The following is a 230686-nucleotide window of genomic DNA, read 5'->3' as shown; positions in this document are numbered from 1 at the left end:
TGTCTTTGTATAAAGAGGTAACAGATTTAGAGAAAGGACTTTCTAATAAAGTGAATAGAGAAAGTAATTTTAAAGAATTTCAGGAACCAATCAAAGAAGAATCAGTATTAAATAAGGATAAAAATATGGAAGAAGCTAAAAGTAGTGAAGGAAATTCTATTAAGAATACAGAGAAAAGTGGTGTTTCCAAGAATAATACCTATATTCAAAAAGCTTATGATATAAATAATTCTAAAGAGGTAGATGGAAAAGAAATTTTAAAACAGCTACTAGGTATAGATTCTTCTGAAGAGGAAAATACAAAGTTAAATACTGAAAAGTTAAATGGTGATAAATTAGATGTTGAGAAGTCGGCAGATACTAATAGCACTAAAGAAGAAGTCGCAATAGGTAAAGAAAGTAATAAAGATATAGATAATAATTTACAAAAGAGTAGTAATATAAAAAAAGAAGTTGAAACGCTTAAATTGCAGAATGAAGATATAGATACTTCTAAAAAAGTTAAAGAACAAATAAGTGATAAAACTAATGAAATGAAGAATTTAATAAGACAAGCTGCGGAAGAAAATAGTAGTTTAAAGAATGATTCGTTTAGTAAGATAGTGCAAACTCTGCAAAATAAGATGAATGATTTTAAAGTATTTAATTCTATATCTAATCAGTATTATTATTTGGATGTTCCAATTAATGTTAGTGAAAAGGAATATCCTTGCAAGTTAATTGTTAAGGATGAGAGAAAGAAAGGAAAAAAAATCGATTCAAGTAATGTAAAATTTGTAGCTTCAGTTAAAACTATAAATATGGGAATTGTAGATGCTTATATTAAAGTACTTAATAGGAACATAAGTATCGATATTAAATGTGAAAAAAGTTGGATTAAGGTATTAGATTTAGGAAAAGAACGAATAATAAAAAAGTTAAATGATATGGGATATATGACCAATGTAGATGTTAAGGAAAAAATTATAGAAGCTAATATAGTTGAATGTAGAGAGTTTTTTGAGGATAATGATTTTACAAGTATAAATATGAAGGTTTAAAAGTAGGATAGGAGGGGGAGCATGAGTAACAATGAGCGCAAAAAAGCTGCTGCACTAAAGTATGAGATGAACTATGAAGCCCCTATGGTTACAGCAGCTGGAATGGGAGTTATAGCAGATAAGATTATTGAAGAGGCTGAAAAAAATGAGGTTCCTATAGTTTATAATAAAGAGTTAGCAGATTTATTAACAAATGTAGAGGTAGGAAGCAATATACCTACAGAATTATATGAAGCGGTTGCTGAAATAATAGCATATGTAATGGATACTGACAAATTAGCAGACGGAAGGTGATATAAAATGGGACTTTTTGCAATATCGGATTTACATCTGGCCTTTACCTGCGATAAACCAATGGATATATTTGGAGATAAATGGTATAAACATGATGAAAAGATTAAGGAGAATTGGAGTAATAAAATTGGAGAAGAAGATACTGTTTTAATTGCTGGAGATATATCATGGTCAATGAAGATGGAAGATGGTATGAAAGATCTTGAATGGATTCATAATCTTCCAGGTAGAAAAATTATATCTAAAGGTAATCATGATTATTGGTGGCAAAGTATTAATAAGCTTAATAGACTTTATGAGGATATAAACTTTATTCAAAATAACTTCTTTACGTATGAAGAATATGCTATTTGTGGTACTAGAGGGTGGAACCCACCTGTACCAGAAAAATATTCAGAGCATGACGAAAAAATATATAGTAGAGAAAAAATACGGTTGAAGCTTTCTTTAGATAGTGCTGTAAAAGCAGGGTATAAAAAGATAATAGTTATGATTCATTTTCCACCAGTTAATGATAAATTTGAAGAATCTGATTTTACAAAAATATTCAAGGAATATAATGTAGAAAAGGTTATGTATGGGCACTTACATGGTCCTTCTTTAAAAAGAGTTTATGAGGGGGAACATGATGGGATTGAGTATATGGTTACTTCTTGTGATTATATAAATTTTGATCCAATAAGAATAATATAAAATGAGTTAGAAATAGTTATCTAACTCATTTTTTTATTCTTATTTATTAAATAATGATGAAAAGAATCCTTTTTTTTGTTTAGATGAAGAATTGTCAATAGGTTTTTCTTCAGTTTTATGACCAGATTTAGCTTCTTTTATTAAATCTTTTTGATCACGAGCAAGCTCTTTAAGTCGTTGGTTGATACCAGGTGTAGTTATAACCTTACTAAACCATACCATTGCTTCGTCTATATTATCAGTACGTCTACTTAATTCACCTATTAGATACATAACGGTAAATTTATTCATGCCATATATAGGAAAGTCTTCGTTGAAATAAGCATCGTTAAAACCTTTGAGAGCTTGTTTAAGAAAATCTTTCTCAGCGTCTAAATCTTCTGTTAATCTATACATCCAAGCTAATTTTAAGCAGTTAAAAGCTTTTCTACTAGCTTTTGAATCTGTATAGTAGTAATTAAGTAAAGATAATTTATAGCGTTCTATAGCTATATTAACGTCATAAGGAGAGGTATATTCTCTCCCTTTCCACTTTGGTGCAATTTTTTGTTTTACTAAATCTATCTGAAAATTTCTAATTTTTTCAAAATCAGCTTTCATAGCAGCATATCCGCAAGTATTACAAAGCCAGACATCATAGAAATAAGGATTTATTATTTCATATCTAATAAACAAATCGCTATCCTTTTTTTTCATTTTATATGATGAAGTTTTAACAGCTTTAACTGTAAATTTGCTACCACATACTGGACAGGTTACCTTTTTATCATATAAATAATTTTTCAATTTTTCCTGTTCAGTTTGCTCTTTTTTAAAAGAGGGATTGTTATCTTGTTCTTCGTCTTTGCTATAAAGATCTATACTGTTTATGTTGTCAAATCCTAGTTGGTCTAACCCAGAAAAAATATCTTTGCTCACGTAATCACCTCAAAATATAGTAAGTTGTATATAAATAATTATAACAAAGAAATTAATAAAAAACATTTATTTTAGAAAAATAATCATTTATATATAGTATAATTATATATTATAATAGTATGTTGTAATACATATAAAAATTTAAAAAAGAGGTGAATTATATGGCTGTTAGAGAATGGAAAAAATTTCTTATACCATATGAACAAGCTGTAGAAGAATTGAAGGTAAAATTTAAAAGTATAAGACGTGAATATAGAAGAAAAAATGAAAATTCACCTATTGAGTTTGTAACAGGTAGAGTAAAAGAGTTAACAAGTATACTGGAAAAAGCTAATAAATTTAACATACCTATAGAGAGAATAGAATATGAATTAGAAGATATAGCAGGTATAAGAGTAATGTGTCAATTTGTAGATGATATATATAGAGTAGTGAATTTAATAAGACAAAGAAAAGATATGCAGATAATGTATGAAAAAGATTATATTACCGATGTAAAAGCAAGTGGATATAGAAGTTATCATATAATAATAAAATATCCAGTAAATATGGCTGACGGAGTTAAGGAAATATTGGCTGAATTTCAAATAAGAACTTTAGCTATGAATTTTTGGGCAACAGTTGAACATTCTTTAAACTACAAATATAAGCATCAAATACCTGACGACATAAAAAATAAATTAAAAGGAGCGGCAGATGCAGCTTTTAATTTAGACCAAGAAATGCTTGAGATTAAAGATGAAATTATGGATGCACAAAAATTATTTGAAGTAAAATCTAGTTTAGTATCTGATATAATGAACAATATATTTACATTACTTTCAGCTGGAAGAAGTACAGAAGCGGCTAATTATAGAAATCAATTAAATAAGCTTATTTCTGAAGGAGAAACTTATGAACTTAATAAGCTTTTAGAAGATACAGAAAAAAGTGTTAGAATGTATAAATAATTATAGCTTGCAATGAATGATATTTGAAAGATAATATATTTGATAAAAAATCCTCTCTTATTTACAGATAAGAGAGGATTTTTGTAATTATATTTATTTTACTATTTAGCTACTATATTAACAAGTCTCCCTTTAACAACTATTACTTTAATTATATTTTTACCTTCTAGAGCTGCTTTAATATTTTCTTGATTAATAGCAAATTCTTTTATTTCATCATCTGAAAGGTTAGTAGGTATATTTATTCTTGCTTTGATTTTTCCACAAATCTGAATAGCTATTTCAACTTCATCCTTAATTAATGCTTTAGGATCAAATTTTGGCCAAGATTCATTAAATACTGAGAAATCTTTTCCAAGTAATTCCCATTGTTCTTCTGTAAAGTGAGGAGCAAAAGGAGCTAAAAGTTTAATATAATCAACTAATGCTTCTTTCAAGAAAGATACATTTTTATTCTTTTCATCATTCAAGTATTTTGATAATGAATTTGTAAATTCCATCATTCTTGCAATAGAAGTATTGAATTGGAATTTTTCAGTATCTGCTGAAACATGTTGTATAGCATAGTGTCTAGCATAGTTTAATTCTTTTTCAGATTTTTCCATTGTAGTTTTAGTATTTTCTTTATTAACTATCTCATTTCTACATTCTTCTAAAAGTCTTTCAATTCTATCTATAAATCTACCCATAGATTTTATTCCATCGTCACTCCAAGCTCCCCCTTCAGAGTATGCAAATCCAAACATTAGATACATTCTAAATACGTCTGCACCGTATTCTTTTATATAGTCATCTGGAGCTATTGTGTTTCCTTTTGACTTACTCATCTTTAGACCGTCTGGTCCAAGTATTAAACCTTGGTGAGTAAGAGAAGTAAATGGTTCATCAAAGTTTAAGTATCCCATATCACGAAGTGCTTTTGTGATAAATCTGGCATAAAGTAAGTGCATGCAAGCATGTTCAGGTCCACCTACATATTTATCTACAGGTAATATAGTATTTACCTTATCTACATCAAAAGCTTTTTCTTCATTTTTGCTATCAACATATCTTAGGTAGTACCATGAAGAACAAACAAAAGTATCTAAAGTATCTGATTCTCTTGTTGCATGACCACCACATTTTGGACATGTTGTATTTAAAAAGGATTCACTTTTTGAAAGTGGAGATTTACCATCTGGAGTAAATTCAATATCATAAGGAAGTTCTACTGGAAGCTGTTCTTCAGGTACTGCAACTGTTCCACATTTTTCACAATAAACTACTGGAATAGGTGCACCCCAATATCTTTGTCTTGAAACAAGCCAGTCTCTTAGTCTGAAGTTTACTTTCCATCTTCCAAGTTCTGTTTCTTCTAACTTCTTAACTATAGCTTCTTTAGCTTCTTCTGTAGTAAGACCGTCAAATTCTCCACTGTTTACTAGTTTACCATATTCAGTAAATGGAAGAGTGTCATCGCTGCCATCTTTACTTTCAATAACTCTTTGAATTGGTAAGTTGAATTTTTTGGCAAATTCAAAGTCACGTTCATCATGAGCAGGAACTGCCATTACGCATCCAGTACCATATGTTGCAAGTACATAGTCACCAACCCAGATAGGAACTCTTTTACCGTTTATAGGATTTAGTGCATATGAACCTGTAAACACACCTGTTTTTTCTCTAGAAATTGATTGTCTTTCAATATCTGATTGTTTTGAAGCTTGAAGCTTATAATTTTCTACTATTGATTTGTTCTCTTCTGTTGTTAATTCATCAACAAAAGGACTTTCAGGTGCTAAAACTACATAAGTAACACCATTTAAAGTATCTACTCTTGTTGTAAATACATCAAAGCTTATATCAGAGTTTTCAACTTTAAATGTAACCTCTGCCCCTTTAGATCTACCGATCCAGTGTTTTTGCATTGATTTAGTTTTTTCAGGCCAATCTAATTCATCTATTTTTTCTAATAATTCTTCTGCATAATCAGTTATTTTTAGGAACCATTGAGTTAATTGTTTTTTCTCAACTTCTGAATCACATCTTTCACATTGTCCTTCTATAACTTGTTCGTTAGCAAGAACTGTATTACAGCTAGGGCACCAGTTTACAGGAGCATTTTTTCTGTAAGCAAGTCCTTTTTCATACAATTTTAAGAATAACCATTGAGTCCATTTATAATAATCAGGAAGACAAGTAATAACCTCATGATCCCAATTAAACATCGCACCCATAGCTTTTAATTGTTCTTCCATATTTTCTATGTTTTGCATTGTAGAATCATGTGGATGAATTCCTGTTTTTATTGCATAGTTTTCAGCAGGAAGTCCAAAAGCATCAAATCCCATTGGTTGGAATACATTATACCCTTGCATTTTCTTGAATCTAGCCCATGAATCAGTAGGACCATAGTTGAACCAATGTCCTGCATGAAGTTTCGCACCTGATGGATATGAGAACATTTCAAGTACATATAATTTTTCACCTTTAGCATTTTCATCAAAGTTGTGAAGACCAGATTCTTCCCATTTGTTTTGCCACTTTTTATCTATTGACGTTCCGTAGTTTGCCATTTAAAGTTAACCTCCCTCTTCAGTACATAGCTGAATATAAATATTTAAATTGTGAAAAATAAAAAAACTTTCATCTCTAAAATAAGAGACGAAAGTTGGAATTCCGCGGTACCACTCTAATTAGGCATAAAGCCTCACTTAAAAATATAACGGTTTAACCGTATCTGCTTTCAACAGATAAACTCAAAGGTAAGTTCATATTTTATCAATACTGCCTTACAGCAACCGACAGCTCTCTTTGATTGAATAAAACATTACTACTCCTTATCAACGCAATATCAAATTTTATTCTTTTGCGTCTAATTATAGAGTAAATAAGAAATGCTGTCAAGGCGTTATTTTACAATCTGATAAGGCCAATTTTTTATTCCACCTAGATTATATACATTAGTGTACCCCAAATCATCTAAAAGCTTTGCGGCTTTAGAAGAACGATTACCGCTTTGACAGTAAACTATAATATTGGTACTCTTAGGAACATTCTTGTTTGCAATTTCAGTTTTAAGCACATCTAGAGGAATATTTACACTAGTAGGAATTCTTCCAGTAGAATGTTCTTGTGGCGTTCTAACATCCACAATAATCATAGGAGTTGAAGCATTAATTAAATCTTTTAAATCTGATGGGGAAATATTTCTATAGGCTTTTGCTGTACCTGAGAGTATAAAACCGATCATTAAAAACAATGATATAACTACAGATAATATTTTTTTAAAAGATAGTCTTTTAGTATACATAATTTCTACCTCCATTTTATTTTTACTAGTAGGTAGTTTGCACTATGAGAAGAAATTTATTCATATATTGACTTGTGTATACTAAAAGTGAATATACTACTTTTCATTATTACATATTTTGTTATACTTATACTAGGAATAATTTTATTGTTTCATAACTTAATAAGTGAGGAGATGTGGTAGATGACAATTGATAAAGTAGAAGAAAAATCAATGAGTGAAATGATGAATGAAATTGAAAAATCTATGCAACCAATTTATAGAGGAGATTTAGTAGAAGGTGAAGTTATTTCAGTAACAGATAGTGAAGTATTAGTTAATATAGGATATATAACTGATGGAATAATAAAAAAAGATGATTTATCAAATGAAGAAGTAAATCTTAAAGAAATTTTAAAAGCTGGAGATAAGATTAAAGTTTATATTGTTAAAGTAAATGATGGAGAGGGAAATGTAGTTTTATCTAAGAAAAAAGCAGATGAGCTTGTAGCTTGGCATGAACTTCAGGATTCATCAAAAAATAACTCTACTTTTGAAGTGAAAATAAGTGAAGTTGTAAAAGGTGGAGTTGTTACATATGTTAAAGGCATAAGGGCATTTATACCTGCATCACATATTTCTATTTCTTTTGTAAAGAACTTAAATGAATTTGTGGGTAAAACTTTATTGGTAAAAGTAATTGAATTAGATAAAGAGAAAAAGAAGGTAGTTTTATCTAGAAAAGAAGTAGAAAAGGCAGAAAGAGAAGTTAAAAAAGAAGAAGTCTGGGCTTCACTTAAGAAAGGTGAAAAAAGAACAGGGACTGTAAGTCGACTTGCTAAGTTTGGAGCTTTTGTTAATTTAGGTGGAGTTGATGGATTAATTCACAATTCCGATTTATCATGGAAAAGAGTTAATCATCCTTCAGAAGTAGTTTCAGAAGGAGATAAAGTAGAAGTTTATGTATTGGATTTTGATAAAGAAAAAGGAAGAATTGCCTTAGGCCTAAAAAATGTAGAAGAAGATCCTTGGAATAATATAAAAGATAAATATAATATTGATAATGTTGTGGAAGGTATAGTTACAAGAATGTTAGACTTTGGAGCTTTTGTACAGCTTGAAGATGGAATAGAAGGATTAGTACATACTACACAAATTACTGATGAAAATATTACAAAGCCTTCACAAGTACTGAATATAGGTGATAAAGTAAGTGTTAAAATATTAGATATAAAAGAAGCAGAACAAAAAATTAGTTTAAGTATTAAAGAAGCTGCCAATAAAACTGGTGGAGATTATTCTGAATTTAACGATAATGATGAAGGAAATTTTGCTTTTGCAGATTTATTAAAGAACTTTAATTTTGATAAATAATTTGATAAATAATTAGATATGTAAATAGTTAATATAGAAAAGCAAGTATAAGTATGATAATTATTTATGCTTGTTTTTTATTTATAGGAATTTTCTTAAAAAATATCATTTGGAATAATATACATAAAGAATATTTTACATAGAGTTAATTTTTTGACATGTGTTATAATATATAATAAAAATTAATATTTAAGATTGTAACTGCTATGGAGGAACAAAGAATGGCTTTTAAAAGTATTAAAAATACAAAAGTTAATCAACAGGTAATTCAGCAAATTAAAGATTCTATATATCAAGGAAAATTAAAAAAAGGAGATAAATTACCTACAGTAAATGAACTACATGAAACTTTAGGGGTTAGTAGAACTTCTATTAGAGAAGCATTTAGTGCTCTTGAGTTAATTGGAGTAATAGAAACTAGAACAGGAGAAGGTACATTTATATCTAATAATGAAGGTTCTATGAAGTTTTTAGAACCATTATCTTTAATTTTAGCATTAGAAGAAGATGTGGTACAAGAATTATTAGAACTTAGGATGGTATTAGAATGTGATTGTATTAGGTTGGCCGTAGATAAGATAACAGATGAAGAGTTAGATGAAATGAAGAGATACATTGAAGTTTTGGAGGAGAGTAAAGGAAATGAAAAAAGTAGTATTGAAGCAGATATGATGTTTCATTATACTATTGCAAAAGCAAGTAGAAATAAAGTTCTTTATCAAGTTTTAACTTCTATTTCTGAGGTTATGAATCTTCATATAAAGAATACACGTACAAGATTAGCGTCTGATTCTGAAACTATGCATAAATTTATAGAACAGCATATAGAAATTTATAATGCTATGAAACAAAGAAATTCAGATAAGGCCATAAAGGCTATAAGAGGACATCTAAATTATTTAGAGGAACTGATTAGCAAAAATTAAAACAATCAATACAAAATATAAAAGAAAATATTAGATTTGTAATGATGAGAACATTCTTCTTTTTAGGAGAGTGTTTTTATTTTATAGGTGTGTTAAAAAATAAACATTTTAAAATGTCTGAATTTTGTTGCAAAACCAATGTAAAAGGTGGTATATTATACGTAATAAGGATTAAATGTTTTTCAGGTGGTCATACCAGCGTAAAATACTAGTGATTATATCAAAGGAGGATTTTTTATGTTAACTTTTAATTTGCCATATGGTAGAGGCGAAAAGAAAATAAGTATTCCGAAGGAAAGAGTAGCAGCAAAATTAGTATCTAAAGCACATGAGTTTAAGCCAGAAGGAACAGAAATTGAAATTGTTAGAGAAGCATTAACAAATCCAATTTCAAGTAAACCTTTAAGTGAATTGGTTAAGGGAAAAGAAAACGTTGTTATTATATCTAGTGATCACACAAGACCTGTTCCAAGTCATGTAACAATGCCAATTTTATTAGACGAAATAAGAAAAGGTAATGCTAATGCTAAAATTTCTATTTTAGTTGCTACAGGAATGCATAGAGCAACTACTAAAGAGGAACTTATAGACAAGTATGGCGAAGAAATTGCAAACAATGAAAATTTCATAATACATGATAGTCAGGACGATTCTCAATTGGTTAAAGTAGGAACACTACCATCTGGTGGAGAACTTATTATTAATAAATATGCAGTTGAAGCTGATTTATTAATTGCAGAAGGATTTATTGAACCTCATTTCTTTGCTGGTTTTTCTGGAGGACGTAAATCAATTTTGCCAGGTATTGCAAGTAAGGCAACTATATTAGCAAATCACTGTTCAGAGTTTGTTGGAAGTAATTATGCAAGAACAGGTAATTTAGAAGGTAATCCTCTTCATAAGGACATGTTATATGCTGCAGAAAAAGCAAATCTAGCCTTTATATTAAATGTTGTTATAGATTCAGATAAAAAAGTTATTGGCGCTTTTGCAGGAAATCGTGAACAAGCACATTATAATGGATGTGAATTTGTGAAGGATTTAGCTGGTGTTAATGCTGTTAAAGCAGATATAGCTATTTCAACAAATGGAGGATATCCATTAGACCAAAATATATATCAATCAGTAAAAGGAATGACAGCTGCAGAAGCTACATTAGGTGAAAAAGGTGTTATAATAATGGTATCTATGTGTAATGATGGTCATGGTGGAGAAGAATTTTATGAAACCTTCAAAAACGCTAATTCAGTAAAAGAAATAATGAATGAAATAGTAGCTAGAGATAGACATGAAACTATATCAGACCAATGGGAATCACAGGTGCTTGCTAGAATATTATTAAAATATGATGTTATTATGGTAACTGGTGCTCCAAGAAAAATGATTGAAGATATGCATATGAAATGGGCACCAAGTGTAGATGTAGCACTAGAAATGGCTGATGAAATATTAGGAACTAAAGATGGTAAAATAACAGTTATACCAGATGGAGTTTCAGTAGTAGTTAAAAAATAAAATACTTAAATAAGAAAAAATCCGATACTCTTAGAGTATCGGATTTTTGGCTGCCCAAGCAGGATTCGAACCTACGGAGTGCCTGAGTCAGAGTCAGGTGCCTTACCGCTTGGCTATTGGGCAATGATATCAGTAATATTATAACATTTTTAGGATAAATGTCAAGCGATTTGCAATTAACTAATAACATATTTGGAAATTTTCAAAAATCTATAGTCCTTTTATATTTCTTTTCCCCCATTCTTCCATTATTTCATAAATAGTCTTAGAAGTGGTGTCATCTAAGGTATATCCCAATAATTCTACGACTTCTTTTAGCTCATCTTCATGAGCTGTTTCAATTTCTATATAAGGGAAAGGACAAAAACTTTTTTCATTTACATCAATTTCTATTAAAGTGTTTTTATATTTATAGCTTTCTCTATATTTTTTTATAGATTGCACAAGTTCAAGACCAAGAGATCTAAAAATATTTTCACCTTCCACATCATCATTAATTTCTATTTCATTTTCTTCCATAACTTTATATTTATCTTGGTTTAAAAGTTTTTTGGTTGTCATGTAAATATGTTTAATGTTTTTCAGCTCATCATCTACTATCCTTATTCTGGCATATCCTTTTGCATTTAAGAGCTTTTTATCTGAGAAATCGTATATGTTATTGATTTGATTTTCTTGTTTTACTTTTTTAGCATTTATACCTAATAATTTTTTACGTATATCTTCAATATTAATATTAATAATCCTAGTTTCTATTTCTTGCATCCGTAATCACTCCTTAATATTCAGATTATAGCATAATTTATGCGAATAAAAAACACTAAGACTTTAAGGTATACATAAAGTTATATAATGGTAAAAATGCAAATCAAATATAGAGTTTTTCATAAAGAAAATATGTTATAATAAAAATATAGTTTAAGTACACATCTAAATTAAATAATTGAGATGTGTTTTTTATTTTTTACAAGAGGTGGTAAGATAATGGAATATATAAATGAAATTACAATTAATGAAGCAATAGTTCATATTTTAGATAATAATTCAGAAGAAGCAATTTTAAATGAATATAGATTAGATTTAAATGAAGAAATATATACATTTTTAAATAAACATATACAAAAATGCTTTAAGGATGAAGAATTAAAATACGCAGTTTTTAACAAGGAGAGAAATATAATTAAAGATATTTCACAGGAATTTTTATATGGTGAAAGCGATTTGCTTGAAGTATCCAAAGAACTTGCAAGTCAGATGTTTTTGCTTATGAGATCTAAAGGAAATATATCTTCTTGCGATTTACTGATAATATCTATATCTACGGAATATGGTCCTTTGCTTGGAATTTTAAAAATGGATTATATAAAGAATTATGTTCATACTGTAGATTTTGTAGATAATAAAATTGGTATAAATATCATACCTCAATATACTGGACTTCCAGCAAGTGGGCAGAGATTACAAAAGTGTGCATTTATAAAGCCTATAAAAGAAGAAAATAATTTTGATCTTATGGTTATAGATAAACAAACTAAAAATAAAAATAGTGAAGAATATGGATCAAATTATTTTATAACCAATTATCTTGGATGTAGTGTAATTGATAATGAAAGAGATATGACAAAAAGTTTTGTGCAGGCAGCAGAGAAATGGACAAGAACTAATCTTAAAGAAAATGCAGAGGCACAAGAGGTAGTTAGAAGTGCAATTAAGAAAAAACTAAGAGAAGAAGAAAAAGTTGATGTAAAAGATGTAGCAGAAGAACTTTTTGAAGGCAAAACTGAAACTAAGCAAAATTTTGTCGAATTTATTAAAGAACAGGGTGGAGTAGAAAATGTTGCTATAGATAAGGAATGGATTGAAAAGAAGTTTAAGAGAATAAGATTGAAAATAGATAAGGATATTGATTTATATATAAACGAAGAAGCTTATGGTGATAATAGTAGATTTGAAATTATTAGAAATGGTGATGGAACTATAAATATGACTATAAAACATGTTTCAAATTATATAGAAAAATAAAATTAAGTATAAATAAAAGGAGTATTGATTTTTCAATACTCCTTTAGTATCTATAAATTTATGTATTATAGAGTGTTTGCAGAACCTAGAACATTGTCTATTTTATCTTCTACTATTCTTTGTATAGTTTCTCTTCCAGCTCCACAGTATTTTCTTGGATCGAATTCAGCTGGTTTTTCACCAAATACTTTTCTTACTCCTGCAGTCATAGCAAGTCTTAAGTCAGTATCCATATTTATTTTACATACAGCCATTGAAGATGCTTTTCTTAACATATCAGCTGGAACACCTTTAGCTTTTGAAGGAATTTGTCCTCCAAATTCATTACAAGTTGCAACTAATTCAGGGTTAACAGCTGAAGCACCGTGAAGAACTATTGGGAATCCAGGTAATTTTCCTTGGATTTCTTCTAAGATATCAAATCTTAATTTAGCTTCTCCTTCGAATTTAAAAGCACCATGGCTTGTTCCGATAGCTATAGCTAATGAATCAACACCAGTTCTGTTAACAAAGTCAACAGCTTGGTCTGGATCAGTGTAAACATGAACATCACTGCTTACTTCATCTTCAACACCAGCAAGTATTCCAAGTTCAGCTTCTACAGTTACTCCGTGAGCGTGAGCGTATTCAACAACTTCTTTAGTTTTAGCTACGTTTTCTTCGTATTCGTAGTGAGAACCATCAAACATAACAGAAGTAAATCCGTTTTCTATACATAATTTAACTGTTTCTAAATCTGGACCGTGGTCTAAGTGTAAAGCAACATCTATTCCAGTATCAGCTATTGCAGCATCAACCATAGCTTTTAAGTATTTAGGACCAGCATAGTTTAAAGCTCCTTTTGAAACTTGAAGAATAACAGGAGATTTTTTTTCTTTAGCTGCGTTTACAACACCTTGTATTATTTCCATGTTGTTGATATTGAAAGCTCCGATAGCATATTTTCCTTCGTAAGCTTTTTTAAACATTTCTTTAGTTGTTATTAATGCCATATAAATTCCACCTTCCAAATGATATATTATAGGGACAATTATTGTCCATATGGGACAAAATTCACCTACCATTATTATAACCCAATATTATTAGATTTACCATAGTACACTACGTTATAATTATAAATAAATTTTTGAAAAAATAAAAGGTAATTTTTCCAAATTATAAAATATTTTGTATAGTTGTTTTTTCAAAGTCAATAATATCATCTATTAAAAATTTTATACTGTGTAGTGAGGCAAGAGAATCACTTTTATTTTTATATTTTACATATTGAGTTAGTTTTAATAGTTCAACATGCATATCATCTATGTACTCATGATCAATAAAAATAGAAATTACTTTAGAGTCTTTTTCCCAATTCTTCAATAATTTAATGGAAATTTCATATGATTCCTCCCAAGAACCATCTTTTATAGTATTTTCTAAAGAAGAAGTTATATTTTTATAATGACTGCACGTTTTTTCAAGATAATTTATTGAAAAAAGGATACATATGATTAAAATTAAAAAAATAATAAAGGAAGCTATTACATTTTTCATTTATTTATACTCCTTATATTTAATATTTTAATCTTTTAATTGAAAAAAGAACTTATTTTGAGAATCTAAAATTGCTATAAAAACTTTATTTGGATTATCAATATTATTAGAAATTAATTGAGAGTTTAACCAATTTATATCTTTATTTATAGTTTTTAAGTTATTGGAGTCTATTTTACCGTCTAAAATTAAAGTTATAGGAAGCTGATCTTGTTTAGAAGCGATGTTTAAATCTTTTTTTGTTACAGAAGTTATGTCAGTTTTGGGGATAATTGATAATTCACCACTTGTCTCAAGAACAGCGAAAGCTATGTCTTGTATATTATAAAAGCCTTTAAGACGTAATTCCTCAACCAAATCATTGTAGGTTAAACGCTGATTACGAAGTTCTTTTATATCTATTTTCCCATGAGCAATAATTACACTAGGTTTACCACTTACCATTTTTCTAAAAAATTGACTTTTTAATTCTAGTATTGTTATCAAAGTTTGAAGAATAAGTAACGTTATTATGGGTATAATTCCATATAAAAGAGGAATTCCTAAGTCTTGCATAGGAAGTGATGCTAAATCTGATATCATAATAGCTATGGCAAGTTCAAAGGGTTCAAGTTCTCCTATTTGACGTTTACCCATCAGACGCATTGTTAATACAACTAATATGTAAAGAATTGCAGTTCTGATCATTACAATAAACATAAAATCACTCCTAGCGTTTAGTAGAGAAAACTATCTTTCAAATACTTATTTTTTTCGAAAATTCTAAAAATATAAGTGGCAATAACACACTTTTCTGTATATATAAAGTATAATGATAATATGACTAAAGTTTTTTCGAAAATCTATAACAGATATAAACTAATTTTATGCAGTAGGAGGAACATTATGGGAAATATTAACTTAAGTTTAAAAAATGGAAAGAAAATTGTAGTAGATAAAGGAACAACTTTACATCAGATAGTAGTAGATAATAACTTGCAAAATGACGTTCCCTGCATACTAGGAAGAGTAAATGGAAGACTACGTGAACTCAATAATACTATAGAAGAAGATGGCTATTTTGAAGGAATAGATATTACAAATAAAATTGCAAGATTAGCATATGTAAGAACCCTTCAATTTGTATTGATAAAAGCTGTTTATGATTTATATCCTAGTGCTACAATAACTATTGAGCATTCTATAAGTAAAGGGATTTTTGGAGAAATACACAAGGAAACTCCTCTTAATAGTAGTGAGATAATAGAAATAAAGAATAAAATGCAAGAAATAATAGATAAAGATATTAAAATTAATAAAATATCTGTTACAAAGGAAAAGGCAGTAAAAATTTTCAAAAAATATGGAATGGAAGATAAAATAAGGTTATTAAAACATGTTAGTTCTAATAATTTAAAACTTTATGAGTTAGATGGAAGATACGACTATTTTTATGGATCAATGGCGTATTCAACAGGAGTTTTAAAGCTTTTTGATTTAATGTATTATGAACCAGGTTTTATTCTTAAAGCTCCTATATCAAATAATCCTAGAGAATTACCCCAATTTATAGATCACAAGAAATTAGCTAAGATATTTTATGAAACAGAACAATGGGGGGAAATTCTTGGGGTTGCAGATGTTGGTTCGTTAAATGATATAGTTATGAGCGGTGAAATAACTACCATGATAAGAATAGCTGAAGCATTACACGAAAAGAAAATAGCATATACAGCAGATATGATTTATAAAAGACCTAACACTAAAATTGTATTAATTGCTGGACCATCTTCTTCAGGTAAAACTACTTTTACTAAAAGACTTGGAATACAGTTAAGAGTAAATGGTTTAGTTCCTATTCTGATTTCACTTGACGACTATTTTGTAGATAGAGAGTATACTCCAAAAGATGAAAACGGAGAGTATAATTTTGAGTCCATTTATGCCTTGGATTTACCTCTTTTTAATAAAAATTTATGTCAGCTTTTAAATGGAGAAGAAGTTATTATTCCACGTTATGACTTTTTAACTGGTACTCGAAAATGGCATGAAAAACCTTTAAAACTTCCACACAATGGAATACTTTTAATAGAAGGAATTCACGGATTAAATGAGATGCTTACAGCTTCTATACCTAGGGAAAACAAATTTAAAATATATATTAGTGCTTTAACCCAATTAAACTTGGACAACCACAATAGAATATCTACAACTGATGTAAGAAGAATAAGAAGAATAGTAAGAGATTATTTATCAAGAGGATACGGAGCAGAAGATACTTTAAAAATGTGGCCATCTATAAAGCGAGGAGAAGAAAATAATATATTTGTCTTTCAAGAGGAAGCAGATGTAATGTTTAACTCTAATTTGGTTTATGAACTTTGTGTATTGAAAAAGTATGCAGAACCTGAACTGAGAAAAATTAAGCAGAATAGTCCTGTTTATTATGAAGCTATGAGATTAAAAAGCTTTTTACATTTCTTTAAAGATGTAGATAAAGAATTGGTTCCAGATAATTCTATATTAAGAGAATTTGTTGGAGGAAGTTTTTTTTATAAATACTAAGTTAGTAAATAAAGTTTACTTGATTAAATATTCAATATAGCTTAGTAGTGACAAAGGAGAATATAAGTTAAAAGATGCTTATACTTAAAAAAGTAAGAGCATCTTTTTTATTTTGTTAATTTATAGGAATAAACAAAGAAAATTGATATCATCACATCTTATATAGTTTTAAATAAAATATAGTGAGGTGTTTTTAAAATTGGGTAACAAATTTTGTGCTATGTAGCAAAGGGGGAAAATTATGAAGAATAATAGTTATACATCTTTAAAAAATTTTAGTAAAAATATTATTTTCAAAGAAATAAACATGAATAATATTTTAGAAATAACTCCAAGAGATATACTTGAATGGCTGTTGTATAATCAAAAGATAATATCTAATGAATCAAATAAATTAAAATCTGAAATTTCACAACTAATAAATGAATTAAATACAACTAATAAAAGTTCTAAAAAGGTTAAGATTAAGAAAGAAATTAAAGAGAGAAAAGAATATATAAATGCAATTAGTAAAAAGTTAGATAAATGGGCAGTGAATAAGTATAAAAATATACAAGATATAGTTAAACAAATATTAAAGCAATCTATACCGGAAGCAAGAGAAGAAGAGATGCAAAATATATTTATTAAATTTGAAAAGATGTTGAAAGATAAAAAATATTCAGCTACTTCATTAAAAAAAATTATAGATATAAACATTAAAGCATATAGAAAACAAATGATTAAACCATACTGTGAAACTAATTTACCTATACTTCCCCAAAATATTGATAATAAAAAAGAAGATGACGAGAAGAACATAGAAGAAACAATAATACCAACAGAAGTATTAATAAATTCACCTAAAAATTCGTCAGAAAATTTAAAAGTTAATATGTTTTATGCTTCAATAGTTGGACGAGATAGAGGTAATAATTTAAGTAACGAATCCTTTGAACTTATGTTATTAAAATCTTTAGATTATATATCAAAATTTTTATATGGGACTTTACAAAGTCAAATTACAGAATTATATAAAGAAATTGAAAATAGTAACAACTTTCATTACAAAAACATAAGATGACAGAGAGACTATAACTATAAATTACGGATAGGTGTTTTTATGAAAAAAATTTATATTTTTGTAATGATGTCTGTGGTGTTTATGTTTATAAATACTTCTTCTAGTTTAGTTAATACAATAATATATTCTATAGCTGTAGTTCCTATAGCTGTTTTACTTGGAGAACTTACTTCAAAAATTTCTGAATTTATAGGCGAAAAAAGAGGGGGACTTTTAGCTGCAACAGTAGGAAATTTTCCAGAACTTATGATGGGAGTTTGGTCTATAAGCTTTGGGATGATACCAATGGTTAAATCAGCATTAATAGGATCAATAGTAAGTAATATGCTTTTAGTACTTGGAATATCTATTTTTATAGGAGGAATAAAATTTAAAGAACAGATATTTAACAAGATAATAGCACGAACCAATTTTAATATGCTTCTTTTAGCTATGTCTGCTATGGTAGTAATGGCTTCTTTAAATGGATACAGTAATATTAAAATTAATACTATGACTTCAATAAGCATAAAGGTTTCAGTGGTACTTATTACTGTGTATATATTAGGGCTTATATTTTCTTTATATACTCACAGAAATCTTTTTGTTATAAGTGAAAAAAAAGATGACAATATACAGAAAAATGATAAGTTGTATAAGTATATTTTAATAATTGAAATAATAATAAATTCAGTTTTACTTTTTGTAATTAGTGAAAAGCTCATCTTTAATATCAGAGAAATGGTGAATTCCTATAATTTACCTCAAGAATTTATAGGCATAATTTTAATACCTATACTTGGTAATATGGGAGAAAATGTTTCTGCAATAATGTGTGCTGCACACAATAGAGTGAATATGAGTTTAGAGATTGCAATAGGGTCAAGTATACAAATAGCACTTTTTGCAACACCTCTTCTTGTAATATTCTCGTATTTTATGGGAGTAGAAATGACCTTTGTTTTTAGTAATTTTCAGATAATAATGAGTGGAATAGCAATAGGGATGTCCTTCTTTGTATTTCAAGATGGAAAAACATATTGGTTAGAGGGTGCAATTTTAATAGCTATATATACAATGGTTACAATGGGATACTATTATTTGGTATGAAAATGATTTGTTTTTAATATATTTATTATGATATCAAGTACTAGGGTGATTAATTGGGTCATAGAAAAGTAATTGAAACTTATTATAATGACATTAATAATCTTGCAGATTTACTTGGAAAACTAGTTAATTCATATAGATTGCTTATTGGCGGTGCAGATGATTTAAATAAAATAGCGCTATCAAGGAAAAGTGAGGTTAAAGATGCATTAAAGAGAGCTGAAAAGCTAGGGGATATTATTGATGATGTAATAGATGCATTAGAAGATGTTAGTCATAATTATGAACAGTATTGTCATCTAAAATCAAAGATTATGAATGAAAAGATAAATACAGATACTATTGCTACAGAAATACATGAGGATTTGATTTTTAAAGAATAAAAAAAGTGTGATAAAATATCACACTTTTTTTATCTTTACTTTACTAATCATAAGATAAGATAATAAAATCATAATTAATCCTGTTCTAACAATATGCAATGTGTTACTAAGAGTTAAAAAAGCATATAATGCCATGAACATTCCTGCAGCAGTAATAGGAATACCCATAAACTCTCCGTCAAAGTTTGTACAATTATATCGAGCGAGTCTATATGCACCGCATAAAGGAAATATTAAAACTAATAAATAACCAGTAAGCCCTAAATCCATAAAATTATATAAATTAAAGATTAAAAGTGCCGGTGCAACTCCAAAAGACACAAGGTCTGCTAATGAATCTAATTCTTTTCCAAGATCGCTGGACACATTTAAATATCTAGCAATACGACCATCATATCTATCCATAATACCTGCTAATAATATAAAAATACAAGCTAATCTGTAATCGCCCTTAAATGTCATTATCAATGAGATTAATCCACATGCAAGATTACCTAAAGTAAAGAGATTTGGCAGTGCATTTTTTGCTATTTTTGCCATTGAAATATCACTCCTAAATATTATTCCATAAAAAAAATACTTATCTACAATATTATATCGTATTTTAAACAAATAATTAAGAGCAAAAATAAAATTTTTAAAAAATTAATAAATATAAAGTATATATTTTGGACAAAATAATTAAGGAGGTGTTTTGTATGAAGATTAAAGATATAATGACTAAAACTGTGGCAAGCATAAATCCTGATGATTCTGTAGAACGTGCGGCTCAACTTATGAAAGAATATGATATAGGTTCTGTACCTGTATGTAATGGAGAAGAAGTTATAGGAATATTAACAGATAGAGATGTTACACTTAGATCCGCAGCAGAAGGACATAATGTAAATACTGAGAAGGTTAGAAGTGTAATGAGTTCAAATCCAGTTTTAGGTACACCAGATATGGATATTCATGATGCTGCAAGAATAATGAGTGAAAGACAAATTAGAAGACTTCCTATAGTAGAAAATAATAAGTTGGTTGGTGTTGTATCTTTAGGAGATTTAGCAGTTGAACCACATCTTTCAAATGAAGCAGAAGGAGCACTAACAGATATTTCAGAACCATGCAGTCCAACTTTATAAAAAGAAGAAAAAATCAGCTATGTAAATATAAAAAAATAAAATAGTTTAATTAAAAAGGGACAGTGATATACTAAATATAATTACTGTCCTTCATTTTAATTTATTATAAATATTTATAAAATACTTATAAATTTTGTTTGCAATAATTAAGTGTATAAAGTTTGTACTATATTAAGTTGTCAATTACATATAGTTGGAGGTATAATAAACTAAATTATGTTAAATTTTAAAAATACGTTTAGCCTAAGCAGGAGGAAAACATGAATAAAGTTAAGTTTATATATAATCCATTTTCGGGAGAAAATACTATATTAGATGATATTGATACAGTAATTAAGATACATCAAAAATATGACTATCTTGTTGTACCTTTTAGAATAAGCAAAGATTATCAACTTAGTGATGCTTTTAGAGATATAGATGAAACTTATAAATATATACTTATAGCTGGAGGAGATGGTACTGCAGATAATGTTGTAAACATAATGAAAGAAATGAATATTGATCTTCCTATTGCAATACTTCCTGTAGGAACAGCAAATGATTTCGCTAAATTTATAGGTATACCTATAAATGTAGAGGAAGCTTGTGAACAAATATTACAAAGTGATGTTGAAAGTTTAGATTTAGGAAAAATTAATGATAAGTATTTCATAAATGTAGCTAGCACAGGACTGTTTACTGATGTATCCCAAAAAACAGATGTAAACCTAAAAAATACTATGGGAAAGCTTGCTTACTATGTTAAAGGAATTGAGCAAATACCTAATTTTAGAAAGCTTAAAATAAAAGTCGATTCTTCAAATATGGTTTTTGATGGTGATATGTATTTAATGTTTATATTTAATGGTCAAACAGCAGGAAATTTTAAATTTGCATATAAAGCTGATGTTGCAGATGGTTTATTAGATGTAATTATAATAAAAGCTGGAATGATAAAGGATATAATAACATTGTTTGTTAAAATGTTAAGAAGTGAGCATTTAGAAGATTTTAAGGGTTTAATTTATTTTAAAACTGATAAACTTGAAATAGAATGCCATGAAAATATTGTTACAGATATTGATGGCGAAAGAGGTCCGGATTTTCCTTTAAAAGTAGAATGTATAAAGGGAGGATTAAAAGTTTTAGGAGTTAAACGCAAAAATTAAAAAGTAAGAATAATTATATATATAATGCAATAATTATAAGTAACAACAATTTAATGGAGAAGATAATTTGAAAGGGTATATTTATTTTTTATTGTTATTATTTATGTTAATTGTAATATATGAGGTTTTTAAGAAAAATAATAAACAGTCACCTACTAAAATAAAAATTCTATGTACCATTCTTTTAATAGGAATGACATTGAGATATTTAGTAATGATTTTAATGTTTTTAGTACAAAATATGAGCTATTTATATTTATTGAAACCACTGTATTTTTTCAATTTTATATGTATACCTATAGCAGCATTCATTACACTTTATATATTAATAAGAAATGATAAAATTAACTTTTCTTATATATTTTTTATTAGTGCTGTATTAGCGGGTATTTATATCTTTTTTATCTATAAATATCCTGTTAGTTTAAAGGTTGATAGATACAATGGATATTTTATGGAAATTATACAAGCATCATATGTATATATAGCTTATATGCTCGTTAATGTGTTTTTAGTAATTTTAGGAGTAAAATTTTATAAAAAAAATATAGATAAGAAAGGGATTATCTTATTTATACTTTCTGCTATTTTTTTAATAATTGAAACCATGTTGTTTTTTATAGGAAAATGGATATTTGTGAATATAGTTATAAGTGATATACTATGGATGTTAACTTTAAATTATGTACTAAGTAAATTAAAAAAAATCAGATAGAAAATTTTCTATCTGATTTTTTTAGTTCTTTTTTTATTTTTAGTATCAGGTTTATTTTTAGTATTAGGTTTATTTTGTGTGTTAAGTTTACTATTTTTATTTTTAGTTTTTTTAGCTTTTCCTTTAGAAGGAAATGATGGAATTAAACAGTTTTTTCCAGAACCAATCAAATCTTCTCTATGAGCTTTTATAAGAGCTTTTTTTACTAAGTTATAGTTTTCAGGTTTATTAAATTGAAGAAGAGCTCTTTGCATTGATTTTTCTTCAAAGGTTTTTGGTACATATACTTTTTCTCCTGTAATAGGATTTATACCTGTATAGTACATTGTTGTTGAAAGACTTCCAGGAGTAGGATAGAAATCTTGAACTTGTTCAGGAATATGTCCCATATTTTTTATATAAAGAGCTAAATCAATTGCAACTTTTAAATCACTTCCTGGATGACTTGACATTAAATAAGGAACTAAAAACTGTTTTTTATCTAGTTTTTTATTTATTTCATAATATTTTTTTTGGAATTTTTCATATACTTCATTTTTAGGTTTTCCCATTTGTCTAAGTACTTTATCGTTTATGTGTTCAGGAGCAACTTTTAATTGACCACTTATATGATGCTCGCATAATTCTCTAAAGAAAGTATCATCCTTATCTTCTATAAGATAGTCAAAACGTATACCAGAACGAATAAAGATTTTTTTAATTTTAGGTAATTTTCTTAGTTTTCTAAGTAAACTTAAATATTCTCTATGGTTTACCTTTAGATTCTTACAAGGTTTAGGGAAAAGACACTGTTTATTTTTACATACTCCTCTTTCTTTTTGACTTTCGCAGGCTCTATGTCTGAAATTTGCAGTAGGACCACCAACATCGTGAATATATCCTTTGAAATCATCTAAGGTTGTTAATAATTTAGCTTCTTCTATTATAGATTCTTGACTTCTGTGCTGAATAGTTCTTCCTTGATGGAAATTAAGAGCACAGAATGAACATCCACCAAAGCATCCTCTTTGGCTTGTTATGGAAAACTTGATTTCCCTAATAGCAGGTATACCGCCTTTTGGTTCATATATAGGATGGTATGTTCTAGTATATGGTAGATTATAAACAATATCCATTTCATCTTCTGACAATGTTTCTTGAGGTTTATTTTGAACTATATATCTATCACCATGTTTTTGAATAATATTGCGTCCATTTATGCTATCTTGTTCAAAGTATTCTAATTTGAAGCTTTCACCATAAGCTTTTTTACTATCAACACACTCTTCAAAAGAAGGAGCTTCTATATAGTTATTTATATTATCTAAATCTTTTGTTGTAAAAACTGTTCCTGTAACATTGGTTATATTTTTTATATCCATACCATATTTTAACAAATTAGCTACTTGAGTAACGGTTTTTTCGCCCATTCCATAAATTAATAAATCAGCTTTAGAGTCTATTAAAATACTTCGTCTAAGTTTATTATCCCAATAATCGTAGTGAACAAAACGTCTAAGACTAGCTTCAATTCCCCCTATTATTAAGGGGACTCCTTTGTAGGCTTCACGGGCTTTGTTGCAGTATACAATAATAGCTCTATCTGGTCTATGGCCTGTTTCACCACCTGGTGAAAACAAATCTGTGCTTCGTTTCTTTTTAGAAGCAGTATAGTGATTTACCATTGAATCCATATTACCAGAGTTTATAAGAAAACCGTATTTAGGTTTTCCTAGAATTCTAAAAGCCTCTACATCATGCCAATTAGGTTGGGAGATTATACCAACTGAAAAGCCTTCATTTTCTAAGGTGCGTCCTATTATTGCAGTACCAAAGGAAGGATGATCAACATATGCGTCACCGGTTATTATAATAAAATCTAATTGTTCTATATTTCTTTCTTTTAAATCTTTCTTACTTGTAGGCAAAAATTTTGTGTTTAATTTCATAAAAAGTATCCCTCCAAATCTAGTAATAATATTAACATAATGAGCTTAAAATATAAACAATAGAATAATGGTGAGAAGCGACATTACTTAGTTAAAAGTTGACAGAGGCCAGGTGATAGTTTAAGTTTAAGTTTTTCTATAAGAAAAACCTCCATCACTGTTAACGTTAATTGTCAACTGAATATTTCTTCGTAATATTCTCATATTATATAGCAAAATCATATAATATAGATATATTTTATTCTAAGTAAATAATTTTAAGTAATTTGCTTAAATACAGTTGCATTTTGAATAAACTGTAATATAATTTATAGTGAAGAGATAAAATTTAGATGGTATTTGTAAAAACTTTATGTAGTTAAAACAGAGTTGATTTTAATATTAAGATGAGCCCCAAAAGGCTTTTTTATTTTGAAAAGAGGTGACAGTTAATGGAAGGTGATCCCCTTAGTAGGAGATCCAATAATATTTTAAAATTGAATAATATATATAGAGAAAGCTATTTTGAGTTAACAGTTGAAAGTTGAGAGTTGATAGTTAGGAATTTAATTAAAAGTATAAATAGCTGTCAATTGTCAACTTTTAATTGTTAACTTGTTTATGGGTTTTCTCTATATATTAAGGGAGGAATATCCATGAAAAAGCTAAATAGTTTCTATTTAAGTGAAGTACTTCATAGAAATGTTTACGATGAATATGACGACTGCATAGGAAAATTAAGTGACATATATGTAACCACTGGTAATGGATATCCTAAAGCCATAGGATACAAGATTAAAAAAGGTAGTGAAGTTAATAACTATGAATTTCGTAATATTAAATTCTATGACGATAATGGTAAGATATATATAAAAGTTAGAATGGTCAAGGATATAATCCCAAGAGCATATTCTTATCTTTTATCTAAGCACTTACTAGACAAACAAATCGTAGACGTTAATGGCAAAAAAGTGGTAAGAGTTAATGATTTAAGAATAGCTGATATTTCTGGAGAAATTAGAGTAATAGCTGTTGAAACAGGATTTTTAGCTTTAAGTAGAAGGTATAATTTAGAGAAATTTATTAAAGTTTTCTTTAAACTATTGAATAAACAACCGCAAGATAAAGTCATAATGTGGGATGATGTTGAGTCTCTAGAAATGGTAGAGGATAGTTTGAAGATTGCGGTACCTTACAGAAAGATATCTGAACTACACCCAGCGGATATTGCTGATATTTTAGAGGAAGTGGATTTAAAATACAGAAATAAGATATTAGAGAGTTTGGATGAACATTTAGCTGCAGATACTTTTGAAGAAATCGACCCAGAAATTCAAGCAGATATACTAGAAACTATGAATCAATCTAAAGTATCAGAGATTTTAAATAATATGTCAAATGATGAAATAGCAGATATTTTAGAAGAACTAGACGAAGAAACTGCTGAAAAGTTTCTTGTAAATTTAGAAACAGAGGATGAAGAAAAAGTTAGAGATCTTATGCAATATGAGGATGAAGCTGTAGGAAGTATAATGAATACGGATTATGTGGCTTTTAATGTAAATATAACAGCAGCAGAGACTTTAGAGCTTTTAAAGGAAATAAAACCTGAAGAAAAGATATCACATTATATCTATATAGTAGATCAACATGAAAAGCTGCAAGGTGTGGTATCCTTCTTTGAACTAGGTTTGGCAGATCCTAATTCAAAGTTAAAAGATATTATGAAACGGGAAATTATAAAATTATTTGATGATGAAAATTTAGAAACTGCTATTACAAAATTTATCAAATATGATCTTATAACAATTCCTGTTATAGATAACGAAGAAAAGTTACAGGGAATAGTTATTATAAATGATATAATAGAAGAGGTTTTTTCGGAGAAATTAAAGAAAAAATTTAAAAAAGCGGTTTAAAAGAGAATTTGAAAGTGGAGAATTAAGAGTTGAGAGTGAAAATATTATTATTTTTCACTATTAATTTTAAATTCTCCACTTAATTTATTGAGTGTATTTTTATAAAAGTTGCACAAAATAAGTATAGCAATATGACTATATTTATTTTGGAGGTGTGACTATAAATGAGGAATAAACTAGGACTTAAAAGAATAAGTGTTCTAGTAATGGCATTATTACTTACATATGGTACTGTAACAGAATGTATTTATCCTTATTTTAATGTTATAGATACTGTAAGCTATAGGTATGGTTCTAAAGGAGAAGTAGTTAAAGAAATTCAGACTAAATTAAAAAGATGGGGATATTATACAAAAGGTATAGATGGTATATATGGGTATCAGACTTATACATCAGTTAAATATTTTCAAAGAAAAAATGGGCTTATCGTTGACGGAATAGTAGGAAATCAAACTTTAGGTGCTTTAGGAATAAATCCTAATAAAATCAATCCAGAGTCAAGACCTTCATCAAGTTCAGCATACAATGATAAAGATGTTAATCTGCTTGCTAGACTTATTAATGGAGAAGCAAGAGGAGAACCTTACGAAGGTCAAGTTGCTGTAGGAGCTGTGATTTTAAATAGAGTTAGAAATCCTAAATTTCCATCGACTATTGCGGGAGTTATATATCAACCAGGAGCTTTTACTGCTATAGTTGATGGGCAGGTACATGCAGAAATGAAGCCGAATTCAATTAAAGCTGCAAGAGATGCTTTAAATGGATGGGATCCATCTGGAGGAGCAATATACTATTTTAATCCGGTAACAGCAACTAGCGCATGGATTTGGTCTAGGCCACTTATCAAAGTTATAGGTAAACATAGGTTTTGCAGGTAGGTAAGTTCCAATAAAGTAAAAAAATACTTTGGATAAAATGGTTGACAATCTTTTCTTAAGTTCATATAATAAAAGTATAATTCATAGTAAAATAGTAAGAAATGCTGAGAAGAAGGAAAGTAGCGTAAATTAGATATTCAGAGAGGAAATCAAAAGCTGTGAGATTTCTATATTGAGTTTATGTGAAGTGCCCTTTGGAGTTTTGCACCGAAATATAATAGTAGGCTGCAGCGGGTTCACCCGTTATAGTGATAGAGCATTCATTCAATTGATACTTAAAGATTGATAGTGGATAGTTAATTGAACAGTGCTTGAAAATAAGTTGGGATATATGTATCCAATTAGAGTGGAACCGCAGAGTATAGCTTTGTCTCTATAAGTATAGAGACAAGGCTTTTTTTATATATAAATTTAAATTAAAGCTTAATTAATTTTATGGAGGGAGAAAAATGCTTAAATTTTTTAAAACACTAAAATACGATATAGACAATATAGTTAAAAATGATCCAGCAGCTAGAAACAGCTTAGAAGTAATAATTTTATATCCTGTAGTACATGTAATAATATTTTATAGAATAGCTCATGTATTATATAATAAAAAATTATTTTTCTTAGCTAGACTAATATCACAATTAGGAAGATTTTTCACAGGAATAGAAATACATCCTGGTGCTAAAATTGGTAAGGGATTTTTCATAGACCATGGGATGGGTGTAGTAATTGGAGAAACAGCAGAGATTGGAGATAATGTTACTCTATATCATGGCGTTACATTAGGGGGAACTGGTAAGGAGACAGGGAAAAGACATCCTACTGTTGGAAACAATGTTATTATTGGTTCTGGAGCCAAAGTTCTTGGGCCTATATTCATAGGAGATAATTCAAAGATAGGAGCAAATTCAGTAGTGCTTAAAGAGGTACCAGAAAATTCAACAGTAGTTGGAATACCAGGTAAAGTAGTAAAGAGAAGTTCCAATATAATAAAAATGGATGAATATGAAAATAAAGAAATAAGTAAATGTATGAATAGTTAGTATAAGAGTAGAAAATATTTATTTATATTGGAATTAATTCCACTTATTGAAAACAATGTGATGATATACTTTTTAAAAGTTTAAACTTATGGTATAGTATACTAAGGAGAACAGTAAGAAAGGTGGAATTAAGTTATGATATCACCAGCTATGACTAAACTTATAGGATATCTTCCAAAGAGCTTGGTTAAGTTTGTAGCTTATAAGTTAATAAATGGGTATGTAGATAAATATGCTAATATAACAGTACAAAATCAAGAAAATTTAAATGATTTAAAAAAACCAGTTATATATGTATGTAATCATCTAAGTAATTCAGATGCATTAATTTTACAACGAGCTATTAAAGATGATGATGTGACCTTTGTTGCTGGTGTTAAGTTAAATAGTAATTCTCTTACTAGTATGGGAGTAAGTATAGTTAAGACAACGCCAATTCATCCCAATTCTGCTGATAAAGAAGGTATAAAAAGAATTATTTCTATTATTAAGAATGGTGGAAGTATGCTTATTTTTCCAGAGGGAACAAGAAGCAGAACTGGTAAATTAATTAAAGCTAAAAGAGGAATAATTTTAATTGCAAGAATGTGTAAAGTACCTATTGTACCTATAGGAATGACTGGAACAGAAAAACTTTTACCTATAAATAAAGAAGGTAAAATGGAAAAAGAAAAGTTCAATTATTCTGATATTAATGTTAAGATAGGTAAACCATTTTATTTACCTAAGAAAGAAAGAGAAGAGGTAAGTAAAGAGTATGATGAAAGAGCTCTTAATTTTTTAATGGGAAAGATAGCAGAACTTTTACCAGTAGAATATAGAGGAGAGTATTTAAAAGAAAAATAAGAAGAAAATATAAATGTGATAATATAAAAAAGTATATACTTTTATCCAAGTATGATAATTGTAAAGTATGATATAAAAAATAGTCTATACCTTAAATCTATAGGAATAGATTATTTTTTTTATTTTATGGTAAAATAAATCTTAGTTAATAAAAATAAATATACTAAATAGTTATTGGATGTAGGTGATAAAGTATGAAAAAAGATAATATAAAAAAAGTACTTGATATATTAAGTAAAACTTATAAAGGTGTTAAATGTGGATTAGAATTTAAATCTCCTTATGAATTATTAGTTTCAACAATATTATCTGCTCAATGTACAGATGAGAGAGTAAATTTGGTTACAAATGAGTTATACAAGGAGTATAATACTCCAGAAAAAATGATAACTTTAAATGAAAGTGAGTTAGGAGAGAAAATAAAAAGCTGTGGATTGTATAGAAATAAAAGCAAGAATATTTTAGCTGCTTCTAATACTATTTTAAATAAGTATAGCGGTAAAATTCCAAGCACAATGGAGGAGTTAATAAATCTTCCTGGAGTTGGAAGAAAAACTGCTAATGTAGTACTTTCTAATGCTTTTGGAGTACCTGCTATTGCAGTAGATACTCATGTGTTTAGGGTATCAAATAGGATAGGACTTGCTAATGGAAAAAATGTTAATGAAGTTGAAAAACAGCTTATGAAGAATATACCAAAAGATATGTGGAGTGATGCACACCATTATATTATATGGCATGGAAGAAAGATATGTAAGGCAAGAAAGCCAGAATGTAAAACTTGTCCTATAGCTCCATATTGTGAGCAACGATTTTAATATTTAAAATGGAATTAGGGTTTGTTTAGCAGCCAGTTTATAGTTTTTATACATAAACTGGCTGCTATTGTTTTTTGTGTAACTTTCAATGTAACATAAGGATTTTGAGAGAATATATTATAATGAGCGATTAATTTAAGAATATTTAAAAAATATTCTTAAATTAGATATTTTTAAAGCCTATCAATACTGAAAAAACTTTAGGAAGTGATTAAATGGCAAGTATAGTAAAAAATTTAGTAGAGTATGATGGAGTAGCTGACTTTATTCCACAATTTACTGAAAAATATGCACCAATTAAAGAGTTTAATGTTCAAGAAACATTGGACATACCTACAGCTAAGCCAGATATAGAACAGATTGTAAAGGTTAAATCAGAATTAGTTATAACAAGTACAAAAGTTATAAAGACTCCTGTTGCAATTTCTTTAGATGAGCAGCGATTAACAGGATGGAAGGTAATTATAGAGGGTGAATTAAAACAAGTGGTACAGTATGTAGCAGACCAAGCTACTCAACCTATCCATGCAGCTCATTTTAATGTGCCTATAAGTGTGTTTATTGTGCTTCCTCCAGATTATGAAGAAGGCACATGCGTAAGTATAGAGGGATATATTGAAGATATTTATGCAGAGAAGATTGGAAAAAGGCAAATATTTAAAAATACAACTATTTTATTAGTTGCACGTGTTCTATAGAAGGGAGGAAAAAGTTTATGGAAGAAAAGAAAGAACCTATAAGCACATTAGGAGTTGCAAGTGAGCTACCAGAAAAGCCTATGTATTTTACTGAAATATCTATCCCAGAAATTATAAAGATACCACCACAAAAACCAGATATAGAACAAGTAATATCTATTATGGTTGAACCAGAAATAGTATCCATGCGTCTTGCAGATACTCCATGTGCAAAATCCTTTGAAGGACAGCTTTTAAGTGGGAAAAAATTAATAATGGAACTTAAGCTTAAGGAAAAAGTGTCATATGTAGCTGATGAAACAACTCAACCTGCCCATGCCGCTCACTATGAAGATGTTATGCAAAGTGTATTTGTTATTGTTCCTAAGTATGTTAACAATATTCCAATTGAGAGGCTTTTGAAGGCTAATAAGATAATAGTTACCCCATATATAGAAGATATATATGCAGAACAAAAAGATAATAGAACTATTTTTAAAAATATAACATTGCTTATAGATGTAACCTTTGCTTGCTAGATATAAAAAAGAAAGGAGAAAAACAAGATGGCTTATCAACCAGTACCAGTAACATTTCCAGTTGGGACTTTAATTGTACCAATGGATGCAACCTATCAAGATAATGGTATGTATAAAGCATATGGCTTAATTTTTAGACTGCTTTATGAAAATATAATAAATACTGATCCTAATTATGAACCTATTTATGTTTATTGGGCTATAGATCCTAATAAAACAGCTTTTACAACTGTTGATTTTACAGCAACCACTAGAGGGTATAATACTGCTGATGGTCCTGCAGCTAGAGCGTATAGTGGAGGACCATTTATTATACAATCAGATGATTTAGCATATGCAAAAACTCTCATAGATGCTTGGATTACTGCTAACACTGATCCTGACCCTGATCCTAAAAAAAATACTGTAGTAACTATTCATGAGCTTGTCAATCAAGCTACAATAAATACAATAGCAAAACTCATAAGACCACCAAGAATTTCTGTTGAAGATAACAATAATGGTATTGTTAGAGATTATTTAGATGCAGCAGGACTTCCTGATTATTATGCTTTATCTGGAACTTATACAACGGTACCTGAGTGGACTAGTAATAATATAAGTATATTAGACGAGGATGAAATTGCTAATGGAGCTTTCTTTGGTAACACATATCAAACAACCTGTCAAAAGTTAGCTTATGATATATTTATATCACCTCATACAAGTGAAGGCGTTTGGATTGATAATCCAAATACTTTACCAAATTTAGATGAATTCATTAGGCTTGGTGGAATTTTACATTCTATGTGTGAATCTATACCATCAATAGAAGATAATGCATTATTTTTAACTACTAGTGGTATTATTGATGAAAACAAAGGTGATGACTTCTTTATAAACACATCAGAAGCTACAAATCCACTTCTTCAAGCTGTGCCAACAGATGACCCTCAAGATTTACCAGGAGGAAGTGTACAGACTTGGGAAAATAGTTTAACAAGCTATAAACCACTTACTGATGTATTGGCATATTTTATAGAAAATAGTATACAATATGATTTAATGGTAGCAGGTCAATATCAAGGAAGTATATTTGACCCAAATGCTAATGGTTCAGGAGCAATAGTATATCAAGGTGGTCATTCATACGAAACTAAGATACCTTATACCGATGATCAAGAAGATATGTATACTAAGTTCGTATTAAATTCAGTATTTTTATCAGTTACAAAACCATTTATAGATTTAACAATAAACCCCAATGCTATAGTAGCTGATGGGAATCCTAAAAACTTAACTTTTACAATTAAAAATATTGGTGGAGCTCAAGCTAAAAATGCAACCATATCAGTTACATTACTTTCAGGAATGACTCCTAGCAATTTTAGTATAGCACCAACTAGTATTATAGGGGATACTTTAACTTGGAGCAATATAACTTTAGATGGAGGAGATACAATAACATTTGATGTTTTAAATTATACTCCAATTAGTCCCGGAGCCTTTGCTATAGATTTTACTGCAACTTACTCAGATGAAATTTTTGCTACTGATCAAAATCCTTATATATTAGATACTTGTACTACACTAGCAGTTTTACCAGCTAATTCCCCATTTTTATTAGTAGAGAAGGAAGTTGATGGTTCTACTCAAACCTTTATAGAACCAGGTGGTACCGTAGTATTCACTTATACTATTACAAATTTTGGAGATCAACCAGCATATGACATAGAACTTGTTGACCCAAATTTGTTTGACTATTTTGATAGTACTAGCTTTATTATTACTACAACACCAATTACAACACCACCATTACCACCACCAACAATCGATACTATCAATAAAAAAATAATATTTCAACCTGGTTTATTAGGTTTATCAATACCTGCAGGACCTCCACCGGTACTAGGAAATCCACTTATAGTTACTGTTAATGCTACGCACAAAGGAAGTATTGTTGTACCTCCTGAAACAATTATAAATGAAGCAACTATTAATTATGTAAATTTATTTGATCCTCAACAACCAGTTTCACTAACATCACCAGAAAGTAATTCAGCTACAACTAAAATTGTATTACCAGATATTTTAGTTGAAAAAAGTGTTGATAAAGCAAATGCAGCAATAGGCGATATATTAAAATATACAATAGATATAACAAACCCAGGAAATACAACAATAACACAAGTAGATATTACTGACTTAATACCAACTGGATCAAGTTATGTACCAGATTCCCTTAATGTAACTACAAATATATCTCCACCGCCTACTATAACAGCAAACTATATAGCTACACCACCAGCAAGAGTAGAAGTTACAGTGATAGGAGAATTAGATCCAATACCACCAGACCCAGATACACCGACAGAGACAATAACCATAGAATTTGAGGTACAAGTAAATTCAATACCACCAAACCCTACTCCAAATCATGCAACAGTTGACTATATTTACAAAATAGGAGAACAAAGTACTGGAACTGAAAGTGAAGATAGTAATACTGTAGAAACTAATATAGCATCGTTACAAGTTGTTAAAACTGCTCCTCCTTTTGTAGAACTAGGTGAAAACTTAACTTATACAATAAGTTTGACTAATAATGGTGAAGTACCATTAACAAATGTACAATTAATAGATACTATACCACCTGGAACAAGTTTTGTAAGTGTAACTGGAGCAACTTTTATAAGTCAAGTAGGCCAAATAATAACGTTACAAGTAGCCTCTATCCCGATAAACTCTACAGTAACTGTTACTATAACTGTTAAAGTGAATACTTTACCACCTGACCCATATGAAATAACAAACTTTATATCTGCAATATTTACAGTTGATGGTGATGAAAAACCACCTGTAATAGACACAGCAACAAGTACTGTTGTAGAAGGTAAGATAGATGTAATTAAGGGAACTGTGGGAAATATATCAAATGCAAAAGTAGGAGATACAGTAACTTATGAAGTAGAGATAACTAATACTGGAAATGTACCTGTAACACTTACTAATCTTAATGATATTATTCAACCACCAGGATATACAAATCCAAATACAACTAATATGCCTTTAAATATAACATTACAGCCACAACAGTCAACAACAATAACTTATGATGTAGATATTACAGCTGTACCTCCAGGATTAAACCCTAAAATAGACAATACAGTTACAATAGATTTTAATTATCAAGTAGGTCAGCAAACAGTAACTGGTCAAGAACAAGATTCGTACACAGTAAATATACAAACACCAGATATTTCAGTTGTAAAAGATGTTGATAAACAAAATGCTGCAGTAGGAGATATATTAACTTATACAGTAGAGATAACAAATACAGGAACAGTAAATATAGATACTGTAACGTTTACTGATTTAATACCAACTGGAACAAGTTATGTAGCAAACTCACTTAATGTAACTACAAATATAATTCCAGCTCCGACTATATCAAAACAATATATAGCTATACCACCAGAAAGAGTAGAAGTTATAGTAAACGGTCAGTTTAAACCATTAAATAAAATAACTATAACATTTAAAGTAAAAGTAGAATCAATAACACAAAATCCTATTACAAATCAAGGTACTGTTGATTTTATTTATAGAGTAGATCCAAATGAACCTCCTAGAACTGAAACAAGAGACAGTAATATTGTAGAAACTAATGTAGCATCTTTAATAATTACTAAGAGTGCACCTCAATTTGTAGAACTAGGAGAAAATTTAATTTACACAATAAGTATAACTAACAATGGGCAAGTAGACCTGACAAATGTACAAATAAATGATACTATACCAAATGAAACAAGCTTTGTAAATGCAACGGTAGTTGGAGCAACTAAAGTATCCCAACAAGTAATTGGAAAAAATGTAACGATAGTGGTAAATCCTGTACCGATAGGCGCAACTGTAGATATTAACATAGAAGTTAGCGTTGATACTCTACCACCTGCGCCATATGAAATAAAAAATAGTGCAACTGCTATTTATACAGTAGATGGTGATCCAAAACCACCTGTTGAAAGTGAAGAAGTAACTACTATAGTTCAAGAAGGTAAGATAGATGTAAATAAGGGAACTATGGGAGATATAACGTACGCAAAAGTAGGAGATACAGTAACGTATGAAGTAGAGATAACTAATACTGGAAATGTACCTGTAACACTTACTAATCTTAATGATACTATACAACCACCTGGATATACAAGTCCAGATATAACTAATATACCTTTAAACACAACATTACAGCCAAATGAATCAATAACAATAACTTATGATGTAGATATTACATCACTACCTCCAGATAAAAAGTTAGACAATACAGTTACAGTAGATTTTAATTATCAAATAGGTCAAGAAACAAAAACAGGTCAAGCTGAGGATACGTTCACATTAAATGTAGAGGAGATAAAAGTTAGTTTAACAAAAGCAGTTAATAAATTATTTGCAGAGCCTGGAGAGGAATTAACATACACATTTACAATAAACAACCAAAGTAGTGTTCCTATAACAAATGTATATTTATATGATCCACTACCTGCAAATACTACCTTTGTTCAAGGTTCATTTTCACTTGATCCTACTCAGAATCCTACTGTATTCCCTGGGGCATTTATAGGAACTATTCCAAGTAATAGCCAGGTTGTAGCTAGTTTTAAGGTAAGGATAGATCCAGATTTGACAAGTGCTGTAAATATACCAAATGAGGGTTCAGTAACTTATAACTTTAAATTAGACCCAAATGAACCAGGACCAGGACAACCAGCAGGGCCAGAGAATAGCAATGTGGTAAATACTCAAGTAGAAATTGCGGAAATAAAATTAACAAAATCAGTATCAGATGAGTTTGCTGAAGTAGGAGATATTATAACTTATACAGTGACTGTAGAAAATACAGGAACAGTAGATGCACATGATGTTGAAGTGATAGATATACTTTCTTCTGATTTGCAGTTTGTACCTGGAACATTAGTAGTTACTCCACAACAGATAGGGGACACTGTAACAGGAACAAACCCAAGTTATGTAAAGATAAGCATTGTAAGGGCAAATCCTAATGTTGTAACAATACAATTTGATGCAGAAGTAATTAGTAGACCTCAATCAGGTAAAATAGATAATATAGCCCATGCAAACTTTAAATATAGTTTAGATCCACAATTGCCACCTACTTTAAGTAAAACAGATATACCAAGTAATGTAGTAACTACAACTGTTCAAGAGATAGAAGTAGAAATTCTTAAAACATCAAATAAAACTTTTGTAGAGGTAGGACAGAATTTAACTTATACAGTTCAAATAACAAATAAATCAACGGTACCGGTTGATATTAAATTTACAGACACATTACCAGCAGTAACGCAGTATGTAACAGGAAGCTTTAATTTAATAAGTGGATCAGCTACAGTAACTAATAACACTGTACCTGATAGTACTTTAATAGATGTAGATATAACAGGAATGTCACCACAATCTTCAGTAATATTTAGCTATAAAGTTAAGATTTTAAGTTTACCACCTTCTCCATCGGAAATAACAAATGCAGCTGTGGCTATACCTTCATATAGTTTATTCCCAGGTGGACCAATCAGAGAAGGAAATCCTGTTACAGACGAAGTGACTACACCTGTAAAATTAATAAAAATAGAGGCAATAAAATCAGTAGAGGAAGCAGTTGCAACTATAGGGGATATACTACACTATACAGTAACAATTATAAATAATGGTAATGTAACAGCTGAAAATGTAGTGTTTAGCGATAATGTTCCTGATGGAACAGAGTTTGTAGAAGGAAGCTTAACAGTAGATGGAGTTCAAGTAGATTCTAGTCCAGAAGAAGGAGTAGATATTGGAAGTATAGTACCTGGTCAAATAGTTACTATTAAATTCAATGTAAAAGTTGTAGCTATACCAGAACCACCTAATGAACCAAAGGCAGAAAATACTGCATTAGTAACTTTTGATGTTGAATTAGATGGTCAGTTGCAACCAAGAGATCCTGTAACCAGTAATCCAGTAGAAACAGAATTAGTAAAAGTTCAATTAGAAGCTATAAAAACAGTAGATAAAGATATGGCTAATGTAGGAGATATTTTAACTTATACTGTAGTTATAAAAAATACTGGAGATATAACTATAGATAATGTTATTTTCAATGATATAATACCAGAGGGAACTGTATTAGTAGGAAGTCAACCAGTACAAAATGTAAATCTTGGAAGTATAGAACCAGGAGAATCTAAAACAATAACTTTCCAGGTAAAAATAGTATCTAAACCATGTCCACCAAAATTAATAAATAAAGCTACTATTAATGGAACTTATATTATTGAAACACAGCGTAAGATAAGTATAGAAAGTAATGAAGTAATAACTTATGTAGATGTTAGAATGTTTAAGCAGTTTAGTGTAGATGAAAATTTAATAATACCAAGTCAAAAGCCAGATATGGAAGAGATATTAGAAGTAATTGTAGATGTTGAAATAACCTATACAAATTTAATAAAAACTTCAATCATAACATCTTATGAAGGACAGACACTAACGGGATGGAAATTGATTGTAGAGGGTAAGTTGAAACAAAAAATTGTTTATATTGCAGATGAACCTACCCAGTCTGTACATGCAGCAGAGTTTGATGTGCCATTTAGTACATTTATTGTATTACCTGCTGATTATAAGAAATGTATACAGCTTAAGGTAGAGGGAATAGTCGAAGATGTGTTTGTTAGGTTAATAGATAAGAGAAGAATATTTAAAAACGTTACGTTAATTGTAGAAGCTAAAAAAGTTTGTTAAAAATATAATGGGTGTCTTTTAAGACACCCATTAATAAATTGTTGATTATTTTATATAAAACTATTTAAACATTGTATATCAAAACTGAGTACTTGAACATACAATATTAGTATAAAGTTTTTTATATATTTTTGTTGAATAATTTATAAACAAAAATGAATTATTCAACAAAAAGTAGTTATTATTAACAACATGTTGCATCAAGGAAAAGAACAACATTTTTGAAAAGAGTTCGTTTATCTATTTGCTGAACATAAATGTCTTCAATGTATGGCACTACATTAATAAGACATCCTTCATTAAAATCTTCTGGAAGTACTATATAGGTACTAAATGGTACTGTAAAGTGAGCAGCATGAACAGATTGAGTAGGTTCATCTGCTACATATTCAATTTTTTGTTTCAATTCGCCTTCAACAATTAGTTTCCATCCTGTCAAAATTTGACCTTCAGATGATATGGATACAGGAGTTTTTATTACTCTTGTATTTGTAATTATAACCTCTGCAATTACTCTTACAATTTGCTCAATATCTGGTTTAACACTAGGTATGATTAAGTTTTCTTGAACTGTTAGTTGTTTGAAACATTTTGGATCTTTAGGAAAAATATCAGCTATACCTGAATAGTCTATTAATCCTTTTACAACACTTCCCATTTTAACCCTCCTTGCATGGAAAATTTTTAAAAAGTAAACAGTTTTTTATTCTATGGAGCTACAACTTCAGTAGATACTGTGTTGCTAGTATCTGTTCTGGTTTCAGTTGAACATACCTTATACTCATAGGTTACATTTGCTGTATTTTCTAATGTTGCTACTTCAGTACCTTGAACATCAAATGTTATTGTAACAGTCTCACAAGGTGGAATATCATCAAGTGGTACTCCGCCAGCAGAGAATGGATCTGCACCTGCTACAACAACACCATTTACTGTGAAATTATTTTGATAAGTGTATGAACCACCTGTAAGAGTATCTTTGAAAATTACATTTCTTGCATTTATTTGTCCTGTATTTTCAATTGTTACTGTATAGGTGTAGGTAGTGCCTGTAGTTACTTCACTTGGACCTGATTTTACTAAAATAAGGTTTGCTTCGCAAGAATTAAAGGTTACATTTATCAGTACAGTAATATTTTTAAATATTGTTCTTTTATCTAGTTGTTCTCCATAAATATCTTCAATATATGGAGTAACTGATAATTTCCCCTGTAATAGTAGAGTTTCAATTGGCACGTCCTTACCTTTTATATTAATAGTTTTAGGAACAACAACCCAAATACTACTAACCTTGTTCTCAAAATGAGCAGCGTGAACAGATTGAGAAGGTTCGTCAGCTATATATTTTACTTTTTGCTTAAGTTCGAGCTCAATGCTTAGTTTTCTACCAGTAAGAGTTTGACCTTCCTGTGATGTACCTTCGGGTGTTTTAATAATTCTAAGAGATACTATTTTGGCATCTACCATTACAGAAAGAAGTTCTTCCATGTCAGGTTTTTGATCAGGAATAATAACAGTTTCAGGTATAGCTACTTCAGTAAAATATGCATCAGCGCAAAGAGTTGGTAAAGAAGGAGATATACCGATTCCTTCTACACCTTGACGTACTACATTACTCATATATGGCACCTCCTTAAATAATAACTAATATATTGCATCAAGAAGTAAAGTTACATTTTTGAAGATATCTCTCTTAGTTACCTGTTTTACATAGATATCTTCAATATATGGAATAATTGTTACAACAGTACCATCTTCAAAATCTTCAGGAAGTACAATAAATGTACTGAAAGGTACTTTGAAATGAGCAGCATGTACTGATTGAGTTGGTTCATCAGCAACATATTCTATTTTTTGATTAAGCATACCTTCAATTATGATTTTTCTACCTGTTAAAATTTGCCCTTCTTTAGATTTTCCTATAGGTGTTTCTATAATTTTTGTACTTGTAATTACAGCTTCTGCCATAACCCTTACAATTTGTTCTATATCAGGTTTTGCAGAAGGGATAGTTAAATTTTCTTGAACAGTTAGCTGTTTAAATGAAGTCATTTGTTCAGGTAGTTGTTCAGGATCAACTATGCCAACGTATTCAATTAAATTTTTTACAATACTTGCCATAAGAACCTCCTTAAAATAGTTATATGGAGATATATGTTATTTAAATATCTCACCATAAATAGATATGATAGATTTAAAAATAAAATAACCTTAAAATGGTAATAGTTGTAAAAAGTACAAGCATTTATTTTATACAAATAAAATAAAGTGTTATTGAATATAGTGTATAGATTGAGAAATGTTTGGAGGAAAGTAATGATATGGAAATTAAATGCGGAACAATAAAAGGAACTTATAATAAATGCTGTCATGAAAAAGAGTTACTTTTTACTCAGTTTAGTTGTGAGGATAAAGTTAAAGTTCCAGATGCAAAACCTGATGTAGAGGAAATTGTTTCTGTTATAGTTGAACCAGAAATTGTTTCATTAAGGGTAATTAATTCACCTAAAGGTACATCCTATGAAGGTCAACATCTATCAGGTAAAAAGCTTTCTATTGAAATAAAATTAAAACAAAAAATAATGTATATTTCAAAATCAGCTGTCCAGTCTGTTCATGTTGTAGAAAATGAATGCTATAAAAGCACATATATAGTTATTCCTTATTTAATATATGGTTCTAAGGTTGAGGATTTAATAAAACTTAAATATCTTGTTCCTAAGATTATTGTAGAGGGGAATTTTGCTGAAAAAATTGATGATAGAACTATATTTAAGAATATAATACTGTTTATTGAATTGAAGTTATATCCTATTTATGTGTTATGTCATTCAGAAGATTATAACTGTAATAAAAGTAAATTATATATAGAATATGATGATGGAACTAAAAAGAAAGAAATAGCAGCTTGTGATAATTGTAAAATATTAAGGCCAAAATGGTCTCCATCGGGACAGAAAATTGGGTATATCTGTTACGATAAATACAGTAGTAGTTTATGCATAACAGGTATTTCAAGTAGAAAGGTAAGAAAAATAACTGATCCATATATATTTAATGCTATAACTAGTTTTTCATGGGGGAATAATGATAATGAAATATTTTTTTCAGCATATTTAGAAGGGAAAAAAGAAATTTTTTATATTGATATTAGTACATGTCAATGGAAACAGTTAACTTACAGTAAAAGGGGATGGAAGAATTTTAATGTTAAAATATCACCCAACGGCAACAAAGTTGGTTATATTAAAACTATGTGTGATGATAGCAATCTTTATATAATGAATACACATGGACTTGACACAAATAAAATAACCTCTTCAGGAAATGTGAAATATTTTGATTGGCAGAATGATAGTACTGCTGTTGCTTATGTTTCTTCAAAAGAGTGCGGCAAAGGAAAACAGGGTAATTTTTGTTTGGGTTCTATGGAGAATGGAGATGAGATTTATATTATAGACATATCAAATTTGAATAAGGAGTCTATTGGGATTTCTGAAGAAAAATTACACATAAAAAATATAAGATTTTCACCAGATAGTAGATATATAGCTTTTATAGGAGTAAGAATGGGAATAGAAAATATATATGCTTATGATTTAGTTAAGAAAATATATATTAAGATTGATAATGAATTTGGTGTGAAAATAGGAGATTTTGCATGGAATAGTGAATCTACACAAATATATTTTTCTTCTAATAAGCTCAATTACTACAACATTTACGTATTTACAATTTGTGATGAAACAATAACACAGATTACTAATACTAGTTCAAATAATATTAAACTTAGTTACAGACCAAGAATAATATAAAAATTTCTTAATAAATCTAATATAGAGATAAAATATATTGGAGGTATTAGGGCATGGGAGTTGTTAGAAACTTTATTGATATATTAGGTATAACTCCAGAAAATGAACTACCAAGAGAAATATTAGGACAAATAATCCGAAATTCTGAAGCAGAAAAAATTCTTGTTGAAGATAATGTAGATATAAAAAATATATATCAAATTGTTATTAAGGTTGATATAAAGTCTAATAGAGTTATAGAGACTCCATTGAACAAATTAGTAGTTATAGATGTACTTAAACAAATAAAGATACTATATTATGATAAGGATGACAGGGTGGGAGTTCTAGAGCTTAAAAGTCCATATAATTTTTTTATAGATATAGAAGATAAAAAAGATGAAATAGAAAGTATAAGGATATACATTGCAGATGCTTATTTTCAACTCATTAGTAAAAAGGAATTGTATAGCAATATTGTATATATTATTGATGTACATTATTATGGTGGTAAAAAAAATACATCCTTAGATTTAAATGGACAAAATTGTGGAAATAATAAGGAAAATTATCAATATAAAGATTATATTACATTAGTAAATAGTAATGAAACAGAGGAGAAATATTTTAATGAACCCGTTAATGAATTAGTAGCATTATCAGATAGTTTATCTACAGTAAATACTAGTTTTGAAGAAAAAGAAACTAAAGAAGAGAGTGAATTAATTGATATTGATTCAGAATATTTATAGAGAGGAGATGATATTATATTATGAAAATTTGTATCGATGGATTAGGTTTAACCCATCTTAAAAAAACGGGTATAGGAGTTTATACCTATGAACTATTAAAGGGCTTATTTAGTATGTATCCTCAACCAAGCTATGAGTTATTGTGGGATAACTCTAAAGAAAAAGTTAAAATAGGAAAAAATATTAGCGTTTCATATGTAGATTTAAAGATAAATAGAAAAGAAAATGATTTACAAAATATTGAAAGTTATATTTTGAGTAATAAAGTTAATATATATCATTCTCCTAATAATGGTTTTAGTATTCCACAAAACAAAGTTTGTAATTATATTACAACAGTACATGATGTATTGCCATTAATAAACAGCAGTTATGTTGATGATAAGTATTTAAAAAAGTTTTATGATGTATTTCCAAATGCTGTGGAGAAATCTGATAAAATTATTGTAGTTTCTGAGTATATAAAGGAGATTATACAAAATAATTTTGATATACCAGAAAAAAGAATAGATGTAATTTATCCAGGTTGTTCAGATATATTCAAGCATAAGAATGAAGAAAGCTGTGAAAATATATTAAAGAGTAAATATAAAATAGAAGGTGATTATATACTTTATGCAGGAAGCATACATATAAGAAAAAATTTAGAGAAATTAATCAAAGTATTTAAAGATATCAATAGATACAGTAATAATAATTTAAAACTTGTATTAGTAGGCAATTGTAATAATAAGAGAAGACAATATTACTTAAAACTTAAAGAATTAGTAGAAACACTTAAATTAGAGGAGTTTGTAATTTTTGTAGGGAGTGTAGAATATGATGACATGCCTTATTTTTATAGTAAAGCTAAATGTGTAGTTAATTTATCAAAGTATGAGGGATTCCCATTATCTACAATAGAGGCTATGGCATGTGAAACACCAGTTGTATGTAATAAGCAAACTCTTTTTAGAAAAGTTCTTGATGAAGCAGGTATTTTAGTAGATGCAAATGATAAAGAAGATATTTTTGAAGGTGTGGTTGAAGTTATATACAATGATAGCTATAGAGAAAAGGTTTTGAGTAAACAAAGAGAACAAGTAAAGAAATATAGATGGGATAAAAACATACTAAAAACTATACAAGCTTATGAAGGATTTTATTAAATTCAATACTATAAGGTAAAATACATTTTAAAAGTAGTTTTCATGTAAAATAATTAATATGCAGACAACTTAATTTTTTTCAGTTATCTGCATATTAAAAAATTAAGATTATTTAGTTTTCTTCATCTTCAAATACGTTTAAATTTGAAACAACGCAATCTTCTTTTGTTTCACAAGGTTCATTTGAATCATTAGCATTAATTACTACTTCTCTACTGCAAACAGGATGAGAGAACCATGCTTTAATTACATAACATTTTTTATGATCCAGTGGACCAAATAAAAATTGACCACATTCGTCAGTAAAAGTATGAGTAATTGGTTTTAAAGCACATCCACAATCTTTTTTTTCTTTTTCAAATAATTTAACTACAGCATCTTTTACTGGCTTGTTTTTCCAATCTACAACTATTCCATGAATCGCAGCTCTGCATTCTTTTTTTATAGTAATGATTGCTTCAATTTCTTCGTTTGGTTTTGGACAAAATTCATATTTTGTTAAACGAGCACCCATAAAAATCCTCCTCTTAATATATATCTGTATATTCTACTAAGGAAGATTTGGATATATTCCATATTATGCATTTAATTATAATTCGAATAAATTATTAATGCAGTTAATAAATTTAATATAGAAACTATTATATTGATTTGTAAGGAGTAAACTTTATTATGGGTATTATAAGAAATCACATTGATATTGTTGGGATAACTCCAGAGGAACAATTGCCCCATAAAATACAAAATAGTCAAGTTGTAGAATATTCAGAAGTAGAAAATATATTTATTCCTAAGCATAATCCAAATATTAAAAATATATATCAGATTGTACTTGATGTAAATTTGATTTCCAAAAGAGAGGTTAATATACCTGTAGGAAGAGTAGTAGTTCTTGATGGAGTAAAGAAAATAAAGATAAATTATGCTGAAAAAGGACATTCACAGAAAGTAAATATAGTAAATTTAGAATTACCCTATAATACATTCGTAGAATTACCAGATAAAAAAGAAATTGGAAATGTAAATGTGCAAATAGTAGATGCATATTTTGAGTTAATAGATAATAGAAAGATATATAGTCATATAGTTTATTTAGTTAATGTACATTACAAGGAAGAAAGTACTTGCAAAGACAAAATTGAAAGTGTAAATAATTACGAAAAAATTCAAGAAAATTTTGAGGAAGAAGTAATTGAGGAGATAGGTATATCCAGAGAAAACGTAGACTACAAAGAAATAAAAGAAAGAAGGTTAGTTGATATTGAAGCAGAGTTTATATGAGGTGATTAAATGAATATATGTGTTGATGGAATAGGATTGAGTATGCTGCAAGGTACAAGTTTATATTCTTATACTTACGAATTTTTAAATAATTTGTTTGCAAGATATCCAGAATTAGAGTGTCAAATAATATGGGATAATCCTATATATAGTTCTCCTTTGGAGAAAATGAACAACCTATCATATTTCAACTTAAATTTAAGTAGACATAAAAATGACTATAGTAAATTAGAACAGCATATAAAAAATGAAAAAGTACAGATATACCATTCTATAAATAATGGTTTTAGTATTCCATTTAATAAAGAATGTAAAAATATTAGTACAGTTTATGATTTATTACCTATTATTAATATGGCATACACAGATAAAAAGTATTATGAAAAATTTATGACTGTATTTCCAAATGCTATAGACAAATCTGATAAGATAATAGCAGTTTCTAATTTCATAAAGAATCAAATAATTGAACAATTTAATGTTAATGAAGATAGGATAGAAGTGATATACCCAGGATGTTCAAATTATTTTCAACATATAGATTATGGACTGTGTAAGAATATATTAAAAGACAATTATAATATTACAGAAGATTTTTTACTTTATGTAGGTAGTATACATCCAAGAAAAAATTTACATACACTGTTCAAAGTTTTTAAGAGATTAAAAGAATATAATTATACAAAGAATATGAAGCTTGTAATAATAGGAAAGTATGATGGGAAAAGAGAAGAGTATTATTCTAAATTAAAAATTTTAGCTGAGTTCTTGAATATTGAGGATTCTATAATTTTTAAAGGAGCTGTTGATTATAAAAATATGCCTTATTTTTATAATGCAGCTCAGTGTTTAATAAATTTATCCGAATATGATGGTTTCTCTTTATCTGTTTTAGAGGCTATGGCTTGCAAAACTCCTGTAATATGTAATAATAATTTATTATTTAGAGAAGTAGTAGGAGATGGTGGAATTTTAGTAGATATTAATGACGAAGTATATATGAAGGATACTATATTAGAGATGTTATTGAATGATAACTATAGAAATAATGTTGCTGAAGCAGGGAAGAGGCAAAGTGAGATATATAAATGGAATACTGCTGTTGAAAAAACAGTTCATCTCTATAAAAAGGTTATAAATTAAAAATATATTTAAAATTGATTATTTATCAACAATAAATAAAAAGCATGTAGTGGTATAATGCATTATGTGCTTTTTTACTTATTGTTACATTTACTGGGAAATCAGGGAATTTTTAATTGGATATTTGTGCTATAATTAATAATTGAAAGTGTAGAAATTTCACATATTAAGTAGTAACAGAAGTAAAAGGAGAGATAAAAGTGCAATATAAAATGATATGTTTAGATATGGATGGCACACTGTTAAATGATGATAAGATAATTAGTGAAAGAAATAAAGAAGCTATAAAGAAGGCTCATGATAAAGGAGTAAAAATAGCTATATCTACTGGAAGATTATTTACTTCAGCAAAATATTATGCTGAAATTTTAGGAGTCGAGGCTCCTATAATAGCATCAAATGGTGCTTATATTAGAGAAAAAGATAAAGACGATGTTATATATGAAGCTTTATTAGGAAAAGAAAATTGCGAAAAAATATGGTCAATTATAGAGAAATATAATTTTTTCAATTGTTTTAATACATATGATACAGTTATTTCTAATAAGCCTTTTCCAAAAGAATATCCTTACTATAAATTAAATGAAGATTTACCAGAAGATAGGAAGATTAATTTAGAGGTTTCTGCTAATTTTCAAGGTGTTTTTGAAAGAGATAAAGATAAAATTGTTAAGGCTATATGTCTTAGTGAAGATTATGATAGAATAAGAAAAGCTAAGGAAGAGATAAAGGCTTTAGGAGAATTTGAAGTGGTTAGTTCAAGCCTGAATAATTTTGAAATAATGAAAAAGGGTTCTTCAAAGGGAAAAGCAGTAGAAGTATTAGCAGGATTTTATGGATTAAGTAGAGAGGAAGTAATCTGTATGGGGGATGGAGAAAATGATTTATCCATGCTGCAATATGTAGGAATGGGAATAGCAATGGGAAATGCAGAATATTATGTGAAAGATAATGCAAAGTATGTTACAGATACAAATAATAATGATGGTGTAGCAAAAGCTATTGAAAAATTTGTTTTATAAGGTTAGACTAGTTGTATAATAGTTAAATAATTTTATTGTTTCAGTGGGAATGTTTTTTACCCACTGAATTTGTTATTTTGTGTACTTTACCTTATATGTCAATTAAGGTAATATATAATGTGTGGTATTTGGATAAGGAGGAAATGAAAAATGAAAATAGATAAACCGAATTTACATATAGTTTTATTTGAACCAGAGATACCTCAAAATACAGGGAATATTGGAAGAACGTGTGTGCTAACTAATTGTAGACTACACTTAATCAAGCCGTTAGGATTTACTTTAGATGATAAAAAGGTAAAAAGAGCAGGACTAGATTACTGGCCATTATTGGATTTAGAAATACATGAATCTTTTGATGATATGTTAGAAAAGTATCCAGATGCTACAATTTACTTATCAACCACAAAAGAAAGTAAGTATCATCATGACGAAGCAAAGTATAAACAAGGAGACTTTATAGTTTTCGGAAGAGAATCTTCGGGACTTCCTGATTATATTAGAGATAGATATGTTGAAAATCGTATTAGAGTTCCAATGGTTAGTACAACAACAAGATCTTTAAATCTTTCAAATACTGTATCAATTGTGGCTTATGAAGCAATTAGACAGTTAGGCTTTCCAGGAATGAAATAAGTAAAAGGGGGGGAAGCAATGGAGAAGATTAAGATTATTACAGATAGTACAGCAGATTTAAATAGAGAAATGGTAGAAAAATATGGTTTGGATGTTATGCCCCTAATAGTTAGTTTTGGAGAAGAAAGCTATTTAGATGGGGTTGATATAGATATCCATGAATTCTTAAGAAGAATAAAAGATAGTGATATTTTGCCAGCTACTGCTCAAATTACCCCGTATAGATTTTATGAATGTTATAAAAAATATATAGATGAGGGCTATAAAATAGTTTCTATACACATTTCTTCTAAAATGAGCGGAACATATAATTCAGCTTGTATTGCAAAAGATATGATAGGTACTGACGATATAGTAGTAATAGATAGTTTGAATGTTACAGCTGGATTAGGATTACTTGCTATGAAGGCTGCAGAATTAAAAGAAAAAGGATACAATATATATGAAATCGAAGAAAAAATAAAGGAAACTATTCCACATGTAAAAAATGCTTATGCCTTTTCAAGTTTAGATAACTTAGTTAAGGGAGGAAGACTTTCCAAAGCTGCTGGAGTTATTGGAAGTTTTCTGGGGATTAAATTAATTTTAGCAGTTGTAGATGGAGAAATGGCAGTTATAGATAAGGTGAGAGGAACAAAGAAAGCAATTAAAACTATTCTAAGAGCATTAGAAACAAGTGGGTTAAATGAAGAAGAAACTAGCATATTACTTCATATAGATAATCAAGACATTCTTCCTGTGCTTAGAGATGAGTTAAATAAGAGAGAATGTAATTATATTGAGTGTGAAGTAGGATGCGTAGTAGGGACACATTCAGGACCAGATGCTTGTGGTATAGCTTATATAGAAAAATGCAATTAATTCCATACTAAAAAAGAATCAAAATTTACAAAAAACACAAATATATACTATGTTTATATTTGTGTTTTCTTTAAATATTTAAAAAGTAGGATTGTAAAAATTAATAAAATGGGGAATGTTGTAAAAAATATATATATTTATATTTTAAATCTATGATATAATATTATTAATGTACTATATGTAAAGTGGTGATAAGAGATGAAGATGGAGTTTAAGTTAAATTTAACCCAAGAACAAAAACTAATAATGACGCAGCAAATGCAATTATCTGTAAAATTACTTCAAATGTCTAATTTTGAAATTCAAACATATATAGAAAAAGAACTTCAAGAAAATCCTGTATTGGATGCGGAATATAAGAAAAATGATAATGATAAGGCACAGGATGAAATCGATTATAAGAAACTTATAAAACATCTTGAATTTGATAATTATGGACACAGTAGTTATCATAGAGATGATGAAGAAGTATCTCCTTTTAATTTTATTAGTGCTAAAAAGTCATTAAAAGAGTTTTTAAAGGAGCAAATTATAGACCTAAATGAAACAGATTATATAAAATCTATGTGTGAGTATATAGTTGAAAATATAAATCAAAGAGGATATTTAGGAACTAGCATAGAAGATATTGCAGAGGAATTGACGATTTCACAAGAATTATCACAGAGGTGCCTAGAAATTGTACAATCTCTTGAACCTACTGGAATAGGAGCTAGAGATATTAAAGAATGTTTAAAAATTCAGTTAATTGAAAAGGATTTGAAAGATGAGAATATTTTCAAAATAGTAGATGAATATCTAGAACTTTTAGCTGAGAATAAATATAATGTTATTGCAAAAAAATTAAAAATAACTGTGCAAAAAGCGCAAGAGTATGGAGATATTATAAAGACTTTAGAACCTAAACCCTCAAGAGGATTTTATACTGGGGAAGAAACAAAATATATAGTTCCAGAGGCGTATATAAAAAAGATAGATGGAGAATACCATATAATAATGAATGATGGTACTATACCAAAACTTAATATAAATGGATTATATAAGAAAATAATAAATAATGAAGATGATAAACAAACTGTAAAGTTTGTTAAAGAGAAATTAAATAGTGCTGTTTTTTTAATTAAGAGTATTAATCAAAGAGAAAACACAATATATAACATATTAGAAAAGATATTAGAAATTCAAAAGGATTATTTTGAGTTTGGTGATGAGTATTTAAAACCTATGACATTAAAAGAAATAGCAGATAATTTAGAAATACATGAATCTACTGTTAGTAGAGCCATAAGAGAGAAATATATTCATACAGATAAAGGAACAATAAAAATAAAAGACTTATTTACAACAGGTATATCAAGAGTTGATAGTATTGAAGATGTATCCACAAAGATAATCAAGAAGGAAATACAAGAAGTTATAAATAATGAGGATAAAAAGAAACCTCTTTCAGATCAAAAGATTTGTCAATTATTAAAGGAAAAAAATATTGATATTTCAAGAAGAACCATAGCCAAATATAGAGAAGAAATGGGAATAAAATCATCAAGTAAAAGAAAAAGATTTTAAAGAATATATAAAAAGAAAAGATTTTACAATCTTTTCTTTTTTATATATTCTTTTAGTAAGTTTTCAAGTTCTTTGGTATATTCTTTATCCATAGGAGGTACGTTGTTAAGTTTATAATTTATGCCTAGCTTTTCATATTTGTTAATACCAAGAGTATGATAAGGAAGCAATTCAATCTTTTCAACATTTTTTATGCCTTTTATTATTTTTCCAAGCTTTAGTATGTGCTCTTTAGAATCTGTAAGTCCAGGAACTACTACATGTCTTATCCACAGTTTAGTGTTAGAGTTGGAAAGAGCTTTTAAAAATTCATCAAGGCCTTTTTTACTTTGACCAGTTAAATTTCTATATCCTGAATCATTTGCGTGCTTTATATCTAATAAAACTAAATCTGCATATTTTAATATTTTATCGAATTTTCCAGGACCAAATCCAGAAGTATCAATGGCTGTGTGTATGCCATTTTCTTTGCATAGTTTTAAAATTTCTATTAGAAAATCTGGCTGAAGAAGTACTTCGCCACCAGAGAAGGTAACGCCTCCACCGGATTTTTCAAAGTAGGGCTTAAATCTTAGAAGTTTCTTTAACAGCTCTTTTGGAGTTATTTCAGTACCTCCTTGTAAATTCCAAGTATCAGGATTGTGACAATAAGCACATCTTAGCGGACAACCTTGGAAAAATACTACTGTTCTTATTCCAGGCCCATCGACAAGCCCCATGCTTTCAATAGAATGAATTCTTCCTTTTATCATAATATCACCTCTATAGTTTTTCGTGGAATGTTCTACTTATTACTTCTTTTTGTTGAGATTTTGATAATCTATTAAAATTAACGGCGTATCCAGAAACTCTTATTGTAAGTGTTGGATATTTTTCAGGATGTTCCATTGCATCCATTAATGTTTCTCTATTTAAAACATTTACGTTTAAGTGATGAGCATTTTGCCCAAAGTATCCATCCATTATGGCTACTAAGTTATTTATTCTTGATTCATCTTCTTTACCTAAAGCATCTGGTATTATGGAAAAGGTATTTGAAACACCATCTTCACAGCTGGAGTATGGAATTTTAGCAACTGAGTTTAGAGAAGCAAGAGCACCTTCAATATCTCTTCCGTGCATTGGGTTTGCCCCTGGTGCAAAAGGTTCTCCTTCTTTTCTTCCATCAGGTGTTGAACCTGTCTTTTTACCATAAACCACATTTGAAGTAATCGTTAATACTGATAGCGTGTGTTCAGCATTTCTATAAGTTGGATGGCTCTTAAGTTCTTTTGAGAAGGTATCTACAATTTCTACAGCGATACTGTCAGCTCTATCATCATCGTTACCGTATTTAGGAAAATCTCCTTCAATTTCAAAATCTACTGTAATACCGTCTTTCCTAATTGGTTTTACTTTAGTAAATTTGATTGCACTTAATGAGTCAGCAGCAACAGATAGTCCAGCAACACCAAATGCCATTAGTCTACCTAATTTTGTATCATGAAGTGCCATTTGAGAAGCTTCATAAGCATATTTATCATGCATAAAGTGAATTATATTCATAGTATTTACATAAAGTTCTCCAATGTATTTTAATACTTTAAAATAATTTTCTTTTACTTTTTCATAATCTAATACATCATCTGTAATAGGTTCAATGTTTGGTATAACCTTTATTCCTTTTTTCTCATCTACGCCACCATTAATTGAAAGTAATAATGCCTTTGCAAGGTTGCATCTTGCTCCAAAGAACTGCATTTGTTTTCCGACCTTCATAGCAGATACACAGCAAGCTATAGCGTAGTCATCACCATAAATAGGTCTCATTATATCATCATTTTCATATTGTATTGAGTCAGTTAAGATAGACATTTCAGCACAGAATTTTTTAAAGTTTTCTGGAAGATCTTGAGACCATAATACTGTCATATTTGGTTCAGGAGCTGATCCTAAATTTATTAATGTGTGAAGATATCTAAATGAAGTTTTTGTAACTAGTGGTATTCCATTTAAACCTACGCCACCTATAGCTTCAGTAACCCAATTTGGATCTCCAGCGAATAAATCGTTATATTCAGGTGTTCTTAAATGTCTTGCCATTCTTAATTTGATGATAAATTGATCAATTATTTCTTGAGCTTCTGCTTCAGTAATTAATCCATTCTCCAAATCCCTTTCAATATATATATCAAGGAAGGTACTTGTCCTTCCAAGAGACATTGCAGCACCATTATTTTCTTTTATACTGGCTAGATATCCAAAGTATAAGAACTGAGCAGCTTCTCTAGCATCTCCTGCCGGTTTGGATATATCAACTCCATAAGACAGAGCCATTTCTCTAATTTCATGAAGAGCTTTAATTTGTTCACTAACTTCTTCTCTTAATCTTATTAATTCATCCAGCATAGTGCCTTTTAGATTTTTTAGATCTTTTTTCTTTTCTTCAATCAAGAAGTCTATACCATAAAGAGCAATTCTTCTATAGTCTCCTATGATTCTTCCTCTACCATATGCATCTGGAAGACCAGTTATAACTCCTACTCTTCTAGCTAATCTCATTTCTTCTGTATAAGCATCAAAAACACCTTGGTTGTGAGTTTTTCTATATTTTGTGAAAATCTCATCCATTTCGTTATTTATTTTATAGTCGTAAGCTTCTAAAGCTTGCTTAGCCATTCTGATACCACCAAAAGGATTTGTAATTCTCTTTAATGGAGCATCAGTTTGAAAACCTACGATAACTTCATTTTCTTTATCTAAATATCCAGGTTTGAAGTTATTTATTCCAGAAACAGTTTCAGTATCTATATCAAGAATACCTTTTTTAACTTCTTCTAAAATAAGTTTACTAGCCTTATCCCAAACTACTTTTGTTTTATCTGTAGGTGGTGCTAAAAACTCTTTATCACCAGTGTAAACTTTATAGTTATTTTGAATAAAATCTCTTACATCAATAGTTTGTGTCCAATTACATTCTTTGAAGTTTTTCCATTGTTTTAACATATTTATACACTCCTTTAAATTATATTTGTGTGCTACAATAGTTTCGAATTGTGCTATATCAGTAAAGTATCTTTACCTGTATTGGGTAAATTATAACTATTAAACTAATGTTTAAATTCTGTATCAGTGTGTTATTTAGAACTGTTATATTCTATGGTTAAATTATATTACTTAACAATTATTATTTCTGTGATTGAAATCACATTTTAAAATTATTTTCATAAAAGATATAATTAAAAAAGAAGTTTAGCAAAATAATATGCTAAACTTCTTTTGATATATTAAGAATAAATAATGTATAGACTATTTAAGATATTTTTCTCGTATTTTTTCTAAATTAACAGTTTTTAAATCATCTGTCACTTCAATAACACCTAAAACAGTATTTTGATAGATAACAGCATATCCACCGCTCTTTTCAAAAATAGTTTCTATTTCAATGATATCCTTTTTTCCATAGAAAGTAGTTAAGGTATCTCCTGAATTAATAGAGATTATTTTATATTTAGCCTCAGGGTTATCAAAATCTTTCAAATCCAAAGTTAATTTTGTTGGTGTATTTTTATTTAATACCATTATTAATGGAGAAAATTCATAGCCTATTCCTTTTATAGTTAAAGATTGAGTACCATTTTCAATATCAGCTTTATTAATTAGCTTGTTAGTAGGTACTTTATTCAAATCATCCCCATATATACTAGGGTTAGATGGTGTAGTGTCCTCAATAGGAGAACTGCAGCAACTTCCGTCAGTAGATGCAGGAGGTAGAGAGGCATCAGATTTTGATACATCAACAGAATCAATATTATCTACTACTTTTATAACCCCTCTAATCATGCCCATCCAGCAGCTGAAATTAATGTCTCCGCTTTGTTCAGGAGTAAATTCAATTATATTTTTACCAGATTCCAATCTTTTCTCAATATTTAATGAGGGTACTACAATTTCATTGTTACAGGAAGTTAGCTGTTTGCCATCGATTATCCATTTAACAGGTATATTGCTCTGAATATAAAAAGCATTTGGTGTGTAACCTTTATAATCAGCATTCATATTTATAACTTGAACTCCATTTTCAATAACAGCTTTAGAAACATTAGCTTGTGATGAATTAGAATTTTCAGTTAAAACTCTATTATTTAGTGAAGGCAATCTAATTCCAGCTAAGGCAAGCCCCCTATTTCCCATTATTAATCCTAGAACTACCACAAGAATTCCACTGAATTTAAGCATTTTTTTGGTATATCCTTTACTTAATAGACCAGAAATTGCTCCAAAGGCTAACATAAGTGGTACAGTTCCAAGGGAGAATAAAAACATTGATACAGCTCCTTTGAATGCACTGCCTGCCCCAAGGGCATATAGTTGCATAGTTTGAAGTGGACCGCAGGGCATAAAGCCATTTAAAATACCTACTATAAATGGAGAACTTGGCTTTTTCTTAATAGAGCAAAAAGACCAAGGAAGTTTGATATTAAATCTTCTAAACAAACTAAAACCTGTTATATTAAGTCCCATAATAACCATAAAGAGTCCTGCTAAGATTTGAATACCAGCTTTAAAATTTAAAGATAGAGAAATTACAGAACCTAATGCTCCAACTATTCCACCAAGAATAGTATAAGAAAGTACTCTTCCTGCATTATATAAAATAGATGGTTTTATTGTACTTAGTTTGTTACCACTTTCTTTTGACATACTTTGAGAAAGCATTATACCTCCACACATACCTACGCAGTGTAGGGAGGTAAGTATACCTACTATAAAAATGACAAAATAAGTAGCATTACTTAGTTTTTCATTCATGTCAAATCCTTGAGTGGAATTACCTAGAAGGATAATAGCAATTGCTAGGATAAATATTCCTATTAGTTTATGGGTATTGGAGTCTTTAGTACTATAGCCAGTATTTTTTATAGAATCTTCAATTAGTTTTCTATTGCAAAGTTTAGTATCGTATTCAACAATTACATATTGTTCACTGTAGCTTACCAAAGTATTTGAAACTCCATTTAGCTTTTTTATAGTTTTTTCAACTGTTTTTTCGCAAGAGGTACAGGTCATGTTGTATACTTTAATTTTTTCTTTTTTTGTATTCATATTTTTATATTCACCTCAAAGATGTTTATTTAAATTCTTAGGTAATTATAATTAAAAAATGTGTAGATTTTATGTAATAAAATAGATTAATTATAATTTTAGATTCCAACATTAATAATTTTGAAAATAGTGTAATTAAAGTTTAAGAAAAAAGTATTTTTAGATGGCACATGATATATGGAAATATGATATATAACCTAAAAGTTGCGTTAACGATTACAATAATTTATTATTATAATAAAAAGAAGTAGAATTTATTGTGATTATATATAAATTTGGAGTGATAAATAATGAAAATAAAAAAATTTAACCAATTAAACATAAGTAAACAGCTAATATTTTCTTATATTGGGATAACAATCATTCCAATAGTTTTTCTTAGTGCAATAATATATAATTATTCAAAAAAATCTTTGGAATCAAAAGTTACTAATTCTTTTCAGATAGTAAACTCTCAGATAACTATAAATTTAGATAACTTTTTTAAGAATATAGCTAAGCTTTCTGAGACAACCTTTTATGATGAAAATATTCAAGGAATTTTATCACGAGATTACTCAAAGTTGGAGCACGGAGAATTTCAAAGAATACAAGATAATTTTAAGATAACAGATTATTACTTTAGAAATTATTTTTTAATAAATGATTATATTTATTCTTTAGATTTATATCCTACCAAAAAGGAGTTTATTTATAGTAAAGGCTATAATCAATCAATTAATTATGAGTACTCACCTAAAAATGAGGAGTGGTTTAAAAATATAATTAAGGCAGATGGAAAAGAAGTAATACTGGGAATACATCAAAATTTACAGGTTAATCCTCATGAACACTATGTGGTAAGTGTAGGAAGGTGTATAAAAAATCCTTTTAAAAATGATTTGTTAGGAGTATTTTTAATAAATATAAAAGTAGATGAATTAAAAGGATTATATGAGCAAGTCAATTTAACTCCTAACAGCCAGCAGCTAATTGTAGATGAACACAATAATATTGTTTATAGCAGTAAGAATGAAGAAATTGGACAACACATAAGTAAGGAGCTAGAGCAATATATTATGTGTGGGAGCATTATTACAGAAGGAATGCTGGGAAAAGAAAAAGCTTATATAGTAACCAACACGTCTAAATATACTGATTGGAAAGTAGTAAGTATTATTTCAACTAAAGAGCTGTTTAGTGATATTACTGCTATGAAGGATATGGTTATTTTATTTGGAATAATTTTAACAATCTTAGTAACAGTAATTTCTTTATTCATTTCAAGAGATATCTCAAAACCTATAAAGCAGTTGAGTAGTACGATGAAAAAATTTGAATATGGAAGCTTAGATGAAACTGTGGATGTATATGGAAATGAGGAAATCGTTTATCTTAGCAAAACCTATAACAAGATGTTGGGGAAAATAAAAGAATTAATAGGACAGATAAGAATTGAAGAGGAAGAAAAAAGAATTGTAGAGTTGAATGCGCTTCAGTCTAAAATAAATCCTCACTTTATGTATAACACCTTGAATGTAGTAAAGCTTATGGCTGAAATGCAGGGGGCAGATAATATAACTAAGGCACTTAATTCTTTTATTGCATTGTTAACTTTTTCAGCTAATACAGATGAAACTTTCATTTCCATAGAAGAGGAATTTGAATTTTTAGAGAAATATATAGACCTTTTAAAATTGAGGTATTACAACAGATTTTATGTTGAATATGATATAGATGAAAAAGTGTACAAGTATAAAACTATAAAGTTTTTAATACAGCCTTTTGTTGAAAATGCGGTGTTTCATGGGTTTAATAGCAAGGGAAAGACTCATTTTGTTAGAGTAGAGGCAAAATTAGAGGGAAATACAGTGATTTTTAATATAATTGACAATGGATCAGGTATGAGTGAAGAAATTATAAATAAAGCTATGACTTCAAAAATTCAAAAGAAAAAAGGGTTTAATTCTATAGGTATAAACAATATAGTTAATAGAATAAGACTGCATTTTGGAAGTGAAGATGGAGTGAAAATAGAAAGTGTTATAGGAGAAGGTACTAGAGTCAGAATTAAAATTCCAGCAATTATTGAGGAAAGGAGAAAACTATAAAATGAGAGTTTTGATTGTAGATGATGAAGCTTTTTTCAGAGTTAGTTTTAAGTCTTTAATTCATTGGAATGAATATGGTATTGAAATTGTTGGCGAAGCAGAAGATGGACAAGAAGCTCGGCAGATGATAGAGGATTTGAAGCCTGATATTGTATTTTTAGATATAACTATGCCAAATCTTAATGGAATTGAAGTTTTAAAGATATTAGAAGGTAAAGATGAGATTTCAAAAGTTATAGTATTAAGCAGTTATAATGATTTTGAGTATGTAAGAGAAGCTATGAAGTTAGGTGCTTTAGATTATATTCACAAACCAAGTATTTCACAGGATTCTGTTATAACTGCTCTTATGAATGCTAAGAAAAAATTAGAAGATGAGAAGAAAAAAAGAAAAGAATATAACAATTTAAGAACTGAAGTGGAAAAAAATAAATCTAATTTAAAGGAGCTATTTTTAAAGGAATTAACATATGGTAGCTATAAAAAAAAGGAGGAAATTGGAGAGAAAATATCAGAATTAGATGTTAAGATAAAAGATATAAATATGAATTTTTTTGTTGTAACTATAGATAGGTATAAAGAAGTAAAAGCAAGATATAAAAATAATAATACTCACATATTAAGTTTAGCTTTTAAAAATATTATGAAAGAAGTATTTAGAGATGAAGAAGAAATTGAGTTTTTAGTATATATTGAGAATTTATATGTGATTATGAAGTCCTACTCTAAGATTAGAAGTAGGCATGATATTAATAGATATAACAATTTGGTGTCTAATAATATAAAGGATGCTCTAAAACAATTTCTTAATATTGAAGCAACTATAGGGATAAGTAATCTGCATAATAATTTTATGGAGGTGCAAGAGTGTTTTAGTGAGTCATTAGAGGCAAATAAGCTTAAATTCTTTTTAGGGCATGGAAATATTATATATTTTAATGATTTAAATTTAAAAACTGTTAAAGATGAACCTAATTTTTTAAATGTTTTAGGTAAGATAAGACAACTAATTAATGAGGAAAAGTTAGAGGAGATTAAAAATCACTTAACTGAGTTTTTAAAGGAACTTAAAGATAGGAAGTTTTATGAAGAAAATAAAACAAGAGATTTATTTAAAAATATATATTATTTATTGAGAGCAAAATTTAATCAACTGCAGTATGAAAATCCTTGCATAGAAGGTAATTTTATTTCTATAGAAGAGATACTTGAAGGAGAAAATATAATAGACATAAACAAAATTTTCTTTGAAGTCATTGATAAGTTAAAGGAATATACAAATATAAAAAATAATTTTAATATAAAAAATAATAAAATCAAAAAGGCAGTAGAGTATATAAATTCAAATTATGATAAAGATTTATCTTTGACTAATATTGCAGAGGAGATTGGACTAAATAAAAGTTATCTAAGTAGAAGATTTAAGGAAGAAGTTGGAATGCCATTAATGCAGTATATTAATAAGTGCAGAATTAAAAAGGCAATTAAATACCTTAATAATACTGAACTAAAAAATTATGAAATTGCAGAACTTGTTGGATATCAAAGTGTTGAATATTTTAATACAACTTTCAAGAAAATTACAGGTAAATCACCTAGTGAAGTTAAAGATAATTTATAACGAAAAGTCCTTATAGGGCTTTTTTATTATGCATGTAAAAATATTTTAAGAGAATGTAAAAATAATTAATTTAATGTTAATTTTCTAAACATTATAATAATCTTAGAAGTTGAAAAAAACTAGTATGAATAGGGGGAAAAAGTATGAAAAAATCACTTAAGCTTTTAACAGCTTTAGTAATGTCTACTATGATGGTTGGCAGCTTAGTTGGCTGTGGAGCTAAAAATAATGCCAAATCAGAGGCAAAGAAAAAAACTAATGAACCTGTAGAAATTAAAGTTGCTTATTGGGCAAACTCTGCTGAACAAAAACATTATGAGTTTACAGCAAAAGGTATAGAAAAAGAGTATCCAAACATAAAAGTTAAATTGCAGCAATATCCAACTAGTGAAGAATTCTTAACAGCAATTCCAACAGCTATAGCAGCTCATAATGCGCCAGATGTAATCATTTTCAGCGATGAAGGCAATCTTGAATATATCGCCAATGGTACACTTGCACCACTTGATGACCTTATAGGAAAAGTTGGATTTGACAAAAATATAGTAAGTCCATCTCTATACAAAGGTTGGACATATGAAGAAAAGCTTTACGGTATACCAGGAAGAGCGGGTACATCAATGTTATCTGTAAATAAGAAAATGTTTGAAAATGCAGGAATAAAAGAATATCCAAAAACAATGGATGAATTTTTACAAGATGCAAAGAAACTTACTAAAGATGGAGTTTATGGTGTTTGCGCAAATATTCATGAGTTCCACATAACACAATATGTACATGCTTTTGGTGGAGATTGGAATTTTGGTAAAACTATTAACTCACCTGAAAACGTTAAAGGTGTTCAATTCTTTGTTGATCTATTTACAAAACATAAAGTAGCTGTTACTCCTAAACAATTAGGTGCGTCTTGGGACGGAGAAGTTTTTGCTAAAGAAAAAGCAGCAATGTCTACAGGTGGTCCTTGGTATATGGGATACTGCAAGGAAACAAATCCTAACTTAGAATTTATGCCACTACCAATTCCTAAGGGAACAGTAGATTCACAAACTGCATATTCAGGTGGATTTGCAATACTAGAACAAAGTGAACACAAAGAAGAAGCAATGAAATTTATAAAATATGCTTTAAGAGACGAATCTTCTGTAGATCTTTATAAAACTGTAGGAGATGCTCCATCAGCAGCTAAGATTTTACCAAAATATTTAGATGATAATCCACAATTAAAACCTGTATTTGAGCATATGGAAAAAGTAGGTATGCCATTTGCTTATCCAGAGGATACAAAGAACTTCAATGCAGAACTTGTAAAAGGTGTTGAAGAAATAATCTATAAGCCAGGCAGCAAGACAGTAAAACAATTACTTGATGAGTTACAAGAAAAATTTGGAACAAAATAGTTGATGAAGTTGGGGGATAATTATATTATCTCCCAATTAATTAGGGAGGGAAAATAATTTGAAAGATAAAAATAAGAGGAAATTTTGGACTTATAAGCGTTCAGAGTCTCTTGCAGGATATTTATTTGTTATACCCATATTATTATTGATGGCTGTATGGTTTTATTACCCAGTAGTTCGCTCATTTATATATAGTTTACATGATATCAATTTCTTAAATCCAGATAGAGCTAAATTTGTAGGATTTGATAATTATGTAAAACTTCTTCATAATAAGGATTTCTTAAATTCTCTTAAAGTATCATTTTTACTTACCTTTATCGCAGTACCAGTGCAGACTATATTGGCACTTGTAATTGCTACATTATTAAACAGTATTAAAAAGTTTAGAGGAGTTTATAGAACACTGTACTATTTACCTTATATAACTTCTACAATAGCAGTTACTACAGTATTTATGTATTTGTTTGTTGAAAAGAAAGGTATTGCAACACGTATAATGACATTCTTTGGAATGAAGGATGTATCTTGGTATGCAGATGTAAATTTGGCATTACCATTTTTAATAATTTTATGTGTATGGACTTATGTAGGGTTTTATGTGGTAGTTTATCTATCAGGACTTCAGAGTATACCTAATGAGATTTATGAAGCAGCAAGAGTTGATGGAGCAAATGTGTTTCAAAGATTTTGGTATGTTACAGTGCCTATGCTTAAACCTACTACTTTCTTAGTAGTAACTTCTGGAATCATATATACAATGCAAATTTTTGATCAGCCTTATGCGATAGCTAGAGGAAGTAATCCAGGAGGGCCTGCTGGAGCTACAACTGGCATGATAATATATTTCTATCAACAAGCCTTTATATACAATAAAGCAGGATATGGTAGTGCAGCAGCCTTTATTATATTCTTAATTATAATAACATTTACAATTATTCAAAAGTTAGTATTTGAAAAGAAAGAGGAGGTATAAGGTATGAATGAAAATAAGAGAAACAAAGTATTAACTTACTCAATCCTTTTATTTATTTCACTATTTTTTATCGTACCTTTTGGATATGCTTTGTATACATCACTGCTTACAAAGTCAGATATAGATAAAATAGTTCCTTTGAGTAGGTTAACACTAGAAAACTACAAAGATATTTTCTTAAACTCAGATGTGCTTTTATGGTATAAAAACTCAATTATTATGACATTGGGTATCTTAGCTGGTAACTTAGTATTCAATACTTTAGCAGGATATGCACTTGCAAAGTTAAAGTTCAAAGGTAAAAATATTATATTCTTTATAATAATTGGAACAATGATGGTTCCATATCAATTATGTCTAATTCCTATATATGGTATGATTGTTAAACTTGGTTGGCTAAATTCCTTCAACGGTTTGATCATTCCATTCTTATTCCAAGGATTTTTAGTATTTTTAATGCGTCAGTTCTTTTTAACTATTCCAGATGAACTTATTGAAGCAGCCAAAATAGATGGATTAGGACCTTTTGGAACTTTCTTTAAAATTATACTTCCAATGGCAAAGACAGCTATGGCAACACAAGTAATATTCAGCTTTACAGGAACATGGAACTCATTTATGTGGCCAGTTATTTTAACGAATGATAAGTCTAAGTTTGTACTTACTGTAGGATTAAATACATTGAAGAATAAGTATTTTGAATGGCCTAACGTTACTATGACAGGTATAGTTTTAATGACAATTCCAATAGTAATAGTATTTATTGTATTCCAAAAATATTTTGTTGAAGGAATTGCTTCAAGTGGGGTAAAAGGATAGGAGTAATATAAAGAAGGGAGATTAATAAGAATGAGACAAAATGATATGAATTCACTATGGTGTTTAATTGAGGATAATTATAATGTAAGAAATAATAGAAAATATGAAGGAATGTTTGCTCAAGGAAATGGCTATGTTTCTACTAGAGGGGTTTTTGAAGAAGGAGCAAGTGATAATAGTAAAGATGAAGAATACATGAATAAGGCTGGATTTGTAACAGTTCAAGGAGCTAAAGAAACAAAATTTAAGTGTGGAACTTATGTTCCTGGAATTACAGGAAATCATCCTCATTTAAATGAAGAGATAATTAATCTTCCATGGTTTTTGGAATTTAAGGTTTGGTTTGATAATGAATGCCTGGATATGGAAAAGTGTAGTATAGATGACTATAAAAGATGGTTAGATTTTAGAGATGGAACATTAAATAGAGAATTCACTTGGAATACTCTAAGCGGTGCACAAGTAAAAATGGAGTACAGAAGATTTTTAGATAGAAATATCAAAAATTTATCTTCTCAAGAAATCAATATTAAAATAGTAAAAGGCTCAGGAGAAGTATATATTGAGGCAGGAATCGATGGAAATGTTAAAACAAATGGTTACAATCATTTTCGTGACTTAAAATGTTTAAATATTGAAAATAGATATATTGGATTAGAAGTTGTTACAGATAATCAAAACAAGATTTGTGAAGCATCTTATATAAAATGTGATAAGGGTTTTGAATGGAATATCGAAAAAAGAGAGAATCATATACTGTATACTTCAAGAAAAGCTGTTGAAGAAGGTAACAAATTTGTAATAAGAAAATATACAGCGATTACTACTGATAGAGATTTAGAGGTAGGCAATGTAAGTCCGTTAGATAGAGCACTAAATGTAATTTATAAAGTAGAAAAAGAAAGTGCTGAAAATATTTATGAAAGACATGCTAAAATATGGGAAGAAAGATGGGAGGATAGTGATATCCTTATAGAAGGAGACGACAAATCACAGCTTGCTGTAAGATTTTCTATATATCATCTTATAAGAAGTTGTATAGAAGATGATCCAAGAGTAGCAATTTGTGCTAAAGGATATGCTGGAGAAGGATATTATGGACGATATTTCTGGGATACTGAAATTTATATGCTTCCATTTTATATATATACAAACCCAAAAGCTGCTAGAAACTTAATTAAGTTTAGATATAATACTTTAGAAGGAGCAAAAGAAAATGCTAAGAGATATGGATATAAGGGAGCACGATACCCTTGGGAGTCATCTATTAAAGGAGATGAGGAATGTCCATTATGGCAATTTGCAGACAATGAAGTTCATATAACAGCAGATATAATATTTGCTCTATGGCACTATTATTCAGCAACAAATGATTATGAATTTATGGTTAATTATGGAGTTGAAATGATGGTAGAGTCAAGCCGCTATTGGGTAACAAGAGTAGATAAAAATAAGAATGGTGGATATGACTTATTAGGTGTTATGGGACCAGATGAATATACACCGTTCACAAAGAACAGTGCATATACAAATAGAATGGTAAAGTTTAATTTGAATAAAACAGTAGAATTTATTAATGTTCTGAGTGCGATGGATAGAAAAAACTTTAATAAAATTAGAAATAAGCTAAATTTAATAGATGAAGAATTAGAGTTATTCAGAGAAATCAGCAGTAAATTAACAATTCCATATAATAAGGAAAGAAAGCTAGTACTTCAATCAGAGGATTTTGAAAGCTTTGCAGATATAGACCTTGATGAAATATGGACAGACCGAAATAGATATTTTGTACAGTTTATATCTCAAGATAAGATGTACCGCTCTAAATGTATAAAACAAGCTGATGTATTAGCTTTAATGATGTTATTCCCACAAGAATTCACTAATGAAGAAATAAAGAATGCATATGAGTATTATGAACCTATAACTACACATGATTCTTCTCTATCACCAGCTACTCATGCAACTATAGCTGCTTGGCTTGGTAAGGAAGATGAGGCTGTAAGATTCTTTAATAAAGCTGCTAATGTAGATCTTTCTTTAGAGACAGATGGAGCTGCAGAAGGAATACACATAGCTAACTCAGGTGGATTATGGCAGTTAATCGTTCATGGTTTTGCAGGAGTTAAGAGTTCGGTATTAGAAGATACTTTAAAAGTACAACCAAAGCTTCCAAAACATTGGGACAAGCTTCAATTCTCTATTACTTGGAAAAGCAAAAGATATAAGATTACAATAAATAAAGATAGAAGTTATTCTATTGAAGAAAAATTAAATTAGTTCATTTAATCCCCCTTAATATAAAAAAAGTGCTTTACTTACATTACAGTAAGTAGAGCGCTTTTTAGCTTATTCGCTAATTTTTAAAAATGAAAATTTTCCTAAAATATAAAATAATAAAAGACAGTGAAAAAAAATGTCCAAACACCATGATATTATAAATATGTAATCAAGATTAAGTAAAAAAATAAATTAATAATTTAAATTTTTAGAGTATAAATGGAGGAATAAATATGGAAATTATTGTTTTAATCTTTATGTGTTATTGTGTATATAAATTTATATCAACACCTATAATTGGAATCTTAAATTTAAAAACAAGATTTAATTCAACAAGTAACTTTAAGCAGTACTATAATAGTTTATCAAATAATGATCAGATGCAGTTTATGAATAGTTTAAATAATAATCAAAGAATGCAATTTCACCAAGCTATGCAGCACAATGATGAGTACCTTCAGCAAGACATGATTCAACAATTCAATGAATGGGCTATGCAGGAGAGTATAAAAAGTGTAACTCCTTTTGATATGGGAGGATATGTACAAGGGCCAGGGTTTAATCCTTCAGATACAATGGCTCATGAGCATCAAATGATGAATGATATGAACAATTTTAATGATATGAATAATTTTGGTGGATTTTAGGTAAGAGATTAAATAAAACATATATAACTGAGAGGAGATTAAGTAATGAATAGAAAATTAATAATAAAAATAGTTGCAGCAGCATTAATTGCAAGTTCTTTAATGGGGTGTTCAAAAAATAAAACATCTTTAGATACATCTAAGAATCAAAAAGTAGAGCAAAGTACCAAAACACTTGATATCGAATCAGCTAAAAAGTTAGCCATTGAACAAGTGAAATATTATATGAATCAAGATTTTGAAAAAGCTTTTAAGTATTTTGATGAAACTTCTTTAAAAATGGCAGAGGTTACATTAGATAATTACTCAAATGCAGCTAAAGAATTTTTCTACAAAGAAAATGTTAAATTTAAAGATGCTGTAATTTCTAATGCAGTAATATTAAAGAATGGAATAGCAGAAGTTAAGATATTAATTAAGTATGATTCAAATGGGCAAGAAAAAACAGCAGATGATTATTTATTCTATAAAAATGTATATGGTGAATGGAAAGCTCTATATGATGGAATTGTAGATAGTTATATTTTTGATGATCCAGAAACTAATAAAAATATTTTTTATATGTATCCGCAAAAATGTGTGAAAACTGCTAAAGGATTAAATATTTTAATGAAAGCTAAAAATAATTCTAACATTGAAGTTGGACTAGGTTGGGCTGGTCAAGAAAGTGAATTCGTATTAAAAACAGATAAGGGAATATACAAAGCACCTAACAATGGAAAGGTAAAAGCAAAATCAGAAGAAACTAAATGGGTTGTTTTTGAAAATGCAGAAGGAGAAATTGAAGAGATAACATTAACTAATTTGTTAGTGCTTAAAAATGGATTACCTGTTTCAGCTAAACAACAAGGTAAGAGTATGGTTGTATATGAGAAACATTCAAAAGAGGGAAAAAGTGATAAAGAAAAAAATAATAGTAAGTCTAAAAATTCTTCAGTAGTTTTATCACAGGATTTTAGAAACTACTTTAATAAATTGTCAAATGAAGTTCAAGTACAATTTATGAATAGTTTAAATAATAATCAAAAATCAGATTTCCAAAACTTTATACAAAACAATAATCAACAAATCCAGCACGAAATGGTTGAGCAGTTTAATAGATGGGCAACGGAGGAAGCTATAAAAAGTGTAACACCTTTTGATATGGGAGGATATGTACAAGGGTCAGGGTTTAATCCTTCAGATACTATGCAGCAAGAGGCTATAGATCAAATGAATCAGATGCAGCAGCAAATGCAGACAGAGCAAATGAATCAGCAGCAACAAATGCAGATGCAGCAAGATCAAATGAATCAAATGCAAATGATGAATCAAATGAATGGATTTTAAAGAGTATATGAAAAGAGCAGACTATAATAATAGTTATGCTCTTTTTTATTTTAAAATTCATATATATTATATTTTATCTAAAGATACGACAAATTATTTATGCATAAAGGATAAAGATGATATAATTAAAAAGATATCATTTATTTTAAGTGAGGTAGATATGAGTAAGGTAGAATATAGATTAGAGCAAATTGCTAAGCGTTTTAAAGATGGAAAAAAGGTGAGTATAAATGATTTAACAGAAGCTTTTAATGTTACTAGTAGAACTGTAAAAAGTGATATAGCTAAACTGAGAAAAAGAGGAATGGACATAGAATTTAAGGACGGAGGATATATTTATAAAAATGATAAACAATTCAACAGCATTAAAAAGATAACCAAGAAGGATATAAGGAATGGAGCTATTTTACAGGTTATTGGTGGATATGTTGGAATGTTAGAAAGACGACAGATTGTTGAAAAAGTACTTCAAAGTATGTCAGATGAAGATAAAGTATCCTATAAAACTATAGAAAGAGCTATAAAAGAATTAGAGAATAATGGAATTGTGTATGTAGATAAAAATAAGAAATACAATATTGCTGTTGATACTGAGATAATATATGAAATTTCTAAGAAAGAAGCACATAAATTTTTTCACTATCAAAGAGTTTATGGAAAAGATTTTCCTTTTAATAAATCATTAGAATCTATATCATCAAAAATAAAGTATTATGTTTATAATTCAAGGGAAGAGAAGAAAAACTTATTAGAAAATAAATTGATAAATATAGGAAGAAATTTCCACAGAGAAGATAAATATATGAAAGTATTTAGTAAAATTGAAAAATTTAATTATAGCAAAAATAGATTAAAAATAGAGTTTGAAACAAATAAATGTGTAAAAAAAATTACAGAAGTTGATGTAGTAACTTTTTTATATGTATGGGATAAGGACAAGTTTTATGTAGTTGGAAAAAGTGGAGAATATATAATTCTTATAAATGTTGAGAAGGTTTTAGCTGTTGAATCTCTAGATATAGAAAATATTTTCTTTATGAATAAAAATATTTTAAAAAAAGTAGATAGTATGGTTTCAGCTGCTTTAGATGGACCATATAAAGTAAAAGTGAGGTTCCAAAACATTTATAATATAAAGGATAAGCTTAATCGTTTACAGAAAAATAGGAAAAACTCTGTTATTACAGATTGTGGTGACTTTATAATATATGAAGATGAAATTTATGGATTATATGATTTTGCTAACTATTTAAGAAGATTTGGAAAAAGTGCAGAAGTAATAGAGCCTGTGGAATTAAGAAATCTTATGAAAGAAACTTATGAAAAAATAATACAAGCTTATGAGGAGTAAGTAATTTATGGATATTGAAATTATTAAACGTCTAAATAATATTATAAATCTGATAAAGAATAATGATGAAGGATGCAGTATAAAGGAGATTAGTGAGAAACTGAATATTCCTATAAATATAGTAAAAAAAGATATGGAAATTCTCGTATATAACTATGAATTTGATATGCAGCTATATTCAAATATAGATGATTTAGATTATGAAAAGGATGAGTTTGATGAAGATGTTAAGTGGTTTATTTCTAAAATAGATGAAGATAAAATAACATTAGCGTTAACTCCACTAGAAATGATGAGTTTTCAGCTTTTTGCAGAGAGTATGAAGGAACCTATAAAAAAAATAAATAATAAAGCTGTTAATATATTAGTAAAGAATAAGTCTAATGTTTTAAATAATGATCAAAAACAACTGCTTATGAAATTGGAAAAGTCTATGGAAAAAAATAATATTATAAATATAACTTATAAAAATAAGCAGGGAGAATTTAATAACTTCAAGGTATGTCCTCTTGGTATAGTGTATTATGAATTTGAGTCCTTATGGTATGTTATAGGAACTTGGGAAGAAGAGAGTTATTATTATAGATTGGATAGAGTAAAAAGTGTAGCTATATTAAGAGAAACTTTTGAGTATCCAAAAGATTTTAATATTAAAGATAGAATGTGCAATATATGGGGAATGGAATTTGGAAAAGAATATAAAGTAAAAGTTAAATTTAAAAATCACGGTCATGTTTTTGAAAAAGTAAAAAGAGATTTATATAACAGAAAAAATGGACAACTTTATGAAAAAGATGGAGAACTTTTTTATGAAGATACAGTGATAGGAATAAATAGTTTTAAAATGTGGATAAGAAGCTTTGGAAGTTCAGCAGTGGTTATAGAACCTGTAGAAGTGAGACAGCAAATTATTGAAGCTGTAAAAGAAGCTTATAAATTATATAGGGATGAAAATGAAATAGAAGTTAAGAGTTAAAGTAATAGCGGGGAAAAAATTTGTCCAGGAAGGTTGTTATCATATAGGTACAGTAAAGAGAGGAAAACCTCTCATAAAAGTTTCATATATACAAATACCTTCTTAAAATAATAGAAACCAAAATATGTTGTAAATAAGCTCCTATGTTTTAAACATGGGAGCTTATTTACATACTAAATATTAAACTAAAATAATATTTTTACATCCATTTTCTTTAGCTATATTTTTAAGAGCTTCCATCATTTCATCTGAAGGAGTATAGCTATCTATCATGTCAGTACGAACTCCAATAGGTCTGTATTTTATAATTTTGTATCTTATATTAGGATTTAACGAGGCTATAAGTTTACTTGTCATATCTACAGTATAATGGTTGTTTAAAACCTTAGGGACAATAACTGTTCTTACTTCATACAGCTTATTTATACCTGCAAGGTATTTTATGTTTTCTAGTACAACCTTATTGTCCATACCTGTTAGTATTTTGTGCTCTTTAGGGTTATAAGATTTCAAATCTACCATAGCCATATCCATTACTTCTATTAATTCCTTTTGATTATATAAAGGAGTAGAACCATTTGTATCAACAAAACAGGTTAATCCCATTTTTTTTACTTCTTTAAATAAGGAAGTGAGAAAGTCACACTGAAGAGTACATTCTCCTCCTGAAACAGTTATTCCAGATATAAAGACTTTTGTTTTATTTATTTCTTTTAAAACCTCATCTATATTCATGGAAATAGCCTTTGGCGAACTGTTATTAGGACATACCTCTAAGCATTTATCACATTTTTTACAAAGAGTTTTGTTCCAAATTACTTTATTATTTTCTAAAGTAAGAGCACCATAGGGACATTCTTCTATACATTTTCCACAGTGAAGGCAGTCACTAATAGTTTCGGGATTATGGCAATATAGACAGTTAAAGTTACATCCCTGAAGGAATATTGCTGTTCTATTGCCAGGTCCATCAACTGAGCTAAAAGGAAGAATTCTATTAACTATTCCTCTAGTCATTTTTTCTTATCTTTCTTTCTAAGACTCTTTGATTTTTAACTGCTCCAAGACCTAAGACGACTGTATCACGAAGAACTTGCTCACCTTTATCTAATTTTTCTATCTCAGATTTCTTAACAAGGTATCCTGTAATTCTAATTACATCACTGTCGGAGCAGTATAGTGATAAATATCTCATATCTTGACTAAAAGCACCTTTAATTACATCTAAAATGAATTCAGGATTTTTCTTAGTAGTTTCATCAAAAGCGAAAATATCACCTATACCTGATGGGAAGAATTTATGAAATTTAGCTGATTGAATTAGGTGCTCGTGAAGTTCAGGTTCTTCTCCAATAGGTATTCTGCAGCCAGGAGTTATACCTTCATCACTGTCAATTCCTACTTGAGCATGTAATAAGAAATTTTCATTTGTTATTTTACAGTAAGGATTTTTATGATTTTTAACTTCTTCATCTAGTTTTTCAATAATTTTATATCCAAGATTATTAGCTTTTTCACTGTGACCGTATCTATCATGTTGTTTTTTAGCACTTAATAAGTGGTTAACACAATCAGCAAGTCCAAACATACCAAACATAGCTGTGAAGTTATCTCTAGAAATTAAGCCTTCTCTAACTAAAAAGCTGCTTTCAAAGAAGTTACTTTCTTCAACTAGGAATTTGATTCTTTCGTCCATGTATCCAGCCATTCGTTTTACTGCATCAGGAAGAATGCTATTTAAAAAGTCTTCTATATTTTTAGATTTTTTAGCAAGTCCATCTAAATTTAATCTTACTAGAGTATAACTTCCTCCACCTATAGGAAGTCCATTGTAGCAGCTGGCAATACAGTAGTTTCCATTAAATTCTTTTGAAAACATCTCATCATTTGCAAAGCTTGGTTTAGCTGTAGTTAAAGCTGTTTTTATTGCATCAACAGCAAAATTATCTGGAGTTTCATTATTATATTTCATACTGATATTTGGTATAGAAGTTTGTAGCTCTCTTTGAACTTTTAAAATTATTCTTCCTGCCTTTGTATCCTTTGGACCAATATTAGTATGACAGAAAGAATCCGTTATAGTTCTGTCTATATGAGTTAAGAATAATTTAATTGCTTTATAAGCATCTTCTTCATCTATTACAAATGGATCAAGTAAAGTATCTATATTTCCTATATATACAGGGAAAGAGGTTATAGAAGGTATATGTTTATAAAGAATTAATAGGTTATTTACTGCTTCCCAAATATTTTTAGGAGGTTCCAATCCTAAGAAACCGCTTCCATGTTTCATGAATTTTTCATAATCTGGTGCTACATACCTTGGTCTATATGGGGCGTGTCCTTCATTAAGGTCGCAAATTATTCCTGCATCTCTATATTCTTGAGCTTCCTTACTTATATTAAGTACATTTAAGCTATCCTCTGCTGCTCTTGCAAGGCTTAATACTTTTTGTTCATAAGTTAAGGTTTGGTTTTTAATAATGTTTAAAATATTGTTCATACAATTCACTCCACTTAAATTATTTTAACCACAATTTTAAATGGTTGTTTAACATGTAAAGCGTTTACATGCTGTTAATTATATTTTACACGCAATACCGAATCTTATCAATGTAATTTATTAGGTAATAATCAATATATACGTTTTACAAGTTAAAGGAACCATATTAAAAAAAGATTAATAATTTGATATTGTGTTGAATATTTTTAATGATGAGGTGAAAATGGATGAAAAGTATAAAAAGCAAATTAATATTTTGGTTTTCACTAACCATCAGCTTAATTTTAGTCTTAACATGTTTTTTTAATTATGATGAAGCTAAGAAAAAAATAGTTCATGAATTTGAGCAAAAGGAGTTTATGAATACCCAGAAAATAGCTAATGATATTGGTAAAACTATAAAAGGAGTTGAAGCGCAAGGAAATACAGTTGCCTCTATGAGCAAAAGCTTAGAATATAAAAAAGAAAATTACAATACTGTAAAAATGTATTTAAAAGAATCTTTATCATATGTTTTAAAACAAGATAAGAATTTAGAAACTGTATACACATTTTTTAAACCTAGTATGCAGATAGAGAAGGAACTTCCATATGTATGCATTCTTAGAGATGAAGATAAGAATCCAGCATCTTTTCAAACTGATAGTATAGATGATTTTAAATATTGGGAACAAGATTGGTATAAGATAGGAATTAAATCAAAAGACTTTATTTGGACAGAACCATACTTGGAAGATGCTACTGGTAGAAAGCTTATTTCAGGAGTAAAAATGCTGGAGAATAACAATAATCAGATTATAGGGGTTTCGGGTATAGATGTTAATTTAAATAGAATTCAAAGGATAATGGAAAATATAGATTTAAAAAATAATGGATTTCCATTATTAATTTCTAAAAAAGGCACATATATATATCATCCTAACTCAGAGTATATTTTGAAAAAAAGTATTAGTAATGAACAGGATGAAATTAATATATTATATGATAAGTTAAACAATAAGGAATCAGGAGTTGAAATTACAGACTATAATAAGGAAAAGTATTATGCATTTTGGCAGAATATTGAGTCTACGGATTGGCAGTTGGTAATTCTATATAAAAAAGCAGCTATAATTGGCAAATTAAATAGTATTTTGTTTGCAGATATTCTAATATTATTTATTGGAATAGCTTTTACAGTTATAATTTCAGCGTTTTTGAGCAAAAGATTTTTAAGAGATATTGATATAGGAATTGAGTGTTCAAAAGCATTAGAAAATGGAGACTTAACCCAAAATATAGATGTTCAAGAGGAAAATGAAATGGGCATATTAATAAGAGCTATAAATCAATCCTCAAAGTCTATAAGAACTATTATATATTCTGTAAAGAATGATATAAGTGGATTAAAACAGATTTCTAATGATTTACAAACTAGTAATGATGAAATAGTTTCAACAGCAGGGGATATAGATAATCAAGTTAAAAAAGTAAAGGCAGATATAACAAAACAAAATGACAATATAAATAATATTTATGAAAGTTTTGACGATGTAGATAGTTCCATGGATAAAATTTATACTGCATCAAAGGAAAATGTTGAAAAAACTAGTGACAGTGTAAAGGTAGTGCGAGAGACTAAAGCTTTAATGAAAACTTCAGTAGAGGAATTAGATAAAATTATAAGTTTAGTTAATTTTGCAGCACATTCCATTAATAATTTAGAAGCTAGAACAAAACAAATAGAGGGAACACTTGATATGATTAAGAATATTTCAAAACAAACTAATCTTTTATCATTAAACGCAAGTATAGAGGCAGCAAGAGCCGGAGAAGCTGGTAAAGGTTTTTCAGTAGTTGCTGAAGAGGTTAGAAAATTAGCTACAGAAACTAATAACACTCTTATTAAAATAGAAAATTTAGTAAATGAGATAAGGAAAGAATCCAAGGAAACTGTAAAAGCTATGAATGTAGATGTAGAAAATACAGTAATGAAATTGACTTCAATAAAAGATACTCAATCTAATTTAAATAGCATTATTGGTAATTTAGATAATTTTGAGGAATATTCTGAAGAATTAAGTCATATGATACAAGACCAAAAGAATTTTAATGAATCTGTAAGGAATCTTCTTGAGACAATAATACAATCTTCGGAAGAGATAAAAAGTTCTATTGATAGTATACTTCAAGCTTCTATTAAACAAGAGAGCACTGTTGACAGTTTAACTAAAGGTTCTAATACCTTAAATTCTATTTCAAAATCACTAGAAAACTTAATATCTAAATTCAAAATATAAATAAAGTCAGCTATTAAGTTAGCTGGCTTTTTATGTCATTTTGTTGAAGTAATTAATATACTGTTATGGAGAGTAGAAAAGGGGGAGGGTATATGTTAAGGAAATTAAAAAAAATGAAGGTAACAACTGCTATGTATTTAATGCTTATAATATCATTTGCTTTCATTTCTATAGTAGGGTTAAAAAGTTATGTAAATATGAAAAAAATGAATACTATTATGTGTAGTATGTATCATGATGTAGTCAAATCTATTGAATATTCAAGTTTATTGAGAGATGAATTTTTAAATATTAGGATATTTGTTAATAAAGCAAATGCCAATTACAATAGTGAATATGATACAAAAATTAAGGAGTTAGATAAAAAAATACAGGAGAATATAAAAGAATATACAGCTATTAAAACGGAAAATGAAAATAAAAAGAAACTAAATGACTTTAAAGAAAGTTATTTAGAGTATATAAAACTGTGGAGCAAAAACAATAATTCACTAAAAAAGGGACAAAAATTCTCATATGAAGATTATAAAAATATGGAAAAATTAGGAACTGAAATAGAAAACAATATTGCGGAAATAAGAGATTACGATTTTAAATATGCAGAAATATATAATTCTAGAAGTGAGAAAATTTATCATGAAACTTTAATTGAATTTGCTTTAATATATGGATTTCTCATAGTAATAATGATTGTGATTTCATATTTTACAGTTAAGCTAATTAAAAATGGTTCTAGAGATATGATTGAAAAATTAAATATAATGGCAGAGGGAGATTTTACTTTTAAAATAGATTCAGAAGGTAAAAATGAATTTGCAGTAATGAAGAAGCAACTTGATGTTAGTATAAAAAAAATTTCAAATATGATGAGAACTATAAAAGAAAAAATTCAAAATGTTAATGGTGAATCAGAAAATTTAGCTTCAGCAGCAGAGCAAATGGCAACTTCATCAGAAAATGTTTCAATCGCTATACAAGATACAGCAAAGGGAACAGCTTCACAAGCAGAAGATTTGGTTACTATTACTAATATATTAAATAAATTTGGAGAAGAATTAGAAAATATAGTTGGAGATATAGAAGAGGTTGATTCAAATTCAAGAGAAATGGGTTTAAAAGTTAGTGAAAGTAATAATGATATGAAAAATTTAATTGAATCATTAAATGAAATAATAAATTCTTTTAATGAATTTATTATTAAAATCTCTGGTCTTGGTGACAATATAAATCAGATAACTGAAATAACAAAACTTATAAATAGCATTGCAGAACAAACAAACTTATTGGCATTAAATGCAGCTATAGAAGCGGCAAGAGCAGGAGAATCGGGAAAAGGTTTTGCTGTTGTTGCTGATGAAATTAGAAAGCTTGCAGAGGAAACAAAAATTTCATCTCATAATATAAATTCATTAATCGATAATATATCAAATGATACTAATACAATGCTAAAAACTACTGAACTATTAAATAGTCAATTAAATAATCAAACAGAAATTTTAAAGGTTTCAATGGATTCTTTTAATAAAATAATTAAAGGAATAGAAGAAATAAGTCCTAAAATTGATAGAGTTAGTGTTTCTGCATTAAGTATAAATAAAGAAAAAAATGCTATTTTAGAAAGAATAGAAAATTCCTCAGCTATTGCAGAACAGGTTTCAGCATCTGCACAACAGATCGCTGCCTCTTCGGAAGAAATGAGTGCTTCTTCTCAAGAAGTGGCTTCTATAGCACAAACGTTGAGCAGTGAGGCACAGGAGATGTTAGAAGAAGTAAATCAATTTAAATTATAACTGATAATAGATTAGGTGCAAGGGTCCAGTTACCAGGTTTTAGGAATGGAGGTCGAAATTTTTATCTTACTGGTTAGCTGCCTCCCTGACTACCTATAATTTAATTTTAAAATATAATTTTATAATGAAGTTTATGTATAAAGGTATATGTAATATGAAAATCCTATTAAAGGAAGGGGGCATATTTATGGATATACCTAAAGAACTCATAGAAGAAATAAAAGAAGAGAGGGTTATTTTGTTTGTAGGTGCTGGTATATCAGAAAATTTAGGCCTTGCACCTTGGGAAACGCTTATTGATGAGATGGCTAGAGAACTTAGTTACAATAAAGATGTTTTTAAATCTATGGGAAATTTTTTAGAACTAGCTGAATTCTACAAGCTTAGAAAGAAATCAATAGGACCCCTTAGAAGCTGGATGGATATAAATTGGCATAATTCAAATATAAAAATTGAACAGTCTAAAATACATAAGCTTATTATAGATTTGAATTTTCCAATAATATATACAACTAATTATGATAGGTGGATTGAAAATGCCTTTGATTATTATAATAAAAAATATGTGAAGATCGTTAGAATAGATGATTTGGTAAATATAAAAAATGGAGTTACACAGATAATAAAATTTCATGGTGATTTGCAGGATGAACCTTCTATTGTATTAACAGAATCAAGTTATTTTGAAAGATTAAGTTTTGAAACTCCTTTGGATATAAAACTTAGAGGAGATATATTGGGAAAGTCAATATTATTTATTGGTTACAGCTTAAGTGATATAAATATAAGATACTTATTATTTAAATTAAATAAGCTTTGGGCACAATCAAAAGTTGAAAAATGCAGACCAAAGTCATATATTTTTTTATTAAATAAAAATTTGATTCAGCAAGAAATATTAGAAAGTAGGGGGATAAAAACTATAATTGCTGATTCGAAGGATAAGGGAAATGGAGTTGAAGAATTTTTAAGAATATTATCAGAAAAAATTATTACTGGAAATATATAATTATTAAAAAATATATAGCACAGTAACAGTTTAGTGTGTTAAAATAATAAAGTGAATTTAGCAAAAGATAAAGGGGGACATAAATGATATTTTTAAATCCAGTTATTATATCAGTTTTAGTAATGATAGTTTTAAGTCTTTTAAATTTAAATGTAATTTTAGCAATACTAATTGCAGCAATAACAGCCGGATTATCAGCAGGAATGCCTGTTCAAGATACTATGGCAGTTCTAATAAAAGGAATGGGTGGTAATTCAGAAACAGCTTTAAGTTATATTCTGTTAGGTGCTTTAGCGGTTGCTGTTAGTAAAACAGGACTTGCAGAAATTCTGTCTAGGAAAATAGCTAAATTTGTTAAACATAGAAAGATAGTGTTTATTTTACTAATAGCCTTTATAAGCTGCTTTTCTCAAAATCTTATTCCAGTACATATAGCATTTATACCGATTATTATTCCACCTCTACTAGAGTTAATGAATAAATTAAAAATAGATAGAAGAGCAGTGGCTTGTGCATTAACTTTTGGATTGGAATTACCTTATATAGCGCTTCCAGTAGGATTTGGACTGATTTTCCATAACATTATAAGAGATCAAATGATTGCTAATGGAATTAAAGTAACAACAGATATGGTTTGGAAATCTTTATGGCTGCCAGGCGTAGGTATGGTGGTTGGACTTTTGATTGCAGTATTTTTTACATATAGAAATCCAAGAGAATATAAAGAGGTTAAAATAGATGATTATTCACAAAAAGATAATGAAGAATTAAGTATGAATAGGATACATTGCTTTGCTTTAATTGGTTCTATATTAGCTTTTGTTATTCAGCTAATTACAGGTTCACTACCTTTAGGAGCATTAGGCGGTATTATTTTTATGTTAGTTACAGGAGCAATAAAATGGAGAGAAATAGATAATCTAATGAATGATGGTATTGTAATGATGGGATTTATTGCTTTTGTTATGCTGGTTGCAGCAGGCTATGGAAGTGTATTAAGAGAAACTGGAGCTATTGAAATATTAGTTAGTACAGTTGCTTCAACTATTGGAGGAAGTAAAATACTTGGAGCAGTATTAATGTTAATTGTAGGACTTTTTGTAACTATAGGTATAGGAACATCCTTCGGAACTGTGCCTATTTTAGCAGCAATATACTGTCCACTAGCACAAAGTTTAGGTTTTAGTGTTATGGGTATTATTGCACTTATAGGAACAGCAGGTGCATTAGGTGATGCAGGTTCTCCTGCCTCTGACAGTACATTAGGGCCAACCTCTGGCCTAAATGCAGATCACCAGCATAATCATATATGGGATACTTGTGTACCTACATTTGTTCACTATAATATTCCTTTAATTATTTTTGGAGTTATTGCAGCGTTAGTTTTTTAAGAATATAAAAAAGACCAGAATTTTCTGGTCTTTATTTTTCTTTTCTCATGAAGAAACTAAATTTATCTTTTTTAGGTGTTGAAGCATCTATATTTCTCTTATGAAGTGTATCTTTATATTCTGATATTTGACTGTCACATATGTTAGCATAATCTGTTTTGCCTTCTTCTATCCATCCCATAAAAATATATGTATGCGTTGGAGCATTGGTTTTAGATGATACAGTTGTAAAGCAAACATCTCCTTTTTCTAACTTATTATAGTCAGAAACTTTTTTCCAACCTGCCTTTTCTAATTCACTAACAAACCTTTTAGTATTGATAGTTGACTTTGGTATATCGAATCCATTATCTCTTAATATTTCGGCTATAAAAGTTGTAGAAATTCCTTTATCACTTCCGTTATTTAAAGCTTTTGCTTTATTTAGGGAATCAGTTCTATTAGATTTCTCTTTTAGGTAGTTATATATTTTACTATTTAAAGCTCCGACTTTAGCAGATTCTTTCTTTGTTTCCTCTTTTGATGTATCTGTATTTGCAGCTGTACTTTTATTCTCATTTGATTCAGCATTAGCTAAATTTTTACTTTGCTCTATTTGGGTATTACTTTTAGCCAAACTAATTGAAAATGAAAATATTTGTTTAACTGTAAAGGCACATACAAGTACTATAGGTACAGCTATTGAAGCAAAAATTAAATTACTTCTTTTTTCATTTTTATCTTCCATTTCATGCATTTCTTTTATGTATTTTTTAGTTTCTTCGTTAGTTTCTAAGTTACTTAAATAATTATTAAAATTTTTCTTTTTACTCATTAGTTAATCTACTCCCATATCTAATGTTATTATATTTATTTTTACCCAAAGTTTTACTCAAAGTCTCTTGAATTGTCTATTAATGTAGTAATTACAACTTTAATTTTATCAGATAACCTGTACTAAGTAAACAATCATATTTTAACAAAGTGAAAACTAATTATTAACAAATGTATTATTTTTGCAATGTTTTAATTTATTCCACATTTGTATAGTATAAATTGAAATCAAAATAACACATGTAATCATTAGTATAAGAACATAGATGGAGTGATTAAAGCTATTTCCAATAAAACTATATAGTAAAATTAAAGGCGTATTTGAAATAATTACAACTAAAATATATTTAAAGTAATTTAATTTTAAAGAGGCAGATAGAAAACATACTACATCTGTTGGAGAGATAGGACAGATAATACCTATACTTAAAAACTTATATCCATATTGTTTTAATAAGGGTACAATATATGGATATTTATTTGTAAACTTTGATTGTAATTTTGAATTTGAAAATATATTAGCTAGTAAATATATTATAGTTTGATCTATGATCATAGCTGTCATAGATAATAAAAATGCAGTAATAGGATTGAAAAGTATTCCACTTAAAATCATAAAAACTGTTCCAGGGATAAATACACAAATTCGTAAAACTGATAAGATTATAAAAAATAAAATTGCATGTTTTTTATGCAAATTAATAAAGGTCAAAAGTTTATTGTAATCAGAAGTAATTAAGCCTTTACTAAATAAAATATAAGCCAATATAGTCCATATGATTAGGATAAGAAGGTTTTTAAAAATATTATTCTTCATAGATACATATTCTCCTATAATTAGTGTGATTTATAATTGTATTGTAATATAAAGAGTTTAAAAAAAAGTATTGAAATTTCTTAAATGTTTCTTAAGATTTAATTATATATGAGTGGTTAAAAACAAAAAGTAAAACAGCAGGTATACTTACTGTTTTACTTTTTAAAGAATTTATTGGATTTTTTAATTAGAAAAAGAGGGACAGTTAATTATTGTAAATTGTTAATAAGATTATTAAGTGTATTAACATTATTTCTATCTTCATTTAAAATATTGTTTATAAGTGTCATGCTTTCAGTGTCAAGATTACTTTTTACTATTTCAGCAGCAGAGTTCACACCTATATTTTCTCCGTCATATGCCTTGTTTAGATAGTGTAGTGTATCTTGATTACCCATATCTCTGATGTTCGATACAGCTTCTGTTATCATACCTTGTATGCCTACGTTATTTGCGGGGTTGCCACCAAGTTGTTGAATTCTTTCAGCAATTTGAGTAGTATGTTGTCTATGATTTTGCTGTATTTTTTGTAATTCAGATTTGATATTTGGTTCATTTACATTTTTAATAAACTTATCAAAGCTGTCAACTGCCATATGTTCACCTTTTAAAATTTTATTTAATTCGTTAATATTTGTTTTATTATTCATAAATTTCAACTCCTTTATATTATTAGGTATGCCCATTTATAGAATGATTTATAAAAAAATTAGGTAATGAATTTTAGATAAATTTTTAAAGCATATTTTAAGAAAAGGAGCACATATAATGAAAAGAGAATTAATGAAGAAGGATATGATAAGTTTTGAGTAAAAAGCAGGAAATATTAGAATTACACAATCAAGGAAAGTCAATTGAGGAGATAGTGCAAAGTGGTTATCAAAAGAAATATATTCAAAAAGTAATAAGAGAGAACAAAGCAAAAATTGTTGAGAAAGAAGAGTGTAATAAAAACAGTAAAAATATTAAAAAAGAAAAAAATCATTGTGAGTGCAGTAAAGAATATAAAATACTAAAGGAAGAAATTCAATTGTTAAAGAGCAAATTAGAAAAAAAGGTTTATGAGGAAAAAATAAATATAAGTAAAGAGTTAGGAGATATAAAATCTTTTGTTAATAATCTTCAAGAATGTAAAGAGCATATAAAGGATATACACGTTGAATTTAAAATTACATGGAACAAAGCTAATACGGAAAAGAAAAAGTGAAGGTGTATTTTGTAAATAAAACAATAAGTATTGCTAAAAGAGAGGAGGTCTTTAAATCAGATTACTATACTTAGAAACTTGACCTAGTTTAAGTATTAAAGTAAAATTTTGTGTGATGCAGAAATAAAAACACAGTTTCGGTTGGTAGTCCGAACGCACATATATGTGTCAGTAACCTGCCCCTTCGGGTTGTCCGTTTTCTGTTTAAAACAATGAAAGAAGGGGAAGAAAAATGAGTATCAAACTTATAATTTATTTTGAAGATCCATTTTGGGTTGGTATTTTTGAGAAAACTATTGATAAGGAATATGAAATTTGCAAAGTAACTTTTGGACCAGAACCAAAAGATTACGAGGTATATGAATTTATACTGAAAAATTTTCATAAGCTTAAATTTAGCAGACCCAAAAAGGTTGAAAACATTAAAACTAAGAAAATAAACCCTAAAAGGCTTCAAAAGAAAATTAAGAAAGAAACTCAAAACAAAGGAATTTCAACTAAAGCACAAGAGGCTATGAAGTTGGAGTTTGAAGCAAGAAAAAAAGAAAAAAAAGTTTTATCAAAAGAAAGAAAAGAAGAAATTAAACGTGAAAAATTTTTAAAGAAACAGCAAAAGAAAAAGCAGAAGAAAAAAGGAAGATAATAAGTAAGGGACTGTATATAGGTTTATCTAGATACAGTCCCTTATTTATTTCTTTAAATTTTTAGTTTTTATTATATTTTTTTCAATGTACATTTTTTCATCTGCTTCACGTATCAATTCATCTAAAGTTACATCTGCATCAGGGATATATTGGGCCAAGCCGTGACTGACACTAACTAAATAATTCCTTGATTCATTAGCATTTATTTCAGAAATATTTTGTAGAATTTTTATCCATATTTCTTCTGTCTCATTATAGGTGGTTTTTGGAAATGCTATTAAAAATTCATCGCCGCCTAATCTTATAATAAAGTCTGATTCTCTAATATTTTCTTTTATAGAATTAACTACTGTTTTGATAAGTTCGTCGCCTTTTTCATGTCCTAAGGTATCGTTAACAATTTTTAAATCATTAATATCAGTAAAGCAAATAGTTAAATATTCACTTTCTTTTTTTCCTGCTTCAAATTTTTTTTCTAATAATTCTATTCCTGCTCTTCGGTTAAAAGTTTGTGTCATCATATCATAGGTTGCATAAACAGTAATTTCTTCGCTTGATATTTTATTAGCTATAATTAAATAAGAAATAATAAGAGCAAGGGTTCCAGTAATAATAAATATATAGTAGTTTTTGAAAAATTCTTTAAATAGTATTTCCCATATATTTATACTGCTGAAATAAGAAATTTCTTTATTAAAAGGAGTATAGGATACTATTTTCCAATAATCCTTGTGCAATGTAGCAAGGGCAGCATCTAATGTGCAGTTATTACAGTTAAAGTTAATTTTTAAAGGATAGATTGTAGAAAAAGTAAATAAACCTTTTGGTGTATAGAATTGTCCAGTACTATATTTATTAATTCTGTCCCAAGCATTTGGAAATTCATTTTTAAAACTTATTTCTTTTTTTTCGTTAAACATGAATCCCCATTCTTTATTAATATCATTACTATTGAAAAGCCAATAACTATCTGGATTTAAAAGGAAGGTTTGTCCATCAGTATTTTCAGAAATATAATTAAATTGGTTAATAATATATTTTCCTAAATAGTTAATTATAATAATTCCTTTTCTTTCTCCATTATTATTGAAAATAGGGGTTGCAAATCTTATCATTGGTTTAAGAGGTTTTTCTATTACGCTGTGTTCAATATTTAAATCAAATTTAGATATAAACATTTGTCCTTTCCCAAGTTTAATAGTTTCTTTAAAATAATATCTGTGTTGTTTATTTTGAAGTTCAGATTTAGGAATAATTTGAGGATTACCATTATCATAATTTATTCTTATTTTTTCATTACCATTCTCATCAATAAGTCTAATTTGATCGTATATTTTTTGATTTTTGGCAAAATTAAGCCATTCATTAGCTAAAATATTTAATTCATTAGGGTTTAATAAATTATTATGAATATAATATTGAGAAGTTAAGTATTTTAAATCAGATGTAATGCTATAAAAGCTAGTACCAATAATATTGTTTTGCAAGGAAACTAAATTTTTTTGAGCTTTTTCAAGTATAATTCTTTCACTTTTTATGTGATTATATTTAAATATACTAAATATTATAAATCCTAAAAGTGATAAAAGTAAAAAAATTATTGTGAAATTTTGAATTATGTCTTTTTTGCGAGATTTAAGTGCAGTTGAAAGGTTTCTTTTGTACATAATCATCAACCCTTACTTTGGTTTATATAATTATTTTATCAAATTATAGAAGTTAGGAGAAGAAAAAGAAAAGAAAGAAAAAAGGTAATTAACAGAATAGAGTGTATTATATGGAATTAGCCCATATTTTTATATGGGCTTTTTATAAATTATTTAGTTGAATTAGATAATGTAACTACCATATTTACCTCTCCACCACTATTTTCAGCTTCAGTGAACATCTTATTTAAACTATCAAATATTTGCTCTTTTGTTCCTGTTATTTTAGTATTCATTGAGTCTACAGTATAATTAACATTAGTGTTCTGTAAGGTATTGATAGAATTATTAATTACGTTTGTAGCATCGGAAGTTTTTAGTGGATATACAGCAACTTCTGCAGTAATCATTTTAAAATCACCTCTCAATCTTTTTTATAGTCATTAGTAGTATGGCGATAAAGAAGATAATAATACTTTGGTTGATAATTTTTTAAGAGAGATATAAACAATGAAAATATTTTTAAAAAGAAACATGTTATTGCTATATTCATATTATAATCTGTAAGTGTTTTTGGGAATTTTGATATTTAAGCGTAAAGTATTTTTAGAGAGGAGATTAATATGAGAGATGAGTACCTTACTACCAATCAAGGAGAACCAGTTACTGATGATCAGAACTCACTAACCGTAGGACAAAGAGGACCAACTTTACTTCAGGATATTGTTCTTTTGGAAAAACTTGCACATTTTGATAGAGAACGAATTCCAGAAAGAGTAGTTCATGCTAAGGGTGCAGGAGCACATGGATATTTTAAAGTTTATAAATCCATGGGTTCATATACAAAAGCTAAGTTTTTACAAGACCCATCCAAAGAAACCCCTGTGTTTGTAAGGTTTTCTGTAGTTATCGGTTCAAGAGGTGTTGCAGATACTGTAAGAGATGTAAGAGGTTTTGCGGTAAAATTTTATACTGAAGATGGAAATTATGATTTGGTGGGAAATAATCTTCCAGTATTTTTTATAAGAGATGCTATAAAATTTCCAGATTTAATTCATGCTTTAAAGCCAGATCCCGTTTCTAACATACCTGTTGATTCTGCTGCAAATAGCAGGTTTTGGGATTATATGTCTTTAATACCTGAAGCAACTCACATGCTTACCTGGGTATTTTCAGATTTGGGTACAATTAAAAGCTACAGATTCATGGAAGGGTTTGGGGTTAACACATATAAGTGGATTAATGCAAAGGGAAAAGCTATGCTTATAAAATATCATTGGAAGCCCCTTGGAGGAGTTCAGTATATAGACAGCAAGGAAGCAAAACGTCTTGCAGGAATTGACCCTGATATAGCCAGCAGAGACTTATTTAACACCTTAGCCAGTGGAAAAACTGTGGAATATGAGCTACTTATTCAAATGATGAATTTAAAGGATCAAGATAAGCAGGATTTTGACCCATTGGATGCAACAAAAATTTGGCCAGAGGATAAATTCCCATTAATGCCTGTAGGTAAAATGGTCTTAAATAGAAATCCTCAAAATTTCTTTGCAGAGGTTGAACAGTCTGCCTTTTGCCCAGCTGCAATTGTACCAGGCATTGATTTTTCAAATGACAAGTTGCTTCAGGGAAGGATATTCTCCTATGGTGATACTCAAAGATATCGTTTAGGTGCAAATTATCTGGAGCTTCCAATTAACCGTCCAAAGGTACCTGTTAATAATAATCAACAGGACGGCTTTATGCAGATAATGCCTAACATGGGTAGTGCAAATTATTATCCAAACACAATTGGAGGCGGGCTTCCAAAGCATGCACCTGAGACAGGAATTCCAGAAAATCCTTATGTTGAGGGTAAAGTAGTAAGAGAGAAAATAAGTAAAACTGATGACTATACTCAAGCAGGTGATAGATACCGTTCCATGAATAAGACAGAGCAGGATCATTTGGTTTCAAATATTGTTGAAAATCTAAGTTGTGCAGATAAAGCAATTCAGGACAGAATGCTTGTGCACTTCAAGAAAGCTGATAAGGAATTTGGTAATAGGATTGCCAAGGGATTGAAGGGTTAATAATAATGAAATTAAAAGAGGACTCTCTATTATTTTGAAAGAAATATATGAAGGATCATTATGGGGATTATAAGCAATAACATATAAAAACTCCGTATCTTTATTTGATATAAAGATACGGAGTTTTTATGTTATGCTGCATGTGCACTATTTTTATTTGCAATTGCTTTCAAGTTTTTAATAGGAAGTAAACCTATAATAAGAAGACAAATTCCACCTTCTATTGCAATAAATAAACCATTTACCATAAGTGAGTACATAACTGGTGACATTCCTTCAGGTGCATAACTTCCGAAGAATACTACTCCTGAAATGAAATGACATATAAATCTTCCGAAAATCGCTACAAAAGCACCAAGAATCTTTTTATCTGAAAAATATCCAGCTAGTCCTAAAGCCATGAATGGTAATGGAAAATCAAATAGAACTTGTACAGGATGAAGTATATAAGGGCCAAGAATAAGAGTGATTAATCCATATAAGAATCCAGTTAAAAATCCTACTTCAGGACCGTAAAAAAATGCAACTAATATTATAGGAATCATACTTCCAACGGTAATACTTCCACCTTGTGGCAAATGATATATTCTAAAAATCTTAAGTACAGAAGCTAATGCCAAAGATACACCAATAAGTGCTACAGTTTTTGAGTCCAATTTAACTTTTTTAGCTTTCATTAATGCAACTATTATAAGTAATAAGCCTACAAGTGCAATAATTGAAGTTGGATTTTTGATAATTTCGAGCATATTTTTTTGAAATTCCATTAAAAAACCTCCTGTGATTTGTGCTAAGAAAGTTCCGTTGAATCTAGGAAAACAAAAAAGCCGTAATACAGGATTACGGCTAATAAACAATAATTGTCTTATAACTGCTTTCCTACGCTGGTGTTAACCAGATCAGGTTAAGAGGGTTAATGAATCAAATTCATTTCTCAGCCTAGCGGCACCCCTAGCACGTATTAAATTTCCTGCTATATAATAACATAAACAATATATTATTACAATAGTTACATAATGATTATGATAAACAAGAGAATGTAAAATACAAGCAGTAGATTATTAGATACTACTGCTTTTTACTGTATAATTTATATTTATTTAATTTTTTTCTTCCTTTTTATTTTTATATTCCTGAAATTATCTAAAGGTTTTTTTATATTTGAAGTATTTTTTATATGTTTTGTTACCATATAACATATTGAATAGAAAATTAGTAGAACTATTCCAGCCACAAGACCAGAGCCTTGACCTGGAATTAAAGGCATGGTTGCTATGGTAATTATTAAAGCCGCAATAATTATCCAAGAAGTATAAGGATATCCAGGAAATTGACAATGACCTTTTGGTGGACAGCCATGCTTTTTTCTGAACTTATAATGTGTAGCCATGATTATTAAATAAGTAAATAATAGAGAAAATCCACCGGAACTAACTAAAAATATATAAATTCTTAGAGGAAGTAATAATCCTAAACTAAGTGCTAAAAGCATTGATATCCCAGAAAAAATAATTCCTCTGTATGGTATATCGCCTCTGTCTCTTAACCATGATGGGGCATAGCCTTCTTCTGCTAAGGAACGAATCATTCGCCCTAAACCAAAAGTTGCGGCTAACATAGTAGATAAAATAGCTGTAACAAGTACAAGGTTAATTGCATTAACAGCCCAATCTATACCATATAATTCAAGAGCAGATACAAAGGGGCTTACTTCTTCAATTACAGCAGATGTGGGAATTAAGGGTAGGAGTAAAGTAATAGCTACTGTATATAATCCTACTAAGCCTATAACCGTATAAGTAATAGCTTTAGGAACAGTACCGTGTGGATTTTTAGTTTCAGATGCAGCCAATCCTATAATTTCAAAGCCTGCATAGGTAAACATTACAATTAACATACTTCCAGCAATACCTGAGATTCCAGCTGGAAATAATGGTTCATTAACTAATGAGCCTATTCCTACAGTCGGTTTATTAGGCATAAGTCCTGATACTAAAAAAATAGCTAAAAGTATAAATCCTATGATAGCTAGAAGCTTTATTGCTGCTAGCCCACTTTCTAATTTACTCAATCTATCTGATCCTAAAAGATTAAGTAGAGTAACTCCAATAATAACCATAGAGCCTAGAAGAGGCAGTGAAATTCGTGGAAACCATACACGAAAAAATAAAGAAACCGCAGTTGCTTCACTAGACATAGCTAGTATCAAACCAGTCCAGTATACCCATCCTACAACAAATCCAACACCAGGACCAAAAGCTCTTTCTGAAAATGTTCTAAAAGAACCTGGAGTTGGATCAGCAACCGTCATTTCCGAAAGAGCAAAAAGGATAAAATAAACTAAAATTCCTCCAAGTATGTATGCTATAAGTACTGCAGGTCCAGCAGTATTTATAGCAATAGCGGAGCCTAAGAAGAAGGAACCACCAACTACAGTACCTAGAGCCAGCATAGTAAGCTGCCATGCTGATAGACCTGCCTTGTTATGTTTCATAATTAATGCCTCCTTGAAAATTTGAACTATAAGTAGTTTATCCTAAATATTTATTAAATACTCAAAGCAAAAAGTATCCAATCCTCTTATAAGAATAATATTATATAGAATGGGGGGGTGAGCCTATGGTGTCGGAATTAAAATTGATACAACTAGAAAAAATTAGTTTTGCCATAGGTATAGTAGCATTTATAATTTTAATACAAGCGGCTAACAGAGAAATTCAAATATTATTAAATAAAGAACATGAAGTAGAAGAAGAAAGTTCTGATGAAGAGGAAGAAGTAGAAGAAGAACTTTCTAGCGAAAAGGAAGAAGAAAATTTTGCAGAAAAGGAAGTAGAGGCACTAACGATAACTGGGAATAGACTTCTTGTACTTGAAAGATTAATATCAGCTCTTGTTGCTACAATTGGATTCAAAGAAGAGAAAAATAAGTTAAAGAGCGAAGGTGATATTAAGTCACTAGAACTGGATTATAGAATAGTTATTGGATCATGGATTGTTGTACTAGGTACTATATTGATAACAAATGCTTTAGAAGAAAAGGAATGTGGATGTTATTAAATTTTATAATAGAGATTTTGCAATAAAGCAGCAAACCTTAAAGTTTACTGCTTTATTTTATATTTGAAAAAAAGTATTAAATTATTTTAATTCTATAACATCAAGATCGTCTGGAACTAGAATTGTACCGTTAAAGTACTGTTTTCCTTCTTCAATAAAAAGTTCCTTTCTTTTCTCAATATCTGCATCGATAGTGTGAAATAGAAGTATATTTTTTATATTTAATTTTTCAGCATTTTCACAAGCTTCTTTAACAGTTACATGATGTTTTTCGTAAGGATGAAATATATCCCTTTGTGAATATAAACAGAAAGCTTCGTGTAGAAGATAATCACAATTATTTACATAGTCAAAAATAGCATCTCTATAAGGCTCATCTCCAAGGAAGGCTAGAGTTTTTCCATTGGAAAGTGTTGTACGCAAACCAAATTGAAGTACTTTTGTGCTTTGAATATTGAAGAAAGTAATTTTTAAACCTAATATATCAAATGTGCTGTTATCTTCAATTTGGCGGAAGAAAATTCTGCTATCTATATATTTAGTGAATCTGGTTTGAAGAATTAACTCACATATTTTTCTGATAATATCTTCGATGCTTTCATGACAATAAATGTGTAAATCACCTTCATAATTACCTTTTGAAATTTCAGTAGCAACTGCTCGAATAATCCATATTATTCCTGAAATGTGGTCATTGTGTTCATGAGATATAAATACATTGTGAAGCTTGTTAATAGGTATTTGTGATTTTTCAAGATTAGTCAGGATAGTATTTCCACCACCAGTATCCACAAGAAAATGTTCATCATTCTTTGCAATAGTAAAACAAGTATTATAGCATTTTGTAACCATAGCAGAGCCAGTGCCCAGCATAGTTAGTTTTTCCATAGTGTAACCTCCGTTAAAAATAAATTAGTGATATTATAGCGTAAATTTTGCCACGGCCTTTGCTGTATTGTCAATATAATAAATAAAACATGCAAACAGAAAGTTTGCCCAGTTATTTATTATATTTTAAAAGACGATATAATAAAAGGCATTTAATTAAAAATATTTTGATAAAGTTTTCAGATGAAAAGATGGGTGAAATTTATGAATGTAGTATTAAAAAGATAGGAATTAAACTAAAAAAATATATTCACAAGTTGAAATATTGTGAATATTCTGTTACAATTTTATTAAATGTATTCCAAAAAATACCATATATAAATTAAGTAAGTACATATTGTTTTAAATTTAAATTTAAAGTAAACGTTTAATATTTATTTTGAATTTAAAATAAAATTTTATTTTTGGGGGGAGATATGAAAATGAGGCAAAAGCGTTTGTACAAGTTCACGACATATTTTATGACTTTATTACTAGCATTTATGTTTATTGGAATTAAACCTGTATTTGCAGAGACAAATACAAAGAATGCTAAAATTATTACAGGACCTTATCTACTTGCACCAAAAACTAACGGTATGACAGTTTCATGGGAAACTGATATGCCTGTTGAAGCTTATCTTTGGTATGGAATAGGTGGAAAGCTAGATAATAAAATAGAAGTTAAATGTGAAAGGGGTACTCCTTTTGGAGAAAATACAGAAGGAATTTGTATGTATAGGGGAGTACTAAAAAATCTTAAACCTAATACACTTTATAACTATAAAGTTGAATTAAAATCTGGACAAGTAGAAGAGGGCACATTTAAAACTCTTAGCCAAAATCCAGCAGATATGAAGATTATGACTATAAGTGATTCTCACCAATTTATATCTTCAGATACTTTTTCACAAAGAGTATTAAAAGAAAGACCTGATTTTATACTACATACAGGAGATATGCTTATAGGAACTGGGTATCAAAAAGACCAATTCAATCTTTGGTTTGGTAAAGGTGCTGAATTCTTAAAACATATACCTGTTGTGTATGCTTGTGGTAACCATGATGATGGTCCATATTTTGACGATTACTTTACTTATGCACAAAAAAATGCATACAATTCAGATTCTACTGGACGCAATTTTTCATTTAACTATGGGAATATTCATGTAACAATGATAAATAGTAATCCTTGGGGATTATATGAAATGAATGCTGTTACAGGTGGTTTTGAAGTAGATGAAAAAACTAAGAAGGAAATAGAAAATACGTTAAAATGGGTAGAAAAGGATTTGAAATCAGATGATGCAAAGAAAGCTACATGGCGTATTGTAGGAGTACATCATCCTTATACAGATGATTTTACTCAAAAGCATTTAGTGGATATTTTAGAAAAATATAATGCTAATCTAACTCTTGCAGGTCACCTTCATGTTTATTATGGAAATGTATCTTTAGACCCTAAAGTAGGAGCAAAAAGTGTTTTTATAGCTCAAGGTGATGGAAGAAAAGTTAATGCTTCAATGGAATATGGTAAGGCAGATGAAAGACTTTTACCAGATTTTCCAGAAGTATTTGCACAAGGACAAACTGATTATTCTATGTTAAAAATAGAAGGAGATAAATTAGCATATAGCACTTATGGAGATAAAGATGAGAAGGCATTAGGAAGCGTAATTCTTTCAGCAAAAGAATCAAAGGTATCTTTTTCAAATGTTGCTGTATCTTTAGAAAAAACAAGTGATAGTAATAGTATTAAAATAGAAGCAACTGTTAAAAATGAAGGAGAAGGTATTGCCACTGTTCTTCTTAATGTATTAGATAATAAGATTAATCGCAGTGTATATTTATTTGGAGAAGAAGGAAAAGAAAGAGTTGTTGTATTAAAGCCAGGTGAAACTAGAAACATAAAAGCAAAATTACCTATATACACTCCAGGAAAACACGTTGTAAAAGTAGGAAAGGTAGAAAAACAATTAGATTTTTTAGCTATTCCAGCAGCATTTAAATATAGTAATATTAAGATGAATTTAGGAAAAGGATTAGAAGCAGATACTGTTTTAGTTACAGCCGATGTTAAGAATGTAGGTAATAAAGCAGGAGAAAAGAATGTAAATTTATTTGTTGATGGTAAAGTTGTTGATACAAAGAAAGTAAAACTAAAAGCACTAGAAACAAAATCTATAATCTTATTCCATAAATTTAGTCAAAGTGGAACATATAAGGTAAGAATAGAAAATATGAGAGATGAAGTAATAGATATAGAGGGAACATTAAAAGGAATTCCGATAGTAAAAGATTTATCAGGAAACGGTAATCATGGACTTCTTAGAGGAGCACCTAAAATAATCAATACTGAATCAGGAAAAGCTGTTGATCTAGACGGTGTTGATGATTATATAGAAATTCTTGACAGTAAAACTCTTCACACAAATGATGGTCTTACTGGAATGGTTTTTGCAAATGTAGATAGACTTGCAAAAGACGATGAAAAAGATCATAATCCTCTATTTGTAAAAGGACCTTCAGTTGGTTGGGGAACTAATTATTTGATGAGAATGGCACTTAGAAGAAGTGGTGCATTAACAAGTGGTGTGTGTTATGGAATAAATGAAGGATTCTGGGATTCAAAAGAAAATACAGTTCCAGTTGGAAAATGGGCACAGTATACAGCTGCTTTTGATACAGAAACAGGTGGTATTACTTATATTAATTCTGAAAAAGTAGCAGAAGTTGCAGGTATAAGTGACCATCCTACTATAAGAAATTGGAATGGATATCCTATATTTATTGGATACTCATATATGGGTCATGTAATTCAAGATATAGGTAGAGCTAAATATAATACAATTCTTGATGCTAAAATAGGACAAGTACGTTTTTATAGAACAAAACTTACAGCAGAAGAAAATAAGTATATTGCTGAGCATCCAAATGAAATTGGACCTAGAAGCAAAGATTTAGCTGTATGGTTAAACTTTAAGGATATTGAAACAAAAGGTATTCACAAGACTGAATGGAGAAAACTTAGTGGAAAACAATTATGGAACTGGAAAACTCTTAGCATAGATTCAAAAGCTCCAGGAACTGCATCTATAAAAGCAACAATTGAAGTTTCTGATGATGGAGAAAAAGTTAAAGATTCTAAAGTTGTAACTTTGAAAGGTGGACAAGAAAAAATTGATATTTCTGATTTAGAAAAAGCTCAGTATATCAGAATAGTAACAGAATTTAATTCTTCAATTACATTGAATGGCACATATACTCCAGAACTAAATGAATACAGAGTGGCAGCTTCTACAGATGATACTAATACTGAAATAGTTTGGAATACTCGTGCAGATTGGGAAAAAGGCAGTTTTGAAGGTGCTATGGGCTTTGAACCTTTAGGAAGATTTAAGAATTATGAAGAAGATGGACATAAATATTAATTACTAAGTAAAAGCACAAATCCTAATATTGGATTTGTGCTTAGTTTATTTTAAACTTATAATTTACTCAAGTGTAAATTTGCAATAAAATAAGTATATGAAGTATTTTAATTTGTTTAATACTAAAATAGCTATTTAGATAGAAAGGACGATACAATGAATTTAATATCTTTAGAAAATATAAGTAAAAGCTATGGCGAAAAAGTTCTTTTAAAAGATATATCAGTGATAATCAATGAAGGTGAAAAAATAGGATTAATAGGTATCAATGGAACAGGAAAGTCAACATTATTAAAGGTAATAGCTGGTATAGAAAACTATGATGATGGAAAAATAACAAAGGCAAGTAAGCTTAGGATTGAATATTTATCTCAAAATGCAGAGTTTGATGATGATGCTAAAGTTATAGAACAGATATTTAAAGGGAATTCTCCAATAATGAAGTTACTTCGTGATTATGAGAATACTATTGAAAAATTAGAAAATAATTCTGAGGATAATAGACTGCAGAAAAAACTTTTAGAGCTTAATGAAAAAATGGATGCTGCAAATGCCTGGGAAATAGAAAGTCAAGCAAAAATAGTACTTACACAGCTTGGTATAAGAAATTTTGATGCTAAAGTAGGAACACTATCAGGTGGACAGAGAAAAAGAATAGCTTTAGCAGGGGCACTGATAAGTCCATGTGATTTATTGATTTTAGATGAGCCTACAAACCATATGGATAATGAAACAGTAAAATGGCTTGAGGAATATTTAAATAGCAGAAAAGGTGCTCTTATCATGATTACCCATGATAGATATTTCCTAGATAGAGTAACTAATAGAATGTTAGAACTGAACAATGGAAAACTATATAGTTATACTGGTAACTATAGTGTATTTTTAGAAGCTAAAGCAGAAAGAGAAGCATTTAATGAGGCAGCTGAAAATAAAAGACAAAATTTATTAAGACGTGAACTTGCTTGGATAAAAAGAGGAGCAAAGGCAAGAAGTACAAAACAAAAGGCAAGAATAGATAGATTTAACGAATTGGCATCACAGGAAATTGAAAAAAGAAATGAAAAAGTAGAAATATCTGTTGGCAGCACTAGACTTGGTAAAAAGGTTATAAACTTAAATAATATATGTAAAAGATTTGAGGATAAAAAACTTATTGATGATTTCAACTTTATTTTTAAGAAGGAAGATAGAATAGGTATTATAGGTGCAAATGGTATTGGAAAATCTACACTTCTTAATATAATTAATGATAAAATTAAACCTGACAGTGGAACTATAGAAATAGGTGAGACAGTTAAAATAGGTTATTTTTCTCAAGAATATAAAAATATTGATGAATCTATGAGAGCTATAGAGTATGTAAAAGAGGGTGCTGAGTTCATAAAAACAGAAGATGGAACATCTATTAGTGCATCCAGAATGATGGAGAGATTTCTATTTACACCAGAGATTCAGTGGACACATATATCAAGATTATCTGGGGGAGAAAAAAGAAGGCTTTATCTTCTTAGAGTTTTAATGGAAGCTCCTAATGTTCTTATATTAGACGAGCCTACAAATGATCTGGATATAGAAACTTTAAATGTCCTTGAAGAATACATTGAACAATTTAATGGAACAGTAATAGCTGTTTCCCATGATAGATACTTTTTAGATAAGACAGCAAATGAAATAATTTCATTTAAAGGTAATGGTGTTATAGAAAAATTCACTGGAAACTATTCGGAGTATATGGAATTTTTGCAAAAACAAGGTATAGAAGACGAGCACAGCGATAAGGTATCAAAAAATAGCAAGAATGATAACAAAAATACTAAGAATAGTGAAAAACCAAAATCTAATAAAAGTTTAAAGTTTTCTTATAAAGAAAAATTAGAATATGAACAAATTGATGGATGGATAGAAGAAACAGAAATTGAATTAGAAGAAGTAAAAGAAAAAATAAATTCTGCTGGATGTGATTATACCATTCTTCAAGAACTGCTTGAGAAGCAAAAAGAATTAGAAGATAAATTGGATAATTTAATGGAAAGATGGACATATTTAAATGAACTAGCAGAAAAAATTAATATGTAAAAAATAGGGGACAGTTTTTGGGAACTGTCCCTAATTTTACGAATCGAAAAGTTGAAAATTATTACGCCCATTATTTTTGGCTTTATACAAAGCTGTATCAGCATTTTTAATCAATGTTTTTATATCTATGCCGTGTTCAGGGTATATAGAAATTCCAACGCTGCATGTAATGTTAAATTCATCTTCATTGAGAAAAAAAGGTTTTTTCATCGATTCAAGTATTCTATTTGCACAGCTTTTAATTTCACTATAGGAGGTAATATTATCTAGTATAATCATAAATTCATCTCCACCTAAACGTGCAACGATATCATTAGTTTTGATACTAGCTTTTAACCTTTCAGAAAATTCAATTAAAAGTTCATCTCCAATATCGTGTCCTAGAGTGTCATTGATAAATTTGAATTTATCTATATCTATAAACATAATTCCAAATTTTATATTCTTATTTTTGGCTTCATGAATCAGCAATCTTAGATTTTTATGAATACTTCTTCTATTAGGTATATTAGTAAGTGCATCTTCAAAGGCTAATTTTGTTATTTCAAATTCTTTCTTATTTAATTTTTCTATATGTTTTTTATGTTTTAACATCATAGATTCTGCTTTTTTACGTTTATGTATATTAAAAAACAAAATTAATATAATCAATAATTCAATTAATATAATTACAAATGAAATTTTTATAAGTAATTTTTTAGGTATAGAATAAGAATTACTAGGGGGATTTAAAATTTTACTGCCTTTAGGTAACTTAGTAGTATCTATATTAAACTTTTTTAATTGAGAATAATCAAAAATATATTGTGAATTATATTCTTTAACAATTGGTATATCTAAAACATTTTCTCCATTTAATATACGTAATGCTATTTTAGCTATATTGCACCCATAAAAATATTGATGAAGTATTTTCCCACCAAATATACCGTGACTTAAGTAACAGGACCAAGCACTATATACAGGTACAGGAGATTTTTTGCATATATAATCGATACCGTTTGATTTAGCAACATTATTATTGTAATTATCCATAAAGATAGGGGTAAGAAGTACAATGTTATCTTTAGATAGATTTTCCACTTCTTTTACAAATTTTGTGATGGTTGAGCTTTGAATAAAATTAAAGATTATTTTATCTTTATAATAAGGTTTTAACTCATCTATTAATTTTTTATAAATATTACTGCTGTTCATATTATCAACAAGTACATTTACTTGTTTTAGATTAGGATTAATATTTAATGCTGCATTAACAATATCTTTAATAACAATATTTTCTAATATTCCTGTAAACATACCTTTTTTCATTAATATAGAATCATTTAAAGTATTAACTCCAGAAAAAACTACAGGTACATTGGGAAATAAATTTTCACTGTATTTTAGCAAGAAGTCTACAGCAGGCTTGTCTACTACAATAATTACATCAAATTTTTTATTACCGTATTTAAAGTTATATAAATTATATAGTTGTTTAAAATAGTCTTGTCCACAATATCTTTTAGTATCCATATATTCAATCATTATATTTGGAATTTGTGCACTTTTATTTAATGTTACTTGTATTCCCAAGGCAATATCATCTGAATATTTAAATCCCCTATTATAAGAATTTAGAATGAGAACTTGTTTTTGGGGGGAAGTTTGTGCTAAAGATGTACTTTTATTAAATAGTAAAATTAAAAAAATCAAACAAAAAATATACCCCAAATTATTTAGATTAAATTTTTTTTTCATATTAAGTTATTCCTCCAGTGTATGGTAATATAGCAGTTTAATTCAATAAAATTACCATTATATACAAATTTTACTATAATATTTTACAATTATCAATTATTAGTTACAGGATAGCATAGTATATTAAAATTGTGGATAAAATCGAGAAAATATTTTGAAGTATTTAAATGATTTGTATTATAATTTAAAAAAAATGTATTTGTGGAAAAATATTTCATAAAGTGGTAATATAAGTATAAATGTTAAAGATATAGGGGGGGTAATCATGAAAAAAAGATTTTTGATGTTTATTTTGAGCATCAGTATGACACTTTCAATGACCACACCAGTTTTAGCAGCAGATGGTCAACAGAAAACTGTTGAAACTACAGTAAAACAAGTTCAAAAAGTACAAAAAGAAAAGCAAAAAGTATCAGAAGTAATTGATCAAGTAAATCAATCTGTAGTTGCTGTTATAGGTAAAAATACAAAAATTAAAGATAGAGAGCAGATTTACACAAAGTTTCCTAAGAATCTACAGCATGGATCAGGAGTAGTAGTTAATAAAGATGGTAGAGTATTAACTAATAATCATGTAATAGATGGTTTAGATGAAATTTATGTAGTTACATATGATGGAAAGGTGTACAAAGCTAAACTTTTATATGCAGATAAAGAAATTGACTTAGCATTGCTAAAGATTAATAGAACAGACTTGAAACCTATAAAATTAGCAAATGAGAAGGAAATAAAAGTTGGAAATGAAGTTATAGCTATTGGTACTCCTTTATTTTTTGGTTACAGAAATAGTGCCACTAAAGGAATTGTAAGTGGACTAAATAGACCAGTAGACCGTACTTATACGTATTTGCAAACGGATGCAGCTATTAATCCAGGAAATAGTGGAGGACCCCTTGTTAATATGAATGGTGAGTTAGTTGGTATAAATACACTCGGAAATATGTTTTATCAAGGAATGAATTTTTCTATTCCTGTAGGTAATATCAATTATTTTTTAGATCACTATAACAAATTTGGAAAAATAAAAAGATGCTTTACAGGAATTGAGTTTGAAGAAAACTGGGCAGCATTGCTAGGACTTCCAACTAATCAAGGATTAAAAGTAGTAGCTATTCAAAAGGATGCGGTAGTGACTTCACAGCAGGTAAAAGAAGGAGATATGCTTGAAGCAATAGATGGTAAGGATATAACATCTATTGCTCAATATAATGAGATTTTAAAGAAACATTTACCAGGTGATAAAGTAAAATTAACATTTAGCAGAGAAAATAAAAAAATTGATGTTTCAGTAGTATTAAAAGAAATGCAAAAACAAGAAGGAATCAAATAGGAAAGGAGGAATAATATGAATAAGAAAAAGATCGTTTCAATGATAATTTGTGCTTGCTTATCTATTGGAGTGGTTGCTCCAGTAGCATATGCTAAAGACGCTGATGGAAAAATAGATTTATATCAAGTATTTTCAAATAAAAAAGATATGATGAAAAATGAAGTAGGTAGCTGTATATATAAATGGTCTATGCATCTACCAGATGATGCGGTTATTTATAAATCAGAACGTGTAAATAGTTTTAATATGTCTACAAAAAGTTATCAGTCATCTGTTGAGTTAGAAGTTAGTAAGAATAAAGATAATCTAACTTTAGAAGAGATTCTTTACAAAATGCAAAATAGCTCAAGAAGATATAGACCTTGGCGTGATGAGGATAAAGAATTTGTTGTAGATATTGCTAAAGATAGTAGGGGAGAAAAATATATTCGCATAATAAAAGCAAATAAAGAATTTAGTTTCTTTATGATGCAGGAACCAGAAGACGAGTTAAAAGATTATGTTGAGAATAGAATCTATGTAGCAAATAATTATATATATAACTTAACAATAAGTATGAAAGGTGAGTTTTATAAGCAGCATGAAGAAATGTTTGATAAATTGGCATCTTCTTTTAAACTTTCTTTTGATAAAAACAATAAATATATAAAGGAACTATCAGATTCAGTTAGTACTACTAGAGAATATAAAAATAAAAGCTATGGTTGGAAAATGGTAATGAGTCCTTATTGGAAATTAGAAGGCTCACCTGATGCTCGCTGTCAAACTTTTCGTCCTGTATACAGTGATGAAGAGCTAAATCAAGCAGCAAAGAGTATAGAAGAGGATGAAGATGAGTTTAAAGTACCTGAAGGAATTACTGTTAATCTAATCAGTTCATCTAAAAATGGTGAAACTGCTTCACAATGGGCAGAAAAAGAAATAGAAGAATTAAAAACTAATTATCATAAAGAAGCTTACGATATATTGAAGAATGAATCAAAAAAACAAGGTAATATGAATGTTCATCATGTAGTGACTCGTTATAAAACAGTTACTAAGAAACCTTATATTGTACACAACGTATATGTTGTAGGAAATGGATACAAATATTTGGTGTCTGCAACAATGATGGAAGACAAATATCAAGATACTGAGAAGAGAAGCAGTTTTGAAAATATGCTAAATTCATTTAAATTGGACAAAACATGCTTTAGCAAATATTTGGGAGAAATTGTTTCAGCTAAATCATTAATAAATTTAAATGCTCCAAAAGAACTAAAAATGAAAAAGTATGATTTTGAAACAAAAGTAACAAAGAGATGGAATACTTCTAGTAACGGATATGATTTCGATGATGACTTCTATTTTGAGGATTTCTACTATAGTTCAGGATATAGAGGACATGTCAGCAATGATGAACATGTTAGAGCATCTGAACCTGCAAGTAATATGCGTGTAAATATGTTTGCAGGATTGGATACAAACGAAATTAGGGAAATTATTGAACAAAGAGCTAAATATTTATTGCAAGACGATGAAATTCGTATGGGATTGGCAAAGGTTAAGATTGAATCGGCTGAATATAATGGAGCTAAATTATATTACATTGAAAAAGAATATAATTTGGATGCCATTAAGAAGTTTGTAAATTCAGATGAAACTAAGACATATGATTTAGAAAATTTAGAAAATGAATATACACATATTATAAAAGTAGGAAAAGATATTTATACTCAAAGTGTAACTTTACCTGTTGCAAATATGACAACTGAAAATAAACGTACAGTAAGTGACATCTGGAAAAAGACTTCTATTAACAAAATAGATTATAGTAAACTTGGACTAGATTGGAAACAACATAAACTTGAAGAGTTTGATAAGGAAAAAACTGAAAATGCAAACAAGTAAATTGTAAGAAATTAATCTAAGATAAAATATAAGGACTGAATATAGAGTTGTTATTTATATAAATCTATATCTAGTCCTTATATTTATTCATTCTCAATTAAGTGTTTTTTATCAACATTAAAGTTATATACCAATCCTGCTATAATCAAAAATCCACCAATTAGCTTACCTTTTGAAATTAAGTTGCCTGTAAAAGAATCTATAATAATACCTGTAAAAAGTTGTCCAAGAAAAATAAGTAAAGTTGAATAAATTGTTGGGATTTTAGGTATTATCACATTGGATATGGCCACAACAATTACACCTATTAATCCACCTAAATAAGCCCAAAATGGAATTTGAGATAAATTATTAAAAGATAAATTTATAGCATTATTTCTAAATAGTAAAACTATAACAGTAAATAATAAACCTACTATATAGTTTATAAAAGTTCCTTGAAATACACCAATTCTTTTTGCTAAATGAGAATTAATTATCATTGATAGAATAACTAAACACCCAGCTGCAAATGCAAGTATAATATAAAGCATACAGTTTACCTCCCTAATATGTTATCATTACGACTATTCCTACAAAGATTAAGAAAAATCCTATTAATTTTTCAGTCCTAAATTTGTATTTAGCCATTCCTAATAACCCAAAATGATCTATAATTACTGAGGCGATTGATTGTCCCAATAAACCTAAAGATAATGTTAAAGATACTCCCATATGTTTAAAACATATATTATTGAAAAGTACAAGAAAAACTCCAACAGCACCTCCACTAAACAGATAAATAGGAATTCCTTGTTTTAAATTAAATTTCTTTTTTCTAATGATTAAAATTAAACTTACTGCTAAAAATCCTACTATATGAATTATTAATACTGATAAATAATCATCCATATATTTTGCAAGAAATCCATTAAAGGTTACCATTATGGCAATCAATAAGCCTATAAACACAGCTGATAACTTGTGCATCTAAAGTCCTCCATTTCCAAATTATTTTCTTTTGCTTAATTAAAATATCATATAAATAATCAATACTAATAGGACATGTGTCCTAAATTCAATTAAATAGTTTATAATATAAGTAAGATAGGAGGAAAATGTAAATGTTGAGAATAAATGATGAAAACAAATTAGAATATTATATTGAGAAATATAACATTGAAGATATTTTTGAGAAAGATATGAAAGAATATATGGAATTAATTTTATTTAATAAAAATGACCATATTTGCAGATCTAATGAAAAATTAGATTACTTTTATTTTTTAGTTGAAGGAAAAGCGAAAGTATATACTTTGCTAAAAAACGGAAGATCTTTGTTATTACAATTTTATAAACCGTTAAAAGTAATTGGTGATCTTGAATTTATTGAGGGCGATATAACTAGCTCTAATATTCAAGTTGTAGAAAATACCCTATGTATAGGTATTGCAATGGATAATCTAAGGGAAAATGCAATTAATGATACAAAGTTTTTAAAATATATATGTAAAAGCTTGGGAAGAAAGTTAGAGAAAATTTCAAAATCAAGTTCAATTAACCTTCTATATCCATTGGAAAATAGATTAGCTAGTTATATTTTAGCCATTACACCTAATCGTGATAATTCATCTAATACAGATGGAATTTTTACATATAAGCTAACAGAGATGGCAGATTTGCTTGGAACTAGTTATAGACACTTAACAAGAACTATAAATAAATTATGTAATCAAAAAATAATAAAAAAAGAAAAAGATTCAATAATTATTTTAAACAGAGATTTGCTAGAAGAATTAGCTTGTGATATTTATGAATAGTAAAAAACCGCAGTATACCATGATACTGCGGGGAGTTTTTAGACAATCTTAAATTTGATAACTTCATTTTGTAATTTTTCAGCTAACTTAGATAGATTTTCACTTGCTTCCAAAATACTATCTATCGAAGTAGTCTGTTCTTCTGTTGATGCAGCTACTTCCTCTGTACTTGCTGCATTTTCCTCAGCAATTGCTGCTAGATTTTGAACAATACTTAATAAATTATTTTTCATATTTGCTATTTCTTCGCCTAAATTACTTGTTTTTCTAATAAATTCATATGAGTTAGACATAGCCTCAGCTACTCCTTTATACTTTTCTTCAGTATGTTTAACACTTACGTCCTGTTCTTTTGAAATAATCTCTACTTCTTTCATAGTTTCAACTGCTTCTCTAGAATTATCCTGCAGCTCTTTTACTACTGTATCAATTTCTCTGGTTGATTCAGCAGATTGCTCAGCTAATTTTCGTATCTCCTCAGCTACAACTGCAAATCCTTTACCATGTTCTCCAGCTCTAGCAGCCTCAATAGCTGCATTTAAAGCTAATAAATTTGTCTGTTCAGCTATTGATGATATCACACTACTAGCCTGTGATATACACTCAGAGCTTTCATTTGTTTTTATAATTTCACTGTAAACTTTTCTTGAAGCTTCATTTACTCGATTAGTTTTCTCCATTAATAATTTAATAATATCCATTCCTTCATTAATCAATAACATTACTTTATCTGATGAAACATTTAGTTCTTTTAAGCATTCTTGACTACTTTCAACAATATTACCTAATTCATCTATTTTTAAGGAACCTTCTTCAGTACTACTTGCCTGATTTGATGCTCCAAGTGCTATACCGTCAATACTTTTCCCAATTTCTTGTGATACTACTACTGTTTTTTTAGAATTATCCATAAGTAATGCAGAAGACTCTGCTACTTCTTCAGAAGATTTTATTATGTTTCCTACTAATTTACATAAATTTTTAGACATTTTATCAAATGCAGTTGTAAGTTCGCCTAGTTCATCTTTTCTCTTAAGTAATTTTTCTGAAATTTCACAGCTTAAATCACTATTTGAAATACTATTGGCATGGGTAACGAGCTCACTTAGTGGATTACATATATCTCTAATAAAATATAATACTAAAATAATAACAAATAATAAAATAAAAATTAGTATAATTATATTAATTTTTATTGTTCTACTAATGGAATGATTAATATTTGATATAATACCTTGATCATAACTTTCTACAAATTCCAGCCACTCTTCTGTAGCAACTTTTATTTGTCTTACATGTTCTCTTCCATCAAAAGCTCTTTTAACAGCAGCTTCTACATTATTAGATTTCACTAATGCAAAAACATCCTTTGCTATTTTAGAATATTCTGCATGTATTTCCTTTATCTTAACCAAATGTTTCTTTGAAACATCTGTTTCTATATTTTTCTCTATATTCATGTAAATATCTTCTGATTTACCATTAAGTTCTTCAAATAATGGTGGAAACTTTTCATCGTCATAAAGAATATATGCTCTTACAGCAGCAACCTGTTCTAAATTAATTGCCCTTATTTCCTCTACATATTTTTCCACTGGTACATTTTTATTAACAATTACTTTATAGTCTTTATCTATAGAAAATAATTCATATAATAAAGTACCACTAACTATTAACATTATAGTTATTATTAAGACAAAACTCATAGTTAATTTTTGCTTAATATTTAATCTCAAATTATCATCTCCTTTTATATAAAGTTAAATTTATTTAAATCAAGAATTTGATTTTTCACAAATTACTGATTATTTTGTTTACACTCGACAATTAATTAATTATTCCTTTATTTTTCATCCGATTTCCAATTATTACTACAATGTAATAAATAAATTACCTCTTAATATATCATTTTATAAAGGTGACTATAGTAATATATACATAATGACAAAAGTTACTTGTTTTAAGAACGAAAAATAAATATATTATAATTATTCAAGCGATGAAATTTTAAAGTATTTAGAGGGGGACTAATTTTGAAAAATTCTAATGAGAGATGGAATATTTCTAATGAAAGCTTAAAAAAACCACTAGTTTTTCTTATTTTGTTTTTAAGTATTGGTATATGGAGGTGGAAAGCTTCAGGTAATACTTTTTATCTATTTAATTTTGGATATATTGGTTTATCTATATCTATTGGTATGTTTTTAAATGGTGCTTTACCTAAAAAACATAAGTCATGGGGAAGAAGAATAACTCAATTGCTTGTTGGATGTTATATGTTAATATTTCTTGGTATCATAAACAGAGAAAATATGCAATTAGAAGGATTTTTTATATATTTCATGTTAGGTATTTTTGAAGCGGCCACATTGCATTATTTTGTTGCAAAAATTGTAGGACCGTTGATATTTGGACGTGGCTGGTGTGGATATGCTTGTTGGACAGCTATGGTGTTAGATTTATTACCATATAAAATACCTAAAGAGGGTAGAGTGAAAAAATTTGGAGTAATAAGATATATACATTTCTTTTTATCTCTTATTGTTGTTTTAATTATATGGTCTACATTTGGTTCGCAAAATTTTGGAAAACACCATATGATAGAGTTATATATGCTATTAGGAGGAAACATTATTTATTATGTAGTAGGAATAAGTTTAGCATATGTTTTGAAGGATAATCGAGCATTTTGTAAATATGTTTGTCCGATTCCTGTTATTCAAAAATTAACTTCTCCATTCTCAGTTATGAAAATTGAAATTGATGCAAATAAATGTGTTGATTGCGGTGTATGCGAAAAAGTATGTCCTATGAACGTTAAGCTATTAACATATAAAAATGAAGGAAAAAGAATACTTTCAAGTGAATGTATTAATTGTCAAACCTGTGCAAATGTATGTCCTAAATCTGCTATTAAAAGTACATTTAAATTTGATGTGAGTTTTACTGAGCAATTAAATTATAAAGATAAATAAATGATTTGATTTTAATATAAGAAGCCTATATCTTACTATTCAGCCAATGGGCTGATAAGTTCTGATATAGGCTTCTTTTTTAATTAAAAAATTTCATTAATTACTGTAATATAAACTATCTGATGGATACTCAGGATCGCAAGTAACATCGATACCTAATTTTCTCAATGTCTGTTCATCATTTGTGTTTAAAATAGTTGTTGAGTGTGCCTGACAACCTTTAAGCATAGATAGTTTTTCCATAGCTGCTTGAGCCATAGGATTAGTCGCTGCACTAATACTTAGTGCAATTAAAATTTCTTCGCAAGTTAAAGATGTAATTTTGCTGCTAAATGTTTTTGATTTAAGGTTAATTATTGGCTCAAGGATTACTGGTGAAATTAAATGAATTTCATCTGTAATATTGGCAAGATGTTTAATAGAATTTAAAATTACAGCTGCTGCTGCATCCATGGTATCTGAGCTCTTACCAGTAAAAATTGTACCATCATGAAGTTCAAGAGCTAACGCAGGACATTTCTCATTTTTGCATAATTGCTCTTGTAACTTAACTCCTTTTTCTCTAGCTGGTATAACTACCTTACGGTCCTCAGCCTTAAGGTTAAGCTCTTCCATAATTAGCTTTGCTCTATGGAAAGTATCTAAATCAACATAGCCTTTTTTGTATTCACAGCCAGTTTTAAAATATCGTCTAATAATTTCTTGTCTAGAAGCTTCTTTAACGACCTCATCATCAATAATACCAAATCCAACACGGTTAACACCCATATCTGTAGGTGACTTATAAACAGATTCTTTACCTGTGATTTTTTCAATAATTCTCTTAAGTACAGGGAATGTTTCAATATCACGATTATAATTTACTACAACATCATTGTAGGCATCCAAATGAAAAGAGTCAATCATATTGACGTCTTTTAAATCAACCGTTGCAGACTCATATGCAATATTTAGAGGATGCTTAAGTGGCACATTCCAAACTGGGAAAGTTTCAAACTTAGAATATCCTGCCACTTTGCCAAGCTTATGTTCATGATATAGCTGACTTAAGCAAGTTGCAAGTTTACCACTACCTGGACCAGGAGCAGTTACAACGACAATAGGTTTTGTAGTTTCGATATATGGATTCTTTCCATACCCCTCATCACTAACAATAATATCTACATCTGTAGGATATCCCTTTGTTGCACGATGTGTATATACCTTAATTCCTCGTCTTTCTAGTTTATTCATAAATACTGTTGTTGCAGGTTGATTGTCATATCTAGTAATTACAACACTATTAACATCTAATTCATAAGATCTAAGATCGTCAATCAATCTTAAAACATCCATATCGTAAGTTATACCAAAATCGCCACGAATCTTGTTTCTTTCTATATCTCCAGCATAAACACAAATAACAACTTCAACTTTTTCTTTTAATTTATGTAGTAACTTGATTTTTGCGTTTTCATCAAAACCTGGAAGTACTCTTTTGGCATGTAAGTCAAATAAAAGTTTTCCTCCAAACTCCAAATAAAGTTTGTCGTAATCGTTCACCCTTTCAAGTATGAATTTTGATTGTTCTTCTAAATATTTTTTGTGATCAAAGCCTATTTTCATAATTACCCTCACTATTCTTAATTATTCTTTAATTATATTACCACCAAATCAATTTAATTTCCATTAAAAACAAACCTAATTAAAATTTTGTTTCATATTAACCTGTATTTTGGATTGGATATTTTGTGTTGGAAATAATGAAACAGGAGGAAACTATAATGTATGGTATTGCTATTTAAAATATAATATCTTAAAATAAGGAAAACAATTTTAAAATTTAATTTAGGGGGATATAAGTATATGTCAATATTTACAGATTTAGATGTTAAAAGAATTGTTAAAGACAGTTTCGAGGAAGCTGTAAAAATAAAGGATTATAATGAAAAATTCAAGAATAGCAATACATACAGATCAGCAAAATTTGTTTCAGCTTTAGGAGAAAGGTTAAAAGATTTTTATGTTAAAAATGATTTGTACTATCATTTAAACGTGCAAAAAGTTGATGATGAGAGTGGTAGAAAAACATCAGGAGAATGGCTTTTAGATGTTTCACTAACAAAACAAAAATGTATTGAAGACCCTGCAAAAAAACAGTCAAAAGCAAAAATAAATACAGAAATTATATGGGCTGTAGAAAGTGAGTATCATACAGGATTAGATAAATTTGCTGAGGACTTTGGAAAATTAATGTGTATTAAATCACAAAACTATTTATATTTAAATGGGGTAAATCAAGAGGAAAAGAATTTACAAACTTACATACTAAGAAGGTTGGAAACAGTATCTGATTTATTAAGAGATAGGGAAGATTTTTATGGTAAGAACTTTTATTATGGTTTCTGGGTTTCACCTGAAATTAAAAATGGTAAATCTATTTGGGATAGCAAGAATATAAAGGATTTAATAAAAATGACTAGAGTTTTTAAATATGTGGAGAAGGATAAAGAAGAAAATACAATAAGTTCTAAAATTGATTTTATAGAAATCCAATAATAAACTGGACAGTTCTTGAATTTTTATTGAATTGAAGAAACTGTCCACATAGGTTTTAAGGAAAAGTTGAAATACCTATCTGTTAGCTAATAATTTATATATTGTTTGATAAAATTCACTAGGATTATCGTTCATAACAAAATGTCCACTATTTGAGATAGAAATCTTTTTTATATCTATAAGCTCATCTAAAATATTCATTTGAGAGTTTTTATCTCCGTAGATATATGATTTGTTTAATTGAAGGCTATGAAATATTTTTAATAGTTTATTACTATCCGACCATTCTACAAGAGATTCTGAAGTTTTATAAAAACCTAATGGATCAGAGGTTTCAAGCATTTTAGCCCATAATTTTGAATCAGATTCGTCAGAAGATTTAGCTACAAATTTCAGTCTGTTAAACATATTATTTTTAAATTTTTCAAATGAAATTTTAGCAGTTCGTCTACTTATTCCACAATCTTCACCTATTAAATTGCCTTCTACATTGATAAAGGAGGCTAAATTATCTTTTATCATTTCTGTAAGTAATAAACCTACTGCTCCTCCCATACTGTGAGCCACTATATGAATTGTAGGGTATTGAAACTTATCTAACAGCAGTTTACAGATTTCTGCTTGTTCTTCAATAGTATATGAAAAATCATGGGGTTTTGAGGAATTACCAAAACCAATTAAGTCGAAGGTTAATATTGAATAATTTTTAAAATTTGAAGAATACCAAACATCTTCAAAAGATTCTTTTGAGCATCCTAATCCATGAATAAAGACTATAAGTTTATTATTACCCTTTCTAAATTTAGTTGACGATTTAAGTTGTTTCCCATTGTAGTTTATTGTGATATTAGACAGCATACCATTTTGAGTCATAATTGTATCTCCTTTAAAATATTTCAATTATGTATAAAAATTAACTAAAGTAGGACGTCATTGAGTAATTATATTATACGATAAGATTATTTAATATTTCTACACTTTGTGTTCATATAGGAATTTGAAGATAGAGGAGTATTTAAAAAGTGAAATAAAGAATTAAGGCAGAATTTATTGCTGCAATGAATTCTGCCTTAAAGATGAATACTTAGAATTATTCATTATCAATTAAATTATTTTTTAAGTGAACCATAAAGTCTTGAACATTTGTAACTATGGTTGTAACTTCTAAAGAACCTCTATCACCTAATTTATTAACTGCAAATTCTGATATATCAACATTGTAAATATAAACAGGTCTTATTTTACCATCTCGTACTGTGTAAGAAGGTGTCATATTTCCAGTAGCTATTGTATGTAAGGTAGTTGCAAGACAAATAACAGTAGTTGCTTTTCGTGTTTGTGCTCTCATAGCATCTTGTGCTTTATAAACATCTGCAATAACTGGAGGTAATGGACCATCATCTCTTATAGAACCAGCAAGGATAAGAGGAACATTGTTTTCTATACATGTTTTAACAACGCCGTCTTTAATTTTTCCTTCTGCCATAAGATTTTCAATAGATCCTGCTCTTCTTGCTTCGTTAAGTAAATCTAAATGGTTGTAGTGTCCGTTTGGAACAGATTCTTGAGTATATATATTTTGTCCTAGAGCAGTTCCAAGATAACTACCTTCTAAATCATGAGTAGCCATAGCATTACCAGCCATAATAGCATTAACATATCCATTTTCAACAAGGGCTGATAAAGCTTTTCTTGTATCATAATCAAATACAACTGCTGGTCCAAGTACCCAAACAATATGTCCATGATCTCTATCGTATTTTAATCTTTTATAAAGTTCATCATAGTCTTTAGAAAATGCAGTTTCTCTTGACCTTCCAGTTCTGAATGCAAAGGCATCTTTGTTTCCGTTTAAAGTTTTAAAACCTTTAGTATACATATATATACCTTCACTGGCATCTTCAGTTCTTCCTATTACAACCTTATCACCTACACGAAGATTTCTAAATTCTACTACTTCTACTCTCTTGTCATCTGTGACAACAGGCACACAGTCCATACGGCTTTGAGTAGGTAGTATCCATTCACCATCTATTTTAAAATATTCAGGATAGATTGACATTGCATGATAATTTGATGGAGCAACACCATCTTTTATTATTTCTACTGTTTTACAATTAGGTGCATCCTTAAGAAAATCTTTATGAAAATTAGGCGGTGTGAATTTTGGTAATTTGAAAGTCATTTTAATCACCCTTTCTTATTTTACAAAAATGTAATGAAATTTATACTGACATAATTCTATATATTAAAATAAATTCCTGCAACAAGAATTTTTTATATTTCAGTATTTTATTGCTCAATGGATTGTGTGGTATAATTTGTTATATATTGCGATATATTTTTGACATTACAAAACAATCTTTGAGAAGTGGACTTTTTTATTATTTTAAAATAAGGAGTAGGGCATGAATAAATTTAAAGAATTGATTAATACACAAATCGCTTTGTTTTCAGGTCTTTTGAGCTTTGAAGAATACATGAAAATTATGAGAGAAAAGAATATGTTATTATTTCAGTATATTTTATTATTGATATTTTTCTCAATATGTACGTTTATTTATGATATTGAGTGGTACATTATTGTTTGGGGAGTAAGTGTGTTAACTTATGGAGTTTTATTAGTGTCTAAAGCTGAAAATATTAAAGAACATTTTATTTATTCTGCCATATGGGCTATTTCAAGTTTTATTATTAGTGTAATAATTTTATTTATTGTAGTGAGTTTTTTAGAATAAATTATATTATTAAAACTACTTTTAATTTATTAGGATATACTTTGGATGGGTAGTGTAGAAAATAATAGTTGAGGAATAACTTGACAATCAAAGATTACAAGTGTAATATATGATTAAAGATTACACTTGTAATACGGAGGCGTAAAAAATGTTAAACATATCTAAAATATACGATTCAGTAGGAAAGGTTAAATGGTGAAGTTATGACATGGTTTTTATTTATTTTTAAGTGGGTACTGTATTCAACAGCTTTAGGAAGTGTTTTGGCTTGCATTATTCTTTTAGTTAAGCTGTTGTTTAAAGAAAGGTTAGGAGTACGATGGCACTACTGCATTTGGATGTTACTAGTAATTAGACTCATAATACCATATGCACCACAAAGCTCATTAAGTATTTTTAATCTATTTTATTTAGCTGAACACAAAATTACACAAATAAATCATGTATCAAATTATAAAATGATTAAACCTACTGAAAATGAATTCACTGTTTCTACACAACAAAATGATGATATACAAACAGATAATATGATTATGCCAAGCAGCAATGCTAAAGAAAATAAGATTATCTCAAGTAATAATACTAAAAAAACTATATTTTATAAACCTATAGAAACCACAACTGATGATGTTTCCATATACTTAAAATTAGCATGTCTTATATGGCTAATAGGGATAATAATACTAGGATTTTATACAATAGCAGCAACTATAAATTTCAGACTTAAACTTAAGACTCAACAAAAATGTACAGACGAATATGTTTTAAAACTTGTAAGGCAGTGTAAATATAAAATTGGTTTAAATAATAATATAACAATTTTAAATACTGATTTAGTTAAAACTCCAGCTATTTTTGGATTTATACGACCAAAATTATTATTACCTATTGGAATAGATAAACAGATTAACCTTGATGAATTAGAATATATTATCTTTCACGAAATGTCTCATTTAAAGCGTAAAGACATTCCTGTTAATTGTATAACATGTATTTTACAAATACTTCATTGGTTTAATCCTTTTCTATGGTACTCATTTTATATGATGCGTCAAGATAGAGAAGTAGCGTGTGATGCTTTAGCTTTATCATATATAAATTCTGATGATTGTATAAAATACGGACAGACAATTATAAAACTATTAGAAAGTTATAAAAAAACTAATTGTGTTTATGGAATGACATGTATTATAAATAATAAATCTCAAATCAAAAGGAGGATTACTATGATTTCTTTATTTAAGAAAAATTCATACAAGTGGTCTATAATACCAGTAGTTGTTTTAATTGTAATGGGTTGTATAATGTTGACTAATCCCAAAAACAACTCTGTATTGGCTTCTAGTAAAAATTCAAATGATAAGCTTCAAGCAACAAATCAAGGAAAAATAGTTGATAGAAATGGACAAAAATTAGCTGATGAAAAAGGCATTACTGGAGTTAAGAATCAATATGATAAGTATTTATCACCATCTGAAAATTCAACATCATCAGTAGGAAAAGATATAGTTTTAACTATAGACAATAATATTCAAAACTTTTGTGAAAAAGCTGCCAAGAAAGCTTTAAATGATAATAAAGCGAAAGGCGTTAGCATAATAGTTATGAATCCTAATAATGGAGAAATTCTGTCTATGGTTAATAAAGGCGATTATGATCTTCAAAAAAAGAATACTAATAGAGCTATAAGCACTGCATTTGAACCAGGGTCTATTTTCAAAGTTATTACTGGAGCAGCAGCTTTAAATGAAAAAGTAGTTAATCCAGATACTTATGAGATTGTATGTAATGGTAGAATAAAAATAGGAAAAAGAAATGTTCGATGCTGGAAAGGACATGGTAAAGAAAATTTTGAAGACATTTTTAAAAATTCTTGCAATGTAGGTTTTATAGATTTATCACAAAAATTAGGAGCTGAAAAGTTAAATAAATATATTAAAGCATTTGGTTTTGGAGAAAAAACAGGAATTGATCTTCCAGGTGAAGTAAGTGGAATAATAAAGAAAACCCAAGATATATCACCTATAGATTTAGCTACTATATCTTTTGGCCAAACTAACACTTCAACACCAATACAATATTTAACAGCTTTCAACGCTGTTGCTAATGGTGGTAAATGGATTAGACCTCATGTTATGAAAGAAATTGTACATTATGATAATAAAAATAAGATTATAGACAAAGTATTTGATGATTACGGAGCAAAGCAAATCCTTGAGGAAACTGTGACATCTCAATTAAGATGTTATCTTGAAAAAGTCGTTTCAGAAGGTGGAGGTAAAAAAGCGTATATTAAGGGATATCATATCGCAGGTAAAACAGGAACAGCTCCAAAAGTTACAAATGGACAATATGAAAAAGGTAAATATATAGCTTCTTTTGTTGGAATGGCACCTATTGAAAACACAGAAAAGTCACAAGTTACAGTTTTAGTATCTATAGATGAGCCTGATTCATCAAATTACTACGCAGGACAAATAGCAGCTCCAGTTGGAAAACAGATTTTTAATGAGATATTTAACTATTATGCAGTTAAACTGGAGTCATCTAAAAACTAAAATTATATTTGTAATACGGAGGTATCAAAAATGTCAAATATACCTAAAATATCTGATTCAGAGTGGCAAGTGATGAAAATTATTTGGGCTAATACACCATGTACAGCAAATCAAGTTGTTGAAGCCTTATCTGAAACTAAGTGGCAGCCCAAAACAATAAAAACTTTGATAAATCGTTTAGTAAAAAAAAGTGTATTAAGCTATAAAGTAGACGAACAGGACAAAAAAACTTATCATTATTTCCCTATGGTAATGGAAAATGAATGCATAAAAGCAGAAAGCCAATCGTTCATAAAACGTGTGTTCAATGGTTCTTTAAATGCTATGCTTGCTAATTTTTTAAGTGAAAGCGAATTATCATCAGATGAAATTGATGAATTAAAACGTATTCTTGATAAGAGGAAAGATTAAGGAAGAATGACATAAAAGGAGCCTGATGGCTCCTTAAAATCATTTAGTGGAGAATTTTCTCTATTTTTCATGACATTTTTCTGTAGTTAGTTCTTCTAGAAGTTTTGAAAAACTGATATTTTCCATATTAGACTTGGACTTCTTGGCTTGTTTCACCGATCTTTTCATTACATCATTTTCAAAATATAATCCACATATTGTACGTATTGGTTCCACTTTGCGATATATGTTATTATTAATAATTTTTTTATTCATGTTTTTGGCTCCTTTCCCAAGATAATATACGAATTAATATTGAAAATTAAAGGGTAGGATGCTAAAAAATCTATCATTCATGAAACTTTTTACTCTATATGATATAATAGTCTGATATTATGTGATTATATAGGAGAGAACTGATAAAAAATGAAGGTTAATAATGAAAGAATTATAGTTAGAAAGGCTATTAAGTCAGATGCTGAAGCATTAATAGAATATCTAAATATCATAGGGGGAGAATCAGATTTTTTGACATTTACAGCAGGAGAATTTGGAAGAACTATTGAGCAAGAAAGAGAATTTATTAAAAATACTTTAGAGAAGGATAATGCTCTGTTTATTATCGCTGAAATTAACGGAAAGATAGTTGGAAATCTGAATTTTTCAGGTGGTCCAAGGCCACGTAATGCTCATGTAGGTGAATTTGGAGTGAGTGTTCTAAAAAAATATTGGGGAAATGGTATAGGTGAAGAACTTATAAAATATTTAATTGAATGGAGTAAAAAATCAGGTACAATTAGAAAAATTAATTTAAGGGTTAGAACTGATAATACACGTGGTATTAATTTATATAAGAAGCTTGGATTTTTAGAAGAAGGAACATTAAAAAGAGACTTTTTTATTAATGGTAAATTTTATGACTCTGTATCAATGGGATTAATGATTGATTAACATTACCAAGTTGTAATTAGGAGATGCGAAATATAATGGAAAAACTATTAAAACCTATAACTAGAGAAGAATTTAATTCTATTAAAAAAATAGCAATTAATAATATAGATGAAGGATTTAAAAATTACACTAATGGAGTATTAGATGTTCATGATCATGCTTTAACTTTAGCAGAATCAAATGAGCTTTTAGGTTCTGTGGAAAAGTATAATTTAAAATATGAAGAAAGATTTATAAATTTTATGAAAAAGATTTATAATCTTAATAAAAACAAGCCAATAATTGTAGATTTTTATTTAAAAGATATAGATAATGCAGGAATTCTTAGAGTTTTAAATTACTTAGATTATGATGACAAGTTAACATTTATAAATCATGTAAGAAACTTAAATTCTGATTCAGTATACTTTTTATTAGATAATGAAGAGTTAATTCCTTTTATAACAAAACTATCAACAAGAGAATTACATTTCTGCACATTGCATTTTATGGAGATACCACTTACAGTTTGGGGAAATTATGACTTATCGTTCCCAGTGTTTTTTAGAGAGGATAAAGATGTAAGCTTTTATGAGAAGATTGCAAGAGAAAATAATTTGTTTATAAGAGATATTAAGTATATTTAATATTGAAAAACTGTGTAAAAACATTTGAGTTGCTGATTGAGCAGCTCAAATGTTTTTGTAAAATATATATTATTTTGTTATTGTAAGGATTAACATGATACAATTTAATATGTTTTGATGTTGAATAATATAAAGATATTGCGAAACAAATATTATTTATATAATATGCAGGAGGAATAGCGGATGGAAAATGTATATGAAGTATGTCCAACTTGTAAAAACAACTACATTACATTAAGGCAAACAATTTTGGATGATGCAGAAGAGTTATTAAAATGTTACTCCGATAAAAAGTCGGTCCCATTTTTTAATTATGATAATTGTCACGGAGATGATTTTTATTATACTTCAATGGAAAGAATGAAACAGGCAATTGAATTTTGGAACTATTCATATAGTAATCGTTATTTTGTGAGATGGACGATTATTCTAAATAGTACTAATGAAATAATTGGAACTATTGAGATGTTTCAACGAATATCAGAAGATGATTTTAATCATTATGGTGTTTTAAGAATAGATTTAAAGAGCAAATACGAAAATCAGAAAGTTATTGATGCTATATTAGAAATTACAAATGAATCGTTTTATTATCTATTTGATGTGAAATCTATACTTACAAAAGCGTTTCCGACAGCAAAAGAAAGAGTCATTTCGTTAAAGAAAAAAGGATATATTCCATTGGGCAAGAAATTTATGATATATGACGACTATTTTGTAAGAACAATAATAGATTAGATAATGAGCATAATCATTATTTCAACTAGTTAAGAATTTTTATTCTAAAATTCTTCTATTCCTAACTTAAGAGCAACTTAGCAACTTTAATTAAAGCAAGGATTGAAACATTAGAATGACAAAAAGTAATAACTATAAATATAACTATAATTTCAGGCTGCTGATTCAGCAGCTCTATTTATTTTTTGAAAACTAATATGAAGTTCTTTTCTTATGCATCAAATAATAGATTTATACTATTTTTATACATTTAAGGTTTAATATAGTACAATAGGATGAGAATTGATTTGCAAGAGGTATCCTTGCAGTAGATGCTAATTTTGATTTGAGTGGAATTGAATACTTAACTAGTTTTTTAGGAAGCGTTACTACTATTTGGGGATTTAGAAAAAATGAAGCTTAATTGTTATTAGGTATTTAGAAATGAAGGTGTAAAAGATTAAAGAAAGAAGGTGATTATATATGGAAAATAGTATTAACAATAAAGCTTTCAAGATAATAAAACAGATTCTTGTAACTCAAATATTAAGCATTGTTTTTGCTATTGTTGGAGAATTATATATGAGATTATTAATAACTTATGATTGGATGTTTACTAATGTTATATTGCTAAATTTGGGAGTTGTCTTATTAACACTACTTTACATAATTGCAATAAGACTGTTTTTAGAAGGAAGTTGGTTAAATGTATTATTTATTTCAGTTCCTTACGTAATATACTGGTTTATAATTTTATTTGAAGGAGCTAAATTTTTCCCTACTCATACTGATCCTAATGATTATGGAGTTGGAATTATAGGAATATTTATAAGTATGTATCAATGGATAAGTGTAATTATGGCAAGTGCAATTGGTACATATTTAAATAAAAGAAGATATAAGATTAACAATAAATCATAATATTCGTAAATGATTATATTTTATTGGGGGATGGGTCATGGAGCAAAAAGTAAAGAGTAATTTTAAAAAGGAAAAGTTAATGTATTCAGTACTTTTAGTAATAATGATAATTGTATATCTACTTAATATTAATATAGAAACTACTATTTATTCAGGATTAATTTTATATTGGATAGTGTATTTTTGTCATTTAATAATTTTCAGAAAACTTCATAGAATTGAATTGATAATTTTAATGGGAATTATTCTATTAAGTGCTGTAATGAATAAGCTGGAAATAGATTATACAATAAGTATTATATTAGCTTATTATTTTACAACACTTGTTGTTATTTATATTTGGAAAGATATTTCAAAATATAAATGGAAGAAAATTTTATCTAGTATATTAATAATTTCTTTAGTTACCTGCATTAATGTTTACATAAGTAAAAATAGATTGATAAAAGATAGGAATTTTGAAAGATGTGTAGAAGAAGCTCTCGAAAGGAATTGGTGCGATGGAGGAATAACACTAGAGAATTTACAAAAAATAAGGTTTATAGATATTAAGTCATTTAGAGATGTAATTAATTTAGAAGGAATAGAGCAGTTAAAAAATTTAGAACAAATTAAGATTTATAATATTAGAGATAAAAAAATTAAAAATTTAAATCTTATATCTTCGTTAACTAAAGTTACAAAAATATCTTTTTATGGTAGTAAGGTGAAAGATTTATCAAATATAGGGCAAATGAATTCTGTAGAAGAATTACATTTTCGTAATATAGAAAAATGGGACATAGAAGAAGAAAAAACATATGAAACTTTTAGTATGGATAATTTTCCTAATTTAAAACAATTATTTATAAATAAAATAAATTTTAAAAATTTTTATACTATAAAAAGTTTAAAATATCTTGATAAGCTTTGTGTGAGTGATTGTGAAATTGGGAGCTTAGATGGTATAGAGAATTTTACAGATTTGAAGAAATTGTATCTTTACAATGTAAATATAAAAAATATTAATCATATTAAGAAATTAAAATCTTTAGAAGAAATTTTTTTAGAAGATGTTGATGATAAGACTATACAAGAGTTAAAAGGTTTACCTAATGTTACTATAAGGTAGATTTGAATTGTATAAAAATTTATATTGACGTTTTTACAACAATAGTGTAAAATTACACTAAAAGTATAAAAGAAAGGTGGTGATTTCATAAAAGGAGAATTTATTTTAATGTAAGATTTATAATGTATGCAATGAAAATTAATAAAAATAAATTTTTGTACGAGGTGTAAAAATGGAACAAAAGATTAGAAATATTACATATACAATATTAAATTTATCACAGATTATAGTTTTATTATTTGCTTTGATGATTTATACATCATTTAATAAAAATTTGCCATGGTATGAATCATGTGGAACTCAATTTTTAGTAATACCAATAGTATGTATTCCTTTATTATTAATGATTGGGGTAGGGCTAAAATTTTTAAGTAAAAAATATAATATGAGCAGCTTAAATATAAAGCTTCCTTTTTATTCAGCAGCAGCAATATTCCTTCCAATTATTTTAGATTTAGGTATGTTATCAAGGGTACTAGTTGCAATTGGAGCTTTAGTGTGTATAGCACTTATTATTATGACTATTTATGTCATTACAATTCACTTTAAAAATTTCATTATTAATAAGCATGAGACAGTATAATAAATTTATATTAAAGAGAGTTGTACTTTTAAGTAGGAGTAAAAGAATGAAAATTCTTTTACTCCTATTAATTTTAATAAGATTAGTATTGAATATGTTTACTTTGAATTATATATAGTCCGTCTTTTATTTTTTAATGGGAATTTTAGAGTTGGCATTTGTAAAAGCATCAATGAAAAAATAACTAGTAATCCACCTATAATCATATTTGAAGTTACAATTTCATTTAAGAAGATAACTCCTAAAATACATACAAAAAGTGGTTCAAAGGTACTTATGATAACAGAAGTTCCAACTCCTATTTTTTTAACTCCTTCATATAGAGTTACTGTAGGCACAATGCTGCACAAAATACCTAAAATCACAGCATATGAAAAGCTTTTGGTGTTTGGTGGCAATAATGTTTGTTTAGTTATTATGCATTGTAAAAAATAAACTATCATACAGGAACTCATAACATATGTTGAAATTACTATGGAGTTTAATGTTTGAGTTTCTTTTTTTTCTAGTCCTATACAGAAATACGCATATCCAACGGCACTGATAAAAGCAAGTAAAATGCCTGTCCAATTCATTTTAATAGGGCCTGTACAAACTACTAGAACTAATCCAAGTAATGTTATTAGTAAACAGAAAATTTTCTTATAATCTATTTTTTTAGAAGAAAACATTTCATACCCAACAACTATAATAGGGTAACAATAAATTATAATGGTAGCCAGAGAACTTGATATATATTTATAAGCATAAAAAAGTCCAGAGGCTGAAGATGCATATCCAATAAAACTTATTAAAAGAAGATGTCCAAAGACATATTTTGAAGTTTTAAATGGAAGCTTTTTTATTAAAACGTATGGCCATAAAATAAGACTTGCTGTAAAAAATCTTAAAAACAGTAGAGTGCTTACCGGTATGCCTTGAGCATAAGCAAAATTTGAAAACAAAGGCAAGCTTCCAAAGGTCATAGCCGATATAATAACAAGTAATGTCCCAGTGATTTTGTTCCTATCCATAATAGGTTCCTCCGCAAATATTTAATTTTCCTATAGGATTATATAACCATAATAAAATTATATAAAGCTCCAATTTTTTTGATTTTAGAAGGATTTAGCTGAATTAAGGACAATTTTAATATAAAAATTAGGTTTTACATTTAAAATCGTGATTTTTTACTAGAATATATATGTCACAAACATTACAACATTTTGTCACAAAACTGCCATATTATATACCTATAATAAAAGCATAGAAACAAGCAAATAATAAAAAAATGAAAGGGGTAATATAAATGAAATCAAGTAAATTATCTTTAAAAGCTAAAATAATGTGTGGATTATTAGCAGGAGGAATGGCATTATCAGCTGCAAGCTCAGCTTTCGCTGCAACTGAAAAAGCTACAGATACTGATAAAAGTTTGAAAATAGAACACAGAATACCTATGGATAAAAACAAATTTAATAAAGATAGAATGGAAGAAATGAATAAAGTATTTGAGGCAGTTTTAACAGAAGCAGTAAGTTCAAACTTAATTACACAGGACGAAAGTGACAAAATAAAAACATATGTAGATAAAAAGGCTGAAGAAGCAAAACAATTCATGGCACAGCGTAGAGAAGCTGCACAAAAAGAAGGTAAGAAAGCACCAAAAGATAGAAAAATGGATAGAACAGATAAACAGGGTAAACAAAGAAAACCAGAATTGTTTGCAGAATTGGTTGATGAAGGTATATTAACTCAGGAAAAGGCAGATGCACTAAGAGAAAAAATGCATCAGAAGGCTGTTGAATTAAAAGATGCAAAATTAAAAGAAGATTTAAGTAAACTTGTAGAAAACAAAACAATAACTCAAGAACAAGCAGATAAAATTGCATCAGCTATAAAAACTGCACAAGACACTAAAAAAGCTGATTTTGAAAAATTTAAGGATATGAGTGAGGAAGAACGAAAAGAATATATAAAAAACTTAAAGAATAATCATACGAACCCTATAAAGAGCCTTATAGAAGATGGAACAATTACGGAAGAACAAGCAAAAGAAATAAGAAAAACACTACCTGGACATCCACAAAAGCATCATAAACCAGGATTTAAAGGTAAGATGAATAAAAATATGCCAGTACAAGAAAATACAAATAAATAATAAATACGCCCTCGGGAGGAGGGCGTATTTTAATTTTCATATTTATCTAATTCAAACCAGAAAACTACACCATCATCTGTATTCATTACTCCATAAGCATTATTATGAAGATTTTGAATGCTGCGGACAACGGATAATCCTAATCCAGTTCCACCGTAAGCTCTAGTTCTAGCTTTATCAACTTTGTAAAAACTGGTCCAGATTTCATCAATAGATTCTTCAGGAATATGTTTTCCTGAATTGAATATTGATATACGAACTTTAGTTTTTATGGTGTCCATAACAATTTTTATTTGTTTTTTATCATCTACATGATTAATAGCATTGGTAGTATAGTTTACTAAAATCTGTTCAATTTTATCCCTATCAGCATATACCATTATATTATCTTTGGCAGGTATATCTATAGAAATTTCTTTATCATCAAGAACTGCTTTAAACTTATTTATTACGGTATCTAAAAGAGAGTAAATATCAAAAGAGTTTTTTTCTAACTTTAAATTTCCAGATTCTAATTGAGACAGTTCTAAAAGCTGTTTTACAAGTTTGTTCATTTTAGTTGTTTCATTCATTATAACGTCACAATAGAAATTTCTTTCGTTTTCGTCTTCAGTAATATTAAGCTTTAATCCTTCTGAATATCCTTGGATAAGAAAAAGTGGGGTTTTTAGTTCGTGCGATACATTTGCTATAAATTCCTTTCTCATCTCGTCAATCTTACGTTCTCGTTCCAAATCTTTTTCTAATTTATCATTGGCAAACTTCAAGTCTGAAATAGTTTTATCAAGTTGAGAAGATAGAGAATTTATACTATCTCCAAGTTCACCGATTTCATCATTGGATTTTACATCATATTTTTTTGAAAAATCAAGTACGGACATTTTTTTTGCTATATTATTTAATTCCAAAATAGGCTTTGCAAAACGTTTTGATAATATAAAGGCTAGAATGCCGCCTATAATAAGCGTTAAAATTCCTGTGAAAAGAAAGAAATTATTTGCAATATCCGCACTTTCCTGTATTGCTACCAATGGAGTGCTCAATATTAGGATATCTTTATTATTTAAAACAGAAATAAGATTTAAAAAGTTGGTTTTTAATCTAGGGTCTTTTGTAACTCTAAAGATATATTTTTCAGCAGGTATTTTATGTATATTAGGAATCAAATCAACCGTTTTTTTATATGGAATTATTTTTTCATATGGAATTTTACGGTTTTTAAGATTATTATTAAAAAATTTATGTGAAGAATCATATTTTATAGAATTCATGTTTTGAATTGTAATATGAATACCCGAAGAACGTTCTAATATTTCTAGTTGTAGAGAAATATCTTCAAGATTACCTTTGTATATTTCATTTATCATTTTGTAGTTATCTATCAACATGTTTTTCTTTTTAAGAGTATAATATTTACCTAGAAAATTTAAATTGAGAAACCATGAAAAAACTATAAAAAAGGTGATAAGAAAACAAATTACCTTAAAAAGCTTAGCTCTTATAGAGTTTTTCATTTAGTCACCTCAAATCTATATCCCAGTCCTCTTACAGTTTGGATGAAGTTGCTTTTATCACCTAGTTTTAATCTAAGTCTTTTTATATGGGTATCTACTGTTCTTACATCTCCCAAGTAATCATAACCCCATACTGAATTTAAAAGCTGCTCTCGACTTAGGGCAATTCCTTTATTTTCAGCCATATAAAAAAGAAGATCATATTCAGTAGGACTTAAATCTAAATTACAACCATCCATACTAACGCTGTGCTTATCCTTATCTATATCTAATCCATCAAAGGACAATATTGATTTATTGGTGCTATTGGTACGTTTTAATAATGATTGTATTCTTGCTGATAGTATATTAAGACTAAAAGGCTTAGTTATGTACTCATCTGCTCCAAGCTCGAATCCAAATAATTCATCATTTTCCTGATCTCTTGCGGTAAGCATAATTATAGGAACATTTGATTCTGTTCTAATTTCTCTGCAAACAGACCATCCATCATAGATTGGCATCATTACATCCAGCATAACAATATCAAAATCCTGCTCTTTAAAAAAAATATCCAATGCCTGCTGGCCATCTTCAGCTTCTATTACAATAAAATCTTGCTTTTTTAAAAAGTCTTTTACAAGTTTTCTTATAAGGGCTTCATCGTCAGCAATCAATACTTTTTTTGTACTCATCTTAATTTCCTCACTTATCATATTTTTGTTAAGTATACATGCTGCTACACGTTATGTATACTCAACTGTATTATAACATAGTATTAGGAAAGGAAGATGGGTATATGTCATTTTTCATTTTCTTCAGAAGTATGTTCAATGATGCTGTTATATAATTTTATATCTTTAATTCTTTTTTGTTTTTTATAAGAATGATGGATACTTTCCACAAGCAATATGCTGGTTATAGTTAACAAAATTGCAAAGGGAAGTCCTGTAGCAATTACAGCTGTTTGCAATGCAGAAAGAGCTTTTTTACCGCCAATTAATAGTAATATGGCAGCTACAAATCCTTCCATTACAGCCCAAAATATTCTTTGAGGTACTGGCGAATCTAATTTTCCTCCTGATGTAATATTATCTACAACTAATGAACCAGAATCACTTGAAGTAACAAAAAATGAGATAACTAATAATGTACCTATTATTGATAAAATAGTTTTTATAATACCTGATAAAATTGGTATATTTAAATAACTTACCATCTCAAATAAAGCGACTGGAAGATTATCCTGTACCACTGCAAATAATTTTCCATTAACTTGCTCATTTATATATATAGCGTTACCGCCAAATATTGATAACCATATAAATGATAAAAGAGATGGAACAAATAATACTGCTAATACAAATTCTCTAATTGTTCGTCCTTTAGATATTCTTGCGATGAACATTCCAACAAATGGAGACCAAGATATCCACCATGCAAGATAAAATACAGACCAACTACCTTGCCAACTCTTGTCTTTTGGTGATATAAAAAAAGAAGATTTAATAAAGTCATTTAAGTAAATACCTAAAGCATTAGAAAATAAACTTAGTATATATAATGTTGGTCCAAGAATAAAAATAGCAATCATAAATATAAAAGCTATCTTAATATTTAATTCGGATAAGAATTTAACTCCTTTATCTATTCCAGAAACCACAGATATAGTAGCTATAAAAGTAATAATAGCAATTAATACAACTTGTATTTTAACATCAAAAGGTATTCCTAATAAATAATTTAAACCACTATTAATTTGCTGTACACCAAGACCAAGTGAAGTTGCCAGTCCAAATAGACATGCTACCACTGCAGTTATATCAATGATATCACCTATAATACCGAATACTTTATCTTTTAATATTGGGTAAAATACAGACCTTAAAGAAAGTGGCAGATTTTTATTGTAAGCAAAAAATGTTAAAGCTAAAGATAATAATGCATATATTGCCCAGGGATGTATTCCCCAGTGAAAAAAAGTAGTTGCCAAAGCTGAATTAATTGCATTTTTGCTTTGGAAAATTGGAGGAGTAAATGTAAAATGATATAAAGGTTCCCCAACTGACCAGAACATTAATCCAATTCCCATACCAGCAGATATTAACATTGAATACCATGCAAAGTTTGTAAACTCAGGTTCAGCATTAACTCCACCTATTTTAACATTACCTAATCTTGAAAATGCAAGAAATATGCAAATTCCAATAAAAAAGTTACTAGATAATATAAAAAGCCAATCCCCTTTAGATATAATTACATTTTTAACACTCACGAAAACTTCATTTGCACGCTCTAAATTTAGAAGTGCATATCCGGAAAAAAGCAGAATAATGAGTCCAGCACCTATAGATACAACTGGATTCATATCTAGACCAAATTTAGTGAAGTTTCTGCTATATAACTTTTCTTCAAGTCTTTCGTTAATATCGTCCTTCATTTTAAATCACCTCTTTCTATAGTTATTCTTTATTAATTTCAATAAGAGTATTCATGCTATAAGATGATAGAACAAAAAATATTTATTACATTTAAGTAGGATAATATTTACTTATATATCATTATTAAAGTTGATTTACATATTTTACAAGTGGCAACTTATATGCTATAATAAAGTTGTTTAAACATACATCTTATGATATTATGTAAGTTGTTGCTTAAGGAGGGGAAATATGTGACTTCTATTATTGATAGAATCAAAAAGGACAAGGTGTTCTATATTTCAAGTATTAGTTTAATACTTATTTTAATTTATGCATTTTTTAATATTGAAACTTTTGAAACAGCATCAAGTAATGCTCTGAATTTTTTACTTAATAAATTCTATTGGTTTTACTCTGGTGTTATTTTGAGTTTTTTTATATTTTGTGTTTACCTTATATTCAGTAAAGTAGGAAAAGTAAAGTTGGGAAAAGATGATGAAAAGGCTGAATACGGTTTCATATCATGGCTTGCAATGCTTTTTTGTGCAGGTATGGGAATGGGACTTGTTTTTTGGTCCGTTGCAGAACCACTAGTGCACTATACAAATCCTCTTAATGTGGAACCATTTACTGAAGAAGCAAAAATGTTTGCTTTAAAAAAAGTATTTTTGCATTGGGGTACATCAGCGTGGGCATGTTATGCTATTCTTGCATTAATATTGGCATATATGCAGTATAGAAAAGGAAAGCCTGCTTTAATGAGTAGTGCACTTATTCCAATAATTGGAGAAAAAAGAGCTGAAGGATGGCTTGGTAATGTTATAGATATATTCACAATATTTGCAACAGTAGCTGGGGTTGTTACTTCTCTTGGCCTTGGAACTTTGCAAATTAATGCAGGACTTAATTTTTTATTTGACATACCTGAAAATATAAAAATAAAGCTAATAATAATAGGTATAGTTACTATATGTTATATGACTTCAGCTATTGTGGGAATTAACAAGGGTATAAAAATTTTGTCAAACATTAATCTTTTCATAGCAGCATTAATGATTGGGCTTGCTGTAATAGTAGGACCTACATCAAGCATATTTAAAAATTTATTTAGTGGACTGGCGATATATGGTAAAGAACTGGTGACCACTAACAATAACATATTTTTACACGGTGGTTGGTATAATGATTGGACATTGTTTTATTGGGGATGGTGGATAGCATGGGCACCTCCTGTAGGAATATTTATTGCCAGAATTTCAAGAGGAAGAACTATAAGAGAATTTTTATTAGGAGTTTTAATAATACCATCTTTATTATGTTTTATATGGTTTGCTGTATTTGGAACAATAGGATTTAATGTAGATCATTCACTAGCTTTAGAAGCTGCTAAAAAGACACAAACAGCATTTTTTATGGTTCTTAGTAAATATCCTTTAGGATTTTTTATATGTAATCTAGTCATGATACTATCAATGATATTCTTTATTACTTCAGCTGATTCATCTACTTTTGTATTAGCTATGCTTTCTTCAAAAGGAGATTTAAATCCTAAAAATTTAAAAAAAGTTGTGTGGGGAATACTTCAAGGTGCTTTAACTATTATATTTTTATTAGCAGGGGGTCTCAAAATGATTCAAACTGCCTCCATATTAGCTGCATTTCCATTTGCATTTATAATGATATTTGCTATGGTTTCCTTTAAGAAAAGTTTGAAGGAAGAAAAAGAAAAGATACTATTAGAAGATGAAGTTGAAAAAGAATTAAAAGATAGTAGAAAGAAGAGCGTAAGAACAGTTTAAATAGAATTATGATAAAAAACTTCTTAAGAATTTTTAAATTTAGATATAAAAATTCTTAAGAAGTTTTTTTGTGTACTACATTATAGATTAATAAAAATTATTGACTTGAAAAAATGTAGATGCTATACTAAAAGTGAATTATAAACCAAATGAGTAGTTTAATATTCGTACATATACGAATATTAATAATTGAAAAATATGTATAAGTTCAGCAGAAAAGTTTTATTTGAGAGAAAGGAAGAAGATTTATGAAGAAAAATAAATGGCTATATTTATTATTGATTCCTGGTATTGCATTAATATTCATATTCTTATTTATACCACTTGTGTACATAATATTACCTACTTTTGTAGATAAAACAGGCATAAATTTTCAACAATATATTGCATTTTTTAAGGATCAATATTATGTTGAAATATTTAAAAGAACTTTAAATATAGCTCTAATTACATCTGTTATTTCAGTGGTTTTAGGAATACCTGTAGCGTATTTCATTTCTAGAAGTAATAAAAACATAAGAGGCGTATTGATTGCCTGCACAGTTTTCCCACTTTTGACCAATTCCGTTGTAAGATCTTTTGCCTGGATGACTATTTTAGGTAAGAATGGAATAGTAAATACATTTCTTATGAATATAGGGCTTATTAAAGAGCCAGTTAAGCTTCTCTATACAGAGTTTGCCATTATAATAGGTACGGTTTATTTATTTCTCCCTTTAATGATAGTATCACTTGTTGGAGTTATGGAAAATATAGAAAATGATCTTTTAGAGGCTGCAGAAAGCTTAGGTGCAAGTAGAATTAAAGCTTTCTTTAAGGTTATATTTCCTTTAAGTATTCCAGGACTAATTGTTGGATCTGTTTTAGTTTTTACAGGAGCATTAACTACTTATACTACACCTCAATTATTAGGGGGAAACAAGAATATGGTATTATCCACTCTAATATATCAAAAAACTATGACCCTTGGAGATTGGAATTCGGCTTCTGTAGTAGCAGCCATCATGAGTATAAGTACTGTAACTGTAATATTTATAATAAACAAATTGGCCAGTAGGTTAAACGAAAGAGGGGTTTAAAGTGAAGAGAAGTAAACTGCTAACATTTTTCGTAATTTTGATTTATATATTCTTGTTTGCACCTTTGGTGATAATTGTAACAACAGCTTTTGGACCTGATACTTATATTACTTTTCCGCCTAAAGGCTTCAGTATTAAGTGGTTTTCAAATATATTTAACTCAGAAATGTTTATGAGAACATTTAAAACAAGTATTCAGATTTCGGTATTAGCTACAATAGTTGCGCTTATCTTAGGAATACCTGCAGCATATGCTTTGAGCAGATATGAATTTAAAGGAAAAGCAATTTTAAAGAATATATTCTTTTCTCCTATAATAGTGCCTGGTATAGTTTTTGGATTTTCATTATTCAATTTTATTATTATAAAACTGAAATTACCTATTTTTGCAAGCTTAATAATAGGACATACTGTTATAATAATTCCTTATATAATAAGGGTTATTGCGTCAAGTCTTGAAAGCTTTGATTATTCAATAGAAGAAGCTGCTGTAAGTTTAGGTGCGAACAATGTAAAAACTTTTTTTATGGTAGTATTTCCTAATATAACATCCGGGGTTATAGCTGCATTCATGTTAGCTTTTATAAATTCATTTAATAATGTACCTGTATCAATATTTTTAACAGGACCTGGAGTAAGCACTCTACCAATCAATATGATGAGCTACATAGAATACAATTATGATCCGACAGTATCAGCTTTGTCGGTTATGCTTATGATTATGACTATTGTAATAATGTTTATTGTGGAAAAAACTTTAGGATTAAGCTATTTTTCAAAATAGATTTTGGAGGGTTATTATGGCAATAATAAATTTGAAAAATATAAAAGTTTCATATGATGGAAAAACAGATATACTGAAAGATTTAAATTTGGATATAGAAAAAGGACAACTGATTTCTTTATTAGGACCTAGTGGATGTGGTAAGACTACTACTTTAAGGGTTATTGCAGGTTTTATAGAACCAACAGGAGGACAATTTGTTTTTAATGAAAAAGACTATACAAAAATTCCTGTTCATAAGAGAAATTTCGGACTAGTATTCCAGAGCTATGCATTATTCCCTCATTTAACGGTTTTTGATAATGTAGCTTTTGGATTAAAAATGAAAAAAGTAAATAAAGCAGAAATCAATGAGAAAGTTAATAAGATATTAGAAGTTGTTGATTTAGGTGATTACAAAAATAGATATCCAAAAGAACTCTCAGGAGGACAAAGACAAAGGGTTGCAATAGCTAGAGCACTGGTTATAAAGCCTGATCTTCTTCTTTTAGATGAACCTCTAAGTAATCTTGATGCAAAACTGAGATTAAAAATGAGAATAGAAATAAGAAAGCTTCAGCAGCAACTAGGTATAACTACAGTTTTTGTTACTCACGATCAGGAAGAATGTTTTTCTATTTCCGATAAGGTTGCGGTTATGAATAAAGGAGTTATTGAGCAGTATGATACTCCAGAAAATATATATAATTATCCTTCTACAGAATTTGTAGCTAGATTTGTAGGTTTTGAAAATTTCATTGATGTTGAAGCAGTAGAAGAAAATGTTTATATGTCAAATGCAGGTGTTAAGTTTGAATGTGATTATGAAAATAAATTAAATTCTAAAAAGATAAAAGGGACTATAAGACCAGATGATATAGAGATACTAAAAGAAGATAAAAATACTAATGTTATAAATGGAATAGTTGGAATCCGCACATATTTAGGTGACAAATATCAGTACACAGTAGAAACAGACTTAGGAATTTTAGTTGTAAATGAAAGCAGTGACGTAAAGTATAAACAGGGTGATAAGGTGAATTTATATTTACCTTCAAATAAAATAATATTAGTTTAAAATAAACTTAGGAGGAGTAAGAAAATTATGAAGAAAAAAATTGCTTTATTTCTAATGACAATTTTAACTACTACAATGTTTGCAGCTTGCGGTACAAATAAAAAAGAGGCTGCTGATAAAAAAGACAGCAGTAAGCCAACTCAACTTGTAATTTCAACATGGGGATACGATGAAGACAAGCTTTGGGAAAATGTATTTAAACCATTCGAAAAAGAAAATAACGTAAAAATAGTTTTAGAAACAGGAAATAACTCTGAAAGATTAACTAAATTAAAAGCTAATCCAAATAGCAATATTGACATAATATATTTATCTGAATCTTTTGCACAAGAAGGTGTTGAACAAGGGTTATTTGAGAAAGTGGATTACAGCAAAGTACCAAATTCTAAGAATTCAACTGAAAAAGCTAAATATTTGATAGAGCAAGGGTACGGACCAGCATATACTTTAAATAGAGCAGCTATAGCATATGACCCATCAAAGGTTAATTTTGAAATGAAATCATGGAAAGATTTATGGAATCCAGCTTTAAAGGGTAAAGTATCAATACCAGATATAACTACTACTTTTGGACCAGCAGTTGTTTATTCAGCAGCAATTCAAGCAGGAGCTGATGTTAAGAATGATAAGGGAGAAGCTGCATTTAAACAATTAGAAGCAATAAAGCCTAATTTGGTAAAAACATATAAAAGATCATCAGATCTTGCAAATATGTTCTCTAATGGTGAAATTGCAGCAGCAGTAATAGCAGATTTTGCTTATCAAAAGGTAAAAGAAGCAAATCCTAATGTTAAATTTATTGATCCTGAAGAAGGGGCATATTTAAATTTCAATACAATAAATATAGTTAAAAACTCAAAAAATAAAGAATTGGCTTTAAAATTCATGAATTATGCACTAAGCAAAGAGGTTCAAACAAAAACAGCGAAAGCACTAGGTGAATCTCCTGTAAATGTTGAAGTTAAACTTTCAGAAGAAGAAAGCAAAAATTTAACATATGGTAAAAGCTTAGAAAAAGCAAATGTTATAGATAATACATTCGTGAATTCTGTGAAAAAAGATTGGATTGATAAGTGGAATAGAATATTAAATCAATAGGGATGATAAAATTATGGAGATAGATTTATTAATAAAAAATGCATTTATATACAACACTTATTTTAAAAAGTTTATTAATTCTAATGCTGCTGTTTTAGGCGATAAATTTTTGCACATTGGAAAGGACTGTATTGATGAGTTAAAACCAAAAAAAGTTATAGACGCTGAAGGAATGTATGTAATCCCAGGGCTTATAGATATACATATGCATATTGAAAGCTCTATGACAACTCCAATAAATTTTACACAAGCAGCTGTACAGTATGGAGTCACTACTATAGTTGCTGATCCTCATGAGATAGCCAATGTATTTGGAACAGAAGGAATAGAAGCTATGATAAAATGCTCTAATGTGGATGCCGTAGATATATTCTACGGCATTCCTAGTTGTGTTCCATCTACTTCCAAGTATCTTGAAACTACTGGTGGAAGCATAGGACTAGAAGAAGTTCTTAAATTAATAAAGTCTTATGATATGTGCTGTCTTGGTGAGGTTATGAATTTTAAAGGATTAATTAGTGAGGATGAATCCTTAATAAAGTCTATAATACAGCTTATAAAAAAGGAAAAACCTTTTATGAAAATTGAGGGTCACTGTCCAAAAATAACCGGGTTAGATTTATCAAAATTTATATACGGTGGGGTAGATTCAGATCATACACAGCAGACTCCTGAATTATTGAAGGAAAAAATTGAAAATGGCATGTTTATAGAAATTCAGGAAAAATCACTGACAGAGGAGAATATAAAATTTCTTATTGAAAATAATCTGTATGAGCATTTTTGTCTTGTAACCGATGATGTAATGATAGATAAATTAGTGTGCGGACATTTAAATATTCTTATTAAGAAAGCTGTAGAGTTAGGAATGTCTGTAGAAAATGCCATATATGTATCAACCTACACTTCAGCAAGAAGAATGGGGTTTAGTGATAGGGGAGCTATTGCTCCTGGAAAAAAAGCAGATTTTATTTTGCTTAGTGATATAAATAAATTTGATATAAAATCTGTATATAAGGACGGAAAAGAGGTTTTTAACGGAAAAGTCAATTATACACAGCATGATAGATGTTTTCCAGAACATTTTTATAATAGTCTGGATGTTGATTATGTAAATGAGGATTATTTTAGGGTTCCTTCAATGGTGTATGCTGGAGAAGTGAACTGTAGAGCTATGAAGATTAATAGCAATACTACATTTACAGATGAGGTAAAGGTTGTTTTAAATTCAAGAGAAGGAGAACTTGAATGGCAGAATTCTGAATGCTGTCTTGTTTCAGTTTTAAATAGATATACAGGGCAAAAAAATAAATCCTTTGGACTCGCTTGTGGCAATGTAATTAAAAATGGAGCAGTTGCAGCTACTTATGCCCATGATCAGCATAATTTAATTGTCATGGGAAGAAATGCAGAGGATATGGCTGTTGCTGTTAATTGGATAATAGAAAACAATGGCGGATACTGTGTAGTAAAAGATGGTAAAATAGAAGCTGGTGTTGAACTGCCAGTAGGAGGAATTTTATCTGAAGAGAGGATAGATGTTTTAGCAGATAAACTAAAAAGAGTGAGAGAAGCTCTTCAAGATTTAGGCTATAAACACATGAATGAGATAATGTCTTTCAGTACTTTATCCCTTCCAGTAAGTCCAGCATTAAAAATAACAGATAAAGGTCTTATCGATGTTAAAAAGCAGGAGATTGTTAGCTTGTTTTATTAGAAATAGGAGATAGTAGAATGAGTATATTGATAAAAAATGTAAATGTAATAACAATGAATAAAAATAAAGATATTATAGAAGACGGAGTTGTGGTTGTACGAGAGAATTTAATTGTGGATGTAGGAGATAAGAGTTTAATATCAAATTATTCTGACTGCCAGATAATAGATGGGGAGGGTGGCATATTAATCCCAGGAATGGTAAATGCACATACTCATGCTTCGATGGTTGTATTCAGAAGCTTGGGAGATGATGTACCTGACAGGCTTCAAAGATACATTTTTCCTTTAGAAAAAAAAATGGTAGATGAGCAGCTGGTATACATTGGAGCAAAATATGCTATTGTTGAAATGCTATTAGGAGGAGTGACAACTTTTGCAGATATGTATTATTTTGAAGATGAAGTTGCGAAGGCTGTACAGGAAGCAGGAATAAGGGCAGTACTTGGAGAAACCGTTGTGAATTTTTCTGCACCTGATTGTAAAGAGTCTTATGGTGGATTGGATTACAGCAAGTGGTTTATTGAAAAATGGAAGGATAGCCAGCTTATAACTCCAGCTGTTGCTCCTCATGCACCTTATACAAACAGCGAAGAAAGCTTGAAGAAGATTATACAAATATCAGAAAAATATGATGTTCCTATTATGATGCATGCTGCTGAAATGAAATATGAGTTTGAGGATTGTATTGAAAAATACAATATGACACCTATGGCTTATTTGGATAGTATTGGAATGCTGAATGAGAGATTTGTAGGGGCTCACCTAATTCATGTAACGGATGAGGACTTAAAGCTGATAAAGGAGAGAAAGGTGGGTATATCTCATAATGTAGGTGCTAATGCAAAAGGTGGAAAAGGTACTGCACCAGCAGTTAAAATGTATAAATCAGATATGAAAATAGGATTAGGTACCGATGGGGCTATGAGCGGCAATACTTTAGATATAATAACTCAGATGTCTCTTGTTGGAAAGGTACACAAATTGATAAATGAAGATAGAACGTTATTTCCAGCCAGTGAAATTGTGGAGATGGCAACAATAGGTGGAGCTAGAGCTTTGAATATGGATGATGAAATAGGTTCAATTGAAGTAGGAAAGAAAGCTGACCTTGTAATAATGGAGACAAAATCTATTAATATGCAGCCTATATATGATTATTATTCTGCTTTGGTATATTCAGCTAACCCATCCAATGTGGATACCGTAATGGTAAACGGAAAAATCCTTGTGGAAAATAAATGTTTAAAGTCATTGAATATAGGACAAATTATGTATCAGATTAAAAGTGTTAGAGAAAAAATACAAAAGTTTGGATTTTAATGCTAGGAACTATATTTAATAGATAGGCTGTGTTTACAAACATAGCCTATTTTTTATATAATTGCTACAGGGGGGATTAAAATGAAAAATAAATTTTTGCCAGCACTTTTAGTACTATTGGTTATTTTAAATCTAAAAATGTATTTTGATATGGATACATTAGGTAGGAGATTAGATAGAACAAATGATCGTATAGAAAATGTGAATAGCAACATTAATAATATAGAGTCTAATGTGTCAAATACTATGAGAAAAATATACGATGCAAATCAATGGTTATATAATGTAGATTATTCTATATTAAACATTACAAAGGATTTAGATAATGTAACTATTACATTGAAATGGAGTTTGCATGATTTAAATGCAGGTTCAAAGGTGTATCTTGTATATGGAGCAGAAGATGAAAAAACACATGAAGTAACTGCGTGGAAGGAAGTACTTGCAGGAGATATGGGAAATTTAAACTACAAATCACAATTAACTTTGCCATATAAAAAGGATTATCAGTTTAAGGTAGTTGCTAAGAATAATAAAAATATAAGAAGTGAAAAATTGAGAGGAATAGATTTTCTTTCTAGATTAAAAGGTAGAATTGAGATAAATGTTAATCCAAAATCAAAAAGCATTTCAAATAACCATGTGAATTTAGCATTTTCAGCATCTATAGAGAACAGATATGATTTGATGGATAAAGAATTGGATAAGCATATTGAGAATAATTTGTTAAAGTTAAAGAATATTAAAGTAAAGGTTTATAGTAATAGTGAAGTTAAAAAGGAATTTCAGATAATGAAAGATGGAAAAATAGTAGATGAAAATGCAAAGGTTGAGGAACCTTTTAAGGAGATTGAAGATGTAAAACTTGAAAAAATAGAAGTTTCTAAAAATGTTGAATATGATAGCAAAGAAGATAGTAATGAAAGAATAGAGGTAATAATTCAGGACTATCTTGGTAGAACATATAGTAGGATGAGTCATGGATTATAGAATAGTCACAATATAGATATTTAAAGAAAAACTTATAGTATATAGATGTATATATAAATAATTACAAAATTTCATATTGAATAGAAGTTGAAATAGTTGACATTATAGTGTAAAATTAGAAAGATTTGTTTCAAGATGTTGGTAAGACTTATAGAGAATAAGTATTTATTTTGCTAGAAGTATATCAATATAAAATCGTTCAATATGAAGTGTTAGTGTATAAAAAAGTAAATATTGTAATGGTATGATAGATAGAGAATAGGAGCCTATTCGGCTAGATATAAGCCAGCATAATTAGTTTTGATTGCTTTAAGTAATATATAAGCAGTTAAATTTATTGTGCTGGCTTTTATTTATCTATTGAAAGATACAATAAAACAAATTATATAAAAAATAGGAGGGAAAATATGAAGTTTAAAAGTTTAAAAAAACAAATGATAGTTTATTTTTTAGTTATGATAAGTGTTATTTGCATAGGGCTTGGGGGGAGTTCTTATAAGCTTGCAAAGAAAGCGCTTGAAAATAATACAAAAGATTTTATGATAGAAATGAGTAAACAGGCGGCTGTAACTGTAGAAGAAGCTATAAATGCAAAAATTGATATGGCGGAAATGATAGCTAATATACCTGATATGAGAGATGAAAAGACTCCATGGGAAATAAAGAAGAAAATTTTAGAAAGTGAAGTTAAAAAACATGGACATCTTAGAATTGGTATAGCAGATTTGAATGGTAAACTTACTTATCCAGATGGTACTGTAGCAGATATCCATGATAGAGAATATTATCATAAGGCAATAAAAGGAGAAAGCAATGCAACAGAACCATTTGTAAGTAAAAACAAAGTAAATGGGGTAGCGATAGTAATTACTTATTCAGCTCCTATTAGAGATTTTAATAATAAGATTATAGGAGCAGTAATAATAATAAGAGATGGTAATGATATAAGTGGTATTACGGATAATATAAAATTTGCAAAAACAGGGGAAGCCTATATTATAAATGATGAAGGAACAACTATTGCATGTAAAGACAAAGAGTTAGTTAAGAGAATGGAAAATACTCAAAAGATGGTTAAAGATAATCCTAAATTGAAAGCTCTTGCAGATATAGAGAAAAAAATGGCAGCAGGTGAGAGTGGAACAGGAGAATTTTATTATGGTGGAGCTGATAACTATATAGGATATTCACCTATAAAATCTACTGGTTGGGGAATGGCTGTAACAGCACAAAAAGATGATATTTTAGATGAACTGGGAACTTTAAATACAAGTATAATTATATTATCTCTAGGAGCTTTACTTGTAGCTGCTGTAATAATATGGCTTATTTCTAATAATATATCTAAAATTTTAGTTGGTATAAGAAATCACTTGCAAATTCTTTCAACAGGTGATTTTACTACAAAATTAGATGAAAAATATGAAAAAAGAGAAGATGAAATAGGAGATATGACAAAAGCGTTAAATACAATGCAAATATCAATAACAAAAATATTAGGAACTATACAATTAAATTCTCAAAATATTGATGGACAATCATCTAATTTATCAGCAATATCTGAAGAATTTATTGCATCTACTGAAAATATCTCAACAGCAATACAACAAGTAGCAGAAGGAACAGGACAGCAAACTGAAGAGCTAAGTAATATAGTTTTATTATTAAATGAATTTAGTAATAAATTAAATAGTATGGTAAATGATGTTTCGGAAGTAAATAACATGTCAACTAAAATAAGTGATATGGCAAATTCAAGTAATGATGATATGGAAAATGTAGTGAAGTCTGTTGAAAAAGTATCTGATGTGTATAATGAGTTTGTTACTAAAATTTCTGAGGTAGGAACAAATATAGAAAAAATAAATGAAATAACAGATTTAATTAACAGTATTTCAGAACAGACTAACCTATTGGCTTTAAATGCAGCTATAGAATCAGCTAGAGCTGGTGAAGCAGGAAAAGGTTTTGCAGTTGTAGCAGATGAAATACGAAAGCTTGCAGAAAAAAGTAGGGAGTCTTCACAAAATATATATACATTAATTAATAATATATTAGAAGATACAAAAAATATGGTTGCAACTTCAGATGTAATGAATGACGAATTGAAAAATCAAAAAGGAGATATAGATACAGCTATAAATTCATTTAAATCTATATCAATAGCTGTAGAAGAAATAAATCCTAAGATAAACAATATAACAGAGTCTACTAATGAGATTGAAACTAAAAAGAATGATATTTTGGATAAAACAGAGTTTATAGCATCTATATCAGAAGAAGTTTCAGCTTCATCAGAAGAAGTAGCAGCGTCTTCTGAGCAAATGAGTGCATCAAGTCTTGAAGTTGCCAATGCAGCTCAAAATCTGGCAAATATGTCACACGAAATGATAGATGATGTTGAAAAATTTAAATTAGAAAAATAATAAATATAAACTTTAAAATTAATAAAACTCAGAATAAAGTAAACTTTGTTCTGAGTTTTATTATATAATTTAGAACTATTTTTTATTAAGAATTATATTACAATATTTATATATATTTTATCTGTAATAGATTTTCCTAATATGAGCTTTGAGTCTTTTACTTTAATTATAATTATTGGATATTATAGTTAATTCAGTACCTGGCAATAGGCCCATATCTTCCGGTCTTTTTTTTACTTACGTTCTAAGACCAAAGATTTAATAACCACTTTTTCGCCGATGTTTACCATACTTAAAGGCATAGAATTTTTTTAGTTGTACTGTTATAAGTTTAAGTTATTTTTTTATAAAGAAATAAACCAAGCTTTGAAGAAAAAATTAAGTTAAATAGAGAGTGAATAAATATAAATAGAATGTAAATGAAAACTCATGGCTAAAAAATATTTAGCTAGGAGATTCAATCTATTACAATTTATTCAAATTATTTTAAAATATTCAATTATTTTGTGGAATAATGTATAAATTGTGATAAATTTGTATTATAATATATAAAGCATAACTATATAGGATAAAATTCACATTAAGAAATAATTAGGAGGAAAATATGAAATTTAAAAGTTTAAAAAAACAAATGATAGCTTATTTTTTAGCTATGATAAGTGTTATTTGCTTAGGGCTTGGATTTAGTTCTTATAATATTGCAAAGAAATCGCTTGAAAATAATGCAAAAGATTTTATGTTAGAAATGAGTAAACAAGCTACTGTAACTGTGGAAGAAGCCATACATGCAAAAATTGATATGGTAGAAATGATAGCTAATATACCTGATATAAGAGATGAAAACATTCCATGGGAAGTAAAGAAAAAGATTTTACAAAGTGAACAAAAAAAACATGGACATGTCACAGTAGCTATAACAGATTTAAATGGTAAATGTATGATGGCAAATGGTATTATAACAGATATAAGTAATAGAGAATATTATCAGAAGGCAATAAAAGGAGAAAGTAATGCAACAGAACCATTTGTAAGTCAGGATAAAGCAGATAATAGTGCTATAATAATTGCTTATTCAGCGCCTATTAGAAACTTTGAGGATAAAATTGTAGGAGTGTTAACAATAGTAAGAGATGGTAATGATATAAGTGGTATTACGGATAATATAAAAATTTCAGAAACAGGAGAAGCTTATATTATAAATAAAGAAGGAACAACTATTGCATCTAAAAACAAAGAATTAGTTAGGAAAATGGAAAATACTCAAAAGATGGTTAAGGATAATCCTAAATTGAAAGCACTTGCAGATATAGAGAAGAAAATGGCAGCAGGTGAAAGTGGAACAGGAGAATTTTATTATGGTGGAGCTGATAGCTACATTGGATATTCACCTGTAAAGTCTACTGGTTGGGGTCTTGGCGTTATAGTACAAAAAGATGATCTTTTAGATGAATTAGGAACTTTAAATAGAAGTATAATTATACTATCTCTAGGAGCTTTACTTATAGCTGCTGTAATAATATGGCTTGTTTCTAATAATATATCTAAAATTTTAGTAGTTATGAGAAATCACTTACAAGTTCTTTCAACAGGTGATTTTACTGTGAATATAGATGAAAAGTATGAAAAAAGAAAAGATGAAATAGGAGATATGACAAGAGCGTTAAATACAATGCAAATATCAATAACGAAAATATTAGGAACTATACAATTAAATTCTCAAAATATTGATGGACAATCATCTAATTTATCAGCAATATCTGAAGAATTTATTGCATCTACTGAAAATATTTCAACAGCAATACAGCAGGTAGCAGAAGGAACAGGACAGCAGACAGAAGAATTAACTAATATAGTTTCATTATTAAATGAATTTAGTAATAAATTAAATAGTATGGTAAATGATATTTCAGAAGTAAATAACATGTCAACTAAAATCAGTAATATGGCAAATTCAAGTAATGATGATATGGAAAATGTAGTTAAATCTGTTGAAAAAGTATCTGGTGTATATAATGAGTTTGTTACTAAAATTTCTGATGTAGGAACAAATATAGAAAAGATAAATGAAATAACAGATTTAATTAACAGTATTTCAGAACAAACTAACCTATTGGCGTTAAATGCAGCTATAGAATCAGCTAGAGCTGGTGAAGCAGGAAAAGGTTTTGCAGTTGTAGCAGATGAAATACGAAAGCTTGCAGAAAAAAGCAGGACGTCTTCACAAAATATATATACACTAATTAATAATATATTAGAAGATACAAAAAATATGGTTGCAACTTCTGATGTAATGAATGACGAATTGAAAAATCAAAAAGGGGATATAGATACAGCTATAAATTCATTTAAATCTATATCAATAGCTGTAGAAGAAATAAATCCTAAGATAAATAATATAACAGAATCTACTAATGAAATTGAAACTAAAAAGAATGATATTTTGCATAAAACAGAAATTATAGCTGCTATATCAGAAGAAGTTTCAGCTTCATCAGAAGAAGTTTCAGCGTCTTCTGAGCAAATGAATGCATCAAGTCTTGAAGTTGCCAATGCAGCTCAAAATCTGGCAAATATGTCACATGAAATGATAGATGATGTTGAAAAATTTAAATTAAAAGAATAGTAAACCAAAAACCGAGAATTATTTCTCGGTTTTATTTTTTTACTATATAGATAATTATGGTAAAGTTTAAAGGAGAGTTTTATTTTAAATAAATTTATGAGGTGAACTGATGAATAACAATTTAAAATTAGAAAAAATTACACAAAATATTTATTATATGCTGCCAGTAGAAGAAACTGATAGACCTATGTTAGCTATAATAATGGGTAAAGAAAGAGCTTTGATTGTAGATGCAGGAAATTCAGATGCGCATGCAAAAGAATTTTTAGAGGAGATAGAAAAACTAAATCCTCCTAAAGAAAAATATTTAGCAATAACACATTGGCATTGGGATCATGTTTTTGGAATTGCATATATGGGTATGCGAACTTTTGCTCATGAGTATACTAAAACTAAAGTGAAAGAACTAATTCCGCTAGATTGGTCAGATGAAGCTTTGGATAAGCGTGTAGAAGAAGGTACAGAAATTGAATTTTGTGCAGATAAAATAAAGGTGGAATTTAAAGAGCCAAGATGTCCTAATATAAAAGTACCAGACATCACCTTCAAAGAAGGAGTAGAAATGGATTTAGGAGATATTACATGTAGAATTGATCATGTAGGAGGAGAACATTCTAGAGATTCCAGTGTAATATATGTGCCTGAAGATAGGGTGTTATTTATAGGTGATTGTCTTTTTGTAGATATATATAATGGTAAGTGGAGCTGGACTACAAAAGAATTATTTCCTTTAATAGATAAGTTATTAGCTTATGATGTGGATTATTATATTGAATCTCATGCAGATGATCCAATACCAAGAGAAGAAATGATAATATATACTGAAAGGTTAAAGGAAATTGGAAAGGTAGTAGATGAAATAGGAGATAATAAAAATTTAATATTAGAAAGACTTTCACAGCAGTTTAATGAGGCTTTAAGTGAAGATGATATTTTAGCTGTGGAATGGTATATATGTGGAATTTTAAAGAAGTCATAGATGGCTTCTTTTTTTAGAAATTAAAAATTTTTTTTATTTAGTGTCATTTTTTTTTATACTGTGGTGTTTATATTAGTGAAAGATGAAAGGAGGGATTAATATTTTTGGGATCCCAAAGCGGAGAAAAGTGAAAGAAAATGAATTTCAGATAAATTATGGAAAATACTATCCAATAGTTTATAAGCAGCTGTATTACTTAGTTGGAAGTAATGAATTAGCAGAAGACTTAACTCAAGAAGTTTTTATAAAGTATTATAATTCAAAGGAAGAAATTGAGTTTTTAGGTTCATGGTTTTCAAAAGTGGCCGCAAATACAGCTTTTAATTATTTACGAGGAGAAAAAAGAAGAATAAAAAGAGAAGAAAATATTTTAGAAGAAGTAAATAATATTTTTTCAATAGAAGATGAAATATTTAGAAGTGAACAAATTAAAGAAGTGAGAAATATTTTGACAAATATACCAGAGAAGCAAAGGATATGTTTGATTTTAAAATTTTCGGGATATTCTTATGAAGAAATTCATAAGGCAACAAATATTCCTCAAAATAGCATAGGACAGCTTATTGCACGGGGAAAACAGAAGTTTTTACAATTATATAAAAGGGAAGGTGAAATAAATGTGCTATGAATTAGAGGAACTTCAGAAGATAATTGACAATACCTATGAAGGCGACGTAAATGAGGTATTATCACATATAAAAGATTGTCCTGACTGTAGAGAAAAATTTCAGAGATTGAAGCAGCAAGATAAGCTTATAGAGAGTGTTCTACAAAGTGATATGGTAATACCACCCCCTCGTCCTATTAATGTTTGTACAGTTGATTTTAAGGAGAAAAATAAAAGGAGGATTTTTAATATGAGTAAAAAAGCTAAGAAATGGTCTGCAGTAGCAGCGGGACTTGTTTTATGTGGAGGATTAGTATTTAGTGAACCTGTTCGTACGAAGGCAGATGAACTATTAAAAATATTTCGTATGCAGGAAATCACCAGTATCTCTATCAGTAAACAAGACATTAGTGAAATTAATAAAATATTTAATGATGGAAGTGGGTCTAAAGATATAGGAAACATTGTTAAAGTAGATGTTTCTTCAGGAGGTAAGAATTCTTCTATAAAAGCTCCAAAGGAAGAGGCTGATATTAAAGAAAAACTATCTATAGATAAAGTAATTAAAGAACCAAAAGGGTTTGTATATGAACGTGTTTCTAAAGCACCAAAAACAGATGTAACTATAAAATTAGATATAGATAAAACTAATGATCTTTTAAATTATCTAGGTGAAAAAACTAAACTTCCCGAATCTTTAGATAAAAAGCCTTTTACTATTTATTTTAATGAGTTGGTATCTTATAGCTTTACACAAAAGACTGAAAATAAAGATGAAGAAAGAAAATATATTGATGTAGTGAAAATGAATACACCTACAGTGGAAATTCCAAAAGATGTAGATGAAAAACAATTAATAAAATCTTTATTTTCTATAAACCTTTTACCACAAAATTTAAAAGAGCAGTTTATGAAAATTGACGATTTGACATCTACAATTCCAGTACCTTATGAAGCTGAATATCAAACTAAGGAAGATATAACTGTTAATGGACAAAAAGCTATATTAATTAAGGAGAAAAATTCAAATTACCTACATGTTTATTTTCAAGATAAAGAGAATTTATATGCTATAAATGGTAATTGCACAGTTGATGAAATATTGTCTTTTATTGAGGAGATGAATTAGTACATGGTTATTGAAACGTATAATTTAACAAAGCAATTTGATGGGAAAGGAGGTTTCCAGAATATTTCTCTCTCCGTTAAGGAGGGAGAAGTGTTCAGTTTTTTGGGAAAGAATGGAGCAGGGAAAAGTACTTTTATTAGAACTCTTGTTGGAATACTTTATCCTACCTCTGGTAATGGATTAATTCTTGGAAGGCCTATAGGTGATGTTGAAGCTAGAAAGAAAATAGGATATTTACCTGAATTATTTCAATATCACAATTGGCTTACAGGATACGAGCTTTTATTCAATCACGGGCTTCTATACAAAATGAAAAAAAATGATATCAAAAAAAGAATAGAAGAAGTGCTTGAAATAGTTGGACTTAAAGGACATGAACATAAGAAAATAAAGCAGTATAGTAAGGGGATGAAGCAGAGAATTGGTTTAGGTTGCGCCATATTATCAGATCCAGAGCTTCTTTTTTTGGATGAACCAACAAGTGCACTAGATCCTGTTGGTAGAAAGCATGTTCGTGATATTATTTTAAAATTAAAGAATCAGCAAAAGACTATTTTTCTAAATACCCATTTATTAAGTGAAGTAGAATTGATTTCAGACAGAGTTGCTATTTTAGATAAAGGTAAAATAAAAAAAGTAGGAACTATTAATGAGCTTATGAATTCACCAGTACTTCTTTCAATAGGAAATTGCAATGAAAAAATAATCAATGAATTAAAAAGTTTTGATCCATATTTAGCAAAATTGGAAAATGAAATTGAAATGCATGTAGGAAATAATGAACTTCTTCCTAAAATTGCAGAATGTATAATAAAAAATAAAGGACTTTTATATATGATGAAGAGAAAGGAAAATGTACTTGAGGAATTATTTATCAAAACTGTAGGTGAGGAGGATGAAAGATGAGTACTATAATAAGGCTTACATTTCTTGAAATGAGAAAAAAGAAAATTTTATACCTCACTCTAATATTTACTGTAATATTTCTTGCTCTTTATGGGACTGCAGCAAAGTATGCCTATCAATCTTTTGAAGCAAATACGAGTGATGCTGTTATAAGGCTTACTTTTATAAATCAGTTTATATCTATGGGAATGTATGTGGCAGGATTTATAATATCTTTTCTATCTATTTTTTCAAGTGTTGGTGCAATTTCATCAGAAATTGAAAGCGGTACATACGATGCTGTTTTATCAAAGCCAATAGCTAGATATGAGATAGTATTGGGACGTTTTATTGGTATTTTATTGATGCTTATTCCTTATGTAACGTTTCTATATTTGAGCATTATAGGAGTGAATGTTTTCTTTGGAAAGGGCGTAGTTGTTAATTTCACTTTTCAAGCAATAGTAAAATCTTTATTAACACTGTATCTTTTGCCATTAGTATTAACTTCAATAGGAATATTTTTAAGCTGTTCTATGTCAACTATGGCATCAGGAGTTATAGTGGTTATCTTATATTTTTGTGCTATGATAGGTGGAATTTTAGAAAAAATGAGTTTCTTTATAACAGTTGAAACTGCAAAATCAGTTATGAGTAATATAGGAATTGCAACAAGTCTTATAATGCCATCAGATGTAATATATAGAAAGGTATCTTCACTTTTATTTACAACTAAATCAGGACTAAATCTTAATATGGAGAATATGGTAGGGGGAAATACTCAGCCAAGTTCTTTTATGATGGGGTATGTCATTCTCTATATTGTAGTTATGATTATTTTAGCTCTTAGAAAATTTCAAAAAAGAGATTTATAATATATGTCTGGAATTTTAATAATTTTTAAAGTTCCAGACAATTTTTTTTGTAGTTTTTTATATTATAATTATATTATAATTATGTTAGAATCATTGGTAATGAATAATTAATATTTGGTAATAAAAGGATTGAGATTATACATTATAACGAAATGAAGGTGATAAAATGCAGGAGAAAGTTTTAGTAGTAGATGATGAAAAGAACATTGTTAGTGCAATTTCATATGCTCTTCGTAGAGAAGGATACACTGTTGAAACAGCATATGATGGTGAAGAAGCAGTAAAAAAATTTAAAATTTTTCATCCACAAGTTATTATTCTAGATATAATGATGCCTAAAATGAATGGGTTTGAGGTTTGCAGAAAATTAGAAGACAAAGAGGATTTAGGCATTATTTTGCTAACTGCAAAGGAAGATATTGTGGATAAAGTATTAGGGTTGGAATTAGGGGCAGACGATTATATTACAAAACCTTTTGATATACGAGAATTATTAGCAAGGTTAAAATCTTTAATAAGAAGGCTGCAAAAAAATTCTTTTGAAGAGGAAAACAAAGAGATAAAAATTAAAGACTTAAAAGTAATTCTATCTCAAAGAAAAGTATTGGTTAATGAGAATATCTTAGAATTAACTCCAAAGGAGTTTGAGTTGTTAGCTGAACTGCTTTCTAATTTTGAAAGGGTATATACAAGAGGTGAATTATTGGATATAGTTTGGGGAATGGATTATCTTGGAGGGACTCGTACTGTAGATATCCATATTCAAAGATTAAGAAAAAAATTAGGACAAAACTATCAAAGTATAATACAAACAGTACATGGAGTAGGATATAAAGCTGTAGGAGAAATATATGAAGAGCAGTATTAAGGTTAAATCAGGAGTGTTTTTAGGAACATTATTATTATTTACAATAAGCATTTTAAGTATATTGGTACTCGAAGGTATTAAAAGAAATCAACAAAAACAGTATGAAGACTTTTTATTTCATCAGAGTAAAATAGCTAATATATATGTAAGACAAAGTTATCTTACCGAATCTATAGAGGATAAAAAGGAATTTCTAAATAAAAAAGGACAAGTATTAGCTAGTCAATTAAGTACGATGAGTGAAATGAATGTTATTTTATATGATATGTCAGGAAAAGAAATAGGAAATTCAGCTTTATTTCCTGATGAGATTAATATAAGTGATACATTAAATTATGCTTTGGAAAATAAAATTGCTTATCAAGTTGTAGGAGAATCTCTTGATTATTTAGCACCACTCAATGATTTGGATAAACAAATAGGTGTGGTTCAATTTCAATATTCATTAAAGGAAAGTATAAAATTTTATGAAGATATTAAAAATCTTTTTATTGGTACAGGAATAATTACTTTAATTTTAAGTTTTATAATAGGATATTTTTATTACAATATATTAGCAGAAGGAATTTTGAAGTTAAAAAAAGCTGTAGAAAAAATAAGAGACGGAAAATACAATGAAGCAGAAATCTTAAAAAGAAATGATGAGTTAGGTGAATTATCTAAAGGTATTTATTTTATGAGCAGTAAAATAGATCAAAATATTAAAGATATGGAAGAGGAACAAGAAAAACTAAGATTAGCTGTGGAAAAATTAAGACTTTTAGGAGAGCAGCAAAAAAACTTTATTGGAAATATTACTCATGAATTTAAAACTCCACTTACTGTTATTAAGGCATATATAGATTTAATTGATATGTATAGTGATGATCCTAATTTAATTGAAGAAGCAAAAGTAAATATAGGTAAAGAAACACAACGATTATATGATATGGTAGAGAAAATTTTGAGATTGGCTTCTTTAGAAAAATACGATTTTGAATTTAAAGCAGAAAAAATAGAAGTGAATCAGGTATTAAATGAAATTTGTAACAGAATGAAAGGAAAGGCTCAAAAGTTTGGATTAAGTTTGTATACTGAATTGAAGCCTGCAGCAATTCTTGTGGATAAAGAAAGTTTTATGCAGATTTTTATTAATCTATTAGATAATGCAATAAAATATAATAAACCTGAAGGAGAAATATTTGTAAAAAATTATATTGAAAATGAAGTAGTATGTATTGAAGTGAAAGATACTGGTGTTGGAATTCCAAAGGAAGCTGGAGAAAAGGTATTTGAACCTTTTTATAGAGTAGATAGAGATAGATCGCGACAAACAGGAGGAAATGGATTAGGTTTGGCTATTGTTAAAGAACTGGTTGAAAAGCAGCAGGGAAATATAAAGTTATTACACAGTGGAAAAAGTGGAACTTCTTTTTTAATTTCCTTTCCCCTGCTTAATACACAAAATGTATAGAAAGTTTACAATTTCGAAACAAATAGATATATTTCAGAAATATAAGTTTTGTATAATAACCTCATAAAAAGTGGGAGGGAACTTATTATGATAAAAAGAAAAATGATTTTAGGAATTATAGCTGTTATGTGTATTAGCTCATTTACTGCTTGTGGTTCTCAAAATAAAGAAGGACGTCAAGTAATTGAAAAATCAGATAAGACTATTGTAGTAAAGGCCAATAATAATGAGGATATTAGTGGTGAGGTTACCGTGGACAAAATAGAGAGCTTGGAAGGAATACGAGGAGAAGAGTGGATTGATGATAATAAAATATTATTTACAAAAGAAAATAAAGAGTTAAAACCTATTGATACAGGTATAGGAGTGCATAATATCAGAAATTTATATTCTTTTAATCTTCAATCTAAAGAAGAAAAGTGCCTTGTTGATAAATCACAAGATGTAGATTTTATAGGTATTTCACCAGATAAGAAGCATATTATGTATGTAAATATTTTTGAAAACAAGAAATTAGGTAATGAAATGGGGTATATCATTGATGTGAAAGGTAATAAAAAATTGCAAATACAAGAACCCTATGGGTCAGATATGATATGCACTAAGTGGATAGGTAATGAACAAGTTATTATGCCTTATAAAGCAAGTGGAGTTTATTTAGGGAATATAAATGGTAAATCATCTATTATTCAAGAAATTGAGAAATATAATCCAAAAGTGGAGTTTTGGGAAAATATGATATATTATGTTGTAAAAGTAGGAGATAAATTATATTATGTGACTTATGATAAAAAAATAGTTTCTTATGATATAAAGACAAAGGAAAAGAAAGTCATTAAAGAGAATGCTTTAGATTTTGAATTATCACCAAATAAAAATCAATTTGCTATTGTTAGAGAAGTTGAAAAAGATAAACATTCTTTAATTTTAACAGATTTAGAAGGAAAAAATGAAGTTGTAATAGTTGATGAAGGTAGAATATCTGACACAAGTTGGTCACCAGATCAGAAGAAAATTGCGTATTCAGTAGTGAAAGATAATGCTGTACAAAAAGAACAAGGAGTGTTTGTTACAGATATTGATACACAAAAAAGTTATCAAATATCAGTAGATTATAGAGTAAATGGAGACGGTATTAAGTGGAGTCCATCTGGTAAAAAAATGATTGTTAACAGAAATGAATCTAAAGATGGTAGTGATGAATGGATTGAGTCAGCATATATAATAACTTTGAAATAATATTTATTCAATTTGATTAAAGTAAACAATTTTATCACATAATATTATGTATACAATGGAAATTGAGGTGATATGTTATGAGTAAATTTGAATTTTATGATCGTTTTGAAGAATTAGAAGGTGAAAAAGGAATAAAAGCAGGAGATAAGAGAATAGAAAAATTAGTTGACAGTTCAGAAACATGTTTGGGTCATAGAATTGTAGAGGATAGAAACTATCATATATTTTATCTGAATTCATCAAGATTTGCATTGTACTATCATGGTGGCGGAGTAGATGCTATGTATAGTACTCCAAGTTTGGATGAAATGTTAGATTATGTTAATAGTTTATAAGAATAGTTTTTAATCTTAAAATTCCAGGTTTATATTGTCGTATAAATTAAGACATTAAGTTAAAAATAACTATAGATTTGGAGGTGCTTAAGTTGAAAAAACTATTATATATCACAGTTAACTCAAAACCGGAAGAAATGTCTACCAGTAAGACCGTAGGAAGAAAATTTGTAAATCACTTCCTTGCTAAAAATACAGATTATGTTGTAGAAGAACTTGATCTTTATAATGAAGATATACCTGAGGTGAATCATAAATTATTCAAAAATAGAGCAGAGACTGTTTCAGGGGCTGAATATGATGCTTTATCAGAAGAGGATAAAAGAGCAGTAGATAGAATCAATGTACTATGTGATCAGTTTCTAAGTGCAGATACCTATGTGGTTGCTGCACCAATGTGGAGTGTAAGCTTTCCTGCAAGGCTTAAAAGATATGTAGATTGTATCGTACTTAATAATAAGGTAATTAAGATATCTCAAGAAGAGGTAACAGGACTTCTGAATGATAAAGAAAGAGATATGGTTTATGTTCAATCTTCAGGTGGGGTTTATCCAAAGCTTTTTAGTGGTAACTTTAATCATGGAGTTGATTATTTTCATGACATATTCAAGTTTTTGGGCATAAGTAAGTTTGAAAAAATACTTGTTCAGGGTGTAGACATGGAGGATGTTGGTAAAGATGAAGCTATCAGTAGAGCATATGATGATATTGATAAGGTAGTTGAAAAACTTTCTAGAGAACCGTTGTTACAAATATAAATTAATAGAGCCAAAGTATAAAATATAAAGAATAAAACTTCCTAAGAATTTTAGAATAAAAATTCTTAGGAAGTTTTTGCTATTTTTAATCAGTGGGAATTAACAATTCTACATTTTTTTCTTTAAAGGAAGTTTCAAAAGGTTTAGGTGGAAGTTTATCTGTAATCAAAGCATCTATTTCTTCTAATTGGCAGTATGTCATTAAGGAGGTAATGTCAAATTTTGAACTGTCAGCTAAAATGATTACTTCATCACTTTTTTCTACAACTGTCTTCTTTATTTGATATTCAATAGATGATGAATTAGTAACACCTTTTGAAATAGAAATCCCAGTAGTAGCCATGAAAGCTTTGCAAATATTATAATTTCTTAAAAAATTCACAGCTTCAATTCCTATGAGTGAATTAGTTTGTCTAAATAATGTTCCTCCTGGTGATAATACGTTAAGATTAGGATACATTAGAGAACTGATCAAAACGTTGAGATTATTAGTTATTATAGTTAAGTTTTTTTTATCTGCTAAAAAAGGTACCATATGCATAGTGGTTGTACCAGAATCAATAAAAATTATATCTCCATCATTTACTAAGTTACTAGCAATTTCAGCAATGATTTGTTTTTCAGACTTATTTTTAATTTCTCTTTCTGCAAATGGAACGGTGTCTTTTTTAGCTTTATTTTTTATGGTAACTCCTCCATATACTTTTTTTATGCTACCTTTTTTCTCAAGTTCTGAAATATCTCTTCTTATAGTATTTTTTGAAACATCAAAAACGGAACATAATGTATTTAGTGAAACATTTTCATGCTGTATTATATAATTTTCAATTTCTTGTATTCTATGAGATTTCAATTTTTATCCTCCCAAGTTTTTAATTTATGTTTTAAAATACATCAAAATATAAACGTCAAATTTTATATTATACTAAATATTATATAAGAGAGACTTGAAAATTACAAGTTAAATACAAAAATATAATCAAAAGATAACCAAAATGTAATCAATATATAAATAAAAACTAAACCAAATTTTAGAAAAAATAATAAAAGATATAAAAAATGATTGACAAAGGCAAAAAACGGAGGTAGAATTTAATCAAACAACGAAAACAAGTACACAAAACTTACTCAAAACATGATAAAGTTTTGGGAGATTATTAATATATGGGGGGATGCCTAGTGGCACACAAATTTTTAATTCCGAAAAATATAATCTCTGGTAAAGGAGCTATACAAGAAGCTGGAACTTATATAAAAGAATTGGGTACAAGAGCTTTGATTGTAACGGACAACATCATGGTCAACATTGGAAATGTATCTAAAGTAACAAATGTATTAGATAATGTTGGAGTAAAATATGAAATTTATAGTGATGTTAATTGCGAACCAACAGATACAATAGTTGAGAGAGGAATAGAATTATATAAAAATAATAAATGTGATTTTTTAATTGGAATAGGTGGAGGAAGCCCAATTGATGCAATGAAAGCAATTGGTGCAATGATTACAAATCCAGGACATATCACTGATTATATGGGCAAAGTTATCAAGAATCCTACACCACCACTTGTTGCAGTACCTACTACTGCGGGAACTGGTTCAGAAGCGACACAGTTTACAATAATATCAGACACAAAAAATAATGTGAAAATGTTATTAAAAGGACCTATCTTAATTCCTATATTAGCTGTAATTGATGCAGAATTAACAATGACAGCACCACCTAATGTAACTGCTGCAACAGGAATTGATGCATTAACTCATGCAGTTGAATCATACACGTCTAGAGTTGCACAACCATTATCAGATACATTTGCATTATCCGCTATAAAACGTATTTTTAACAATTTAAGAAAAGCATATAATGATGGAAAAGATTTTGAAGCTAGAAATGAATTAGCACTTGGAGCACTAGAAGCAGGAATAGCTTTTAATAATTCATCAGTTACACTTATTCACGGTATGAGCAGACCTATAGGGGCATTATTCCATGTTCCACATGGACTAGCAAATGCAATGCTTTTTGTTGAATGTTTGAATTTTGCAGTTGAAGGAGCACCAGAACGTTTTGCAAATATTGCAAAAACAATAGGGATTTATAAGAATAATATGTCTGATATAGAGGCGGCTAAAGAGCTAGTGTCAGAAATAAAAAAAATATGTTATGATATAAATATACCTAATCTGGAAGAATACGGCATAGAACGTGCAGAATTTTTCGAAAATATAGACAAAATGTCAGAAGATGCATTGGCTAGTGGCAGTCCTGCTAATACCATAAAACAACCTGAAAAACAAGATATTGCAAATATCTATAAAAAAATATGGGGTTAGAAGGTGAAATGTATGTCATTAGTAAGTATGAAAGAACTTTTGAAAAAAGCAGATAAATCAGATTATGGGATAGGTGCATTCAGTATTGCAAATATGGAAATGATTATGGGGACAGTTAAAGCTGCTGAACAATTAAATTTCCCAATAATATTACAAATTGCAGAAGTTCGTTTAAAGCATTCTCCACTTAATTTGATTGGTCCTGTAATGATTGAAGCAGCTAAAAATGCAAAAGTACCAGTAGCTGTTCACTTAGATCATGGGGTAAGTATTGAAACTATAAAACAAGCACTAGATTTAGGGTTTACTTCAGTAATGTTTGATGGTTCTCATTTACCACTAGATGAAAATATAGAAAAAACAAATAAAGTATTAGAATTAGCTAAAAAGTATGATGCTTGTGTAGAAGCTGAAATAGGCAGAGTTGGAGGAAGTGAAGATGGTTCTGAAGACATTAATATGTTAATTACAAGAGTGGAAGATGCAGAACGCTTTTATGAAGAAACTAAAGTTGATGCCTTAGCAGTAGCGATAGGAAATGCACATGGAGTTTATAAAGAAACGCCAAATTTACAGTTTGAAAGACTAAAAGAAATTAACAATGCAGTAGAGATTCCGTTAGTATTACATGGAGGATCTGGTATTAAACCAGAGGAATTTAAAAAATGTATAAAATACGGAATAAAAAAGATTAACATTGCTACATCTACACTTAACAATGTAGTTACAAGAGTGGATGAATTGTTAGAAAATTCTCATTCTGTAGATTATTTTACTTATCACAATAAGGTGATTGAAGCCGCTTATGAAAATGTAAAAAACCATATAAATATTTTTAAAAGCTATAAGTAATAGTAAATGGCGAAGGAGGCAATTAAGATGATTAATATGAATTTTGATAATACAAAAAAGATGGACATAATTTGTATTGGAAGAGTAGCTATAGATTTTAACCCAAATGATATTTACAAACCATTAGAAGAAAGTAGAACATTTACAAAATATGTAGGAGGATCTCCTGCTAATATAGCTACAGGAATGGCTAGATTAGGAAAAAAAGTAGGCTTTATTGGAATGGTTTCTGATGACCAATTTGGACGTTTTGTAACACAATATTTTGAAAAACATGGTATAGATACTTCTAATATTGTTACAGCTAAGAATGGTGAATCATTAGGCTTGACATTTACTGAAATTTTAAGCCCTACTGAAAGCACAATATTAATGTATAGAAATGGTATTGCAGATTTGAACTTATCACCTGAAGATATAAATGAAGAATATATAAAAAATGCAAAAGCAATCGTTGTATCAGGTACAGCATTATCTGCAAGTCCTTCAAGAGAAGCTTGTTTTATGGCAATAGAATATGCTAAAAAGCATGGTACAGTAGTAATTTTTGATGTGGATTATAGAGAGTATACATGGAAATCAAAAGAAGAGATTGCTATTTACTATTCAATGGCATGTAAAATGAGTGACATGGTAATGGGTTCAAGAGAAGAATTCGATTTAATGGAAAGATTAATAAAACCAGAAGGAAGCACTGACAGAGAAACAGCAGATAGATGGATAGGATATGGAAACAAGATAGTTGTTATTAAACATGGTAAAGAAGGATCAACAGCATATATAGAAGATGGTCAAGCATTTAAAATTAAACCATTCCCAGTAAAACTATTAAAATCTTTTGGAGGCGGAGATGCTTATGCTTCAGCATTTATTTATGGATTAATGGAAGGATGGGAAATAATTGATGCTCTAGAATTTGGTAGTGCATCAGCAGCAATGTTAGTTGCAAGCCATAACTGTTCAGATGCTATGCCGACTGTAAATGAGGTAAAAGAATTTATCTGTAAGAAAAAAGAAGAATATGGTGAAATGGTAGCTAGAGGCTAAACTATAGCTACTGGAATAAAGGGGGAACAACAGGTGATTGAAAGATTTGGTGAATTAAAAGAAGGATATAATACTTTAACACAAATAGATAGTAAACACAGCAATATGATGATGGATATTGGTATATATAAAATGAAATCAGCACAAGAAGAAGTATGTTTTGATTCTGAAAAGGAAAGTGCTTTTTTATTAGTAGATGGTGAAGTGACATTAGAATGGCAAGGAAATAAAAAGACAATGAAAAGAAATTCAGTCTTTGATGAAAACCCTTGGTGCTTACATATCCCTAAAAATGTAGAAGTAAAGATTACATCAATTTCGGAAGCAGAAGTCTTGATTCAAAAAACAGATAATGAAAAAGAATTTGAATGCAAGTTATATTCACCAGAAGACTGCAGAAGTGACATATTTGGAGAAGGAGTTTGGAATGATACTGCTAGAAGAGTAGTTCGTACAGTTTTTGATTACTCAAATGCACCTTATTCAAATTTAGTAATGGGAGAAGTCATCAACTTCCCTGGAAAGTGGTCAAGTTATATACCACATCACCACCCACAGCCAGAAGTATATTATTACAAATTTAATAAACCACAAGGATTCGGATGTTCAATAATAGGTGATAATGTATACAAGATTACGAATAACAGTATATCAGCAATTCCGGGAGGACTTGTTCATCCTCAAATAGCAGCTCCAGGTTATGCTATGTACTACTGCTGGATGATAAGACACTTAGACAACAATCCTTGGACGGATAGAATAAATTTAGATGAGCATAAATGGTTATTAGATCCTGATGCTAAAATATGGCCAGATAAATAGAAAAATGGAGGGGAGAAAGGTGAAAACAATAAGATTGACTACAGCACAAGCGTTGGTAAGATTTCTGAATCAACAATATGTTGAATTTGATAGGAAACAAGAAAAGTTTGTAAAGGGTATATTCACCATTTTTGGTCATGGTAACGTTGTAGGTTTAGGACAAGCTTTAGAAGAAAATCCCGGTGATTTAGAAGTATATAAAGGTTGTAATGAGCAGGGAATGACTCAAGCAGCGGTTGCTTTTGCAAAACAAAAACACAGAAAACAAATTTGTGCATGTACTTCATCGGTTGGCCCTGGAGCAGCAAACATGGTAACAGCAGCTGCAACAGCGTCTGCCAATAACATTCCAGTTCTATTGTTGCCAGGCGATACTTTTGCAACAAGACAACCAGATCCAGTTTTACAACAAATTGAGCAGTATCACGATTTATCAATAACTACTAATGATGCTTTGAGAGCAGTTAGTAAGTATTGGGATAGGATTAATAGACCTGAACAGCTTATGAGTGCAATGATAAATGCAATGAGAGTATTAACAGACCCAGCTAACACTGGAGCTGTAACCATTGCTCTTCCTCAGGATGTACAAGGAGAAGCGTATGATTTTCCAGAATATTTTTTCAGAAAACGTATTCATAAAATAGAAAGAAGACCAGCATCTCAAGAAGCTATTGATGATGCGGTTGAACTAATAAAAGGAAAGAAGAAACCAATAATTATCTGTGGTGGAGGAGTAAGATATTCAGAAGCAGCAGAAGCATTAAAGGATTTTGCAGAGAGATTCAATATACCATTTGGAGAAACTCAAGCAGGAAAAAGTGCAGTAGAATGGAATCATTCACTAAACTTAGGTGGTATAGGAGTTACTGGTAATTTAGCTGCAAATCTTATAGCAAAAGATGCAGATTTAGTTATAGGAGTAGGTACAAGATTTACTGACTTCACAACAGCATCAAAGGGATTATTTCAAAATCCAGATGTAGATTTCTTAACTATCAATGTATCAGAATTTCATGCTTATAAGCTTGATGCTGTAAAGGTGGTAGCAGATGCTAAGGTTGCATTAAATAATATAAAAGAAAGTTTGGAAAAAACAGGATACATATCGGCGTATACTAATGAGATAAAAGATGTTAAAGAAAAATGGGAAAAAGAATTAGAGAGATTAGTGAATATACAATATAAAGAAAAAGGATTTAAACCTGAAATAGCTGGTCATCTTGATGAAGTTTTAGATGAATTTTATAAGGATACAGGATCTTGCTTAACTCAAACAAGAGTATTAGGAGAATTAAATAAATTAATAGATGATAATTCAATAGTAGTTGGAGCAGCAGGAAGTTTGCCAGGAGACTTACAAAGAATATGGTGTCCTAAGAAACCAAACACATATCATATGGAATATGGTTATTCATGTATGGGATATGAAGTTGCAGGTGCTCTAGGTGTTAAATTAGCGCTTCCAGATAGAGAAGTTTATGCAATGGTTGGAGATGGAAGTTACCTAATGCTTCATTCTGAATTAGTGACAAGTGTACAAGAAGGAAAGAAGATAAATATAGTATTATTTGATAACTCTAGTTTTGGATGCATAAACAATTTACAGATGGGTAATGGAATGGGCAGTTTTGGAACAGAATTGAGATATAGAAATGAGAAAACTGGAAAGTTAGATGGAAAATTGATGCATATAGATTTTGCAAAGAGTGCAGAAGGATATGGTGTTAAAACGTATACAGTAAAAAATATAGAAGAATTAATACAAGCTGTAGAGGATTCTAAAAAACAAACTGTTTCAACATTAATTGATATAAAAATATTACCTAAGACAATGACAAATGGATATGAATCATGGTGGCATGTTGGAGTGGCAGAAGTATCACAAAATGAAAAAATACAAAATGCTTATGAAAACAAGGAAATTAATTTAGAAAAAGCTAGAAAATATTAATAATAAGTATTTAAAAATAAATTTTTATGAGGGGTGGCAATTTTATGATTAAATTAGGAATTATTGGAGCAGGAAGAATAGGAAAAGTTCATGCAGAAAGTATAAATAAATATGTTGTTGATGCTGAAGTTAAATCTATAGCAGACCCATTTATGAATGAAGAAATTTCAAAGTGGGCAGAAAATATGGGAATTAAAAATACCTATAAAGATTACAAAGAAATATTAAATGATACTGAAATTGATGCTGTACTTGTATGTTCTTCAACAGATACCCACTCACAAATTTCAATTGAAGCCGCAAGAGCAGGAAAACATATATTCTGTGAAAAACCAATTGACCATGATGTTGAAAAAATTAAAGAAGTTTTAAGAGAAGTTGAAAAAGCAGGAGTTAAATATCAAGTAGGATTTAATAGAAGATTTGACCATAATTTTAGAGCTATAAAAGAAACTGTTCAATCTGGAAAGATAGGAGCTCCACATATAATAAAAGTTACATCAAGAGATCCAGAAGCTCCTCCAATAGATTATGTAAGGGTTTCCGGTGGAATGTTCCTTGACATGACAATTCATGATTTTGATATGATAAGATTCTTATCTGGCAGCGAAGTAGAAGAAGTTTATGCAATGGGTAATGTACTAGTGGATCCTGCTATAGGAGAAGCTGGTGATATAGATACTGCAATAGTTACATTAAAATTAGCTAATGGTGCTTTAGGGGTTATAGATAATAGTAGACAAGCTGCTTATGGATATGACCAAAGAGCTGAGGTGTTTGGTTCAAAAGGTTCAGTTGCAGTAACAAATGATACAGGTTCAAGAGCTGTAATTAGTACTCAAGAAGGTGTGGCTGCAGAAAAACCATTACATTTCTTCTTAGAAAGATATATGCAGGCTTATGCTGAAGAAATTAAAGAATTTATTGCTGCAGTTGTAAACGATACAGAAGTCCCTGTAAATGCTTTAGATGGATTAAAACCAGTATTAATTGGATTGGCAGCTAAAAAGTCAATACAGGAAGGTAGACCAGTAAAAATTTCTGAAATTGAAATGTAAAATAAAATCTAAGAATATAAGGGGAGAGATATAAAATGTTTAAAAAAGATGCTGTTAAATTAGGAATAGCTCCAATTGCTTGGACTAACGATGATATGCCTGAATTAGGAAGCGAAAATACTTTTGAACAATGTGTAAGTGAGATGGCTCTTGCAGGGTTTACAGGCAGCGAAGTTGGTAATAAATATCCAAGAGATACTAAAGTTTTAAAGAAAGCTTTAGAACTTAGAGGAATGGAAATAGCAAGTGCATGGTTTAGTGCTTTCTTAACAACTAAGCCTTTACAAGAAACAGTAAATGCATTTATAGAACATAGAGATTTCTTAAATGAAATGGGAGCTAAAGTAATAGTAGTATCAGAACAAGGCCTTAGTATTCAAGGAATGATGGACACACCTATATTCAATGAAAAACCAATATTTACTGATGAACAATGGGAAAAATTAGCTAAAGGATTAAATAAATTAGGTGAATTAGCACAAGAAAAAGACATGAAGGTTGTGTATCACCACCATATGGGAACAGGAGTACAAACAACAGCAGAAATAGATAAACTTATGGAAATGACAGATTCTAACTTAGTATACTTGCTATATGATACTGGTCACTTAGTATTTTCAGGTGAAGATGCAATAGCAGTATTAAAGAAATATGTAAACAGAATCAAACATGTACACTTAAAAGATGTAAGAACAGATGTTATTGAAAAGGTAAAAGAAGAAAATATGAGTTTCTTACAAGCTGTAAAAGCTGGTGCATTTACAGTTCCAGGAGATGGAAATATAGATTTTGAACCTATATTCAATATATTAGCAGAAAACAATTATGAAGGATATCTTCTAGTTGAAGCAGAACAAGATCCTGCAAAAGCAAATCCACTTGAATATGCTATAAAAGCTAGAAATTATATCAAATCGAAAACACAATTATAATAAAAATTATATTGAAAAATATACAAAACAATTTGATATTACTTCTTGTAAACATGCAAATTGAATAGCTAAACAGAAAATAAAACTTCTTAAGAATTTTAGAATAAAAGTTCTTGAGAAGTTTTTTTGTTTTAGTAATAATTAACCTTCACTCTTGACTGTCTTCTTTCATTTTCAACTATAACATATATAATGTGTGAAATATTAGAGATATATGATAAAATGAAGGGAATATTTTGCTGATTATTTTACCTTTTTACCTTTATAGTTTATTCATGCAAATTAATAAGAGGATTAAATTGGCGATAAATATTAAACTAAATAAGAAAGGGTAAATTTAATGAATGAAACAATGATAATACTTATTTTTGGTATTGTAAGTTATATGTTTATGGGATATTTATTTACATATTTATATAAAGATAGTGGTTTAAAATATTTATTAGAATTAAGTTTTATATGGTATTGTTGCTCATGTATTTTTCTTATAGATGCTATAAATGAAGCAATATTAATACATACAAAAGAGTTATTAATAAATGATATATTAACTTATCTATGCTGTTTTTTATTATTAAAAGCAATGTATACTTTTATAAAAACTAAGCTACCCAATGTACATAAATATATACTAATTTTTTATATAATTAACATATTAATATTTTTTATAATGGGTATGATTTTATTTGAAAAGCAAATATACGGATCATGTATTTTTGCTAGTATCGTTAGCTCAGGTTTATTGATTATTTTTTGCAATTGGAAGCTAAAAGAATCGAGAAAATATACTATTGGAAATATATATATATTTGTGGGGAGTTTATCTCATGCAATTTCAATGGTAAAACAATCCGATACTATATGGGATATATGGACTTTTGTTTCTATAATTTCAATTTTGGTAATAGGGATAGGCGTGATTTTATGTCATTACGAGAAAGTGAAAAGTGAATTAAAATATTATGCTTATCATGATTCTTTAACAGGATTTTTTAATAAAAAAACATTTGTAAACAAACTGAATGAAGAATTGAAGAAAGCTAGAAAATACAATAGAAAATGTGCACTATTTTGTATTGATTTTGATAATTTCAAACTTGTTAATGATACATTAGGACATGCCTATGGAGATGAATTTTTGAAAAGTATTAGTAAAGAATTGAAGCGATGTGTTAACAAAGATGATATTATATCAAGATTTGGTGGAGATGAATTTAATATATTACAAAAGAATATTAAAGGTATTGATGAAGTAAGAGAACTTGTAAATAAAATATTAGAGAAATTCAAAAATCCAGTGGTTGTTGATGATTATGCGTTTGACGTTACTGCAAGTATAGGCATTATTATATATCCTGATGATGCTTGCAGCTCAGATGAACTTTTAAAAAAGGCAGATATAGCAATGTACAAAGCTAAAAGTAATGGAAAAAATCAATATAAATTTTTTAAGAGCTATATGAATGAAGAACTAAAGCGTAAGATGCATATACAAAAAAAATTAAAGGAAGCTGTTGAAAATAATTCCTTTAGCGTTTACTATCAACCACAAATAAATACGAGAACAGCCAATATTAGTGGGATAGAGGCCTTAGTAAGATGGATAAACCCAGAAGAAGGAATAATTTCACCTAATGAATTTATTCCATTAGCAGAAGAAAATGGTCTTATATTACCAATAAGTGAGTTTGTATTGAGGACTGCTTGTAATAAAAGTAAGCAATGGAATACTTCAAGAAGCTCCAAACTATCTATTTCAGTAAATGTATCTGTAATTCAATTAAATCAGAAAGATTTTGTTGATATTGTTAAAAAAATAATAGAGGAAACAGGGGTAGATCCCCAATATCTTATACTTGAAATTACGGAGAATATACTTATAAAATCTTTAGAATGTAACATAAGAAAATTAGAGAAATTACGAAAACTAGGAGTTAAAATTGCATTAGATGATTTTGGAAAAGGATATTCTTCCTTGAGTTATATTATGGATTTACCTATAGATATATTGAAAATTGATAAATGTTTTGTTGATGATATTGTAAAAAATTCAAAAAAACAATATATAATTCATACAATTATATCATTGGCTCAAAAAATAAACGTTAAAGTTGTAGCTGAAGGGGTTGAAATTAAAGAACAATATGATATTTTGATGAAACAAAATTGTGATAAAATCCAAGGATATTATTTTAGCAAACCTCTATCAGAGGAAGCTTTTGAGGAATTATATGTTTTGAGTGAAAATGAAAAAATAAGAACCGCTCCCTAATTTTTTATATTGACATTTAAAAATTAAAGGAATATAATATGTAGTATAAAATAACTCTTTAAACAATAGAAATTACAATGTTTAGAGTTGCGCTTAACATTATTGGGGGTATACAAATGAAAAAGAATAAGAAAGGAATAATAGTAGTATTAGTTTCAGCAGTATTATTAGTAGTTCTTAACTACTTTTTATTGTTACCTTTGAATTTTAAATTCTTAGGAACATCACTTACTGTAACATTATTTGTAGTAATTAATTGTGTAGTTTTAAATGTACTATCACTAATTTCACAAAGTAAAACGGAAGGTAAAAAATCAAAAACAGGTTTTATAATTGCAGGAGTATTAGTACTTGCTATTATTGCATATGGAGTAATAAATTCATCTATGTTTAGAGCTGATGAATATAGAAATTTAATAGGAAATGTTGAACAAAAAGAATTTACAAATGATATACACACAGTTGATTTAACACAGCTTCCTATAGTTGACAAAAAGCTTGCAGAAAATTTAGGAGATAAGAAGTTAGGAACGTACGTAGGGCTTGGAAGTCAGGTTACTTTGGGAGAGTTTACTAAGCAAAATGTAAATGGACAACTTTATTGGGTATCTCCTCTACTTCACAGTGGATTTTTTAAATGGATGAATAATAAAGAAGGAACAACAGGATATATTATGGTAAATGCTACTAATACTAAGGATGTAAAATTAGTAGATAAATTAAATGGTAAGCCACTCAAAATAAAGTATCAGCCAAATGCCTATTTTAGTACAGATTTAAAAAGACATGTATATATGAAGGCAGAAAGAACAGCAGGACTTACGGATTTTAGTTTTGAATTAGATGATACTGGTAAACCTTATTGGGTTATTACAAAGTATATAAATTCAATAGGTTTTTCAGGAGAAAAGATACTTGGAGTTATAGTTGTTGATGCTCAAAGTGGAGAAATTAAAGAATATGATACAAATAATATACCTTCTTGGGTAGATAGAGTAGCACCAGATTTTGTTATAAGAGATAGAATTGACTGGTGGGGAGAACTTGTTCATGGATTCTTCAATTTCAGTAAAAAGGACATGCTTACTTCAACAAAAGGAATGAACATGGTATACAATAACGGAGAATGTTATTACTATACAGGAATAACATCTGTTGGATCAGATGAAGCTATAGTAGGATTTATTCTTACAAATACAAAAACAATGAATTCAACTTTTTACAAAGTTTCAGGTTCTACAGAAATAGCAGGAATGCAGTCAGCAGAAGGTAAAGTACAGAATCTTCAATATAAGGCTACCTTCCCTATATTAATAAATGTTGAAAATATCCCTACTTATTTCATGAGTTTAAAGGACAAAAAGGGATTAATTAAGCAGTATGCAATGGTCAGCGTGGAAGATTACAGCATAGTTGGAGTTGGAGAAACAATAAAAGATGCAAAATCAAATTATGTTAAGACCTTGAAAAATAAAGGTAATATAACATTAAAGTTTACAGGAGAACAGAAAAAACTGCAGGGAACAATAATGAGAATAGGATCATTCAATATAGAAGGCACGACTTATTATAATTTTATAATAAAAGAAAAACCTGATACTATATTTACAGCATCTGCAGCTATTTCATCACAACTGCCTTTAACAAGAGAGGGAGATAATGTTTCATTCTCATATAACGAAACAGAAAGCAGCAGTATAGATGTACTTGAATTTAATAATATAAATATTAAGGGAAGTAAGTAATATATAAATTAATCAAAATAACCCATCTTAAGAATTTTGGAATGAAAATTCTTAAGATGGGTTTTGTTATTATTGAGCTAGTAGTATCACTTGTTTTTGAGTTTTTTCTTCTATTTCTTCATTTATAAATCCATTTTTAGCCATTCTAGAAAGAACTACTTTTTGTCTTTTCTTAGCTCTTTCAAAATGTTTCTTTGGATTATATGCACTAGGAGCTTGAGGTAATCCAGCTAACATTGCACATTCTTCTAGTGAAAGTTCCCAAACGTTTTTATCAAAATATTCTTGGCTTGCATTTTGAATTCCATAAGCACCTGAACCATAATAAATAACATTTAAATACATTTCTAAAATCTCTTCTTTTGAATATTTCTGCTCCAACTTAATTGCTAAAATTAATTCTTTTATTTTTCTATTAAGTTTCTTTTCATTTGATAAAAATAGATTTTTGGCTAATTGTTGAGTGATTGTACTTCCACCTGCTTTAAATTTACCTTCTTTTATGTCTATAATTATAGATCTACCGATGGCTATTATATCAAAGCCAGGATGATTGAAAAATCTTTTATCTTCAACAGCTACTACAGCATTTTTTAAGTCTCGAGGAATGTTATCTATTTTTGTGTAGTTAGGTATATTAGCTGAAATCTGTTTTAGTAAGTCTTTATCTATAAAATATTTATTATTACTATTAACTTGATAAGCAAAACAGTTTGTCACAATAAGAAGAGTTATTGATATTAATAAAAAAGTTATTGTTTTTTTCATCCTGTGTTCACCTCTTTTAAAATTTTATTTATCTTTAACTTTATTCTATATTTAAATCAAAACACAAGCCATTGAATTACATTACAATTAAGGGGTCTAAACTTACAATTTTGTAATGTTATAATTTAGCTTAAAACTTTTATTTCAATATAAACTTTTTTATAGATATAATATTCTTATATATAGAAAGTACAGGTGGAAAGTTTATTTAGATTTGAGAGGTGATATTTTGGAGGTAATATTAAGCGGAAAAGATGTAAGAAAAATTTATAAGATGGGGGAGGTAGAGGTAAGAGCATTAGATGGAGTGGATTTTGAAATCTACAAAGGCGAGTTTGTAGTAGTTCTAGGACCAAGTGGTTCTGGTAAAAGTACTTTGTTAAATATGATAGGTGGAATGGACAAAATATCCTCAGGAGAGCTTTATTATAAAGATAGACAGCTTCATAAAATAAATGAACGAGGATTAACTAAGTATAGAAGAGAAGCAGTAGGTTTTATATTTCAGTTTTATAATCTTATGCCTAACCTTAATGCTGAAGAAAATGTACGATTAGCTGCTGAAATATCAAAGGAGCCGCTGGACCCAAGACAGGTACTAAAAGATGTAGGACTTGATGATAGAGCAGACCACTTTCCAGCTCAGATGTCAGGAGGTCAGCAGCAGAGAGTAGCTATTGCAAGAGCTCTTGCTAAAAATCCCGATATACTTCTATGTGATGAGCCCACAGGAGCTTTAGATGGGAAAACTGGAATGTTAGTACTTAAACTTTTAAGAGACTTTAACCAAAAATACAATAAAACAGTAATAATAATAACTCATAATTCCGATATATCAAAAATTGCCGATAGGGTATTCTATATTAAAGATGGCAAATTAGTAGATGTTAAAGTAAATGAAAATCCTCTTTCTCCTGAGGAGGTAAATTGGTAATGCTGTTTTTAAAAATGTTAAGAGATATTAAAGAGAATAAGGCTTCTTATATAGCTTGCATAATAGTTGTTATGACAGGACTTTTGGTATTTACGTGTATGTCTATGGTAAGTAATAATCTTAATACTGCTAAAGAAAGATTTTATAAGAATGCTAATTTTGCACATGGATTTATATCTGTTAAGAACCTACCGTATTCTCAAGTAGACGACTTATCAAAAATAAATGGCATAAAACAAATAGAAGGAAGAGTTATAAAAGATGTAAGAGTTTATACGGAGGACAGTAATAAAAATATATATTTGAGATTGATATCAATAGATTTGAGTAAGGATTTTCATCTTAATTCTCCTATATTAATGGAGGGAAACAATTTAAAAAATAATTCAAATAATATTTTAGTAGACACTAATTTTTTAAAAGCAAATAATTTAAAAATTGGAGATAAAATAAACCTAATTATAGAAGGGAAGAAAATAGAATTTACCATAAGTGGAACGGAAATGAGTCCAGATTTTGTTTATGCCATGAAAAGTGGACAAGATTTATTTCCAAACCCAGAAGCTTTTGGTATAGCTTATATTCCTTATGATGTGATACAGTCTTATTTAAAAGAAAAAAATAGTGTAAATGATATATCTTTTACTTTAGAAGATGATGTTGAATATGAAAATGTAGAAGATGACATTAAGGCACAGCTTGAAAAGTATTCTCTTATGGCAATGTATCCAAGAAAAGACCAACCAAGTAATTTGATGCTTACACAAGAACTTTCCGGGCTTGAAGGTATGGCTAAATCTCTTCCAATTATGTTTCTTGGAATTGCTGGATTTATTTTATATATAATGCTTAAAAGAACTATAGAACAGCAAAGGGGACAAATAGGAATACTAAAATCTTTTGGTTACAGCAGTGGAGAAGTATTATATCATTATATGTCTTATGCTGTTTTTGTAGGAATAATAGGAGGAGCTTTAGGTGGAATTTCAGGAATAGTTTTAGCTCAGCCCATGACAGAAATGTATAAAGCTTATTTCAGTATACCCAACCTTACTAGTTCCTTTTCATTTTACTATATGCTTCTTGGAATAATAATAGCATTAGTAACAAGTCTTATAGCAGGTTTTCAAGGAAGTAAAAAAGTGTTAAAACTTCATCCAGCAGAAGCTATGAGAGCTGAGACACCTAAGGAAGCAAATAAAACTATTGCTGAAAGAATAAAACTCTTTTGGAACAGCTTAAATGGACAAGGTAAAATGGCAGTAAGAAATATATTTAGAAATAAAGGTAGAAGTCTATTTACACTAGTAGGAGTAATGTTTGCTTTTAGTCTTATGTGTACTTATTTTAATGCTTTTAGCTTATTTGATGTAATGTTTAATGACCAATACGAGAAAGTCCAAATTTATGATTGTAAATTGAGTTTTGAAACACCAATAAGTAGTGATAGTGCGCTAAGAGATATTCAACACAGAAAAGAAGTGAAATTGGTAGAACCTATGCTTAAGATACCATCAAAGCTTACAAATCAGTGGCATGAGAAAGATGTACCTATAATAGGACTTACAAAAGGAAGTCAGCTTTATAATATTTTAGATAAGAATAACAATAAAATAAAATTACCAGATTCAGGAGTAGTTTTATCGGAAAGAGCAGCAGAACTTTTAGATGCAAAAGTAGGGACAGTTCTTCAATTTGAAAGTCCTTTATTGGGAGATGAGAAGAAAAAAATTTATGTAGCTAAGATAGTTCCGCAGTATCTAGGAATGAGTGGTTATATGAATATAGATGCTCTTTCAGAACTCATAGGAAATGAAGAAATGGCAACATCTATGATGTTAAAGATAGAAGATGGAGATATTAAAAATTTTAAGGAACATTACAATAAATCTTCTGTGATAACAGGAATAGAAGTAAAAGCAGAGTTAGTAAAGAAAATAAATGAACTAATGCAGTCGTCAAAAGCTATGATATGGAGTTTTTTGATATTTTCTATAATAATAGGCTTTATAATAATATACACTTCAAGTGTCATATCCTTTTCAGAAAGAGAAAGAGAACTAGCATCTCTAAGAGTTCTTGGATTTACTGAAAAAGAAGTTTTAGAAGTATTGTCTGTAGAACAATTTTTTATAAGTATATTTTCAGTTCTATTAGGAATTCCCGTTACAAAAGGTATGATGAGTGCATTAGCAAAGTCCTTTAGTAATGATTTATACACAATGCCCTCTATAATAAAATTTGAGGCCATAGCTGCAGGGATTATAGGAACAGTAATATCATTATTTATAGCAAAAGCTGCTTTAAACAGAAAAATAAATAAACTAAATCTTGTTGATGTATTAAAGGAAAGAGAATAAAGGAGGGATAAGTGTTGAAAAAAGGAGTAAAGATAGCATTTTGGATTTTGGTTATTATGGGGCTTGCTGCAGGATTTATCTACAATTACTCTAAAGGAATAAAAGTAAATACCTATACAGTGAAGAAAAGAAATTATTCACAGTCTTTTAAAGAGAGCGGAGAAGTTACAGCAGATCAAACAAATACAGTATATGCTTTAACAAATGGTAAAATTATTTTAGTTAATGTTAAAGAAGGAGATAAAATAAAAAAAGGAAGCTTAATAGGTAAGATTGATACTAAGGGATTGGATTATCAAATAAGACAGCTTCAAGCTCAAATAAAAAGTTTAGATGCGCAAAAGCTTCAAACTGATATAAAGCCTTATGAGGCTCAGATAGAAGGATTTAATCTTCAAATAGAAAATCTTAAGAGACAACTTGAGGATGCAAATAAAGAATTAGAAAGAGTAAAGGAACTTTATGACCATGAAATTGTGAGTGAAATTGAGTATGAAAAGGCTCAGCAAAATATAGAAAATATAGAAAACATGATACTTCAGCAGCAGAATAATATTGAAGTTCTAAAAGAACAAAATCAGCCTACTAAAGGTACCGATGAATATTATGAAGCTATGAAGGAATCTGTAAGAGCACAAATTCAATCATTAAATTATGAAAAGAGTAGAGGTAATATATATGCATCTATGAGCGGAATAGTTAAAAGTGTAAATGTAAAGACGGGAACAGTTATAACAGCAGGAACACCAGTAGTTGAAATATTTAGTCCAGAAAAATATAAAGTAGAAACCTATGTATTAACAAAAGATATACACAATATAAATGTAGGTACAAATGTTGAATGTATATTGAAAACAAGAGAAAAAGACTTAGTTTTCAAGGGGAGTGTAGAAAAAATATCATCAACAGCTGTAGATAAAGTTTCATCTTTAGGTTTAGAGGAGCAAAGAATAAAACTCACTATAAACCCAGAATTTAAAGATGTCACAGTAAGATCAGGATATAATCTTGATATAAAATTTACTACTTATAAAAAGGATAATAGCATATTCATAACTAAATCTTCTATATTCCCTTATAAAGATGGAAAAGCAGTATGGGTAGTGAGAGAGTCAAAAGCATATATACAACCTGTAAAGATAGGAGTAGAAGATAATAAAGATGTAATTATAGAAAGTGGCTTAAAAGAAGGAGATACGGTTATTCTTGATTATAATATAAAAGGTCTTAAAGAAGGAAAGAAAGTTTATTAATATCAACATTTTATATAAAATGAAATGGTTACTTATTTTAATAGTAAATTCAAAAGAAGCCGGAAGGCTTCTTTTTTTAGTAAAAATTTATTTTTAATATGAACTTTTTTATAGATATAATACTCTTATATATGGAAAGAGGTGAGAGAGTGGATTCTAGAAAGTTAGTTGAAAAAGCAAAACAAGGGGATGGAGAGGCATTAATTCAACTTATTATGGATAAAAATCAGGAGTATTATAAACTTGCTTATGTATATATGAAAAATGAAGAAGATGCATTAGATGTAATGGAAGATATGATTGTAATTTTATATGAGAACATACACAAATTAAAGAAAGATGATGCTTTTTATAGTTGGAGCAAAACTATTTTGGTAAATTGCTGCAAAAAACTTTTGAGAAAAAGAAAAAAGGTAGTTTCATTAGAGTCTATTAAAGAAGAAGCTGATGAAGAAATAATTGAACAAAAAAATAAGAAGATTATGCTTGATGGGTATCTTTCTAAATTAAATGAAAAACACCAGGAAGTGATAAAGCTTCGGTATTTTTTAGATTTAGATTATCAAACTATCGCAAGTTTAATAAAAGTTCCTATTGGAACGGTAAAGTCTCGTATATCTATTGGCCTTAAGAAGTTAAAAGAAAGCTTTGGAGGTGAGGAACTTTGAAAGAAATTGAAAAAATGCTCAATAACAAGAAAATAGAAATAGATGAATTAAAAGTGCCAGAACAACTGGAGGACAGATTAAGAGGTGCGCTAAGAGAAAGAACTTCTAAAAAGAAGATAAAACATAAATGGAAAGTAAAGGCTGCGGCTGCATTTATTGCAGTTATATTAGTAGGATATAACATGAACTCATTGGCTTTTTACGGTAAAAAGCTTATAGGATATGATGGAGTTATGACTGGTACATTAAAAAAACTTAATGAACTTGGAAAAGGTCAGGGCATAGACAAAAGTTATACTTTTAAAAATGGAGTCATTGTGACATTGGATGGAGTTATGGTAGACGATAATCAGCTTTTAGCTTTTTATACTATAAAAGATTCAAGGGGAAATGTAGATAAACTTTATATAGAAAGTTCAACATTAATAGAAGGAAAAGAAGAATGGAACTACATGAGAAGTGGTATAGGAGAAATGAATGATACAAAAACTCAAATGAAATATAAGGAAGAATTTGCAAAGCCTTCTTTGGGTGAAAAAGAATTAAAATGGAGCTTTACTTTGAGAGATGGAGATAATACAGAAAAAGGGGAAATAGCTTTTACGTTAGATACAAGTAAAGCCATGAGCAATATTTTGAAGAAGAATATAAACCAAAGTATAAAAACAGATGAGACAAAAATACGTTTCGAATCTATAACAGCGTCTCCAACAAAAACTCGTATCAAAGGGACAATCCGAAACATATTTGAACTGGCTAAGGATGAAATTATAGGAGGAAGCTTCAGACCCACAGATTTAAATGTAAAGCTTATTGCCAATGGAAAAGAAGTAGAGTGGCAGGGGGGAGGAACGAGTACCAACATGGATGGAATAACTTTTAGGAGAGAATATGATGCTCTACCTTCAGACCTTAATAATCTTCAAATCAAACTTGTAAGCTTTGAAGCTGATCATAAAGTTAATAAACAAGTAGAAATTGAAAAGAATGTCAGCAGCAAAACCATTGAAATTTTACGACAGAAAATACAAATTGACAAAGTATATGAAGCAAAAGGAGAAACTTATGTAACAATTACAACTAAAGAAGGTGTAGTTCTTTCAAAGGTATATATGATGATGGACGGTAAAAAGGTAGAACTGCAAGAAACTATTTTAAGCAAGAAAAGTAAAAATAGTGATGGAACCATAAGTCATACTAGAACTCTTCGTTTTAAGGGTACAGGAAAGAAATTGCAGCTACAAATTAAAGGATTAAAGTATAACAAGATTTATAATCATGTTATAGATGTGGCTGTGGATTAATTTTGGAAAAAACCTTCTTAGGAATTTTGGAATAAAAATTCTTAAGAAGGTTTTTAATTATTCAAATTGTAAATCTTTATTTAGAATATCAATAAATTTGTCTACAAGCATTGGATCAAATTGTATACCAGCACATTTTTTTAGTTCTACAACAGCAGTTTCCTTTTTCAATGCTTTTCTGTAAGGTCGATCATTAGTCATTGCATCGTAAGCATCTACAATTGAAAGTATTCTACATTGAATAGGTATGTCCTTTCCTTTTAAGCCAAATGGGTATCCTTCACCATTCCACCATTCATGATGTTTGAAAATCCAATCAGAAATATGCATAAGGTCTGGTGAAGATTGAGCTATACGATAACCAATTTCTGTATGCTTTTTCATTTCAGCAGCTTCTTCTTCATTAAGCTTGCCAGGTTTAAAAAGTATAGCATCTGAAATCCCAACTTTTCCTATATCATGAAATTGCCCTAGTAAAGACATATCTTTAATTTCATTGTCAGACATACCAGCTGATTCTGCAAGTTTACTTGCTAGTTCTTGTAAACGATCGCCGTGTCCTTCAGTAATAAAATCACGTGCTTTCAGCATTTTCATTAATACCTGAACAATTTCACTTTTGGTACTTTGACGATGATGCAGCTTTTCACGATACATATAATTATCTGCTTCTTTAAACATTTCTTTTAAATCTTTATACTCTTCTTTATACACTTCATAACCAAAAGAAATGCTGAAAGGAACTAGTTTATTGTTCTGATTTACCTGTTCAATGTTTTTAATTATGTTTACTTTAATTTTTTCGATTTCTTCTGGTGAAGTATTATGCATTAGAATACCAAACTCGTCTCCACCTATTCTTGAAATTATATCTTGTTCTCTAAAGCAGGAGCGAAGTATATTTGCAACAGTACATAAATATTCATCTCCTACAGAATGACCAAGAGTATCATTTATCAACTTAAGACCGTCAAGATCACATATAACCATTGCAAAATGCGATAAGTTCTCTATGTTATTTTGACATTGTTCTAATTCATTTTCAAAGTAATTTCTATTATTAAGATCAGTTAAACCATCATATATACTCATTTCATATATACGAGTTTCAGTATTTTTACGTTCTGTTATGTCTCTAACTATTACCATTATGCTATCAATATCACATTGTATTAAACGAGCTTCAAAATGATGAATTTCATTATGGAAATCTAGTGAATATTCTTCAATCTGGGTTTCATTAGTTTTGAATAGATTAACTATGCTATTCATAAATCTATCAGCTAGTTTACCTGGAAATACATCACTAATAGACTTTCCAATAAACTCATCAGGATAAATATAAAGATCTTGAGTATTCTCAGAGTGATAATCAAGAAATATTCCATCAACACTAATTACAAAAACCATATCAGGAAGTGCTTTAAATAATGCCCTAATTCTATTTTCGCTGCTACTCAGTTCTTTAATAAGTTTTGTAAGCTCAGAAGTTTTTTGTTTAACATTTTTCTTAAGCATTCGATTCCAAAAGATAAGCAAGAGAATTACAGTGATAATAATTGATGATATAAATAGTATATGACGCATAAATTCAGGATTGGGAGAAGAAGTTCCAAACCATTTTCTATCAATTTGCTTATATTCTGTGCTTGAAATTAATGAAAACCCATCTTCAATAATATTTAATAGTTCAGTATTTCCTTTTTTTACTGCTCTATGAAACCCACCAGTATATAATGGATCAGAGTAGTTAAATTTATCTGTTATATTTGCTTTGTACATATAGTAAAAAGCAGGGGGCTTACCCATAATAAAAGTAACTATCTCATTATTTTTAGCAGCATTAATTATAGCCTCATAACTGTCATATTCTTTAAAGTCAGTAATACCTCTTTCATTAAGAATATTTATGATGCTATCACCTTTTTTCACACCTACAGAAAAACCTCGTAAGGTTTCAATTCCATTTATTCCTGAAATATTTTCATTAAAGAAAATAGGTACTTCTATTTTTGTATATGATTTTGAAAAATCATATATTTTTGATTTCTCTTCATTCAAAAATAGTGTATCTAGTACATCAATTTTATCTTTTTTCATAAGGCTTTGAGCTTCATACCAGTCCATTGCAACAATTTCAACTTTTATTCCTGTTTTCATTTCCCAAAGTTTCCATTGATCTATTAGAATACCTTGAAGGTTTCCACTGCTGTCTTTAAATACATAGGGAGGATAGTTATTATCCATAACAACCTTTATTTTATCAGTCTTTTTATAAGAATCTGATTTGTGATTGTAAGTAAATGAACAGCCAAAAAGTAATGAAATTATTAATACACATAAAAATAAAGACTTTTTGACAAAAGTATTCAATAATATCTCCTCATTTCATTATATATCATAAAAATCCATCTTTTTTAATTTTATACTAAATAATGATAAAATTCTACAAGAATTGTTATGATTTAGCATAAAATCTATTAGCACTAACATTAAATGATATAATAAATTTTAATGAGGAGAATTTTTTATCTCAAATCTTTATTTAGAATATTAATAAACTTGTCTACAAGCATTGGATCAAATTGTATACCAGCACATCGTTTAATTTCTGATATAGCAGTTTCTTTTTTCAATGCTTTTCTGTAAGGGCGATCATTAGTCATTGCATCGTAAGCATCTACAATTGAAAGTATTCTACATTGAATAGGTATTTCTTCTTCTTTTAAGCCAAATGGGTATCCTTGACCATTCCACCATTCATGATGTTTGAAGATCCAATCAGAAATGTGCATAAGATCTGGTGAAGACTGAGCAATACGATAACCAATCTCTGTATGCTTTTTCATTTCTGCTGCTTCTTCTTCATTAAGTTTGCCAGATTTGAAAAGTATAGCATCCGAAATTCCAACTTTTCCTATATCGTGAAATTGTCCTAGTAAAGACATATCTTTAATTTCATTGTCAGACATACCTACTGATTCGGCAAGTTTACTTGCTAGTTCTTGTAAACGGTCGCCGTGTCCTTCAGTAATAAAATCACGTGCTTCCAGCATTTTCATTAATACCTGCACAATTTCACTTTTTGTACTTTGACGATGATGCAGCTTTTCACGATACATATAATTATCTGCTTCTTTAAACATTTCTCTTAAATCTTTATACTCTTCTTTATACATTTCATAACCAAAAGAAATACTAAAAGGAACTAGCTTATTGTTACTATTTACATGTTCAATGTTTTGGTTTATATTTATTTTAATTTCTTCGATTTCTTCTTGTGAGGTATTATGCATAAGAATACCAAACTCATCTCCACCTATTCGTGCAATTACATCTTGTTCCCTAAAGCATGAGCGAAGAATATTTGCAACGGTACATAAATATTCATCTCCTACAGAATGACCAAGAGTATCATTTATTAACTTAAGACCGTCAAGATCACATATAACCATTGCAAAATGTGATAAGTTTTCTATGGCATTTTGACATTGTTTTAATTCATTTTCAAAGTAATTTCTATTATTAAGACCAGTTAAATTATCATGTATACTCATTTCATATATACGAGCTTCAGTATTTTTACGTTCTGTTATGTCTCTAACTATTCCCATTACGCTATGCGCATCACAGTGAACCAAACGAGCTTCAAAATGACGAATTTCATCATGTATATCTAGTGAGTATTCTGCAACTTGGGTTTCACCAGTTTCAAATAGAGCAGCTATACATTGCATAAATCTATCAGACAGTTCATCAGGAAATATATCACGAATAGATTTTCCCATAAACTCATTAGGAGGCATATAAAAATCTTCAGTATTCTCATATTGATAATGAAGAAATATTCCATCATAACTAATTACAAAAACCATATCAGGAAGTGCTTTAAATAATGCACTAATTCTATTTTCGCTGCTCTTCAGTTCTTTAATAAGTTTTGTAAGCTCAGAGGTTTTTTGTTTAACATTTTTATTAAGCATTCCATTCCAAAAAATAAGCAAAAGAATTACAATGATAATAATCGCTGATATAATCATTATATAACGTATAAATTCATGATTGATAGGTGAGATTCCCAACCATTTTCTATCAATTTGATTGTATTCTGTGCTTGAAATTAATGAAAAACCATCTTCAATAATAGTTAATAGTTCGGTATTTCCTTTTATAACTGCTCTATGAAACTCACCAGTATATAATGGATTAGAGTAGTTAAAGTTATGTTCAATTCCCATTTTATACATATAATAAAGAGCTGGTGGTTTGTCTACAACTAAAACAACCGCCTCTTTATTTTGAGCAGCTTTAATCATAGACTCATAGCTGTCATATTCCTTAAGATCAGTAATCCCTCTTTTATTAAGAATATTTATGACGTTATCACCTTTTATTACAGCTACAGAAAAACCTTTTAGAGTTTCAATACCATTTATTCCTGAAATATCTTTATTAAAGAAAATAGGTACTTCTATTTTGGTGTAAGGTTTTGAAAAATCATAAATTTTTGCTCTTTTTTCATTGAAGAAAATTGTGTCTATTACATCAAATTTTCCTCTTTTCATAAGCTTTTGAGCTTTATCCCAATTCAGTGTATGAATTTCAATTTTGATTCCTGTTTTATTTTCGAAAAGTTTCCATTGATCTATTAGAATACCTTGAAGATTTCCACTGCTGTCTTTAAAGACATACGGAGGATAGTTATCAACCATAACTACCCTTATTTTATCAAATTTTTTATAAGAATCTGATTTGGGATTGAAAGTAAATGAACAGCCAAAAAGTAATGAAATTATTAATATACATAGAAATAAAGACTTTTTGACAAAAGTATTCAATAATATCCCCTCATTTCATTGTGTATGATAAAAATCTGTTTTCCTTAATTTTATACTAAAAAACGATTGGTTTCTACAAAAATTACTATAAATTAATGAGGAAATTTTAATTTATTTAAAATGTTTTTAAAAATGAAAGTTTATATGTTAGAATATTAAGCATATATGGAAAAAGAAGCCTCAGAGGGCTTCTTATATGTTTTTACTAATCTTCAACTTTATATGATCTTACACTTTGGTCGCCTTTTAACAGATTTTCTATTTGACTGCCTAATTCATGACCTTGTCTATAAGAAACAATATGTTGAGGAGCTATTTGATTTTTGTGAGAATCCTCTCCAGATAAGCTATCTATAATTCCCAGTTTTGCAGCTGGTAAATTACCTACCTTTATTTCTTTCAAATCATTTAATTTAAAATTGGGCATAAAAAAACCTCCTTTATTTTGATAATCTTATATTTCCCAAAATAGAGAGGATATATTAAGAATATTATACATTATGATCAATACAATGGATTTTTTAGATATACTATTTATTTTTGACAAAAAATGTGATAGAATTTCAATGGTCAGTATTCATTATGAAACTGAACTTTCATCAAAAAAATTTAAATTAAAAGACTTACATCCAGTAATTGGAGTAAGAACGGAGGGATTATCATGTCAGAAAAAACGTTACCAAAATCAAAAATCAAAACCAAACAAATCACTGTAATAGGTATGCTTTTTGCAATAACTATTATACTTGGTGCTACAGGATTAGGGTTTATTCCTATTCCGCCGCTAAAATTGACTATAATGCATATACCTGTAATTATAGCCTCAATACTTGAAGGACCAATAGTTGGTGCTATAAATGGACTGTTATTTGGTATTTTCAGTATGATTCAAGCTATCAATACTCCAACACCAGTTTCATTTATATTTTTAAATCCTATAGTAGCAGTAATTCCAAGAATACTTATAGGAGTAACACCATATTACGCTTATAAACTAATAAAGACAAAATGGGAAAAAGTAAATTTGGGATCTTCTATTTTGATTGGTTCTTTTACAAACACTATTGGAGTAATGGGATTAATATATCTTTTATATATAGATCAATATGCTAATGCACTTCACATTTCACACAGCTTAGCAGTTAAAACTATATTATTTTATATTTTAAATGGCTATGTATCTGGTGGTGCAGCAGTTTTAATATCAATGCCAATAATCTTGGCAGTAAGAAAAATTAGAAAATAACCTTAAAGAGTATAGGGCTGTATCAAAATAGAAAGTAATTTCTAGAGTGAGACAGCCCTTTTATTATACATATTTCTTTTTACCAACCCTTTGATGATTCCAAAACTTCATCTGGAATATCACCGTTTAAATAATCTTTTATAGCTTCTTCAATAATATCTATTGCTTTATCAATTTGTTCTTTGGTTATTACAAGTGGTGGCTGTATTCTTAAAACATTACTTGAAACAAAAGTAACTAGTACACCATTTTCCCATGCACGATAACAAATTTTTGCAGCTGCATCATTATTTCTTTCCTTAGTAGTTCTATCCTTAACAAGATCAACCCCTACAGTCATTCCAACACCACGTACATCTCCAATTATTTCATATCTTTCTTGCATATCTTTAAAACGTGCTTTCATATACTCGCCTAAAACTTTTGAACGTTCTATAAGTTCTTCTTCTCTTATAACCTCAAGTGTTGCAAGGGCAGCCTTACAAGAAAGAGGATTTGCTGCTGCAGTAAATGTATGAGCAGGTGCGTCTAAAGATTCCATAATTTCTTTCCTTCCTACAATAGCACTCATAGGCATACCTGATGCAATTGACTTTCCAAGCACAACCATATCAGGTTCTATATCAAAATTATCTATTCCAAACCATTTTCCAGTTCTTCCAAAGCCCTGCTGTACTTCATCAACTACAAATAATATCCCATTTTCTTTGCACATATTATAAAGTTTCTCTATGTACTTTTTAGGTGGTACTATAAATCCTGCATCTCCAGCTATAGGTTCTATTAATACAGCTGCAACTTCTTCTGGTGGTAAATAAGAGTTAAATATATCTTCAAGTTCATTAATACATTCTAAATTACAGTTACATTCCTTCTTTCCAAATCTACAACGATAGCAGTCTGGATAGTGTATATGATGCATTCCAGGAACTAGAGGGCCTATCTTTCTGCGCATATTAAGATTCAATGCTGAAAGAGAAATAGCTCCGTATGTTGAACCATGATAAGAACCTATAAAAGATATTATTTTACTTCTTCCTGTATATCCTCTTGCAAATTTTATCATTCCATCATTAGCATCAGATCCTGTAAGTCCAAATATAATCCTTTTTTCAAAATTTCCAGGAGTAATATCTATAAGTTCTTTTGCAAGTTCCACAAGTGGTTCATGATACACATAAGGATAGATATAGTGAATAAAATCTTTTGCCTGATTTGTAATTGCCTCTACAATTTTTGGATGAGAGTTACCAGTGTTAAGCATAGCAGCACTGGCAAGCATATCAATATACTCGTTGCCATCAGCATCTTCAATTATTGCTCCGTGTCCTTTCTCTACGGCTAATGGGAAATATGGAAGTTTGCCACATTGTGCATACAGTTCTATATCTTTATTTACAATAGATTTACATTTATCAATATTTTTATTCAATTTGGATTCCTCCTTTAAGTTAATTCAGTTTGCATATTTGATCTTAAATATCCTATTTGCAAGAAACGTTCCAAAATATGAATATTGTACCCTTAAGCCTTGTAATATCAAGTCTATAGGGTATTTATATCAATAAAGAAAAAAGAATCCAAGTGTAAAGAAGTTTACACTTGGATTCTTTTCTTGTTTTAAAATACTGCTGTGCATAAGGGTTTTTACCTAAAAATCAAGTGTAAAGCATTTACATGTAAACACTTTACACTTAGTTATAAATCATACTTTTTCAAAAACTTATATAGTGTTGGTCTGGAAATACCTAAAATTTCAGCTGCTTTCTTCTTATTTCCTTCAGTTGAATTTAATGTATCTATTAAAATATCCTTATTTATTTTTATTGACTGCTTTTTTATTATCTCTTCATATCTTGGTTCTTTAAATCCAGTCATAAAAAGTGTCTTTTCTGTAATCCATTCTCCATCACATGCAAACATTGATCTAGATATTACATTTTCAAGCTCTCTAATATTTCCCTTCCAACTATGTTTCATAAGCATTTCTTTTGCTTTATTATCTATTCCTTTAACATACTTATTTCCCTTATCTACAAGCTTTTTTATAAAATACTCTGCAAGTAATAGTATGTCACGTTTCCGTTCTTTTAAAGGAGGAATTTCGAGACATAAAACTTTTAATCTATAATAGAGATCTCTTCTAAACTGCCCCTCTTCAACCATTTCTTCTAAGTTTCTATTTGTGGCAGCTATTATTCTTACATCTACATTTATAGGCTTGTTTCCACCAATCCTATTTATGCACATAGTTTCAAGTACACGCAATAATTTAGCCTGAATATCTATTTGCATTTCTCCTAGTTCGTCAAGAAACAAGGTTCCTCCATTAGCTAGTTCAAACTTTCCTGGCTTTCCACCTTTTCTAGCTCCGGTAAAAGCTCCTTCCTCATATCCAAAAAGTTCACTGTCTATAAGTTCATTTGGTAAGTTTGCACAATTTAATGCAACAAAAGGTTTACGTCTCCTGTTGCTATAATTGTGTATAGATTGGGCAAATAATTCTTTACCAGTACCAGTTTCACCGTATATTAAGATACTTTCATTACTTTTTGAAAATGTCTTAGCTAAATGTATAGTTTCTTTTAAAGTATTACTTTCTCCAACAATATCATTAAAGGTAAAAAAGGCTTGATGTCCTGCAATTGTATTTGCAAGTTTTCTAGAACGTTCAATACTCCTAAATATATCTATGGCACCAATAATATTTCCATTTTCATCAAATATAGGATAACCTGAATTTATAAGATGTGTCTTCTTACCTTTAAAATTCCAAAAATACTCTATATCTATAATACTTTTTTTCTTTTCAATAACCTCTATTAACATGGGCTTGTCTGGTGAGAGATTATCTACTTTTTTATTAAGCAGTTCTTCCTTGTCGGCTCCTACTATCTCACAACATGCATTATTTACATATAATAAATATCCATTTTTATCACAAATTGATATACCATCACTTACTGAATCTAATGCCTTTAAAAGAATCTCATTAATTACGTCTTTATTCATTGTATCTCCCTCGACTAATTTGGCTTATTTATATTATAGCAAATAAATATCTTCTTTTAAAAGAAACTCCTTGTAGGTTATAACGTAACAAGGAGTCAGTGAAAATATTTCATCCTTTCAATAACATTATATTCATGGTTGATTTTTGTATGATAAGCACGTGGGGGAGTGGGGGAAACATAGTATTGAATTAAAGAAACTGAAAGATTTGCTACCACAAAAAAAGAAGTAACAAATCATACTTCACTCAAATATGATGATAGTGTGAATCTTATGTACCTTTTGACACTGTAAGAGCTATAGAGATGAGTATAAAATTTATAAATATGAATAGGAGGGATGTTATGAGAAAAGTAATTAGTTTAATACTTGGTTTAATGATAGTTTTATCAGTAGTTGGTTGTTCTCAAAAGAACACTGCTAAAAAAACAAAAGAGACACAGGGACAAGGCGTTAAGAAAAATGTACAGGAAAAAGATGCACTACTACTTAAGGGCAAAATAGTTGGGTATGCTGGTGGCAATGATTGCGGGAATACAAATACCTTAGTGTTAGATAAAAAATTAAACATATATGGTAGAGAAATAGATAGAGTATGGTTGAAAAATGATATTATTACAGAACTTATTCCTAGAAAATATATGACATACTACCTTGAGGGTGGAGAAGCTTTAAAAGAAGAATTTATAGAAAAAATTCCTATAGAAGTTAAAGTTGACCCTAATAGTTTTGAGTTTGTAGATTTTTATACGTTTGCAAAAGGCATAAAAGTTGTTTCATTAGATGGTGAGACTGATCCTAGAGATAAATCAAAAGATGAGTATCCTATAGATTATTATAAAGATATGTTTTATGCTCTATGTAGTCCAGATAATGTAGATTCTGAGTATCCTTATACAGTTGATATAAAAGAGTACTATTTATATAAAAATGCTGATGCAGGGGATAATTTTAAAATCGCAGTGGATAAGATTTTAGAAAGTGGTCTTTATATTAATATGCTTGAAGGGGAATATGTAATAGAAACAGAAAAAAGATATTCAGAAGAGGGAGTGGGAAGATAAAAGATTAAATTCATTTTCCATATTTTTATTAAATAGTGTTTTAAAAAATGATAAACTTTCCCAAGAATTTTGGAATAAAAATTCTTAGGAAGGTTTTTATTGTTTATTATAAAAAGTCAAAGAAATTTATGAAATATATTAAAGGTATAAAAAATATTAGTCCTGTAATGTTATAAAAAGTAAACAGCTTAAGATATTTTCTATTTTGAGAAGGATACTCTTTTGAATAAAGTTTATAAGAAATTAAACTTGCCATAGATGCAATTAAAGTTCCCATTCCGCCTATGTTACAACCTAATAAAAGTTCCTTATAGTTATTAGTAAATGGAGATATTAATACAGCAGAAGGTACATTGCTTATAAATTGACTGGTTAATATTGAAAAAAAGTATGTGTTTTTGGAATTGTTTAGAAGATAAGATAAAAAATTCTTGACAATATCCATAGATGATATATTACCAACAAATATAAAGAATGCAATAAATGTGCATAGCAATGAATAATCTACTTGTAACAACAGTTTTCTATTTAATAATAAAACAACCAATAATGTCAGAATAAATGAAAATCTATAATCTATAATATGAAATACAGAAAGCAATATAATTACAAATAATAGAGAAAACCATAATACATGCATTTTGTTTTTAATAGAAACCTGTGACAGGTGAAGTAATACAGGGGTATTATCAGTTTTAATAATAATTACGCCTAGGAATATTATAGATAAGACAATAATAGGCAGCATAATTATAAAAAAATTAATTGGTTTTATATTATAAAAAGAGTAAATATAAAGGTTTTGAGGATTTCCCATAGGGGTCAATGAACTTCCCAAATTAGCAGCTAGAGTTTCACATATTACAAGATTCAAAGTATTAATTTTAGTTTTCTTTCCAATAATTAATGCAAGTGGTACAAAGGTTATCAATGCAACATCATTTGTAATAAACATAGATGAAATGAAAGTAATAGATATTAGTACAAAAAAAATAACCCGATTACTTTTGCATTTAATAAGCAAAAAAGTGGCTATGTAGTCTAATACATTAAGCTGTTTAAAAGCTGAAACAACTATCATTAAATTAAACAATAGTATTAGTACTGTAAAATTAATGTACTGGAGTTTAGGGATAGATATAGAGGATGAAACAATAGCAAGAAGTATAGTTATTGTTAACACCAATTCTTTTTTTAAAAATAATAATATATTATTGATATTTGATTTTTTTAATATAATTAAATTCTGCATACTAGAACTCCTAAAATTAGTTATTATAGATTTATCAGTAATATTATATTTACATTTGATAATAATTGCAAGAGTTTGCTATTCGTATACTTTTTCTAATACAATATTTTTATAGAAGCCGCCTCTGGCTTCTTTTTTCAATTCTTTTATATTAGAAGATATTTTTCGTTATTCGGATTTTAATATTAAAAGCAATTCATGTCAAAAATAATCATTATATAAAATTTTATGATAAAATATAAAAGTGTACAAAATAAGGTAATTATGTTAATGAATTATATTTTTGATTGCAGGGAAAGACGGTGATATAAATGGCGGTTATGATACCAGAGAGTATTAGTGCTTTAGAGAATGTTACAGTGGGAGAAAAAAAGGTTTTTAAGATTTTGAAAGAGTTATTACAAGATGATTATATTGTTTGGTTTGATTTGAGAGTAAATAATAGATATCCTGATTTTATAATACTTGCTCCAGACTTAGGGCTTATAGTTCTTGAAGTTAAGGATTGGCAGATAGGCTCAATAATTTCAGCAGATACAAATAAGTTTGAACTGAAAACTATGGGAAAATGTTCTAATCCATTGAAACAGGCAAGAGATTATATGTTTAATATAGTAAATGAATTAAAGAAGGATAAAAAGCTTGTTGATGGTACAGGAAAGTATAAGGGAAGATTAAAGTTTACTTATGGACATGGTGTCATTTTTACAAAAATCACAAAAAAATCTTTTGAAGCTTCTCCCTTCAAAGGAACTATAGAAGATAACTTTATAATATTTCAAGATGAATTAAAACAGATAGAAAATAGTTGTAGTAAGGATATTCTCAAGGAAAAGTTAGAAGCTATGTTTCCTATGAAGTTTGATTTTGAACGTTTAGATGATAAGTATATAAATAGAATAAGAGGAAATATATTTAAAGAAGTAAAATTGGCATCAGATAGTGAAGGTATTTTTAAAGTAATGAATCTTGAACAGGAGAACTATGCAAAAGGTTTAGGATATGGACATAGAGTTATAAGAGGAGTTGCAGGAAGTGGAAAAACTGTTATTTTAACATGTAGAGCTAAATATTTAATGGAAGTTCACAAGGATTGGAATATTATGGTTCTTTGTTACAATAAAACCTTGGCTGCATTTTTAAGAGAAGCTATAAATGGTAATAATAAAGATACTAATGTTGAGATTATTCATATGCATGGATGGATCAACAAAATATCCAAAGAATTAGGTTTTTCTACAGCTCTTTATGATAATCAAGTTACAGGAAATATTTCTAAAATTACAGATGAAATGTTAGAAAAATTGAATAAATATGATGCTATATTGATTGATGAAGGACAAGACTTAGAAGAAGAATGGCTAAAATTTATAGTTAAGAATCTTAGAGATCCAGAACATAGCCACCTACTTTTAGCTTCAGATGGAGCACAAAATTTATACAGCAGAAAATATACATTAAAATCTGTGGGTATAAAGGCAGTTGGTAGAACGATTATTATGAGAGAAAATTACAGAAATACAAAGGAAATTCTTGATTTTGCTAATGGAATTTTACTAGATGGTGATAATAAAAAAAGCAGTAATGCAGATGAAAATGATTTTATAATAGAGGCAAAATCAATTTTAAGAAGAGGAAGCATTTCAAAAGTTACAGAAACTAAAAGATTTGATGATGAAATAGAAAAAATAATAGACCAGATTATAGAACTAAATAAGGATGGTGTAAATTATAGAGAAATTGCTATATTGTATCCTTATGGCAAGTATCTAGGTACTGAATATGTAAAAACAGTTGAAGATGCTTTAAAGAAAAAATCCATACCTTATGTTTGTATTAATAAAGCTGTTAATAGAGCTAATTTTAAACTTAATAAAAATGAGGTAAAAATATCTACTATATATAGTGCAAAAGGATTAGATTTTAAAGCTGTATTTATATGTGGAATTAACCAAGGTTTAATGAAAAGCTATGATGAATCAAAAAAATTATTGTATGTTGGAATGACAAGAGCTAGAGATATTTTAAATGTTACATATAGTGTTAATAATGAACTTACAGAAGCGATGGTGAAAAGTCATAAACAGATGATTAGAAATAATGGGGGAGAACAGATAGCTAAGATTGGACCTAAAGAAATTCAGGTTAATAAGCCTAAAGAAAAGAAAAAAGGATTTATGGATAAGATTATGGCTTTGTTTAGATAAGTGAGTGAAGCATAATCATCAAGAAAAAGTATAGAGTTTACTCGTATGCTTTTCCAAAATAATATTTTTATAGAAGCCGCCTCTGGCTTCTTTTTAAAATTTTTTTAGAAAGTTAGCATATATAACTATAATTGACACATATTATAGAGCCAAGATATAATTAAAATATTATTAAAAAATGATTAGAGGATAATTATGAAAAATAAAAAATCTAAAATAATATTGGGGATTATTTTATTAATAGTAATAGTAATTGTGGCTGCAAAGATATTTTTGACAGAAGATAGGAATGTTTCTGTAGCCCAAAATGGATATATAGATTTAAGCAAATGGAATTTTGAAAAAGATGGTATTTTAGAATTAGATGGTGAATGGGAATTTTACTATAATAAATTGTATAAACCAGAAGATTTTAGTTCAAATACAATCAAAAACAAACAATATTTTAAAATTCCATCGAATTTAAATGGAACTGTAATAGATGGTAAAAAACTTAATCATTATGGATATATGACTTTGAGATTAATAATAAAATTGAATGAGAAAGATGCAGACAAATTTTTAGGGCTTAAAGTTCAAAACATGCTAACTGCTTCTAAAATATGGATAAATGGTGATTTGACAGATTATCATGGGGTAGTGGCTAAAAATGAAAAACAATACAAGCCTATATTTAAACCAACCTTATCTATATTCAAATCTAAAACTAATTATGTAGAAATAGTAATTCAGACTGCAAACTTTAGAGAACCATTTTCTTCAATTGAAAGCTTATATATTGGAACTAAAAATCAAATTTTAAAAAAGCAAAATATTCAATTAGCTATAGATTTATTTTTAATTGGAAGTATTTTTATTATTGCACTGTACCATTTAGGTCTTTTCAAAATAAGACCTCAAAACAAATCAACTCTTTATTTTGGGTTGTTTTGCCTAGATATAGGAATGCGAAGTTTATTTATGGGAGAAAGGATTTTGGTTCAAGTTTTTCCAAATATGCATTTTGAAGTTATAAGCAAATTTGCAGCTATTTCTTATTATGTTGCAGTACCTTTATTTTTAATGTTTTTGAAAGAATTATTTAGTGAAATATCAGACCAAATTGTTTCTACATCAAAATATGTTGGAATAGTTATGACTTTCATTTGTTTAGTTACAACTAATAAAATTTATGATGAATTTGCTATAGTTTCACAAATATATACTGTGGGAATCTGTTTGTATGTATTGTACAACCTCCTTAAACTTTCAATACGTAGAGAAGAAAATGCTTTTCAAGTAGTTTTAGGTTTTATAAGTATAATAATTGCATTACTATGCGATATATTAGGTTATGATGGATATATGCGAATTAGAGTTGCTATGCCAATAGGCGTATTTTTGTTTATATTTATTCAATCTTATATGTTAGCAAAGAAATTTTCAAATGCGTTCGTAGTGGTAGAAAGATTGGCTGAAGAAAATGATGCTATGTATAAAGAAATTAAAGAAATGAATATTCAATTAGAGGGGAAAGTTAGAGATAGAACAAAAAAATTATATAACAGTAGGAAAGAACTAAAAAATCTTTTAGATAATGCAGGACAAGGATTTTTAACGTTTGGAAGAGAACTTATTGTAGATGAAGAATATAGTATTCAGTGTAAAGATATATTTAATATGGAAATAAACAATAAAAAGATATCTGAGATACTTTTTATAAATAATTTAGAAGATAAAAAACTATTTATAAGAATAATAGATGAAATATTTAATACAAGTGATGAACATAAAATACAAATGTTAATAGAACTTATGCCAAAAGTAATAAATATATATAATAAAGACATAACTATTGAATATAAAGTACTTTATAATACTAGAAATGAAAACGATAAGAGGATAATGATAATTTTAACTGATATATCAGAAAAAAAAGAATTGGAAAATCGAATAGAACAAGAAAGAAATATTTTAAAGATGGTGGTTAATGCAGTAATATACTATGAAGATTCAAATGAGTTAATAAATAGTTATATTGAATTTTGCCAAGTATCTTTTGATAATTTATTAAAAAGCAATAAAAAATTTGAAGACGTATATTGTGAAATTCTTAGAAAAATCCACACATATAAAGGGAATTTTGCACAAATGAATATGCTAAATACGGCATATGAATTAGAAGAAATTGAAGAAAGTCTTGTGAAAATAAAAGATAAATTAACTATTGATAATTTTAAAATGGCTGTAGATATTTATATTTTAAATAATGCAATTAAAGAGGATTTAAATAAACTCACTACAATTTTAGGAAAAGACTATTTTGACAAAGAAAAAATTGTAATTGATCGAGAAAAACTTAGTGAAATAGAAAACATGATACAAGAGAATTTTAATGAAGAAGAAAGCAGAAAAATAATACATATGATTAGAAGATTATTATATGTACCTTTAAAAAAACTATTAGAGCCTTATTGTAAATATACAGTTGGAGCTGCAGAAAGTCTAGAAAAACAGATTTATACCATGGAAGTTGAAGGAGACGATATTAGCGTTGACCTAGATAAATACCAGGATCTAATAAAATCTATGATACATATTTTTAGGAATATGTTGGATCATGGAATTGAATCTGTTGAAGAGAGAGTAAGAAAAGGAAAAAATGAATACGGTAAAATAATATGTTTTCTAAAAAAACAAGGAAATGATATTATAATTAAAATACAAGATGATGGATGTGGAATAGACTTACACAATTTAAAGAAAAAAATAGTACAAAGAAATTTATTATCATATACAGAGGCAGAAGCATTGTCAGAAGAAGAAACTTTAGAATATATTTTTAAGGATGGATTTACAACTAAAGATTATTGTACACAATTGTCGGGTAGAGGAGTTGGGTTATCGGCAGTTAGGAAAGAAGTAGAAAAACTTAATGGAAATATTGAAGTGTATACAAAAGTTGATGAGGGAACTACATTTAAAATAATAATAAAGGAGTGACAGAATGGCTTCGATTTTAGTTGTTGATGATGCGATTTTTATGAGAAAAAAACTTAAAAGTATATTAGAAAGTGTAGGGCATGAGGTAGTAGCAGAAGCAAATAATGGTAGTAAAGCAGTATCAGCTTACAAAACATATAAACCTGATTTAATAACTATGGATATATCCATGCCTAATAATGATGGAATAGGTGCTTTAGAACAAATTATAAATTATGATAATAAGGCTAAAATAATAATGATTAGTTCAGTACAAGAAAAAAATATTATTGTAGATGCAGTAATAAAAGGGGCTAAAGGATATATTTTAAAACCTTTTTCAGAAGAAAAAATTGTAGAAACAATAAATGAGATACTTGAGCTTTAGAAATAGAAGAAATTAAACTTTCAATGTAAATGAGGTAACTTATTAATGAGTAATGAAAAAATTATTAGCGATGAACATTTTGAAAAAATTCTTAACATAAAAACATGTGGAGATCAAAAGGTATTTTATGACTCTCTTCATTATAATAGATATGAAGCAACTTCTTATGATGCTTTAGAAACTTTGTTTAAATATTATAAGTTAAATGAAAATGACAGTATAGTTGACTTTGGATGTGGAAAAGGAAGGCTTAATTTTTATTTAAATTATTCTTTTGACTGTTATGTTACAGGCATAGAAATGAATAATTATTTCTATGATAGGGCTCTTTGTAATAAGAAAGATTACTTGAAAAAACATAATAAAAAAGAAGATAAAATAAATTTTCTAAACTGTTTTGCAGAAAATTATGAAATAAAACCAACAGATAATAAATTTTATTTTTTTAATCCTTTTTCAGTACAGATATTTATGAAGGTTCTCTCAAATATTTTAATTTCTGTAGAAGAAGTTGAAAGAACGGTGGATATTATACTATATTATCCTTCTGAAGATTATATATACTATATAGAAAATTGCGCATCATTTACTCTTAAAAAAGAGGTTAAACTACCTGATTTATATGAGTTAGATGATCGTGAAAGATTTTTAGTTTATACATTGGGATATGTAAATAAGTTTGTGTAAATTCACAAACTTATTTACAGACCCTAGATAATAAAGGTATTATAACTGTATTCTTTCTTTAATTTCACTTATTGCCATCTGTTCTTCTTCACTTAAACTCAAAATATAATTATTAAATTGAAAATACAAATCTTTTTCAAGGCTTAACTCAGATATATATTTTGACAAAAGAATTATTTCCATTTTAGATAAGCTTTTGAAATACATAATATATTCATCTTCAAATAAACAATCAGCATTTAACATATCAACTAAATCTTTTAGACTCTTAATGTTATTTTTAATTAATGCTATTTTATCTTCCACTAAAGAGCACTCGCGAATTTCTTCACTTAACTTTTTAAATTCATAATTTGCCATTTTCTTACCATCAGTATATTGAATTATTTCATTGCCATCCTCCTCATTAAAGGATATGAATACTGTTTCTAATCTATTTAGTTTTAGATGTTCTTTTATGAATAAAGTTATTTTTAATGTAGACTTTTTAATATAAGTTACCAAAGCTGCATTTTTGATATCTAACCTTTTATAGCATATTTTTGCATATCTTAATAATTCTCCTTGTAGTTCTTCTAAAGATAATTTTCCTAACCGATTTTTTATATGTTTCCTATCCAAACTATTAATATTAAGGCTGTTTAAATCTTTGCCACAAATAATTCTTCCTAAGGAATTAATCAATACTAGTTCAAATATGTTTATAAGTAATAGTTCACACTTTTTATCATAGCCTTTTAATAACTTATTAATTTCACTAATTTCAAAGTTATGACAAAACTCATTTTCTAAACTTAAAGTATCTAAATAATTATAAATATACTCAATACCTGTATACTTAATATCATCAATGTAAAGATAAAGTTGATAATCTATTGATCCTGGAGTTTCATGAGCTGCAAAAAAATCATCATATTCTTTAAAAAATAATGGAATACCATAATCTATAGTGTCGTTATATGAATAATTATCAACTTTAAGCTTATTTTCATTAATTTTCTGAAGTAACTTCTTGCGCTCTAATGTTTTCTTCTTGATTAAATCATGTCCCATTTTTAACATATCAGATAAGCTGGTATGCTTTAATTCTTCTATTATAAATTCCATATTGTCAAAGGTCTTTAGATAAATTCCTATGGTATAATCAATACACTGTAAAATACTTTCAGCCACTTCTACCATAACTGAACTACTTTCATCTTTTGTGTAATATTTTAGTTTTACTTTTAAAAGTTCCATTCTTTCATAATATATTCTAGCTAAAATATTATCATCTAGCAGCTTTTTATCATAACAGCTTACTAAAACATCCTTAAAAAAATCTTTCTCACTGAAGTCCTCTATAGAATAGTTGTATTTTTGAATATTATTTCTCTTCTCCATAACTCATCAATCCTTTTCATTATCAAGATTTGTATAATCTTTGAAACCACTTCTTATATTATCAGCGATTTTATACAATACTTTTCCTTCTAAAAGCTCCAATGATCCTTGGCAATAGTTATCAAACATTTCCTTCATAATTTCTATTAATTCATCATCACTTATATAATCTAAAGTTTCATTCTTATAATTATAAAAAATTTCTACAAGTTCATTTATTGTATCACTGTAATTATATTGAGATATATATGGCGAATCACAAAATGCTGTAATAATTTTGTTTATAATTTGACCATTGAATTCTATTCTTCCGCTTTTTTGAAGTGCTATATTTCTTGTGTTAATAATCTCTTTAACATCTTCCTCACAAAGCTTTAATCCATATTTTCTTGTAAATTCATTACATTGAATTATGTCATTAAAAACTTGTTTTTCTAGTAAGTTACTTTCAAACAAATCAATAGAATTTTTCATTTTTAAAACTTCCCTTCAAAAAAGTATTGACTTTTACATTAAAATGTGTTATACTAAAATATTATACGATATAATTGAATATTATAACATTGACAATGATAGGTGTCAATGTGTTTTATAGCGTTAAAAGGGTATCTTCGTTTTTGAAGATACCCTTTTTGTTAATAGATGAAGTAGATAAGGTTAGTAATAATGAATTATTTAAAAATAACTTAAAAAGTTTAAGGTAGGAATAACTCTAAAATCTTTTATTTAGAAGATAAGAAGTTTTATGTGGAAATTCTTAAATTTCTAATTGAAATATCTAATATTTTGGAAATATTGTTTTTTATTGATTTAATAGGTGAAGTATGGTATTATTCTACAAGAAGAGAATTAGTGCCTTTAATATTAGTCCAGAGAGACTAATAAGGTCGTAGAGATTTATAGACTTAAATTCTATTTATAAGTTTATGATTAATATAGTAAGTTTTCGCGACCTTTTATAGAAATATAAAGGGTCTTTTTTATTAGTCAAAATAAACTTATATTAAAAAATGTACTAGTTCTCCTTAAAAAAAAGGAGGAGAAAATATGAGTAAAAAACAATATGTAGACAAGGATTATTCACTTAAATCAGTACCACAAAAGGATAAAAAAGGATTTATTTCAATGTTTGTGGTTATGCTGGGTTTTACATTTTTCTCAGCTAGCATGCTTACAGGTGGAACCTTAGGGGCAGCGCTGTCATTGAAAGAGTTTGCTTTAGCTGTATTTTTAGGAAACTTAATTTTAGCAATTTATACAGGAGCACTAGCATATATAGGAGCAGATACAGGTCTTTCCATGCATTTATTAGCAAGATATTCTTTTGGAGAAAAGGGAGCGTACTTACCATCTTTCTTAACAAGCTTTACTCAAATAGGATGGTTTGGAGTTGGAGTTGCCATGTTTGCAATACCAGTAAGCAAAATAACAGGATTAAATATATACGTATTAGTAGCAGTATCAGGATTATTAATGACCTCAACAGCGTATTTTGGAATGAAGTCTCTAACTATATTAAGTGCAGTAGCAGTACCATCTATAACACTATTGGGGTGTACATCAGTATTTAAAGCAATAAATTCAATAGGAGGTATTTCTCAACTATTGAATATAACATCAAACGGAAAAATGGGTTTAGTAACAGCTTTGACTTTATGTGTGGGATCTTTCATAAGTGGAGGAAGTACAACACCGGACTTTGCAAGGTTTGCAGAGAATAAAAAGGTTGCTGTAATAACAACAGTAATAGCTTTCTTTATAGGTAATTCACTAATGTTCTTATTTGGAGCTGTAGGGGCTATGGCTACGGGTTATTCAGATATATCAGATGTTATGATATCACAAGGATTAATAATACCAGCAATAATAGTGTTAGGTTTAAACATATGGACGACTAATGACAATGCTATATATACATCAGGACTTGGAATATCAAATATAACAAAGATTCCTAAAAGTAAGGTAGTAATATTCAATGGAATTCTAGGTACTTTAGGAGCTTTATGGTTATATAATAATTTTGTAAGCTTCTTAAGTTTGTTAGGAGCAATGATTCCGGCTGTTGGAGGAGTAATAATAGCTGATTATTTCTTTGTAAGAAAAAGAAAATATGAAAACTTTGAAGAAGCTAATTTTAAATCTATGAATTATAAAGCTATAGTAGCTTGCATACTAGGAATATTAGCTGGAAAATATTTAACTATTGGAATCCCATCATTAAACTCATTAATTATAACGGGAGTAACACATATTATATTAGCAAAAGTTATTAAAGAAGAAATAAAAGAAGATACAGAAGATGAGGAGTTGAGGGCATGTTAATAAAAAATGTTAAGATTGCAGAAAAAAATGAATTAATTGATATAAGAATTGAAAATGGCATATTTAAAGAAATAAAAAAGAACTTAGAAGCATATGAGAATGAGGAGATTATAGAAGGAAAAGGAGCATTGGCTCTTCCTCCTTTTGTAGAACCCCATGTTCATTTGGATACAACTCTTACAGCAGGGGAACCAAACTGGAATGAAAGTGGAACTTTGTTTGAAGGAATTAAAAGATGGTCTGAAAGAAAAGCGTTTTTAACAAAAGAAGATGTAAAAGAAAGAGCCAAAAAGGCATTGAGTTGGCAAATAGCTAATGGAATACAATATATTAGAACGCATATTGATACTACGGATGAATCATTATTGGCACTAAAGGCTATGTTGGAAGTTAAAGAGGAAATGAAAGACTATGTAGATATACAAATAGTAGCTTTTCCTCAGGAGGGAATTTTATCTTATCCAAGAGGTTTAGAGCTTTTAGAAGAAGCTTTAAAATTAGGAGCTGATGTAGTTGGAGCTATACCACATTTTGAATTTACTAGAGAATATGGAGTAGAATCCATTAATAAAGTCTTTGAACTTGCCCAAAAGTATGATGCATTAATAGATGTCCATTGTGATGAAATAGATGATGAACAATCAAGGTTTTTAGAAACGGTGGCGGCTAGAGCATTAGAAACAGGAATGAAAAATAAGGTTACAGCCAGCCATACTACAGCAATGCATTCATATAACAATGCTTATACATATAAATTATTTAGACTCTTAAAAATGTCTGATATAAACTTTGTTGCTAATCCACTTGTAAATACACATTTACAAGGAAGATTTGATACATATCCAAAACGTAGAGGAGTTACTAGAGTAAAGGAATTAAAGGATGCTAATATTAATGTGTGTTTTGGACATGATGATATTTTTGATCCATGGTATCCACTTGGAACTGGTAATATGCTTCAAGTGCTGCATTTTGGATTACATGTATCTCAAGTAATGGGATATAACGAGATAAATGAATCTATTAAATTTATAACAACTAATTCAGCCAGAACTTTAAATATACAACATAAATATGGTATAGAAGTAGGTAAGCCAGGCCATCTTATACTTTTACCAGCTGAAAATGGATATGATGCTATAAGACGTCAAGTTCCTGTTTGCTACTCAATAAGAGGTGGAAGAGTAATAAGTAAGACAGAGCCATCTTCAACTAAGGTATATTTAGGGGAAGAAATTAATATAGATTTTAAAAAGTAAACTTAAATAAGGATAAAACTATATACCAAAAGTATATGGTTTTATTTTTTCAAAATAGTTTTCTGAAATGATATTTTTATCGAAGCTGCCTCTGGCTTCTTTTTTTATAATTCTATGCTAAAATATCTTTGTAAACAGTATGTGAAAATTAAGGGGAGGAATATTATATGCTTACAAAAGAAAAAGAAATAAAAGTACATGCCTTAATTTCTCAGGCTAGAACTTTAATAGATAAGCACAATGCAATTCAAAAAAGCACAGGGGGATTATTTAATATTTTTTCTATTTTAAATATGGAAAGATTTGAAGTTAAAACTCATTCAGCATTCATATATGAACTTTTGAATCCACAAGGAAGTCATAATCAAGAAAAAGTGTTTTTAAAGTTATTTGTTGAGAAAGTATTAAAAATTAAAGATTTAGATTATAAAAACATTATAGTTGAAAGAGAAAAAAGTATTGGAAAATATGGAAGATTAGATTTTAGTATTGAGAATGATGATATTTTAATAATTATTGAACTTAAAATTGATGCAGGAGATCAAGATGAACAGCTTAAAAGATATGATAATTATGCCAAAACAAAGGGCAAAAAATATAAGATCTTTTATCTTAACTTATATGGAGATGAAGCAAGTGAACAAAGTACAGGAAAAGGAGATTCAAAGGTAAATTATAAAATTATATCTTTTAAAAGGCATATTTTGAAATGGATTGAAGCTTGTATAGAAAAAGTAGCTCTAATTCCAAATATAAGAGAAAGTTTAAATCAGTATGCAATTTTAATCAGAAAAATAACAAATGGAATAAATGGAGGAATTGAAATGGAATTAAAAGATTTATTGCTACAGGGAGATAATTTAGAAATTGCTGATAAGTTAATACAAGCTGTATCACTAGCAAAAGCGGAAATTGAATTCAAATTTTGGAAAGAAGTACACAATACTATAACATCAAGAATGATAGAACTAAACTTTACTGATGATGAAGTTAGTAACGATTTTAATGAAGAATGGCTGGAAAATATTATTATTCGAAGAAAAAAGAAATCAGGAGAAGTAGAACTTTATTATACTTATGGAAAATATTTAGGAAAACAATTGAAGTTTGTAATAGGTAAAGATGGATATGATAATAACATATATTGTTCAATAGCTTTATATGATTTAAAAGAAGATGAATGGGTGAAATATAAAAAAGATTTTAAGGATTTAGCTGATACAGTAGAAAAATTGGGCTTTAACAAAAAAGGAATATTTAGATATAGACATCTAAATTATGATTTAAACTTTAATAATAAAATTTATAAGCTTTTGGACAAAGAAGAGTTTAGTAAGGCAGTAGAATCCATTTCAAAAGAAGTTTTAGAAATAGCTGAAAAAGTTTCAAAGTCAGATGAATTTAATAAATTGGTAAAGTGAAAATATTAATGGTTCAGAAAGCAGGAGAGTTTTAATATTGAATAATAAATTTAGAAATGAAACTTCTTAAGAATTTTAGATTTAAAGTTCTTAAGAAGTTTTTGCTATTCGTATACTTTTTCTAATACAATATTCTTATCGAAGCTGCCTCTGGCTTCTTTTTTTTCTATTCTTTTATTTAGAAGATCTTCTTCGCTGTAGCCTAGATTTTTGGCAAGGGCAAATATAACTTCCATAATATCAGCAAGCTCTTCTAGATTTTTATCTTGGTGAAATTCAGCAACTTCTTCATCAAGCTTCATATCAAGCAGCTTTAAAGCTTCAGCTGATTCAGCAATATGCATATCAAATTCCTTACCAGCATTTTTTATTATTTCAGGGATTCTGTCACGTACAAGTTTGTTGTAGATTTTCATGGGTAAACACTCCTTAGATTTTACTATATTAAAATTTTAGAATTTATGAAGAAAAATGTCAAAGAATTTAAGAAGTTTTATGGTGAAATTCTCAAATTCTTAGGTTCTTAAATTATGTAAAAAACAATCATTATTTGTAATTTTATCCGATGACTAACAATTCTAATACTCCCTCTTCTACAAGGGGGAGATAATAGAATTCTTTGACTTTAATCAGTTAGAGTTTTTATGATATGTATAAGAATTGTAAAGTCCCTGGATTGGTTAAACTAAAATTCAGATGGAGTAAAAATTCCATCTGAATTAAGTTTCACTTTATGCTAAAATATATTTGCATACAATATGTGAAAATTATGGATAAAACATATGAAAATAAAAAGTTTTAAGGGGAGTAAAAGATTGGGTACAATAGATGGCAAGACTATTATAACTTCAGAGTTAGTACATAAAGATATAGTTACAGGACTTCCAAGTAGTGAAAGGGTAGAAGTAAGAAGATTAGAACAGCTTCTTAGTTATGAAAATTTAGTAGCTAGTTATAAGCTATATTGGTTTCTTGGAATATATAAAGAAATATTAGAAGGAAATAAAGAAATAACTTTTAAAAGAATAGTATGTAGAATGATAGCAAATGCATGGTATCCACTTCTTCAATATCATTTAAGCTTTGGATTTTTTGATAACCTTAATGATGTTGTTTTATATGCTAGCTCAAAATATGGTTTTGACAGCACTGTAAAGGAAAAAGAAATAATAGAGAGATTAGAAAATGATGATGATAAGGAACTGAATAAAAAGATAAAAAAATTCTACAGTATGGTTCCTTATAGATTAATAGCTCCATTTTTTAAAAATGAATTACATGGCTTAAAAGATTCAACAAAGAATAGGCTTATAGAGATTTTGTCTAATGAGAGAGAAGATGTGTTGTATAAAATAGTAAATGATAATGGAGAACGTAAAGTAATAATAAATGATGAATGGTTTAACTACATAGTGAACAATCAAGCAATAATTAAAGGATGGATAAACTATAAGTTAATATATTTTCTTCAAAAGAAAAATCCTAATGTACCGGCAATACCATTAAAGATAGAACCTCCATATACAAGGAATTTAGGTAATGCAAAAAAACTTTGGGAATATATAATAAAAGAAAATATAGAAATGAAAGATATATATACAAAGCAAAAATTTAACACTGAAAACTTTGATAAGTACGGAGTAATGAGTATAGATCACTTTATTCCATGGAGCTTTGTGCTACATGATGAAATGTGGAATCTTGTACCTACATTCAAAAATATAAACAGTACGAAAAGTAACAACCTAGTTCCTATAGATAAATACTTTAATGATTTCTGTGATATGCAGTACATAGCTTTTAATGCATTAATATGTTTAAGGAAAGATAAGATATTACAAGAATACCTAAATACTTGTAAAACTTTAAATATATCTTCTTTAATAAATAAAAGTGAAAGTATAAATAGAGAAGTATTTTATAAATCATTAAGAAATTCCATATATCCTTTGTATCAGATTGCATATAACCAGGGGTATGAGGTGAGGGATATTTGGGGGTAGAGAGTATTATAGGAATAGGGGGGAGATTGACAAGTATTATTTAAGAAAAACAACGGATTTTAAATTAAAAAAGAAGTTAAGTAATATAAAATGGACAAGTACAATTATAGAAAATAAGAAAGGTTAGAAAATATGAATGAAAAGTTTGATAATATTAAAAATATAAGATTTATGAAAAGTGTTAATTTAAAAAAACATGTGTTTTCAGGAAAAGAAGATTTTCTTGATTTTATAAATAATTTAGTGCAATTAGTCGGAGATATAGAAAAGAGTGAAATGAAGATAATTTTAAAAAATGAATTTGGAACTATAAATTTATTTACTTTTGATTCTTTAAAAAAATACATAAAAAAATATAATAACATTTATTCTTTACATATTATAATAATTGATTATAAGAATGTAAAATGTAGAAAGGCAGTTGAATTTAAATTTGAGACATATGAAACTCTAAGAGAAAAATCATATTTGAAAATTTATTCTGATCAAGAATCGTGGATATTAAGTAAGGAACAATTAGTTTTTGATAAATACTTGCCTAAAACAAATAAACTAAGTATTTTTGTAAGTAATAAAATACAATATATTTTGTATTTGGTATTTAGTTTTATTTTAATTTATATTAATGGTAATAATAAACTCAAAATAAATGAAAGTAATAATATTATTCATAAAATATATTTGAGTATTGATTACTTTAGTAAGTGGCAAATATCAGATTACATGGCCTATTGTTTCTTTTTAATTATATTTAGTTTTTTAGGTGAGATTATAAAAACAGTATTTACACCAACATTTATGATAAAAAATAATAGTAAAGAAGGAATAAAATATAGATTTAAACAAAAAATAAAAGAGCAATATAATTTAATTATGTTTATTATTGGTATTATTTCTTTAGTTATAGCTATAGTAAGCTTTATTAAATAAAATTAATTTTTATTTGATTAATATAATAGATAAGATTTAATTAATACAAAAAATATTTAATATTAATAAGTAACCTTCCCAAGAATTTTAAAAGAAAAATTGTTAGGAAGGTTTTTTTATTCATAACATTTTTGATTAAAATTTTGTAATATAAGTGATTTATGTAAAAACAAATAATTTTATGTGAATTTATGCTAAAATATATGTGTGAAATGGTATATTTACATTTCCATATTCAAATTATTTAATAGGAACATTTAAAAGATACAATAAGCATCCTGCCATTAGTTTTTATAATATGGGATTAGTTTCAGAAGCAGAAAAAATTAATGAATGTCCTGAATTATTTGTTTCTATAAATACAGATGATCAAGGTGTATTTGATACATACCTTGAAAATGAGTATGTATTAATGGCAATAGCACTTGAAAGAGCTAAATCATTATATAATCAAGCCATGATATATGAGTGGCTTGATAGAATCAGACAAATGGGGTTGGAACAGAGTTTTTAAATAAGTCATAAAAGTAGTAATGAATACTAAATTATACAATACACAAAAGGGGGATGTATATGAGGTTACTAAAAAGAAGTTGTTATATTTTTTTTGTTTTTGCTTTAGTATTAGTCATGCTACCTTTAAATAAAGCATTAGCGCAAGGTAATACTTTTAAAGTATTACCAGAAAAATATAATATAGAAACAAATAAAGACTGGATTATTGACTTAAATAAAGAAATAAAAAATAGCAAATTAGATGGTATAGTAGTGCAAAAGGATAATGTTTATTTTCCTGTTAAAATTGAAATATTAAAAGGAGCTAATAATAAAGTTAAAATTATACCTGTAGTAAATTATGATAATAACTCAAAATATTGTATGAAGATATTTTTGAATAATGGTAATAAATATAAAATGAACTTCACCACTAAGGCTGATAAGGGATTGAAAATAGATGAAGTGGATTCTACATATAAAGATGAAAAAAATCATTATTGGTTGGTAGATGATAAAAAATTTTTAAGTGTATGTGGAAAAAACTATTTAGATAAATACACTAATAATATATTAGGTTCTATATTTTATAATAAGAATCTATATTCTCAGGATTTTTATAAGGATTTGTATAGCAATAAACATTATATAGATTTAGATAAAAAATATAAAAGATTAACTGGTATTTTTGGAATAGATGATTCAAGTTGTTCAAATAAATGTGAATTTAGATTAGAGCTCATAGCTGATGGATATTCCATTTTTGATAAAACAATGAAAAAAGGTGAAAAACTAATAAATGTTGACGTAAATTTAGAAGGATATGAAAAATTGTTAATTAAAGTGAGTAAATTAAACAGCAGTCAGCTTGTTAGTGATAGATACGATTTTATAAATATAAAATTTTATACTAATTAATATATTTAATAACAAAACTTCCTAAGAACTTAGAAATTTAAGTTCTTAGGAAGTTTTAGTTTTTTACATCAAAGTTTTATATATTAATTTAAACTAAATTATGGTAATGTGATATCAGAGACATGAAACATAAAGGAGAAAGTTTACCATGACTTTAAAAAACGGTATATATGAGCAAATCATAAATAAGTTAATAGATGATAAAATTACAGCTTCAAAAGATACAAAAATAATAAACAAAGAGAATATAGATCAAGCTGAGAGTAGTAAAATTCTTGCGGCATACTTAGAAGAAGTTACTAGAAAAGCTTTATCATATGTCAAAAAAAGCAGTGGTAATAAAGTTTTAAATCAGGTAGGGATTTGTAACAAGTTAATAGATTTACTTAGAGAAGAAACAGGCGAGGAGAGTCTAAGTGATTATACAATAAATGAAGAATCAGAGATTCTACTTGAAGTATTAGAAAGAATGAATTCAAATAGAAATGTTAAGAAGGATTTAATTATACGACCTACAACATCTCTTTCTAAGAGTTCCTTGTTTACAGGTTCTATGTTAGAGCCTAGCTTGATAAGTGAACTTAAAAAAGAGATTTTAACTGCAGATAGAATAGATATGCTTGTTTCCTTCATTAAATGGAGTGGACTTAGATTAATTATTGAAGAACTAAAACAATTTACAAGAGAAAATAAACTTAGGATTATAACTACATCTTATATGGGAGCTACAGATTATAAGGCTATTGAGGAGCTTTCAAAGCTTCCTAATACAGAAATTAAGGTTTCTTATGATACCAAAAGAACCAGACTTCATGCAAAGGCTTATCTATTTCATAGAGAAACAGGGTTTTCTACTGCTTATATTGGTTCTTCTAATCTTTCAAATGCGGCTCTATCTAGTGGTCTTGAGTGGAATGTTAAGGTAACAGAAAAGGATTCACTTGATATTATAAATAAATATGAAGGAACCTTTGATTCTTATTGGAATGATGGTGAATTTAAGACTTTTTACTTAGGAAATGCAGAGAGACTTAAAGAAGCATTACGTAGAGAGAAATATAGGGACAGCGAGGATAAAGTTACTTTTAATTTTGATATACAGCCTTATTCATATCAAAAGGAAATATTAGAAAAGTTAAAAGCTGAAAGAGAGATACATAATAAATATAAAAACTTGGTTGTAGCTGCTACTGGTACTGGTAAAACAGTAATATCAGCTTTTGATTATAAAAGATTTTGCAAAGAAAATCCAAAAGGAAAAAATAGACTTTTATTTGTTGCTCATAGGGAAGAAATTTTAAAACAAAGTCTTGATTGTTTTAGAAGTATTTTAAGGAATCAAAATTTTGGTGAGCTTTGGGTAGGAAAACATAAACCTAATAATATAGAGTATCTCTTTGTATCTATTCAAACCTTTAATTCTAAAAATTTGTATGAGTTCACTAGTGATGATTATTATGATTACATTATAATTGATGAATTTCACCATGCAGCAGCACCAACTTATCAAAAGCTTTTAGAGTATTATAAACCTAAAATATTGTTAGGACTTACAGCAACTCCAGAGAGAATGGATTGTAAAGATGTTTTAAAATATTTTGATGGAAGAACAGCTGCTGAAATAAGATTAAGTGAAGCTATAAATCGTAAATTACTGTCACCGTTTCAGTATTTCGGTGTTTCAGATAATGTTGATTTGTCACATTTAAAATGGAGCAGGGGAGGATATGAAGTATCTCAGCTTGAAAATGTATATACAAAAAATGATCAAAGAGCAGAACTGATTGCAGATGCTTTAAAGAGATATGTTAATAACATTGAGGAAGTTATTGGTGTAGGTTTTTGTGTTGGTGTAAAGCATGCAGAATATATGGCTAGCTTTTTTACTAAGATTGGTATACCTTCTATTTCATTAGATGGAAGTTCTAAAGATGAAGTTAGAAATAGTGCTAAACAAAGATTGATAAAGGGAGAAATTAAATTTATTTTTGTTGTTGATATATACAATGAAGGTGTGGATATTCCAGAAATAAATACTATTTTATTTTTAAGACCAACAGAGAGCGTAACAATTTTCCTTCAACAATTAGGTAGAGGATTAAGATTAAGTGAGGGAAAAGAGTGTTTGACAGTTTTAGATTTTATAGGTCAAGCACATAAAAAATATAATTATGAAAATAAGCTTCGAGCATTAATAGGCAAAACTCACAATGCAGTAGCAAAGGAAGTAGAAAATGGATTTCCCAATATGCCAAAAGGATGTTTCTTACAATTAGAAAAAGTTGCAAAGGAATATATATTAGATAATATAAAGAATGTAGTTAATAACAAAAGAAATATAATTGCAAGAATTAAAAGCTTTACACAAGATACAGGAAAAGAACTTAATCTTATTAACTTTATCAATTATTATAATATGAGCTTGAATGATATATACAAAACTAAATATAGCTTTGCAAGATTGTGTGTGGAAGCTCGAGTAAGAGAAGATTTTTATAATGAAAATGAAAAAGAAATTACTAAAGGTATGCAAAGATTGCAGAGTATAGATTCAAGAAGATTAATAGAATTTTATTTACATACTATGAATAATATAGATGAGTTTTATAATAAAGACTTAAGTGAAGAGGAAACAAAAATGCTATGTATGCTGCATTATATATTTTGGCAAAAGTCACCTAAAGATATGCAATTTGAAAGTGTTAGAGAGAGCTTACTAACTTTATATGAAAATAAAGAATTGTTTGAAGAAATAAAAGAAGTTATAGAGTATAACAAAGAAAAAATAAATTTTATAGATAAAAGTATAGATTTAGGATTTACATGTCCACTTCATTTGCATTGTAAATATTCTAGAGATCAGATATTAAGTGCTGTTGGATATTACTGTGAGGATAAAAAGCCATCTCAAAGGGAAGGGGTACTATATTTAAAAAGTGAAAAACTAGATATATTTTTTGTAACCTTAAAGAAATCAGAAAAGGATTATTCACCTTCTACTATGTATGAGGATTATGCTATAAATGAAGAGTTATTCCACTGGCAGAGTCAAAGTACAACTTCTGAAAATTCAGCAACAGGACAGAGATACATTAACCATAAAAAAACAGGTAACAAGGTTATAATATTTGTTAGAGAATATAAAAAGGAAGATGGACTTACTGCAAACTATTATTATTTAGGTACAGCAAGTTATGTAAGACATCAAGGGGATAGACCTATGAGTATGGTTTGGAAATTAGATCATCCTATGCCAGCCTTTTTATCAAGCAAGGCTAATAAGTTGGTTGTGGGATAATGGTTAATTAGCCACTACCCCTAGGATCATAGCCTTCGATCATTATTTGCCATGATTGCAAAGTTAAATAGCAGTCATGGCTATTTTATATTAATTGAACTCTTCATCAGGAATCAAATAAGAATATTTTGTGATTACAGATAATATGTATTAAATGATATATCTATAAAAATTGGAGGCAATTAATGAAAATAGTTTCTATTATAAATTATAAAGGTGGAGTTGGCAAAACCACTTTAACTGCAAATATTGGAGCAAAATTAGCTAGTGAAGGTAAGCGTGTATTATTAATTGATTTAGATCCACAAGCTAGTTTAACTTTTTCCTTTATATCAGTAGACAATTGGAAAGAAAAATATCAGGAGGAAAAAACAATAAAATCATGGTATGAGTCTTTTACTGATAGAAGAGAACTTAGAAATCTTTCGGACTTTATAATAACTCCTGAAAAAGTTAATAAAAAAGTAGATGGGAAATTAGATATTATATGTTCTCATTTAGGATTAATAAATATAGATTTAGAGTTAGCAGTAATGCTTGGAGGAGCATCACCTAGACAGCAGAGAAATAATTATTTAAAAGTATATTCTTTATTAGCACAGGGAATAGCTGGCATACATAAAGAATATGATTTTGTAATAATTGACTGTCCACCTAATTTTAATATTGTAACTAAAAGTGGATTGGTAGCTAGTGATTTTTATATTGTTCCTGCAAAACCTGACTATTTATCCACATTGGGAATTGACCAAATAGACAAACATGTTAAAGAACTGGTTAATGATTATAATAACTATAGTATTCAAGATGAAAATGTAGAATACTCTAAGATTAATCCTAAAATGCTTGGAGTAGTATCGACTATGGTGGGAATAAAAAATGATAAACCTATAATATCTCAACAGCAATATATTTCTAAAATGAAGCTATTGGATATACCTGTTTTTCAGGTTAAATTAAGAGACAATAAAAGTATTTATAGTGATGCAGGCGAATTTGGAATACCAGTTGTATTAAAGAAAGCAAATAATAAAACTGCTAATATGGTGAATTTAGAATTGAATAAAGTTACTTTGGAAATTTTAAATAAGATATCAGGAAGGGACAAAAAACATGAGTAATTTTAGAATGAATACAGCGGAGTGTTTAAAATTTATATCTAATATTATGGAACACTTAACTGATGATCAATATAGAAATATTTTAAAGGGAAAAGGTAAATTAGTATATAAAGAGATTAAAAATAAGAATAATAAAATATCAATAGAAGCTACTGAAAATAATGAAAAAATGAAAGAAGTTTCAAATAAGTTATTAGGGCTTAATTCTAGAGAAGAAGCAGATCAATTACTTAATAAATTGAAGTTGAAAAAGTGTGATTTAATTAAAATTGCAGAACAGCTGGGTATTCATCTATTAAAAAAAGATACCAAAAGTGAAATGATACAAAAGATAATTGAATTTGCTGTAGGCGTTAGACTACGAAAAAAAGCTATAGAAGAAACTGAATTAAAAATAAAGCATAAGTTATAGCAACACATATTCTTGATATCAGCTAAATACCTAGATTGTATTAGTATATTGTAAATATAAGCAAAGAGAGATTTAAAGAATTTATATATTTAGCAATAAAACTTCTTAAGAATTTAGGAATTTAAGTTCTTGGGAAGTTTTGTTGGTTTTTATTTAAAATTTTGAGCATATCATGTTTATTTGGATATATTTACTGGTTTTTAAAATAAATTAATTGTAAAATTATAATTGAATAATTGATTATTAATAGGGTAGTCAAAAATTGGGGGGAGAGTTTAAATGATTTACGAAATTCTAAATCAATATTATTCAGCTTTACATAAAGAAAAACATCATCGCTATAAATCATGGGAGCATTGCTATAAATTTTTTAGAACCCATAGAACTATTATTTCAGAAGAACAAAAAGATCATGCAATGTTGAATCTTGCTTTCTATTTAGCATCATGGGGGATGTATAGAGGCTCATCTTTTTTGCTTCAAAAAGACTATAAAGTACATAGATATGCATTAGATATTTTATTAAAAGAAAAATATAGCAAATTGTGGAACTGGAATATAGAAGATAAGTATAGTTTAAATGAGTATGTTGAATTACTATTTAGTTTAAAAAAAGAAATAGTTTCAGCATATGAAGATAATATAAATATAGTTAACGGAGTTTTGAAAAAAATAAATATAACAGATACTTTAGTTACAAAAATACTTCTTGGAACTTATGGATGTTCACCTGCATATGATCAGTATTTTGTAAAAGGATTAAAATTCCATGGGATTGAGCAATGTACATTTAATAAAAATTCTTTTTATAAGTTAGTTAAATTTTATAATGTGTTTAAAGAAGATTTTGATAGATTCCAAGAAAAAACTAGATGTGATGGATTAGAGTATCCAATTATGAAGTTACTAGATATGTATTTTTGGCAAGTAGGATATTGGCTAGATATAGTATTTGAGGATGGTAAAACAGTAAACTTTTTTAAAGATATTAGAGAGAAATATAATGAAGCGTTAGACATAGAAGAAAAATTTAAAATAAATAAAAATACAACTATTGATATAAAACCTAATGAATTAGAAAGATTTACATTGCCAGATAACTTAAAGGGTAAAAGTATTCATTCAAAAGTAATTCCTACTGTATGTAATTTGAAAAATTTACTTGAAAAATTAGTTGAAGTTCATGGAGATGAAGCAAAGTTTAAACAATGGGAACTAAGAAGTTATAAGGGATATAATATTAAAGAAATAAAGTTTAAAATATTAAATAGTGAAAGAGATAAATGGAAACAAATAATTAGAAATCATATTATTTCTAATCCTATCCATGTATTTGGAGCAAATATTACTGATATATATCTTGTTGCATATGTGAGTGAAAATTATGGTATAGGTAAAGAGAATTTCTTTAAATATATTAGAAATGCTGGTATAACTGAAAAGCATAATAGTATACAGGCTATTTGGCAAGTAGGAAAAGGGGATGGAACTTATTTAGGAATATTAAATGAAGATGGTTCTGTAAAAGATTGGAATTTTATAAATTGCTGGATTAATGGATAAAGTTTTTAGAATATTAGTAGAAAATAATAAAGGAGATGAACCTGTGAAAACAATAAATAATAGAATGTGTATTTTAATGTTTTGTTTGCTAATAAGTGTGTCATCTATTGGGTGCAGCAATTTAAAACAAAACACAGCAACTTCTAACAAACAAAAGAGTGAATTAAAGAATAATTCACAGAGTGAAGGTTTAAAGGATACAAATTCTAATAAGGAGAATGTAAAGGTAGAAAAGGAGAATAAAGAAAATAAACCTCAACAGGTATCTACCAATGAAAATAAAAAAGATAATAGTACCCCAAATAAAGAAAAAATTATTACTCTTACAGATGAAGAACATAAAAAAATTAATATATTTTTCAGTAATTTTTCTGAAGTATATTTAAAACCATTTCAAAAAGGAAAAATTTCAGATAGTGAATTAATGCAATTTGGATTTTATCATAATTATATTAATAATCCTAAAAGAGTTAAATATAAAGATAGTAATGCGATGATATCTAAGGAATATGTATTTGAGAGTATAGAAAAATATTTCAAATTGGATATAAGTAAACATAAAATACCAAGCAGAGTAGGAAAAGAGAATGTAGGAATAAAATATTCTAATGGATATTTTTATACGCCAGCTGCTGATGGAGAAACATATCCATTTTCACAAGTTATAAAGCTTGTTGATAATGGAGATAAAACCATGACAGCTTATGTAGATGTATATGTAGGTAATATATTTGATTTTTATAATTATAAGCCTTATAGTAAATGGAGCAAAAATGATAAAGGTTCAGCTGATAAAATTGGGAGTTATAAAGCTCTAATAGAAAAAGAAAATGGAAGATATATTCTTTTGGAATATAATAAACTATATTAAGTTGTCCCCCAATTATGGTAATGGGTTTTGCAAGCTTGTTAGAAAAGAATTTGATAACAGAAAAAGAACATAATGAATTGAGGGATAAAGCTAACCATTCTTCTGATATAAACGAACAAAAAAGTTCAAAAGGTTGTATAAGTACATATGATTTATCGGAAGAAGATTTTAAGAATTTAATTAAGTTGAATATAGAGTTGATAAAAAAAGAATTAGGGAGATAAAAACAATCAGTATTGATACTTCATTATATAATATGATAAAAAGAATAAATTTGATATTCAAAACATTGATGCTTATGAACAATTTAAGAAAATAAAAATTTAAAAATAAAGGGAAAATAAAGTTTTAAAAAGAAGCGTTATTAATTAAAAATACATGCTTCTTTTTTTGTTTGCAAAATTTAAGAATATAAATTTAAAAAGATTAATAATATTTTAATGTATTATCAATCTTTTTAGGAGAGTAAAATGGCAAAAGTAATAAGTTTTATAAATCTTAAAGGCGGTGTAGGAAAAACAACTTTATTGGTAACGACAGCAGAGGTATTAGCATGTGAACATAATAAAAAGGTCTTAGTTATAGATCTAGATCCACAAACAAATGCAACTGTATTACTTATTAGTCAAGAAAGATGGAAAAAGGCAAATGAAAATAACAGAACTATACATCAATTGTTCCTAGATAAGGTAGAGGGAACGACAGCTTTTGATATTAATAAGTCAATAATTAAAGGGGTAAGTAATATTGGAGATGGAATTAGTAATTTAGATTTACTTCCATCAAGTATTGATTTAATAGATATCTATGATAAAGTTTCAGGACTAAACTATAACAATAATTTAATTAAAATTTTAAAAGAACAATTAGAAATATTAGATAACCAATATGACTATATACTAGTTGATTGTCCACCAAATTTAGGAGCTATAACAATGTGTGGAATATATATGAGTCAGTATTATATTATTCCTGTAATTGCAGATACATTATCAACTTATGGTTTAAATCAAGTTATAAGAAAAATTAATGAAAAGGCAAGAGAGATAAAGAGAATTGAGGACACTTATTCAATTAAACCACTAGGTATTGTAATAAATAGGTATAGGGATAATAAACCGTACACAAGTATAAAAGCAGGATTAGAATTAAAAAGTAAGAATAGAGAGATTCCTAAGTTATTTGAAACTGTTATTTATAATAGATCAACAATTTCAAATATTTGTGACTATTCTGAAAGTGAAAATACTATAAGAGGGAAATATAAAAAAGAATTTTCCACAATAGACAACCTAGTGAAAGAAATAATTGAGAGGTGCTAAGGTTATGGGATCAAGTGGTGTTTTAAAAGAAATAGAAAAAGCATTAATAAATGGAGAAAGTAGAGAAAGTCTAAACAAGAAATACAATAAAGCTTCAGTAACAAGGGTTTATAATAGACTTAAGAAAGAAGGTAATATTAAGATTAATGAATCAAATGAAGATAATGAAAAAGAACTTGAAAAATTGTTAAAGGAAGCTTTGAATTTAATTAATAATGAACGAAAATATGAAATAACTATTTCAGTAAAGAAAAAAATAGACAATATAAATAATAGCAATGGGGAGATATTAAATCCATTCAAATTATATGATGAGCTAAACAGAGAGAGCATGGCAAATGAGCTCAAAGAAAAAGATCGGAATTATCTTATTAAAATAATAAAAAAGTATTTCAATTATAATAGCAAATTACTTAAGGGATATACAAATGAACAATTAGCAGTATATATACGTTCAGAAGTAGAAAAAGTTTTGAGTATAGGAAGCTGCTTTAAATAATTTTATAAATAAAATTTTAGAGACAGTTAATTTGTAAAGAAAAAAGACTAATTATTTCAGTTATACAACTAATAATCAAAAAGGAAGTAACAACAGAAGAATAATAAGAATTATTCTAACACTTATGATAATGAATTTTATGTTCCATATTATGACAATATGACTGATGAAGAATTTAAAGAATTTATATATTTACCAATAAAATTTCTTAAGAATTTAGGAACTTAAATTCTTAAGAAGTTTTAATTTTTGTAGAAATATAACGAACAAAAGTTCGTATAAAATACTTCTTTAGGTTAATAATACTAATGAAAGTAAATTTAACCTATGGAGGAATGAAATATGGAAGTGGCATATCATAATAATGACATAATATTAAAATATATGTCAGAAGCATTTAAAGATACCGCACTTACTTTTTATGGTGTAGATACCCCTAAAATTAAAGCAGTTATTCCAACTGAATTGCCAGTATTAGAGGTAAGTGAGGAAGCGATGGATTTTGTATTTTTACTTGAAGATGATACATATTTGCATCTAGAGTTTCAGACGACTAAGAGTTATGAAAATTTAAAGCGGTTTTTATTATATGATGCAAGGCTGTATAAGAAATCTAATAAAAAGATAAAGACAGCAGTAATTTATTCATCAGATATAAGTAATGCTGAAAATAAAATAGATATTGGTGCTATAAAATATTATGTAGAAAACATATTTATGAAGAAGTATAATGGTGATAAAATATATTTAAAGATAAAAGAAAAAATAGAGCAAAATTTTGAGTTAAGTGATTTAGATAAGCTAAATCTAATATTTTTACCACTTATGAATAATAGTACAGATAAAAATGAAAGTGCAGTTAAAGCAGTTGAGCTAGCAAAAGAAATAAAGGACGAAGAAAAAAGATTATTTTGTATTGGAGCATTGATAGGAATATCAGATAAATTTATAGATAAAGAATATGTAAAAAAGTTAAAGGAGGTTTTGAAGATGACAAGAGTTGGAGCAGAGTTACGTGAAGAAGGAAGAGAAGAAGGAATGAAAGAAGGTGAAATAAAAAAGGCAATAGAAGTTGCAAAAAAATTATTAGAAGCTGGTATGGAAGAAAAGTTTGTTATGGAAACTTCAGGACTTTCAGAAGATAAAGTTATAAAAATAAAGAGAGAATTGGAAAAAGGAAAACATTAAGAGAATTAAAAACTTCTTAAGAATTTTAGATTTAAAGTTCTTAAGAAGTTTTTTGATTTTTAAGAGGGGATTGTATATCCAGCACCTTCCAAGGGGCTTATAAACACCTAGGGGAATAATAAGAAGAGAAAAGAAGAATAAAAAGAAGAAGAAGAGAAAAAAATTTTTAAGAATAGGGGTAGTTTTTCTGCATAAGTGCATATTTACTCTTTAAGTAAGATTTTTAAGGAGGAGATTTGTGTGGCTTTATATAGACAATTACAGGTGAAATTTTGGCAGGATGGCTTTGTTCTAGATTTAACTCCAGAGGAAAAATTCTTTTACGCTTATCTTATGACCAATTCTAAAACAACACAGTGTGGCATTTTTGAACTTCCAAAAAGAATTATAGAGATGGAAACAGGTTATAACAGAGAAACTGTGGACAAGCTTATAAAAAGATTTGTAGACTATGGCAAAATATATTACAGTGAAGATACAAAAGAAATTATGGTAAAGAATTGGATTAAATACAACTTTATAAACAGTAAAAATACTATTTTGTGTATCAATAAAGAATTAAAAGAAATCAAGAATACTGAGTTCGTTTTCAAGTTTTATGATATATGCAGAGAGCTTAACTACCCACTTGAAATTATTTTTGAAGGTATTCAAGAGGTTGAAAATAACTTAAGTGAGGATACAAATTCAGAAATATTTAAGCAAAATACAAGCCTAATAGAGAAGGAAGAAGAGGTTGAAGAAACAGAAGAAACATTTGAAGAAAATGTTGATTTTAAAGAGGTTGTAAATACTTTTAATAACAATATTCATCCTATTACTCCCATTGAATATGAGAAGCTAAAGAACTGGGAAGATGATGTTAAGTGCGATGCTATAATTTTAGCAATTAAAGAAGCGGTAAATCATAATGCAAGAACCTTGAGCTATATAAATTCAATATTAAACAATTGGTATAATCTCGGTCTTTATTCTGCACAGGCTGTAAATGCGTATCAGCGTGACTGGAATAGTAAAAATAAAAAAGATAAAAATGAATCTATGGCTAATGCTGAAGCCTATATGTATGTTGAATAGGGGGATGGCATTATGAATATAAACAAAATATATAACAAAGAAGCAGAAACAAGTATAATGGGGGAAATTATTTTTGATAATAATGGATTGCTAGAGGTTATGGATATAATAAGCAGCAGTGATTTTTACCATGATGGGCATAAGCTTATTTTTCATGCAATGGTTAAACTTTATGAACAGGGTAAAAAGATTGATGTGGTAGCTTTAGCAGAAAAATTGGGTACTTCGCTAAAAGAAGTTGGAGGACTGACTTATCTAAGCCAACTTTTAGGTAGTGCTCTTCCATCAGGAAACATAAAGTATTACGCTGAGATTATAAAAGAAAAATCTACAAATCGAGAACTGCTAAAAGTTATAAACAAAGCACAGAATGATATTGAAAATGAGGATAAAAAAAGTGAGGAAATTGTGGATTATTTTGAAAATAAATTTCTGAATATGAAAAATGTATCCAGTTGTGATGATGGAGATATTACTGAAGCTATGATAGGGGTTATAGACAGGATGGAGGAAAGATACATAAAAGGTGGAGAAATAAGTGGTATTAAGACTGGATATAAGATTTTAGACAAAGCCCTTGGAGGGTTATGTTCAGAAGAGTTTATTATTTTAGCAGCAAGACCATCTATGGGAAAAACAACTATGGCTCTTAATTTAGCTCTTAATGCAGTCTTAAAAAGTGGTGCTAGTACTGCATTTTTCAATTTGGAAATGGGAAAGGACCAAATTCTAAAAAGAGCTCTTTCAAACTACTCAGAAATTCCATACAGTCTTGTAAAGGAATCAAAATTAAATGATGATCAGTGGGTAGAAATAATGAAAGCAGCAAGTGCAATTACTGATTCAAAGTTTAGTCTATACGATAAAGTCTTCACTATAAATGGCATTAAGAGAGAGTGTAAAAAGTTAAAAATACAGAAAGGTCTTGATGTGGTTATAATTGACTATCTGCAGCTTATTGATAGCGGGGAAAAAACACAAAACAGAACTATAGATATAGCTAAGATTTCAAGAACACTTAAGCTTATGGCAAAGGAGCTAAAGGTTACAGTAATTGCACTATCACAGCTTTCAAGAGCACCAGAGGCACGTTTAAATCACAGACCAATGCTTTCAGATTTAAGAGAATCAGGAAGTCTGGAGCAGGATGCTGATGTGGTTATGTTTTTGTATCGGGATGCCTATTATAATATTGAAAGTGAGGAAAAGGATACTATAGAAACCATAATAGCAAAAAATAGAAATGGTAAGGTGGGGACTGTAAAGTTGAAGTGGAAGGCAGAGCTGCAGAAGATTGTGTAAAATTGAAAATTTAGCAAGTAGGAAACTAGATTTCGAGAAATTCCCCAGGAGATGTAAACAATTATGCAAGCATTATTCATAAATAACATAACAAAAAAGCGAAAATTGTAAATTATTTAAAAAATGTATGTTTTATGGTAAAATAATGTTGAATTTAATAACTTAATTAATAAATTAAGAAGATAGATGATATTACGATAAATAAGAGAGATATGAAATTTAGTGAATTTATTCCACTGGGGGTTCCTAGTGAAGTCATACTGTTAATAAAGTACAACAATAGGAGGAAAAAAGATGCAGCCATTAATTAAAAAGAAATTTTTGAAAATAGGTAATTATAAAAGCATTAAAACAGTAATATTTTTCTCTATATTACCTATAGTTTTGCTTGCTTTAATATTCATGGGGATTTTTGCACAATTTACGGCAAGAAAGATTATTAATGTAGAAATAGAAAATAGAATGAAACATCAGTTAAAGGAAACTATAAATTTAATTGATAGAGATATGCAAAAACATTCTCAGACAGCCGTTACAGTAGGAAGAACTATAGGAGGATTTAAAGAAGTCCTTACTAAAGAAACTGTTGTAGATGCACAGAAAAGAATACTTCCTACTAATGAGGATACTTTGGGAGTGGGGGTTTGGTTTGAACCTAACAAATATAGATCTGACATAAAGTTCTTTGGTCCTTATGTATATAAAGATGGAGATAAGTTAGTTTTTACAGAAGAGTATGCTACAGAAGAATACAATTACCCTGTACAGGAGTGGTATACAATAGGTAAAAATACTGATAAAAATGTAGTTTGGCAGAATCCTTATTATGATGAAACTACAGGAATTACAATGCTTACAGCTACTACACCATTTTATGATAAAAATAAGAACTTTTTAGGTGTAGTTACTGCAGATATGAATTTAAAAACAATACAAAAAAATATTGCAGATATTAAAGTTGGTGAAACAGGCTCAGCAATATTGATAGGTAAAGATGGAACTTATTTAGCTGGGGTACCAGAAGAAGAAGTAATGAAAGTAAAAATAACAGAAGATAAAAATGAGAGTATGGCAAAATTAGGACAAGAAATCATGCAGAATGAAAGTGGAATATCATCTTTCGAAGAAGATGGCAAAAATTTTGTGTATTATAATAGAATACCAGAGTTAGGATGGACAATAGTATTATCTATACCTGAAAAAGAACTGTTTGCTCCTATAAATAAACTATTAATTACTATTGCTATTGTTATTGCAATTACATGTTTATTGGTAATAGCAGCTGTTAATTTCTTTGGAGTATATATTGCTAGAAATATTAGAAAAGTAAATGACCTTTCCTTTGCAATAGCAGAGGGAGATTTAACTCAAAAAATAAATATAGATAATAACAATGAGTTAGGTAAAATGTCTAATAATTTAAATAAAATGTCTAATAATTTAAGAAATTTAATTATTACTATAAGTGAAAGTTTAGAGCAAGTTGTAGCAACATCTGAAGAACTTACTGCAAACTCGGAACAAACACAGCAATCAGCATATCAAGTTGCAGAGTCTACTCAAGAAATAGCAGAAGGTAGTGAAAAGCAGGTTCTTATAGCAGTGGATACAACAAAAACTGCAGAAGAAATATTTACTGGTATGGAACAGATTTCTGAGAATGTACAGAACATTACTAATATATCCTTAAAAACCTTTGACAAAGCGGAAAAAGGAAATAAAGTTGTTAGTTCTGCAGTTGAGCAGATGAATAACATTAGCGAAAAGGTATCTGATTCATCAAAAGTGGTTTCATTACTTGGAGATAAGTCAAGTGAAATAGGTAATATAGTTTCTTTAATTACAACAATATCAGAGCAAACTAATTTATTAGCCCTTAATGCAGCTATTGAAGCAGCTAGAGCAGGAGAGCAGGGAAAAGGTTTTGCTGTGGTAGCCGATGAAGTTAGAAAACTTGCAGAACAATCAGCCGTAGCGGCAGGAAATATTACTGCATTGGTTAGTGAAATTCAAAATGAGATAGTTAACGCAGTAAAAGCTATGGATAATGGTACTGTGGCTGTAAGAAAAGGTATAAATATGGTTAATGAGACAGGGGAATCCTTTGGAGAAATTCTTCAGGATATAGATTATATGGCTTCAAGAATGCAAGATATATCAGCAGTTACGGAAGAAATAAGCGCTGGAACACATACAATGCTGGAAGCTGTACAGAATATATCAACAATTTCTACCCAAGCATCAAACAATACTCAAAGTGTAGCAGCAATTTCACAAGAACAAACTGCCTTAATGAAGGAAGTTGCTAATGCATCTGAAAATTTATCTCAAATGGCAGTAGAATTACAAAAACAAGTAGGGGTATTTAAAGTTTAAAATTAACAGCAAAATTTTGTATTGGAGCATTAATTAGAAAAAAGAAAACACTAAGAAAATTAATAAACCTTCTTAAGAATTTTAGATTTAAAGTTCTTAAGAAGGTTTTTAATTTCTAAGAGGGCATTGTACATCTTTAATTCAGCTGGAGTTTTTACTCCAGCTGAATTTGCATGTTGTAAGAGAGTCACACCAAATCTATGATTTTGATATGCTACTTACTCTATGAGTACTCAGCTGAAAGATGAAGCTGAGTTTCAGTTTAAAAAAATATTAGAATTGTTAGTCATGGGATAAACATATTAACAAGAAAGTTACATATAATGTAACGTTGAATATTATGTAAAATTAGTAAAAAAACACTTCGTTAAATTGTATTTTGGTATTCTTAATGAAAACAGAGGAGTTTCAAAGAAAAGGGATGACTAAGAAAAAAAGTGGATTGAACAACCTTTGTCTTATCAAAAGACTTTAAAAATATAAGGAGTGATAGTGTGAGTTATAAAAAAATTCTTTGTAGTTATAATGATGGTATTGCAAGGATTACACTTAATAGCCCGAAGAACTTAAATGCAATGGATTATTCTTTGTTATCAGAATTAAGCAAAGAATTAGATGAATGTAAAAAAAATGCAAATGTGAGGGTAGTAGTGTTAAATGGAGCAGGAAAAGGATTTAGCGGTGGTGGTGATATTGCAGCAATGTATAAAGCTATAGAGGAAGGACAAGGCTTTGGTGAATTGATTGAAAAGGCTGCAGAAGTAGCATTGAAGATTAAAAAACTCCCTAAGCCTGTTATTGCAGCTGTACATGGTCCAGTGGCAGGAGCTGGATTTAATGTTGCCATAGCATGTGACTTTTGTATTGCAGCAGAAAATGCTTTGTTTTTACAAGCATTTGTAAAGATTGGGCTTATCCCTGACTGTGGAGGTGTTTATCTATTAACAAGAGCTGTAGGAGCAGCAAAAGCTAGTGAATTGGCTTTAACAGGAAAAAAAATATCTGCAAAAAAAGCATTAGAGCTGGGGATAGTTTCAGAGATGTACAATAATGAAGAATTCGAGGAGAAAACAAATAAATTTGCATTAAAAATTGCAAAAGGTCCTGCTGTTTCTTATAAAAACATGAAACAATTAATTTATAAAAGTCAATTTTCAGATTTTGAAGATTATTTAAAAGAAGAAGTGAGAGCTCAGGTAGAGTGTAGTAAGACTGAGGATTTTAAAGAAGGGTTGAAAGCTTTCTTGGAAAAAAGACAACCTAATTATATTGGTAGATAACTAAATAAAATTTAATGAAAGTTAATTAAAAAGAGGAGTATGATGGGAATATGAATGAAAGATTTAAAGATGAATATAAAAGTAAACTTGTTACAGTGGAGGAAGCTGCTAAATTGGTTAAATCTGGTGATTGGGTAGAATATGCTGCTACAATAAATAGTTCTCATGATTTTGATGAAGCATTGTCTAAACGAAAAGACGAACTATGGGATGTTAAGATACGATGTGATATAGGTGCTTATTACCACTATACTGCTGAAGCTGACCCAAGCGGAGAACATTTTGCATGGAGTGCATGGCACACTGCTGGTTACGATAGAAAATATATTGGTAAAAATCTTTATCATTGTCCACAGAAGCTTCATGAAAATCCTATGATGACCCGTAAGGACTGTATTCCTACTAATATAGCTGTAATAATGGTTACCCCTATGGATAAATATGGTTATTTTAATTTTGGAGCTAGTGCTGTAAGCTGTTGTGCAATGATTGAAACAGCTCAGACTGTTATTTTAGAAGTTAATGAAAACTTGCCTCGTTGTCTAGGCGGATTTCAGGAAAATGTCCATATTTCACAGGTAGATTATATAATAGAAGGTAAAAATGTTCCATTGTGTACTTTACCTGCAGTTGAGCCTAGTGAAATTGATAAAAAGATTGCTTCGTATATTTTAGGTCGTATGTATGATGGAAACTGTATTCAACTAGGTATAGGAGGAGTTCCTAATGCTGTTGGTAAGATGGTGGCACAATCTGATTTGAAAGATTTAGGTGTTCATACCGAAATGTATGCTGATGCTTATGTAGACATGAGTAAAGCTGGTAAAATAAACGGATCACGTAAAACAATTGACAGATACAAACAAGTTTATTCTTTTGCTATGGGAACAGCAGAAATGTATGAATTTATAGATGATAATCCTGGACTTGCATCTTGTCCTATAGATTATACAAATGATCCAAAAGTAATAGCGCAGATAGATGATATGATATCTATAAATGCTGCTGTGGAAATGGATTTATTTGGGCAAGTTTGCGCTGAGAGCATTGGTACTAAACATTTAAGTGGTACCGGTGGACAGTTGGATTTTGTAGAAGGGGCATATAAATCAAAGGGTGGACAGAGCTTTATTTGCTTGCCTTCAACTATTAACATTAAAGGTAAGACATATTCAAGGATTAAGCCTATACTTACTCCAGGTGCAATAGTTACTGATCCAAGATCAGCTACTGATATGATAGTAACAGAATATGGTATAGCAAAGATGAAAGGTCAAAATACTTGGCAGCGTGCTGAAAACCTCATAAATATTGCCCATCCTGATTTCCGTGATGAATTAATTAAAGAGGCTGAGAATATGAAAATTTGGAGAAAAAGCAACAGAATATAAGAATAATTAAGTTGAAAAACTAAAGTCATTCATCCGAATGGCTTTAGTTTTATTTTGGGAATTACATTGGGATCAGGTTATAGATGTAAAAGAATTTAAAGCTAGATAAATTTATAGATAAAGAATACACTAAGAAAAGAGTAAGCTGCTTAATTAAAAACTTCTTAAGAACTTTGGAATTAAAAAATAAAGACAGAATTTAATTCTAAACATTTAAATATATTTTTATAGATATATATTATAAGGGGGAATAGTCATATGTATGATAATTTGAAATTATATGAAGCTATATTTAAGAGAAAATCAGTAAGAAAATATAAAGATGATAAAATTTCAAAAGATATAATAGAAAAAGTTCAATTTATATGTGATAACATTAAGGGTATTTATGATAACATAGAATTCAAAACTTATATTGTTGATGATACAGATATGGTTGAAAAGATGTATGGGGGGATAATAGGCAAATATGGTAAGATTAAAGCTCCTCAGTATATAGTTGTAACTTCTGAAGAAAAAGAAGGATATTTAGAAAATCTGGGATATATCTTTGAAAAAGTAATATTAAATCTTACAGAAATGGGTTTAGGAACTTGCTGGATAGGAACACCCTTTAAGAAAAAAGTTCTAAATGAAATTATTAAAATTCAAGAAAATCATAAACCAGTTTTTTTAATAGCATTCGGTTATTGTGAGGATTCTGATAAGTTGTATAGAAAAAACATAAGTGAGTTTAAAAGAAAAGATATGAATGAATTAGTAGAAGGAAAAATACAAAGAGGATGGAAAGCAATATTTGAAGCAGCTAGGATAGCACCATCAGCAACTAATAGTCAGCCATGGAGGTTTGTAGTTGACAATAATTATGTGCATATATACTGTATCAAAAGGACTAATATTATAAGTAAAAAAATATATGATAATTTAAATAGAATTGATATGGGAATAGTATTAAGTCATTTAGATATTGCTATGCAAAATTTTCAGTGTAAAAAAGAATTTAAGCAGCTGCAAGGTTATGATAAAAGAGGATGTAGGTATTTAGCTAGTATAGAGAAATAGATTGAAATACCCTCAAATGAATAATTAAAGAATTTATATATTGATGGCGGAAATATTAATTCATTACACAAAAATCTTTCGTGGCGGTTACCTGTAATTTTATATTTTTTTATATTAATATTCGTAAAAATATTGACTTAAAAGGTTAATTTTGATAATATCAGATTACAAATTCTTTTAAATAGTTTATTATTTTACTTAATTTGATTTTATTTAAAGAGTTTGAAGACTTGTTTATATATTCATAATTTAATAATTTGCTCATATAATTCCCTAATATGGAGGGAAGTTTCTACCAGACAACCTTAAATAGTCTGACTATGAGTGGAATCCTACTTAGGGTTATTTTAAATATTTATTTTTATTATCTAAAATAATGGACGATAAGGTTTTCATTTATAGTATGAATACCTTATCGTCTTTTTTTATATTATGAGCATGAAATTTACTAGGAGGATTTTTATAATGAAAAAAACTAAAGATACTAATTTAATTGTTGGAATTGATGAAAAAATCAGTGTAAGATATGCCTTTTTTCTAGGCTTACAACACGTTTTTGCTATGGATTTGTACATAGTCCCTATAATTTTGGCAGGTATTTTATCTCTCGATGCCCAAAATACAGCTTATTTTATCCAAATGAGTTTTATTGCCGCTGGAGTTGCAACACTAATACAAACAGGATTATGTATGCGCTTACCTATTATGCAGGGACCATCTTATATTCCTATAGGTGCCTTAGCTGCTATCGGAAGCAAGTTAGGGCTGCAAGCCATGATTGGTAGTTTAATCCCAGGTTCCCTATTTTTAATAATACTTGGTTATCCATTACGTTTTCTTTCAAAAATAATTTCTAAATTTATTCCACATATTGTTGGAGGCACTGTTATTGTCATAGTAGGTATATCTTTAATGCCAGTTGCTATGACTAACATTTTTACTGCACCTGGTAATTTTAAAATAAATTGCATACTTGCTCTTATTTCATCATCCTTATTAGTTATTTGTATGATGATTGGACGTAAAGCAAATAAGTTTGGTAAATTTGTTAAACTTACATCTGTAATGATTGCATTAATTGGTGGTACTATAGCAGCTTCATTATTAGGTGTAGTAGATTTCACACCTGTTGCAAAAGCAGATTGGTTTTCACTTCCTAAATTATTACCTTTTGGAAAACCAGTATTTGATTTAAAAGCAATTTTAACTATGTTATTTATTTATGCAGTTATTTTAGTTGAAACTTCAGGAACTTGGTTTGCAGTTTCTGCTGTTACTGGAAGTGAATTAACTGATAAAGGTTTAAATAGAGGTGCTGTCGGTGAGGGGATTGGTTGTTTTGTAGGTGCATTGTTTGGTGGTACTCCAATGACTGGTTACTCCACAAATGCAGGTATTATTGCAGTAACAGGTGTTGGTAGTAGAATGGCTATTATGGCTGGAGGAATTATATTAGTTGCACTTGGTATGGTACCTAAATTAATGAATGTAATTGCTTGTATACCTAGTGCAGTTGTTAGTGGAGTTTTTGCAGTAGTTTGTGTAATTATTGCTATGAATGGTTTTAAATCAATTCAGCATGAAACTTTTGATGAAAGAAATATGCTGTTAATCGGAATACCTATACTTTTAGCTCTTGGAACTACTGTTTTACCTAAAGATATCTTATATAGTTTGCCAAGCCTTGCAAATTACATTTTTTCTTCTGGAATTACAGTTGGGGCTCTAGCTGCAGTAATATTAAATATACTTTTACCTAAAACAGCTGCCAAAGTACCTAAACCACAAGAATACAAAGAGGCGGCGTAGGATTTACATATGGAAAAAAATAGATAGATATACAAAGGAGATCATATTATGAGCCAAATTTTAATAAGAAATGGTTATATTATTACAATGGATTGTTCAAAAAAAACATTTCAGCAGGGGGATATTTTAATTGAGAATTCTAAAATCATTGCTTTAGGTAATGTAAACTCTGAATTAATTAAACCTAATGCTGAAATTATAGATGCCAATGGAAAAATTATAATGCCTGGTTTGGTAAATACCCATGTGCATTTGTCTCAACAATTAGCTAGGGGACTAGCTGATGATGTGGATCTTTTAACTTGGCTTCGAAAACGTATATGGCCTTATGAAAGTAATATGGATTTAGAGGATTCTTATATTTCTTCACTAGCTTGTTGTGCGGAACTAATACGTTCAGGTGTTACTACCTTTTGTGAAGCTGGAGGACAAGAAGTAGATGGTATGGGAAAAGCAGTAACAGAAGCAGGACTTAGAGGTGTTCTTTGTCGTTCTACCATGGATTGCGGTGATGGTTTACCATTAAAATGGCAAGAAACTACAGAGGAAGCTTTAGAGAAACAAGTAGAGTTAGTTGAAAAATGGAATGGTAAAGCAGATGGACGTATTAAGTATTGGTTTGGCTTAAGAACTATCTTTAACACTACTGATAAGTTGATAACTAAAACTAAAGAGCTAGCTGATAAATATGAAGTAGGTATTCATATGCATGTTGCTGAAATAGAAGAGGAAGTTAGATATGCAGAAGCAACTCGTGGTTATACTACTGTTGAGCATTTAGCTAAATTAGGGGTATTAGATAAAAACTTTTTAGCTGTGCACACTGTGTGGCTTACAGAACAAGAAATTGATTTGTTTAAGCTTCATAATGTAAAAGTATCCCATAATCCTGGTGCTGCAATGAAAGTTGTTTTAGGCTTTGCACGTATTCCAGAAATGCTTGAAAAAGGAATCAATGTTTCAATTGGAACTGACGGTGCTCCTTCTAATAATAGAATGGATATGTTTGATGAAATGCATTTAACTTCATTAATACATAAAGGTAGAAGATTGAATCCAACGGTTGTTCCTGCTGATCAGGTGTTAGAAATGGCTACAATAAATGGTGCAGGTTGTGCCCTTTGGGAAGATGAAATAGGTTCTTTGGAGGTAGGAAAAAAAGCAGATTTAATAATTATTAATCCTAAATCTATTGGCAGCTTTCCTATGCATGACCCAATTGGAAATATAGTATATTCAATGCACTCTAGTGATGTAGAATCTTCTATGTGTAATGGTAAGTGGTTAATGAAGAATAAAGTATTATTAACCATAAATGAGGAAGATATTATTAGAGAAGCACAAGAAAAAGCAACAGCATTAGTTAAAAAAGCAGGTATTGTTTTACCTAAACGTTTTTAGCTTTTATTTACTGTGGATTTTATGAAGACCATTAGAATAAATTAGCAATTAATAAAATAAAAATAAATATAAAAATAAAAGGGGATAGAAATATGTTTAATAAATTTAATACAAAGCCTCTTTGGGCGGTAAGTAAAACTTTATCAAGTGTAGCACAGGGATTTGAACCAGCTGATATGGTAATTACAAATTCAAAGCTTATAAATGTTTGTACAAGAGAAGTTATTGAAAATATAGATGTAGCAATTAGTTGTGGGAGAATTGCATTAGTAGGTGATGCAAAACATTGTATAGGAGAAAATACAGAAGTAATTGATGCAAAAGGTCAATATATTGCACCAGGTTTTTTAGATGGTCATATTCATGTTGAATCATCAATGTTAAGTGTAAGTGAATATGCTCGTTCAGTAGTTCCGCATGGTACTGTTGGAATATATATGGATCCACATGAAATTTGTAATGTACTTGGATTGAATGGTGTACGCTATATGATTGAAGATGGCAAGGGTACTCCACTTAAAAATATGGTAACCACACCATCCTGTGTACCAGCAGTTCCAGGTTTTGAAGATACAGGAGCAGCTGTAGGACCAGAAGATGTTGCAGAAACAATGAAGTGGGATGAAGTAGTTGGTCTAGGAGAAATGATGAATTTTCCAGGTATACTTTATTCTACAGATCATGCTCATGGAGTGGTAGGAGAAACTTTAAAAGCTAATAAGACAGTAACGGGACATTATTCTTTACCTGAAACGGGAAAAGGGTTAAATGGATATATTGCATCAGGTGTAAGATGTTGTCACGAATCTACAAGAGCTGAAGACGCCCTTGCTAAAATGCGTCTTGGAATGTATGCAATGTTTAGAGAGGGTTCTGCATGGCATGATTTAAAGGAAGTAAGTAAGTCAATTACAGAAAATAAAGTAGATAGTAGATTTGCTGTTTTAATATCTGATGATACTCATCCACATACATTGCTTAAAGATGGACATTTAGATCATATTGTAAAACGTGCTATAGAAGAAGGGATAGAACCATTAACTGCAATCCAAATGGTAACAATAAACTGTGCACAATGTTTCCAAATGGATCATGAATTAGGTTCTATAACTCCAGGAAAATGTGCAGATATTGTATTTATAGAAGATTTAAAAAATATAAAAATAACAAAAGTTATTATAGATGGAAATTTAGTTGCAAAGGATGGAGTGTTAACTACAACAATAGCTAAATATGATTATCCTGAAGATGCTATGCATTCCATGCATATTAAAGATAAAATAACACCAGCTTCCTTTAATATTATGGCTGAGAATAAAGAAGAGGTAACTGCAAGGGTTATTGAAATCATACCTGAAAGAGTTGGTACATATGAGAGACATATTCAGCTTAAGGTTAAAGATGATAAAGTTCAATGTGATCCAAGTAAAGATGTTTTAAAAGCAGTTGTTTTTGAAAGACACCATGAAACGGGAACAGCAGGATATGGATTTGTTAAAGGATTTGGCATTAAAAGAGGGGCTATGGCCGCAACAGTTGCTCATGATGCTCACAACTTACTAGTTATAGGAACAAATGATGAGGATATGTCATTAGCTGCTAATACATTAATAGAATGTGGTGGAGGAATGGTAGCGGTACAAGATGGCAAAGTATTAGGTTTAGTTCCATTGCCAATAGCAGGTCTTATGAGTAATAAGCCTTTAGAAGAAATGGCTGAAATGGTAGAAAATTTAGATAGTGCATGGAAACAAATCGGATGTGATATAGTTTCACCATTTATGACAATGGCACTTATTCCACTTGCTTGCTTACCAGAGCTAAGATTAACCAATAGGGGATTAGTGGATTGTAATAAGTTTGAATTTGTATCATTGTTTGTGGAAGAATAATTATAGAAATTAATAAAGATTCTTATAATTTACAAAGCTAAGCTCTCACATTGTGAGGGCTTTAAGTCTTTTGGGTAAAATTCAGATGGAGTAAAAATTCCATCTGAATTAAGTTTCACTTTGCATTATTAAAAAATATTTATCCAATAAAGTTCATGAGCTCCTTATTAAACTTTTCTGGATCTTCAAGTTGAAGTCCATGTCCGCAACCGTCGAAAGTAACAAGTTTGCTGTTAGGGATATTTTTATTTAAATATTCACTGTTTTCTTTTAAGTAAAGAGCACTTTCCCCTCCATGTGTAATGAGTGTTGGAACTGTAATTGAGCTAAGCATATTCCTATGGTCTTGAGCAGACATATCTATCCACATACGAGACATAACATGAGGAGAATTTTTGAAGGCTTCATTGAATGCCCAGTCTTGCAACTCTTTGTCTTTGCAGCCTGTTTTAGCAAAGATAGCAGGGATGAATACTTTTGAAAATTCATTCCAATCAGCATTTATACCAACCATTGTGTCCAGATTGTCTTTGTGAGAGAATTTACCGTAAAGACCTAAGTTCCATTCACCATCAGTTATGATTTTAGGTGTCATATCAATAAGACATAGTTTATTAATATTATGGCATCCAAACTGTCTTACAAAATCAAAAATTATTGTAGTTCCCATAGACCAACCTACCAAACTAGGTTTATCTAATTTCAAATATTCAATAAATTCTTTTACATCTTTAGCAAAACGTGAAATAGTAAGTCCATAATTAGGTATTTCAGAAAGACCGTGTCCTCTTAAATCTATTGCTGCAACTTGGTATTTCTTTGAAAGTTCTTTAATTTGATCTCTAAAGTGTAGATGACTGCATGACCAACCGTGAATGAGTACTATAGGTTTTCCTTCACCACATGTTTCATAATAGAGCTTGACATTATCACTAGTTAAAAAATATGACATAAAAAATACCCCCTGTTAATTTTAATAAATATCATTAAACGCTATATATTTCTACTATTTCTACATTGAATTTTAAAATCCTTTTTATGTATATATTTACAAAATATTTAAGGGTTCAGGGGTAGTTCTATAGTTAAAGAATGTAGGAGAATATGAATTAAAGAAAGAGCCTTGGAAAGCTTTGAAAAAGATAACTTCATTAAATGAAATATTGATGTTATACTAGTTAGAGTATTTTGTACTGCTAGATTGATGGTATAGATATGAATTTTTTTATCTTTAAAAGGAATAGAGTTTAATCATTTGGAAAAAACTTAAGATAAAAATGGTTACTCCGATATAGCTTAAAGAAGTAAGTACAAGGAGAGGGATAAAATGCCAAAAATATTTATTATAGAAGATGATGTTACACTAAGAGGAGAAATATCAAAGCTTCTAAATAATTACGGCTATAAGTGCAGTTATAGCGATGATTTTGAAAATATTGTTGAGGAAACACTAAAAACAAATCCAAACTTAATTCTTTTGGATATAAATCTGCCATATTATGATGGTTACCATGTATGCAGAGAAATTAGAAAACGATCAGCTGTTCCTATTATTGTTGTAACAAGCAGAAATAGCGATATGGATGAGTTGATGAGTATGAATTTAGGGGCAGATGATTTTATCACAAAGCCTTACAATACACAGATATTACTTGCACATATTAGTGCTGTATTAAAGCGAGCAGAACCCAATATAGATAATCAAATAATTGAGTGTAATAATGTTGTGCTAAATATCTCAAAAAGCCTTGTCAGCTTTGAAGAAAAAGAAACGGAGCTTACAAAAAACGAACTGGGGATTTTAACTATTTTAATGAAAAATAAAGGCTGTATCGTGCATCGTAATGATATTATGAATGAGCTTTGGCAATCAGATGAGTTTATAGATGACAATACTTTAACAGTAAATGTAAACAGGCTTCGTAAAAAACTTGAAAATATTGGGGCTAAGGGGTTCATTGAAACCAAACGAGGACAAGGGTATATGATATGAAACTAAGCAGTTTTTTGAAGGGAAAAATACCATTTATATTTTCACAGGGAATTATTATTATATTTTTGACTAATTTGTTGTCTATAATGAAGATAGGGCGTTTTGCAGTATTACTTATGGCTATTTCGATAGTTTTAATAACTTTGTTTACATTAACAATAGAATTTTTGCAGAAGCGAAGTTTTTATAATAATCTGTATCTCACATTAAATGCAATGGAGCAAAAGCAGTTTATTAGCCAGATGATCCAATCACCAGATTTCATAGAGGGTAAAATTTTAACAGATATTTTGCAGCAAACAACAAAATCAATGAATGATGAAATTGCGGGTTATAAAATATTACAGGAAGAATATAGAGAATATATAGAAACTTGGATTCATGAGGTAAAAATACCTATTGCCTGCATAAACCTTATTTGTGAGAACAATAAAAGTGAAGTAACGAGGAGTATAATAGATGAAACACAAAGGATAGATTCTTTTGTGGAACAGGCACTTTATTATGCAAGAAGTACTAATGTTGAAAAGGATTATTCTATTAGAGAGATTAATCTTGAAAGCTTTGTGAAGTCCGTTATCAAAAAACATTCTAAACAGCTTATTGAAAATAAAATAGAGATAAAGCTTAACAATCTATGTTATACAGTGTTTTCAGACCCCAAATGGCTTGATTTTATTATCGGTCAGATAGTTTCAAATAGTATCAAATATAAAAAAGATCCTTTATGTCTTTCTTTTTCAGCACAAGAAAAGGAAAATAAAATTACTCTTGCTATTTCCGATAATGGAATTGGTATTTCTGAAAAGGATATATCAAAAATATTTGACAAAGGCTTTACAGGAGAAAATGGACGTAAATTTGCGAAATCAACAGGAATAGGTCTATATCTTTGCAAAAAGCTGTGCGAAAAAATGCACTTAGGCATTGAAATTCAGTCTGAAAAAGAAATAGGTACAACAGTGAATATTATTTTCCCAAAGGATAAAACTATATTTTTTGAGTCGTAGAAATACGGCTCATTTTGTTTTCTTACAAAGATGTAAGTTAAATGTAAGATAAAAGCTATGTTTATATAAGCTTTTGACTGATAGAATGTTTGTATAATAAAATTTTGAAGGATTTATAATGAAAAAAATTATGGATTTTAACACAAGATAATATAGAAAGGTGAGGACTAATAATGGAAACAATTTTAAGAGTACAAAACATTCAAAAATACTATGGTGGAAAAGGGAACCTTACAAAAGCTGTAGATAACATAAGCTTTGATGTAAGCAAAGGTGAATATATTGGAATAATGGGTGCATCAGGCAGCGGCAAAACAACATTACTTAACTGCATATCTACCATCGACACAGTAACATCAGGACATATTTATATTGATAATAAAGATATTACCGAAATTAAATCAAAAGCATTATCTAAATTTAGACGTAAAAAACTTGGATTTATCTTTCAGGATTTTAACTTGCTGGACACACTTACTGCCTATGAGAATATTGCACTTGCTCTTACAATATTGAAGGCTCCAGCAAATCAGATTAATAAGAGAGTACAGGCAGTTGCAGAGAAACTGAACATAAAAGATGTTTTAAATAAATATCCATATCAAATGTCAGGAGGACAAAAACAGCGTGTTGCCAGTGCAAGAGCAATTATTACTAATCCATCTCTTATTTTAGCAGATGAACCTACAGGTGCACTGGATTCAAAATCAGCAAGAATGCTGCTTGAAAGCTTTGAGAAACTAAATGATGAAATGAAAGCTACTATTTTAATGGTAACTCATGACGCCTTTACTGCAAGCTACTGTAGAAGAATTCTTTTTATTAAGGATGGAAAGATTTTTAACGAACTTATTAGGGGAAATGATACAAGAAAAGAATTTTTCGATAAAATTATGGAAGTGATTTCTCTGCTTGGGGGTGACCTAAACAATGTTAACTAAACTTGCCTTCAAAAATGTTGGAAAAAGCTTTAAAGAATATGCCATTTACTTTTTTACATTGGCCTTTGGAGTATGCGTTTTTTACATGTTTAACTCCATTGAAGCCCAACAGGGGATTATGGAAGTTACTAAAACACAACATGCTGCCATGAAGACTCTGACACAAGTACTGAAATATATTTCAATATTTGTTGCAGTTGTTTTGGGTTTTCTAATTGTATATGCCAATAACTTTTTTATTAAACGGCGAAAAAAAGAGCTAGGTGTTTATCTTGCACTTGGTATGGAAAAGAGTAAAATTTCAGCTATTCTTGTTTTGGAAACCTCATTGATTGCAATTTTCGCTTTGATAATAGGGATTATTTCAGGTGTGTTTTTATCACAGTTTATGTCAGTATTCACAGCAAAAATATTTGAGGCTGATTTAACTGCATACGAGTTTGTTTTTTCTATGGATGCAGTAGTAAAGAGCATTTTATATTTTGGGATTATATTCATAACAGTTATAGTATTTAATACTGCCGCTATTTCAAAATATAAACTTATTGATTTGATTTATGGTGATAGAAAAAACGAAACTTTAAAAATTAAAAATATAATGGTTTCATTTGTACTGTTTATTATTTCTGTTATGTGCTTAGGCTGTGCGTATTATCTTATTATAAAAAATGGAATGAAGGATTTAAACTGGATGTTTACAGGTTCAATCATATTTGGAACAATGGGAACGATTTTATTTTTCTTTTCTCTTACAGGATTTTCAATAAAGCTGATACAGAAAAATGAGAATCTTTATTTTAAGAATTTGAATATGTTTGTTTTAAGACAGCTTAACAGCAAAATTAACACAAACTTTGTATCTATGTCTGTGGTTTGTATTCTTCTGCTATTAACTATAGGAATTCTTTCTACTGGTATTAGTATGGAAAATGTGCTTTCTACGGATTTGAGAAAAACTGTTCCATTTGATTTCACATTTCATATAAAGTGTGACGAAACACCAAAATCCATTATTGATAATCTTCCCCAAAATATAAACGCAATGGATTACATTAAGAAATATGATGAATATACCGAATATAACGCAGTGGGTATAAATTACGATGATATCTTTAAACATACCCCAGACGGAGGGGAGAATAAGTTTAAATTTCCTCTAAGCTTTATTAGCTTAACAGACTATAATGAGATTTTAGCAATGATGGATAAGGAGCCTTTAACATTAAAGGATAACTCATATATTATTGTGTCAAAGAATGAAATGCTACTGCCGCATCTTGAAGAAGCAGTAGAAAATAATACTGCTATTGAGATTGATGGTAAAAAAGTATATCCACAAGGTGAAGTTCAAAAACTATCTACTAATAACTTTTCATCCACATATTTTGTTGTTAATGATGGTATGATTTCTAACATGAATCCGAGTATGGTATTAGCGAATATAGATTGTTTTACTTCAGAAGGTGCAGATGAGTTAGATGATAAACTTTCTCAATATGTTAAAGCTGAAGATCATAAAAAATGGAGTTTTAGCTACTATATTTCTAAAACACAAATATATCAGCAATCTATTTCAACAAAAGCTTTAGTTTCTTTTCTTGCAATTTATCTTGGATTTGTATTTTTAATTACAAGTACAGCAATATTGGCACTTCAACAGCTTTCAGAAGCTGCGGATAATAAGAAAAGATACGACCTGCTATTAAAGCTTGGAGTAGATAAAGGTATGATTAACAAGGCACTTTTCATGCAAATAGCTTGTTATTTTGTACTTCCACTGTGCTTAGCGGTTGTTCATTCAATTGTAGGACTTACAGTTGTTCATGATTTAATTGAATATTCTGCTAAAGTAAATATTTTGGGAAGTATATTCCTTACAGCAGGGTTTATCGTTTCAATTTATGGTGCATATTTTATTGCCACTTTCATGGGTAGTAAAAGTATTATTAATAAGTAATTGAGCAGTCTGATTAACATTGGTTTTGATGTTAGTCAGGCTGTTTTTTATGGTAATTTTAAGATATATTTAAGCGTTGTTTAAGTAGAAATTAATATTGACAAAATATAATATAATTATGAAAAATAATGTATAAATGAAGGAGGTATCATGGTGATAAATTGTAATAGGAGAGAGAAAAAATGAAAGCGTTATATAGAGAATACAAGGAAAATGTAAAAATCCTGATGATGAATATAAGGAGATTTGCTAAATATCAAATTGGTACAAAAATTATCTTATCCATTATACTACTGCCATTTTTTCACTTTATATCAGGGGTATTAATGAGAAGTAGAGGTTATGAATATTTAACCAATGGTCTTATTCAAAAATTTATACTTTCACCTCAAGGGATTATTTTAATTTTAGTAGGGCTTGTTTTAGGATTATTGGTGATACTGATTGAGCTTGGGGGGCTACTGGTTATTAGTTATCAGAGTATCCTAGGATATAAAGAAAGTAGTTTTCAAAGTATAGTTAAATATTGTGTTGGTAAAATTAAATATTTATTCGGAATTGACGGTATATTTATAGTGTTTTATCTGTTTTTAATTGCGCCTTTTATAAATAATGATTTAACAACGAGTGTCCTTCAAAATATAAAAATACCGGGATTTATTATGGATGTGATAAATTCAAAATTATCCTATCAGGTGTATTTAGCAATAATTTCTATTATATTTATTATTCTTTCTATTAGATGGATGTTTTCTTTAAATATATTGATACAAAACAATGAAAAAGTGAAATATCCATTAAAAGAAAGTTCAAAATTAGTAAAAAATAATTTTGGTTACATACTTAAATATATTTTTATAATGGGATTATTTAACGTGATAGTTTTTTTAGTAGGTGCAGTAATCTATTTATTAGCTTCAATTATTTTATTATTTGTTCTTCAAAGTATTTCTCAGGAGATATTATTTTTTATGCTAATAGGAATTGGAATTGTAATATTCGTTGCTATTCTTTTCCTTTTAACACCATTTCAAACAATAATATTGACAAAAATGTATCTTCATGTTTCTAAAGGAAAAGAAGAGGAACTTACATTATCTTATAAATTTAAAGATAATTTTGTTGATAAGCTAATAAAAAATAAATATATATTATCTTCAGTTCTTATTGGAAGCATTATTTTTTCAACACTATATATCTATGTAGTAATTGATGAAATGGAAAATACTAAATATGCAGTGAGTATAACTGCTCACAGAGGAAGTTCAACTGATGCTCCTGAAAATACATTGGCTGCAATCAATGCCGCTATTAAAAATGGAGCTAATTATGCTGAAATAGATGTACAGCAAACAAAAGATGGAAAGCTGGTATTGCTCCATGATAAAAGTTTTAAAAGAACAACAGGTGTAGATAAAACTGTAGGGGAATTAAAGCTTAGTGATATAAAAAAATTAGATGCTGGCTCTTGGTTTGATGAAAATTTTAAAGGTGAAAATGTGCCTACCTTAGAAGAAGTTATAGATTATTCTAAGGATAAAATTCGTTTAAATATTGAAATCAAAACAAATAATACGGATACAACTTTAGTTGAAGATGTGGTACGGCTGATTAAGGAAAAAGATTTTATATCCAGGTGTGTAGTAACCTCTTTAGATTATAAGGCTATTGAAGAAGTTGAGCGTCTTGAGCCAAGAATAAAAACTGGGTACATTATGTTTATCGCACTTGGTAATTTAGAAAAATTAAATGTAGATTTTTACAGTGTGGAAGAAACTAATGTTAATGAGAAGTTTGTCACTAATGCCCATACAATTGGTAGAGAAGTACATGTATGGACTATAAATACAACTGAAAGCATGGAAAATATTTTAGAGTATGGAGTTGATAATATTATAACTGATAATGTGAAATCTTTAAGAGAATTAATTAATGAGAAAAAGACGAGTGTAAAGGAAATATGGAATAAAAAGTGAAAAACACAAAAGGAGATCGATGTATGAAAAAGAAATTGTTAATAGGTATTTTGGGTGTTATTGGCGTTGTTGCATTAGTATGTGTATATTTTTTTGTTAATATTTTAAGAGGGCTTAATCAGGTGAAATTACAGTATAGTGAAGAAGTGGTATCTACACTAAAGAGACCACTGGATTTTAGTGCTTATGAGGAAGAGCTAAGTAATATAAGTGATTTAAGAATGAAGGAATTAAATAAACTTATTTTTGAAAAGAGTATAGATGAAATTCAAAATTCTATTAGAAAAGGTCAGATTTCTTGCAAGGAAGTGGTCCTATATTATGTAAGTAGAATAAAAGAATATGACAATAAATACAATACTGTGATACAAATTAATCCTAAAGCTTTAGAATATGCTAAGAAACTAGATGAAAAAATTAACAGTGGATTTGAAGTTGGTGAACTTTTTGGGGCAGTGGTACTTATAAAAGATAATATCTCAGATGCTGACATGAACACTTCAGCAGGAGCATATGCTCTTAAAGACCTCAAAACGAAAAGGGATTCTTTTGTTGTTAAAAAGATAAAAGACCAAGGTGGTATTATATTAGGTAAATGTAATTTAAGTGAGTGGGCAAACTTTATGTCAATGCCTTCAAGTAATGGATTTTCAGTATTAGGAGGACAAACCAAGAATGCGTACGGTAAATTTGACGTTGGAGGTTCTAGCTCAGGTTCAGCAGCTGCTGAGAGTTTAAACTTTGCTTCAGTAACACTTGGCTCTGAAACTGCTGGCTCCATGATTCATCCAGCCGGACAAAATTCGGTGGTTGGTCTAAAGCCAACTGTTGGATTTTTGAGTAGAGATTTGGTAATACCAATATCTGAGGCACAAGATACAGTAGGTATTATGGGGAAAAATGTATTGGATGTAAAGAAGGTTTTTGATCATGTTGTTGGAGTTGATTCAAATGATCTAATAACAAAAGACGCAGTTAAGTTTGTATCTAATAACATTAATTCAAATAATAATTATATAAAAGGAAAGAGACTTGGAATTATAGATGATGGAAGTGTTGAGAAAAAAGGTTTAGTTGAAGAACTTAAAAAACTAGGTGCAGAAGTAATTAACGTAGAACTTGTAGGAGATGAATCTAAAATTGATCAAATGCCTGTATTAAACTATGGTATAGTTCATGATGTTAAAGCTTATTTAGACAATGAAGATGTTATAACAAATGTACATTCATTGGGGGAAGTTTTAGAATTTAACAATGAAGATCCTAAAAAGAGGATGCCATATGGTGCACAATTACATGAAGATGCTTTAAAAGCCAATATATCAAAAGATGACTATGAAAAAATTGTACAAAATAACCGCAAAATAAGTTCGCAGATAATAGATAAAACCCTTGAAAAATATGACTTAGATGCATTGGTATCAATAAGTAATGAGCTTTCAGGAATTTATGCACCTGCATTATATCCAGCTATTACTGTTCCAAGCGGATACAGGTCAAATGGTGAACCATATGGAGTAACATTTGTAGGAACAAAATATGATGACATGAATTTATTAACAATTAGCTATTCTTATGAATTGGGTACAAAACATAGAATTCCACCAACAATTGATAAGTAGACTTCAAGAATAAAATGCTTTTTTATGCAAATCATATTTTAAAGAATAAAATATGATTTGCATGGAGTTGATTGAATGAAACTAAATAGATTTTATAAATATTCTATAGGCATAATATTAATTCTGATAATTATGCTTTTATTTTCTTATATGCCATTTTTAGTTGAAGCTTTAGAAATATTGATTAGATTGATATTTTATCCTTTTATTATTGGTGGTTTATTATATTATATGCTGCGCCCAATAATTAGATTTTTTGACAGCAAGAATGTAAATAGAAATATTTCTGTTTTAATTGTATTTTTACTGATAGTAAGTATTTTTGCTGTCATAGGAGTTTATGGTGGAGTATCTATAAGAGAACAATTTTTAGAGTTCTCAAAGGATATATTAGATAAATTTCAAGAAATAAGAAAAAATGCTGAGGGAATATTGAAGAATAGATTTGATTTATTTATAAATGTTGAAGATTTAAAAGAGAGGGCTTGGGGATTTCTAGAGAGCGGTCTTAGAGGGGCAAAGACAGGTACAGTAAAAATAATTAGTAGAATAACTAATTTTATTAGTATAATTTTATTAATTCCTATTGTTGTGTTTTTCCTTTTGAGAGATGATGAAAAGCTTTCAAAGAATTTTTTCAAAAACTTTTCTTTAAAGAATGAAAAGAAATTTAAAATAGTATTAAAGCATATAGATAAAACTTTAAGTACATATATATCTGGACGTCTTATTGTTTGCATAGTCATTGGAATTTTCACATTTATAGGTTATCTAATTATAAAATTGCCAAATTATTTTATACTGTCAATTATAACAATGATTTTTTCAATAATACCTGTGGTAGGACCTATAATAAGCATAATACCAGCTCTTATTATTGCAGCAGGTGGAGGACTGACTTTAATAGTTAAAGTACTTATTGTAACTTTTATAGTTCAGCAGATTGAAGGAAATCTTGTTACACCAAAGGTTATTGGTGAAAATTTACAAATTCATCCTCTTACAATAATTTTTTTAGTAGTTGTATCCGTTACACTGCTTGGGTTTATTGGAGGGCTTATTTCCATACCAGTGTATGCAGTTATTAAAGTTATTATTAGGGATGTAAATGAATTTTGGGTAAAATAAGAGTCATATTCATAATTCGATACATTTTACCAAAATTTATCACAAATGTCTAAAACATGCCAATTTAGATAATTATTTTACAATAAAGTTATTTTGAGGTAATATATAAATATAACGGTTAGAATGCTCTTGATAGAAATAAAAAGCTATTAGAGAAAACGTTTAATTT

At 28.7% G+C, this 230686-nt stretch carries 190 protein-coding genes, 1 tRNA gene, 2 pseudogenes, 2 riboswitches and 2 other annotated features (1 of these 197 running past the window's edge); of the genes and pseudogenes, 142 read left to right on the top strand and 51 right to left on the bottom strand.

Annotation, left to right across the window (positions count from 1 at the left end; all coding sequences use genetic code 11):
* The 3 genes in view from OXH55_RS02790 to OXH55_RS02780 are tightly spaced (at most 21 nt apart) and all read left to right on the top strand, a layout consistent with a single transcriptional unit that may run on beyond the window.
* Positions 1–1040 carry the 3' portion of a synaptonemal complex protein 1 gene (locus tag OXH55_RS02790; protein ID WP_268047948.1) on the top strand. Its footprint begins 661 nt before the window's first position, so only the last 1040 of its 1701 coding nucleotides appear in the window; the start codon falls outside the window, past its left edge; it ends in the stop codon at positions 1038–1040.
* Positions 1041–1061: 21 nt separating this feature from the next.
* Entirely contained in the window at positions 1062–1334 is a 273-nt protein-coding gene (locus tag OXH55_RS02785; RefSeq protein ID WP_268047947.1) for an EscU/YscU/HrcU family type III secretion system export apparatus switch protein, read from the top strand.
* Between the two features lie 6 nt (positions 1335–1340).
* Positions 1341–2027, top strand: a complete 687-nt coding sequence (locus OXH55_RS02780) for a metallophosphoesterase (RefSeq protein ID WP_268047946.1) — start codon at positions 1341–1343, stop codon at positions 2025–2027.
* Positions 2028–2066: 39 nt separating this feature from the next.
* Here OXH55_RS02780 and OXH55_RS02775 read toward each other — a convergent pair whose 3' ends face one another.
* Positions 2067–2945, bottom strand: a complete 879-nt coding sequence (locus OXH55_RS02775; protein WP_268047945.1) for a DUF2225 domain-containing protein — start codon at positions 2943–2945, stop codon at positions 2067–2069.
* Positions 2946–3106: 161 nt separating this feature from the next.
* Between OXH55_RS02775 and yjbM the strand changes: the two genes are divergently transcribed.
* Entirely contained in the window at positions 3107–3895 is a 789-nt protein-coding gene (gene yjbM / locus OXH55_RS02770; RefSeq protein WP_268047944.1) for a GTP diphosphokinase, read from the top strand.
* A 101-nt stretch (positions 3896–3996) separates the two neighbouring features.
* On the opposite strand, the gene leuS is transcribed toward yjbM, so the two are convergent.
* Both leuS and OXH55_RS02760 read right to left on the bottom strand, forming a co-directional pair.
* Complete coding sequence (gene leuS, locus OXH55_RS02765; RefSeq protein ID WP_268047943.1) at positions 3997–6450, bottom strand: leucine--tRNA ligase; 2454 nt, start codon at positions 6448–6450, stop codon at positions 3997–3999.
* Positions 6451–6531: 81 nt separating this feature from the next.
* Positions 6532–6730: a binding site (T-box leader), on the bottom strand.
* Between the two features lie 55 nt (positions 6731–6785).
* Complete coding sequence (locus OXH55_RS02760; RefSeq protein WP_268047942.1) at positions 6786–7187, bottom strand: rhodanese-like domain-containing protein; 402 nt, start codon at positions 7185–7187, stop codon at positions 6786–6788.
* A gap of 183 nt (positions 7188–7370) precedes the next feature.
* On the opposite strand from OXH55_RS02760, the gene rpsA reads away from it, so the two are divergent.
* The 3 genes from rpsA to larA all read left to right on the top strand — a co-directional run bounded on the left by rpsA (position 7371) and on the right by larA (position 10981).
* Positions 7371–8540: a 30S ribosomal protein S1 gene (rpsA, locus tag OXH55_RS02755; protein WP_268047941.1), complete on the top strand. Its 1170-nt coding sequence runs from the start codon at positions 7371–7373 to the stop codon at positions 8538–8540.
* 221 nt (positions 8541–8761) lie between these two features.
* The gene (locus OXH55_RS02750) at positions 8762–9466 is read left to right on the top strand and encodes a FadR/GntR family transcriptional regulator (protein ID WP_268047940.1); all 705 of its coding nucleotides are present in this window, start codon (positions 8762–8764) and stop codon (positions 9464–9466) included.
* Positions 9467–9703: 237 nt separating this feature from the next.
* Positions 9704–10981 (top strand): nickel-dependent lactate racemase, encoded by a 1278-nt coding sequence (gene larA, locus OXH55_RS02745; RefSeq protein WP_268047939.1) that lies wholly within the window; start codon positions 9704–9706, stop codon positions 10979–10981.
* Positions 10982–11028: 47 nt separating this feature from the next.
* Here larA and OXH55_RS02740 read toward each other — a convergent pair.
* Both OXH55_RS02740 and OXH55_RS02735 read right to left on the bottom strand, forming a co-directional pair.
* Positions 11029–11104 (bottom strand) — tRNA-Gln (locus OXH55_RS02740).
* A gap of 87 nt (positions 11105–11191) precedes the next feature.
* Positions 11192–11746: a class IV adenylate cyclase gene (locus OXH55_RS02735; RefSeq protein WP_268047938.1), complete on the bottom strand. Its 555-nt coding sequence runs from the start codon at positions 11744–11746 to the stop codon at positions 11192–11194.
* A gap of 219 nt (positions 11747–11965) precedes the next feature.
* Between OXH55_RS02735 and OXH55_RS02730 the strand changes: the two genes are divergently transcribed.
* The gene (locus OXH55_RS02730; RefSeq protein ID WP_268047937.1) at positions 11966–13003 is read left to right on the top strand and encodes a nucleoid-associated protein; all 1038 of its coding nucleotides are present in this window, start codon (positions 11966–11968) and stop codon (positions 13001–13003) included.
* 65 nt (positions 13004–13068) lie between these two features.
* Here the strand turns inward: OXH55_RS02730 and fba are convergent, their stop codons facing one another.
* The 3 genes from fba to OXH55_RS02715 form a co-directional block, all read right to left on the bottom strand.
* Positions 13069–13995, bottom strand: coding sequence for a class II fructose-1,6-bisphosphate aldolase (fba, locus tag OXH55_RS02725; protein ID WP_268047936.1), 927 nt, complete (start codon positions 13993–13995; stop codon positions 13069–13071).
* Positions 13996–14158: 163 nt separating this feature from the next.
* The gene (locus OXH55_RS02720) at positions 14159–14539 is read right to left on the bottom strand and encodes a DUF4363 family protein (RefSeq protein ID WP_268047935.1); all 381 of its coding nucleotides are present in this window, start codon (positions 14537–14539) and stop codon (positions 14159–14161) included.
* A 27-nt stretch (positions 14540–14566) separates the two neighbouring features.
* Entirely contained in the window at positions 14567–15238 is a 672-nt protein-coding gene (locus tag OXH55_RS02715) for a YetF domain-containing protein (protein ID WP_268047934.1), read from the bottom strand.
* A gap of 186 nt (positions 15239–15424) precedes the next feature.
* Here OXH55_RS02715 and OXH55_RS02710 point away from each other — a divergent pair, with 186 nt between their 5' ends.
* The 4 genes from OXH55_RS02710 (at position 15425) to OXH55_RS02695 (ending at position 19618) form a co-directional block, all read left to right on the top strand.
* Positions 15425–17083: a nucleoside kinase gene (locus tag OXH55_RS02710; RefSeq protein WP_268047933.1), complete on the top strand. Its 1659-nt coding sequence runs from the start codon at positions 15425–15427 to the stop codon at positions 17081–17083.
* Positions 17084–17324: 241 nt separating this feature from the next.
* Positions 17325–18146 (top strand): hypothetical protein, encoded by an 822-nt coding sequence (locus OXH55_RS02705; protein ID WP_268047932.1) that lies wholly within the window; start codon positions 17325–17327, stop codon positions 18144–18146.
* Positions 18147–18185: 39 nt separating this feature from the next.
* The gene (gene cax / locus OXH55_RS02700; protein WP_268047931.1) at positions 18186–19235 is read left to right on the top strand and encodes a calcium/proton exchanger; all 1050 of its coding nucleotides are present in this window, start codon (positions 18186–18188) and stop codon (positions 19233–19235) included.
* Between the two features lie 53 nt (positions 19236–19288).
* Entirely contained in the window at positions 19289–19618 is a 330-nt protein-coding gene (locus tag OXH55_RS02695) for a hypothetical protein (protein WP_268047930.1), read from the top strand.
* Positions 19619–19636: 18 nt separating this feature from the next.
* Here the strand turns inward: OXH55_RS02695 and pssA are convergent, their stop codons facing one another.
* Entirely contained in the window at positions 19637–20158 is a 522-nt protein-coding gene (pssA, locus tag OXH55_RS02690; protein WP_268047929.1) for a CDP-diacylglycerol--serine O-phosphatidyltransferase, read from the bottom strand.
* A gap of 158 nt (positions 20159–20316) precedes the next feature.
* On the opposite strand from pssA, the gene OXH55_RS02685 reads away from it, so the two are divergent.
* The 3 genes from OXH55_RS02685 to OXH55_RS02675 all read left to right on the top strand — a co-directional run bounded on the left by OXH55_RS02685 (position 20317) and on the right by OXH55_RS02675 (position 22611).
* Positions 20317–20745, top strand: a complete 429-nt coding sequence (locus tag OXH55_RS02685) for a CBS domain-containing protein (RefSeq protein WP_268047928.1) — start codon at positions 20317–20319, stop codon at positions 20743–20745.
* A gap of 260 nt (positions 20746–21005) precedes the next feature.
* The gene (locus OXH55_RS02680) at positions 21006–21896 is read left to right on the top strand and encodes a YegS/Rv2252/BmrU family lipid kinase (RefSeq protein ID WP_268047927.1); all 891 of its coding nucleotides are present in this window, start codon (positions 21006–21008) and stop codon (positions 21894–21896) included.
* A 103-nt stretch (positions 21897–21999) separates the two neighbouring features.
* Positions 22000–22611, top strand: a complete 612-nt coding sequence (locus OXH55_RS02675) for a hypothetical protein (RefSeq protein ID WP_268047926.1) — start codon at positions 22000–22002, stop codon at positions 22609–22611.
* 8 nt (positions 22612–22619) lie between these two features.
* Here OXH55_RS02675 and OXH55_RS02670 read toward each other — a convergent pair whose 3' ends face one another.
* Complete coding sequence (locus OXH55_RS02670) at positions 22620–24539, bottom strand: YgiQ family radical SAM protein (RefSeq protein ID WP_268047925.1); 1920 nt, start codon at positions 24537–24539, stop codon at positions 22620–22622.
* A gap of 635 nt (positions 24540–25174) precedes the next feature.
* Between OXH55_RS02670 and OXH55_RS02665 the strand changes: the two genes are divergently transcribed.
* The 8 genes from OXH55_RS02665 (at position 25175) to OXH55_RS02630 (ending at position 38009) form a co-directional block, all read left to right on the top strand.
* On the top strand, positions 25175–26437 hold the full coding sequence (locus tag OXH55_RS02665) for a magnesium transporter (protein ID WP_268047924.1): 1263 nt from the start codon (positions 25175–25177) through the stop codon (positions 26435–26437).
* Positions 26438–26601: 164 nt separating this feature from the next.
* On the top strand, positions 26602–27315 hold the full coding sequence (gene sleB / locus OXH55_RS02660; protein WP_268047923.1) for a spore cortex-lytic enzyme: 714 nt from the start codon (positions 26602–26604) through the stop codon (positions 27313–27315).
* A 97-nt stretch (positions 27316–27412) separates the two neighbouring features.
* Positions 27413–27693, top strand: a binding site (T-box leader).
* A gap of 71 nt (positions 27694–27764) precedes the next feature.
* Positions 27765–28349 carry a serine O-acetyltransferase EpsC gene (gene epsC / locus OXH55_RS02655; RefSeq protein ID WP_268047922.1) on the top strand — a complete coding sequence of 195 codons (585 nt, stop codon included), beginning with the start codon at positions 27765–27767 and terminating at the stop codon, positions 28347–28349.
* Between the two features lie 135 nt (positions 28350–28484).
* Positions 28485–29195, top strand: coding sequence for a lysophospholipid acyltransferase family protein (locus tag OXH55_RS02650; RefSeq protein WP_268047921.1), 711 nt, complete (start codon positions 28485–28487; stop codon positions 29193–29195).
* Positions 29196–29389: 194 nt separating this feature from the next.
* Positions 29390–30013: an endonuclease III gene (gene nth / locus OXH55_RS02645; protein WP_268047920.1), complete on the top strand. Its 624-nt coding sequence runs from the start codon at positions 29390–29392 to the stop codon at positions 30011–30013.
* Positions 30014–30228: 215 nt separating this feature from the next.
* Positions 30229–30711 (top strand): DUF3794 domain-containing protein, encoded by a 483-nt coding sequence (locus OXH55_RS02640; RefSeq protein WP_268047919.1) that lies wholly within the window; start codon positions 30229–30231, stop codon positions 30709–30711.
* Between the two features lie 17 nt (positions 30712–30728).
* Positions 30729–31229 carry a hypothetical protein gene (locus tag OXH55_RS02635; RefSeq protein WP_268047918.1) on the top strand — a complete coding sequence of 167 codons (501 nt, stop codon included), beginning with the start codon at positions 30729–30731 and terminating at the stop codon, positions 31227–31229.
* Between the two features lie 27 nt (positions 31230–31256).
* Positions 31257–38009 carry a DUF7507 domain-containing protein gene (locus tag OXH55_RS02630; RefSeq protein WP_268047917.1) on the top strand — a complete coding sequence of 2251 codons (6753 nt, stop codon included), beginning with the start codon at positions 31257–31259 and terminating at the stop codon, positions 38007–38009.
* 184 nt (positions 38010–38193) lie between these two features.
* Here OXH55_RS02630 and OXH55_RS02625 read toward each other — a convergent pair whose 3' ends face one another.
* The 3 genes from OXH55_RS02625 to OXH55_RS02615 are packed head-to-tail and all read right to left on the bottom strand — an operon-like array spanning position 38194 to position 40130.
* Positions 38194–38667, bottom strand: coding sequence for a DUF3794 domain-containing protein (locus OXH55_RS02625; protein WP_268047916.1), 474 nt, complete (start codon positions 38665–38667; stop codon positions 38194–38196).
* A gap of 50 nt (positions 38668–38717) precedes the next feature.
* The gene (locus tag OXH55_RS02620) at positions 38718–39629 is read right to left on the bottom strand and encodes a COG1361 family protein (protein ID WP_268047915.1); all 912 of its coding nucleotides are present in this window, start codon (positions 39627–39629) and stop codon (positions 38718–38720) included.
* Between the two features lie 24 nt (positions 39630–39653).
* Positions 39654–40130: a DUF3794 domain-containing protein gene (locus OXH55_RS02615; protein ID WP_268047914.1), complete on the bottom strand. Its 477-nt coding sequence runs from the start codon at positions 40128–40130 to the stop codon at positions 39654–39656.
* A gap of 200 nt (positions 40131–40330) precedes the next feature.
* Here OXH55_RS02615 and OXH55_RS02610 point away from each other — a divergent pair, with 200 nt between their 5' ends.
* The 3 genes from OXH55_RS02610 to OXH55_RS02600 are packed head-to-tail and all read left to right on the top strand — an operon-like array spanning position 40331 to position 43703.
* A complete protein-coding gene (locus OXH55_RS02610) occupies positions 40331–41824 on the top strand; it encodes a hypothetical protein (RefSeq protein ID WP_268047913.1) in 1494 nt (497 codons plus the stop codon).
* A 53-nt stretch (positions 41825–41877) separates the two neighbouring features.
* Positions 41878–42555: a hypothetical protein gene (locus OXH55_RS02605; RefSeq protein ID WP_268047912.1), complete on the top strand. Its 678-nt coding sequence runs from the start codon at positions 41878–41880 to the stop codon at positions 42553–42555.
* Between the two features lie 20 nt (positions 42556–42575).
* A complete protein-coding gene (locus OXH55_RS02600; RefSeq protein WP_268047911.1) occupies positions 42576–43703 on the top strand; it encodes a glycosyltransferase family 4 protein in 1128 nt (375 codons plus the stop codon).
* Between the two features lie 112 nt (positions 43704–43815).
* On the opposite strand, the gene OXH55_RS02595 is transcribed toward OXH55_RS02600, so the two are convergent.
* On the bottom strand, positions 43816–44217 hold the full coding sequence (locus OXH55_RS02595; protein WP_268047910.1) for a hypothetical protein: 402 nt from the start codon (positions 44215–44217) through the stop codon (positions 43816–43818).
* 158 nt (positions 44218–44375) lie between these two features.
* Here OXH55_RS02595 and OXH55_RS02590 point away from each other — a divergent pair, with 158 nt between their 5' ends.
* The 6 genes from OXH55_RS02590 (at position 44376) to rpoN (ending at position 50212) form a co-directional block, all read left to right on the top strand.
* On the top strand, positions 44376–44984 hold the full coding sequence (locus OXH55_RS02590; protein WP_268047909.1) for a hypothetical protein: 609 nt from the start codon (positions 44376–44378) through the stop codon (positions 44982–44984).
* A gap of 9 nt (positions 44985–44993) precedes the next feature.
* A complete protein-coding gene (locus tag OXH55_RS02585) occupies positions 44994–46127 on the top strand; it encodes a glycosyltransferase family 4 protein (RefSeq protein WP_268047908.1) in 1134 nt (377 codons plus the stop codon).
* Between the two features lie 200 nt (positions 46128–46327).
* Positions 46328–47149 carry a Cof-type HAD-IIB family hydrolase gene (locus OXH55_RS02580; RefSeq protein WP_268047907.1) on the top strand — a complete coding sequence of 274 codons (822 nt, stop codon included), beginning with the start codon at positions 46328–46330 and terminating at the stop codon, positions 47147–47149.
* Positions 47150–47299: 150 nt separating this feature from the next.
* Positions 47300–47785 (top strand): tRNA (cytidine(34)-2'-O)-methyltransferase, encoded by a 486-nt coding sequence (locus OXH55_RS02575; protein WP_268047906.1) that lies wholly within the window; start codon positions 47300–47302, stop codon positions 47783–47785.
* A gap of 18 nt (positions 47786–47803) precedes the next feature.
* Positions 47804–48646 carry a DegV family protein gene (locus tag OXH55_RS02570; RefSeq protein ID WP_268047905.1) on the top strand — a complete coding sequence of 281 codons (843 nt, stop codon included), beginning with the start codon at positions 47804–47806 and terminating at the stop codon, positions 48644–48646.
* A 204-nt stretch (positions 48647–48850) separates the two neighbouring features.
* Positions 48851–50212 (top strand): RNA polymerase factor sigma-54, encoded by a 1362-nt coding sequence (gene rpoN, locus OXH55_RS02565; RefSeq protein WP_268049008.1) that lies wholly within the window; start codon positions 48851–48853, stop codon positions 50210–50212.
* 23 nt (positions 50213–50235) lie between these two features.
* On the opposite strand, the gene pflA is transcribed toward rpoN, so the two are convergent.
* The 3 genes from pflA to OXH55_RS02550 form a co-directional block, all read right to left on the bottom strand.
* Positions 50236–50964, bottom strand: coding sequence for a pyruvate formate-lyase-activating protein (pflA, locus tag OXH55_RS02560; protein WP_268047904.1), 729 nt, complete (start codon positions 50962–50964; stop codon positions 50236–50238).
* 10 nt (positions 50965–50974) lie between these two features.
* Complete coding sequence (gene pflB, locus OXH55_RS02555) at positions 50975–53197, bottom strand: formate C-acetyltransferase (protein ID WP_268047903.1); 2223 nt, start codon at positions 53195–53197, stop codon at positions 50975–50977.
* Between the two features lie 303 nt (positions 53198–53500).
* Complete coding sequence (locus OXH55_RS02550) at positions 53501–55297, bottom strand: urease accessory protein UreH domain-containing protein (protein WP_268047902.1); 1797 nt, start codon at positions 55295–55297, stop codon at positions 53501–53503.
* 290 nt (positions 55298–55587) lie between these two features.
* Between OXH55_RS02550 and OXH55_RS02545 the strand changes: the two genes are divergently transcribed.
* The 10 genes from OXH55_RS02545 to OXH55_RS02500 all read left to right on the top strand — a co-directional run bounded on the left by OXH55_RS02545 (position 55588) and on the right by OXH55_RS02500 (position 68783).
* Positions 55588–57387, top strand: a complete 1800-nt coding sequence (locus OXH55_RS02545) for a cache domain-containing sensor histidine kinase (RefSeq protein WP_268047901.1) — start codon at positions 55588–55590, stop codon at positions 57385–57387.
* A gap of 1 nt (position 57388) precedes the next feature.
* Positions 57389–59008 (top strand): response regulator transcription factor, encoded by a 1620-nt coding sequence (locus OXH55_RS02540; protein WP_268047900.1) that lies wholly within the window; start codon positions 57389–57391, stop codon positions 59006–59008.
* A 143-nt stretch (positions 59009–59151) separates the two neighbouring features.
* Positions 59152–60405, top strand: a complete 1254-nt coding sequence (locus tag OXH55_RS02535; protein ID WP_268047899.1) for an ABC transporter substrate-binding protein — start codon at positions 59152–59154, stop codon at positions 60403–60405.
* 58 nt (positions 60406–60463) lie between these two features.
* On the top strand, positions 60464–61381 hold the full coding sequence (locus OXH55_RS02530) for a carbohydrate ABC transporter permease (RefSeq protein ID WP_268047898.1): 918 nt from the start codon (positions 60464–60466) through the stop codon (positions 61379–61381).
* Positions 61382–61384: 3 nt separating this feature from the next.
* On the top strand, positions 61385–62200 hold the full coding sequence (locus tag OXH55_RS02525; RefSeq protein WP_268047897.1) for a carbohydrate ABC transporter permease: 816 nt from the start codon (positions 61385–61387) through the stop codon (positions 62198–62200).
* Positions 62201–62230: 30 nt separating this feature from the next.
* Positions 62231–64480 (top strand): glycoside hydrolase family 65 protein, encoded by a 2250-nt coding sequence (locus tag OXH55_RS02520; RefSeq protein ID WP_268047896.1) that lies wholly within the window; start codon positions 62231–62233, stop codon positions 64478–64480.
* A gap of 233 nt (positions 64481–64713) precedes the next feature.
* Positions 64714–65127: a hypothetical protein gene (locus OXH55_RS02515; RefSeq protein WP_268047895.1), complete on the top strand. Its 414-nt coding sequence runs from the start codon at positions 64714–64716 to the stop codon at positions 65125–65127.
* A gap of 45 nt (positions 65128–65172) precedes the next feature.
* A complete protein-coding gene (locus OXH55_RS02510; RefSeq protein WP_268047894.1) occupies positions 65173–66456 on the top strand; it encodes a hypothetical protein in 1284 nt (427 codons plus the stop codon).
* Between the two features lie 7 nt (positions 66457–66463).
* A complete protein-coding gene (locus OXH55_RS02505; RefSeq protein ID WP_268047893.1) occupies positions 66464–67807 on the top strand; it encodes a WYL domain-containing transcriptional regulator in 1344 nt (447 codons plus the stop codon).
* Positions 67808–67814: 7 nt separating this feature from the next.
* A complete protein-coding gene (locus OXH55_RS02500) occupies positions 67815–68783 on the top strand; it encodes a WYL domain-containing protein (protein WP_268047892.1) in 969 nt (322 codons plus the stop codon).
* A gap of 180 nt (positions 68784–68963) precedes the next feature.
* Here the strand turns inward: OXH55_RS02500 and OXH55_RS02495 are convergent, their stop codons facing one another.
* Together OXH55_RS02495 and OXH55_RS02490 are read right to left on the bottom strand one after the other, a co-directional pair.
* Positions 68964–69800, bottom strand: coding sequence for a YjjW family glycine radical enzyme activase (locus OXH55_RS02495; RefSeq protein ID WP_268047891.1), 837 nt, complete (start codon positions 69798–69800; stop codon positions 68964–68966).
* Positions 69793–71286 carry a YjjI family glycine radical enzyme gene (locus tag OXH55_RS02490; RefSeq protein ID WP_268047890.1) on the bottom strand — a complete coding sequence of 498 codons (1494 nt, stop codon included), beginning with the start codon at positions 71284–71286 and terminating at the stop codon, positions 69793–69795. The genes OXH55_RS02495 and OXH55_RS02490 overlap by 8 nt, the downstream gene beginning before the upstream one ends.
* Before the next feature lie 227 nt (positions 71287–71513).
* Between OXH55_RS02490 and OXH55_RS02485 the strand changes: the two genes are divergently transcribed.
* The 4 genes from OXH55_RS02485 to OXH55_RS02470 all read left to right on the top strand — a co-directional run bounded on the left by OXH55_RS02485 (position 71514) and on the right by OXH55_RS02470 (position 77755).
* The gene (locus OXH55_RS02485; protein ID WP_268047889.1) at positions 71514–73565 is read left to right on the top strand and encodes a methyl-accepting chemotaxis protein; all 2052 of its coding nucleotides are present in this window, start codon (positions 71514–71516) and stop codon (positions 73563–73565) included.
* A gap of 92 nt (positions 73566–73657) precedes the next feature.
* Complete coding sequence (locus OXH55_RS02480) at positions 73658–75355, top strand: methyl-accepting chemotaxis protein (RefSeq protein ID WP_268047888.1); 1698 nt, start codon at positions 73658–73660, stop codon at positions 75353–75355.
* Between the two features lie 187 nt (positions 75356–75542).
* Positions 75543–76364 carry an SIR2 family protein gene (locus tag OXH55_RS02475; RefSeq protein ID WP_268047887.1) on the top strand — a complete coding sequence of 274 codons (822 nt, stop codon included), beginning with the start codon at positions 75543–75545 and terminating at the stop codon, positions 76362–76364.
* Positions 76365–76447: 83 nt separating this feature from the next.
* Positions 76448–77755: a Na+/H+ antiporter family protein gene (locus OXH55_RS02470; protein ID WP_268047886.1), complete on the top strand. Its 1308-nt coding sequence runs from the start codon at positions 76448–76450 to the stop codon at positions 77753–77755.
* Positions 77756–77786: 31 nt separating this feature from the next.
* On the opposite strand, the gene OXH55_RS02465 is transcribed toward OXH55_RS02470, so the two are convergent.
* The 3 genes from OXH55_RS02465 to OXH55_RS02455 form a co-directional block, all read right to left on the bottom strand.
* On the bottom strand, positions 77787–78569 hold the full coding sequence (locus OXH55_RS02465; RefSeq protein ID WP_268047885.1) for a hypothetical protein: 783 nt from the start codon (positions 78567–78569) through the stop codon (positions 77787–77789).
* 156 nt (positions 78570–78725) lie between these two features.
* On the bottom strand, positions 78726–79385 hold the full coding sequence (locus tag OXH55_RS02460; RefSeq protein WP_268047884.1) for a TVP38/TMEM64 family protein: 660 nt from the start codon (positions 79383–79385) through the stop codon (positions 78726–78728).
* 209 nt (positions 79386–79594) lie between these two features.
* Positions 79595–80035 (bottom strand): DUF2383 domain-containing protein, encoded by a 441-nt coding sequence (locus OXH55_RS02455; RefSeq protein WP_268047883.1) that lies wholly within the window; start codon positions 80033–80035, stop codon positions 79595–79597.
* Positions 80036–80190: 155 nt separating this feature from the next.
* Here OXH55_RS02455 and OXH55_RS02450 point away from each other — a divergent pair, with 155 nt between their 5' ends.
* Both OXH55_RS02450 and OXH55_RS02445 read left to right on the top strand, forming a co-directional pair.
* Positions 80191–80592 (top strand): hypothetical protein, encoded by a 402-nt coding sequence (locus OXH55_RS02450; RefSeq protein WP_268047882.1) that lies wholly within the window; start codon positions 80191–80193, stop codon positions 80590–80592.
* A 232-nt stretch (positions 80593–80824) separates the two neighbouring features.
* Positions 80825–81235, top strand: a complete 411-nt coding sequence (locus OXH55_RS02445) for a YjdF family protein (protein ID WP_268047881.1) — start codon at positions 80825–80827, stop codon at positions 81233–81235.
* A gap of 45 nt (positions 81236–81280) precedes the next feature.
* On the opposite strand, the gene OXH55_RS02440 is transcribed toward OXH55_RS02445, so the two are convergent.
* A complete protein-coding gene (locus tag OXH55_RS02440) occupies positions 81281–82903 on the bottom strand; it encodes a sensor domain-containing diguanylate cyclase (protein WP_268047880.1) in 1623 nt (540 codons plus the stop codon).
* A gap of 149 nt (positions 82904–83052) precedes the next feature.
* Positions 83053–83292, bottom strand: coding sequence for a YkoF family thiamine/hydroxymethylpyrimidine-binding protein (locus OXH55_RS02435; protein WP_268047879.1), 240 nt, complete (start codon positions 83290–83292; stop codon positions 83053–83055).
* 213 nt (positions 83293–83505) lie between these two features.
* Here OXH55_RS02435 and OXH55_RS02430 point away from each other — a divergent pair, with 213 nt between their 5' ends.
* Entirely contained in the window at positions 83506–84954 is a 1449-nt protein-coding gene (locus OXH55_RS02430; protein ID WP_268047878.1) for a catalase, read from the top strand.
* A gap of 131 nt (positions 84955–85085) precedes the next feature.
* Here the strand turns inward: OXH55_RS02430 and thiT are convergent, their stop codons facing one another.
* Together thiT and OXH55_RS02420 are read right to left on the bottom strand one after the other, a co-directional pair.
* The gene (gene thiT, locus OXH55_RS02425; RefSeq protein ID WP_268047877.1) at positions 85086–85721 is read right to left on the bottom strand and encodes an energy-coupled thiamine transporter ThiT; all 636 of its coding nucleotides are present in this window, start codon (positions 85719–85721) and stop codon (positions 85086–85088) included.
* Between the two features lie 92 nt (positions 85722–85813).
* A riboswitch (TPP riboswitch) is annotated at positions 85814–85917 on the bottom strand.
* A gap of 133 nt (positions 85918–86050) precedes the next feature.
* On the bottom strand, positions 86051–87448 hold the full coding sequence (locus tag OXH55_RS02420; protein ID WP_268047876.1) for an amino acid permease: 1398 nt from the start codon (positions 87446–87448) through the stop codon (positions 86051–86053).
* A 125-nt stretch (positions 87449–87573) separates the two neighbouring features.
* On the opposite strand from OXH55_RS02420, the gene OXH55_RS02415 reads away from it, so the two are divergent.
* Positions 87574–88014, top strand: coding sequence for a hypothetical protein (locus OXH55_RS02415; RefSeq protein WP_268047875.1), 441 nt, complete (start codon positions 87574–87576; stop codon positions 88012–88014).
* A gap of 81 nt (positions 88015–88095) precedes the next feature.
* On the opposite strand, the gene OXH55_RS02410 is transcribed toward OXH55_RS02415, so the two are convergent.
* A complete protein-coding gene (locus OXH55_RS02410) occupies positions 88096–88902 on the bottom strand; it encodes an MBL fold metallo-hydrolase (RefSeq protein ID WP_268047874.1) in 807 nt (268 codons plus the stop codon).
* A 167-nt stretch (positions 88903–89069) separates the two neighbouring features.
* Here OXH55_RS02410 and OXH55_RS02405 point away from each other — a divergent pair, with 167 nt between their 5' ends.
* The 3 genes from OXH55_RS02405 (at position 89070) to OXH55_RS02395 (ending at position 94391) form a co-directional block, all read left to right on the top strand.
* Complete coding sequence (locus OXH55_RS02405; protein WP_268047873.1) at positions 89070–89228, top strand: hypothetical protein; 159 nt, start codon at positions 89070–89072, stop codon at positions 89226–89228.
* Between the two features lie 90 nt (positions 89229–89318).
* Positions 89319–92312, top strand: a complete 2994-nt coding sequence (locus tag OXH55_RS02400) for a metallophosphoesterase (RefSeq protein WP_268047872.1) — start codon at positions 89319–89321, stop codon at positions 92310–92312.
* Between the two features lie 156 nt (positions 92313–92468).
* Positions 92469–94391, top strand: coding sequence for an ABC-F family ATP-binding cassette domain-containing protein (locus OXH55_RS02395; RefSeq protein ID WP_268047871.1), 1923 nt, complete (start codon positions 92469–92471; stop codon positions 94389–94391).
* 36 nt (positions 94392–94427) lie between these two features.
* On the opposite strand, the gene OXH55_RS02390 is transcribed toward OXH55_RS02395, so the two are convergent.
* Positions 94428–96131 (bottom strand): ABC transporter substrate binding protein, encoded by a 1704-nt coding sequence (locus OXH55_RS02390; protein ID WP_268047870.1) that lies wholly within the window; start codon positions 96129–96131, stop codon positions 94428–94430.
* Between the two features lie 265 nt (positions 96132–96396).
* On the opposite strand from OXH55_RS02390, the gene OXH55_RS02385 reads away from it, so the two are divergent.
* Entirely contained in the window at positions 96397–97461 is a 1065-nt protein-coding gene (locus OXH55_RS02385) for a S1C family serine protease (RefSeq protein WP_268047869.1), read from the top strand.
* 15 nt (positions 97462–97476) lie between these two features.
* On the top strand, positions 97477–99351 hold the full coding sequence (locus OXH55_RS02380) for a hypothetical protein (RefSeq protein WP_268047868.1): 1875 nt from the start codon (positions 97477–97479) through the stop codon (positions 99349–99351).
* An 83-nt stretch (positions 99352–99434) separates the two neighbouring features.
* Here OXH55_RS02380 and OXH55_RS02375 read toward each other — a convergent pair whose 3' ends face one another.
* Together OXH55_RS02375 and OXH55_RS02370 are read right to left on the bottom strand one after the other, a co-directional pair.
* The gene (locus OXH55_RS02375) at positions 99435–99884 is read right to left on the bottom strand and encodes a DMT family transporter (protein ID WP_268047867.1); all 450 of its coding nucleotides are present in this window, start codon (positions 99882–99884) and stop codon (positions 99435–99437) included.
* A 13-nt stretch (positions 99885–99897) separates the two neighbouring features.
* Entirely contained in the window at positions 99898–100320 is a 423-nt protein-coding gene (locus OXH55_RS02370) for a DMT family transporter (protein ID WP_268047866.1), read from the bottom strand.
* 134 nt (positions 100321–100454) lie between these two features.
* Between OXH55_RS02370 and OXH55_RS02365 the strand changes: the two genes are divergently transcribed.
* The gene (locus OXH55_RS02365) at positions 100455–101150 is read left to right on the top strand and encodes a cyclic nucleotide-binding domain-containing protein (protein WP_268047865.1); all 696 of its coding nucleotides are present in this window, start codon (positions 100455–100457) and stop codon (positions 101148–101150) included.
* A 38-nt stretch (positions 101151–101188) separates the two neighbouring features.
* Here the strand turns inward: OXH55_RS02365 and OXH55_RS02360 are convergent, their stop codons facing one another.
* Positions 101189–102886 (bottom strand): methyl-accepting chemotaxis protein, encoded by a 1698-nt coding sequence (locus OXH55_RS02360; protein WP_268047864.1) that lies wholly within the window; start codon positions 102884–102886, stop codon positions 101189–101191.
* Between the two features lie 297 nt (positions 102887–103183).
* On the opposite strand from OXH55_RS02360, the gene OXH55_RS02355 reads away from it, so the two are divergent.
* Positions 103184–104125, top strand: a complete 942-nt coding sequence (locus tag OXH55_RS02355; RefSeq protein ID WP_268047863.1) for a 4Fe-4S binding protein — start codon at positions 103184–103186, stop codon at positions 104123–104125.
* 96 nt (positions 104126–104221) lie between these two features.
* Here the strand turns inward: OXH55_RS02355 and OXH55_RS02350 are convergent, their stop codons facing one another.
* A complete protein-coding gene (locus OXH55_RS02350) occupies positions 104222–105730 on the bottom strand; it encodes a DUF1846 domain-containing protein (protein WP_268047862.1) in 1509 nt (502 codons plus the stop codon).
* A gap of 240 nt (positions 105731–105970) precedes the next feature.
* Between OXH55_RS02350 and OXH55_RS02345 the strand changes: the two genes are divergently transcribed.
* Positions 105971–106663, top strand: a complete 693-nt coding sequence (locus OXH55_RS02345) for a hypothetical protein (protein ID WP_268047861.1) — start codon at positions 105971–105973, stop codon at positions 106661–106663.
* A 75-nt stretch (positions 106664–106738) separates the two neighbouring features.
* On the opposite strand, the gene OXH55_RS02340 is transcribed toward OXH55_RS02345, so the two are convergent.
* Together OXH55_RS02340 and OXH55_RS02335 are read right to left on the bottom strand one after the other, a co-directional pair.
* Positions 106739–107536, bottom strand: coding sequence for an alpha/beta fold hydrolase (locus OXH55_RS02340; RefSeq protein ID WP_268047860.1), 798 nt, complete (start codon positions 107534–107536; stop codon positions 106739–106741).
* 217 nt (positions 107537–107753) lie between these two features.
* Positions 107754–108848 (bottom strand): putative NPN-dependent ornithine cyclodeaminase, encoded by a 1095-nt coding sequence (locus OXH55_RS02335; protein WP_268047859.1) that lies wholly within the window; start codon positions 108846–108848, stop codon positions 107754–107756.
* Positions 108849–109071: 223 nt separating this feature from the next.
* On the opposite strand from OXH55_RS02335, the gene OXH55_RS02330 reads away from it, so the two are divergent.
* The 4 genes and pseudogenes from OXH55_RS02330 to OXH55_RS02315 all read left to right on the top strand — a co-directional run bounded on the left by OXH55_RS02330 (position 109072) and on the right by OXH55_RS02315 (position 112370).
* Positions 109072–109401, top strand: a complete 330-nt coding sequence (locus OXH55_RS02330) for a hypothetical protein (RefSeq protein ID WP_268047858.1) — start codon at positions 109072–109074, stop codon at positions 109399–109401.
* A gap of 203 nt (positions 109402–109604) precedes the next feature.
* Positions 109605–110621 (top strand): annotated as a pseudogene (locus tag OXH55_RS02325) (M56 family metallopeptidase); the annotation flags it as partial.
* Between the two features lie 183 nt (positions 110622–110804).
* A pseudogene (locus OXH55_RS02320) lies at positions 110805–111947 on the top strand (penicillin-binding transpeptidase domain-containing protein); the annotation flags it as partial.
* Positions 111948–111989: 42 nt separating this feature from the next.
* A complete protein-coding gene (locus OXH55_RS02315; protein WP_268047857.1) occupies positions 111990–112370 on the top strand; it encodes a BlaI/MecI/CopY family transcriptional regulator in 381 nt (126 codons plus the stop codon).
* Positions 112371–112430: 60 nt separating this feature from the next.
* On the opposite strand, the gene OXH55_RS02310 is transcribed toward OXH55_RS02315, so the two are convergent.
* Positions 112431–112586, bottom strand: coding sequence for a hypothetical protein (locus tag OXH55_RS02310; RefSeq protein WP_268047856.1), 156 nt, complete (start codon positions 112584–112586; stop codon positions 112431–112433).
* Between the two features lie 189 nt (positions 112587–112775).
* On the opposite strand from OXH55_RS02310, the gene OXH55_RS02305 reads away from it, so the two are divergent.
* The 6 genes from OXH55_RS02305 (at position 112776) to OXH55_RS02280 (ending at position 117258) form a co-directional block, all read left to right on the top strand.
* On the top strand, positions 112776–113300 hold the full coding sequence (locus tag OXH55_RS02305) for a GNAT family N-acetyltransferase (protein WP_268047855.1): 525 nt from the start codon (positions 112776–112778) through the stop codon (positions 113298–113300).
* 35 nt (positions 113301–113335) lie between these two features.
* On the top strand, positions 113336–113926 hold the full coding sequence (locus tag OXH55_RS02300; RefSeq protein ID WP_268047854.1) for a hypothetical protein: 591 nt from the start codon (positions 113336–113338) through the stop codon (positions 113924–113926).
* A gap of 183 nt (positions 113927–114109) precedes the next feature.
* The gene (locus OXH55_RS02295) at positions 114110–114664 is read left to right on the top strand and encodes a GNAT family N-acetyltransferase (RefSeq protein WP_268047853.1); all 555 of its coding nucleotides are present in this window, start codon (positions 114110–114112) and stop codon (positions 114662–114664) included.
* 462 nt (positions 114665–115126) lie between these two features.
* On the top strand, positions 115127–115564 hold the full coding sequence (locus OXH55_RS02290; protein WP_268047852.1) for a hypothetical protein: 438 nt from the start codon (positions 115127–115129) through the stop codon (positions 115562–115564).
* Between the two features lie 37 nt (positions 115565–115601).
* Positions 115602–116675, top strand: a complete 1074-nt coding sequence (locus OXH55_RS02285) for a leucine-rich repeat domain-containing protein (protein ID WP_268047851.1) — start codon at positions 115602–115604, stop codon at positions 116673–116675.
* A 172-nt stretch (positions 116676–116847) separates the two neighbouring features.
* Complete coding sequence (locus OXH55_RS02280) at positions 116848–117258, top strand: hypothetical protein (RefSeq protein WP_268047850.1); 411 nt, start codon at positions 116848–116850, stop codon at positions 117256–117258.
* Between the two features lie 98 nt (positions 117259–117356).
* On the opposite strand, the gene OXH55_RS02275 is transcribed toward OXH55_RS02280, so the two are convergent.
* Entirely contained in the window at positions 117357–118271 is a 915-nt protein-coding gene (locus OXH55_RS02275; protein ID WP_268047849.1) for a DMT family transporter, read from the bottom strand.
* Between the two features lie 275 nt (positions 118272–118546).
* Here OXH55_RS02275 and OXH55_RS02270 point away from each other — a divergent pair, with 275 nt between their 5' ends.
* Entirely contained in the window at positions 118547–119398 is an 852-nt protein-coding gene (locus OXH55_RS02270; RefSeq protein ID WP_268047848.1) for a hypothetical protein, read from the top strand.
* Between the two features lie 29 nt (positions 119399–119427).
* Here the strand turns inward: OXH55_RS02270 and OXH55_RS02265 are convergent, their stop codons facing one another.
* The 3 genes from OXH55_RS02265 to OXH55_RS02255 all read right to left on the bottom strand — a co-directional run bounded on the left by OXH55_RS02265 (position 119428) and on the right by OXH55_RS02255 (position 123331).
* Positions 119428–120765, bottom strand: coding sequence for a sensor histidine kinase (locus tag OXH55_RS02265; RefSeq protein WP_336296752.1), 1338 nt, complete (start codon positions 120763–120765; stop codon positions 119428–119430).
* 143 nt (positions 120766–120908) lie between these two features.
* Positions 120909–121586 (bottom strand): response regulator transcription factor, encoded by a 678-nt coding sequence (locus tag OXH55_RS02260; RefSeq protein WP_268047846.1) that lies wholly within the window; start codon positions 121584–121586, stop codon positions 120909–120911.
* A 107-nt stretch (positions 121587–121693) separates the two neighbouring features.
* The gene (locus OXH55_RS02255; protein ID WP_268047845.1) at positions 121694–123331 is read right to left on the bottom strand and encodes a BCCT family transporter; all 1638 of its coding nucleotides are present in this window, start codon (positions 123329–123331) and stop codon (positions 121694–121696) included.
* A gap of 243 nt (positions 123332–123574) precedes the next feature.
* Between OXH55_RS02255 and OXH55_RS02250 the strand changes: the two genes are divergently transcribed.
* From OXH55_RS02250 to OXH55_RS02155, 20 genes are all read left to right on the top strand, one after another.
* Positions 123575–125113, top strand: coding sequence for a BCCT family transporter (locus tag OXH55_RS02250; RefSeq protein WP_268049007.1), 1539 nt, complete (start codon positions 123575–123577; stop codon positions 125111–125113).
* A gap of 248 nt (positions 125114–125361) precedes the next feature.
* Positions 125362–126192 (top strand): ABC transporter permease, encoded by an 831-nt coding sequence (locus tag OXH55_RS02245; RefSeq protein ID WP_268047844.1) that lies wholly within the window; start codon positions 125362–125364, stop codon positions 126190–126192.
* Position 126193: 1 nt separating this feature from the next.
* A complete protein-coding gene (locus OXH55_RS02240) occupies positions 126194–126976 on the top strand; it encodes an ABC transporter permease (RefSeq protein ID WP_268047843.1) in 783 nt (260 codons plus the stop codon).
* 16 nt (positions 126977–126992) lie between these two features.
* Positions 126993–128033 carry an ABC transporter ATP-binding protein gene (locus tag OXH55_RS02235; RefSeq protein ID WP_268047842.1) on the top strand — a complete coding sequence of 347 codons (1041 nt, stop codon included), beginning with the start codon at positions 126993–126995 and terminating at the stop codon, positions 128031–128033.
* Positions 128034–128060: 27 nt separating this feature from the next.
* Complete coding sequence (locus OXH55_RS02230) at positions 128061–129131, top strand: ABC transporter substrate-binding protein (protein WP_268047841.1); 1071 nt, start codon at positions 128061–128063, stop codon at positions 129129–129131.
* A 13-nt stretch (positions 129132–129144) separates the two neighbouring features.
* Positions 129145–130848: an adenine deaminase C-terminal domain-containing protein gene (locus OXH55_RS02225; RefSeq protein ID WP_268047840.1), complete on the top strand. Its 1704-nt coding sequence runs from the start codon at positions 129145–129147 to the stop codon at positions 130846–130848.
* Positions 130849–130865: 17 nt separating this feature from the next.
* Positions 130866–132170 carry an amidohydrolase gene (locus tag OXH55_RS02220; RefSeq protein ID WP_268047839.1) on the top strand — a complete coding sequence of 435 codons (1305 nt, stop codon included), beginning with the start codon at positions 130866–130868 and terminating at the stop codon, positions 132168–132170.
* Positions 132171–132251: 81 nt separating this feature from the next.
* A complete protein-coding gene (locus OXH55_RS02215) occupies positions 132252–133160 on the top strand; it encodes a hypothetical protein (RefSeq protein ID WP_268047838.1) in 909 nt (302 codons plus the stop codon).
* Positions 133161–133567: 407 nt separating this feature from the next.
* Positions 133568–135586, top strand: coding sequence for a methyl-accepting chemotaxis protein (locus tag OXH55_RS02210; RefSeq protein WP_268047837.1), 2019 nt, complete (start codon positions 133568–133570; stop codon positions 135584–135586).
* 604 nt (positions 135587–136190) lie between these two features.
* On the top strand, positions 136191–138209 hold the full coding sequence (locus tag OXH55_RS02205; protein ID WP_268047835.1) for a methyl-accepting chemotaxis protein: 2019 nt from the start codon (positions 136191–136193) through the stop codon (positions 138207–138209).
* 109 nt (positions 138210–138318) lie between these two features.
* Positions 138319–139188: an MBL fold metallo-hydrolase gene (locus tag OXH55_RS02200; RefSeq protein WP_268047833.1), complete on the top strand. Its 870-nt coding sequence runs from the start codon at positions 138319–138321 to the stop codon at positions 139186–139188.
* Positions 139189–139315: 127 nt separating this feature from the next.
* Positions 139316–139816, top strand: a complete 501-nt coding sequence (locus OXH55_RS02195; protein ID WP_268047831.1) for a sigma-70 family RNA polymerase sigma factor — start codon at positions 139316–139318, stop codon at positions 139814–139816.
* Positions 139806–140924 (top strand): anti-sigma factor family protein, encoded by a 1119-nt coding sequence (locus OXH55_RS02190; protein WP_268047829.1) that lies wholly within the window; start codon positions 139806–139808, stop codon positions 140922–140924. Before OXH55_RS02195 ends, OXH55_RS02190 begins: the two co-directional genes overlap by 11 nt.
* 3 nt (positions 140925–140927) lie before the next feature.
* A complete protein-coding gene (locus OXH55_RS02185; protein WP_268047828.1) occupies positions 140928–141830 on the top strand; it encodes an ABC transporter ATP-binding protein in 903 nt (300 codons plus the stop codon).
* A complete protein-coding gene (locus OXH55_RS02180; RefSeq protein ID WP_268047826.1) occupies positions 141827–142684 on the top strand; it encodes an ABC transporter permease in 858 nt (285 codons plus the stop codon). Before OXH55_RS02185 ends, OXH55_RS02180 begins: the two co-directional genes overlap by 4 nt.
* A gap of 166 nt (positions 142685–142850) precedes the next feature.
* A complete protein-coding gene (locus tag OXH55_RS02175; RefSeq protein WP_268047825.1) occupies positions 142851–143552 on the top strand; it encodes a response regulator transcription factor in 702 nt (233 codons plus the stop codon).
* Entirely contained in the window at positions 143536–145005 is a 1470-nt protein-coding gene (locus OXH55_RS02170; protein WP_268047823.1) for a sensor histidine kinase, read from the top strand. The genes OXH55_RS02175 and OXH55_RS02170 overlap by 17 nt, the downstream gene beginning before the upstream one ends.
* Before the next feature lie 87 nt (positions 145006–145092).
* A complete protein-coding gene (locus OXH55_RS02165) occupies positions 145093–146244 on the top strand; it encodes a hypothetical protein (RefSeq protein ID WP_268047821.1) in 1152 nt (383 codons plus the stop codon).
* A gap of 77 nt (positions 146245–146321) precedes the next feature.
* Positions 146322–146579 carry a hypothetical protein gene (locus tag OXH55_RS02160; RefSeq protein WP_268047820.1) on the top strand — a complete coding sequence of 86 codons (258 nt, stop codon included), beginning with the start codon at positions 146322–146324 and terminating at the stop codon, positions 146577–146579.
* A gap of 92 nt (positions 146580–146671) precedes the next feature.
* On the top strand, positions 146672–147337 hold the full coding sequence (locus OXH55_RS02155) for an FMN-dependent NADH-azoreductase (RefSeq protein ID WP_268047818.1): 666 nt from the start codon (positions 146672–146674) through the stop codon (positions 147335–147337).
* Positions 147338–147422: 85 nt separating this feature from the next.
* On the opposite strand, the gene OXH55_RS02150 is transcribed toward OXH55_RS02155, so the two are convergent.
* On the bottom strand, positions 147423–148190 hold the full coding sequence (locus tag OXH55_RS02150; protein WP_268047816.1) for a DeoR/GlpR family DNA-binding transcription regulator: 768 nt from the start codon (positions 148188–148190) through the stop codon (positions 147423–147425).
* A gap of 326 nt (positions 148191–148516) precedes the next feature.
* Here OXH55_RS02150 and OXH55_RS02145 point away from each other — a divergent pair, with 326 nt between their 5' ends.
* The 9 genes from OXH55_RS02145 (at position 148517) to OXH55_RS02105 (ending at position 160353) form a co-directional block, all read left to right on the top strand.
* Complete coding sequence (locus OXH55_RS02145; protein WP_268047814.1) at positions 148517–149671, top strand: iron-containing alcohol dehydrogenase; 1155 nt, start codon at positions 148517–148519, stop codon at positions 149669–149671.
* 12 nt (positions 149672–149683) lie between these two features.
* The gene (locus OXH55_RS02140) at positions 149684–150523 is read left to right on the top strand and encodes a class II fructose-bisphosphate aldolase (RefSeq protein WP_268047812.1); all 840 of its coding nucleotides are present in this window, start codon (positions 149684–149686) and stop codon (positions 150521–150523) included.
* Between the two features lie 27 nt (positions 150524–150550).
* Complete coding sequence (iolC, locus tag OXH55_RS02135; RefSeq protein WP_268047810.1) at positions 150551–151570, top strand: 5-dehydro-2-deoxygluconokinase; 1020 nt, start codon at positions 150551–150553, stop codon at positions 151568–151570.
* A gap of 33 nt (positions 151571–151603) precedes the next feature.
* The gene (locus OXH55_RS02130) at positions 151604–152392 is read left to right on the top strand and encodes a 5-deoxy-glucuronate isomerase (RefSeq protein ID WP_268047809.1); all 789 of its coding nucleotides are present in this window, start codon (positions 151604–151606) and stop codon (positions 152390–152392) included.
* A gap of 19 nt (positions 152393–152411) precedes the next feature.
* Positions 152412–154346 carry a 3D-(3,5/4)-trihydroxycyclohexane-1,2-dione acylhydrolase (decyclizing) gene (gene iolD / locus OXH55_RS02125; RefSeq protein WP_268047808.1) on the top strand — a complete coding sequence of 645 codons (1935 nt, stop codon included), beginning with the start codon at positions 152412–152414 and terminating at the stop codon, positions 154344–154346.
* Positions 154347–154390: 44 nt separating this feature from the next.
* Entirely contained in the window at positions 154391–155404 is a 1014-nt protein-coding gene (iolG, locus tag OXH55_RS02120) for an inositol 2-dehydrogenase (protein WP_268047806.1), read from the top strand.
* A gap of 35 nt (positions 155405–155439) precedes the next feature.
* A complete protein-coding gene (gene iolE, locus OXH55_RS02115; RefSeq protein ID WP_268047804.1) occupies positions 155440–156336 on the top strand; it encodes a myo-inosose-2 dehydratase in 897 nt (298 codons plus the stop codon).
* Between the two features lie 340 nt (positions 156337–156676).
* Entirely contained in the window at positions 156677–158608 is a 1932-nt protein-coding gene (locus tag OXH55_RS02110) for a putative bifunctional diguanylate cyclase/phosphodiesterase (RefSeq protein WP_268047803.1), read from the top strand.
* 116 nt (positions 158609–158724) lie between these two features.
* The gene (locus OXH55_RS02105) at positions 158725–160353 is read left to right on the top strand and encodes a cell shape-determining protein (protein WP_268047801.1); all 1629 of its coding nucleotides are present in this window, start codon (positions 158725–158727) and stop codon (positions 160351–160353) included.
* A 69-nt stretch (positions 160354–160422) separates the two neighbouring features.
* Here OXH55_RS02105 and OXH55_RS02100 read toward each other — a convergent pair whose 3' ends face one another.
* Positions 160423–161121 (bottom strand): transglycosylase domain-containing protein, encoded by a 699-nt coding sequence (locus tag OXH55_RS02100; RefSeq protein WP_268047799.1) that lies wholly within the window; start codon positions 161119–161121, stop codon positions 160423–160425.
* A 229-nt stretch (positions 161122–161350) separates the two neighbouring features.
* Between OXH55_RS02100 and OXH55_RS02095 the strand changes: the two genes are divergently transcribed.
* From OXH55_RS02095 to OXH55_RS02075, 5 genes are all read left to right on the top strand, one after another.
* The gene (locus tag OXH55_RS02095) at positions 161351–162055 is read left to right on the top strand and encodes an ABC transporter ATP-binding protein (RefSeq protein WP_272508918.1); all 705 of its coding nucleotides are present in this window, start codon (positions 161351–161353) and stop codon (positions 162053–162055) included.
* Positions 162055–164415, top strand: coding sequence for an ABC transporter permease (locus tag OXH55_RS02090; RefSeq protein ID WP_268047797.1), 2361 nt, complete (start codon positions 162055–162057; stop codon positions 164413–164415). The genes OXH55_RS02095 and OXH55_RS02090 overlap by 1 nt, the downstream gene beginning before the upstream one ends.
* Positions 164416–164429: 14 nt before the next feature.
* Positions 164430–165668, top strand: coding sequence for an efflux RND transporter periplasmic adaptor subunit (locus OXH55_RS02085; protein WP_268047796.1), 1239 nt, complete (start codon positions 164430–164432; stop codon positions 165666–165668).
* A 149-nt stretch (positions 165669–165817) separates the two neighbouring features.
* Entirely contained in the window at positions 165818–166336 is a 519-nt protein-coding gene (locus OXH55_RS02080) for an RNA polymerase sigma factor (RefSeq protein ID WP_418921818.1), read from the top strand.
* On the top strand, positions 166333–167640 hold the full coding sequence (locus OXH55_RS02075; RefSeq protein WP_268047793.1) for a DUF4179 domain-containing protein: 1308 nt from the start codon (positions 166333–166335) through the stop codon (positions 167638–167640). The genes OXH55_RS02080 and OXH55_RS02075 overlap by 4 nt, the downstream gene beginning before the upstream one ends.
* A 57-nt stretch (positions 167641–167697) precedes the next feature.
* On the opposite strand, the gene OXH55_RS02070 is transcribed toward OXH55_RS02075, so the two are convergent.
* From OXH55_RS02070 to OXH55_RS02060, 3 genes are all read right to left on the bottom strand, one after another.
* Complete coding sequence (locus tag OXH55_RS02070; protein ID WP_268047792.1) at positions 167698–170013, bottom strand: diguanylate cyclase domain-containing protein; 2316 nt, start codon at positions 170011–170013, stop codon at positions 167698–167700.
* 155 nt (positions 170014–170168) lie between these two features.
* Positions 170169–172478 (bottom strand): diguanylate cyclase domain-containing protein, encoded by a 2310-nt coding sequence (locus OXH55_RS02065; protein WP_268047791.1) that lies wholly within the window; start codon positions 172476–172478, stop codon positions 170169–170171.
* 205 nt (positions 172479–172683) lie between these two features.
* Positions 172684–172905 (bottom strand): hypothetical protein, encoded by a 222-nt coding sequence (locus OXH55_RS02060; RefSeq protein WP_268047789.1) that lies wholly within the window; start codon positions 172903–172905, stop codon positions 172684–172686.
* 73 nt (positions 172906–172978) lie between these two features.
* Between OXH55_RS02060 and OXH55_RS02055 the strand changes: the two genes are divergently transcribed.
* Together OXH55_RS02055 and OXH55_RS02050 are read left to right on the top strand one after the other, a co-directional pair.
* A complete protein-coding gene (locus tag OXH55_RS02055) occupies positions 172979–173194 on the top strand; it encodes a hypothetical protein (RefSeq protein ID WP_268047787.1) in 216 nt (71 codons plus the stop codon).
* Complete coding sequence (locus tag OXH55_RS02050; RefSeq protein ID WP_268047785.1) at positions 173140–173724, top strand: ECF transporter S component; 585 nt, start codon at positions 173140–173142, stop codon at positions 173722–173724. The genes OXH55_RS02055 and OXH55_RS02050 overlap by 55 nt, the downstream gene beginning before the upstream one ends.
* A 79-nt stretch (positions 173725–173803) precedes the next feature.
* Here the strand turns inward: OXH55_RS02050 and OXH55_RS02045 are convergent, their stop codons facing one another.
* Entirely contained in the window at positions 173804–175156 is a 1353-nt protein-coding gene (locus OXH55_RS02045; protein WP_268047783.1) for an aspartate aminotransferase family protein, read from the bottom strand.
* A gap of 266 nt (positions 175157–175422) precedes the next feature.
* A complete protein-coding gene (locus OXH55_RS02040) occupies positions 175423–176736 on the bottom strand; it encodes a sigma-54 interaction domain-containing protein (protein ID WP_268047782.1) in 1314 nt (437 codons plus the stop codon).
* A gap of 344 nt (positions 176737–177080) precedes the next feature.
* Between OXH55_RS02040 and OXH55_RS02035 the strand changes: the two genes are divergently transcribed.
* Positions 177081–177800 carry a hypothetical protein gene (locus OXH55_RS02035; protein ID WP_268047781.1) on the top strand — a complete coding sequence of 240 codons (720 nt, stop codon included), beginning with the start codon at positions 177081–177083 and terminating at the stop codon, positions 177798–177800.
* Positions 177801–177906: 106 nt separating this feature from the next.
* Here OXH55_RS02035 and OXH55_RS02030 read toward each other — a convergent pair whose 3' ends face one another.
* The gene (locus OXH55_RS02030; RefSeq protein WP_268047780.1) at positions 177907–179052 is read right to left on the bottom strand and encodes an SLC13 family permease; all 1146 of its coding nucleotides are present in this window, start codon (positions 179050–179052) and stop codon (positions 177907–177909) included.
* A 311-nt stretch (positions 179053–179363) separates the two neighbouring features.
* Here OXH55_RS02030 and OXH55_RS02025 point away from each other — a divergent pair, with 311 nt between their 5' ends.
* The 4 genes from OXH55_RS02025 (at position 179364) to OXH55_RS02010 (ending at position 185295) form a co-directional block, all read left to right on the top strand.
* Entirely contained in the window at positions 179364–181259 is a 1896-nt protein-coding gene (locus tag OXH55_RS02025) for a 3'-5' exonuclease (protein ID WP_268047779.1), read from the top strand.
* Positions 181260–181454: 195 nt separating this feature from the next.
* The gene (locus OXH55_RS02020) at positions 181455–184241 is read left to right on the top strand and encodes a 7TM diverse intracellular signaling domain-containing protein (RefSeq protein WP_268047777.1); all 2787 of its coding nucleotides are present in this window, start codon (positions 181455–181457) and stop codon (positions 184239–184241) included.
* 4 nt (positions 184242–184245) lie between these two features.
* Positions 184246–184608 carry a response regulator gene (locus OXH55_RS02015; RefSeq protein WP_268047775.1) on the top strand — a complete coding sequence of 121 codons (363 nt, stop codon included), beginning with the start codon at positions 184246–184248 and terminating at the stop codon, positions 184606–184608.
* Between the two features lie 63 nt (positions 184609–184671).
* Positions 184672–185295 carry a methyltransferase gene (locus tag OXH55_RS02010; protein ID WP_268049005.1) on the top strand — a complete coding sequence of 208 codons (624 nt, stop codon included), beginning with the start codon at positions 184672–184674 and terminating at the stop codon, positions 185293–185295.
* A gap of 39 nt (positions 185296–185334) precedes the next feature.
* Here the strand turns inward: OXH55_RS02010 and OXH55_RS02005 are convergent, their stop codons facing one another.
* Positions 185335–186678: a DUF6179 domain-containing protein gene (locus tag OXH55_RS02005; protein ID WP_268047773.1), complete on the bottom strand. Its 1344-nt coding sequence runs from the start codon at positions 186676–186678 to the stop codon at positions 185335–185337.
* 6 nt (positions 186679–186684) lie between these two features.
* Positions 186685–187152, bottom strand: coding sequence for a DUF6323 family protein (locus OXH55_RS02000; RefSeq protein WP_268047771.1), 468 nt, complete (start codon positions 187150–187152; stop codon positions 186685–186687).
* 573 nt (positions 187153–187725) lie between these two features.
* Between OXH55_RS02000 and codB the strand changes: the two genes are divergently transcribed.
* The 3 genes from codB to OXH55_RS01985 all read left to right on the top strand — a co-directional run bounded on the left by codB (position 187726) and on the right by OXH55_RS01985 (position 191680).
* The gene (codB, locus tag OXH55_RS01995; RefSeq protein ID WP_268047769.1) at positions 187726–189000 is read left to right on the top strand and encodes a cytosine permease; all 1275 of its coding nucleotides are present in this window, start codon (positions 187726–187728) and stop codon (positions 188998–189000) included.
* Entirely contained in the window at positions 188994–190259 is a 1266-nt protein-coding gene (locus tag OXH55_RS01990) for a cytosine deaminase (RefSeq protein WP_268047767.1), read from the top strand. Before codB ends, OXH55_RS01990 begins: the two co-directional genes overlap by 7 nt.
* A gap of 167 nt (positions 190260–190426) precedes the next feature.
* Entirely contained in the window at positions 190427–191680 is a 1254-nt protein-coding gene (locus tag OXH55_RS01985) for a PDDEXK-like family protein (protein ID WP_268047766.1), read from the top strand.
* Positions 191681–191784: 104 nt separating this feature from the next.
* Here OXH55_RS01985 and OXH55_RS01980 read toward each other — a convergent pair whose 3' ends face one another.
* Positions 191785–192096, bottom strand: a complete 312-nt coding sequence (locus OXH55_RS01980; protein WP_268047765.1) for a nucleoside triphosphate pyrophosphohydrolase — start codon at positions 192094–192096, stop codon at positions 191785–191787.
* Positions 192097–192495: 399 nt separating this feature from the next.
* Here OXH55_RS01980 and OXH55_RS01975 point away from each other — a divergent pair, with 399 nt between their 5' ends.
* The 22 genes from OXH55_RS01975 to ade all read left to right on the top strand — a co-directional run bounded on the left by OXH55_RS01975 (position 192496) and on the right by ade (position 219890).
* Entirely contained in the window at positions 192496–193683 is a 1188-nt protein-coding gene (locus OXH55_RS01975; protein WP_268047764.1) for an HNH endonuclease domain-containing protein, read from the top strand.
* A gap of 132 nt (positions 193684–193815) precedes the next feature.
* Complete coding sequence (locus OXH55_RS01970; RefSeq protein ID WP_268047763.1) at positions 193816–194613, top strand: hypothetical protein; 798 nt, start codon at positions 193816–193818, stop codon at positions 194611–194613.
* 298 nt (positions 194614–194911) lie between these two features.
* A complete protein-coding gene (locus OXH55_RS01965) occupies positions 194912–195127 on the top strand; it encodes a hypothetical protein (protein ID WP_268047762.1) in 216 nt (71 codons plus the stop codon).
* Positions 195128–195186: 59 nt separating this feature from the next.
* A complete protein-coding gene (locus OXH55_RS01960) occupies positions 195187–196026 on the top strand; it encodes an NPCBM/NEW2 domain-containing protein (protein WP_268047760.1) in 840 nt (279 codons plus the stop codon).
* Between the two features lie 148 nt (positions 196027–196174).
* Positions 196175–199324, top strand: coding sequence for a DEAD/DEAH box helicase (locus OXH55_RS01955; RefSeq protein WP_268047758.1), 3150 nt, complete (start codon positions 196175–196177; stop codon positions 199322–199324).
* A 185-nt stretch (positions 199325–199509) separates the two neighbouring features.
* Entirely contained in the window at positions 199510–200445 is a 936-nt protein-coding gene (locus tag OXH55_RS01950) for a ParA family protein (protein WP_268047756.1), read from the top strand.
* Complete coding sequence (locus tag OXH55_RS01945) at positions 200438–200857, top strand: hypothetical protein (RefSeq protein WP_268047755.1); 420 nt, start codon at positions 200438–200440, stop codon at positions 200855–200857. Before OXH55_RS01950 ends, OXH55_RS01945 begins: the two co-directional genes overlap by 8 nt.
* Positions 200858–201136: 279 nt before the next feature.
* On the top strand, positions 201137–202420 hold the full coding sequence (locus tag OXH55_RS01940; RefSeq protein WP_268047753.1) for a hypothetical protein: 1284 nt from the start codon (positions 201137–201139) through the stop codon (positions 202418–202420).
* On the top strand, positions 202413–203291 hold the full coding sequence (locus tag OXH55_RS01935; RefSeq protein ID WP_268047751.1) for a hypothetical protein: 879 nt from the start codon (positions 202413–202415) through the stop codon (positions 203289–203291). Before OXH55_RS01940 ends, OXH55_RS01935 begins: the two co-directional genes overlap by 8 nt.
* Before the next feature lie 14 nt (positions 203292–203305).
* The gene (locus tag OXH55_RS01930) at positions 203306–203515 is read left to right on the top strand and encodes a hypothetical protein (protein ID WP_268047749.1); all 210 of its coding nucleotides are present in this window, start codon (positions 203306–203308) and stop codon (positions 203513–203515) included.
* Between the two features lie 246 nt (positions 203516–203761).
* Positions 203762–204613: a ParA family protein gene (locus tag OXH55_RS01925; protein ID WP_268047747.1), complete on the top strand. Its 852-nt coding sequence runs from the start codon at positions 203762–203764 to the stop codon at positions 204611–204613.
* A gap of 4 nt (positions 204614–204617) precedes the next feature.
* Positions 204618–205112, top strand: a complete 495-nt coding sequence (locus tag OXH55_RS01920; protein ID WP_268047745.1) for a hypothetical protein — start codon at positions 204618–204620, stop codon at positions 205110–205112.
* Between the two features lie 342 nt (positions 205113–205454).
* The gene (locus OXH55_RS01915; RefSeq protein WP_268047743.1) at positions 205455–206300 is read left to right on the top strand and encodes an RpnC/YadD family protein; all 846 of its coding nucleotides are present in this window, start codon (positions 205455–205457) and stop codon (positions 206298–206300) included.
* A 240-nt stretch (positions 206301–206540) separates the two neighbouring features.
* Positions 206541–207377, top strand: a complete 837-nt coding sequence (locus OXH55_RS01910) for a DnaD domain-containing protein (protein ID WP_268047742.1) — start codon at positions 206541–206543, stop codon at positions 207375–207377.
* 12 nt (positions 207378–207389) lie between these two features.
* Positions 207390–208679: a replicative DNA helicase gene (dnaB, locus tag OXH55_RS01905; RefSeq protein WP_268047741.1), complete on the top strand. Its 1290-nt coding sequence runs from the start codon at positions 207390–207392 to the stop codon at positions 208677–208679.
* Between the two features lie 294 nt (positions 208680–208973).
* Complete coding sequence (locus OXH55_RS01900; protein ID WP_268047740.1) at positions 208974–211055, top strand: methyl-accepting chemotaxis protein; 2082 nt, start codon at positions 208974–208976, stop codon at positions 211053–211055.
* Positions 211056–211549: 494 nt separating this feature from the next.
* The gene (locus tag OXH55_RS01895; RefSeq protein ID WP_268047739.1) at positions 211550–212335 is read left to right on the top strand and encodes an enoyl-CoA hydratase/isomerase family protein; all 786 of its coding nucleotides are present in this window, start codon (positions 211550–211552) and stop codon (positions 212333–212335) included.
* 50 nt (positions 212336–212385) lie between these two features.
* Positions 212386–213726: an acetyl-CoA hydrolase/transferase C-terminal domain-containing protein gene (locus tag OXH55_RS01890; RefSeq protein ID WP_268047738.1), complete on the top strand. Its 1341-nt coding sequence runs from the start codon at positions 212386–212388 to the stop codon at positions 213724–213726.
* Between the two features lie 258 nt (positions 213727–213984).
* Positions 213985–214788 (top strand): nitroreductase family protein, encoded by an 804-nt coding sequence (locus OXH55_RS01885; RefSeq protein ID WP_268047736.1) that lies wholly within the window; start codon positions 213985–213987, stop codon positions 214786–214788.
* 241 nt (positions 214789–215029) lie between these two features.
* A riboswitch (purine riboswitch) is annotated at positions 215030–215129 on the top strand.
* 124 nt (positions 215130–215253) lie between these two features.
* Positions 215254–216597 (top strand): nucleobase:cation symporter-2 family protein, encoded by a 1344-nt coding sequence (locus OXH55_RS01880; RefSeq protein WP_268047734.1) that lies wholly within the window; start codon positions 215254–215256, stop codon positions 216595–216597.
* Between the two features lie 48 nt (positions 216598–216645).
* Positions 216646–217998 (top strand): amidohydrolase, encoded by a 1353-nt coding sequence (locus OXH55_RS01875; RefSeq protein ID WP_268047732.1) that lies wholly within the window; start codon positions 216646–216648, stop codon positions 217996–217998.
* Between the two features lie 92 nt (positions 217999–218090).
* On the top strand, positions 218091–219890 hold the full coding sequence (gene ade, locus OXH55_RS01870; protein ID WP_268047730.1) for an adenine deaminase: 1800 nt from the start codon (positions 218091–218093) through the stop codon (positions 219888–219890).
* A 139-nt stretch (positions 219891–220029) separates the two neighbouring features.
* Here ade and OXH55_RS01865 read toward each other — a convergent pair whose 3' ends face one another.
* Positions 220030–220842, bottom strand: a complete 813-nt coding sequence (locus tag OXH55_RS01865) for an alpha/beta fold hydrolase (RefSeq protein WP_268047729.1) — start codon at positions 220840–220842, stop codon at positions 220030–220032.
* 375 nt (positions 220843–221217) lie between these two features.
* Between OXH55_RS01865 and OXH55_RS01860 the strand changes: the two genes are divergently transcribed.
* The 7 genes from OXH55_RS01860 (at position 221218) to OXH55_RS01830 (ending at position 230517) form a co-directional block, all read left to right on the top strand.
* Complete coding sequence (locus tag OXH55_RS01860) at positions 221218–221883, top strand: response regulator transcription factor (protein ID WP_268047727.1); 666 nt, start codon at positions 221218–221220, stop codon at positions 221881–221883.
* Entirely contained in the window at positions 221880–222893 is a 1014-nt protein-coding gene (locus OXH55_RS01855) for a sensor histidine kinase (RefSeq protein WP_268047725.1), read from the top strand. The genes OXH55_RS01860 and OXH55_RS01855 overlap by 4 nt, the downstream gene beginning before the upstream one ends.
* Before the next feature lie 173 nt (positions 222894–223066).
* Positions 223067–223834, top strand: coding sequence for an ABC transporter ATP-binding protein (locus tag OXH55_RS01850; protein ID WP_268047724.1), 768 nt, complete (start codon positions 223067–223069; stop codon positions 223832–223834).
* Positions 223824–225791, top strand: coding sequence for an FtsX-like permease family protein (locus tag OXH55_RS01845; RefSeq protein ID WP_268047723.1), 1968 nt, complete (start codon positions 223824–223826; stop codon positions 225789–225791). The genes OXH55_RS01850 and OXH55_RS01845 overlap by 11 nt, the downstream gene beginning before the upstream one ends.
* 182 nt (positions 225792–225973) lie before the next feature.
* Complete coding sequence (locus OXH55_RS01840; protein ID WP_268047722.1) at positions 225974–227767, top strand: glycerophosphodiester phosphodiesterase; 1794 nt, start codon at positions 225974–225976, stop codon at positions 227765–227767.
* Positions 227768–227790: 23 nt separating this feature from the next.
* Entirely contained in the window at positions 227791–229389 is a 1599-nt protein-coding gene (locus OXH55_RS01835) for an amidase family protein (protein WP_268047721.1), read from the top strand.
* Positions 229390–229464: 75 nt separating this feature from the next.
* Positions 229465–230517: an AI-2E family transporter gene (locus tag OXH55_RS01830; protein WP_268047720.1), complete on the top strand. Its 1053-nt coding sequence runs from the start codon at positions 229465–229467 to the stop codon at positions 230515–230517.
* Positions 230518–230686: the final 169 nt, after the last annotated feature.

This window comes from Clostridium ganghwense, assembly GCF_026735165.1.
Classification (GTDB): Bacteria; Bacillota; Clostridia; order Clostridiales; family Clostridiaceae; genus Clostridium_H; species Clostridium_H ganghwense.
Note: the sequence above shows the minus strand (reverse complement) of the source record. Positions and strands in the feature narration are given on the sequence as shown.

Excerpts from the sequence above, each read along its gene's own strand:
- OXH55_RS02285 (WP_268047851.1), top strand. The coding sequence starts at position 115,602 with ATGGAGCAAAAAGTAAAGAGTAATTTTAAAAAGGAAAAGTTAATGTAT.
- OXH55_RS02500 (WP_268047892.1), top strand. The coding sequence starts at position 67,815 with ATGGATATTGAAATTATTAAACGTCTAAATAATATTATAAATCTGATA.
- OXH55_RS02345 (WP_268047861.1), top strand. The coding sequence starts at position 105,971 with ATGTCAATATTTACAGATTTAGATGTTAAAAGAATTGTTAAAGACAGT.
- larA (WP_268047939.1), top strand. The coding sequence starts at position 9,704 with ATGTTAACTTTTAATTTGCCATATGGTAGAGGCGAAAAGAAAATAAGT.
- OXH55_RS02090 (WP_268047797.1), top strand. The coding sequence starts at position 162,055 with ATGCTGTTTTTAAAAATGTTAAGAGATATTAAAGAGAATAAGGCTTCT.
- OXH55_RS01885 (WP_268047736.1), top strand. The coding sequence starts at position 213,985 with ATGTATGATAATTTGAAATTATATGAAGCTATATTTAAGAGAAAATCA.
- OXH55_RS02280 (WP_268047850.1), top strand. The coding sequence starts at position 116,848 with ATGGAACAAAAGATTAGAAATATTACATATACAATATTAAATTTATCA.
- OXH55_RS02780 (WP_268047946.1), top strand. The coding sequence starts at position 1,341 with ATGGGACTTTTTGCAATATCGGATTTACATCTGGCCTTTACCTGCGAT.
- OXH55_RS02520 (WP_268047896.1), top strand. The coding sequence starts at position 62,231 with ATGAGACAAAATGATATGAATTCACTATGGTGTTTAATTGAGGATAAT.
- OXH55_RS02760 (WP_268047942.1), bottom strand. The coding sequence starts at position 7,187 with ATGTATACTAAAAGACTATCTTTTAAAAAAATATTATCTGTAGTTATA.
- OXH55_RS02105 (WP_268047801.1), top strand. The coding sequence starts at position 158,725 with ATGAAAAAGAATAAGAAAGGAATAATAGTAGTATTAGTTTCAGCAGTA.
- OXH55_RS02485 (WP_268047889.1), top strand. The coding sequence starts at position 71,514 with ATGAAAAGTATAAAAAGCAAATTAATATTTTGGTTTTCACTAACCATC.
- OXH55_RS02475 (WP_268047887.1), top strand. The coding sequence starts at position 75,543 with ATGGATATACCTAAAGAACTCATAGAAGAAATAAAAGAAGAGAGGGTT.
- OXH55_RS01890 (WP_268047738.1), top strand. The coding sequence starts at position 212,386 with ATGAATGAAAGATTTAAAGATGAATATAAAAGTAAACTTGTTACAGTG.
- OXH55_RS01850 (WP_268047724.1), top strand. The coding sequence starts at position 223,067 with ATGGAAACAATTTTAAGAGTACAAAACATTCAAAAATACTATGGTGGA.
- OXH55_RS02015 (WP_268047775.1), top strand. The coding sequence starts at position 184,246 with ATGGCTTCGATTTTAGTTGTTGATGATGCGATTTTTATGAGAAAAAAA.
- OXH55_RS02670 (WP_268047925.1), bottom strand. The coding sequence starts at position 24,539 with ATGAAATTAAACACAAAATTTTTGCCTACAAGTAAGAAAGATTTAAAA.
- OXH55_RS02290 (WP_268047852.1), top strand. The coding sequence starts at position 115,127 with ATGGAAAATAGTATTAACAATAAAGCTTTCAAGATAATAAAACAGATT.
- OXH55_RS02270 (WP_268047848.1), top strand. The coding sequence starts at position 118,547 with ATGAAATCAAGTAAATTATCTTTAAAAGCTAAAATAATGTGTGGATTA.
- cax (WP_268047931.1), top strand. The coding sequence starts at position 18,186 with ATGAAAAAAATTTATATTTTTGTAATGATGTCTGTGGTGTTTATGTTT.
- OXH55_RS02050 (WP_268047785.1), top strand. The coding sequence starts at position 173,140 with ATGTCAGAAAAAACGTTACCAAAATCAAAAATCAAAACCAAACAAATC.
- OXH55_RS01865 (WP_268047729.1), bottom strand. The coding sequence starts at position 220,842 with ATGTCATATTTTTTAACTAGTGATAATGTCAAGCTCTATTATGAAACA.
- OXH55_RS02460 (WP_268047884.1), bottom strand. The coding sequence starts at position 79,385 with ATGAAGAATAATATTTTTAAAAACCTTCTTATCCTAATCATATGGACT.
- OXH55_RS01920 (WP_268047745.1), top strand. The coding sequence starts at position 204,618 with ATGGGATCAAGTGGTGTTTTAAAAGAAATAGAAAAAGCATTAATAAAT.
- OXH55_RS02035 (WP_268047781.1), top strand. The coding sequence starts at position 177,081 with ATGAGAAAAGTAATTAGTTTAATACTTGGTTTAATGATAGTTTTATCA.
- fba (WP_268047936.1), bottom strand. The coding sequence starts at position 13,995 with ATGGCATTAATAACAACTAAAGAAATGTTTAAAAAAGCTTACGAAGGA.
- OXH55_RS02175 (WP_268047825.1), top strand. The coding sequence starts at position 142,851 with ATGCAGGAGAAAGTTTTAGTAGTAGATGATGAAAAGAACATTGTTAGT.
- OXH55_RS02510 (WP_268047894.1), top strand. The coding sequence starts at position 65,173 with ATGAATAGAAAATTAATAATAAAAATAGTTGCAGCAGCATTAATTGCA.
- OXH55_RS02365 (WP_268047865.1), top strand. The coding sequence starts at position 100,455 with ATGTTGAGAATAAATGATGAAAACAAATTAGAATATTATATTGAGAAA.
- OXH55_RS02470 (WP_268047886.1), top strand. The coding sequence starts at position 76,448 with ATGATATTTTTAAATCCAGTTATTATATCAGTTTTAGTAATGATAGTT.
- OXH55_RS02335 (WP_268047859.1), bottom strand. The coding sequence starts at position 108,848 with ATGACTTTCAAATTACCAAAATTCACACCGCCTAATTTTCATAAAGAT.
- OXH55_RS02350 (WP_268047862.1), bottom strand. The coding sequence starts at position 105,730 with ATGAAAATAGGCTTTGATCACAAAAAATATTTAGAAGAACAATCAAAA.
- pflB (WP_268047903.1), bottom strand. The coding sequence starts at position 53,197 with ATGTTAAAACAATGGAAAAACTTCAAAGAATGTAATTGGACACAAACT.
- OXH55_RS02005 (WP_268047773.1), bottom strand. The coding sequence starts at position 186,678 with ATGGAGAAGAGAAATAATATTCAAAAATACAACTATTCTATAGAGGAC.
- OXH55_RS01985 (WP_268047766.1), top strand. The coding sequence starts at position 190,427 with ATGCTTACAAAAGAAAAAGAAATAAAAGTACATGCCTTAATTTCTCAG.
- OXH55_RS02750 (WP_268047940.1), top strand. The coding sequence starts at position 8,762 with ATGGCTTTTAAAAGTATTAAAAATACAAAAGTTAATCAACAGGTAATT.
- OXH55_RS02585 (WP_268047908.1), top strand. The coding sequence starts at position 44,994 with ATGAATATATGTGTTGATGGAATAGGATTGAGTATGCTGCAAGGTACA.
- OXH55_RS02610 (WP_268047913.1), top strand. The coding sequence starts at position 40,331 with ATGGAAATTAAATGCGGAACAATAAAAGGAACTTATAATAAATGCTGT.
- OXH55_RS02490 (WP_268047890.1), bottom strand. The coding sequence starts at position 71,286 with ATGAACAATATTTTAAACATTATTAAAAACCAAACCTTAACTTATGAA.
- OXH55_RS01950 (WP_268047756.1), top strand. The coding sequence starts at position 199,510 with ATGAAAATAGTTTCTATTATAAATTATAAAGGTGGAGTTGGCAAAACC.
- OXH55_RS02265 (WP_336296752.1), bottom strand. The coding sequence starts at position 120,765 with ATGATAAATGAAATATACAAAGGTAATCTTGAAGATATTTCTCTACAA.
- OXH55_RS02190 (WP_268047829.1), top strand. The coding sequence starts at position 139,806 with ATGTGCTATGAATTAGAGGAACTTCAGAAGATAATTGACAATACCTAT.
- OXH55_RS02225 (WP_268047840.1), top strand. The coding sequence starts at position 129,145 with ATGGAGATAGATTTATTAATAAAAAATGCATTTATATACAACACTTAT.
- OXH55_RS02455 (WP_268047883.1), bottom strand. The coding sequence starts at position 80,035 with ATGAATAATAAAACAAATATTAACGAATTAAATAAAATTTTAAAAGGT.
- OXH55_RS02000 (WP_268047771.1), bottom strand. The coding sequence starts at position 187,152 with ATGAAAAATTCTATTGATTTGTTTGAAAGTAACTTACTAGAAAAACAA.
- nth (WP_268047920.1), top strand. The coding sequence starts at position 29,390 with ATGAAAAAAGATAATATAAAAAAAGTACTTGATATATTAAGTAAAACT.
- pssA (WP_268047929.1), bottom strand. The coding sequence starts at position 20,158 with ATGGCAAAAATAGCAAAAAATGCACTGCCAAATCTCTTTACTTTAGGT.
- OXH55_RS02675 (WP_268047926.1), top strand. The coding sequence starts at position 22,000 with ATGTTAATTGTAATATATGAGGTTTTTAAGAAAAATAATAAACAGTCA.
- OXH55_RS02540 (WP_268047900.1), top strand. The coding sequence starts at position 57,389 with ATGAGAGTTTTGATTGTAGATGATGAAGCTTTTTTCAGAGTTAGTTTT.
- OXH55_RS02415 (WP_268047875.1), top strand. The coding sequence starts at position 87,574 with ATGGTGTCGGAATTAAAATTGATACAACTAGAAAAAATTAGTTTTGCC.
- OXH55_RS02330 (WP_268047858.1), top strand. The coding sequence starts at position 109,072 with ATGAATAAATTTAAAGAATTGATTAATACACAAATCGCTTTGTTTTCA.
- OXH55_RS02255 (WP_268047845.1), bottom strand. The coding sequence starts at position 123,331 with ATGAAGGACGATATTAACGAAAGACTTGAAGAAAAGTTATATAGCAGA.
- OXH55_RS02230 (WP_268047841.1), top strand. The coding sequence starts at position 128,061 with ATGAAGAAAAAAATTGCTTTATTTCTAATGACAATTTTAACTACTACA.
- OXH55_RS02465 (WP_268047885.1), bottom strand. The coding sequence starts at position 78,569 with ATGAGTAAAAAGAAAAATTTTAATAATTATTTAAGTAACTTAGAAACT.
- OXH55_RS02100 (WP_268047799.1), bottom strand. The coding sequence starts at position 161,121 with ATGAAAAAAACAATAACTTTTTTATTAATATCAATAACTCTTCTTATT.
- rpoN (WP_268049008.1), top strand. The coding sequence starts at position 48,851 with ATGGAGTTTAAGTTAAATTTAACCCAAGAACAAAAACTAATAATGACG.
- OXH55_RS02315 (WP_268047857.1), top strand. The coding sequence starts at position 111,990 with ATGTCAAATATACCTAAAATATCTGATTCAGAGTGGCAAGTGATGAAA.
- OXH55_RS02640 (WP_268047919.1), top strand. The coding sequence starts at position 30,229 with ATGGCAAGTATAGTAAAAAATTTAGTAGAGTATGATGGAGTAGCTGAC.
- OXH55_RS02435 (WP_268047879.1), bottom strand. The coding sequence starts at position 83,292 with ATGATTACTGCAGAAGTTGCTGTATATCCACTAAAAACTTCCGATGCT.
- OXH55_RS01970 (WP_268047763.1), top strand. The coding sequence starts at position 193,816 with ATGAATGAAAAGTTTGATAATATTAAAAATATAAGATTTATGAAAAGT.
- OXH55_RS02495 (WP_268047891.1), bottom strand. The coding sequence starts at position 69,800 with ATGACTAGAGGAATAGTTAATAGAATTCTTCCTTTTAGCTCAGTTGAT.
- OXH55_RS02575 (WP_268047906.1), top strand. The coding sequence starts at position 47,300 with ATGAAAATAGATAAACCGAATTTACATATAGTTTTATTTGAACCAGAG.
- OXH55_RS01965 (WP_268047762.1), top strand. The coding sequence starts at position 194,912 with ATGGGATTAGTTTCAGAAGCAGAAAAAATTAATGAATGTCCTGAATTA.
- OXH55_RS02060 (WP_268047789.1), bottom strand. The coding sequence starts at position 172,905 with ATGCCCAATTTTAAATTAAATGATTTGAAAGAAATAAAGGTAGGTAAT.
- OXH55_RS02340 (WP_268047860.1), bottom strand. The coding sequence starts at position 107,536 with ATGACTCAAAATGGTATGCTGTCTAATATCACAATAAACTACAATGGG.
- OXH55_RS01860 (WP_268047727.1), top strand. The coding sequence starts at position 221,218 with ATGCCAAAAATATTTATTATAGAAGATGATGTTACACTAAGAGGAGAA.
- OXH55_RS02180 (WP_268047826.1), top strand. The coding sequence starts at position 141,827 with ATGAGTACTATAATAAGGCTTACATTTCTTGAAATGAGAAAAAAGAAA.
- OXH55_RS02730 (WP_268047937.1), top strand. The coding sequence starts at position 11,966 with ATGGAATATATAAATGAAATTACAATTAATGAAGCAATAGTTCATATT.
- OXH55_RS02380 (WP_268047868.1), top strand. The coding sequence starts at position 97,477 with ATGAATAAGAAAAAGATCGTTTCAATGATAATTTGTGCTTGCTTATCT.
- codB (WP_268047769.1), top strand. The coding sequence starts at position 187,726 with ATGAGTAAAAAACAATATGTAGACAAGGATTATTCACTTAAATCAGTA.
- sleB (WP_268047923.1), top strand. The coding sequence starts at position 26,602 with ATGAGGAATAAACTAGGACTTAAAAGAATAAGTGTTCTAGTAATGGCA.
- epsC (WP_268047922.1), top strand. The coding sequence starts at position 27,765 with ATGCTTAAATTTTTTAAAACACTAAAATACGATATAGACAATATAGTT.
- OXH55_RS01900 (WP_268047740.1), top strand. The coding sequence starts at position 208,974 with ATGCAGCCATTAATTAAAAAGAAATTTTTGAAAATAGGTAATTATAAA.
- OXH55_RS01855 (WP_268047725.1), top strand. The coding sequence starts at position 221,880 with ATGAAACTAAGCAGTTTTTTGAAGGGAAAAATACCATTTATATTTTCA.
- OXH55_RS01830 (WP_268047720.1), top strand. The coding sequence starts at position 229,465 with ATGAAACTAAATAGATTTTATAAATATTCTATAGGCATAATATTAATT.
- rpsA (WP_268047941.1), top strand. The coding sequence starts at position 7,371 with ATGACAATTGATAAAGTAGAAGAAAAATCAATGAGTGAAATGATGAAT.
- OXH55_RS02525 (WP_268047897.1), top strand. The coding sequence starts at position 61,385 with ATGAATGAAAATAAGAGAAACAAAGTATTAACTTACTCAATCCTTTTA.
- OXH55_RS02210 (WP_268047837.1), top strand. The coding sequence starts at position 133,568 with ATGAAGTTTAAAAGTTTAAAAAAACAAATGATAGTTTATTTTTTAGTT.
- OXH55_RS01960 (WP_268047760.1), top strand. The coding sequence starts at position 195,187 with ATGAGGTTACTAAAAAGAAGTTGTTATATTTTTTTTGTTTTTGCTTTA.
- OXH55_RS01835 (WP_268047721.1), top strand. The coding sequence starts at position 227,791 with ATGAAAAAGAAATTGTTAATAGGTATTTTGGGTGTTATTGGCGTTGTT.
- OXH55_RS02295 (WP_268047853.1), top strand. The coding sequence starts at position 114,110 with ATGGAAAATGTATATGAAGTATGTCCAACTTGTAAAAACAACTACATT.
- OXH55_RS02665 (WP_268047924.1), top strand. The coding sequence starts at position 25,175 with ATGAAAAAGCTAAATAGTTTCTATTTAAGTGAAGTACTTCATAGAAAT.
- OXH55_RS02550 (WP_268047902.1), bottom strand. The coding sequence starts at position 55,297 with ATGAATACAAAAAAAGAAAAAATTAAAGTATACAACATGACCTGTACC.
- OXH55_RS02535 (WP_268047899.1), top strand. The coding sequence starts at position 59,152 with ATGAAAAAATCACTTAAGCTTTTAACAGCTTTAGTAATGTCTACTATG.
- OXH55_RS02710 (WP_268047933.1), top strand. The coding sequence starts at position 15,425 with ATGGGAAATATTAACTTAAGTTTAAAAAATGGAAAGAAAATTGTAGTA.
- OXH55_RS02650 (WP_268047921.1), top strand. The coding sequence starts at position 28,485 with ATGATATCACCAGCTATGACTAAACTTATAGGATATCTTCCAAAGAGC.
- OXH55_RS02605 (WP_268047912.1), top strand. The coding sequence starts at position 41,878 with ATGGGAGTTGTTAGAAACTTTATTGATATATTAGGTATAACTCCAGAA.
- OXH55_RS02590 (WP_268047909.1), top strand. The coding sequence starts at position 44,376 with ATGGGTATTATAAGAAATCACATTGATATTGTTGGGATAACTCCAGAG.
- OXH55_RS01940 (WP_268047753.1), top strand. The coding sequence starts at position 201,137 with ATGATTTACGAAATTCTAAATCAATATTATTCAGCTTTACATAAAGAA.
- dnaB (WP_268047741.1), top strand. The coding sequence starts at position 207,390 with ATGAATATAAACAAAATATATAACAAAGAAGCAGAAACAAGTATAATG.
- OXH55_RS02390 (WP_268047870.1), bottom strand. The coding sequence starts at position 96,131 with ATGAAAAAAAAATTTAATCTAAATAATTTGGGGTATATTTTTTGTTTG.
- OXH55_RS02505 (WP_268047893.1), top strand. The coding sequence starts at position 66,464 with ATGAAAAGAGCAGACTATAATAATAGTTATGCTCTTTTTTATTTTAAA.
- OXH55_RS02055 (WP_268047787.1), top strand. The coding sequence starts at position 172,979 with ATGATCAATACAATGGATTTTTTAGATATACTATTTATTTTTGACAAA.
- OXH55_RS02515 (WP_268047895.1), top strand. The coding sequence starts at position 64,714 with ATGGAAATTATTGTTTTAATCTTTATGTGTTATTGTGTATATAAATTT.
- OXH55_RS01925 (WP_268047747.1), top strand. The coding sequence starts at position 203,762 with ATGGCAAAAGTAATAAGTTTTATAAATCTTAAAGGCGGTGTAGGAAAA.
- OXH55_RS02620 (WP_268047915.1), bottom strand. The coding sequence starts at position 39,629 with ATGAGTAATGTAGTACGTCAAGGTGTAGAAGGAATCGGTATATCTCCT.
- OXH55_RS01875 (WP_268047732.1), top strand. The coding sequence starts at position 216,646 with ATGAGCCAAATTTTAATAAGAAATGGTTATATTATTACAATGGATTGT.
- OXH55_RS02165 (WP_268047821.1), top strand. The coding sequence starts at position 145,093 with ATGATAAAAAGAAAAATGATTTTAGGAATTATAGCTGTTATGTGTATT.
- OXH55_RS01935 (WP_268047751.1), top strand. The coding sequence starts at position 202,413 with ATGGATAAAGTTTTTAGAATATTAGTAGAAAATAATAAAGGAGATGAA.
- OXH55_RS02630 (WP_268047917.1), top strand. The coding sequence starts at position 31,257 with ATGGCTTATCAACCAGTACCAGTAACATTTCCAGTTGGGACTTTAATT.
- OXH55_RS02785 (WP_268047947.1), top strand. The coding sequence starts at position 1,062 with ATGAGTAACAATGAGCGCAAAAAAGCTGCTGCACTAAAGTATGAGATG.
- thiT (WP_268047877.1), bottom strand. The coding sequence starts at position 85,721 with ATGGAATTTCAAAAAAATATGCTCGAAATTATCAAAAATCCAACTTCA.
- OXH55_RS02595 (WP_268047910.1), bottom strand. The coding sequence starts at position 44,217 with ATGGGTGCTCGTTTAACAAAATATGAATTTTGTCCAAAACCAAACGAA.
- OXH55_RS02030 (WP_268047780.1), bottom strand. The coding sequence starts at position 179,052 with ATGCAGAATTTAATTATATTAAAAAAATCAAATATCAATAATATATTA.
- OXH55_RS02430 (WP_268047878.1), top strand. The coding sequence starts at position 83,506 with ATGAGAGATGAGTACCTTACTACCAATCAAGGAGAACCAGTTACTGAT.
- OXH55_RS02680 (WP_268047927.1), top strand. The coding sequence starts at position 21,006 with ATGAATAAAGTTAAGTTTATATATAATCCATTTTCGGGAGAAAATACT.
- OXH55_RS02720 (WP_268047935.1), bottom strand. The coding sequence starts at position 14,539 with ATGAAAAATGTAATAGCTTCCTTTATTATTTTTTTAATTTTAATCATA.
- OXH55_RS02635 (WP_268047918.1), top strand. The coding sequence starts at position 30,729 with ATGGAAGAAAAGAAAGAACCTATAAGCACATTAGGAGTTGCAAGTGAG.
- OXH55_RS02025 (WP_268047779.1), top strand. The coding sequence starts at position 179,364 with ATGGCGGTTATGATACCAGAGAGTATTAGTGCTTTAGAGAATGTTACA.
- OXH55_RS02160 (WP_268047820.1), top strand. The coding sequence starts at position 146,322 with ATGAGTAAATTTGAATTTTATGATCGTTTTGAAGAATTAGAAGGTGAA.
- OXH55_RS01945 (WP_268047755.1), top strand. The coding sequence starts at position 200,438 with ATGAGTAATTTTAGAATGAATACAGCGGAGTGTTTAAAATTTATATCT.
- OXH55_RS02260 (WP_268047846.1), bottom strand. The coding sequence starts at position 121,586 with ATGAGTACAAAAAAAGTATTGATTGCTGACGATGAAGCCCTTATAAGA.
- OXH55_RS02570 (WP_268047905.1), top strand. The coding sequence starts at position 47,804 with ATGGAGAAGATTAAGATTATTACAGATAGTACAGCAGATTTAAATAGA.
- OXH55_RS02385 (WP_268047869.1), top strand. The coding sequence starts at position 96,397 with ATGAAAAAAAGATTTTTGATGTTTATTTTGAGCATCAGTATGACACTT.
- OXH55_RS02615 (WP_268047914.1), bottom strand. The coding sequence starts at position 40,130 with ATGGCAAGTATTGTAAAAAATTTAATTGAATACGTTGGCATAGTTGAT.
- OXH55_RS02440 (WP_268047880.1), bottom strand. The coding sequence starts at position 82,903 with ATGTACAAAAGAAACCTTTCAACTGCACTTAAATCTCGCAAAAAAGAC.
- iolG (WP_268047806.1), top strand. The coding sequence starts at position 154,391 with ATGATTAAATTAGGAATTATTGGAGCAGGAAGAATAGGAAAAGTTCAT.
- OXH55_RS01990 (WP_268047767.1), top strand. The coding sequence starts at position 188,994 with ATGTTAATAAAAAATGTTAAGATTGCAGAAAAAAATGAATTAATTGAT.
- OXH55_RS01930 (WP_268047749.1), top strand. The coding sequence starts at position 203,306 with ATGGTAATGGGTTTTGCAAGCTTGTTAGAAAAGAATTTGATAACAGAA.
- OXH55_RS02275 (WP_268047849.1), bottom strand. The coding sequence starts at position 118,271 with ATGGATAGGAACAAAATCACTGGGACATTACTTGTTATTATATCGGCT.
- OXH55_RS01845 (WP_268047723.1), top strand. The coding sequence starts at position 223,824 with ATGTTAACTAAACTTGCCTTCAAAAATGTTGGAAAAAGCTTTAAAGAA.
- OXH55_RS02220 (WP_268047839.1), top strand. The coding sequence starts at position 130,866 with ATGAGTATATTGATAAAAAATGTAAATGTAATAACAATGAATAAAAAT.
- OXH55_RS01840 (WP_268047722.1), top strand. The coding sequence starts at position 225,974 with ATGAAAGCGTTATATAGAGAATACAAGGAAAATGTAAAAATCCTGATG.
- OXH55_RS02020 (WP_268047777.1), top strand. The coding sequence starts at position 181,455 with ATGAAAAATAAAAAATCTAAAATAATATTGGGGATTATTTTATTAATA.
- OXH55_RS02480 (WP_268047888.1), top strand. The coding sequence starts at position 73,658 with ATGTTAAGGAAATTAAAAAAAATGAAGGTAACAACTGCTATGTATTTA.
- OXH55_RS02395 (WP_268047871.1), top strand. The coding sequence starts at position 92,469 with ATGAATTTAATATCTTTAGAAAATATAAGTAAAAGCTATGGCGAAAAA.
- OXH55_RS02600 (WP_268047911.1), top strand. The coding sequence starts at position 42,576 with ATGAAAATTTGTATCGATGGATTAGGTTTAACCCATCTTAAAAAAACG.
- OXH55_RS02185 (WP_268047828.1), top strand. The coding sequence starts at position 140,928 with ATGGTTATTGAAACGTATAATTTAACAAAGCAATTTGATGGGAAAGGA.
- OXH55_RS02245 (WP_268047844.1), top strand. The coding sequence starts at position 125,362 with ATGAAGAAAAATAAATGGCTATATTTATTATTGATTCCTGGTATTGCA.
- OXH55_RS02400 (WP_268047872.1), top strand. The coding sequence starts at position 89,319 with ATGAAAATGAGGCAAAAGCGTTTGTACAAGTTCACGACATATTTTATG.
- OXH55_RS01980 (WP_268047765.1), bottom strand. The coding sequence starts at position 192,096 with ATGAAAATCTACAACAAACTTGTACGTGACAGAATCCCTGAAATAATA.
- yjbM (WP_268047944.1), top strand. The coding sequence starts at position 3,107 with ATGGCTGTTAGAGAATGGAAAAAATTTCTTATACCATATGAACAAGCT.
- OXH55_RS02705 (WP_268047932.1), top strand. The coding sequence starts at position 17,325 with ATGAAGAATAATAGTTATACATCTTTAAAAAATTTTAGTAAAAATATT.
- ade (WP_268047730.1), top strand. The coding sequence starts at position 218,091 with ATGTTTAATAAATTTAATACAAAGCCTCTTTGGGCGGTAAGTAAAACT.
- OXH55_RS02215 (WP_268047838.1), top strand. The coding sequence starts at position 132,252 with ATGAAAAATAAATTTTTGCCAGCACTTTTAGTACTATTGGTTATTTTA.
- OXH55_RS02410 (WP_268047874.1), bottom strand. The coding sequence starts at position 88,902 with ATGGAAAAACTAACTATGCTGGGCACTGGCTCTGCTATGGTTACAAAA.
- OXH55_RS02375 (WP_268047867.1), bottom strand. The coding sequence starts at position 99,884 with ATGCTTTATATTATACTTGCATTTGCAGCTGGGTGTTTAGTTATTCTA.
- OXH55_RS02715 (WP_268047934.1), bottom strand. The coding sequence starts at position 15,238 with ATGTTTATTGTAATGATCAGAACTGCAATTCTTTACATATTAGTTGTA.
- leuS (WP_268047943.1), bottom strand. The coding sequence starts at position 6,450 with ATGGCAAACTACGGAACGTCAATAGATAAAAAGTGGCAAAACAAATGG.
- OXH55_RS02445 (WP_268047881.1), top strand. The coding sequence starts at position 80,825 with ATGAGTATCAAACTTATAATTTATTTTGAAGATCCATTTTGGGTTGGT.
- OXH55_RS01880 (WP_268047734.1), top strand. The coding sequence starts at position 215,254 with ATGAAAAAAACTAAAGATACTAATTTAATTGTTGGAATTGATGAAAAA.
- iolE (WP_268047804.1), top strand. The coding sequence starts at position 155,440 with ATGTTTAAAAAAGATGCTGTTAAATTAGGAATAGCTCCAATTGCTTGG.
- OXH55_RS01915 (WP_268047743.1), top strand. The coding sequence starts at position 205,455 with ATGGAAGTGGCATATCATAATAATGACATAATATTAAAATATATGTCA.
- OXH55_RS02370 (WP_268047866.1), bottom strand. The coding sequence starts at position 100,320 with ATGCACAAGTTATCAGCTGTGTTTATAGGCTTATTGATTGCCATAATG.
- OXH55_RS02625 (WP_268047916.1), bottom strand. The coding sequence starts at position 38,667 with ATGGGAAGTGTTGTAAAAGGATTAATAGACTATTCAGGTATAGCTGAT.
- OXH55_RS02040 (WP_268047782.1), bottom strand. The coding sequence starts at position 176,736 with ATGAATAAAGACGTAATTAATGAGATTCTTTTAAAGGCATTAGATTCA.
- iolC (WP_268047810.1), top strand. The coding sequence starts at position 150,551 with ATGATTAATATGAATTTTGATAATACAAAAAAGATGGACATAATTTGT.
- pflA (WP_268047904.1), bottom strand. The coding sequence starts at position 50,964 with ATGATAAAAGGAAGAATTCATTCTATTGAAAGCATGGGGCTTGTCGAT.
- OXH55_RS02545 (WP_268047901.1), top strand. The coding sequence starts at position 55,588 with ATGAAAATAAAAAAATTTAACCAATTAAACATAAGTAAACAGCTAATA.
- OXH55_RS02110 (WP_268047803.1), top strand. The coding sequence starts at position 156,677 with ATGAATGAAACAATGATAATACTTATTTTTGGTATTGTAAGTTATATG.
- OXH55_RS02205 (WP_268047835.1), top strand. The coding sequence starts at position 136,191 with ATGAAATTTAAAAGTTTAAAAAAACAAATGATAGCTTATTTTTTAGCT.
- OXH55_RS02140 (WP_268047812.1), top strand. The coding sequence starts at position 149,684 with ATGTCATTAGTAAGTATGAAAGAACTTTTGAAAAAAGCAGATAAATCA.
- OXH55_RS02200 (WP_268047833.1), top strand. The coding sequence starts at position 138,319 with ATGAATAACAATTTAAAATTAGAAAAAATTACACAAAATATTTATTAT.
- OXH55_RS02735 (WP_268047938.1), bottom strand. The coding sequence starts at position 11,746 with ATGCAAGAAATAGAAACTAGGATTATTAATATTAATATTGAAGATATA.
- OXH55_RS02235 (WP_268047842.1), top strand. The coding sequence starts at position 126,993 with ATGGCAATAATAAATTTGAAAAATATAAAAGTTTCATATGATGGAAAA.
- OXH55_RS01955 (WP_268047758.1), top strand. The coding sequence starts at position 196,175 with ATGACTTTAAAAAACGGTATATATGAGCAAATCATAAATAAGTTAATA.
- OXH55_RS02170 (WP_268047823.1), top strand. The coding sequence starts at position 143,536 with ATGAAGAGCAGTATTAAGGTTAAATCAGGAGTGTTTTTAGGAACATTA.
- OXH55_RS02300 (WP_268047854.1), top strand. The coding sequence starts at position 113,336 with ATGGAAAAACTATTAAAACCTATAACTAGAGAAGAATTTAATTCTATT.
- OXH55_RS02685 (WP_268047928.1), top strand. The coding sequence starts at position 20,317 with ATGAAGATTAAAGATATAATGACTAAAACTGTGGCAAGCATAAATCCT.
- OXH55_RS02305 (WP_268047855.1), top strand. The coding sequence starts at position 112,776 with ATGAAGGTTAATAATGAAAGAATTATAGTTAGAAAGGCTATTAAGTCA.
- OXH55_RS02420 (WP_268047876.1), bottom strand. The coding sequence starts at position 87,448 with ATGAAACATAACAAGGCAGGTCTATCAGCATGGCAGCTTACTATGCTG.